Annotated in this window: 214 protein-coding genes, 3 tRNA genes and 4 pseudogenes (1 of these 221 running past the window's edge); 96 read left to right on the forward strand and 125 right to left on the reverse strand. The window is 71.3% G+C overall.

What is annotated here, in order from left to right; translation table 11 throughout:
* The 21 genes from H4687_RS25250 to H4687_RS25350 all read right to left on the reverse strand — a co-directional run.
* Positions 1–1,993: the 5' portion of a hypothetical protein gene (locus H4687_RS25250; protein ID WP_046914927.1), read on the reverse strand. 1,826 nt of this gene lie to the left of the window's left edge; 1,993 of the gene's 3,819 nt are visible here — the first part of the coding sequence; its start codon is at positions 1,991–1,993; the stop codon falls past the left edge of the window.
* 85 nt (positions 1,994–2,078) lie between these two features.
* Positions 2,079–2,642: a hypothetical protein gene (locus H4687_RS25255; RefSeq protein ID WP_046914926.1), complete on the reverse strand. Its 564-nt coding sequence runs from the start codon at positions 2,640–2,642 to the stop codon at positions 2,079–2,081.
* 9 nt (positions 2,643–2,651) lie between these two features.
* The gene (locus H4687_RS25260) at positions 2,652–3,164 is read right to left on the reverse strand and encodes a hypothetical protein (RefSeq protein WP_046914925.1); all 513 of its coding nucleotides are present in this window, start codon (positions 3,162–3,164) and stop codon (positions 2,652–2,654) included.
* A 12-nt stretch (positions 3,165–3,176) separates the two neighbouring features.
* Complete coding sequence (locus H4687_RS25265; protein ID WP_046914924.1) at positions 3,177–4,163, reverse strand: phage tail tube protein; 987 nt, start codon at positions 4,161–4,163, stop codon at positions 3,177–3,179.
* Positions 4,164–4,165: 2 nt separating this feature from the next.
* Complete coding sequence (locus H4687_RS25270) at positions 4,166–4,489, reverse strand: hypothetical protein (protein WP_046914923.1); 324 nt, start codon at positions 4,487–4,489, stop codon at positions 4,166–4,168.
* Between the two features lie 42 nt (positions 4,490–4,531).
* A complete protein-coding gene (locus H4687_RS25275) occupies positions 4,532–4,999 on the reverse strand; it encodes a hypothetical protein (RefSeq protein ID WP_046914922.1) in 468 nt (155 codons plus the stop codon).
* Positions 4,999–5,811 (reverse strand): hypothetical protein, encoded by an 813-nt coding sequence (locus tag H4687_RS25280; protein WP_046914921.1) that lies wholly within the window; start codon positions 5,809–5,811, stop codon positions 4,999–5,001. Before H4687_RS25280 ends, H4687_RS25275 begins: the two co-directional genes overlap by 1 nt.
* A 12-nt stretch (positions 5,812–5,823) precedes the next feature.
* Positions 5,824–6,477, reverse strand: coding sequence for a hypothetical protein (locus tag H4687_RS25285; RefSeq protein ID WP_046914920.1), 654 nt, complete (start codon positions 6,475–6,477; stop codon positions 5,824–5,826).
* A complete protein-coding gene (locus tag H4687_RS25290) occupies positions 6,477–6,887 on the reverse strand; it encodes a hypothetical protein (protein WP_046914919.1) in 411 nt (136 codons plus the stop codon). The genes H4687_RS25285 and H4687_RS25290 overlap by 1 nt, the downstream gene beginning before the upstream one ends.
* A gap of 71 nt (positions 6,888–6,958) precedes the next feature.
* The gene (locus H4687_RS25295) at positions 6,959–8,203 is read right to left on the reverse strand and encodes a phage major capsid protein (protein ID WP_046914918.1); all 1,245 of its coding nucleotides are present in this window, start codon (positions 8,201–8,203) and stop codon (positions 6,959–6,961) included.
* 77 nt (positions 8,204–8,280) lie between these two features.
* Complete coding sequence (locus tag H4687_RS25300; RefSeq protein ID WP_078907603.1) at positions 8,281–9,519, reverse strand: HK97 family phage prohead protease; 1,239 nt, start codon at positions 9,517–9,519, stop codon at positions 8,281–8,283.
* A complete protein-coding gene (locus tag H4687_RS25305) occupies positions 9,519–10,850 on the reverse strand; it encodes a phage portal protein (protein WP_050399501.1) in 1,332 nt (443 codons plus the stop codon). Before H4687_RS25305 ends, H4687_RS25300 begins: the two co-directional genes overlap by 1 nt.
* Entirely contained in the window at positions 10,847–11,077 is a 231-nt protein-coding gene (locus tag H4687_RS25310; RefSeq protein ID WP_159026137.1) for a hypothetical protein, read from the reverse strand. Before H4687_RS25310 ends, H4687_RS25305 begins: the two co-directional genes overlap by 4 nt.
* Entirely contained in the window at positions 11,074–12,636 is a 1,563-nt protein-coding gene (locus H4687_RS25315) for a hypothetical protein (protein WP_050399502.1), read from the reverse strand. The genes H4687_RS25310 and H4687_RS25315 overlap by 4 nt, the downstream gene beginning before the upstream one ends.
* Entirely contained in the window at positions 12,633–12,938 is a 306-nt protein-coding gene (locus H4687_RS25320; protein WP_046914916.1) for a hypothetical protein, read from the reverse strand. Before H4687_RS25320 ends, H4687_RS25315 begins: the two co-directional genes overlap by 4 nt.
* Before the next feature lie 305 nt (positions 12,939–13,243).
* Entirely contained in the window at positions 13,244–13,684 is a 441-nt protein-coding gene (locus tag H4687_RS25325; RefSeq protein ID WP_046914915.1) for an AAA family ATPase, read from the reverse strand.
* 40 nt (positions 13,685–13,724) lie between these two features.
* Entirely contained in the window at positions 13,725–13,976 is a 252-nt protein-coding gene (locus tag H4687_RS25330; protein ID WP_046914914.1) for a DUF4873 domain-containing protein, read from the reverse strand.
* A 46-nt stretch (positions 13,977–14,022) separates the two neighbouring features.
* Complete coding sequence (locus tag H4687_RS25335) at positions 14,023–14,274, reverse strand: hypothetical protein (RefSeq protein ID WP_046914913.1); 252 nt, start codon at positions 14,272–14,274, stop codon at positions 14,023–14,025.
* A gap of 2 nt (positions 14,275–14,276) precedes the next feature.
* A complete protein-coding gene (locus H4687_RS25340) occupies positions 14,277–14,570 on the reverse strand; it encodes an HNH endonuclease (RefSeq protein WP_046914912.1) in 294 nt (97 codons plus the stop codon).
* A gap of 221 nt (positions 14,571–14,791) precedes the next feature.
* A complete protein-coding gene (locus H4687_RS25345; RefSeq protein ID WP_046914911.1) occupies positions 14,792–14,992 on the reverse strand; it encodes a MerR family transcriptional regulator in 201 nt (66 codons plus the stop codon).
* Positions 14,993–15,034: 42 nt separating this feature from the next.
* Positions 15,035–15,517, reverse strand: coding sequence for a hypothetical protein (locus tag H4687_RS25350; protein ID WP_046914910.1), 483 nt, complete (start codon positions 15,515–15,517; stop codon positions 15,035–15,037).
* A 150-nt stretch (positions 15,518–15,667) separates the two neighbouring features.
* Here H4687_RS25350 and H4687_RS25355 point away from each other — a divergent pair, with 150 nt between their 5' ends.
* Complete coding sequence (locus H4687_RS25355; protein WP_046914909.1) at positions 15,668–16,288, forward strand: hypothetical protein; 621 nt, start codon at positions 15,668–15,670, stop codon at positions 16,286–16,288.
* A 28-nt stretch (positions 16,289–16,316) separates the two neighbouring features.
* Here the strand turns inward: H4687_RS25355 and H4687_RS25360 are convergent, their stop codons facing one another.
* The 7 genes from H4687_RS25360 to H4687_RS25390 all read right to left on the reverse strand — a co-directional run bounded on the left by H4687_RS25360 (position 16,317) and on the right by H4687_RS25390 (position 20,966).
* A complete protein-coding gene (locus H4687_RS25360; protein WP_046914908.1) occupies positions 16,317–16,553 on the reverse strand; it encodes a hypothetical protein in 237 nt (78 codons plus the stop codon).
* A gap of 108 nt (positions 16,554–16,661) precedes the next feature.
* Positions 16,662–16,823, reverse strand: coding sequence for a hypothetical protein (locus H4687_RS25365; RefSeq protein ID WP_159026136.1), 162 nt, complete (start codon positions 16,821–16,823; stop codon positions 16,662–16,664).
* Between the two features lie 134 nt (positions 16,824–16,957).
* The gene (locus H4687_RS25370) at positions 16,958–17,548 is read right to left on the reverse strand and encodes a hypothetical protein (protein ID WP_052768284.1); all 591 of its coding nucleotides are present in this window, start codon (positions 17,546–17,548) and stop codon (positions 16,958–16,960) included.
* Positions 17,545–18,057: a hypothetical protein gene (locus H4687_RS25375; RefSeq protein WP_050399504.1), complete on the reverse strand. Its 513-nt coding sequence runs from the start codon at positions 18,055–18,057 to the stop codon at positions 17,545–17,547. Before H4687_RS25375 ends, H4687_RS25370 begins: the two co-directional genes overlap by 4 nt.
* The gene (locus H4687_RS25380) at positions 18,054–18,710 is read right to left on the reverse strand and encodes a hypothetical protein (RefSeq protein WP_233443709.1); all 657 of its coding nucleotides are present in this window, start codon (positions 18,708–18,710) and stop codon (positions 18,054–18,056) included. Before H4687_RS25380 ends, H4687_RS25375 begins: the two co-directional genes overlap by 4 nt.
* On the reverse strand, positions 18,707–20,278 hold the full coding sequence (locus H4687_RS25385; protein WP_078907604.1) for a DUF2637 domain-containing protein: 1,572 nt from the start codon (positions 20,276–20,278) through the stop codon (positions 18,707–18,709). Before H4687_RS25385 ends, H4687_RS25380 begins: the two co-directional genes overlap by 4 nt.
* Before the next feature lie 70 nt (positions 20,279–20,348).
* Positions 20,349–20,966, reverse strand: a complete 618-nt coding sequence (locus H4687_RS25390; RefSeq protein ID WP_050399506.1) for a hypothetical protein — start codon at positions 20,964–20,966, stop codon at positions 20,349–20,351.
* Between the two features lie 149 nt (positions 20,967–21,115).
* Here H4687_RS25390 and H4687_RS25395 point away from each other — a divergent pair, with 149 nt between their 5' ends.
* Positions 21,116–21,382, forward strand: a complete 267-nt coding sequence (locus H4687_RS25395; RefSeq protein WP_225966817.1) for a hypothetical protein — start codon at positions 21,116–21,118, stop codon at positions 21,380–21,382.
* A 98-nt stretch (positions 21,383–21,480) separates the two neighbouring features.
* Here the strand turns inward: H4687_RS25395 and H4687_RS25400 are convergent, their stop codons facing one another.
* The 31 genes from H4687_RS25400 to H4687_RS25550 form a co-directional block, all read right to left on the reverse strand.
* Positions 21,481–22,146, reverse strand: a complete 666-nt coding sequence (locus H4687_RS25400; RefSeq protein ID WP_046919775.1) for a hypothetical protein — start codon at positions 22,144–22,146, stop codon at positions 21,481–21,483.
* Complete coding sequence (locus tag H4687_RS25405; RefSeq protein ID WP_050399507.1) at positions 22,127–22,357, reverse strand: hypothetical protein; 231 nt, start codon at positions 22,355–22,357, stop codon at positions 22,127–22,129. The genes H4687_RS25400 and H4687_RS25405 overlap by 20 nt, the downstream gene beginning before the upstream one ends.
* Positions 22,354–22,605: a hypothetical protein gene (locus H4687_RS25410; RefSeq protein WP_046916434.1), complete on the reverse strand. Its 252-nt coding sequence runs from the start codon at positions 22,603–22,605 to the stop codon at positions 22,354–22,356. The genes H4687_RS25405 and H4687_RS25410 overlap by 4 nt, the downstream gene beginning before the upstream one ends.
* On the reverse strand, positions 22,602–23,087 hold the full coding sequence (locus H4687_RS25415) for a hypothetical protein (RefSeq protein ID WP_046916433.1): 486 nt from the start codon (positions 23,085–23,087) through the stop codon (positions 22,602–22,604). Before H4687_RS25415 ends, H4687_RS25410 begins: the two co-directional genes overlap by 4 nt.
* Before the next feature lies 1 nt (position 23,088).
* Positions 23,089–23,313: a hypothetical protein gene (locus H4687_RS25420; protein WP_046916432.1), complete on the reverse strand. Its 225-nt coding sequence runs from the start codon at positions 23,311–23,313 to the stop codon at positions 23,089–23,091.
* 3 nt (positions 23,314–23,316) lie between these two features.
* Positions 23,317–23,982, reverse strand: a complete 666-nt coding sequence (locus H4687_RS25425) for a hypothetical protein (protein ID WP_046916431.1) — start codon at positions 23,980–23,982, stop codon at positions 23,317–23,319.
* A gap of 2 nt (positions 23,983–23,984) precedes the next feature.
* Positions 23,985–24,554: a hypothetical protein gene (locus tag H4687_RS25430; RefSeq protein ID WP_046916430.1), complete on the reverse strand. Its 570-nt coding sequence runs from the start codon at positions 24,552–24,554 to the stop codon at positions 23,985–23,987.
* Positions 24,551–24,853, reverse strand: a complete 303-nt coding sequence (locus tag H4687_RS25435) for a hypothetical protein (protein WP_046916429.1) — start codon at positions 24,851–24,853, stop codon at positions 24,551–24,553. The genes H4687_RS25430 and H4687_RS25435 overlap by 4 nt, the downstream gene beginning before the upstream one ends.
* Positions 24,850–25,233, reverse strand: a complete 384-nt coding sequence (locus tag H4687_RS25440) for a hypothetical protein (protein WP_050399508.1) — start codon at positions 25,231–25,233, stop codon at positions 24,850–24,852. The genes H4687_RS25435 and H4687_RS25440 overlap by 4 nt, the downstream gene beginning before the upstream one ends.
* The gene (locus tag H4687_RS25445; RefSeq protein ID WP_046916428.1) at positions 25,230–25,433 is read right to left on the reverse strand and encodes a hypothetical protein; all 204 of its coding nucleotides are present in this window, start codon (positions 25,431–25,433) and stop codon (positions 25,230–25,232) included. The genes H4687_RS25440 and H4687_RS25445 overlap by 4 nt, the downstream gene beginning before the upstream one ends.
* Entirely contained in the window at positions 25,430–25,987 is a 558-nt protein-coding gene (locus tag H4687_RS25450) for a hypothetical protein (RefSeq protein ID WP_046916427.1), read from the reverse strand. The genes H4687_RS25445 and H4687_RS25450 overlap by 4 nt, the downstream gene beginning before the upstream one ends.
* Positions 25,988–26,099: 112 nt before the next feature.
* Positions 26,100–27,131 (reverse strand): hypothetical protein, encoded by a 1,032-nt coding sequence (locus H4687_RS25455; protein ID WP_050399509.1) that lies wholly within the window; start codon positions 27,129–27,131, stop codon positions 26,100–26,102.
* On the reverse strand, positions 27,128–27,367 hold the full coding sequence (locus tag H4687_RS25460) for a hypothetical protein (protein WP_046916426.1): 240 nt from the start codon (positions 27,365–27,367) through the stop codon (positions 27,128–27,130). The genes H4687_RS25455 and H4687_RS25460 overlap by 4 nt, the downstream gene beginning before the upstream one ends.
* Positions 27,364–27,636 carry a hypothetical protein gene (locus H4687_RS25465; RefSeq protein ID WP_046916425.1) on the reverse strand — a complete coding sequence of 91 codons (273 nt, stop codon included), beginning with the start codon at positions 27,634–27,636 and terminating at the stop codon, positions 27,364–27,366. Before H4687_RS25465 ends, H4687_RS25460 begins: the two co-directional genes overlap by 4 nt.
* The gene (locus tag H4687_RS25470; protein WP_046916424.1) at positions 27,633–27,860 is read right to left on the reverse strand and encodes a hypothetical protein; all 228 of its coding nucleotides are present in this window, start codon (positions 27,858–27,860) and stop codon (positions 27,633–27,635) included. Before H4687_RS25470 ends, H4687_RS25465 begins: the two co-directional genes overlap by 4 nt.
* Complete coding sequence (locus tag H4687_RS25475; RefSeq protein ID WP_046916423.1) at positions 27,857–28,456, reverse strand: hypothetical protein; 600 nt, start codon at positions 28,454–28,456, stop codon at positions 27,857–27,859. The genes H4687_RS25470 and H4687_RS25475 overlap by 4 nt, the downstream gene beginning before the upstream one ends.
* Positions 28,453–28,806 carry a hypothetical protein gene (locus H4687_RS25480; protein WP_046916422.1) on the reverse strand — a complete coding sequence of 118 codons (354 nt, stop codon included), beginning with the start codon at positions 28,804–28,806 and terminating at the stop codon, positions 28,453–28,455. Before H4687_RS25480 ends, H4687_RS25475 begins: the two co-directional genes overlap by 4 nt.
* Entirely contained in the window at positions 28,806–30,689 is a 1,884-nt protein-coding gene (locus H4687_RS25485; RefSeq protein WP_050399510.1) for a hypothetical protein, read from the reverse strand. The genes H4687_RS25480 and H4687_RS25485 overlap by 1 nt, the downstream gene beginning before the upstream one ends.
* A 101-nt stretch (positions 30,690–30,790) precedes the next feature.
* The gene (locus tag H4687_RS25490; protein ID WP_159026245.1) at positions 30,791–31,339 is read right to left on the reverse strand and encodes a helix-turn-helix domain-containing protein; all 549 of its coding nucleotides are present in this window, start codon (positions 31,337–31,339) and stop codon (positions 30,791–30,793) included.
* Entirely contained in the window at positions 31,336–32,490 is a 1,155-nt protein-coding gene (locus tag H4687_RS25495) for a hypothetical protein (protein ID WP_192781717.1), read from the reverse strand. Before H4687_RS25495 ends, H4687_RS25490 begins: the two co-directional genes overlap by 4 nt.
* An 83-nt stretch (positions 32,491–32,573) precedes the next feature.
* Entirely contained in the window at positions 32,574–32,834 is a 261-nt protein-coding gene (locus H4687_RS25500) for a hypothetical protein (RefSeq protein WP_050399513.1), read from the reverse strand.
* Positions 32,831–33,046 (reverse strand): hypothetical protein, encoded by a 216-nt coding sequence (locus H4687_RS25505; RefSeq protein WP_050399514.1) that lies wholly within the window; start codon positions 33,044–33,046, stop codon positions 32,831–32,833. The genes H4687_RS25500 and H4687_RS25505 overlap by 4 nt, the downstream gene beginning before the upstream one ends.
* A complete protein-coding gene (locus H4687_RS25510) occupies positions 33,043–33,555 on the reverse strand; it encodes a hypothetical protein (protein WP_050399515.1) in 513 nt (170 codons plus the stop codon). The genes H4687_RS25505 and H4687_RS25510 overlap by 4 nt, the downstream gene beginning before the upstream one ends.
* On the reverse strand, positions 33,552–33,743 hold the full coding sequence (locus H4687_RS25515) for a hypothetical protein (RefSeq protein ID WP_050399516.1): 192 nt from the start codon (positions 33,741–33,743) through the stop codon (positions 33,552–33,554). Before H4687_RS25515 ends, H4687_RS25510 begins: the two co-directional genes overlap by 4 nt.
* A 32-nt stretch (positions 33,744–33,775) precedes the next feature.
* Entirely contained in the window at positions 33,776–34,258 is a 483-nt protein-coding gene (locus H4687_RS25520) for a hypothetical protein (protein ID WP_050399517.1), read from the reverse strand.
* On the reverse strand, positions 34,258–35,058 hold the full coding sequence (locus H4687_RS25525) for a hypothetical protein (RefSeq protein ID WP_192781718.1): 801 nt from the start codon (positions 35,056–35,058) through the stop codon (positions 34,258–34,260). The genes H4687_RS25520 and H4687_RS25525 overlap by 1 nt, the downstream gene beginning before the upstream one ends.
* Entirely contained in the window at positions 35,055–35,702 is a 648-nt protein-coding gene (locus H4687_RS25530) for a hypothetical protein (protein ID WP_050399519.1), read from the reverse strand. The genes H4687_RS25525 and H4687_RS25530 overlap by 4 nt, the downstream gene beginning before the upstream one ends.
* Positions 35,699–35,977 (reverse strand): hypothetical protein, encoded by a 279-nt coding sequence (locus H4687_RS25535; protein WP_159392234.1) that lies wholly within the window; start codon positions 35,975–35,977, stop codon positions 35,699–35,701. The genes H4687_RS25530 and H4687_RS25535 overlap by 4 nt, the downstream gene beginning before the upstream one ends.
* A complete protein-coding gene (locus H4687_RS25540; RefSeq protein ID WP_159392235.1) occupies positions 35,974–36,519 on the reverse strand; it encodes a hypothetical protein in 546 nt (181 codons plus the stop codon). Before H4687_RS25540 ends, H4687_RS25535 begins: the two co-directional genes overlap by 4 nt.
* Before the next feature lie 32 nt (positions 36,520–36,551).
* The gene (locus H4687_RS25545) at positions 36,552–37,202 is read right to left on the reverse strand and encodes a hypothetical protein (protein ID WP_159392236.1); all 651 of its coding nucleotides are present in this window, start codon (positions 37,200–37,202) and stop codon (positions 36,552–36,554) included.
* A gap of 87 nt (positions 37,203–37,289) precedes the next feature.
* Positions 37,290–37,766 carry a helix-turn-helix domain-containing protein gene (locus H4687_RS25550; protein WP_159056088.1) on the reverse strand — a complete coding sequence of 159 codons (477 nt, stop codon included), beginning with the start codon at positions 37,764–37,766 and terminating at the stop codon, positions 37,290–37,292.
* Positions 37,767–37,958: 192 nt separating this feature from the next.
* Here H4687_RS25550 and H4687_RS25555 point away from each other — a divergent pair, with 192 nt between their 5' ends.
* Together H4687_RS25555 and H4687_RS48120 are read left to right on the forward strand one after the other, a co-directional pair.
* Positions 37,959–38,453 carry a helix-turn-helix transcriptional regulator gene (locus H4687_RS25555; RefSeq protein WP_050399524.1) on the forward strand — a complete coding sequence of 165 codons (495 nt, stop codon included), beginning with the start codon at positions 37,959–37,961 and terminating at the stop codon, positions 38,451–38,453.
* 326 nt (positions 38,454–38,779) lie between these two features.
* A complete protein-coding gene (locus H4687_RS48120) occupies positions 38,780–40,366 on the forward strand; it encodes a LacI family DNA-binding transcriptional regulator (protein WP_050399526.1) in 1,587 nt (528 codons plus the stop codon).
* A gap of 76 nt (positions 40,367–40,442) precedes the next feature.
* Here the strand turns inward: H4687_RS48120 and H4687_RS25565 are convergent.
* The 3 genes from H4687_RS25565 to H4687_RS25575 all read right to left on the reverse strand — a co-directional run bounded on the left by H4687_RS25565 (position 40,443) and on the right by H4687_RS25575 (position 42,476).
* A tRNA-Pro gene (locus H4687_RS25565) sits at positions 40,443–40,516 on the reverse strand.
* Positions 40,517–40,545: 29 nt separating this feature from the next.
* Positions 40,546–41,379 carry a Pr6Pr family membrane protein gene (locus H4687_RS25570; RefSeq protein ID WP_050399527.1) on the reverse strand — a complete coding sequence of 278 codons (834 nt, stop codon included), beginning with the start codon at positions 41,377–41,379 and terminating at the stop codon, positions 40,546–40,548.
* 167 nt (positions 41,380–41,546) lie between these two features.
* Positions 41,547–42,476, reverse strand: coding sequence for a metallophosphoesterase (locus H4687_RS25575; protein ID WP_050399528.1), 930 nt, complete (start codon positions 42,474–42,476; stop codon positions 41,547–41,549).
* Between the two features lie 400 nt (positions 42,477–42,876).
* Between H4687_RS25575 and H4687_RS25580 the strand changes: the two genes are divergently transcribed.
* Positions 42,877–43,344: a GatB/YqeY domain-containing protein gene (locus H4687_RS25580; protein ID WP_046917968.1), complete on the forward strand. Its 468-nt coding sequence runs from the start codon at positions 42,877–42,879 to the stop codon at positions 43,342–43,344.
* A gap of 171 nt (positions 43,345–43,515) precedes the next feature.
* On the opposite strand, the gene H4687_RS25585 is transcribed toward H4687_RS25580, so the two are convergent.
* A complete protein-coding gene (locus H4687_RS25585) occupies positions 43,516–45,837 on the reverse strand; it encodes a transglycosylase domain-containing protein (protein WP_179860053.1) in 2,322 nt (773 codons plus the stop codon).
* Positions 45,838–46,482: 645 nt separating this feature from the next.
* Between H4687_RS25585 and wblA the strand changes: the two genes are divergently transcribed.
* Positions 46,483–46,821, forward strand: a complete 339-nt coding sequence (gene wblA, locus H4687_RS25590; protein WP_013001830.1) for a transcriptional regulator WblA — start codon at positions 46,483–46,485, stop codon at positions 46,819–46,821.
* A gap of 458 nt (positions 46,822–47,279) precedes the next feature.
* Here the strand turns inward: wblA and H4687_RS25595 are convergent, their stop codons facing one another.
* Both H4687_RS25595 and H4687_RS25600 read right to left on the reverse strand, forming a co-directional pair.
* Positions 47,280–48,626: an ArsA family ATPase gene (locus H4687_RS25595; RefSeq protein ID WP_046917966.1), complete on the reverse strand. Its 1,347-nt coding sequence runs from the start codon at positions 48,624–48,626 to the stop codon at positions 47,280–47,282.
* Complete coding sequence (locus H4687_RS25600; RefSeq protein WP_046917965.1) at positions 48,623–49,600, reverse strand: ArsA family ATPase; 978 nt, start codon at positions 49,598–49,600, stop codon at positions 48,623–48,625. Before H4687_RS25600 ends, H4687_RS25595 begins: the two co-directional genes overlap by 4 nt.
* Positions 49,601–49,954: 354 nt before the next feature.
* Between H4687_RS25600 and H4687_RS25605 the strand changes: the two genes are divergently transcribed.
* The 4 genes from H4687_RS25605 (at position 49,955) to H4687_RS25620 (ending at position 52,487) form a co-directional block, all read left to right on the forward strand.
* Positions 49,955–50,113 carry a DUF4177 domain-containing protein gene (locus H4687_RS25605; RefSeq protein WP_005476015.1) on the forward strand — a complete coding sequence of 53 codons (159 nt, stop codon included), beginning with the start codon at positions 49,955–49,957 and terminating at the stop codon, positions 50,111–50,113.
* On the forward strand, positions 50,110–50,577 hold the full coding sequence (locus H4687_RS25610) for a RidA family protein (RefSeq protein ID WP_046917964.1): 468 nt from the start codon (positions 50,110–50,112) through the stop codon (positions 50,575–50,577). Before H4687_RS25605 ends, H4687_RS25610 begins: the two co-directional genes overlap by 4 nt.
* A gap of 61 nt (positions 50,578–50,638) precedes the next feature.
* Positions 50,639–51,508 carry an NUDIX hydrolase gene (locus H4687_RS25615; RefSeq protein WP_046917963.1) on the forward strand — a complete coding sequence of 290 codons (870 nt, stop codon included), beginning with the start codon at positions 50,639–50,641 and terminating at the stop codon, positions 51,506–51,508.
* 148 nt (positions 51,509–51,656) lie between these two features.
* Entirely contained in the window at positions 51,657–52,487 is an 831-nt protein-coding gene (locus H4687_RS25620; RefSeq protein WP_046917962.1) for an MBL fold metallo-hydrolase, read from the forward strand.
* A gap of 134 nt (positions 52,488–52,621) precedes the next feature.
* Here H4687_RS25620 and H4687_RS25625 read toward each other — a convergent pair whose 3' ends face one another.
* Positions 52,622–53,443: a nucleotidyltransferase domain-containing protein gene (locus H4687_RS25625; RefSeq protein WP_225966818.1), complete on the reverse strand. Its 822-nt coding sequence runs from the start codon at positions 53,441–53,443 to the stop codon at positions 52,622–52,624.
* A 265-nt stretch (positions 53,444–53,708) separates the two neighbouring features.
* Positions 53,709–54,383 carry a Crp/Fnr family transcriptional regulator gene (locus H4687_RS25630; RefSeq protein ID WP_005476003.1) on the reverse strand — a complete coding sequence of 225 codons (675 nt, stop codon included), beginning with the start codon at positions 54,381–54,383 and terminating at the stop codon, positions 53,709–53,711.
* 341 nt (positions 54,384–54,724) lie between these two features.
* On the opposite strand from H4687_RS25630, the gene nth reads away from it, so the two are divergent.
* The 3 genes from nth to H4687_RS25645 all read left to right on the forward strand — a co-directional run bounded on the left by nth (position 54,725) and on the right by H4687_RS25645 (position 57,973).
* Positions 54,725–55,789, forward strand: coding sequence for an endonuclease III (gene nth, locus H4687_RS25635; protein WP_046918575.1), 1,065 nt, complete (start codon positions 54,725–54,727; stop codon positions 55,787–55,789).
* A 133-nt stretch (positions 55,790–55,922) separates the two neighbouring features.
* Complete coding sequence (locus H4687_RS25640; protein WP_050399538.1) at positions 55,923–56,654, forward strand: NUDIX hydrolase; 732 nt, start codon at positions 55,923–55,925, stop codon at positions 56,652–56,654.
* Positions 56,655–56,773: 119 nt separating this feature from the next.
* The gene (locus H4687_RS25645) at positions 56,774–57,973 is read left to right on the forward strand and encodes a MarP family serine protease (protein WP_046918577.1); all 1,200 of its coding nucleotides are present in this window, start codon (positions 56,774–56,776) and stop codon (positions 57,971–57,973) included.
* Between the two features lie 51 nt (positions 57,974–58,024).
* Here the strand turns inward: H4687_RS25645 and H4687_RS46620 are convergent, their stop codons facing one another.
* The 6 genes from H4687_RS46620 to H4687_RS25670 all read right to left on the reverse strand — a co-directional run bounded on the left by H4687_RS46620 (position 58,025) and on the right by H4687_RS25670 (position 65,931).
* Positions 58,025–58,204: a hypothetical protein gene (locus H4687_RS46620; RefSeq protein ID WP_005475995.1), complete on the reverse strand. Its 180-nt coding sequence runs from the start codon at positions 58,202–58,204 to the stop codon at positions 58,025–58,027.
* Between the two features lie 199 nt (positions 58,205–58,403).
* Complete coding sequence (locus H4687_RS25650) at positions 58,404–59,366, reverse strand: alpha/beta fold hydrolase (protein WP_046914287.1); 963 nt, start codon at positions 59,364–59,366, stop codon at positions 58,404–58,406.
* A complete protein-coding gene (locus tag H4687_RS25655; protein WP_020113736.1) occupies positions 59,363–59,842 on the reverse strand; it encodes a phage holin family protein in 480 nt (159 codons plus the stop codon). The genes H4687_RS25650 and H4687_RS25655 overlap by 4 nt, the downstream gene beginning before the upstream one ends.
* 51 nt (positions 59,843–59,893) lie before the next feature.
* Positions 59,894–61,297 (reverse strand): Na+/H+ antiporter NhaA, encoded by a 1,404-nt coding sequence (gene nhaA / locus H4687_RS25660; protein ID WP_046914286.1) that lies wholly within the window; start codon positions 61,295–61,297, stop codon positions 59,894–59,896.
* A 131-nt stretch (positions 61,298–61,428) separates the two neighbouring features.
* The gene (gene acs, locus H4687_RS25665) at positions 61,429–63,387 is read right to left on the reverse strand and encodes an acetate--CoA ligase (RefSeq protein ID WP_046914285.1); all 1,959 of its coding nucleotides are present in this window, start codon (positions 63,385–63,387) and stop codon (positions 61,429–61,431) included.
* Between the two features lie 168 nt (positions 63,388–63,555).
* Positions 63,556–65,931: a SulP family inorganic anion transporter gene (locus H4687_RS25670; protein WP_046914284.1), complete on the reverse strand. Its 2,376-nt coding sequence runs from the start codon at positions 65,929–65,931 to the stop codon at positions 63,556–63,558.
* Between the two features lie 264 nt (positions 65,932–66,195).
* On the opposite strand from H4687_RS25670, the gene H4687_RS25675 reads away from it, so the two are divergent.
* Positions 66,196–67,536 carry a polysaccharide deacetylase family protein gene (locus H4687_RS25675; RefSeq protein WP_046914283.1) on the forward strand — a complete coding sequence of 447 codons (1,341 nt, stop codon included), beginning with the start codon at positions 66,196–66,198 and terminating at the stop codon, positions 67,534–67,536.
* 115 nt (positions 67,537–67,651) lie between these two features.
* Here H4687_RS25675 and H4687_RS25680 read toward each other — a convergent pair whose 3' ends face one another.
* A complete protein-coding gene (locus tag H4687_RS25680) occupies positions 67,652–68,632 on the reverse strand; it encodes an ATP-binding protein (RefSeq protein WP_046914282.1) in 981 nt (326 codons plus the stop codon).
* Between the two features lie 100 nt (positions 68,633–68,732).
* Between H4687_RS25680 and H4687_RS25685 the strand changes: the two genes are divergently transcribed.
* Positions 68,733–69,566 (forward strand): Fic family protein, encoded by an 834-nt coding sequence (locus H4687_RS25685; RefSeq protein ID WP_046914281.1) that lies wholly within the window; start codon positions 68,733–68,735, stop codon positions 69,564–69,566.
* 371 nt (positions 69,567–69,937) lie between these two features.
* Here H4687_RS25685 and H4687_RS25690 read toward each other — a convergent pair whose 3' ends face one another.
* Positions 69,938–70,762, reverse strand: coding sequence for an HAD family hydrolase (locus H4687_RS25690; protein WP_005475982.1), 825 nt, complete (start codon positions 70,760–70,762; stop codon positions 69,938–69,940).
* Between the two features lie 575 nt (positions 70,763–71,337).
* On the opposite strand from H4687_RS25690, the gene ssd reads away from it, so the two are divergent.
* The 7 genes from ssd to H4687_RS25725 all read left to right on the forward strand — a co-directional run bounded on the left by ssd (position 71,338) and on the right by H4687_RS25725 (position 76,722).
* On the forward strand, positions 71,338–72,432 hold the full coding sequence (gene ssd / locus H4687_RS25695) for a septum site-determining protein Ssd (RefSeq protein ID WP_046920377.1): 1,095 nt from the start codon (positions 71,338–71,340) through the stop codon (positions 72,430–72,432).
* A gap of 100 nt (positions 72,433–72,532) precedes the next feature.
* Positions 72,533–73,747: a TadA family conjugal transfer-associated ATPase gene (locus H4687_RS25700; RefSeq protein WP_050399539.1), complete on the forward strand. Its 1,215-nt coding sequence runs from the start codon at positions 72,533–72,535 to the stop codon at positions 73,745–73,747.
* On the forward strand, positions 73,741–74,601 hold the full coding sequence (locus H4687_RS25705; RefSeq protein WP_050399540.1) for a type II secretion system F family protein: 861 nt from the start codon (positions 73,741–73,743) through the stop codon (positions 74,599–74,601). Before H4687_RS25700 ends, H4687_RS25705 begins: the two co-directional genes overlap by 7 nt.
* Positions 74,598–75,389 (forward strand): type II secretion system F family protein, encoded by a 792-nt coding sequence (locus H4687_RS25710; RefSeq protein ID WP_050399541.1) that lies wholly within the window; start codon positions 74,598–74,600, stop codon positions 75,387–75,389. Before H4687_RS25705 ends, H4687_RS25710 begins: the two co-directional genes overlap by 4 nt.
* Before the next feature lie 166 nt (positions 75,390–75,555).
* The gene (locus H4687_RS25715; protein WP_050399542.1) at positions 75,556–75,816 is read left to right on the forward strand and encodes a DUF4244 domain-containing protein; all 261 of its coding nucleotides are present in this window, start codon (positions 75,556–75,558) and stop codon (positions 75,814–75,816) included.
* Complete coding sequence (locus H4687_RS25720; protein WP_050399543.1) at positions 75,803–76,234, forward strand: TadE family type IV pilus minor pilin; 432 nt, start codon at positions 75,803–75,805, stop codon at positions 76,232–76,234. The genes H4687_RS25715 and H4687_RS25720 overlap by 14 nt, the downstream gene beginning before the upstream one ends.
* Entirely contained in the window at positions 76,231–76,722 is a 492-nt protein-coding gene (locus H4687_RS25725; protein WP_046916534.1) for an Rv3654c family TadE-like protein, read from the forward strand. Before H4687_RS25720 ends, H4687_RS25725 begins: the two co-directional genes overlap by 4 nt.
* A 131-nt stretch (positions 76,723–76,853) precedes the next feature.
* Here the strand turns inward: H4687_RS25725 and H4687_RS25730 are convergent, their stop codons facing one another.
* Positions 76,854–79,328 (reverse strand): DEAD/DEAH box helicase, encoded by a 2,475-nt coding sequence (locus H4687_RS25730; RefSeq protein ID WP_078907607.1) that lies wholly within the window; start codon positions 79,326–79,328, stop codon positions 76,854–76,856.
* A gap of 83 nt (positions 79,329–79,411) precedes the next feature.
* Here H4687_RS25730 and bldG point away from each other — a divergent pair, with 83 nt between their 5' ends.
* From bldG to H4687_RS25795, 13 genes are all read left to right on the forward strand, one after another.
* Positions 79,412–79,753, forward strand: a complete 342-nt coding sequence (gene bldG / locus H4687_RS25735; RefSeq protein ID WP_005475923.1) for an anti-sigma factor antagonist BldG — start codon at positions 79,412–79,414, stop codon at positions 79,751–79,753.
* Positions 79,754–79,860: 107 nt separating this feature from the next.
* Positions 79,861–80,295 (forward strand): ATP-binding protein, encoded by a 435-nt coding sequence (locus H4687_RS25740; protein WP_046916533.1) that lies wholly within the window; start codon positions 79,861–79,863, stop codon positions 80,293–80,295.
* A gap of 332 nt (positions 80,296–80,627) precedes the next feature.
* Positions 80,628–83,033 (forward strand): sodium-translocating pyrophosphatase, encoded by a 2,406-nt coding sequence (locus H4687_RS25745; protein ID WP_046916532.1) that lies wholly within the window; start codon positions 80,628–80,630, stop codon positions 83,031–83,033.
* Positions 83,034–83,262: 229 nt separating this feature from the next.
* The gene (locus H4687_RS25750) at positions 83,263–83,868 is read left to right on the forward strand and encodes a hypothetical protein (RefSeq protein ID WP_046916531.1); all 606 of its coding nucleotides are present in this window, start codon (positions 83,263–83,265) and stop codon (positions 83,866–83,868) included.
* Between the two features lie 116 nt (positions 83,869–83,984).
* Positions 83,985–85,511, forward strand: coding sequence for a DUF7059 domain-containing protein (locus tag H4687_RS25755; RefSeq protein ID WP_046916530.1), 1,527 nt, complete (start codon positions 83,985–83,987; stop codon positions 85,509–85,511).
* Between the two features lie 271 nt (positions 85,512–85,782).
* Complete coding sequence (locus H4687_RS25760; protein ID WP_046916529.1) at positions 85,783–88,020, forward strand: serine/threonine-protein kinase; 2,238 nt, start codon at positions 85,783–85,785, stop codon at positions 88,018–88,020.
* A 99-nt stretch (positions 88,021–88,119) separates the two neighbouring features.
* Positions 88,120–88,317, forward strand: a complete 198-nt coding sequence (locus H4687_RS25765) for a hypothetical protein (protein WP_020113751.1) — start codon at positions 88,120–88,122, stop codon at positions 88,315–88,317.
* Between the two features lie 309 nt (positions 88,318–88,626).
* On the forward strand, positions 88,627–91,503 hold the full coding sequence (gene topA, locus H4687_RS25770) for a type I DNA topoisomerase (RefSeq protein ID WP_046916528.1): 2,877 nt from the start codon (positions 88,627–88,629) through the stop codon (positions 91,501–91,503).
* Between the two features lie 244 nt (positions 91,504–91,747).
* Complete coding sequence (gene tmk / locus H4687_RS25775) at positions 91,748–95,056, forward strand: dTMP kinase (RefSeq protein ID WP_046916527.1); 3,309 nt, start codon at positions 91,748–91,750, stop codon at positions 95,054–95,056.
* A gap of 165 nt (positions 95,057–95,221) precedes the next feature.
* Positions 95,222–96,427, forward strand: a complete 1,206-nt coding sequence (locus tag H4687_RS25780; RefSeq protein WP_046916526.1) for a DNA polymerase III subunit delta' — start codon at positions 95,222–95,224, stop codon at positions 96,425–96,427.
* A 195-nt stretch (positions 96,428–96,622) separates the two neighbouring features.
* Positions 96,623–98,209 carry an alpha/beta hydrolase gene (locus tag H4687_RS25785; RefSeq protein ID WP_046914413.1) on the forward strand — a complete coding sequence of 529 codons (1,587 nt, stop codon included), beginning with the start codon at positions 96,623–96,625 and terminating at the stop codon, positions 98,207–98,209.
* Positions 98,210–98,332: 123 nt separating this feature from the next.
* Positions 98,333–98,406 (forward strand) — tRNA-Thr (locus H4687_RS25790).
* Positions 98,407–99,044: 638 nt separating this feature from the next.
* On the forward strand, positions 99,045–101,915 hold the full coding sequence (locus H4687_RS25795) for a helix-turn-helix transcriptional regulator (protein ID WP_192781719.1): 2,871 nt from the start codon (positions 99,045–99,047) through the stop codon (positions 101,913–101,915).
* 54 nt (positions 101,916–101,969) lie between these two features.
* Here H4687_RS25795 and H4687_RS25800 read toward each other — a convergent pair whose 3' ends face one another.
* The 3 genes from H4687_RS25800 to H4687_RS25810 all read right to left on the reverse strand — a co-directional run bounded on the left by H4687_RS25800 (position 101,970) and on the right by H4687_RS25810 (position 105,210).
* On the reverse strand, positions 101,970–103,418 hold the full coding sequence (locus H4687_RS25800) for an ankyrin repeat domain-containing protein (protein ID WP_050399544.1): 1,449 nt from the start codon (positions 103,416–103,418) through the stop codon (positions 101,970–101,972).
* 115 nt (positions 103,419–103,533) lie between these two features.
* Complete coding sequence (locus H4687_RS25805; RefSeq protein ID WP_159026119.1) at positions 103,534–104,430, reverse strand: phage holin family protein; 897 nt, start codon at positions 104,428–104,430, stop codon at positions 103,534–103,536.
* Positions 104,431–104,514: 84 nt separating this feature from the next.
* Positions 104,515–105,210 (reverse strand): hypothetical protein, encoded by a 696-nt coding sequence (locus tag H4687_RS25810; protein ID WP_159026120.1) that lies wholly within the window; start codon positions 105,208–105,210, stop codon positions 104,515–104,517.
* 217 nt (positions 105,211–105,427) lie between these two features.
* On the opposite strand from H4687_RS25810, the gene H4687_RS25815 reads away from it, so the two are divergent.
* On the forward strand, positions 105,428–106,759 hold the full coding sequence (locus H4687_RS25815; RefSeq protein ID WP_046914415.1) for a cytochrome P450: 1,332 nt from the start codon (positions 105,428–105,430) through the stop codon (positions 106,757–106,759).
* 349 nt (positions 106,760–107,108) lie between these two features.
* Complete coding sequence (locus H4687_RS25820) at positions 107,109–107,567, forward strand: hypothetical protein (RefSeq protein WP_046914416.1); 459 nt, start codon at positions 107,109–107,111, stop codon at positions 107,565–107,567.
* Positions 107,568–107,744: 177 nt separating this feature from the next.
* Here the strand turns inward: H4687_RS25820 and H4687_RS25825 are convergent, their stop codons facing one another.
* Positions 107,745–109,646 carry a type IV secretory system conjugative DNA transfer family protein gene (locus tag H4687_RS25825; RefSeq protein ID WP_046914417.1) on the reverse strand — a complete coding sequence of 634 codons (1,902 nt, stop codon included), beginning with the start codon at positions 109,644–109,646 and terminating at the stop codon, positions 107,745–107,747.
* Positions 109,647–110,364: 718 nt separating this feature from the next.
* Here H4687_RS25825 and H4687_RS25830 point away from each other — a divergent pair.
* Positions 110,365–111,288 (forward strand): amino acid--tRNA ligase-related protein, encoded by a 924-nt coding sequence (locus H4687_RS25830; RefSeq protein WP_233443768.1) that lies wholly within the window; start codon positions 110,365–110,367, stop codon positions 111,286–111,288.
* 3 nt (positions 111,289–111,291) lie between these two features.
* On the opposite strand, the gene H4687_RS25835 is transcribed toward H4687_RS25830, so the two are convergent.
* From H4687_RS25835 to H4687_RS25860, 6 genes are read right to left on the reverse strand one after another with little or no spacing between them, the layout of a single operon-like run.
* On the reverse strand, positions 111,292–111,921 hold the full coding sequence (locus H4687_RS25835; protein WP_046914418.1) for a dTMP kinase: 630 nt from the start codon (positions 111,919–111,921) through the stop codon (positions 111,292–111,294).
* A 9-nt stretch (positions 111,922–111,930) separates the two neighbouring features.
* The gene (locus H4687_RS25840) at positions 111,931–113,016 is read right to left on the reverse strand and encodes a phosphotransferase enzyme family protein (RefSeq protein ID WP_046914419.1); all 1,086 of its coding nucleotides are present in this window, start codon (positions 113,014–113,016) and stop codon (positions 111,931–111,933) included.
* The gene (locus H4687_RS25845; RefSeq protein ID WP_050399549.1) at positions 113,013–113,759 is read right to left on the reverse strand and encodes a P-loop NTPase; all 747 of its coding nucleotides are present in this window, start codon (positions 113,757–113,759) and stop codon (positions 113,013–113,015) included. Before H4687_RS25845 ends, H4687_RS25840 begins: the two co-directional genes overlap by 4 nt.
* Complete coding sequence (locus H4687_RS25850) at positions 113,756–114,988, reverse strand: diaminopimelate decarboxylase family protein (RefSeq protein WP_078907609.1); 1,233 nt, start codon at positions 114,986–114,988, stop codon at positions 113,756–113,758. Before H4687_RS25850 ends, H4687_RS25845 begins: the two co-directional genes overlap by 4 nt.
* A complete protein-coding gene (cysS, locus tag H4687_RS25855) occupies positions 114,969–116,414 on the reverse strand; it encodes a cysteine--tRNA ligase (RefSeq protein ID WP_199813400.1) in 1,446 nt (481 codons plus the stop codon). The genes H4687_RS25850 and cysS overlap by 20 nt, the downstream gene beginning before the upstream one ends.
* 5 nt (positions 116,415–116,419) lie before the next feature.
* The gene (locus H4687_RS25860; RefSeq protein ID WP_046914422.1) at positions 116,420–117,286 is read right to left on the reverse strand and encodes a class I SAM-dependent methyltransferase; all 867 of its coding nucleotides are present in this window, start codon (positions 117,284–117,286) and stop codon (positions 116,420–116,422) included.
* A gap of 382 nt (positions 117,287–117,668) precedes the next feature.
* Here H4687_RS25860 and H4687_RS25865 point away from each other — a divergent pair, with 382 nt between their 5' ends.
* Positions 117,669–118,667 (forward strand): GNAT family N-acetyltransferase, encoded by a 999-nt coding sequence (locus H4687_RS25865; protein WP_143685414.1) that lies wholly within the window; start codon positions 117,669–117,671, stop codon positions 118,665–118,667.
* Here H4687_RS25865 and H4687_RS25870 read toward each other — a convergent pair.
* Positions 118,607–119,677 (reverse strand): S66 peptidase family protein, encoded by a 1,071-nt coding sequence (locus H4687_RS25870; protein WP_078907611.1) that lies wholly within the window; start codon positions 119,675–119,677, stop codon positions 118,607–118,609. The genes H4687_RS25865 and H4687_RS25870 overlap by 61 nt on opposite strands.
* Positions 119,678–119,760: 83 nt before the next feature.
* Between H4687_RS25870 and H4687_RS25875 the strand changes: the two genes are divergently transcribed.
* The 4 genes from H4687_RS25875 to H4687_RS25890 all read left to right on the forward strand — a co-directional run bounded on the left by H4687_RS25875 (position 119,761) and on the right by H4687_RS25890 (position 123,772).
* A tRNA-Cys gene (locus H4687_RS25875) sits at positions 119,761–119,831 on the forward strand.
* Positions 119,832–119,976: 145 nt separating this feature from the next.
* Positions 119,977–121,059, forward strand: a complete 1,083-nt coding sequence (locus tag H4687_RS25880; protein WP_143685413.1) for a phosphoenolpyruvate carboxykinase (ATP) — start codon at positions 119,977–119,979, stop codon at positions 121,057–121,059.
* The gene (locus H4687_RS25885; protein ID WP_159026122.1) at positions 121,043–121,885 is read left to right on the forward strand and encodes a hypothetical protein; all 843 of its coding nucleotides are present in this window, start codon (positions 121,043–121,045) and stop codon (positions 121,883–121,885) included. Before H4687_RS25880 ends, H4687_RS25885 begins: the two co-directional genes overlap by 17 nt.
* Positions 121,886–122,071: 186 nt before the next feature.
* Positions 122,072–123,772 carry an AAA family ATPase gene (locus tag H4687_RS25890; RefSeq protein ID WP_107082320.1) on the forward strand — a complete coding sequence of 567 codons (1,701 nt, stop codon included), beginning with the start codon at positions 122,072–122,074 and terminating at the stop codon, positions 123,770–123,772.
* 45 nt (positions 123,773–123,817) lie between these two features.
* On the opposite strand, the gene H4687_RS25895 is transcribed toward H4687_RS25890, so the two are convergent.
* From H4687_RS25895 to H4687_RS25935, 10 genes and pseudogenes are all read right to left on the reverse strand, one after another.
* Positions 123,818–124,081: a hypothetical protein gene (locus H4687_RS25895; protein ID WP_046914426.1), complete on the reverse strand. Its 264-nt coding sequence runs from the start codon at positions 124,079–124,081 to the stop codon at positions 123,818–123,820.
* A 50-nt stretch (positions 124,082–124,131) separates the two neighbouring features.
* A complete protein-coding gene (locus H4687_RS25900) occupies positions 124,132–125,097 on the reverse strand; it encodes a hypothetical protein (protein WP_225968447.1) in 966 nt (321 codons plus the stop codon).
* A gap of 204 nt (positions 125,098–125,301) precedes the next feature.
* Positions 125,302–125,673: pseudogene (locus H4687_RS46625) on the reverse strand (WhiB family transcriptional regulator); the annotation flags it as partial.
* Positions 125,674–125,728: 55 nt separating this feature from the next.
* Positions 125,729–126,340, reverse strand: a complete 612-nt coding sequence (locus H4687_RS25905; RefSeq protein ID WP_046914428.1) for a hypothetical protein — start codon at positions 126,338–126,340, stop codon at positions 125,729–125,731.
* Between the two features lie 253 nt (positions 126,341–126,593).
* Positions 126,594–128,945 (reverse strand): hypothetical protein, encoded by a 2,352-nt coding sequence (locus H4687_RS25910; protein WP_046914429.1) that lies wholly within the window; start codon positions 128,943–128,945, stop codon positions 126,594–126,596.
* A gap of 52 nt (positions 128,946–128,997) precedes the next feature.
* Entirely contained in the window at positions 128,998–129,531 is a 534-nt protein-coding gene (locus H4687_RS25915; RefSeq protein WP_046914430.1) for a hypothetical protein, read from the reverse strand.
* Positions 129,532–129,582: 51 nt separating this feature from the next.
* Positions 129,583–132,558: an ATP-binding protein gene (locus H4687_RS25920; RefSeq protein WP_046914431.1), complete on the reverse strand. Its 2,976-nt coding sequence runs from the start codon at positions 132,556–132,558 to the stop codon at positions 129,583–129,585.
* A gap of 45 nt (positions 132,559–132,603) precedes the next feature.
* On the reverse strand, positions 132,604–133,089 hold the full coding sequence (locus H4687_RS25925) for a hypothetical protein (protein ID WP_046914432.1): 486 nt from the start codon (positions 133,087–133,089) through the stop codon (positions 132,604–132,606).
* A 40-nt stretch (positions 133,090–133,129) separates the two neighbouring features.
* Positions 133,130–133,393, reverse strand: a complete 264-nt coding sequence (locus H4687_RS25930; RefSeq protein WP_013001736.1) for a hypothetical protein — start codon at positions 133,391–133,393, stop codon at positions 133,130–133,132.
* 77 nt (positions 133,394–133,470) lie between these two features.
* Positions 133,471–135,138, reverse strand: coding sequence for a conjugal transfer protein (locus tag H4687_RS25935; protein WP_225966820.1), 1,668 nt, complete (start codon positions 135,136–135,138; stop codon positions 133,471–133,473).
* 377 nt (positions 135,139–135,515) lie between these two features.
* Between H4687_RS25935 and H4687_RS25940 the strand changes: the two genes are divergently transcribed.
* From H4687_RS25940 to H4687_RS25980, 9 genes are all read left to right on the forward strand, one after another.
* The gene (locus H4687_RS25940) at positions 135,516–136,067 is read left to right on the forward strand and encodes a hypothetical protein (protein ID WP_046914433.1); all 552 of its coding nucleotides are present in this window, start codon (positions 135,516–135,518) and stop codon (positions 136,065–136,067) included.
* Positions 136,068–136,265: 198 nt separating this feature from the next.
* On the forward strand, positions 136,266–136,934 hold the full coding sequence (locus H4687_RS25945; protein WP_046914434.1) for a hypothetical protein: 669 nt from the start codon (positions 136,266–136,268) through the stop codon (positions 136,932–136,934).
* A 7-nt stretch (positions 136,935–136,941) separates the two neighbouring features.
* Positions 136,942–139,023: a peptidoglycan DD-metalloendopeptidase family protein gene (locus H4687_RS25950; protein WP_046914435.1), complete on the forward strand. Its 2,082-nt coding sequence runs from the start codon at positions 136,942–136,944 to the stop codon at positions 139,021–139,023.
* Between the two features lie 411 nt (positions 139,024–139,434).
* Positions 139,435–139,644 (forward strand): hypothetical protein, encoded by a 210-nt coding sequence (locus tag H4687_RS25955; protein ID WP_143685409.1) that lies wholly within the window; start codon positions 139,435–139,437, stop codon positions 139,642–139,644.
* 11 nt (positions 139,645–139,655) lie between these two features.
* Positions 139,656–140,741 (forward strand): DNA polymerase III subunit beta family protein, encoded by a 1,086-nt coding sequence (locus H4687_RS25960; RefSeq protein ID WP_063778517.1) that lies wholly within the window; start codon positions 139,656–139,658, stop codon positions 140,739–140,741.
* 754 nt (positions 140,742–141,495) lie between these two features.
* Positions 141,496–142,749, forward strand: a complete 1,254-nt coding sequence (locus H4687_RS25965) for a glycosyltransferase family 2 protein (RefSeq protein ID WP_046914436.1) — start codon at positions 141,496–141,498, stop codon at positions 142,747–142,749.
* Positions 142,746–144,680 (forward strand): right-handed parallel beta-helix repeat-containing protein, encoded by a 1,935-nt coding sequence (locus H4687_RS25970; RefSeq protein ID WP_225966821.1) that lies wholly within the window; start codon positions 142,746–142,748, stop codon positions 144,678–144,680. The genes H4687_RS25965 and H4687_RS25970 overlap by 4 nt, the downstream gene beginning before the upstream one ends.
* 32 nt (positions 144,681–144,712) lie before the next feature.
* Entirely contained in the window at positions 144,713–146,125 is a 1,413-nt protein-coding gene (locus H4687_RS25975; protein WP_225966822.1) for a right-handed parallel beta-helix repeat-containing protein, read from the forward strand.
* A 168-nt stretch (positions 146,126–146,293) separates the two neighbouring features.
* Positions 146,294–147,640 carry a UDP-glucose dehydrogenase family protein gene (locus H4687_RS25980; protein WP_046914437.1) on the forward strand — a complete coding sequence of 449 codons (1,347 nt, stop codon included), beginning with the start codon at positions 146,294–146,296 and terminating at the stop codon, positions 147,638–147,640.
* Positions 147,641–147,683: 43 nt separating this feature from the next.
* Here H4687_RS25980 and H4687_RS25985 read toward each other — a convergent pair whose 3' ends face one another.
* Positions 147,684–148,850 carry an MBL fold metallo-hydrolase gene (locus H4687_RS25985; protein WP_225966823.1) on the reverse strand — a complete coding sequence of 389 codons (1,167 nt, stop codon included), beginning with the start codon at positions 148,848–148,850 and terminating at the stop codon, positions 147,684–147,686.
* Positions 148,851–149,130: 280 nt separating this feature from the next.
* Positions 149,131–149,487, reverse strand: a complete 357-nt coding sequence (locus tag H4687_RS25990) for a trypco2 family protein (RefSeq protein WP_046917928.1) — start codon at positions 149,485–149,487, stop codon at positions 149,131–149,133.
* 92 nt (positions 149,488–149,579) lie between these two features.
* Here H4687_RS25990 and H4687_RS25995 point away from each other — a divergent pair, with 92 nt between their 5' ends.
* The 5 genes from H4687_RS25995 to H4687_RS26015 all read left to right on the forward strand — a co-directional run bounded on the left by H4687_RS25995 (position 149,580) and on the right by H4687_RS26015 (position 157,236).
* Complete coding sequence (locus tag H4687_RS25995; protein WP_167358674.1) at positions 149,580–150,917, forward strand: S1 family peptidase; 1,338 nt, start codon at positions 149,580–149,582, stop codon at positions 150,915–150,917.
* A 209-nt stretch (positions 150,918–151,126) separates the two neighbouring features.
* Positions 151,127–153,430 (forward strand): tetratricopeptide repeat protein, encoded by a 2,304-nt coding sequence (locus tag H4687_RS26000; RefSeq protein WP_050399553.1) that lies wholly within the window; start codon positions 151,127–151,129, stop codon positions 153,428–153,430.
* Positions 153,431–153,476: 46 nt separating this feature from the next.
* Positions 153,477–154,913 (forward strand): hypothetical protein, encoded by a 1,437-nt coding sequence (locus H4687_RS26005; RefSeq protein ID WP_078907612.1) that lies wholly within the window; start codon positions 153,477–153,479, stop codon positions 154,911–154,913.
* Between the two features lie 65 nt (positions 154,914–154,978).
* On the forward strand, positions 154,979–155,989 hold the full coding sequence (locus H4687_RS26010) for a hypothetical protein (protein ID WP_225966824.1): 1,011 nt from the start codon (positions 154,979–154,981) through the stop codon (positions 155,987–155,989).
* The gene (locus tag H4687_RS26015; RefSeq protein ID WP_050399554.1) at positions 155,986–157,236 is read left to right on the forward strand and encodes an extracellular solute-binding protein; all 1,251 of its coding nucleotides are present in this window, start codon (positions 155,986–155,988) and stop codon (positions 157,234–157,236) included. Before H4687_RS26010 ends, H4687_RS26015 begins: the two co-directional genes overlap by 4 nt.
* Before the next feature lie 24 nt (positions 157,237–157,260).
* On the opposite strand, the pseudogene H4687_RS26020 reads toward H4687_RS26015, so the two are convergent.
* Both H4687_RS26020 and H4687_RS26025 read right to left on the reverse strand, forming a co-directional pair.
* Positions 157,261–157,428, reverse strand: a pseudogene (locus tag H4687_RS26020) (response regulator transcription factor); the annotation flags it as partial.
* A 141-nt stretch (positions 157,429–157,569) separates the two neighbouring features.
* Positions 157,570–157,656, reverse strand: a pseudogene (locus H4687_RS26025) (helix-turn-helix domain-containing protein); the annotation flags it as partial.
* A 308-nt stretch (positions 157,657–157,964) separates the two neighbouring features.
* Between H4687_RS26025 and H4687_RS26030 the strand changes: the two are divergent.
* The 3 genes from H4687_RS26030 to H4687_RS26040 all read left to right on the forward strand — a co-directional run bounded on the left by H4687_RS26030 (position 157,965) and on the right by H4687_RS26040 (position 163,950).
* Positions 157,965–159,425, forward strand: coding sequence for a hypothetical protein (locus tag H4687_RS26030; RefSeq protein ID WP_046919827.1), 1,461 nt, complete (start codon positions 157,965–157,967; stop codon positions 159,423–159,425).
* 267 nt (positions 159,426–159,692) lie between these two features.
* Positions 159,693–160,601, forward strand: coding sequence for a glycosyltransferase family 2 protein (locus H4687_RS26035; protein ID WP_373560629.1), 909 nt, complete (start codon positions 159,693–159,695; stop codon positions 160,599–160,601).
* 313 nt (positions 160,602–160,914) lie between these two features.
* Complete coding sequence (locus H4687_RS26040) at positions 160,915–163,950, forward strand: AfsR/SARP family transcriptional regulator (RefSeq protein ID WP_050399556.1); 3,036 nt, start codon at positions 160,915–160,917, stop codon at positions 163,948–163,950.
* A 27-nt stretch (positions 163,951–163,977) separates the two neighbouring features.
* Here H4687_RS26040 and H4687_RS26045 read toward each other — a convergent pair whose 3' ends face one another.
* The 4 genes from H4687_RS26045 to H4687_RS26060 all read right to left on the reverse strand — a co-directional run bounded on the left by H4687_RS26045 (position 163,978) and on the right by H4687_RS26060 (position 169,652).
* Positions 163,978–165,690 (reverse strand): bifunctional 3'-5' exonuclease/DNA polymerase, encoded by a 1,713-nt coding sequence (locus H4687_RS26045; protein ID WP_046919693.1) that lies wholly within the window; start codon positions 165,688–165,690, stop codon positions 163,978–163,980.
* Between the two features lie 69 nt (positions 165,691–165,759).
* Positions 165,760–166,533, reverse strand: a complete 774-nt coding sequence (locus tag H4687_RS26050) for a Clp protease N-terminal domain-containing protein (RefSeq protein WP_046919694.1) — start codon at positions 166,531–166,533, stop codon at positions 165,760–165,762.
* 108 nt (positions 166,534–166,641) lie between these two features.
* Positions 166,642–168,852, reverse strand: a complete 2,211-nt coding sequence (locus H4687_RS26055; RefSeq protein WP_050399558.1) for an FtsX-like permease family protein — start codon at positions 168,850–168,852, stop codon at positions 166,642–166,644.
* On the reverse strand, positions 168,846–169,652 hold the full coding sequence (locus H4687_RS26060; protein ID WP_046917090.1) for an ABC transporter ATP-binding protein: 807 nt from the start codon (positions 169,650–169,652) through the stop codon (positions 168,846–168,848). Before H4687_RS26060 ends, H4687_RS26055 begins: the two co-directional genes overlap by 7 nt.
* A 104-nt stretch (positions 169,653–169,756) precedes the next feature.
* Between H4687_RS26060 and H4687_RS26065 the strand changes: the two genes are divergently transcribed.
* Positions 169,757–170,962 carry a DUF2786 domain-containing protein gene (locus tag H4687_RS26065; RefSeq protein WP_046917091.1) on the forward strand — a complete coding sequence of 402 codons (1,206 nt, stop codon included), beginning with the start codon at positions 169,757–169,759 and terminating at the stop codon, positions 170,960–170,962.
* Between the two features lie 49 nt (positions 170,963–171,011).
* Here H4687_RS26065 and H4687_RS26070 read toward each other — a convergent pair whose 3' ends face one another.
* From H4687_RS26070 to rpmB, 4 genes are all read right to left on the reverse strand, one after another.
* Entirely contained in the window at positions 171,012–171,572 is a 561-nt protein-coding gene (locus tag H4687_RS26070; protein WP_046917092.1) for a DUF4232 domain-containing protein, read from the reverse strand.
* 156 nt (positions 171,573–171,728) lie between these two features.
* On the reverse strand, positions 171,729–172,262 hold the full coding sequence (locus H4687_RS26075; RefSeq protein ID WP_046917093.1) for a hypothetical protein: 534 nt from the start codon (positions 172,260–172,262) through the stop codon (positions 171,729–171,731).
* A 538-nt stretch (positions 172,263–172,800) separates the two neighbouring features.
* Complete coding sequence (rpsN, locus tag H4687_RS26080) at positions 172,801–173,106, reverse strand: 30S ribosomal protein S14 (protein ID WP_046918573.1); 306 nt, start codon at positions 173,104–173,106, stop codon at positions 172,801–172,803.
* Positions 173,106–173,342: a 50S ribosomal protein L28 gene (gene rpmB, locus H4687_RS26085; protein ID WP_028796437.1), complete on the reverse strand. Its 237-nt coding sequence runs from the start codon at positions 173,340–173,342 to the stop codon at positions 173,106–173,108. Before rpmB ends, rpsN begins: the two co-directional genes overlap by 1 nt.
* Positions 173,343–173,403: 61 nt before the next feature.
* Here rpmB and rpmG point away from each other — a divergent pair, with 61 nt between their 5' ends.
* The 5 genes from rpmG to H4687_RS26110 all read left to right on the forward strand — a co-directional run bounded on the left by rpmG (position 173,404) and on the right by H4687_RS26110 (position 176,120).
* Positions 173,404–173,568 (forward strand): 50S ribosomal protein L33, encoded by a 165-nt coding sequence (rpmG, locus tag H4687_RS26090; RefSeq protein ID WP_005475851.1) that lies wholly within the window; start codon positions 173,404–173,406, stop codon positions 173,566–173,568.
* 6 nt (positions 173,569–173,574) lie between these two features.
* Entirely contained in the window at positions 173,575–173,859 is a 285-nt protein-coding gene (locus H4687_RS26095; RefSeq protein ID WP_046918572.1) for a type B 50S ribosomal protein L31, read from the forward strand.
* A gap of 5 nt (positions 173,860–173,864) precedes the next feature.
* Complete coding sequence (locus H4687_RS26100) at positions 173,865–175,115, forward strand: CobW family GTP-binding protein (protein ID WP_050399559.1); 1,251 nt, start codon at positions 173,865–173,867, stop codon at positions 175,113–175,115.
* A gap of 5 nt (positions 175,116–175,120) precedes the next feature.
* On the forward strand, positions 175,121–175,354 hold the full coding sequence (rpsR, locus tag H4687_RS26105; protein ID WP_050399560.1) for a 30S ribosomal protein S18: 234 nt from the start codon (positions 175,121–175,123) through the stop codon (positions 175,352–175,354).
* Positions 175,355–175,853: 499 nt separating this feature from the next.
* On the forward strand, positions 175,854–176,120 hold the full coding sequence (locus H4687_RS26110; RefSeq protein ID WP_013001698.1) for a DUF397 domain-containing protein: 267 nt from the start codon (positions 175,854–175,856) through the stop codon (positions 176,118–176,120).
* A gap of 81 nt (positions 176,121–176,201) precedes the next feature.
* On the opposite strand, the gene H4687_RS26115 is transcribed toward H4687_RS26110, so the two are convergent.
* Entirely contained in the window at positions 176,202–176,717 is a 516-nt protein-coding gene (locus H4687_RS26115; RefSeq protein ID WP_167358675.1) for an ATP-binding protein, read from the reverse strand.
* 326 nt (positions 176,718–177,043) lie between these two features.
* On the opposite strand from H4687_RS26115, the gene H4687_RS26120 reads away from it, so the two are divergent.
* The 4 genes from H4687_RS26120 (at position 177,044) to H4687_RS26135 (ending at position 180,814) form a co-directional block, all read left to right on the forward strand.
* Positions 177,044–177,868 carry a helix-turn-helix domain-containing protein gene (locus H4687_RS26120; RefSeq protein WP_046918835.1) on the forward strand — a complete coding sequence of 275 codons (825 nt, stop codon included), beginning with the start codon at positions 177,044–177,046 and terminating at the stop codon, positions 177,866–177,868.
* 144 nt (positions 177,869–178,012) lie between these two features.
* Complete coding sequence (locus H4687_RS26125) at positions 178,013–179,473, forward strand: aldehyde dehydrogenase family protein (protein ID WP_046918834.1); 1,461 nt, start codon at positions 178,013–178,015, stop codon at positions 179,471–179,473.
* A gap of 125 nt (positions 179,474–179,598) precedes the next feature.
* Positions 179,599–180,147: a DinB family protein gene (locus tag H4687_RS26130; RefSeq protein ID WP_046918833.1), complete on the forward strand. Its 549-nt coding sequence runs from the start codon at positions 179,599–179,601 to the stop codon at positions 180,145–180,147.
* 25 nt (positions 180,148–180,172) lie between these two features.
* Positions 180,173–180,814: a PadR family transcriptional regulator gene (locus H4687_RS26135; protein ID WP_046918832.1), complete on the forward strand. Its 642-nt coding sequence runs from the start codon at positions 180,173–180,175 to the stop codon at positions 180,812–180,814.
* Positions 180,815–180,962: 148 nt separating this feature from the next.
* On the opposite strand, the gene H4687_RS26140 is transcribed toward H4687_RS26135, so the two are convergent.
* On the reverse strand, positions 180,963–182,405 hold the full coding sequence (locus tag H4687_RS26140) for a glutamate decarboxylase (RefSeq protein WP_046916765.1): 1,443 nt from the start codon (positions 182,403–182,405) through the stop codon (positions 180,963–180,965).
* Between the two features lie 126 nt (positions 182,406–182,531).
* Between H4687_RS26140 and H4687_RS26145 the strand changes: the two genes are divergently transcribed.
* Together H4687_RS26145 and H4687_RS26150 are read left to right on the forward strand one after the other, a co-directional pair.
* Positions 182,532–183,293: a MerR family transcriptional regulator gene (locus H4687_RS26145; RefSeq protein ID WP_046916766.1), complete on the forward strand. Its 762-nt coding sequence runs from the start codon at positions 182,532–182,534 to the stop codon at positions 183,291–183,293.
* 193 nt (positions 183,294–183,486) lie between these two features.
* A complete protein-coding gene (locus H4687_RS26150; protein ID WP_046916767.1) occupies positions 183,487–184,464 on the forward strand; it encodes a DedA family protein in 978 nt (325 codons plus the stop codon).
* Positions 184,465–184,570: 106 nt separating this feature from the next.
* On the opposite strand, the gene H4687_RS26155 is transcribed toward H4687_RS26150, so the two are convergent.
* Both H4687_RS26155 and H4687_RS26160 read right to left on the reverse strand, forming a co-directional pair.
* Entirely contained in the window at positions 184,571–186,298 is a 1,728-nt protein-coding gene (locus H4687_RS26155; RefSeq protein ID WP_373560628.1) for a threonine/serine exporter family protein, read from the reverse strand.
* A gap of 135 nt (positions 186,299–186,433) precedes the next feature.
* The gene (locus H4687_RS26160) at positions 186,434–186,925 is read right to left on the reverse strand and encodes an inorganic diphosphatase (protein WP_020113767.1); all 492 of its coding nucleotides are present in this window, start codon (positions 186,923–186,925) and stop codon (positions 186,434–186,436) included.
* Positions 186,926–187,004: 79 nt separating this feature from the next.
* Between H4687_RS26160 and dacB the strand changes: the two genes are divergently transcribed.
* The 6 genes from dacB (at position 187,005) to folE (ending at position 194,937) form a co-directional block, all read left to right on the forward strand.
* The gene (dacB, locus tag H4687_RS26165) at positions 187,005–188,654 is read left to right on the forward strand and encodes a D-alanyl-D-alanine carboxypeptidase/D-alanyl-D-alanine endopeptidase (RefSeq protein WP_046916769.1); all 1,650 of its coding nucleotides are present in this window, start codon (positions 187,005–187,007) and stop codon (positions 188,652–188,654) included.
* Between the two features lie 151 nt (positions 188,655–188,805).
* Positions 188,806–189,930 (forward strand): zinc-dependent metalloprotease, encoded by a 1,125-nt coding sequence (locus H4687_RS26170; RefSeq protein WP_050399561.1) that lies wholly within the window; start codon positions 188,806–188,808, stop codon positions 189,928–189,930.
* Between the two features lie 191 nt (positions 189,931–190,121).
* Positions 190,122–191,288 (forward strand): tRNA lysidine(34) synthetase TilS, encoded by a 1,167-nt coding sequence (tilS, locus tag H4687_RS26175; protein ID WP_046919678.1) that lies wholly within the window; start codon positions 190,122–190,124, stop codon positions 191,286–191,288.
* Between the two features lie 96 nt (positions 191,289–191,384).
* Complete coding sequence (gene hpt, locus H4687_RS26180) at positions 191,385–191,945, forward strand: hypoxanthine phosphoribosyltransferase (protein WP_046919677.1); 561 nt, start codon at positions 191,385–191,387, stop codon at positions 191,943–191,945.
* Between the two features lie 178 nt (positions 191,946–192,123).
* Positions 192,124–194,139: an ATP-dependent zinc metalloprotease FtsH gene (ftsH, locus tag H4687_RS26185; protein ID WP_050399562.1), complete on the forward strand. Its 2,016-nt coding sequence runs from the start codon at positions 192,124–192,126 to the stop codon at positions 194,137–194,139.
* A gap of 192 nt (positions 194,140–194,331) precedes the next feature.
* Positions 194,332–194,937, forward strand: a complete 606-nt coding sequence (gene folE / locus H4687_RS26190; protein ID WP_005475800.1) for a GTP cyclohydrolase I FolE — start codon at positions 194,332–194,334, stop codon at positions 194,935–194,937.
* A gap of 24 nt (positions 194,938–194,961) precedes the next feature.
* On the opposite strand, the gene H4687_RS26195 is transcribed toward folE, so the two are convergent.
* The 6 genes from H4687_RS26195 to H4687_RS26220 form a co-directional block, all read right to left on the reverse strand.
* Positions 194,962–195,447 carry a DUF3180 domain-containing protein gene (locus tag H4687_RS26195; RefSeq protein WP_046918801.1) on the reverse strand — a complete coding sequence of 162 codons (486 nt, stop codon included), beginning with the start codon at positions 195,445–195,447 and terminating at the stop codon, positions 194,962–194,964.
* 121 nt (positions 195,448–195,568) lie between these two features.
* A complete protein-coding gene (gene folK / locus H4687_RS26200; RefSeq protein WP_046918802.1) occupies positions 195,569–196,180 on the reverse strand; it encodes a 2-amino-4-hydroxy-6-hydroxymethyldihydropteridine diphosphokinase in 612 nt (203 codons plus the stop codon).
* Positions 196,177–196,536: a dihydroneopterin aldolase gene (gene folB, locus H4687_RS26205; protein ID WP_020113771.1), complete on the reverse strand. Its 360-nt coding sequence runs from the start codon at positions 196,534–196,536 to the stop codon at positions 196,177–196,179. Before folB ends, folK begins: the two co-directional genes overlap by 4 nt.
* A gap of 149 nt (positions 196,537–196,685) precedes the next feature.
* Entirely contained in the window at positions 196,686–197,189 is a 504-nt protein-coding gene (locus H4687_RS26210; protein WP_046918803.1) for a nuclear transport factor 2 family protein, read from the reverse strand.
* Positions 197,186–198,052 carry a dihydropteroate synthase gene (gene folP, locus H4687_RS26215; RefSeq protein ID WP_046918804.1) on the reverse strand — a complete coding sequence of 289 codons (867 nt, stop codon included), beginning with the start codon at positions 198,050–198,052 and terminating at the stop codon, positions 197,186–197,188. Before folP ends, H4687_RS26210 begins: the two co-directional genes overlap by 4 nt.
* A 72-nt stretch (positions 198,053–198,124) precedes the next feature.
* A complete protein-coding gene (locus H4687_RS26220) occupies positions 198,125–199,981 on the reverse strand; it encodes a phosphatidylglycerol lysyltransferase domain-containing protein (protein ID WP_046918805.1) in 1,857 nt (618 codons plus the stop codon).
* A gap of 193 nt (positions 199,982–200,174) precedes the next feature.
* Between H4687_RS26220 and H4687_RS26225 the strand changes: the two genes are divergently transcribed.
* Complete coding sequence (locus H4687_RS26225; RefSeq protein ID WP_046918806.1) at positions 200,175–201,299, forward strand: alpha/beta hydrolase; 1,125 nt, start codon at positions 200,175–200,177, stop codon at positions 201,297–201,299.
* A 382-nt stretch (positions 201,300–201,681) separates the two neighbouring features.
* Positions 201,682–203,529 (forward strand): hypothetical protein, encoded by a 1,848-nt coding sequence (locus tag H4687_RS26230; protein ID WP_050399563.1) that lies wholly within the window; start codon positions 201,682–201,684, stop codon positions 203,527–203,529.
* Between the two features lie 103 nt (positions 203,530–203,632).
* Here H4687_RS26230 and H4687_RS26235 read toward each other — a convergent pair whose 3' ends face one another.
* Both H4687_RS26235 and H4687_RS26240 read right to left on the reverse strand, forming a co-directional pair.
* A complete protein-coding gene (locus tag H4687_RS26235; RefSeq protein ID WP_225967873.1) occupies positions 203,633–205,075 on the reverse strand; it encodes a PH domain-containing protein in 1,443 nt (480 codons plus the stop codon).
* 82 nt (positions 205,076–205,157) lie between these two features.
* Entirely contained in the window at positions 205,158–205,673 is a 516-nt protein-coding gene (locus tag H4687_RS26240) for a PH domain-containing protein (RefSeq protein WP_046914239.1), read from the reverse strand.
* A 279-nt stretch (positions 205,674–205,952) separates the two neighbouring features.
* Here H4687_RS26240 and H4687_RS26245 point away from each other — a divergent pair.
* A pseudogene (locus H4687_RS26245) lies at positions 205,953–207,045 on the forward strand (RNA-guided endonuclease InsQ/TnpB family protein).
* Positions 207,046–207,115: 70 nt separating this feature from the next.
* Positions 207,116–208,282, forward strand: a complete 1,167-nt coding sequence (locus tag H4687_RS26250) for an NADH-quinone oxidoreductase subunit D (protein ID WP_046914238.1) — start codon at positions 207,116–207,118, stop codon at positions 208,280–208,282.
* Between the two features lie 81 nt (positions 208,283–208,363).
* Here H4687_RS26250 and H4687_RS26255 read toward each other — a convergent pair whose 3' ends face one another.
* The gene (locus H4687_RS26255) at positions 208,364–209,407 is read right to left on the reverse strand and encodes an SAM-dependent methyltransferase (protein WP_050399564.1); all 1,044 of its coding nucleotides are present in this window, start codon (positions 209,405–209,407) and stop codon (positions 208,364–208,366) included.
* 118 nt (positions 209,408–209,525) lie between these two features.
* Here H4687_RS26255 and H4687_RS26260 point away from each other — a divergent pair, with 118 nt between their 5' ends.
* From H4687_RS26260 to H4687_RS26270, 3 genes are all read left to right on the forward strand, one after another.
* A complete protein-coding gene (locus H4687_RS26260) occupies positions 209,526–210,728 on the forward strand; it encodes a sensor histidine kinase (protein WP_046920041.1) in 1,203 nt (400 codons plus the stop codon).
* 95 nt (positions 210,729–210,823) lie between these two features.
* Positions 210,824–211,495 (forward strand): response regulator transcription factor, encoded by a 672-nt coding sequence (locus H4687_RS26265; protein WP_046920039.1) that lies wholly within the window; start codon positions 210,824–210,826, stop codon positions 211,493–211,495.
* 19 nt (positions 211,496–211,514) lie between these two features.
* The gene (locus H4687_RS26270) at positions 211,515–212,147 is read left to right on the forward strand and encodes an AAA family ATPase (RefSeq protein WP_046920038.1); all 633 of its coding nucleotides are present in this window, start codon (positions 211,515–211,517) and stop codon (positions 212,145–212,147) included.
* 38 nt (positions 212,148–212,185) lie between these two features.
* On the opposite strand, the gene H4687_RS26275 is transcribed toward H4687_RS26270, so the two are convergent.
* The gene (locus tag H4687_RS26275; RefSeq protein ID WP_046920037.1) at positions 212,186–213,376 is read right to left on the reverse strand and encodes a threonine aldolase family protein; all 1,191 of its coding nucleotides are present in this window, start codon (positions 213,374–213,376) and stop codon (positions 212,186–212,188) included.
* 208 nt (positions 213,377–213,584) lie between these two features.
* Here H4687_RS26275 and H4687_RS26280 point away from each other — a divergent pair, with 208 nt between their 5' ends.
* The 10 genes from H4687_RS26280 (at position 213,585) to H4687_RS26325 (ending at position 222,035) form a co-directional block, all read left to right on the forward strand.
* Positions 213,585–214,550 (forward strand): Rossmann-like and DUF2520 domain-containing protein, encoded by a 966-nt coding sequence (locus H4687_RS26280; protein WP_046920036.1) that lies wholly within the window; start codon positions 213,585–213,587, stop codon positions 214,548–214,550.
* Positions 214,547–215,539 carry a pantoate--beta-alanine ligase gene (gene panC / locus H4687_RS26285; RefSeq protein WP_046920035.1) on the forward strand — a complete coding sequence of 331 codons (993 nt, stop codon included), beginning with the start codon at positions 214,547–214,549 and terminating at the stop codon, positions 215,537–215,539. Before H4687_RS26280 ends, panC begins: the two co-directional genes overlap by 4 nt.
* On the forward strand, positions 215,536–217,251 hold the full coding sequence (locus H4687_RS26290; RefSeq protein ID WP_046920034.1) for an L-aspartate oxidase: 1,716 nt from the start codon (positions 215,536–215,538) through the stop codon (positions 217,249–217,251). The genes panC and H4687_RS26290 overlap by 4 nt, the downstream gene beginning before the upstream one ends.
* Before the next feature lie 5 nt (positions 217,252–217,256).
* Positions 217,257–218,243 (forward strand): carboxylating nicotinate-nucleotide diphosphorylase, encoded by a 987-nt coding sequence (gene nadC / locus H4687_RS26295; RefSeq protein ID WP_046920033.1) that lies wholly within the window; start codon positions 217,257–217,259, stop codon positions 218,241–218,243.
* Positions 218,244–218,256: 13 nt separating this feature from the next.
* Positions 218,257–219,054 carry a type III pantothenate kinase gene (locus H4687_RS26300; protein ID WP_037702429.1) on the forward strand — a complete coding sequence of 266 codons (798 nt, stop codon included), beginning with the start codon at positions 218,257–218,259 and terminating at the stop codon, positions 219,052–219,054.
* 346 nt (positions 219,055–219,400) lie between these two features.
* A complete protein-coding gene (locus tag H4687_RS26305; protein ID WP_225966826.1) occupies positions 219,401–220,063 on the forward strand; it encodes a hypothetical protein in 663 nt (220 codons plus the stop codon).
* A gap of 19 nt (positions 220,064–220,082) precedes the next feature.
* Positions 220,083–220,271 (forward strand): hypothetical protein, encoded by a 189-nt coding sequence (locus tag H4687_RS26310; protein ID WP_050399566.1) that lies wholly within the window; start codon positions 220,083–220,085, stop codon positions 220,269–220,271.
* Positions 220,272–220,403: 132 nt separating this feature from the next.
* Positions 220,404–220,865 carry a BlaI/MecI/CopY family transcriptional regulator gene (locus H4687_RS26315; RefSeq protein ID WP_020665484.1) on the forward strand — a complete coding sequence of 154 codons (462 nt, stop codon included), beginning with the start codon at positions 220,404–220,406 and terminating at the stop codon, positions 220,863–220,865.
* 9 nt (positions 220,866–220,874) lie between these two features.
* A complete protein-coding gene (locus H4687_RS26320) occupies positions 220,875–221,408 on the forward strand; it encodes an amino-acid N-acetyltransferase (RefSeq protein WP_005475760.1) in 534 nt (177 codons plus the stop codon).
* Between the two features lie 291 nt (positions 221,409–221,699).
* The gene (locus tag H4687_RS26325; protein ID WP_046916162.1) at positions 221,700–222,035 is read left to right on the forward strand and encodes a histone-like nucleoid-structuring protein Lsr2; all 336 of its coding nucleotides are present in this window, start codon (positions 221,700–221,702) and stop codon (positions 222,033–222,035) included.
* On the opposite strand, the gene H4687_RS26330 is transcribed toward H4687_RS26325, so the two are convergent.
* Complete coding sequence (locus tag H4687_RS26330; RefSeq protein WP_050399567.1) at positions 222,014–222,670, reverse strand: SCO3374 family protein; 657 nt, start codon at positions 222,668–222,670, stop codon at positions 222,014–222,016. The two genes, H4687_RS26325 and H4687_RS26330, sit on opposite strands and share 22 nt — an antisense overlap.
* A gap of 430 nt (positions 222,671–223,100) precedes the next feature.
* Here H4687_RS26330 and H4687_RS26335 point away from each other — a divergent pair, with 430 nt between their 5' ends.
* The gene (locus H4687_RS26335) at positions 223,101–225,626 is read left to right on the forward strand and encodes an ATP-dependent Clp protease ATP-binding subunit (protein WP_046919621.1); all 2,526 of its coding nucleotides are present in this window, start codon (positions 223,101–223,103) and stop codon (positions 225,624–225,626) included.
* A gap of 94 nt (positions 225,627–225,720) precedes the next feature.
* Here H4687_RS26335 and H4687_RS26340 read toward each other — a convergent pair whose 3' ends face one another.
* Positions 225,721–226,476, reverse strand: a complete 756-nt coding sequence (locus H4687_RS26340) for a hypothetical protein (protein WP_046919620.1) — start codon at positions 226,474–226,476, stop codon at positions 225,721–225,723.
* Positions 226,477–226,745: the final 269 nt, after the last annotated feature.

Genomic DNA, 226,745 nt, shown 5'->3' on the forward strand with positions numbered 1-226,745 from the left:
CGCGGCCCCGGGAGTAGATGCCGGTGACCGTCTCCCACGAGGAGCCGGACTCCCGGGCGGAGGCGGCGGCCTCCTCGGTCTTCGCCGCCAGGTCGTTCAGCGCGGTCGCCGCGGCCTGGGCCTTCGGACTGTTCACGTCCAGTCGGCCGTTGACCATGTCCAGGGCGCCGGCGTTGTCCTTGGCCGCCTTGGCTGCGGCGTCGATGCTCGCCTCGAACCCGATCATCCCGCCGAGGCCCTGGCGCTGCATGTCGTTCAGCGCCTGCAGGCTCTGGCGCAACCCGTCCGCTGACGCCTTCTGCGCTGCCAGTGCGGCCTGGGTCTTCTGTGCCTGCTGCCCGAACAGGCCCTGGCTCGCAGCGGCGAGGTCCTGCTCGAACTTGGCATCCTTCAGTGCCGACTTGTAGTCGTTGAGGTGCTTGGTGAACTGGGTGGTGTCCCGGCCGCCCTTGCCGTACTCGGCGGTCAGCTTCTTCAGCGCTGCTGCCGCGAGGTCGGCGTTGCCGTCCCGCACCATGCCAGCCAGGGACTTGTCGACCGCGTCGATTTCCTCCTTGGCTTCCTTGACGGGCGTCGAGTCCCAGCCGGTCCAGCCGACCAGGAACTGCTGGACCTTGTCGGCGGTGCCCGGATCGGTGAGCGCCTTCACATGGCCGTACAGCGCGCCCAGGTCGCTGCCGAACATCCGCGAGGCCTCGCCGGTCACCTTGCCGGTGGAGCCCAGTTCACGCATCGAGGAGGTGAGCCGGTCGATGTCCGGAGGCGCGCTTCCACTCCGCTCGGCCAGCTCGGAGATCGCGAGGATCGCGAGGCCGATGCCGGTCCCCGCCAACGCGATCTTCGTGGTGCGGCTGAGCGCCAGCACGCTCGCCCTGACCGCCGCCAGACGGCCGGGTGTAGCGGCCGCCGCCGTGTTCATCGCGACGAGCTGGATACCGAAGGCCGCGGCTGCGGAGCGCGCGGCGACCAGGCCGAGCGCGGCGGCCTTCGTGAGCTTCAGCGCGATCGCGAGCTGCAGGAAGATCGCGATGGCGGACGGCGGCACCGCGGACACCAGCCGGGCAATGACGTCGATGGTCTGCAGCAGCCCGACCCCGACGTCGCTGCCCCCCTCCAGCACGTTCATCACAGCCGAGCCCACGTTCTTCAGAACACTCGCCACGGTCGGGCCCTGAGCCCGGGCGAAGTCCATGAACTCGCGCGCGTTCTGGCCGATCTCGCCGGAGTCCGACGTCCGCATCAGGCTGACCAGCTCGCTGTTGATGCTGCGCAGCGTCCGGTTCGAGAAGCTCGTGAACTTCTCATTCAGGGCGTCGAACCCCGGCGACGCCACCTGCCCGCCGATGATCGTCATGAACCGATCGGTCTCGGCCGACGTGCCCTTGACCAGCTCTTTCGTCTTGGGCAGCAGGGCGTTGGCCAGACCGACGCCCTTGATGAGCGGGGCCATCGTGTCCCCGGCCAGCGAGTCCGACCACTCGCGGGTCTCATCCTTCAGCACGGACACCGCAGCCGCCGCCCGCCGGGTATCCGGCGGCATCTTCGCGATCAGCCGCTGGTACTCCAGCTGCGCCGTCAGAGCCTCTTGCGAGGAGGCCCCGGACTTGTCGACCGCTTCCTTGTACGCCTTGTGGGCCTCGGACGCCTCGCTGATCTGCGAGACCTGCGCGATCATCGCCGCGCCCATCACACCGACCGCGACCGCAACGGCCCCGGCCCCGGCGGCGATCGGCGCCAGCGATGCCGCCGCCGGGATCGCGGCCGGCGCCAGCAGCAGCGTCGCCTTCTTCAGCTGGTCCACGGCCTTGCCGCCGGCGTCGGTGTCACGGCGCAGCGCGGCCAGGTCGCGGGAGGCGTTGCGTGAGAACCGGCGGACGGCCCGGTCGCCCTCGATCGACATGATCGTCATGCGGCGGCCGAGCCGGCGGGCCGCGTCCCCGATGTCGTCGAAGACATCGGAGAGTTCATCGCGGCCGGTCAGCAGGAACGTCATCGAGGGCACGGCTACTCACCGCCTTCCTGCTGGGCCTGGTTGTGGAGTTCGATCCAGGCGGTGAGGTTGTAGAAGTCGACGACGCTCAGGCAGTCGACTCCGGCAGGGGGGATGTGGAGGAGGTGGGCGAAGAGAGGGAGGAAGCTGTCTCGGGCTCGCTCGATGTCGGGGTCGGGCTCGACGGCTCGCCGCCCTCCTCCGGCTCGCCCGGCTCCTCCTGCTCGGGCTGGTCTTTTGGGTCCCGGGCCAGCCGCGCGATCAGCTCCCGCGCGTGCTCCGGGTCAGCCGCAGCGCGGTCCGGGAGTTCGGAGAGGATCTCCGTGACCCGTTCCCGGGTCATCTCCGGATCGGTGCCGACCATCGAGTACGCGTTCTCCACGTAGTCGGTGACCTCGCGTACGGACATCCGGGTGACCAGCTCGCCCACCCGGCAGTCAAACTCCCCGAAGCGGAGGGTCGGCTGTTGGCGCTTCTTCAGGATCCACACGATGCCGCGCATCGCGTCGACGTCCTCGCCCTCCAGACCCTTTTTGATCTCGTCCCACTTCATGTCGATGGTGCGCTGCACGATCGACGCCTCGGACACGAGGAGGTCGTTGGCGTCGTAGTGCTCCGGCTCGCCGTCGGCCGGGGTGTAGATGACGATCAAAGGGGGCTCCTATTCGAGTCGGCGGCGCACGTCGTCCGTGACGCGCTCCACCTCGCGCGTGATACGCGGCTGGTGGGCGCGGACGGTGTTGTCCCACCACAGCGGGGTGGTCGTCTGCTGCGCCCAGCGGCGCCGGTTGCCGAACACCGGGTGGCGGAGCCTGCCTTCGTTGAGGCGGTTGACCACGCCCACCGGAATGTCCGGGGGGAGGCGGCCCCGGTCGAGCCAGACCTTCGCGCCCGGGTTGCCGGTGACACGGACCGAGATCCGTACGGCCTGGGCGATGGAGTCCCGCAGCGGGCGGGTGGTCGGCGAGCGGCCTCCGCGGCCGCCGGCCTTACGGGTCTGAGACTGGATGGACAGGCCGCGGATGGTGTCCTGCAGATCGGACTGCAGGGGCTCGGCCGCCCGCCGGATCCGGCGGGCGTACGAGTTGCGGATGTTCTCGTGGCCGGCGGCCCGCAGCTTGCGGGACAGCTCCAGCAGCTGGCCGGTGCCGGTGATGCGGACGTTCTGCACCATGCGGCGCTCACCTCACAGCGTGACGTCCGTCGAGATGATCTCGATGCGCGGCTGGTTCGTGCCGTCGTAGAGGCCGGTGAAGTTGTACGTGGGCTTCACGACGCCGAACCCGTCGACGACCGGGGGGCCTTCGTCGATCCGGATCGCGGGCAGCGTCAGCCGCCACGTCTCGAAGTACGTCGTCTCGATCAGCGGGCCGACGAACTCCCACACCAGGCTCGTCGCGGCGTCGGAGGTGTGGAGGTCGTCGAGGGCGGTCGAGACGTAGTCCGTCTCCAGCGACCCGGTGATTTTCACCTGGTCGTTCTCGATCGGCTCCTTCTTCTTGCCAGCCTGGCCGGCGTAGAAGCGCTCGGTGTCCTGCGGCCGCTCGATCTTCACCGACACCTTGCGGATGCCGTCGTGCGCCGTCTCCGAGCTGTACGTTCCCGTCCTCAGCGTCATCTGGCCGAAGTGGAACGGGGACATGCTCGGGTACGAGGCGGCGGCCAGGGTCTGGGCCTCGTCGCAGTCCTTGCCGTCGAACTCGAACGTGGCCGCGAGCATCTCGCCGAACGCGCAACTGAACTCGCCCGACGTGACCTTGCACCCGACGAACGACTTGTCTGTGACCGTGCCAGTGGTCAGGGGCACGCCCTTCTGGATCGACAGGCTCTTGCCTGCGACCGACGCCAGGGTGTGGGTCTGCAGGTAGGCGGCCGTCGCGGCCTGCTGCACCGGTGTGACGGCGGTACCCATCAGAGCCTGGTGCAGCAGTCCCATCGACTTGTTCGTGACCTCGAAGTCGATGCTGCCCTGCACCTCCTGCCGGGTGAGGACACGCCGCGCGGACAGCGGCAGCAGCCGGCCTGCGGCGATGCCCGCCGACTGGGCGGTGGTCTTCTTGAGCTGCAGGCCCTCCTTCGTGAACTCGATGAACTTGGTCGGCGCGACGTAGGTGCCGTAGCTGACCTCGGCCGCGATGCCGAGCTGGGCGCCGAGCCCGGATCCGATCGCCATGATCAGTCCCCCTTCTGCGGCTCGGCCTTGGCCGCCGCCGTCTTCTTCGCTGCGGGCTTCTTCAGCACGCCGTCATCCCGGCCGGGGGAAGCGGGTGCGTCGTCCGCCGGCTCGGGGGCGGCCTCGGGGAAGTTCCAGCCCGGGGGCTCCTCGACCGGCTCCCAGGTCTGGGCCTGGCAGACGTAGCCGTCGAACCGGTCGTCCGGCACGGTGACGACCTCGTCCGGCTGGATAAAGCGCTCGTGCCCGAACAGCTCGGGCACGGCCACCGGTTCGGGGCCGATGTAGCGGACCTTCGCCACGGGGTCCTCCTTCGGATAGGGCATGGCGAACAGCCCGCACCGCGCGGGCTCCTCGATCGGGTTGGGTCACAGACGGGCGTGGCAGGACACCGTGAAGGCCAGTCCCACCCTGATGCCCTGGTCGTTGGTGGACTGCTGCAGCACGCCCCGGGTCAGATGCGCCCACAGCACCGCGCCGTTCAGGTTCGGGGCCGTGGGGTTCGAGCTGGTGGCGCGCAGCTCCTGCTCGACCACGGCGAAGATCTCGAACACCCTGGCGCGCAGGGCAGGGAAGTCGAAGTCGCCGGACCAGCAGTCGATGTGGCAGGTGAGGTTGAAGTCCTCGTCCCTGGTGCGGGCGCCGGCCGCGTTGAAGTTCTGCACCAGCTCGGCCGCGGCCTCGCCCTGGGGGGACCAGCCGACGACGAGGAGGTCCTCGGTGGCCACGTCGTCGGTCGGCGGCCCGTCGATGACCGTGACGTCCTCGAGCTGGTCGGACGCCCGCAGGATGGTCAGGAGCGCGGTGATGGCGCCCGGCAGTGCGGAGGTTGCCATCACGCCATCCCTGGCCCTTGGTCGTCCGGATTCATCAACTGCACCGCCCGGTTCGGGATCGCGTAGCCGAGGCCTGGGATGGGCTCGGTGACGTCGTAGTCGCTGGTGCCGCGCTGCGGCCGGCCCTCACCGGTCTGCGTGCGCCACAGGTGCTGCAGGATCACCTGGGCTGCGGCGGGAATGTTCGGGCTGATGACCGGCCGCCCGGCCCGGTAGGTGGCGCGCAGGGGGCCGACCAGGAGGCTGCCGTCCTTCCGAGTCACGATCCCCTTCGCGCCGTCCAGGTTCAGGGTGTTGACGTCGTACGACGTCCCGCCCGACAGCAGCGCCGCGAGAGACACCAGCGACACGGCCGGGGTCCGGTGCAGGGCGAGCGCGTGGACCACGCCGACGTGGTGGTCCTCGACGACCTGGCGGACGATGACCGGGCCAACGAAGTACTCCACCGCCCGCGTCGTGGCATCGAGCCAGAACCGCACGCGCGCGTCGTCGTCCTGCCCGTTCTTCTTCAGCAGCTCCTTCGCGTCCGCGAGAGACAGCACCGTGGGCAGCGCCGCCTCCCGTACGTCGAAGGAGTCGGCGTAGGCGTGGGCCGGAGTGGTGAACACCCAGCGCACGGTGTGCCGTCCGGGCTGCACCGTGACGTAGTCCGCCCGGTACAGCCCGATCCCGGTGTTTGTCACCGCCGGGGTGACGACCGTCTCGTCCGGAAGGGTCACCGTCGCGACGGCCGTGCTGGCGGTGATGAGGGTGCCGCCGGGGTCCCGGCACTGAGCAGTCAGGCGCGCGGTCGCGCCGAGGTCGTACGGCACCGCTCACCCCCTCTACCAGGACCGGGTCTCGGGCTGCTCGGACCGGCCGCCGCCGCGCGATGCCTCGGCCGCCTTCTCCGCCCCGGCCTGGCCGCCGTCACGGTTGCGCGCGGCCTCGAGGACCTTGTCGCGGTTCTTGACGATCCCGGCCCGGGGCGGCTGCCCCTCGTTCGCTTCCAGGTCCAGCACGCGCAGCGCCTCCTCGTAGTCGGCTGTGTCGAGGTAGGCGAGGACCTCGCGGTTGCTGTGCTCGAGCGGGTTGAAGAGTGCGGGGGCCGCAGGACTCACCCCGTCCTCCTCGTCCTCGTCGTCGCCCTGGCCGCCGTCGTCCTGGTCGGGGCCGGAGGACAGGAGGGGCAGGCTGACGGTCAGCGACCAGCGCACCCACTCGGGCCCGTCCTCCTGCCCGGCCGGCGGGGCGATGGGCTCCAGCGTGGCGTCGATGACGTTGAGCGCCTGGCCGTCCTTGCCGAACACCAGCGGCTGCTGGTGCACCATCGACGGCACGCCCTTACCGCCGTCGTCCTGGCGGTCGCTGTCGAGGAGGACGGCGCGGTACCCGTCGGCCCAGGACGCCGCCTCCTCGTCCGTGACCACGACGATGTCGCCGGGCGCCCAGGAGAAGTCGGCGCCGGCGATCGCCTCCAGCACTTTGATCTGCGCCATCAGTTCCGCACCACCGGGGCCACACGCGGGTTCGACAGCACCACGAGGGCGGCGTACAGGCCGCCGGTGGCCGGGGAGCCGGACACCGTGGTGATGACCCGCACGTACCGCTTGAGGCCCTTGTAGCCGATCTCGTACACGGTGTCGTCGGTGCTGGAGGTGACGGCGGGCTCGCTGCCCTGCAGGTATGTGTCGGCGACGGCCGCCCACGAAGAGTTGTCGTCGGAGTCCTGGACCTCGAAGGTGTGGGTTCCGTCGGTGACCACACCGGCCTGGATGACGATCAGGCAGTCCTGGTACATCGAGGAGTCCTCGGCCCGGTCCACCGCCGTCCCGTTCGCCGAGGCCGTTCGAGCTGCGGTCGGTGCCAGGGACGTTTTGACGAGCAGGTTGCTGTACGCGTCCTTCACGACGCGCTCCTTCCTGAGAATGCCGACGGGCCCAGGCCGTTACCGGCCCGAGCCCGTGCGAGCGGATCGGGTCAGCTGGCGGCGTGCTGGTACGTGCGGACCGCGGAGGCGTCCTGGATCATGCCGTCCATGCGGGCGAACCCGAGGAAAGCCACCTGCAGGTACTCGGCGTACCGCTCCACCAGGCGCAGCGTCTGCACCTGCTGCACCTGGCGGATGACGTAGCCCGCCTTGAAGTCGCCGAACGCGATCGTCTTCGCGGAGGCGGCCGGTGTCGGCATCGAGTTGTCGAGCGAGTACTCGAAGCCGTTGATCGTGGAGGGGAAGCCGGGCGCCGGGACCGGCACCCACAGCGGGCGACCCTGGGTGTCCTTCAGCTTGCGGATCACCTTGAGCGTCGAGTCGTGCATGAGGTACCTGCCGTTGGGCCGGTACGCGCTGTCGACGCTGTGCTCGAGGTCGACCAGGTCGTCGTAGATGACCGACGTGGTCTGACCGGAGGCGCCCTGCTTGCCGACGGCCGCGCTGGTGGCCAGGCCTTCCGGCTGGTCCACGCCGGTGCCGGTGGTGAACGCCCGGGCGGCGCGGCGGCCGATGCGCTCGCCGAGCTTCTTCGGCACCCACGTCTCCAGGCTGAACGCCGAGTCCTGCAGCAGGGCCATGGACAGCTTCACCTGCTTGGAGGAGAAGATGTACGCCTTCAGCGTCCGCCCGCCCACGCCCAGGTCCTGCTCACCGGCGGGCTGGTTCTCGCCGAGGAGCTCGCCCTCGTTGCCGGTGTCGTCGTTGGTCGGCCACTTCAGGTCGGCGCCCGTCGAGGTGGTGATGACGTCGGCCAGACCGAGCAGGCCGCCGAAGGCCTTCATCGTCTCGGTCATGATGCCGCGGAACTCGTCCGGCACGGTGAACCCGCCGGCGGTGTCGATGCCCGCACCCATCGCACGCATGTCGACCTCGTGGTCCATCATCAGGTTCCGCTGGTCCGGCGACAGCCGGTCCATGCCGCCGCGCAGGTAGATGCCGAAGGTCTCGGCGTACCGCTTCGCCTGCTCCTGCGCGTCGCCACCCCGGCGACCCTCGGGTTCACCGGTGGTGACGGCGACCTGGCTGCGGTCGATCTTCTCGAGCTGGGTCATACGGTTCAGCCGCTCGATGTCCCCGGAGACCTCGGTGAGCCGGGCTTCGGCCGCGTCCCAGTTCGTCCGCTCCTCCGCGCTGAGTTCGCGGTTCTCGTTCTCGGCCGCGGTGCGGATGTCCAGCATCCGCTGCCACACGGTGTTCTGCTCATCGATGAGCCGCGTGAGCGTAGCGCTCATGTGCTTCCTCTATTCAGGCATGGCGAAGGCCCACACACCGGCGCGAGCCGCGGGGTGGGCCTTCGGGTGAGTACGGGTTACGCGGGGGTCAGGTGCAGGCCGTAGCGTGCGGCCAGTCCCCTCATGCGGAGATCGAGTGCGTCCTGGTCGGTCCGAGTGGTCTCTGCCGGCTCGGTGCCGTTCGTGTCCGCAGTGTCGGTCTCCGGTGTGCTGGTCTCGCGAGTGGACTCACCCGGCTCGCTGCCAACTGCCTTCAGCTCTGGTGCCTTGATCCCGGCGTCCTTCAGGTGCCGGGCCAGGTGCTTGTACACGGCTTCGCGGTCCTCGTCGGGGATCGTGGTCCCGCCGCGGGCGCCGTTGAGGACGCCGATCGCCGTGGTGCACGCGACCGTCGAGGCCGCGCCGACGTCGCCGTCCACGCCGACGAAGTGGTGGATGAACCGGTACGAGGCCTTCGCCGTGGCGTCGCCGTCGGGGTCCACCCAGGCGTGCGCCATCCGCAGCGCCGACTCCTCGCCGGGGAGATCCGACGAGTTCCCCGGACCGTCCCACGCCGCGTCGGAGGTGCCGGTGGAGTGGACCGCCAGCGCGCCCCGCTCCTCGACGGCCGGCGCCGTACGGGCGACCACCGTGGCGTCCTCGGCGGGCGCCTGGTCGCCGACGAGCTGCAGGAGGTCCCGCAGCTCCGGCCGGTACTTCGCGCGCTGCTCGATGGCCTGCTGGTCGCCGCGCCGCAGGAGCGCGGAGGCGACGGAGGCGAGTTCGGCCTCGGTGTCCTCGTAGGCTGGGAACGTCACCGCGGACACCTCGATGAGGCGGACCTCGAGGATCCGGCGGACCTCCACCTCGGCGGTCTGCCCGTCGGAGGTCTCCACCGTCTCCAGCGTCCAGTCGTCCTTGACGACGTAGAACCCGAAGCTCATGCCGGTGATGTTCCGGTTCTTGACGTTGGCCTTCAGGTCGTTGACGTACGACAGGGCCGGGTCCAGGGCCGAATCCACCGGGAGACCCTTGTCGTCCTCCGCCAGCTCCAGCGTGCCTGCGGAGACCCGGGAGACCACGTAGTACGAGTCGTGGTCGATGAGCATCCGTGCATCGCCCTCCGACAGCGTCTTCGTGAACGCCCCCGGTGCGATCTCCTCGTAGAACCCCCACCGCAGGGGATTCCCGATCGCGGTACGGGAGTTGAACTTCGCCGCGTACCCGCGGAACCGCTCGCCCGCCCCGTCGCCCTCGACGGCCCGGATCACGACCTCTGCCGTGGACAACGGCAGATGGCGGTGCTCCTCGGTCGTCGTCCTCGTCAGAGTCCTCATCAGGTGCCTTCCTCCCCCTCGTCGGGTGTCTGCAGCAGCCGCTGCGCCTGCGCCATCAGCGCGGCCGCCCGCGCCCGGTTCGACCCCGCGGCCGCCGCCTCGTCCCCGTCCGGGGCGAGCGGGTTCGAGCCGAGCGGCGCCATGTACATCGGCTGCAGGTAGACGTCGCCGCCCGTACCCGCGGGCAGCGGCGGCATCTCCTCGAGCGCACGCACGTCGTCCGCGCTGTAGGCGCCCACGTCCCGCATCGCCCGGTAGAACGTCGCCCTCGCTGCGCTGTCGCCGCGCAGCAGGCCGCCCATCTGGTAGTTCGCGTACAGCGACCGGGGCAGCAGCTCCTTGGTGATGCGCTGCTCGGTCGGGGTGAGCCATGTCGGGTTGAGGTCGAACGTCACCCAGCCCTGCGCCTGCTGCTCCAGCCCCGTGCCCCACGACGTGCTCTTCTCGGTCGACATGAGCAGGAACGGCGGCACCCCGAACATGCGGGCGATCTCGGTGACCTGGAACTGCCGGGACTCGAGGAACTGCGCGTCCGTGTTCGGCATCTGCACCGGGCTGAAGGACGCGCCCGAGTCGAGGACAGCGATCTCGTGGCTGTTGTGGACGCCGGACATCTTGGCCTTCCAGCGTTCCTTCAGCCGCGCGGCCTGGTCCTGGTCGAGGCGCTGCTCGGTCTGCAGCACACCGCCGATCATGTTGCCCGACCCGAACATCCGGGCCGCCGACTTCTCAGCGGCCTGCGCCAGGCCGATGCCCTGCGTGGCCAGCCGTACGGGCGAGCAGCCCGTGATGCCGTCGTAGCCCAGGCCCGGGATGTGCAGCATCTGGTGCGGCGTCCACACGTGGCTCACGCCCCAGTCGTCCACGACGTCGAACAGCTTCCCGCTGGGGTTCGCCACGTCCGGCTTGATCCGCTCCACATGGACACGGTCCGCCGAGACCGGCCACAGCTCCCGGATCTGGCCGGCACCGTCGCGGACCTTCTGAATGTAGGTGTTGCCCCACAGCACGCGATACGTGTACGCGAAGCGCCACAGCTCCACCGGCGTCAGATCGGGGTGCGGGTTCCGCAGCAGCTCGAACGGCTGCTTCTCCCGCGTCCCCTCCGTGTACGTCGGCAACGGCAGCGCCGAGGACACTCCCGCGATCAGCGACACCGCCCGCCACACCGGTGACGCCCGCAGCGCGGTCGTCTCCGACACCGGCACCCCGGCATCGGACTGCACCCCGCCCAGGTACTCCGCCAGCGCGGCGGAGGTGAGCGGCTGCGCCGGACTCTCCAGCCCTCTCCTCGTGCGCCCCTCGAACAGGCCGAACAGCCCAGACGTCACTGCCGCTCACCTCCCGCCGCTTCCCCACCGCGCCCCTCCCCAGGGACACGCCTGTCGGCCAGCGCACGCTCGCACGCCAGCACCCCCAGCACCCCGCCCACCACCAGCGCGGCCGGCACGCTCCACAGCGCCAGCCCTGCCACGATGACCAGCACAAACACTGTCTCGAGGAGCACCAGCCCCCGTCCGCCCCGCGGCTGCTCCTTCTCCGCCTGGTCCTCGCTCACCACAGGTTCGGCGCCCCTTCCGGCTCCACGTCGTGGTACTTCTCCCAGCCCCACAGTGCATACGTCCCAGCCACCAGCGGGCTCACGTCCACACCCTCACTGCGCCGGGCCCACGCCCACGCATCGCCCAGCTCCCGCTTCTTCGCACCGGCCAGAGCCGTCGCCATGGGTGACTGGCCCGGGTGCGCGAGGGAACCGTCCACGGTCCGGTCGTAGAAGGCGCCGCAGGCCTGCACGATCTCCCGCACCTTCGGCGCCACCAGGAAATGATCCCGCCCCAGCCCGCTGCCCACCTCGTACGTTCCGGCGAGCTTCTTGCGGATCGGGGCCGCGAGCGAACCGGCCGGCCCGCCCTCGTCGAGGACCCACACGCACGGCGTCCACTTCTCGTCCCGCTCGCCGACCCAGTCGACCACCCAGTCCGTCCCCGGCCGGTGTGCGACGACCTCCACGTGCCGGCCACCGCCCGCCGACTCAGCAGCGATCGAGATCGCCGTCCACGTCCGCTCCGGGTTCGTGTCGATCGCGAAGGCCACCGGGTCCAACGGACGGCTCTGCCCGTCCGCGAGTGCCTCCCACGCCTCCTTCGAGATGACCTGCCACGTCTCGTCACTGACCTCCGGGTAGTCACCCACACCCAGCCGCTCACGGTCGAACAGGTCCTCACGCATACCGCGCATCTCCCGCTGCACATAGGACGTGCGGATACGGATCCCCAGCGCCGGGTTGGCCCGCGCGAACGAGTACTCGTCGTCACGGTCGTCGTGCGCCGTGCAGACCACACGCTGCTCCTGGTCGCGCGGGCACTCCTTCGCGTGCGGAGCGATCGAGTACTCCAGGTACGTCAACGACGGGTCCGGCTCGCCCTCCTCGGCGATCGCCCGGGCCCGCAGCAGCGCCAGCTGCTCACTCTCCGCCCCCAGGCCGGCCGACCCCGTGAACACCAACTGCGGGTTCCTACGCGCCGACAGCACCGGCATCAGCGCCCCCACCGGCGCCGCACGCAGCTTCATCGCCTCGTCCATGATGACCAGGTCACCGGAGAACCCACGGCCGCTGTCCCCACCCCGCGCCAGGAACCGGATCCGCGCGCCGCTGAAAAACTCGAAGCCCTCCTCACCGTGGCTGCGCCGGACCCGCTTGACGCGGCGGCTCAGCGACGCCGACCCCTCGATGATCCGGTCCAGCCGCAGGAACGACTCCTGCGCGGTGTTGAACTGGTGCGCGGTGTGGATGACCAGCTCGTCCCCGAACAGGATCACCCCGCCGAGCTGCCGCGCCTCGAGGAACCCGCCCTTGCCGTTCTGCCGGGCGACGTTGAGGGCGACCTCCAGCGACGTCCACCGGCCCTCGTCGTCCTCGGCGAGGCTGTGGTGCAGGGCCAGTTGCTGCCAGATGTCGAGGTCGAGACCCGCGTCCTCGGCCAGCTCGACGCACTCCTGCCCGGCGGGCGAGCGGTAGTCGAGCGCGACCTGGTCCTCGACGCCGTCCCACCGGACCGTGTCGACACGCCGGCGCCACGGCACGGACAGGATCCGCGGGCTCTGGCAGCCGATCACCCAGACCCCTTACGCGCCGGAGGGGAGAGCCGCGCCCTTCGCCGGGCGGCGAGCTGGTCGATCCGGTCGCCGGCGTCCTTCGGGGGAGCCAGCGCGCGCACGACCTGCATGGCCTGGCGCAGCTCGCGGGCCGCGGCGGCGGTCTCCTTCGCGTCGCTGGTGGAGTCGATCAGGGTGGCGAGGCGCAGCGCGGTGGCGGCCGGGGCCGATGCGGTCGCGTCGATGCCGAGGTCCTTGATCTCGGCGGCGGTCGCGGTGGCGACCTTGCCGCGGCGGACGCGGCGCTTCGACTCGTCACTCATCCGGACATCACCCCCCGTAACCAGACGAGAGTCACGGAACGTGACAAGAGATTGGTAACAGAGCGTTACGGGATGGATGGTGACGGAACGTCACTAATTCGCTCGGGCTCGCTTCGCCGGGATAGCAGCCACCTCGACGGGGAGAGAGACGGGCGACAAGGGCGTTTGGGGTCGCCCGGCCTCCGGCTGAAGTTTTGACCCACTCCTTCCCCGGCGGGCGCGGATCGGCCTGCGATCACCCGCCAGCAGCCCCCGGATCACGCTCCCGGCACCCCGGACCGTCGCGATCCGTGGGTCGCGGCGGGTCACCACTGCCGGGTGGTCTGAGGGGTGACAGCGCGTGACTCGCCCTGCCGGTGCTGCCGGTACCAGCGCGTGACGACCCGCTTCATCTCGTCTGATCGCATCGCAGCGACGCGCTCACGCACGACGTCTTCGCCCGGGTCGACGACCACGAACTCGGCCCCGAGGCGCTGGTAGCGGGCCCGTGCCCGGGCGCCGGGCATGGTGTGGATCAGGTACACATTGACCTGGTCGACCAGCTTGAATGCCTCGTCCATGGCGGCGTAGCGCGCACGCTGAGCGACCCGCTGATGCAGCTCGTCCTGGTTCCACTGGGGCGCGCCCGGGCCGGTGAGGGCGCGGGCGATGCGGTCCATGTCGATGACGATGTCACGCGCAGTGGCGTGTGCCTCGATCCATGTGCTCTTGCCTGCGGCTGGCGGGCCGGTGATGACGTACAGCACGCTGTGTCATCACCGCCTCCGTGGTCGTTGGTGTGGCCGGTCAGCTGCCGAAGGGGGGTCGGCCGCTGCCCTGGATGTCCATGTCGGTGCCGGCGCCCTGGGCGACGAAGCTGGCCTCGCGGTCTCCGATACGGAGCGTGTGGTCGTCGGTGTTGAAGATGGCCCAGGCGGCTTCCCCGTCCGGTACGTCGAGGGAGCCGTACCACTCCGTGGAGGTGCTGGTGAGCCTGGCGGTTACCTCGTACTCAGTGCCGCCGGCGGTGACCGTGGCGGGCCCGTCGTATGTCGTCATGCGCTCATGGTGGCCCAGCGGTCTGACAGTGGGCTGTGTCTCCTGGTCACCAGGTGCGGGGGTGGCGAGGGCTGGGGTGGCCGATGCACGTCCAGCTGTGACGGCCGAGGAGGCGGCAGGCGAGGCGGCCGGGCACGCGTGCTGCAGCACAGCGGGGGTCGTCGAGGGCGTTGCGAAGCCAGCGTTCGAGGCCGGTTGCGTCGGGCCGGTACCAGCGCAGGACGATGAGGCGGTTGGACTGCAGGGCGGCGCGTACGCGGTGTTCCAGGTGGGCGAGGTCGTCGTCGACCTTGGCCATGGTCACCACCTCCGGGTGGCTTGTTCGCGGGGGCGGGGCTGGGTGGTGGTGCGGTTGCCGCGGGAGCTGTTGCACCGGCGGTGTGCTGAGCGGGCGTTGGCGGGGTCGAGGAGGCCGCCGCCGCGGCTGATGGGGATGGCGTGGTCGAGGGTGAAGGCCCAGGGGCTGGTCTGTGCGGCGCGGCCGGTGAGGCTGTAGTCGATGGGCTGCCTGCACCACCAGCAGGGCAGGCCGAGGGCGCGTTGCCGGTCGCAGAGGGTGCGGTAGGGCCGGCCGTTGCGGGGGTTGCGGGCCATGGTCGCCTCCCGCCGGGGTGTGTTTGGGGCGCCCGCGGCTCGGCCTCCGTGGCTGCGTGGGTGGGTGTCACGGGCCGGTGAGCGGCCTGCCGGGCGGCGGGCGCGGGCATGGCGAAGGCCCCGGAGTCAGGTGCTCACGGGGCCTTCGTCATGCGGTCTGTGATGTCCGTTTTTGGACATGGCGAACTTGGGGGGAGTGTGACAGCAGGTCACAGCCCTGGTCAAGCTGCGTTTACGTCCTGCGGGGTCTGCTTGGCGATCACGAGGGCTTGGAGTTCCTCAAGGTCGACGACGACGCGTCGTCGGTGGTCGTAGCCGTGGTGGGTGAGTTCGCCGCGGTTGACCCACTTGCGGACAGTGGCGGGCCGCTGCTTGACGCTGAGGGCGGCGGCGTAGATGTCGGTGAGCAGCGGGCTGGGCATGGGCTCAGGATGCCAGGGCCAGAGGTCGGCTGGCTCCGCTGGTCAGCACTTCTCCGCGAGCAGGTACTCCGCCATCTCCTGGCCATCGAGGGACGGGTCGTCGAGCAGGCTATCCAGCAGGTCGCCTACTGCGTCCGGGCCGTCCGACTTCAGCAGCTCGCACGTTGTCTGCTGGCCGTCGGCGTCGAGCGACTCCCACCCCTCGTCGTAGTAGCTCTCGGTGGCGGCGTCGTCGAGGATGTCGTCGACGTGTCCGGCCAGGACGTCCTTCACGGCCTGCTGGTACTCGTCGTTGGTGAAGCCGGCGCACTCAGGCTCGCTGGACAGGTCGCGGGGGCTGTCCTCGGTGTAGGACTCCTCGAGGATCGCCTTGCAGTTCTCGATGGTGTAGGGGTTCTTGCTGGTCTCAGGCGTCGAGGCGGTGGGCTCGGTGTCGGCCTTGCTGGTGTCGGTGCCGCCGCTGCCGCAGGCTCCGAGAGCGAGGAGCGCGGCCAGAGCGGCGATGGCGGTGGCGGTGCGTCGCATGTGTCCCCCCAGGGTGTGTGAGGTCCGGATCGTAGCCGTACGCCCGGTGTGCGCGGGCCGGAACGGAGAGGGCCTTGACGCGCGCGGAGCATGGGTGCCGTGATGATGCGTACGCGGATGTGAGCGGCCGGACTGATCGCAAGGAGTGCTGTGGACTACGGCGACCTCGCCACGTGGGTGGGCGTTGGGTGTGCGGCTGTTGCAGCCGCTGCGACGGTGAAGACGCTGCTGAGCCAGCAACAGCAGATCAAGGAGCAGCGCGAGTTCATCGGGGACCAGCGGGCGTTCATGGCCGAGCAGTCCTCCACGCTGGCCCTGGAACGTGCGGAGCTGCGGGCGGTGGCCGAGGACCGGAAGTGGGCGCAGGCCCGGCAGGTCCGGATGCACCAGAAGAAGCTCGGTGCTCGCCTGAACGCGGAAGGGTCGGGGCTGACACCCAATGATCATTGGGCGGTCACTGTGCAGAACGGCAGCGATACCCCTGTGCATCAGCTGGAAGTGATCTTCGGGACCTCCAATTTGGCTGCAGACGTGCACGAGTGGCCGGCGTTCACCCCTGACCAGCATCGGGCTGAGGCCGGCGATCGGCTGGTGGCGCCGGTGTTCCTGCTGGGTTCGCACAGGGCGCTGCGTTTCGTGTCGCAGACGTGGCAGGCGGCGACCCTTCACAACAATCCGCCGACGCTGTTCTTCACGGACGGCAACGGCATCCGGTGGTCGCTGGACTCGAAGGGCAAGCTCGACGAGGTCCTCCCGGAGCCGCAGGCATAGCAGGCCCCATCGCGCTACAACGTCGCGGCTACGGCGTACCGGCCGCTCCTGGGGCACGGGGCCAGGTGTCGGGGCCGCCGCCGCGCCACTCGATCAGGCCGGTGGTGCGGGCGTCGGTGTCGTCCCAGTCGTCGAGGCCTGCGCGGCGGAGGAACTCCACCAGGTCGGTGAGGGCGTAGGCGCGGCCGAGGATTTCGCCGGCGGCGCGGACGCGGCGGCCGCCGTCCTCGTCGGGTGGGTACACGACGACCAGCGATGTGGGCATACCGTCCAGGATGGTCCGGGTACGGCTGGGCCGCACCCGAGGTACGGCGGAGGCCCCGCCGCGACGGGGTGCGCGGCGGGGCCTTCGGGTTTCAGTGTGGCAGGGCGGTCAGTCTTCGCGGGTGATTTCCACGGTGTCGTCCTGTCCGGTGCCTGCTACGGGCTTCGGTACGGGCGGGAAGTAGCCCCCTCGGGAGGCCTGGTAGACGGTTTCGTGGCCGTGCAGGCGGGGGTCATCGGCCTCGATGGGGCCCTTGAATCCGAGTGCCATGATGGCGGTCTCCTGTCTCGTGTTCGGGATGGGTGGACCGGGGCGGCCGTACTTCTTGGCGGAGGGGCGGCCGCCCCGGGGCTTGGGGTAGATGGGCCGGTAGACGGTGGTAGACGGCCCGGTATACGTGCAGGTCAGTCGGCGGTAGACGGGGCGGGAGGCGCCCCCTGAGGCTCGGCCGGGGAAGGGGTCTGCAGGTCCCTTCGGCGCACCCCCCAGGTGGGGGTTCGGCCCACCTTGACGCCGCGGTCCACGGGCACTCCGAGGCGCTCCAGATGGACGCGCAGATCGGTGACCGTGCGGCCCTCCCACTGGCGGTGCTCCTGGAGGTGCTTGAGGACGGTCCGCAGGTGCACTCCGGAGCCGGTGCCCATGAGGTCCAACAGGAGGGTGCGGACGGCCTCCGCGCCGGCCTCCGCCGAGGGGGTCTGCGGGGTCTGTTCGGCGGGCTTCGGCGGGGGCTTGCCCGCGCGCCAGGACGCGATGGTCCACCAGCCGGTGAGCAGCCACATCAGGGACGGCAGGGCGCGCACGAGGCGGGCGAGGACGTACACGCCGAGGGCGAGCAGGGCGATCCGTACGAAGATGCCGAGGGCTCCGCGCCAGCCGGTCAGGTCGGCGCGGCGGCCCCGGGCGCACCATGCTGCTGCGCGGGTGCCCAGGCGTCGGGCGTACGTGCGGGAGCCGACGGAGAGGCGTCCTGCAGCGTGGGAGAGCCGGGTCACAGGATGCCCGAGCCCTCGAAGAGGGCGCGGACGCCGTCGCCGGTGGCGTTGAGGGCGCTGGGGAGCCAGGCGAGGGCGCCGGCCATGCCTGCGGTGAGGCAGAGGGTGCTGCCGACGTAGGCGCCGCCGAGGATGCGCTTCTTGTCCTTCTTACCTGCGGCTTTGTAGGAGAGGACGGTGAGGGTGACGGCGATGACGACGACGAACGCGCCGGTCGCGCCGAGGCCGACGAGCTGGCCGGAGGTCAGGCCGGAGGAGGAGTCGGCGCCGGTGAGTGCCTGTCCGGCTCGCTCGCCTGCCCCGTTGCCGAGGGTGCCGGAGCGGGCGTGGGCCCAGCCGAGGACGCCGCCGGGGCAGGCCGCGGCGCACGCGGCGGCGGCGAAGCCCTTCCCGAACGACGAGAGCTGCTTCATCTCGCGGGGTCCGGTCCACCAGGGGTACAGGTTCGCGGTGAGGATGATCAGGGCGGCGAGGAGGCCGCCGAGGGTGAGGGTGGTCGTGGCGGTCACAGGTGTACTCCGGTGAGCAGGAGGAACGGGTCCCACCAGTGCAGGACGCCGAACGCGCCCAGCGAGCTGGTGACGAGGAGGACGCGGGGCAGCCAGCGGCCCGTGTGCCGGTCCAGGGCCCAGGCGGCGGCGAGCGCGACGGCCGCGATGACGTAGGCGGCGCCGACGCCGGCCTCGGTGCGGGCCTGGTAGACGGTGTGGGACCAGATGCCGACGGGGCTCTGCCCGGCGGCCCAGGGCAGGAGCGCGGCGAGGATCGCCGAGATCATGCGCCAGGTGACCAGCCAGTCCCACAGGCGGGCGAGGAGACCGGGCTCCGGCTCGGGCTCGGCGGGCGCCACCAGGTCGACGGTGACGCGGACCTCGATCGGCCCGGGTGCAGGCGCAGGGGGCCACGGTGCGGACGGCGGTAGGGCGGGTGGGGCCGGTGGTGGGGGTGGCGGGGTGCGCCAGGGCGGTGCCTCGCCGGGTGCCGGCGGCCGGGAGGGCAGCGGGGCACCGGCCGGGATGATCCGGGTGGGGGTGATGGGGCGGCGGTCGCCGGTCATGGGAGTCCTCTGGGGCGTGTGGTGGGAGTGGCCGAGGGGGCGGGCGCCGAGCCGGGCCAGGAGGTAGCGCGTACGGCGCTCGTCGGGGCCCGGCTCACGGCTCACGGGTAGAACCCGGTGCCTTTGCCGACACGAATGCGCGCCTCCTTGAGCCGGCGGCCGGCGGTGGCCTCGCTGACCCCGAGTAGTTCAGCCGCGGTGGTCTTGGTGAACTGATCGCCGTTCCTGAGCCGGGAGGCGAGCGTGGTGATCTGCTGTTGGATCTCGTCGCTCCCGGTCGAGTCCGGCTCACCGGGCGGCTCAGGGTCGGGCTCACGGCTCGGCTCAGGCTCACCAGCGGGCTCACCGGACGGCTCACGGCTCGGCTCAGGGCTCACCGGGCGGCTCACGGGCTCAGATGCCTGCGGCTCACGGGGAAGCGTGGGCGCGACGGTGTGAGCCGGGCCGACTGCTGTACGGCGAGCGGCGGTCTCGATCGCGAGCCAGGCCGCGTCGGCCTCGAGCTGGTCGCGGGTCACGGCGGGGGCCGGCGTCGGGGCGGCGGTGAGGGCGGGCTGTGGGGTCGGATCGGCCGTGGCTGAGACGGGCTCGGGGGTGTCCTGGGCGAACGCGCGCAGCCCGGCGAGGACCGCCTCCCCCGTAGCCGGGTTGTCCGTACGGGGTGGTGCGTGGGTCGGCTCAGGGTTCGGCTCACCGGGCGCCGGGTGAGCCGGGGGCCCGGGGGGCGGGGTCGGAAGGGTGATCTCAATGGCGGCCGCAGCGTGCTCGCCGAACGACTGCGCGGGCTGGGCTCGCGGACCCGGCTCAGGGCGGAGCTCATGAGCCGGGCCGTCCGGCTCACGGCTCACGGATGCCGGGCTCACCGGCTCACCGCCGGGCTCACGGCTCACCGGGGGCAGCTCAGGCCGCGCCGGGGCTGAGCCGAGCGTCCCGGCAGGCTCGGCGGCCGCGCCGACGGCGACCGGAGTGTGAGCCGGGGTGTGCTCGATGTCGAGGACGCCGGCCACGGGGGCCAGGGCGCGTCCGTAGCGGGTCAGCCGCAAGGCCATGACCGCCGAGACGGGGGCCTTGCTGCGCCAGCGGCGGCCGTACCGGGCACGCAGCCGGGCTTTCTCGATGCGCCGGTCCTGCTCCAGCCGGATCACGTGGTCGTAGGAGCGCAGCTCCCACAACTTCATGCGCCGCCACAGCCGGAACGTGCTGACGGGGTCAAGGAACCAGCGGCTCAGACGGACGGCGTCCATGTGACGGCCGACCGTGATGGCGGCGGTCCGGCCGATGGCGTGCCGGGCGGCCTCGACGACGACCACGAACAGGACGGGGATGACGGCGTGCATGCCGGTGCCGACCGGGTCGGGCCAGGCGGCGGCCGCGTTGAACGCGATCGTGGCGGCCGTGAGAAGCCATGCGGTGTGGCGGAGCAGGGGGAAGGGGATGCGCTGCCAGGTGAGGAGGAGGTCGAGGGCCAGGAGGACGAGGATCCCGGCGTCGATGCCGATGGGGAAGGCGTGCGCGAAGGTGCCGAAGCCCTTGGCCTGGGCGAGTCGGCGTACGGCGGCGTAGGAGCCGATGAAGCCGATGGCGGCGATGGTGGCGGCTCCGACGCCGACGGCGACGATGAGCCGGCGCTGCAGGCGGGTGAGTGTGGGGCGGTCGCCGTGGGGCGTCGTCACGGTGCTCCTCCAGGAGCAGGGAGGGCCGCGCCCCGGCCGGGGGTGGTACCGGGGCGCGGCGGTCGGCGGTTCAGGCGGGGTCGATGTTCCGGGTGGCCTCGGCGGCCTCGGCCGCGAGTGCGGTCAGCTCCCGGCTCATGGGCGGCGCGTCGCCGGCGTGGCGCTGGGTCTCGGCCTTGGAGAAGTCGTCGGCGCAGCGGGCGAGGAGTTCGGTGGCGCCGACGCGGTGGTCGGGGTCGGCTGGCTCCTGGCGTAGGGCGGGCTGGCTCTGGGTGCCGGGGTCGGTCCAGGCGCCGCACTTGCCGCAGACGTACTGGCCGCCGTCGTAGCGCATGGGCCGTCCGCAGCAGGTCTGGCTCATAGCGGCGCCCCCGAGGGTGTCCATGGTCTTGGCGGCCTGGCGGAGGCGGAGGGCGTACTCGCCGCGGGTGACCGGGGCGGGCCGGTCTGGGAGAGCCCGGTACATGCGCTGCATGCTGTCGCGGGAGACGACGTCGGGCAGGGTGCGCAGGATGGCGTCACCGGCGATGTCGATGGCGCGCTCGAGGTCAACGCCGGTCAGCGGCTGGGGGGCGTCCATCTCGAGGAGGCACGCGGTGGTGATGAGCATCTGGGCGGCGTAGGAGGGCTGGTTGAGGAGGACGTCGAGGGCTACGTCGACGGGGTCGGGCTGGGTAAGGTCAGGCACGGACCTGCTCCCTTTCGTTCGCTTCAGGACGGGTCCACCCCTCGGCCCGGAGGTGCAACTCCATGTGGGCCGGGGGGTTTTCCGTTGTTGCCAGATCGAGCGTAGCGACTTCCTAGCCATATAGCTAGGAAGTGCGGGAAGATGGTGCCATGCCCGAGGCTGAAGGAGGGCCGGAGTTGCTGTCGTTGAGTGAGGTCGCGCGCCGCGTGGTGGCCGAGGGGATCGAAACCCGGATGAGCCATCAGCGCGTGTCGCAGCTGTCGCGCGAGGACCCGGCCTTCCCACCGGTCGTCCTGGTCGGCCGGTCGAAGGTCGTGGACTGGCGGCTCGCCGGGCCGTACTTCAAGGCCCGCGTGAAGAGGCAGGGACAACGGACCGACATCAAGCCGGACGAGAGGGAGCCCAACGAGGCGTAGCGCCAGGACGCGGACGAGCCCCGCCACCCCAGTCGAGTTGGGGTGGCGGGGCTCTGGCGTGTCCGGGGGCACACGCTACGCCGTGATGGCGGGGCATGTCAGGCGGCCGCCGCCTGCAGGCCGTCGGGTGCGGCCTGGTTGCCGGGCTGGAAGTGGCGCAGGGCGAGCCACCGGTCCGGCGGGTACACGCACAGGCACCACTCGCACTGCACGGCCGTGCGCATGTCCGCGAAGATCTTGGCGCCACAGATGACGCCGGAGGGGTCGACGGCGATGCAGTGGCCGAGGAACGTCGGCTTCGGCCGGTCCAGGCCGTGTCCGGGCTGGACGACACGGTGCACGCGCTGAAAGAGCCGGCGGATGTCCCATCCGAACGCCTCGCCCGCGTACCAGCGGGAGATCCAGTCGAGGTGGCGGTCCAGGTCGCCGGCCGCGATCCAGATGCGGTTGCCGAGGCTGGCCGCACGCTCCGGCTGCGCCCAGCCACGCGTCTCGTACAGGGCGGTGCGCCAGTCTTCCAGGACGCCGACGATGCCGCCCTCGGCGCGCAGGTCCAGGACCTCGCTGTCCAGGGGGAGGGGGGCTTCGGCGAGGCGGACGCGGCCGCCGTACTGAGCGCTGCCGGTGGTGCCGGGGGTGAGCCAGGACTCCAGCGATGCCCACAGTCGGGGAAGGCGGGTGAGGCGTTCGTGGGTGGCGCGGGTGCAGCTGGCGCAGAGGCTGCCGTACTCGATCTCGCGGGTGTCACACAGGGTGCAGATCATCGTGCTCCCCTTCCTGCAGATGGTGCGTGGGGTCGTCGGGCCACTCGATGTGGCCGCCTCCGTAGCCGCGGATGAGGTCCGCGGTGGTGGGGGCGGCCGAGGTCAGCCCGTACTCGGGGTCGTCGATCGCGACAGCCCAGCCGTCGGCCGTCTCGAAGCCGTCCAGCACCTGGTGGGGCAGGTGCAGACGGAACGGCCGGGACTCGGTCACGGGGCGGCGGGTGGGGTCTCGTGCGAGGCGTCCGGTGGGGCGGAGGTCGGTCGGGCGTGGATGACGCCTGGGCGGATCGACTCGTCCCGCACAAGCGGGAGGGAGAAAGCGCTCCACGCGGAGAGGAGTTCGGGAGCCGCGCGGGGCTCAACTGCCTTGGGCCGGAGGATGTCCTCCAGCTGGGCGAGCGTGTTCGGTTCGGCGGCGATCTCCTGCACCGGGTCCGTGCGGAAGAAGTAGAGCTTCATCGGGGCCTCCTCGACGGCGGGCCGTACGGCGACTGCCAGGCCGGCCGGTCGTCGGACGTGAGAACCGGCGGCGGCTGCTCGGACATAGGGGCAGGGGCCTGCGTGACGTCGGGGAGCCAGTGGCCCATCCGCACCTTGGGCTGGTAGAGCGGCTCGCGGGCGAGGTGCGGCCCGAGGATCTCCAGGGCGCGCTCGATCGGCGTCGGCCTGTAAGGCTCGGTGAGCGACGCGAGCAGCCCGCGGGGTTCCCAGGTGTCGAAGCCGTCGAGGAACTGGGCCAGGGACTCCTGGTAGCGGCGGGCGGCCTCCTCGGCGTAGGCGGCTGCGACGAGGCGCTCGATGAAGTCCTGGAAGTGCGTCGAGAGTTCCTCGGGCGGGCTGTCCTCCTCCAGTTCGACGCGGGTGACGCCCTCCACCGGCTCCCATCCGCCGTCTTCACGGGCGAGCCAGACGTGCGTGAACTCTCCGAATTCCAGTCCCATGTCAGGCCTCCCCGGTGGTCTGTTTGGCGCGCTTGCGGGCGTGGCGGATGCAGGAGCAGCGACGCGGACAGGCCCACCGGACGTGCCTGTTGCGGTGTTTGCCCCACCAGTGCCGGCCCCGGCCGCATGCGACGTCGTGGATGACGGCGTCTGGGGTGCAGACCTCTGCCTGGGACCAGCAGTGAGGGGAGTCGCGAGGGTCGTCGGTGATCTGGGCCTGGGCCATGGGTTAGTCCTTCGTGGACGGGTTGAGGAGGGCGGCGTGCAGCTCGGCGAGGCGGTGGTCCCACCAGCGGTTGATGAGCGTGCCGAGGGGCGGTGGCCCGGCCTTGACCCAGTGCTCGTACAGGGCGATGACGCGTTGTACGTCGGCGTCGGACATGCGGCCGAGCGTGGCGGTGATGCGGGCGGCGGGGAGGACCGCGGCGAGCACGGCGGCCGTGATGTCGTTGACCACCTGGTCGTGTTCGACGGTGAGGTTGTGCTCCGGCCACTGCAGGAGGATGCGGCGGACGGGGTCGGCGATCTGTTCGCGGAGCCCAGGCGTCTCGATCTCGTCGTGTGGCGGGCGGAGCACCTCGACGTCGTGTGCCGTTCCGGCCGGGCGGTTGCCGTACTTCGCGATCCACTCCTCTTGCACGCGGCTGGGAGCCGCGGTGGTGGGGGTGAGGCGTTTGGCGGCTGCGCGGGTGGACATGGCGGTCAGGTCGCCGTCGGGCCAGCGGAGGAGGGTCCATCCGGGCTCGGGGTAGACGTCGCCGTCGGATGTCTGCAGGACGAGCTGGTGGCCGTCGAAGCGGTGGGTGTCCTCTCCCAGCCACTTGATGAGGTTGGGGTCGTCGGTGCCGTTCCAGATACGGGTGTCGACGACAGCGGGCACGGTGTGCTGCAGCACGGTCAGCCGTCCTTGCGGTAGTTGACGGAGAAGCCGGGCAGGCCGAGGCCGAAGTCCGGGTCGGCGGAGGCCGGGCGGAGTGGGGCGCGGAGTTCGGTCTCGTCGACGCTGCACATGGGCTGACGGGGTGAGAGGCCGGCCGGGACGCCAGTCCAGCGGAAGGGCTCGCCGCAGTGCCGGCAGTTGACCCTGATCTCGGCCGTGTAGCCAATCACGGTGGGGTCGTTGTCGCCTGCGGCGATGCGGGCGACGCCGACGAAGGCGTCGAAGTCCTCATGCGTGCATGGCCGGTCGGGGTCGATGCGGGGCTGGACGCTGTCCGGGTCGATGGTCAGGTTGCTGTGTCCCCAGCGGGGTGCGCCGCCGTGGGTGACCTTGTTCCAGCCGGAGCCGTCCTCGTTGTCGATGTAGAACGTCTGGTCCCCGTACGTGACCTCGACGACGTCGCGGCGTGTGCCGACGAGATGGCGGGCCCAGTACTGGGGGAAGACGCCGTTGTCGGCGACGATCGCGGTGACGCGGCGGGCCTGGCAGGGCTCGCCGTTCCAGCGTGTGTCCTGTCGTTCGCTCATGCGGCCTGGTCCTCCTTGAGTGATGCTTCGTTGACGGGTGTGCCGTAGCCGGTGGGGATGCTGAGGGCCTGGCAGCAGGGGGTGCAGCGGCGGCGGCCGAGGCGGGAAAAGAGGCCGGGCAGCTCCCAGCCGCGGCGGAGTCTGCAGGCGGCGCGCGCGGGAACCAGCTGGCCCTCGTCGATGGCCGTGCGTAGCTGCTCGGGGGTGATGGCGGGTCCGGCGATGGCGTGGAGGCGCCGCCACTTGCCGCAGGTCAGCCACCAGTGCCCGGCGTTCTCGTCGATGGGGTGGGCTGTCATGCCGGACCCCCGGGCCGGTGGAAGGCGGCCGAGAGTGCGGCGAAGGCGTGCTCCTCGGCGGTGGTGAGGGTGGTGCGTGCTGCGGTCGGCCGGGTGCAGTCGGGGCCATGGACCTCGCCGTCCGTGTGTCGCCAGAACGAGCAGCAGGGAGGCGGTAGTTCGACGGGGGAGGTCTCGTCGTTGAGTCGCTCCAGTCGCTGCTGTACGGCCTGCTCGCGCCGGGCCTGGGTGTAGCAGCGGCGGGAGAGGGCGCCGAAGAGGTATGCGGTGAAGAGGCCGAAGAGGCCCAGCCACCAGGTGTGGAGGGCGGTACCCAAGGCCCCGGCGGTGAGGAGCGCGGCGGCGGCCGCGCTGGCGTGGGCGTACATGCGGGTGGTCATGGGCTGACCCGGATGATGGCGATGGGGGTGTTGGCGGCGAGCGCCTGGTGGAGTTGACGGAGGCGGAGGAAGGCGCGGGCGTCGCGGCGGCCGAGGCGTCCGCGAGTGGAGGCGGGCAGGGCGCGCCAGCAGGCGCGGCACAGGTACTGGCCGTGGTTGCGGCGGCCGGCGGTGCAGCCGGGGCACTTGGGTGTGTTCATCGGCGCGGCTCCAGGAATGCGAAGTCGCGGGTCTTGATCTTGGCCATGGGGCCGTCGGGGTGGTGGAAGACGAGGCCTTCCCACCTGTGCCGGCGCAGGAAGTCGGAGATCTCGTCGTACGTCCGGTCGTCGAATTCGACGCGCTCGGCGGTCGCGTGCCGGATGAGCGTGTGCCGCTCCAGCCCTTCCGGGTTGCCGTTGATCTTCGGCCCGCACAGTTCGTACGTACCGCTCGGCCACTGGCTTCGGATCTCGCGGGCCTCGGCGAGGTACTTGATGAACGACGACTGCCCGGCGGGCTCCCAGCCGACGGTCTTGCCTGTCCTCTGGTCGTGCTGGACGGCCTGGTATCCGGGCGGGGTGCTCTTGCCGGGCTTGACCTCGCGGCGCGCCCACCAGGCGCCGGAGTCGTCGAGGAGGATGCACGTGCCGTCGTACTTGCGGGTAGCAAGGCCGTGGCCTTCGAGGACCCACTCGCAGCCGGGTGTGACTTCGGGCAGGACGTGGCGGCGGTCGTCGGGGTTGCGGACGAAGAGCGTCGGGATCTTGTTCATCGGTTCCTCCGGCGGTCACGGCGGGTGAGGTAGGCGATGGAGAGGGCGGCGATCAGGAAGGTGAGCGGGCAGGCGGCGCCGACGTCCTCGGCGCCGCTGATGGCCAGGGAGATCACGTGGTCCTCCCGAGGAGTTCGCGGGCCAGTTCGATGGCCGCTGCGGAGGGCCGACCGGGCCCCGTGGCCAGCCACTCGACGGCGTCGGGGTGGTCGCAGCTGCCCCAGATCTGCGCGGCCGCGCGTGTGGTGGCCGCGCGCCACTTGATCTGTTCGGTCAGCCACCGGCTCAGGGCGCGTGCGACGGTGGGCGGGATGGCGCCGCCCGGGGTCAGCAGATCCCCCACACGCGGGGCGGTGTCGAGGAGTTCCACGGCCAGGCCGAGGAGCTGCTCACCAGTCGGCTCGCCGCCGGCGCACTGGGCGATGCAGTCCGGGGTGCCGTGACCGGGGCAGTCCTCCTTGTGGGAGAAGCCGGCGCGGTGGATGTCGCAGCTGAGCCACTCCGGGGCATGCGCAGGCACGCGCAGGGGGTGTCGGCAGACGCGGGCGGTCGGGTCTCCTTGCCCGGCCGGTCCGCTGTGGCGGTGGACAGGCGCAGCGGCCGACACGCTTTCGGCGGTGTGGTCAGCGGCGGCGGGTTGGGTGTCGGCGCGGTGGTCGAGGGCCTGGATCCATCCGGTCGCGTACGCGGCCAGGTCGACGAGCGCGGCCCGCAGGTCGGGATGCCTGCACTCGGCGAACACCCCGGCTGCGGCGGCGCGTACGACGTGGAGCCAGTCCAGGTGGCCGAACTCGGCGGCCTGGTCGCGCGCCATCTGGGCCACGTCGGCGTCGATGGTCTCGGGGTGCTGGCCGGTGCCGTCCGGCAGGCGGTGTTCGTCGCCGCCGAACGCGGTGCGCTGGCGGCCCCGCCGGACCGCGATCTCGCTGAGGACACCCTGCAGGCCGGGGCGCGGCGCCCACTGGTCCGAGATGTGACGCAGGGCCTGCGCGACCTGGTGCTGGTCGGTGCCTTCCGTGGCCGCCGCTTCCAGGAGCACGGTGCCCTGCTTGGGGCCCGGGCGGAGGATGACGTACGCGATAGCCTCGCGGCCGTCCACCACAACCATCCGTGCCTCGGCGCTGCTCTCGTCAGTGCTGCTCAAGGGGTGTTCTCCTGCTCTTCCAGGGGGAGCTGGCCGTCCGTGGACGGCGGGGGCTGGTTGAGCGCGCGGCGTACGGCGGCCGCGCTGGGCCGGACGGTCCGGCCGAGCAGGGCCCGCATCACTGCGCGCTGGTCGGGGCGGAGCTTGCGCCAGCAGCGGCCCCCGATCCGCCGGCCCATGGAGGCCTTGGAGCGGATGGGCTTGTGGCAGGCCTGGCACTCGACGGGATCTCTCATGGGATGGCTCCGAGCGGGTCCGGTGCGGGCTGGGGCGGGTAGTTGTCGATCGGGATCGGGACGGTTTCGACGAGGCGGGTGCGGCCGCGCACGGTGATCACCTGGGCCCCGTTCTGCAGGGCCTCGAGCAGCTCGGCGTCCTCGGGGTCGTACTCGCCGCAGACCTCGAGGTCGTCCAGGTCGTCCAGGTCGCGTTCGAGACAGGCGCAGTAGCCGTCCTCGCAGCCGCCGTACGGGCAGTCCACGAAGAACGGGAGCTGGATGGTCATGCCGCCTCACCTCGCGGTCCCGGGCGGGGCGGTGTCTTGGCATGGCGGCGGATGGCAGCGCCGACGACGAACCCGGACAGGGCGTCGCTGAGGTCGGCCAGATGGGCGGCCTGCTCGTCTGCGCTGCAGGGCGTGATGTGGGCGGGCAGTGCCGGGCGGGCTCCGCCGAACTGCCCTGTCGGGGTGTCCTCCGCGGGCATCTCGTGCGTCTCGGCCGTGTTCACGCTCCACCCCCAGCCGCCGGGAGGCTGCGCCTGGTGGAGCGCATCGGCTCGTCGGTGAGGTGAGGGCCGGCCATACAGCCCGGCTCACGGCAGTCGGACAGCGTGTAGCCGACCGGGGCACGCCCGTGGTGTGCGGTGAAGGCCACGCGGCGGGCGTTGTGGCTGCGGCCCTCGGCGAACAGCTGGGGCATACGGCCGCAGTAGGGGCCGGTCCAACGGACGTGGCCCTGGCCGTAGGTCTCGGTGTAGAGGGCGAGGGTCTGGGCGACCGTGCGGGAGGGGTTCGGCCGAACGGCCTTCGGGATGTTCCAGTCCAGCCGGATGAGCCGGATCGTCGGTGCGCTGAGCCCCACCTCAGCGGTGATCTCGGCGCAGGTGGCGCCCTGCAGGAGCAGGACGGCGACCTGCTGCTCGAGGCGGGCCTTGTCCTCCGGCGTGTACCGGTAGCCGGGCCCGACGGGCAGCGGGATCTTGTAGGCCTTGCGGGTGGCCGAGACGACGTGAGCGGACACACCGAGCTGCCGCATGACGGTGTCGTACGTCGCCCCCTGGTACAGCAGTTCGGCGACGTCGGCGCGGGGGTGTTCTTTCCTCATCGCAGTCCCCTCTGCGGCTGTCCCCAGAGCGGGGCCTGCACGGTGGGCCTACGCCGCGCGGGGCGGGAGGTCTGGGTGGGCGGCTGCGGGCTGCTGGGGGCGCAGCTGGAGAAGTGGCTGACGGCCTTCCATTCCAGGAGGGCGGGGACGCAGTCGGGCTCCTCGCGGGTGAACTCGCGGACGACCAGGCCGCCGAGGCCGGTGGTGCGGGCGGCGAGTCCGCCGGCCGGGGACGGCAGCGCGTTGATCGGGGTGCGCTCACCGGGCCGGGGGCCGCTGGCCCAGCGGATGAGAGCGCCGCACCGGTTGCATGGGGTGGTGCCTCGGGTGGGGTGCGGTGTGGTCGGCATCAGGTCTCCTCTCCGCGCTGCTCGGCGGCGGCGGTGCGGGCGTCGTGTGGGGCGCGGCGGCGGCCGGCCTTGCTGGTGCAGGGCTGGCCCTCCTGGGCGACGCAGCCCTCCTGGGGGCAGGCGATGGCGAGCGCCCCGGTGGTCGTGGTCCGGCCGAGCTGGGCTCGGATCTGGTCGGGCATGTAGCCGCGGTCGGGCATGGGCGCCTCCTCCAACGGGCGGGCACACGGACGGGGTTGAGGGGGCCGGGGCGGGGTGGCGCCGACGGCTGCGGGGAGGTGGCCGTACTGGTCGCGCAGAAGCGGGGCCGCGCGCAGTACGCCGTAGCGGTGCAGCGCGGCCGCCGGTCCGTGGGTGGCGGCGACGGCCAGGACGTCGGCGTCGCTGGCCGCCGCGCGCTGCCGGTACGTGGCCTTCGCGGGCAGCTGCTCGCCCTCGGCCTGGCGGTGAGCGCGGAGCTCGGCGAGCCGGTCGTTCAGCTCGCGGGCGCGCCGCCAGTGCTCGCTGGTCGCCTGCCGGTTGACCGTGCAGGACTCGCACGTGGCGCCGGTCGGCCAGAGTCGGCCGTCCTCGCACAGCGGCTGGCCGCAGCCGCGGTGGACGACGCCGACGGCGAGGAGCCAGGCGGCGATGTCGCGGATGGGTCCGGCGTCGCGGTAGCGGGTGGCGATCCGGGCGGCCATCCGCTCCGGCGTCATCAGCGTGGTGGCGCCCTGGTCGAGCTGGCGGCCGATCTCGCGGGCTACCTTCCGCAGCAGGAAGCGGTTGGTGTCCGGCTGCTGCAGGAGGTGGCGGACGGGGGCAAGGCTGACGTGGATGCGCTCGGTCCAGCGCAACTCCGGTCCGCTGTACGCCTGTCCGGTCGACGGCTGCTGGGTGGGGCGGGTGCCGCGCGGAGCGCGAGAGACGCCGGGCCCGAACGTGCCGTCGGTCAACTCGCTCGCGTCGACCGGGGGCTTACCTACGGTCACTCGCCTACGGCGGGAACCACCATCCTCCTGGGGCGCAGCAACAACGTCAGTGGGAACCCCGGTGTATTCCTTGATCGCGAGGGATCCGCCATCGGTGGCCGGACCGGATCCGCCATGGTTGTCCGCACTCGCCTCACCGTGCTGGCCTGACGCGGCCGGGGCCTCGACGTCCACCGCGGTCACGGGGGTGTCGAGGTCGAGGGCGAGCTGCTCGGCGAGGATCGGGTGGGAGTTCACGGCCACGGTGTGGCGGCCCTGGTGGCCGGTGCGGTGGCCGACGCTGACCCAGCCGGTGGCCTCCAGGTCGTGGATGATGCGGCGCGCGGTCCGCTCGGACAGGGGCTTGCCCGGGGTCTTGCCGTGGTGGTGGAACAGTTCGCCCGCCAGCTCGGCGGCGGTGGGCTGATAGCCCGGGCTGTACTTGGCGGTGTGCGCCATCAGCAGCGCGGCACGCAGGCGGCGCGGCTCGAGGGCGTCGCACATCGCCACGGCGACCGTGACGTACCGCTCGGCGTCGACGACGGACCGGACCTGACGGATCGCGGTGCGCCCCTTGCCGGACTTGCGGGTCATGCGGCGGGTGGAGAACTCCGGCAGCCCGCCGTCCGGGCCCGGGTGCCGGCCCTCGGTGAGAGCGCGCTGGAAGTCGCGCAGGGACAGGCCGCAGAAGCGGGCCATCTCGGTGACGTGGGCGTTGCAGTGCTCGGGGTTGGTGTCGACGTCGAGGGCGGCCATCTTGGCCCACGCCTTGATGAACGCGTCGGAGTAGTGGGGGCCGCGGTAGATGCGCTCGGGGATCTCGACGGTCTGGACGGCGCGGCGCTGCGGGCGGCGGGGCCTGACCCGGGCCACGCCACCGGCCCCGCCACGGATGTGGCGGGGCTCGGCGGCGGTGGCACGGGCAGCGGTCATCGGTCAGGCGCGGCCGGTGCAGGCGGTCAGGACCAGCTCGGCCGTGGTGAGAGCGGCGCCCAGGAGGAGCAGGGCGCGGTATGCCCGCCGACGGGGGCGGCTCACTGGTCACCGCCGGTGGCGTGGGCGATGTACTGGGCGCGTTCGGCGGCGTATGCGGCGCGTTCGGCGCGGGCCGGCTCGAGGAGGAAGGAGGGGATGGCGAGGAACAGTCCGGGCTGGCCGTTGTACGAGCCCCGGGTGAGGAGGCGGGTGTAGAGCCAGCCGCGCTGGGTCAGGACGTGCAGCTGCACCTGGACCTGACCGGTCGTGAGGCCGGTGTCCTCGGCCAGCTGCTCGATGTCGGGACGGTTGCGGCTGTTGACCAGGCCGGATTTGTAATGGGCGTAGCCGAGGAGGGTGAGCGCGACGAGGCGGGCCTCAGGGTGCATGCGGCTCATGCGCAGGGCGCGAGGGAAGAGGCTGCGCAGGTTCTCGTCGCCCTTCAGCTGACCCGGGGCGATGGATTCAGCCGGGGTCCGAGCGGGCTGCGTGTCCGCCGCGGGCGGCAGGCTCGGGGCCGCGGCGGGGGCCGGAGTGGTGGGCTTGGGCGGGGTGCGGCGGGGGCCCATGGTGGCGGGCGACGGGCGCGGAGTGGTCGGGCAAGTCATAGGTTCAGGTCCTTCCGGTGGTCGACCGCCTCCTGGGCGGCTCGGTAGGCGGCGGGGGTGGAGCGGCGTTTGCCGGACGCGATCGCGCGGTCGTCGGCGAGCGCGGAGGCGGACTGCGGGCTGAGGGGGAGTTCGCTGGGCGGGCGGCCGTATCCGGGCGGGGGTTCGGGTTTCCCGGCGAGGGCGTTGGGGGTGTGGAGGGGGCAGCGGAGGCCTTGGATGTAGGGGCGGATGCCGTCCACGGCCCGGCAGTGACGGCGCTCGGATCCGATCCAGTGCCGGCACTCCGGGCCGGGACGGTCCTCGCTCACCCCTCGGCGTCCTTGGCGGGGGTCGCGGTCGGCGTCGGGCTCCCAGGGCACGGCGGCACCGGACTCCGGCCCAGTGCCGGGCTCCTCGATGTACGCGGCCAGCTCGACCAGGGCGCGGTCGCCGCCGTCCGCCGACAGCGTCAGCTCCGTGCGCGGCGGCCTCCACCCGCGCGGCCCCTGGCGCGCCGGGTACCGGAACTCCTGGACTTCCTCCGCGCCCAGCACGCCGGCCCATCCGGCCATCGCGGCGCGGGCCTGGTCGACGGGCAGCCCGTCCAGGCGTCCCTTCGCCATGCCGCCGCCCGCGGCCGGACCGTTGTAGACCGGCCCGAAGGTCCACGGGACCGGTGCCAGGCTGGTGTTGGCTTCCTGCAGTTCGGTCACCAGGCGCAGCGCGGGCTGCGCCTGGTACGCGGCGGCGGTCAGCGCCGCGGCCTTGTGGTTCAGCCACGCGGTCTCGGCGAGCGAGCTGTAGGTGTGCGTGGTCTCATCGCGCCAGCCGCAGGAACAGCCAGCGGTGTGGGAGCTGTAGAAGCGGTACCAGCCGCGGACCACCATGTCCGCGTGAGTGATCTTCCGCCCGTGGCCGCGGACCGGGCCGATCGCGTCGAGGGTGCGCCACACCCGGACCACGTCGCGCGGGTAATCAGTACGGCGGGCCGTCGGCGGGTGCGGTGGGGTGTAGGCGGAGAGGGCCTCGGGCGGGTCTCCGGCCAGGTCCCACTGGCCGGTGCGCTGGACGATCTCCCGTACCCGCATGCGTCCGCCGAGGTGGTCGGTGATGTCACCGAGTCGTACGTCCCGCACCGGCAGGGCGAGGACTACGAACTGCTCGGTCATGAGGCTCCGTTCAGGGCTTGGGGCCGGTCGGGTGGGACGAGGTGTCAGGTCACGTCCCGCCCGACCGGCGGTATGGGGGCGGGTCAGGCCGCATCCGGGGCGGGGCGCTGGCGGGGGGTGCCGCAGCCGGGGCAGGTGGCGGTTCCGTCGCCGTCGTCCTCGTGCTCGGTGGCCCCTGGGCAGGTGCCCTCGCACTCGGCGGGCGGGGCCGCCGGGTCATCGGTGTGGAAGCCGGTGTAGGCGCCGGCCGTACGGCGGTTGCGCAGGTGCGGGGTGCCGGACGCGAAGGCGATGGCGGCGGCCAGGCCGAGGAGGGCGGCGGCGATCTGGGCGCTCTGGGTCACGGCCGTGCTCCTTCGCGGTGGGCGGGGCGGCAGGGGATGTGGTCGAGCCAGTCGGCTCGGCCGGTGCTGCCGCCGAGGTAGGACCAGGTGAGGACGGAGCCGCGAGGGTTGGCCTTGGGGCGGGTGGCGACGGTGAACCAGTCCCCGGTGGGCTGGCGGACCTGGTCGCCGGGCCGGAGGTCAAGGACGGGGCAGGTCGGCAGGCTGCTCACCGCACCTCCGTATTGGTGTGGTGCTCCCAGGGGCCGACGAACGTGTCGAGGCTGGCGTCCGGAGTGGTGGTGCCGAAGCGCTTGCCGCACTGGCAGGTGCCGTGGAGTTCGCAGTCGCCGTACTGGACGACCAGGGCGTGGCCGCCGCCGAGGGTTTCCCGGAAGTCCGGGTCGGGGTCGACGTCGTGGGGTTCGCGGTCGGCCTGGGCGAGCAGTTCGGCGGCGGCCTTGGGGGTGTGGCCGGCGGCCTGCAGGGTGGTGAGGATCTGGGCGCGAGCAGTGGACGCCGCCCCGGTCGGCTGGGCGCCGGCCGGGGTGTCCTTCTCCTCGCTGATCGTCAGCGCGCTGTCGATGGCCTCGGCCAGCTGCGGGATGGTGGCCGTCCAGTCGGGGTCCGTGCTACGGCCGAGCAGCTGCACGACACCCGCCCGGACCTCGTGCCCGACGTACGGGCGGCGGAGGTTCGGCTGGTGGAGGGCGGCGGCGATGACCGCGGCGCGCGCCGTCATCGGGCACCGCCACTGTGGCCGCCGGTGCGCAGGTCGGCGCGGGCACGGTCGATGGCCGCGCACCGGGTGCAGCCGGGGGCCGTGCAGGTGTGGAACAGCGGGACGTGGTCGCCGGGCCGGGATGTGCCGACGAGTCCGCCGTTCCAGACCTGGCGGGCCTGCTGCTGGGCCTTGCCGGTCTCGGCCATGCGAGGACGCTGAGCACGGGGACGGGCAGCCATCAGCCCTCACCGCCATCGGCCTCGTACCCGGAGACCGTCCACTGCTCCAAGGGCGCGTTCCAGACCACCGACCAGGCGTTGTGATCAGTGACGGTGCCGTCGATGTCGATGCCGATCGGCATACCGGCGGCGACGGCCGCGTTGAGGGCGGCGGCGATGTCCTGCCAGTACGACCGCTCGGTGCGGGGCACGGGGAACGCCGTGTCAGCGGGAAGCGTGCCGAACTCACGCAGCAGCCTGGCGACTTCGGCGCAGTCGGTGAGGCCACCGTCGAGGAGCGCCCGGCCGCGGTCCTCGAAGAGAGTGGCGGCCTGCTCGATGGCGGTGCGGGCGGCAGTCTCGGCTGCCCGTTGGGCGACGGGCAGGACGGCGTCGGTCAGGGTGCCGGCCTGGCCGAGGATCTCGACGGGCATGGTGTGCGGCACGGCGGCCGCGGCGATGAGCGCCTCGCCGAGCTGGTCGCGGAGGCTGGGCTGCTCCATCACGCGTCACCCGCCTGAGCGGACTGGTCCTGCTTGGCCCGCCAGGTGGCTGCCTCGTCCACGGTGAGCTGGTGGGTGGCGCGGAGTTCGACCTCGATGCCGTCGACCTCGGTGGCGGCGTTGACGTGACGGAAGACGAGGACGTGCGGGCTGGTTCCGCCGCGGGTCTGGTCCGTCACTTCCACGCCGAGGGTGCGGGCGATCTCTTCGAGGCTCTCGATCGTGTCGGCCTTGAGGCGGAGCTTGCCGTTGCTGGAGGCGTCGTCGTGGCCGAAGGTGTAGGCGGCGGTGATGGTGAGGCCGGGGTGTTCAGCGGTCAAGCGGCGGCCCAGCGTGGCCATGCGGGCGGTGCAGGTCTGCAGTGCCTCGAGTGCGGCGAGCGGGCCCGGCACGGCGTCCGCCTCGGCGGTCTCCGCCGGGGCCGGCTCCTCGTCCTGGTGGAGGATCAGGCCGAGGTCGAACAGGCTGTTCACCTTGTCGATTCGGTCGTGTCCGCAGGCCACGCACGGCCGGACCAGGTCGAAGGACACGTTCTCGGCTTCGTGGTCGATGCGGTAGCGCAGGTACTCGGGGAGACCCGGCACCAGGAAGGCGCGCGCCTCTTCCACCTGCTCGGGCAGGCCTTCAGCGGTGTACTGCCAGTCGAGGGAGGTGGCATCCGTGCAGAGCGTGCTGCCGGCGCAGGCCCGCGCCAGTCGCACGATTTCTCGCTGCGCCTCGACGGCGTACTCGGCGTCCTGCTCGGCCTGGGCTGCGGTGCCCTCGGTGTAGGTGGTGAGGGCGAGTTCGACGAGGTTCATACGGCTACCACCAGGGGCTGCTGCTGGGCGGGGTCGATGACACTGGCGACCCAGGCGGCGGCCTGGTCGACGGTGCGGTTGTCGCTGGTGCGGCGGGCCCAGGTGAGTCGGTACTCGCCGGGCTCGAGGCGCAGGCGCCGAGGGGGCGGGGTGGGGATGGCTCCGGCCCACCAGCGGAGTCGTCCGCCGGCGGTGTGGTGGCGGCCGATGGCGCCTACGCAGGCCTCGGGGGTGAGCCGGTCGAGGAGGGTGGTGGTGACGAGGTACTCGTGGGGCTGGTCGTCGAGGCCGGAGGGGCCGGGACCGTAGCCGTGGAGGACGGGGCGCCCGGGCCACAGGTAGAGGCCGGCCGTCTCGCGCGGGGGCTGGCCGTAGCCGAGGGCGGCGGTGGTGGTGGCGGTGCGGGTGAGGGATTCGCCGGTGATGAGGTGCGCGGTGTCGCAGGAGCGGCAGATGATGCGGACGGTGACGCGGTCGAGGCCGCCCTCGTGGGCGCAGTGCTGGTCGGGGCATCCGTGGCGGATCGCGGCGTCGGCCATGGGGCGGATGCCGAGGTCGTGGCGGACGTCGATGTCCCAGGCGGGGTTGGTGCAGGTGGTGGTGTGGGTGAGTTCGTCCCACCCGAAGTAGGTGTGCTCGATCATGCGGCGGTCCTCGGCTTGGCGTGGCGGGCGCGGTGGGCTTGGACGGTGGTGAGGTGGAGGGTTTCGCCGGTGCACGTGTGGGTGTGGGCGTGCGGGGCGGGGGTGGCCGGCCAGAGCGGCTCGGCCGGGACCGGGGCGGCGGGCTTGGGCGGCCGCTTCGTGGTCGGGGCGGTGTCGCTGGTGGCGTCGATCAGCAGCTTCAGCAGCCACAGGACGACGCCGGTGCCGAGGGCGGATCCGGTGATGACCAGCCATAAGGCCAGCCCGTCGGTCACCACGGGTGTCCGGCCGGGCGCACGGAGAGGAAGTCCTGCAGCCGGGTCGCAGAGTGGACGGCCTGGTTGTCGAGGAGTTCGCCGACGTTGGGGCCGCGGAGCTGGACGGTGATCTCGCCGTAGTGGCCGGTGCCGGAGACGACGGTGCCGTGCCGGAGGATCGAGCCGACGGCGAGCTTGCGGCGCCACCACCTCCAGCCGTGGAGGGACTGCGGCTGCACGGTCAGGGTGAGGTGCGTACGGGTGGGGACGTCGGTGGCGGTGACGTCCGGCTGGCGGCGCAGCTCGAGGGCGAGGAGCGCGGCCGGGGAGTCTTCCTCCACCTCGGGGTGGATGGACGACGTGCAGCCGTCGTACTCGGTGATGGTCCGGTCGGCGGGGCCGGCCTGGTCGGTGAGCGCGTACTCGACGGGCAGGATGTCCGCCAGCTCGGCGTCGGTGTCGGCGAGCATCGCCGTGAGGAACGGGGTCAGGTCCACGGCCAGGACCTCGACCTGGTGGTGGTCGAGCGGCAGGTCGCGGAGGGCGGTGATGGTGGTCACGGCTCCGTGGATCAGGTGCTGGTGGTCGCGGCTCACAGTTCACCGCCGGCGGCCGGGGGGCGGACGACCATGTGGCCGGGCTCCACGCGGGCGGCCGTGAGCGAGACCGTGTCGCCGTCGACGACGGTGGTGCCGGCCTCGACGGCGGGGACCAGGGCGACGACGCTCCCGCCGAGGGACGCGGCGTACCGGTCCATCGACTGGTCGTACAGGGCGGTCTCGTCCTGGGCGGCGGGGGCGGCGTCGCTGAGCGGCACCGGCTCGGCGTCCGTGTCAGGCTCGGCAGCGGCCGGAGGAGTAGCGCGGTCGACGGCGAGCAGCTGCTCGGCGGCTGCGGCCTCCTCCGGGTTGAGGACCGCCCAGGCCACGATCTGTACGCCGTCCACGCGGGGCCGGGTCTCGGCGAAGACGCCGTAGCCCAGGAGGTTCGGGACCAGCCCCCATGTGGAGTCGGCCCAGGAGGCGAGCGCGCGGACGCCGGAGACGTCGCCGCTCCAGAAGACGTTGACGCTGTACTCGCCCGTGATCTCCCGTCGGGCGCCGATGTCGCGGGGGCTGGTGGTCAGCTGGCCGATGATGACGCCGGCCATTGCGTGGGCCTGCAGCAGGGTTGCGCCGGGCGGCTCCGGCTCTCTGGCCTCGACGGGTGCAGTGGGCGTGGCGGGGTGGGTAGCCTGTTGCATGTGAACCTCATTGCGTTGTGGTGAGGCGATTTCTTCGGCGGGGTTGCGGGACCGGGCAGGGTCCGCGGCCCCGTTTCGCATGTGGGGTCAGGCGCTCCGACGCTGCGTGGTCTCGGAGAGCGGACGGACAGCGGTCATCTCGCTGATCTCGCGGATGTCACGCCCCGTGAAGGAGACCCGCTTCGCGCCATCGTTGTAAGGGATCTCTCGGGCGTACGCCTTGCGCCTCAGTTGGAGCGCTGACCAGGGAAGAAACCCGGCCGCCTCCTCGGGCGTGTAGTGGAAGAGCTCGCCCTCCGGGGTGCCCGGGTAGGGAACCTCGCGCGGCGGAACCTTTTCCTTGGCCGTGGTCGCGGCCATTTGTCCTCCCTGGGTGATGTCGTCGACCGGCACGGCCAGTGCTTTCGCCAGGCGGCTGAGGAGGGCCTCACCAGGGTCTTGAGTCACCCCTCGCTCGATTCGAGAGAGCGTTGCCGCTGAGCAGTGCGCGAGTTCAGCAAGATCACGCAGGCTCAGAGACTTGCCCTGGCGGATAGCCCGTATTGCCGTTCCGTTCGGTGCCACGTACAGAAACTACACATGGCACTGCACTCATGCAACACATATGGAGTACTTCTGGCGTCAGTAAGTAGGCGTGACGCTGCGTCAGCGGGGCGCTACCGGCGCACTTCTTCCGTCTGAAATGCAACACATCCGCCCCTAAAGTGCTGGTCACGGCCGTGCGCTGTTGCGTACGCGTAGGGCATGATGTGCGGCATGGCCACTAAGTGGACGCGCCTCGGCGAGAAACTGCGGGCGGCACGTACAGACCTCGGCATCGAGCAGCAGCAGATCGCCGTAGCCGTTGGCGTGACCCGGGGCGCAGTCGGGAACATCGAGCGTGGCTCCGTCGCGAGGATGACGCCGACCATCCGGGAGTACGCGCGCGTAGTCGGGTGGACGGACGATTCACCGGAGCGCGTGTTGGCTGGCCGCGAGCCGGTCCTCCGTGATGCCGACCCTCAGGACGCCGGTAGCGCTGAGGGGAACGGCGCCACGATGGACCTGGCGGTCGATGTGCAGGAGTCCCTGCGGCGCGGACCCTTGCTGCAATCCCAGGTGGTCGAGGTAGAGACGCCGACGGGCAAGGTCCGCGCCACCATCGTCCTACGCGGCGAGGAGGGGCAGTCCCCTGAAGAACTCTTGGCGGCGCTGCGCGCAGTGACCGTCCATGTTTCCGCAGATGAAACGGGAAACCAGTCGAAAGAGTGATTCTGAGTTACTTTTGAATACCCTCTGCCGTCATCCGTGTCTTTGTGATCAGATCTCAGGACCGGATGAGGGGGCCAAAACCGATTTCGGCAGGGGGACCTATGCCGACGCCTGCGCAGGATCAGGCTCGTGTAGAGAGAGTGCCCGGCGTTCCGCCCAACGTCGTCATGTGGGTGGACCACGAGCACGCCGACGGCGTGCTGCGCCTGAACGCAGATCTGATCAACTCCCCGACCGCACAGCAGCTCGAGGCTGCGCTGAAGGAGGGGAGTTGCACGGCCGCGGAGCTCATTCAGGCTCTGGTGGCGCGAGGAGGTTAGAAGAACGTGGCCTACGCGGAGAAACGAACAGGCCGCGGGGGCAAGCCCTACTACAGGGCCTGCTTCCAGCGTCCGGACCGTAAGGCGCAAGGTGTCGTGGTCGACGCGGACGGCAAGGCCGTCCGCTACCCGACCAAGACCACAGCGCAGAAGGCCGCTGAGAAGGCGGAGGTCGAGGCGTACGAGGAAGCGAAGAAGGGGCGCTGGACACCGCCGGAGCTTCAAGTCGAGGCGGGGCAGAAGACCTTCGCTCAGTACACCGAGACGTGGATCGAGGAGCAGGACCTGGCCTCGTCCACCATGCAGAACTACCGGCGGTCACTCGCCCACCTGCTGCCCGCGTTCGGGACCCAGCCCATTCGGAACATCACCAAGGAGATGATCTCGAAGTGGGAGCGGGAGCAGAAGGCGTCAGGCGCCATGCCGTCCTCAATCCGGACCCGGCGGTCGCTGCTGCATCTGATTCTCGCCGACGCAGTGGATGAGGAGTACGCGCCGAAGAATGTCGCGGAACGCCGGCGAGGCCGGGGACGCCGACAGGGAAGAAGCCGGTCCAGGGGACCCGAGAAGAAGATCACTTCCATGCTCGGCGCCCTGCTCGTCGCAGAGCGCGCGTCACTGCTCTCGGGCCGCGACGACGAGTTCGTGGCCAGCATCAACAAGGCCTATACCGGGATGCGGTGGGGCGAGATCGTCGGCCTTGAGCGCCAGTTCGCCAGGCCGGAGGCGCGGTCCATCCGCGTCGAGTGGCAGCTGTACGAGCTGGACTCGGGCCAGCTGGAACGCTGCCCTCCCAAGGACGACAGCTATCGCACGATCGACACTCCTGTGTGGCAGGCCGATCTGAACGCCCGCTTCTTCGCCCGGACTCCGGGCGCGGCGTGCCCGTGCCACGGCCTCGTCTACGCCTTCACCGGGCGCGGGATGGCCGGCCAGAAGCGGGGCGGCCCCACGCTCAAGCAGGTCGCCCAGGCGTGCGGAGTCTCCACCGGCACGATCTCCAACGTCCTCAACCGACCGGACGCGGTTGCCGAGGCGACCAGGGTGAAGGTGGAGCTGGCCATCTCCGAACTCGGCTACGAACGCCCCGCCGGCACTGACCGCGAGGCAGCGCACTGGCGCCGCTCCGGACATGCCACATGGATCTTCACGCCAGCAGCCTCGGGCTGGTATCCGAAGAAGGCGCCGCAGGACGCCCACCCTGTCCCAGTGACTGCAGAACCGTGGCCGGGCATTCCGGTGCGGGGGCGCGGCGCGGCGGCGCGTGCGGAGGCGTGCTGGCTACCCATCAGGTCCGGGCTGACCCGGCACAGCCTGAGGCATGGGAACCGGACTCTTCTCGAGGAACTCGGCACACCGAAGGTCCTCATCGATGACCGCCTGGGCCACGAGGACGGATCGATCAGCGCTCGGTACACCCACATCACCGACTCGATGCGTGCGGCTCTGATGGAGCAGCTGACCGTGATCTGGTTCGCGGCGCTCGACGAGCGGTTGGCGATGGCGCCCCGCTCCGCGGTACGGATCCTGGACGAGTTGTTGCAACAGCGTGCCGCCGAGCCGGACGCGCTCCCCAAGATCACACCCAGCTGACACCCAGACACCCCAGAAATGCCGTCAGGCCCTGGATCCGATCTCCGGATCCAGGGCCTGACCTGGTACTTCACTGTCGGGGTGGCGGGATTTGAACCCACGACCTCTTCGTCCCGAACGAAGCGCGCTGCCAAGCTGCGCTACACCCCGATTGTCACTGCTTGTCGCGGCGACGTCGTTTACTTTAGCCCACCGGGGGCGGGAGACGAAATCCGGTTTTCGGGGCGTCGGTCAGGGCGGTCGGGGCGGCCCCTGCGTGGGTGTACGGGGTCGGGGCGGAGGTGGTCGACGACGATGAGGAGAAGGGCGAGGGCGTAGAAGGCGAGGCCCAGCAGCAGGGCGTTGCCCAGGACGCTCTTGTAGCCGTGGCGTTCGACGTCCAGGAAGGGGTAGAGGTACGGGGCCGGCCAGTCGGGGGTCACCAGGGCGGCTCGGCCGAGCGTGAGCGCCAGGAACCCCAGCGGGTAGAGCAGCCAGGCCGCCGCAATACTGAGGCGGGGCGGCGCCGGGCGGGTCAGGAACAGCCAGTCCACCACCACAGCGAGCGGGATCGCGGTGTGGAAGGCGACGTCCGTCAACGCGAGCCATCCGGTGGGGGCGGCCGGGGCGCCTGTCGACGTCATCGTCATGGAGAACGCCGTCGCGTCCCGCGTCAGGACCAGATGGTGGACCAGCGCCGTGATCACGGCGTAGAGAACCGTGCCGACCGTCATCCAGGACGGCAGGGGGCGGCGGGCGGACCACGCGCCGCGGGCCGAGGCGGCGAAGACCAGCGCCACCAGGGCCGTGCTCTGGACAGCGAAGTGGCTGAACGCCCGCAGAGGGCTGCCCAGCGTCATCTCGATCACCACGGCCGCTGTCGCTGCCACCGCGACCAGGGCACGGTACACCGCCGCCGGTCGGCGTCGTGTCGGCGTTACCACCGCCGTCGCCGGCACGACGGATGTCACCGGTGCGGGGATGCCCGAGATCGCGGGCAGGTCGGGGATGTCCCTGGGTATCGGTGAGGTCATGCGCTCACGCTAGGGCGCCCGGACGAAACGGGCCATTCGTGATGATCCGTACGAGGTGACGCCTCACCAGCGGGTTCGCCGCGGGCCGTATCGCCTCCCGTGCCGGTCCACCCGCCCCGCCCGGGCAGCCTCGCGGGCAGCCCCGGCAGTCGTGTCCGCGACTCCCCTTACCCCTTCCGCGCCACCAGCGTCAGCAGTGAAGCCTCCGGCGGGCACGCGAACCTCACCGGGGTGTAGCGACTCGTGCCACAGCCGGCCGAGACGTGCAGGTACGCCGTGCGGCCGTCCGCCGTGTGGGTGGAGAGGCCCTTCACGCGGTCCGTGTCGAGGTCGCAGTTGGTGACGAGGGCGCCGTAGAAGGGGATGCAGAGCTGGCCGCCGTGCGTGTGGCCGGCGAGGACGAGGGGGTAGCCGTCGGCGGTGAAGGCGTCGAGGGCGCGGAGATAGGGAGCGTGGACGACGGCCAGGGAGAGATCGGCGGAGTCGGACGGGCCGCCTGCCACGCGGGCGTAGCGGTCCCGCTTGATGTGCGGGTCGTCGAGGCCGGTCAGCTCGACCGCCATGCCCTCGATCTTCAGCGTGCCGCGGGTGTTGGTGAGGTTGAGCCAGCCCGCCCCGTCGAAGCCGTCCCGCAGGTCCTCCCACGGGTTGTGGACCGCGCCGACCACCGGCTTGTTGCCGTTCAGACCGTGGCGGCCCTGGACCTTCTCCAGCAGGTAGCGGGCGGGGTTGCGCAGCGTCGGGCCGTAGTAGTCGTTCGAGCCGAAGACGTACGCGCCCGGCAACTCCATCAAGGGACCCAGCGCGTCCAGCACCTCGGGGACGCCCTCGGGGTCGGAGAGGTTGTCACCGGTGTTGATCACGAAGTCCGGACGCAGCCCGGCCAGGGAACGCAACCAGCGCTGCTTCTTGCGCTGTCCGCTCACCATGTGGATGTCGGAGACCTGGAGTATGCGCAGCGGCCGCATACCCGGTGGCAGCACCGGCACCGTCACCCGCCGCAGTCGGAAGGAGCGGGCCTCGATGCCCGCCGCATACACCACACCGGCGGCACCGACCGCCGCGATCCCCAGAGGTACTCCGTATCGCGCTTGCATGTGTCCATCGTGTCAGACCCCGCCGAACCCGAGCGCACGCCTGTGGACAACCGCCGACCACCCGCCACCGATCGTCAACTCCCCCTGTGGACAACCCACTCCGGACTGTCCACCGGCCCGCAGCCGGCCAGCCCGCCCCCGGCCCGCAGCCGGCCAGCCCGCCCCCGACCCGTGGCCGGACTGCAACCAGCCCGCCCCCGACCCGCAGCCGACCCGCCCCCGACCCGCAGCCGGCCCGCACCCGGCCTCGGCCTCGGCCTCGGCCTCACCACGGTCCGACCAGCGCCCGCCCCGCACGCCCATCCCGCGCACCCACCCCCCACCGATCCGCCCCACCGATCCGCACACACCAGCGAAATCAAGGCGCGCTCCCCACATCACACCTGCGACAATCGGCCCCATGACCACGCTCAAGTCGAAGCTGCAGGAAGACCTCAACGCCGCCATCAGGGAGCGCGACGAGCTCCGCTCCTCGACGCTCCGGCTGACCCTCACCGCGATCACCAAGGAAGAGGTCGCGGGCAAGGAGAAGCGCGAGCTGTCCGACGACGAGGTGCTCAAGGTGATCACCAAGGAGGCGAAGAAGCGCCGCGAGGCCGCGGACGCCTTCGCCCAGGGCGGCCGCCCCGAGTCGGCCGAGCGGGAGAAGGCGGAAGGCGCGTTTCTCGCCGAGTACCTGCCCAAGCAGCTGTCCGACGAGGAGCTGAAGCAGATCGTCGTCCAGGCCGTCGAGGAGGCCCGGGCCGCCGGTGCCGAGGGCCCGCGCGCGATGGGCCAGGTCATGAAGATCGTCAACCCGAAGGTGGCCGGACTCGCCGAGGGCGGCCGGGTCGCCGCCATCGTCAAGCAGCAGCTCACGGGCGCCTGAGCAATCTTCCGGACCCGGCTCCCGCTCCCGCGGCAGCGTCCGGACCTGGCTCCCGCTCCCGCGCCTCAGCACCATCACAACGGCGGTGGGGCGCCCCTTGAGAAGGGGCGCCCCACCGCCGTATGCATGTCAGGTCGTCGGTGACGTCACGTTCACCGCCACCGCGGCTCGTCAGCCGAAGCCGCCGCCATTGCCGTTCCCGTTCCCGTTGTTCCCGCCGTTCGTCTGACCCTGGATCCAGTTCTCCGGGATGCTGAACTCCGGGGTCGGGAACCTGGTGTCTCCGTCGATGCCACCGATGAAGCCGCCGCCGTTGCCGCGGTCGTCACCGTTGCCGTTGTCGTCGTTGCCACCGTTGCCGTTCCCACGGCCGTCGTTGTCGTTGTCGTCGTCCCGGTCGCGGGGCCGGTCCTCGGGGAGGTAGACCTTGTTGAAGTCGGGGCGGGGCTTGCCCTCCAGCGCACCGGACATCATGTCGCGCCAGATCGGGCCGGGGACCTTTCCGCCGAAGACCTTGCTGTAGCCCACACCGCCGATGGTGATGTTCACCATCTGGCGCTCGTGCGCGGGGTCGCCCACCCAGACGGCGCCGGCCATGTTCGGGGTGTAGCCCACGAACCAAGCCGCGTAACGGCCGTCCGTCGTACCGGTCTTACCAGCGCTGGGACGGCTGGGGCCGAGGCCGGCCTCCGTACCCGTACCGTCCTCGACCACGCCCTTGAGCAGGGCGCTGATGGTGTCGGCGGTGTTCTCGGACATGGCGCGCGAGCACGTCGACTTCGGGACCTCCAGCGACTTCGACTTGTCGCCGACCCGCTGGGTGATGGACTCGATGGCGACCGGCGTGCAGTACATACCGCGCGCGGCGAAGGTCGCGTACGCGTTCGCCATGGTCAGCGGGGACATCTCCTGCGTGCCGAGAGCTATCGACGGCGCCTGGTCGATCTTGCGGCCGTCGGCCCGCTCGACGCCCATCTTCTTGGCCATCTTCGTCACCGGGCAGATGCCGATGTCCGCGATCATCTGCACGAAGTAGGTGTTGACCGACAGCGCGGTCGCCTTCCGCAGGGAGTACGGGCCGACCTCGCTCGCGCTCTCGTTCTCGAGGTCCGCGGCGCTGCTGCCGGTTCCGTTGCGCCAGCTGCCGCCGCCGCAGACGGAGATCGGGCTCGGGTAGGCCATCTTGTACGGCGCGGAGTAGACCTTCCCCGGGGACATGCCGCCTTCGAGGGCCGCCGCGGCGACGATCGGCTTGAACGTCGACCCCGGCTGGTAGCCCGCTCCGCCGCCCATGGACTCGTTCACCGAGAGGTTTATCGACGTCTCGTTCTTCTTGGTGTCGAGACCGTACGGCCTCGACTGTCCCATGGCGAGGATCTTGCCGGTGCCGGGCTCCACGATCGTGGCGGCCGTGGCGACCTCGTCCTTCTGGTAGACGTGCCGCTTGACGGAAGCCTGGACCGACTTCTGGGCCTTCGGGTCCATCGTCGTCCGGATCGTCAGGCCGCCCTGGTTCCAGATCTTGGCCCGGTCCTCCTTGGACTTGCCGAAGATCGGGGTGTTCAGGAACACCTCACGCACGTAGTCGCAGAAGAAACCCGCGCCCTTGACCGCCGTGATGCAGCCGTTCTTCGGCTTCCTGATGTCGAGGCCGAGCGGCTTCTCGGCGGCCTTGTCCGCGTCCGCCTGCGAGATGTCGCCGAGGTCGGCCATGCGCTGCAGCACGGTGTTGCGCCGCTTGGTGGCTTCCTGCGGGTCGTTCACCGGGTCGTACCGGCTGGGCGACTGCACGATTCCGGCGAGGAGCGCGGCCTCCTCCACATCCAGGTCCTTGGCGGACTTGGAGAAGTAACGCTGGGACGCGGCCTCGACGCCGTACGCCTGCTGGCCGAAGAACGTGATGTTCAGGTAGTTCTCGAGGATCTTCTTCTTGCCGAGTTCCTCTTCGAGCTGGATGGCTTTCTTCAGCTCGTTGATCTTCCGGCCGAGGGTCTGCTGGGTGGCCTGGGCGACCAGCGTCGGGTCGTCGCCGGCCTCCTCCACCGCCACGTTCTTCACCAGCTGCTGCGTCAGCGTGGACGCGCCCTGGGCGACGCCGCCCTCCCGCGCGTTCCGGTTGAGCGCGCGCAGAACGCCCTTCAGGTCGATCGCGCCGTGCTGGTAGAACCGGGCGTCCTCGATGGCGATGATCGCCTGCTGCATGTACGGCGAGATCTCCTTGAGATCGACCACCGTACGGTCGCGGCTGTACACCGTGGCGATCGAGTCGCCCTTGCTGTCGAGGATCGTGGTGCGCTGGCTCAGCGGTGGCTGCTTGAGGTTGGCGGGGAGTTCGTCGAACCCCTCGACGGAACCCTTGGCCGCCAGCCCCAGGGCGCCGACCGCGGGCAGGGCGATGCCCGCCATGACGGCACCGGCGAGCACGCTGACACCTAGGAACTTGGCGGCCTGCTGTGTGGGGGACAGACCACCACCCGAGCGCTTGTTTGGCATGAGGGCAGCCTAATCCGTAGCGAGGACCGTTCCGAAGGAGCAGGTGGGTCCAGAGGGGTACGGGTGCCGGATCGTGACATCCGTTGTCCGCACGACGGGCGCATGCGCGTGCTGACGGCTCCCGAAATCGGGCGCGCCACGAGAAGTCCGGCGCGAGACGCCTGGCGCGAGACACTCGCCACGAAACCGACGCGAAAGTCGGGCGCGAGAAACCGACGCGAAAGCCGGGAGAACATGAACGGTTGTCTACGTTCCCATTCGCCGGACACGCGCGCAGGCGTTGGCCTAAGCTGCTCTCAACTGTCACAGCCGTAGGCCCTTGTATCAAGTACGTCCAGCGAGCCCGAATCGTTCTGACGTTCTTCCGATTTTTTTCGGGTGCCGTGTCCGAATACGCCTCGTGTGTCATTCGGTGTCCGTTGTGACGCATGTCAACCGTCCCGATCTGCCGGGATAGTCACGTATGTCCTCAGGTCACTCCCGCGGGTGATCTGCCGCTTACGCATAGTCCGTTCGGGCCATTCAAGATTGGGCCCGAAGGGGGTGTTGCGCTGTGCCCACCTTCCGTAACGTCCTCAACTGGCGGCGGTGAATATGCCGCTGCCGCCGTGGGGGAGCCTCGATTCGGGAGAGGACGGCGCCGGTATGGGCTGGGTAACCGACTGGAGTGCGCAGGCTGCCTGCCGCACTACCGATCCGGATGAACTGTTCGTTCAAGGAGCAGCGCAGAACAGGGCCAAGGCGGTGTGCACCGGATGCCCGGTGCGTACGGAGTGCCTGGCGGACGCGTTGGACAACCGCGTCGAGTTCGGCGTGTGGGGAGGAATGACGGAGCGTGAGCGCCGCGCGTTGCTGCGCAGGCGTCCGACCGTCACGTCGTGGCGCAGGCTGCTGGAGACCGCGCGCACGGAGTACGAGCGTGGCGCGGGCATTCTGCCCCTCGACGATGACGAGATCTACGAGAACTACGCGGCGGTGAGCTGAGGGCGACGGCCCTTTCCGAACCACGTCGGTCGAGGGCGCCCTTGAGGTGTCGGCGCGTCGGGCAGGTGTGCCGGCTCTCGGGTGCCCCGAGGCGTGGAGCAACGGACGGGCTACGGTCCGGGTTTGACCGATCGGAATCCGACGGGTGCGACGCATCCGGCCGATCCGACGATCCTGCTGATCGGTTCTGGCCGCGATGCGATCCCTGGCCGCGATGCGATCCCTGGCCGGGTCGCGACGGACGCCGCGAGGTCGCGGCGGGACGTGCGGCCCTCGGACAGCGGCGTTCCCGCGATGAGGAGCACCGGCCGGGCCCCGCAGACGCACGGGATCTGCGGCCCTCGGAACCGGCAGTCGCTGGACGGCTGGACGGCAGAGCCGGACGACTGGACGACAGAAATCGGTCGGCGTCCGACCCTACGGCTGCCGCGGCTGAAGACCGTTCGTCCGGCAGCCGTTCAGTCGTCTGAGGTGGGCAGCTCCGGCCTTATGGCCGCGAGCCGGTTCCCGATGTCCCGCAGACCTACCAGGTCATGGACATCACCGGGGAGCGCGGCCACCTCGGCCACGGCCACCTCGGGATGCAGCGCGGTGAAGCGGTCACGTGTGCGCTGCTCGCGGGAGAGCAGTCGCATCCGCTCGGCGTGCAACCTGAGCAGGCCTGACGTGAGCTGTTCCACGGTCGGATCCGGGGCGGGGGAGCCGTCCTCGGCGCCGTTCGTGGTGGGAGAGCCTGAACTGCCTGGGCTGGCTGAACTGCCTTGCGTGTCGGGAGAGTTACGGACTGCCTTCCCGTCCGTCTGATCCACAATGCGGGGCTCGTCAAGATTTTCCGCGGCGGCGAGCGCGCGCTCGGCGGACAGCTGGGCCGCGCCGCTGCCGTGCACCCGGTTGAGCACCAGCCCGGCCAGCGGCATGTCCTCGGCCGCCAGCCGCTCCACGAAGTACGCCGCCTCGCGCAGCGCGTCCCGCTCCGGCGCGGCCACCACGAGGAAGGCCGTGCCGGGCGCCTGGAGCAGCTTGTAGGTGGCGTCCGCGCGCGTACGGAAGCCGCCGAACATGGAGTCCATGGCGGCCACGAACGTCTGCACGTCCCTCAGCAGTTGACCGCCGAGGAGTTTGCCGAGGGCGCCCGTCATCATCGACATGCCGACGTTCAGGAACTTCATGCCGGCCCGCCCGCCGACCTTCGCCGGCGCCAGCAGGACACGGATCAGCTTGCCGTCGAGGAACGAGCCGAGCCGCTTCGGGGCGTCCAGGAAGTCCAGCGCCGAGCGGGACGGAGGCGTGTCGACGATGATCAGGTCCCACTCGTCCCGGGCTCGCAGCTGGCCCAGCTTCTCCATCGCCATGTACTCCTGCGTGCCCGCGAAGCCCGCCGAGAGCGACTGGTAGAAGGGGTTGCCCAGGATCGCGGAGGCCCGGTCGGGGTCCGCGTGCGCCTCGACGATCTCGTCGAAGGTGCGCTTCATGTCGAGCATCATGGCGTGCAGTTCGCCGTCCCCGTCGATGCCCTTCACCCGCCGCGGGGTGTTGTCCAGTGAGTCGATCCCCATGGACTGGGCGAGCCGCCGGGCCGGGTCGATGGTCAGCACGACCACCTTGCGACCGCGCTCGGCTGCCCGTACCCCGAGCGCCGCCGCCGTGGTCGTCTTGCCCACCCCGCCGGCGCCGCAGCACACCACGATGCGGGTCCGTGGGTCGTCGAGCAGGGGGTCGACCGCGAGCGGGCGGGCCGAGCCGATCACCCGGTGTCCGTCGTGGGAGGGGGCCGCGTCGTGCGTGGTGGCCGGGTCCGGAGTCATGAGATCCCTTGCTGACGCAGTTCCGTGGCCAGTTCGTACAGGCCCGCCAGGTCCATTCCCTCGGCGAGCAACGGCAGTTCGTGCAGCGGCAGGCCCAGCTCGCCCAGTACGCCCCGCTGTTCGTGCTCCAGGGTGTACCGCTCGGCGTACTCCTCGGCCTGCGCGAGCAGCGGCTGAACCAGGCGTTCGGCGGTGCCACCGCGCCGCGCGCCGCCCAGCCCCGCCGTGGAGAGCGACTTGGCGACGGCCGTACGCGGCACCTCGCGCGCGAACTCCAGCTCGTCGGCGTCCAGCACCTCGGGCCGCACCATGTTGACGATGATCCGTCCCACCGGCAGCTTCGCGGCCCGCAGCTCGGAGATGCCGTCCGCCGTCTCCTGGACGGGCATCTCCTCCAGCAGCGTCACCAGGTGGACGGCCGTGTCGGGGGATTTCAGGACCCGCATGACGGCCTGGGCCTGATTGTGTATCGGGCCGATCTTGGCCAGGCCCGCCACCTCGTCGTTGACGTTCAGGAAGCGGGTGATGCGTCCGGTGGGCGGCGCGTCCATCACCACGTGGTCGTACGTGAACCGCCCGCTCTTCTCCTTGCGGCGCACCGCCTCGCAGGCCTTGCCGGTCAGCAGCACGTCCCGGAGGCCGGGCGCGATGGTGGTGGCGAAGTCGATGGCCCCGAGCTTCTTCAGGGCCCGGCCCGCGCCGCCCAGCTTGTAGAACATCTGGAGGTAGTCCAGGAGGGCCAGTTCGGGGTCGATGGCCAGCGCGTACACCTCCCCGCCCCCGGGTGCCACCGCGATCTTCCGCTCCTCGTACGGCAGTGCCTCCGTCTCGAAGAGCTGCGCGATGCCCTGTCTGCCCTCGACCTCGACCAGGAGGGTGCGTTTCCCCTCGGTCGCGAGGGCGAGCGCGAGTGCGGCGGCGACCGTGGTCTTTCCGGTCCCGCCCTTGCCGCTGACGACCTGGAGCCTGCTCACGTATTCGAGCCTAACCAGTCGACGCTCGGCATACGCGGGAGGCTGTGGACAACTTGTGTTCTCCCCGCCTGTCGGCCCGGCCCGTCTAAGCCGTCATGCCCTGGCGAGGCGGCGGCCGAAACCCACGCGGTCCGGGCCGGCCCCCCGCACAGACCCCGCGCGGTCCGGGCCGGGCCCCCGCACCGACCCAGCGCTGCCCCGAGGCCGAACCCACCGCACACCGACCCCGCGCCGTCCCGAGGCCGAACCCCACCCCCTCCGGGTCGAAACCGCCCCGGACCGAGGAGGAAGCCACCCCGGACCGAGACGGAACCCGTGCCGGGCGGGGAGCGGGCAGCGGATAAAGTCGGCCGCATGACCAAGTGGGAATACTCAACCGTGCCGCTGCTCGTCCACGCCACGAAGCAGATTCTGGACACCTGGGGCGAGGACGGCTGGGAGCTCGTCCAGGTCGTGCCCGGGCCGAACAACCCCGAGCAGCTCGTGGCCTACCTGAAGCGGCCCAAGCCGTGAGCGCCGTCGAGGCCAGGCTCGCGGAGCTGGGGCTGCGGCTGCCCGAGGTCGCCCCGCCGCTCGCCGCGTACCAGCCGGCGGTCCGGTCCGGCGTGTACGTGTACACCGCCGGGCAGCTCCCCATGGTGGACGGCAAGCTGCCCGTCACCGGCAAGGTCGGCGCCGAGGTCACCGCTGACGAGGCCAAGGAACTCGCCCGCACCTGCGCGCTGAACGCCCTCGCCGCCGTGAAGTCCGTGGCGGGGGACCTGGACCTGGTCGCGCGCGTGGTCAAGGTCGTCGGCTTCGTGGCCTCGGCCTCCGACTTCACCGGCCAGCCCGCCGTGCTGAACGGCGCGAGCGAACTCCTGGGCGCCGTCTTCGGCGACCGGGGCGTCCACGCGCGCAGCGCGGTCGGCGTGGCGGTCCTCCCGCTGGACGCGCCGGTCGAGGTGGAACTCCAGGTGGAGCTCACCGTCGCCTAGGCACCGCCAGGATCGCGGAGGCTCACTCGAACATCCGCCCGTGACGAGTTAGCCTCCGCCCATGGCAAACGGGCAGTGGTACCCACCCGAGTGGCCGGACCGCATCCGCGCACTCGCGGCCGGCACGCTGACACCGGTGACCCCCAGGCGGGCCGCCACCGTCATGCTGCTCAAGGACACGGCCGACACCCCGGTCGTGCACATGCTGCGCAGACGGGCCTCCATGGCCTTCGCCGGGGGCGCGTACGCCTATCCGGGCGGCGGTGTGGATCCCCGCGACGACGACCACCAGGTCCGTTGGGCGGGCCCCACGCGCGCGTGGTGGGCGTCCAGGCTCGGTGTCGACGAGAACGAGGCCCAGGCGATCGTCTGCGCGGCCGTACGGGAGACGTACGAGGAGGCTGGCGTGCTGCTCGCCGGGCCCGGCCCCGACACCGTCGTCGGCGACACCACGGGCGACGACTGGGAGGCGGACCGTGCGGCGGTGGCCTCCCGGGAGCTGTCCTTCGCGGAGTTCCTGGAGCGCCGGGGGCTGGTCCTGCGGTCCGACCTGCTGGGCGCCTGGGCGCGCTGGATCACCCCCGAGTTCGAGTCCCGCCGCTACGACACCTGGTTCTTCGTCGCCGCCCTCCCGCAGGGCCAGCGCACCCGCAACGCCTCCACGGAGGCCGACCGCACGGTGTGGATCCGGCCCAGGGACGCGGCGGACGGCTACGACAAGGGCGAGCTGCTGATGATGCCGCCCACCATCGCGACCCTGCGCCGGCTCGCGGAGTACGACTCGGCCGCCGCCGCGCTCGACGCCGCGCCCGCTCGGGACCTGACCCCCGTACTCGCCGAGGCCCGTCTGGAGAACGACGACGTGGTCCTGTCCTGGCCCGGCCACGCCGAGTTCACCAAGCGCGTCCCCGCCGGCGAGGACTCCCCATGACGGACGCGACAGCGCTCCGGGGCCGGCCGGGCGGCGAGGCCCTGCCCCCGCTCTCGCCCCGCGTCCCACCGGGCAGGCGACACCGCACCGCGCGGGCCACCACCCGACGCGGTGACACTCCGCCCGTTCCGCTGGAAGGCACCTCCGCATGACCGACGCAGCAGCCCTCCCCGGCCAGCCCAGGGGCGGCGTCCTGTCGGGGCCCGCCACCGCGCGCGCGGTCAACGTGCTCGCGCCGAACGCCTCCGTGATGACGCTGGACGGGACCAACACCTGGATCGTGTCCGAGCCGGACTCCGACCTGGCGGTCGTGATCGACCCGGGTCCGCTGGACGACGTCCACCTGCGCGGTGTCGTCCACACGGCGGAGAGGGCCGGCAAACGGGTCGCGCTCACCCTGCTCACGCACGGCCACCCGGACCACGCCGAGGGCGCCGCCCGCTTCGCCGAGCTGACCAGGACGAACGTCCGGGCCCTCGACCCCGCGCTGCGGCTCGGCGACGAAGGGCTGGGCGCGGGTGACGTCATCTCGGTCGGCGGCCTGGAACTCCGTGTCGTGCCCACCCCCGGGCACACCGCCGACTCGCTCTGCTTCCACCTCCCGGCCGACCGCGCCGTTCTGACGGGCGACACGGTCCTCGGGCGCGGCACGACGGTCGTGGCCCACCCCGACGGCCGCCTCGGTGAGTATCTCGACTCCCTGCGCCGCCTCAGGTCCCTCACGGTCGACGACGGAGTGCACACCGTCCTGCCCGGCCACGGCCCCGTCCTGGACGACGCCCAGGGTGCCGTCGAGTTCTATCTCGCCCACCGCGCGCACCGGCTCGCGCAGGTCGAGACGGCCGTCGAGAACGGCCACCGCACCCCCGGCGAGGTCGTCACCCACGTCTACGCGGACGTCGACCGCTCCCTGTGGCCGGCCGCGGAACTCTCGGTGCGGGCACAACTGGAGTACCTGACCGAGCACGGCCTGATCTGACCCTCCCCGCGCGCCTGAGCGCCCGTCTCCGGCACGACACCATGCGAGAAGCACTCCTGGGGCCTCGGGGACCTCCCGGGCCCCAGGAGCCCCTCCCAGGGCCGCTCAGGCCCTCCGGCGCCAGGGGCACCCCTCTACGGATCACCGGGACGCGGCGCCTTGAGACCGTGCACGCGCGCGTACTCCTGCGCCAACCAGGGCCCGAGGTCGTCCAGATACGACCGCAGAACGCCGACATCGGCACCCGGCTCGTATCCGGCCACCGCCGCCGCGCGCATCTGGGCGGCGCGCTCGGGGTAGTACACGCCGAACGCCTGCGCCATCTCGCGCAGATCGCTGGTCCAGCCGTTCCACCGGGGCATGACGAGGGTGAACCCGGTACGGACGAGCCGCCGGGACCAACCACGGACGAGCGTCCGCCGGGCGTCGTCGTCGGCTGCCGCGAGCCGCGCGCGCCAGCGCGGCAGGTGCAGCGCGAGGTCGCCGTTCGTCTCGCGGGCGAGGAGGGAGTCCGGCCGGTAGCGGGGCAGTTCCCTTGCGAGATCCTCGCCGAGCAGGGGAGTGCACAGACAGGCCAGGAACCAGCCCAGGTCGTACCTCTCCAGGTCGCTGAGCACCTGCGCCCGGCCGACCAGCAGCGTCCCGGCCCCGTCGATCTGCGGGAACCGCGCGTCCAGAGCCTCGTCCAGCGATCGGGCCGCCGCCCGGTCGGCCTCCGCGGGGTCCCCGCGCAACACGAGCAACAGATCGAGGTCACTGCGTCCCGGACGAGCCGTGCCCCGAGGAATCGACCCGTAGAGGTATGCACTGTCCAGCCGCCCCTCGAACAGCTCCGGAACCCGCTCCCGGGCCGCCACGACCACCGGCCGAAAGTCCTCACCGACCCGTGCCAAAGCCCCTTCCCGCTCGATGTACCCCTGACTGTCCAGCCCTCTCGCACGCCCCGTTCCGGCCATACAGCCACTGTGCGCAGAGGCGGCACGCGCGGGCAGCTTGTTTTTTCGGGAGACGGGAGACGGGGGACGGGAGGGGGCGGGGGCGCGGGGCGAAACGAAAAGGGCCCGTCTCGCGAACGAGACGAGCCCCATCGACGCACATGCGAACGCCCGTGCGTTCGGACCGGCAGGCTACGAGCCCTGGCCAGTTGTCATACGAGCGGCACCGGCGGGCACACAGCCCGCTCTGGCCGGCACACCGCCCCGGCCGACGACCCGACCCGCGTCAACGTGACCGCTTGGCCAGCCGCTCCACGTCCAGCAGGATCACCGCGCGGGCCTCCAGTCGCAGCCACCCGCGCTGCGCGAAGTCCGCCAGAGCCTTGTTCACGGTCTCGCGGGACGCGCCCACGAGCTGCGCCAGTTCTTCCTGGGTGAGGTCGTGCACCACGTGGATGCCCTCCTCCGACTGCACGCCGAACCGCCGGGAGAGGTCCAGCAGCGCACGAGCGACCCGCCCGGGAACGTCCGAGAACACGAGGTCGGACATCTGGTCGTTGGTCTTGCGCAGTCGGCGCGCGACGGCCCGCAGCAGCGCCGCGGCCACCTCGGGCCGCGCGTTCAGCCACGGCTGGAGATCGCCGTGGCCGAGGCCGAGCAGTTTGACCTCGGTCAGTGCCGTGGCGGTCGCCGTACGCGGACCGGGGTCGAACAGCGACAGCTCGCCGATCAGCTCACCGGGACCGAGCACGGCCAGCATGTTCTCGCGGCCGTCGGGCGACGCGCGGTGCAGCTTGACCTTGCCTTCGGTGACCACATAGAGGCGGTCACCCGGGTCGCCCTCGTGGAAGAGAGCGTCACCCCGCGCGAGGGTCACCTCACTCATGGAGGCGCGGAGCTCCGCGGCCTGCTCGTCATCGAGCGCCGCGAAGAGCGGGGCGCGCCGCAGAACGTCGTCCACGAGTTCTCTCCTTGTCGACCTGCTCAGGGGATCTTGCTCCCCGTACTACCAGGGGACCGTGTTCCCCATCTTGCCGGACGTACCAAACAGTGTGATCTGTCACAAGGATGCCGCACACATGTCCCGGGGTAAGCGTCAGGGGTCCAATTGGGGGCCGATCATCTGGGCCCGGGGCGGATGTCGGTGCCGGGCTTTAGGCTGGCCGGGTGTCCAAATCGCCGGTGAGAGCGCAGGCCAAGGGGGCTGGGCAGGTGGTTGCACGTCGCGATTCCGCTGTGGGCGAACAGGGGTCCACGGGAGCGAACAAAACGGCAAAGGCGACGAAGGTGTCTGATCCATCAATGGCGGAGAACTCCGCCCAGAAGGCCACGGCCCGGACGAAAAAGGCCGCACCGGCGAAAAAGGCCGCCGCCCGAAGCGCCGCCCAAAAGGCAGCGGCCGTAAAGAAGACAGCCGCGGGCGTAAAGAAGACAGCCCCGGCCGTGGAGAAGACGGTCGCGAAGAAGGCCGCCTCGACACAAAATACGGCCCCGACACGGAAAAGAACCTCGACCCGAAAGGCGGCCTCGTCGAAAGCGACCACCGTCACCCCGGCCGCCCCCGCCGAGACCGCCGCCAAAGCCCCCGCCTCCGAGTCCCGAACCGCCCTCGTCCGCCGTGCCCGTCGCATCAACCGCGAACTCGCCGAGGTGTACCCCTACGCGCACCCGGAGTTGGACTTCGAGAACTCCTTCCAGCTGATCGTGGCGACGGTCCTGTCCGCGCAGACGACCGACCTGCGGGTCAACCAGACGACCCCGGCACTCTTCGCGAAGTACCCGACCCCCGAGGACCTGGCCGCGGCCGACCCGCAGGAGGTCGAGGAGATCCTGCGGCCCTGCGGTTTCTTCCGGGCCAAGACGAGGTCGGTCATGGGGCTGTCGAAGGCTCTGGTGGAGACCCACGGCGGTGAGGTCCCCGGCCGGCTCGAAGACCTGGTCAAGCTGCCCGGTGTCGGCCGTAAGACCGCCTTCGTCGTACTGGGCAACGCCTTCGGCCGGCCGGGCATCACCGTGGACACGCACTTCCAGCGGCTCGTACGGCGCTGGCGGTGGACCGAGGCGACCGACCCCGACAAGATCGAGGCGGCCATCGGCGCGCTCTTCCCGAAGGGCGAGTGGACGATGCTGTCGCACCACGTGATCTTCCACGGCCGCCGTATCTGCCACGCCCGCAAACCGGCCTGCGGCGCCTGCCCCATCGCCCCGCTCTGCCCGGCGTTCGGCGAGGGCGAGACCGACCCGGAGAAGGCCAGGAAGCTACTGAAGTACGAGAAGGGCGGCTTCCCCGGCCAGCGCCTCAAGCCCCCGCAGTCCTACCTCGACGCCGGCGGCATCCCGGCCCCGCCCCTCGGAGCGGCCGGATGACGGACGCCACGACACGGTCCGGGACGCGCCCTCGTCGCCCCGGTGCCCGCCACCCACACGAGGGACATCGGGCACAGGCGGAACGATCAGCGCTCTCCCGGGCGTTGGGACCGGAAGAACGACGGGGGTGGCTATGACACGCGCGAGCCGGACGGACGGCGGCACGGACACCGACAGCGGGCACCGCAGGAGGGGCGGGCACGTGGGCCTGGACAGAGCCGGCCTGCCCGCATGGCTGGACCCGGTCGTGCGCGCCGTCGACACGATCGAGCCGCTGCAGCTGAGCCGCTTCCTGCCGCCGGAGAACGGCTCGGGCCGGCAGTCGGCCGTCCTGATCCTGTTCGGCGAGGGACCGAGCGGCCCCGAGCTGCTGCTCATGGAGCGCGCCGGCTCGCTTCGGTCGCACGCCGGCCAGCCCTCGTTCCCGGGCGGCGCCCTCGACCCCGAGGACGGCGACCCGCGGACGGACGGCCCGCTGCGCGCCGCCCTGCGCGAGGCCGAGGAGGAGACCGGTCTCGACCCCGCGGGCGTCCAGATCTTCGGCGTGCTGCCCAAGCTGTACATCCCGGTCAGCGGCTTCGTCGTGACGCCCGTTCTCGGCTGGTGGCGCCGGCCGACCCCGGTCCGGGTCGTCGATGTGAACGAGACGGCCCGCGTCTTCACCGTCCCCGTGGCGGATCTCACGGATCCGGCCAACAGAGCCACCGCCGTCCACCCCCGGGGCTATGCGGGCCCGGCATTTCTGGTCGAATCGGCCCTCGTGTGGGGGTTCACGGCCGGCGTGATCGACCGTCTGCTGCACTACGCGGGCTGGGAGCGCCCCTGGGACCGTGAGAAGCAGGTCCCGCTCGACTGGCGCTCATGACAGGGTGGCTGCCGTGCTGCGTCTTCCGGGGCCTGTTGCGTCTCCCTGTCGCCGCGCGGCGGACCGGTCCCCCGGTCGGCCTGTAGTGATGGCGAAGTGACGAGGCGAGGCTTGAAGCGGTGAACGTGCTGGACATCCTGTTGCTGGTCGCCGCCGTCTGGTTCGCGATCGTGGGCTATCGACAGGGCTTCGTCGTCGGCATCCTCTCGGTGATCGGCTTCCTGGGCGGCGGCCTCGTCGCGGTCTACGTCATGCCCGTCGTCTGGGACTGGATGACGGACAACTCCGAGGTCAGCACGGCCGCCGCCGTGGTCGCGGTGGTCATCGTGATCGTCTGTGCCTCCGTGGGCCAGGCCCTGACCACCCATCTCGGCAACAAACTGCGCCGCTACATCACCTGGTCCCCGGCGCGCGCCCTGGACGCCACCGGTGGCGCGCTGGTCAACGTGGTGGCCATGCTCCTGGTCGCCTGGCTGATCGGTTCCGCACTCGCGGGGACGACGCTGCCGACCGTCGGCAAGGAGGTCCGCAACTCCAAGGTGCTGCAAGGTGTGGCGGGGGCCCTGCCCAACCAGGCGGACACCTGGTTCGCGGACTTCTCGTCGGTCCTCACGCAGAACGGCTTCCCGCAGGTCTTCAGCCCGTTCTCCAACGAGCCGATCACCGAGGTCCAGCCTCCCGACCCGGCACTCGCGAGCAGCCCGGTCGCCCAGCGCGCCAAGCGGTCCATCGTCAAGGTCATGGGCACCGCCCAGAGTTGCGGCAAGGTCCTCGAAGGCACCGGTTTCGTCTTCGGCGAGCGCCGGGTGATGACCAACGCGCACGTGGTCGGCGGAGTGGACGAGCCCACGGTCCAGATCGGTGGCGAGGGCCGCAAGTACGAGGCCAAGGTCGTCCTCTACGACTGGGAGCGCGACATCGCCGTACTGGACGTGCCGGGTCTGAAGGCGCCCGTGCTGGAGTTCACCACCAAGGACGCCGCCGGCAGCGACGACGCGATCGTCGCGGGCTTCCCGGAGAACGGCGCGTACGACATCCGCCCCGCGCGCGTGCGGGGGCGCATCACGGCCAACGGCGCCGACATCTACAAGCGCGGCACCGTCCACCGTGACGTCTACTCGCTGTACGCCACCGTCCGCCAGGGCAACTCGGGCGGCCCGCTGCTCACGCCCGAGGGCAAGGTCTACGGCGTGGTCTTCGCGAAGTCCCTCGACGACCCGGACACGGGCTACGCCCTCACCGCGGACGAGGTCGAGGAGGACATCGCCAAGGGCCGTACGGCCAACCAGCAGGTGGACAGCGACAGCTGCGCGCTCTGAGGCCGGGCGGAGCCGGTGTGGTGAGGTCCTGTGCGGGTCGCCCCGCGTGGGTCAGGGACGGGAATGGCGCAGCCGGGCCGAGACCCAGCGGGCCCGGCGGCGCAGGATGCGCGGAATTCCCAGCCGGGGATCCGTGCCCTGCAACTGCGGGGCGCCCCTCTGGTGGGAGCTCAGGCCCGCGGCCGAGCGGCGGTTGCGTGCTGCGTCACTGTAGTCGTGCGTCCAGCCCATACCCCGACGTGTGCCCCCGCCCCAAGGTCCATAACCGCCCCCACGCCCCCCAATTGGCCTATGCGCCGGGCAAGTAACTGTTCGTAGAACAGTTGTTTCACGGCCGGACGGTGGACGGGCCCGGAGGGGCTCAACGCACGGACTCGGAGGGGCTCAACGCGCAGGCCCTGCGGGGCTCAACACGCGGGCCCGAAGGGGCTCACCGGTCGGGCTCGGGATCCTTCAGCCAGTTGATGAGTTCGGCCGAGAACGCCACCGGGTCCTCCTCGTGCGGGAAGTGCCCCAGACCGTCGAACAGCCGCCAACGGTACGGCGCTTCGACGTACTCCCCGGACCCGGCCGCGCTGCGGGTACGCATCACCGGGTCGAGTGAACCGTGCAGGTGGAGGGTGGGCACCCGGACCGGGCGTTTCATCCGGCGGTTGAACTGGATGCCGTCCGGGCGGGCCAGGGACCGCACCATCCACCGGTAGGGCTCGATCGAGCAATGCGCCGTCGACGGGATGCACATCGCCCGCCGGTACGCCTCCACGGCCTCGTCGTCGGGCAGGCGCGGCCCCGACCAGTCCCGGATCAGCCGGCCGACCAGGGCGCCGTCGTCGGCGGTGAGTTGACGCTCCGGGATCCAGGGCCGCTGGAACCCCCAGATGTAGGAACCCGCGGACGTCTGCTTGACGTCCGAGAGCATCGCCGACCGCCACCGCCGCGGGTGCGGCATCGAGGACACCGCGAGCCGCCGGACTAGTTTGGGGCGCATCACGGCCGCCGTCCACGCCAGATAGCCGCCCAGGTCGTGGCCGACCAGGGCGGCGTCGGGCTCGCCGAGCGACCGTACGACTCCGGTGATGTCCAGGGCGAGGTTCGCGGGGTCGTAACCCCGGGGTGTGCGGTCGCTGCCGCCGACCCCGCGCAGGTCCATCGCCACGGCCCGGAAGCCCGCGTCGGCGAGGGCGACCAGCTGGTGCCGCCAGGTCCACCAGAACTGCGGGAAGCCGTGCAGCAGCAGCACCAGCGGCCCGTCGCCCACCTCGGCGATATGGAAACGCGCGCCGTTGGCGGCCACGTCCCGGTGGATCAGTTCCTTGGCGCCGGGCACGTCGAGTCGTACGGGGGACGCGGGCTGATTCGAGAGGGCGGCCGGGGTGGTCGCGGGGTCGGTCATGACGTCGAGCGTGCCACAGCCTCGACGGCGTCGTCGGCCGGGGCGGGCCGACGGGGGTGCGGCTTGGCGTTCTGCAGCACGCCCGCCGTCTCCTTCATCGACGCGGCGACCTTCTGCGGGCCCTGGCCCTTTTTGGCCTTCTTCGAGAAGACGACGCCGATCAGCGTCAGCACCAGGGCGACCAGTACGTTCGCCGCGAACGAGAGCAGGAAGCAGATCGCCAGGTTCCACTCGCTCCAGGTGCGGATGCCGTACGCGAGGGCGAAACTCAGCATCGGCAGGGAGAAGATCAGCACCGTGCCGGCCGCGGTGAACGCCCCGCCGCCGATCACGCCTCGCTTGACGTCCTGCCTCAGCTGGGCCTTGGCCAGCGCGATCTCGTCGTGCACCAGCGCGGACATCTCGGCCGTCGCCGAGGCGAACAGCTGGCCGACACTGCGTTCGGCTCCGACCGGGCTGCCGTCGGGTGCGCTCATCGGGGTCTCCCTCATATGCGTTTGTACGGTGCTGTCTACGGTCCTGTCAGATCATGCCGGACCGTCGTCGCCGTCGCCTGCCCCGCCCGCCACTTCGGCAAGCCTGCGGTGTTCGGCGGCCTTGCGTTCGTAGATCGCGGCCATGCGCAGGTGGTACGCCGGGTCGTCCTGTTCGTAGATGTCGGGGATGCCGTCGAGGTCGTCGTCGCGCTCCTCGGCGGCCCACAGGGCCTGGTACTTGGCGTTCCTCATCTTCAGCAGGACGGTCGCCAGGACCGCCGCGATGAGCGAACCGGTGAGGACGGCCGCCTTGACGCTGTCGGTGAGTACCCGGTCGCCCTCGAAGGCCAGTTCGCCGATGAGCAGCGACACGGTGAAGCCGATGCCGGCGAGGGAGGAGACCGCGAAGACGTCCGGCCAGGACAGGTCCTCGGAGAGGGAGGCCCGGGTGAAGCGGGCGGTCAGCCAGGTCCCGCCGAAGATCCCGACCGCCTTACCGACGACCAGCCCGAGCACCACCCCGAGCGTCTCCGGCTGCGTGAACACCCTTCCCAGAGCATCCCCGGAGACCGCGACACCCGCACTGAACAGGGCGAACAGCGGCACCGCCACCCCGGCGGACAGGGGGCGCACGAGGTGCTCGATGTGTTCGCCGGGGGAGCGCTGCTCCTCATCACGCCGGGTGCACCGCAGCATCAGCCCCATGGTGACCCCGGCGATGGTGGCGTGCACGCCGCTGTTGTACATCAGCGCCCAGATGACGAGCGCGAGCGGAACATACACGTACCACCCGCGCACGCCCTTCCTCAGCAGCAGCCAGAACACGGCGAGACCGGCGAACGCGCCGCCGAGCGCGGCGAAGTCGAGGTCGTCGGTGAAGAACACCGCGATGATCAGGATTGCGCACAGGTCGTCGACGACGGCGAGAGTGAGCAGGAAGGCCCGCAGCGCGTTCGGCAGGGAGGTGCCGATGACGGCGAGCACGGCCAGCGCGAAGGCGATGTCGGTGGCGGTGGGCACGGCCCAGCCGGCCAGGGAGCCGCCGCCGGTGAGGTTGGTGAGCGCGTACACGAGCGCCGGTACGGCCATGCCGCACAGCGCGGCGACCACGGGCAGCGCGGCCGTCCTGGGGTCCTTGAGATCACCGGCGACCAGTTCGCGCTTGAGTTCGATGCCGGCGACGAAGAAGAACACGGCGAGGAGGCCGTCCGCCGCCCAGTGCGCCACCGACAGGTCGAGGCCGAGCGCCGCGGGGCCGAAGTGGAAGTCGCTGACGCTCGCGTAGCTGTCGTGCAGGGCGGGGACGTTGACCCAGATCAGCGCGGTGACGGAGGCCAGCAGCAAGAGGCAGCCGCCCACGGTCTCGGTACGCAGCGCGTCCGCCACGAAGGTCCGCTCGGGCAGGGAGAGCCGGCCGAGAACCCTGCGGGTGGGTGTGGTGCGGGACGCGGCCACGACGGGGACCTCCGGTCGTTGGGCAGGACGGAACACTTGCCGACCAGACTTCCCGGCACACCTGTTCTTTAGCTTAGCTAAAGGGCACCCCGCGCGCGCGGGGTGCCCTTCGCGGTCGTACGGGGGTGTGGTCAGTCCTCGCTCGGTGCCGCCGGCAGCTTGGCCTGGATCAGGTCCATCACCGTGGAGTCGGTCAGCGTGGTGACGTCACCGAGCTGCCGGTTCTCCGCCACGTCCCGCAGCAGACGCCGCATGATCTTCCCGGAGCGGGTCTTCGGCAGCTCCTGCACCGGCAGGACCCGCTTCGGCTTGGCGATCGGTCCGAGGGTGGCGCCGACGTGGTTGCGCAGGTCGGCGACGAGGCCCTCGTCCTCGGCGTTCGCCGTGCCGCGCAGGATCACGAACGCCACGATCGCCTGACCGGTGGTCTCGTCGGCCGCGCCGACCACGGCCGCCTCGGCCACGGACGGATGGGAGACGAGCGCGGACTCCACCTCGGTCGTCGAGATGTTGTGGCCCGACACCAGCATCACGTCGTCGACGCGCCCGAGGAGCCAGATGTCCCCGTCGTCGTCCTTCTTCGCCCCGTCACCGGCGAAGTACTTGCCCTCGAAGCGCGACCAGTACGTGTCGAGGAACCGCTGGTCGTCTCCCCAGATGGTGCGCAGCATCGACGGCCACGGCTCGGTCAGGACCAGGTAACCGCCACCGCCGTCCGGTACTTCGCGGGCCTCGTCGTCCACCACCGTGGCGGAGATGCCCGGCAGTGGCGTCTGCGCCGAGCCCGGCTTGGTGGCCGTCACGCCCGGCAGCGGCGAGATCATCATCGCGCCGGTCTCGGTCTGCCACCAGGTGTCCACGATCGGCGTCGCGTCGGCCCCGATGTGCTTGCGGTACCAGATCCACGCCTCGGGGTTGATGGGCTCACCGACCGAGCCCAGCACCCGCAGGCTGCTGAGGTCGAACTTCGCGGGGATGTCGTCGCCCCACTTCATGAACGTGCGGATGGCCGTGGGCGCCGTGTAGAGGATCGTCACCCCGTACTTCTGCACGATCTCCCAGAACCGCCCCTGGTGCGGGGTGTCCGGCGTCCCTTCGTACATGACCTGCGTCGCGCCGTTGGCCAGCGGCCCGTACACGATGTACGAGTGGCCGGTGACCCAGCCGACGTCGGCCGTGCACCAGTACACGTCCGTCTCCGGCTTGAGGTCGAAGACGGCGTGGTGGGTGTACGACGTCTGGGTGAGATAGCCGCCGGAGGTGTGCAGGATGCCCTTGGGCTTACCCGTCGTGCCGGACGTGTACAGGATGAACAGCGGGTGCTCGGCCCCGAACGGCTGCGGGGTGTGCTCGGTGCTCTGCCGGTCGACGATCTCGTGCCACCACACGTCACGCGAGTCGTTCCAGGCGACGTCCTGGCCGGTGCGGCGGACGACGAGGACGTGCTCGACATTGCCGGCGCGGTCGGCCGCGTCGTCCACGGCGGGCTTGAGGGCGGACGGCTTGCCGCGCCGGTAGCCGCCGTCGGAGGTGATGACCACACGCGCGTCCGCGTCCTGGATGCGGGTCGCGAGCGCGTCCGCGGAGAAACCGCCGAACACGACGGAGTGCGCGGCGCCGATCCGGGCGCAGGCGAGCATGGCCACGGCCGTCTCCGGGATCATCGGCATGTACACCGCGACCCGGTCTCCGGCCTGGACCCCCAGCTCCAGCAGGGCGTTCGCCGCCTTGCTCACCTCGTCCTTGAGCTGGGCGTAGGTGAGGGCCCGGCTGTCGCCGGGCTCGCCCTCGAAGTGGATGGCGATCCGGTCGCCGTTGCCTGCCTCGACATGCCGGTCGACGCAGTTGTACGCGACGTTGAGCTCGCCGTCCGCGAACCACTTGGCGAACGGCGGGTTCGACCAGTCCAGCGTCTCGGTCGGCTCCTTGGCCCAGGCCAGCCGCCGGGCCTGCGCCGCCCAGAAGCCGAGCCGGTCCTCCCTGGCCTGCTCGTACGCCTCGGCCGTGACGTTGGCGTTCTCCGCCAGGTCAGCGGGCGGCGCGAAGCGTCGCTCCTCCTTCAAGAGGTTGGCCAGGCTTTCGTTGCTCACGACATCTCCCTTACGGTGCTTTGCCGGGCGACCGTTGTGTCCCAGGCCACAGCTCATCAGACCCGGACCCCCGATGACAAGGGCCTTCCTCTGATTGGTTTAGACCTGTGGGCGGCGCCCCTGCGGTCAGGACGCCACCCGTTCCCACGGACCCCGACGGAGATCGGTTCACGCGCGCGTGTCGTGCAGAACCGTCTCGGCCGGGTCGGCCGTCCCGGTCGTTCCGGCGACCTGGTCGAAGACTCCGCCGTCCGGAGCCTCCTCGGTGAGCAGATACGCCTGCGCCTCGCCCACGTGGAAGTACATCCCGTGCAGTTCGAGCGCGCCCTCGCGCAGCGCGCGGGCGACGGAGTCGTGGGCTCTGAGATGTTCCAGCTGCTGGATGACGTTGGTCAGGCAGAGCTGTTCGACGGCGTCGGCCGGTTCGCGGCCGGCCAGACGGGCCCAGGGGCGGTTCTTGTCGGTCGCGCGGTCCAGGCTGGGCCGTCCGTGCCGCAGCCAGCGCTTGAGGGGGGTCTGGGCGCCGTGCGGATCGGTCTTGAGCAGGGCCTGCATCGCGCCGCAGCCGGAGTGCCCGCAGACGGTGATGGACCGGACGTGCAGCACGTCCACCGCGTACTCGATCGCCGCCGCCACCGAGTCGTCGCCGCTCTCCTCTCCGGGCAGCGGCACGAGGTTGCCGACATTGCGTACGACGAAGAGGTCGCCGGGACCGCTGGAGGTGATCATCGAGGTGACGAGCCGGGAGTCGGCGCAGGTCAGGAACAGCTGCGAGGGCTGCTGTCCCTCGCGCGCCAGTCGGGCCAGCTCACCGCGGACCAGGGGCGCGGTGTTCCGCTGGAACGCGCTGATGCCCCGCGCCAGTTGATGACCGCGCGGCCCCTCGGCCGCCACCTCCTGGGGCGTCCCCGCGGTGGGGGTGGCCGGGGCCTCGCACTGGTGGTTGCGCCACGGTGTCCAGGGCCTGCAGCGGCAGCCGGCCGCCGAGGCGCCGGCGGGTTCGGCGATACGGATGCCGGCGCGGCCGGTGATCTCGACGGAGCCCCCGTGCGCCCGGTGCGCGTGCTGCCAGTCCTGCAGCGACTCGTACGCCGCGTGGTCCATGAACGACCCGTCCAGCTCCACGACGGCGGCGGCCCCCTGCGGGACCTGGTGCAGGGCCCGGCTGAGGCGGGGCACAGCGAGGAAGGTCAACTGCCCGCGCACATGGACGTGATGGGCCCCTTCCCGCTCCCCGTGGGTGATGCGCGTGCGGGTGAGGCGGTGCAGGGCGACACCGACGGCCACGGCGATGCCCAGCGCGACGCCTTCCAGGACGCCGAGGACGACGACGCCGAAGGTGGTGACGGCGTAGACCAGCACCTCGCGGTGACGGGTGACCGTGCGGATGTGGTGCAGGGAGACCATCTGGACCCCGACGGCCATCACCAGGGCGGCGAGCGAGGCGAGGGGAATCATCTCCAGGCAGGGGACCAGGAACAGCGCGGCCGCCACCACCCAGACGCCGTGCAGCATCGTGGAGTTGCGGCTGGTGGCGCCGGCCCGGACGTTGGCCGTGCTGCGGACGGCGACGCCGGCGATGGGCAGGCCGCCGAGGATGCCGGAGACGACATTGGCCGCGCCCTGGCCGCGCAGCTCGCGGTCGAGGTCCGAGCGCCCCACGTCCGTCCGGCCCGCCGCCAGCTTGTCCATGGCGACGGCGCCGAGCAGCGACTGCACGCTGCACACCAGGGTGGTGGTCAGGACGGCGGCGACGATGCCGAGCACCGGCCCGTCGGGCACTCCCGCCAGCGCGTGGCTCCGCCACGACGGCAGGTCGACCATGGGCAGGCTCAGGGCGGCGAGCGAGGCCGTCGCCGTGGCGCCCGCGACGGCGACGAGGGCGGCCGGGACGATGCGCAGCCGCCGGCCGACGCGGCCGGGCAGATGGGGCCAGGCCAGCAGCAGGACGAGGGTGAGGACGCTCACGGAGACCGCGGCGGGGTGCAGGCGTGCCAACTGGGCGGGAAGCGCGCCGATGTTGGCGCTGACCGAGCTCTGCGGGGTGCCGCCGAGCACGATGTGGAGCTGGGCGACGGCGATGGTGACGCCGATGCCGGCGAGCATGCCGTGCACGATCGCGGGGCTGACGGCGAGCGCCGAGCGGGCCACGCGCAGCTGGGCCAGGCCCAGTTGGGAGAGGCCGGCGAGGACGGTGATGGCGCAGGTGGTGCGCCAGCCGTACTGGTGGATGAGGTCGGCGGTGACGACGGTGAGGCCGGCGGCGGGGCCGCTGACCTGGAGAGGCGAGCCGCCCAGGCGTCCGGCGACGAGACCGCCGACGGCGGCGGCCACCAGGCCGGCCTGGAGCGGGGCGTCGGTGGCCAGGGCGATGCCCAGGGACAGGGGTAGCGCGATCAGGAAGACCGCGATGGAGGCCGACAGATCGGCGGCCGAGACACGGAACCGGCGACGCGGTCCCTGCGGGGGGCTGTGCGGTTGGTGATCACGCTCCGTCCGGTTCGAGTCCGGGTCGGTGGCGTGGGTGGGGACGCAGGCGGACATGGTCTCCCGTCTCCTCCGGGTCTACGCGGCCGCGTGGGTCGCGGCCGTGGGGCACGGCGTATCAGTGGCGGGAATTCTCAACGCTCAGTAAACGAATCGTAATGCAGAGTAAAGGATGTGCAAGAACATTAGCCGCAAATGGGTCATCAGATCACTCGCGATGATGAATGCGGCATTTCATCGGCTTGTCGTATTAATCATGATCGGAACTCTGTGTGACCTTGGCCGCTCTGCTCCTGAGCGAAGGAAGAAGGTGGGCGGAACATGGCCGTCACCCAGAGGATCGCCGCCGGTGTCACGCTCGCCGCCACCTGTGCCGCGGCGCTCGCCGGATGCGGATTCGGTGAGCCGGCAGGCACCACCGGCTCGACCGGTCCCGGAAGAACCGAGAAGGAGGGGCGGCAGGGGGTTCCCGCCACGAAGGAGGGCGTTCCGGCGCCGCCGAAGACGGCGGTCCGTCTCATCGGCGACGGCTCCACCGCGTACACCGGTGTGCAGCCGCACCTGCCCAGGCCCGAACGGCTGAAGCCCGGTCAGAAGCCCCCGCAGTTCGTGGTGTTCTCCTGGGACGGCGCGGGGGAGGACGGCCAGCGGCTCTTCTCGCACTTCCGCAAGGTGGCGCGGGCCAACAACGCGACCATGACGTACTTCCTGAGCGGCGTGTACATGCTGCCGGAGGAGAAGCGGGATCTGTATCGCCCGCCCCAGCACTCGCCGGGCAGGTCGGACATCGGCTTCAACGACGTCCGCGGAATCAAGGACACCGTGGACCAGCTGCGCGGCGCGTGGCTGGAGGGCAATGAGATCGGCACCCATTTCAACGGCCACTTCTGCGGTGCCGGCGGCGGGGTCGGCGAGTGGTCGGTCGAGGAGTGGAAGAGCGAGATCGCCCAGGCCAAGTCGTTCGTGAAGGCGTGGAAGACCAACACCGGCACGGAGAAGGCCGAGCCGTTGCCCTTCGACTACGACAAGGAGCTGATCGGCGCCCGCACGCCCTGTCTGGAGGGCCGGACGAACTTCATGCGGGCCGCCCGTGAACTCGGCTTCCGCTATGACACCAGCGGGGTCAAGGACCAGGTCTGGCCCGAGAAGAAGGACGGGCTGTGGGACCTGTCGATGCAGCTCGTCCCCGTCCCGGGCCGCGACTTCGAGACGCTGACCATGGACTACAACTTCTACGTGAACCAGTCCGGGGCCCGCGCCGGGGCGGCGGGCCGACAGGGGCAGTGGGGCGACCAGTTCCGCGACGGTCTGCTCGCGGGCTTCGAGCGCGCCTACGAGGGCAACCGTGCGCCCCTGATCATCGGCAACCACTTCGAGTCCTGGAACGGTGGCGTCTACATGCGTGCCGTCGAGGAGACCATCGAGGCGGTCTGCGGCAAGGCCGACGTGCGCTGCGTCTCCTTCCGGCAGCTCGCCGACTGGCTCGACGCCCAGGACCCGGAGGTCCTGGACAGGCTGAGCACCCTGAGGGTCGGGCAGGCGCCGAAGAAGGGCTGGAAGAGCTTCCTGTCCGATGGATCGGCACCGGCCCCGAAGGGTGTCCCCGGGGCTCCGGCGGCCAGGCCGGAGGGGCGCGGGGCGGGAGCCGATCCGAAGCGGTGAGCGGAGTCGTAGCCGTGGCCGGAGTCGCAGCCGTGGCCGGAGCCATGGCAGGAGTCGCAGCCGGAGTCGGGATCGAGGCCGGGGGCCGGGGGCCGGGTCGGTGCTGCCGTGCGGCTCAGACCCTGGCCGCGACTCCCTCGGTGAGTACGAACTCGGGGTCGATCTGCGAGGCCAGGTCGGCCCCGGTCCTCTCGTTGCCCCAACTGGTCGCGTTCTTCAGGTGGAAGTGCGCCATCTGCCGGGTGTAGCGCTCCCAGTCGCGCAGCTCGTACGTGGAGTCGGCGGCTTCGTGCAGGGTGCGCAGGGACTGACGGTTGGCCTCCTCCAGGCGGTCGAAACGGGGCGGGCGCCCCTTCTCCAGGGCGCGCACCCAGTCCGAGTGCCCGAAGGTCACCAGCAGGTCCTCCCCGACCTCGGCGCGGAGGAAGTCGAGGTCGTCGTCGGCGCGGACCTTGTTGCCGACGACCTTCAGGGCGACGCCGTAGTCACTGGCGTACTCCTTGTACTGGCGGTAGACGGAGACTCCTCGCCGTGTCGGCTCGGCGACGAGGAACGTCATGTCGAAGCGGGTGAACATGCCGGACGCGAAGGAGTCCGAACCGGCCGTCATGTCGACCACCACATACTCGTCGCGGCCGTCCACCAGATGGTTCAGGAACAGCTCCACCGCACCCGTCTTGGAGTGGTAGCAGGCGACCCCCAGGTCGGCGTCGGTGAAGGGGCCGGTGACCATCAAACGGACGGCCCCGCCGTCGAGTTCCACCGGGCGGGCGCAGGCGTCGTAGATGGCGTTGGGCTCGCAGATCCGCACCAGCCGGGAGCCGTCGCCCGGCGGGCTGGTCTTGATCATCGTCTCGGCGGAGGCGATCCGCGGATTGGAGCCGCGCAGATGGTTCTTGATCAGCGCCAGCCGGTCGCCCATCGCGGGCAGTTCGGCGGCCTCCGACTCGTCGAGACCGAGAGCGGCGCCCAGGTGCTGGTTGATGTCGGCGTCGACGGCGACGACCGGGGCTCCGGAGGCGGCGAGGTGGCGGATGAACAGGGAGGACAGCGTGGTCTTGCCACTCCCGCCCTTCCCGACGAAAGCAATTTTCATGTTCACTAACGGTAGTGGGGTGAGTGCCAGGAGTGTCCGCGCGGCGAGGGAAGACCACTCCTTCGAGGGGTGGGCGGCCGGTGCGCGTAGAGTCGTACTCATGAGTACGACAGGTGCGGCCGCCGATCCGCTCGCGGCCCTGGGAGAGCTGTCCGGCGTGGCCGAGTCCGTGGAGTCCGTGCGCAAGGCCGTCGACCGCGTGTACGGCCACCGCGTCATGCGGCGCCGGAGCAACGCCGTCACCTCCGAGGCGGCCCTGCGCGGCGCACGCGGCTCGGCGGCACTGTCCGGCGCCGACTGGGCCCTCGAAGAGGTGCGCCGTCGCACGGACTTCAGCGGCCAGGACGGTGACGACGAGGTCCGCGCCATGGGGGCCGCGTTGCGGCTGACCGCCGAGGCGGGCCAGCTGCTGTCCATCTGGCGGCAGTCGCCCCTGCGGGTGCTGGCGCGGCTGCATCTGGTGGCGGCCGGCCACGACGACGCGCGCGTGGGGCGGCCGCGGCAGGACGGGGAGCCGGTCGACGAGCCCCTCGTCGAACTGGCCCTGCCGGGTGCGGCCGAGGTCGCCGGGCGTCTCGACGGGCTCTCCGGGCTGATCATCCAGGGCGGTTCGGCCCCCGCTCTGGTGACCGCCGCCGTCGTCCACGGCGAACTGCTCGCCCTGCGGCCCTTCGGCTCCCACAACGGCCTCGTCGCGCGCGCGGCCGAGCGGATCGTCCTGATCGGCAGCGGCCTGGACCCCAAGTCGGTCTGCCCGGCGGAGGTCGGCCACGCGGAACTCGGCCGCGCCGCCTACCTGGCCGCCCTCGACGGTTACGTCTCCGGTACCCCGCAGGGCATGGCCGCCTGGATCGCCCACTGCGGCAGGGCCATCGAACTGGGCGCGCGCGAGTCGACGGCGGTGTGCGAGGCGCTGCAGCGCGGAGCGGCGTAGAAGGCCGCGAAGTCGGAGTGCGGAGAACCCCCGGAAAAGGGTTGCGGCGGTACGAGAATTCGTACCGCCGCTGGCATGTTCACCCGGTTACCAAGCGTCCTCGATATATGCCCATCAGGCCGGGAACTTGGCCCGTGACCTGGTGCGGCTGGCCCGTAATCGACGGGTCGACGTCGCGTGGGTGCCTGGTGTTCATGCTAGGTCCGTGGGGCCAAAATGAGTTTTTAAAGGTGATCCTCTCGGATGTCCTTTGGTCTCGCGGGCCTTGAATCCTTTCTACTCCAGGATCCGGGCAAGCGGAACCCCTTGATGTGCTTCTTTACTTTTAGGTTCAAACAGGGTGAATCGGCCGGGGTGATGCCGTCCGCAGGTCAGGCGGTCGCCACCCGGCGCCGGCTGGCGTACCAGACGAGCCCCGCGGTGGCCGCCGCGGCGCCTATGGCGGCCGCCGCGAGCAGAGCGGGGCGGGGCGGTACGGCCAGGCGCTGCTTGAGGCGCACCGGGCGGTGGAAGTCGAGAATGGGCCACCCGCGCGCGAGAGCCTCCCTGCGCAGCGTCCGGTCGGGGTTCACCGCGTGCGGGTGCCCCACGGCCTCCAGCATCGGCAGGTCGGTCGCCGAGTCGCTGTATGCGTAGCAGTGCGCGAGGTCGTACTCCTCGGACTCGGCCAGGTCCCGGACGGCCTGGGCCTTGGTCGGACCGTAGGCGTAGTACTCCACCTCACCGGTGAAGCAGCCGTCGTCGCCGACGACCATCCGGGTGGCCACCACCCGGTCCGCGCCGAGAAGTTCGCCGATCGGCTCGACCACCTCGGCGCCGGAGGTGGAGACGATGACGACGTCCCGCCCGGCGGTGTGGTGCTCCTCGATGAGGGAGGCGGCCTCGTCGTAGATGATCGGGTCGATCAGGTCGTGCAGGGTCTCGGCGACGATGTCCTTCACCTGTTGGACGTTCCAGCCGCGGCACAGTGCGGACAGGTACTTCCGCATCCGCTCCATCTGGTCGTGGTCGGCGCCGCCCGCGAGGAACACGAACTGGGTGTATGCCGTGCGCAGGGCGGCCCTGCGGTTGATCAGGCCGCCTTGGTAGAACGACTTGCTGAAGGTGAGCGTGCTCGACTTCGCAATGACCGTCTTGTCCAGGTCAAAGAAGGCCGCTGTGCGGGGCAAGGAGTGGTTTTCCACGGGGCCGAGCATATGCGCCCGCCATTCGGGCTAGTGTGGGGCGTGTGGGTTTGCCTGAGAAGGCTCTCGGGTACACCATGGAAGTCACGGATCGTTCGCGACCGTGCTAACGCGGCCCGGCTCCTCCCCCCCCGAGTCGGCCGTGAAGACGACCCCCACTCTCCCCCCCGGTGGGGGTCGTCGCATGTCCGCATGCATTTCTCCCTCCCCGCCCCAGCCCGCGAGGCCCGCATCTGCCCTCGTGGGCTTTCCTGTGTACCAGCACAGGATATGTCACCGTCCGTAGTCGGTGGGCTGCGCTGTGGAAGTCGTTCCGGAGTCGCCTGTTCGGGTGACGGCGATATTCACAGACATCCGGTTGTCCACAGAAATCGACCAAGATCCACATGATTTCCGGGATCGCCGCACCGTGATTGCAGCGCGTCCCCACGGCGGCCCCTTCAAGGTCCGTTCCGTTTCCGGGATGCGTGGGTCCGGTATCCGTCGGCCGCCCGAATGGCGGCCGATCGCCGGTCCCTGCACAGGACTTGGCATGTGCGCCCGGAAGCGGAGCGCACGGGTCGACGCAGCGAAGGGGGCTGGGAATCGTGGCGGGAGCCATCACCGACGACAGGCCGTCCGCCGCCGAGGGGCGGCAGGGCAGGCCGTTGATCGTCACCGAGGACGTGGAACTGCTGGACGACCTGTTGCGCCTGTGCGCGGCGGCGGGCGCCCGGCCGGAGGTCCACCACGGGGTGCCCGAGGGCCGCGGCCGGTGGGAGACGGCACCGCTCGTGCTCGTCGGGGACGACGCGGCACGGCGGCTGCGCGGGGCCGCGCGCAGACGAGGAGTGGTTCTCGTCGGCAAGGACCAGGACGACTCCGGGGTCTGGCAACGCGCCGTGGAGATCGGCGCCGACCACGTCCTGATCCTGCCCGACGGCGAGCAGTGGCTCGTCGACCGCATCGCCGACGTGGCGGAGGGCGTCGGCAGGCCCGCGCTCACCGTCGGCGTGATCGGCGGCCGGGGCGGTGCCGGCGCGTCCACGCTGGCCTGCGCTCTCGCCGTCACCTCGGCGCGGCAGGGCACCCGCACGCTCCTCGTGGACGCCGATCCGCTGGGCGGCGGCCTGGACGTGCTGCTCGGCGGTGAGAGCGCCGACGGACTGCGCTGGCCCGCCTTCGCCGCCTCGCGCGGCCGGGTCGGTGGCGGAGCCCTGGAGGAGTCGCTGCCCGAACTGCACTCCCTGCGCGTGTTGAGCTGGGATCGCGGCGACGCCGTCGCCGTCCCGCCCCAGGCCGTACGGGCGGTCCTCGCCGCGGCCAGGCGGCGCGGCGGAGCGGTCGTCGTCGACCTGCCGCGCCGCATCGACGAGGGCGTCGCCGAGACCCTCGCCCAGCTCGACCTGGCCCTCCTGGTCGTCCCCGCCGAACTGCGCGCCGTCGCCGCCGCCTCGCGCGTGGCCTCCGCCTTCGGCATGGTGCTGCGGGACCTCCGCGTCGCGGTCCGCGGGCCGTACGCCCCCGGCCTCGGCGACCACGAGGTGGCCCGCCTGCTGGGGCTTCCGCTCGCGGGCGAGGTACCCACCGAGGCCGGGCTGCCGGACGGCGCCAAACCGCCGGGAGGCACCCCGCGCGGACCGCTCGCGCGGTTCTGCGAGGGCTTCTGGGAGCGGGTCGCGGTCAGGGGTGAGGCGGCGTGACACGGATGCCTGAACACGCGCCGGGGCGGCCACCGCCGGGCGGCGGAGACCCGCTGGTGGCCGGGACGCGGCCGTGGCTGTCGATCGGGGGTGTGGGCGTATGAGCGGGATGCCCGACGAGGGCCTGCTGGACGGAGTGCGTCAGTGGCTCGTCGAGAGCGGTGCCGAGCCGACGCCCGCGCGGGTCGCGCAGGCGCTGCGGGAGCGGGGGCGGGTGCTCGGGGACGCCGAGGTGCTCGGAGCGGCCGAGCGGCTGCGGTCGGAGCTGGTGGGGAGCGGCCCGCTGGAACCGCTGCTCGCCGACGCCTCGGTCACCGATGTGCTGGTGTCCGCGCCGGACCGGGTGTGGGTGGACCGGGGCGGCGGGCTCGAACTGACCGGGATCTCCTTCCCGGACGCGGCCGCCGTACGACGTCTCGCGCAGCGCCTGGCGGCCGTCGCCGGACGGCGGCTGGACGACGCCCGACCGTGGGTGGACGCCCGGCTCCCGGACGGCACCCGGCTCCACGCGGTGCTCCCACCGGTGGCCGTCGGCTCCACCTGCCTGTCCCTGCGCGTCGTACGGCCCCGCGCCTTCACCCTCGCCGAGCTGGCGACGGCGGGCACGGTGCCACCCGGCGGCGACCGCGTCCTGAGTGCGCTGATCCGCTCCCGGTTGTCGTACGTCATCAGCGGCGGGACCGGGACCGGCAAGACCACGCTCCTGAGCGCGTTGCTCGGGCTGGTCGACCCCGGCGAGCGGATCGTGCTGGCCGAGGACTCGGCGGAGCTGCGGCCCGACCATCCGCACGTGGTGCGGCTGGAGGGCAGACCGGCCAACCAGGAGGGCGTGGGCCTGGTCGAACTGCAGGACCTCGTGCGTCAGGCGCTGCGGATGCGCCCGGACCGGCTGGTGGTCGGCGAGGTGCGCGGAGCCGAGGTGGTGGCCCTGCTGGCCGCGCTCAACACCGGCCACGAGGGCGGGTGCGGGACGGTCCACGCCAATGCCGCGGGCCAGGTACCGGCCCGGCTGGAGGCACTCGGTACGGCCGCCGGGCTCGACCGGGCGGCGCTGCACAGCCAGGTGGCGGCCGCGCTGTCGGTGGTCCTGCACCTCGTACGGGACCGGGACGGGCGACGGCGGATCGCGGAGGTGCATGTGCTGGAGAGGGACGCGTCGGGGCTGGTGGTGACCGTGCCGGCGCTCCGCTGGGGCGAGGAGGCGTTCGTGTACGAGCGGGGCTGGGAGCGGCTGCGGGGGCTGCTCCGGGACGGGCTGCGGGGCGGCGCGGACCCGGACGGGGTGGACGGACCGGAGAGGAGCGGGCGGTGGTGACGGGGGTCGGGGAGATGTCGGTCGGGGTGGTGGCCGTCGCCTGTGCTGGGGCGGCGGGCTGGATGTCGGGTGAAGAGGGTGGCGCCGGGGTCCGGCGGGCGCGGTTGCTGCTGGCGGGAGGCGGGCCGGTGGGGCCGCCGCCCTGGGCACGGGCGATCGGCCGGGTGCGGCGGCTGGGGGCCGAGTGGTGGGCCCCGGTGGCCGGACTGGCGATCGCTGTTCTGGGGGCCTCGGTACTGCCGGTCCTCGCGGGGGCCGCCGCTGTGCCGTTGCTGCGGCGGGTGCGCCGGGTGGCGGAGGAGAGCCGGGCCCGGCAGCGGCGGGGCGATGCGGTGGTCGCGCTGTGCTCGGCGGTCGCCGGTGAGGTGCGGGCCGGGCGGCAGCCGGGTGAGGCGTTGGCGCGGGCCGCGCGGGACTCCGCAGGGCTGGGGGACGCCGAAGCGGTGGTGCTGGCGGCGGCACGGTTCGGCGGCGACGTACCGGGGGCCCTGGCGGACGCCGCACGGCAGCCGGGGGCCGACGGGCTGCTGGGACTCGCCGCGTGCTGGCGGGTGGCCGTCGACCGGGGCGCGGGCCTCGCCGCCGGGCTCGACCGGCTGGAGGGCGCCCTGCGCGCCGAGCGGGACCAGCGGGCCGACCTGCGCGCCCAGTTGGCCGGCGCCCGCTCGACGGCGGTGATGCTCGCCGGGCTGCCGGTCCTGGGCCTTCTGCTGGGGACCGCGCTCGGCGCCGATCCTCTGCGCGTGGTGCTGCACAGCACGGCAGGGCTGGGCTGTCTGCTCGTCGGCGGGGTGCTGGAGGGCGCGGGGCTGTGGTGGGCGCTGCGGATCGTGCGGGGAGCTGAGGCGGCGTGAGCGGCGAGGGCGTCCACAGGCTGGGGATGGCCGTCTGTGCGATCGGGGGGCTGTGGTGGCTGGCTCGGTCGCTCGACACCGCACGGCGTGAACGCAGGCTGCGCGCCCGGCTGGCCGCGGTGCTCACCCTCGCCGCCGGGCCGTCCCGGCGGAGCCGCGTGCGCCGGGGCGCCGTACGGCGGTGGCTCCCGGTCGCCGGAGCCGTCTGCGCCGGATGGGTGCTCGTCGGTGGAGTCCTCGGGCTGGTCCTCGGTCCGGCCGCAGGAGTCGGGGCGTGGCTGTGGCTGCGGAGGGAACGGCGCGCGGGCGGCGACGTGGCGGACGCGTACGACGCGGCGGAGGCCTCTCGTCAACTGCCGCTCGCCGCCGACCTGCTGGCCGCCTGCATCACCGCCGGAGCCAGCCCTGTGAAGGCCGCGCAGGCGGTGGGGGAGGCCCTCGGCGGACCGGTGGGCGAGCGGTTGGCCAGAGGTGCGGCACAGGCACGGCTCGGGGGTGAGCCGGCCGAGGCGTGGCGTGCGTTGGCGTCCCTGCCGGGCGCCGGAGCACTGGCGAGGCTGCTGGAACGCGCCGACGAGTCCGGCGTACCGGCGGCTGCCCCTGTGGCCCGTCTGGCCGCCGAGGCCCGCGCCGATCGGGGCCGCTCGGCGACGGAGCGGGCTCGCCGGGCAGCCGTGATGGTCACCGCGCCGGTGGGGCTGTGCTTTCTGCCGGCCTTCATCACCGTGGGCGTGCTGCCGGTCGTCATCGGGCTCGCGGACGGGTTGTTGGGAGGGGGTGGGCCATGACGGGGCGGGCGTGAGGAGACGGCTTCGTGTGAGCGGTGACCGGTGTCGGCCGCCGCATCGGAAGTGACAGCGATCAGCGGCCGTCAGCAGCATCAGCGGCCATCAACAGCATTAGCGGCAATCAGCGGCCATCAGGTCAAGGGAACAGAGCCTCACGGGGGTTGAGATGGACAAGTCGATCAAGTCGTGCGGGTCGGGCAAGTCGGTGAAGGAGGTAGCGGAAAAGGGCTGCGCCAAGCTGGTGGGTGCCGTGATGTGCCGAGTGCGGGCGGCGCGACGGGACGCGGGGATGGTGACCTCCGAATACGCAGTCGGGATCATCGCTGCGGTGGCCTTCGCGGCGGTGCTCTACAAGGTCGTGACCAGCGGGCAGGTCCAGGAGGAACTGCAGCAGATCGTCGGGCGGGCCCTCAATGGCGGCGCGTGAGCGGCGTGGACCACGGCGGGGCGGATCGCGGCGCCGAGGCGGGGCGCCGGGCGGCGACGGTGGGTTCGTGACGGCCGAGGCGGCCATGGTCCTGCCGGGGATGCTGCTGGTCGCGACGGCGCTCGTGTGGGGACTGTTCGCCGCCTGCGCGCAGATCCAGGTCGTGGACGCCGCCCGGGCCGGTGCCCGGGCGGCGGCCCGGCAGGACCCGTCGGCCACGGTCGTGGCGACGGCCCGGAACACGGCGCCGGACGGGGCGGAGGTGACCGTGAGCAGGAAGGGCGACTTCGTGCGTGTCGTCGTCTCGGCCCCGGCGCCGGGGCCGGACGGACTGGGCCTCGATCTGAGCCACGCGGCCGTGGCCCTGGCGGAGGAGACGGTGGGGGCGGCCACGGCGGAGGGGGTGGAGGCCGGGTGAGCGCGGACTTGTGGCCCGTCTGGTCCGGTCGGCGGCCGCGAGCAGCCAGGTCGGCCCGCTCGGCCCGCTCGGCGCGGTCGGCCGGGTCAGCCCGCTCGGCGCACTCGGTCCGCTCCGCGCACTCGGTCCACTCGGCCAGTTCGGACAGGGGCTCCGCGACCGTCTGGGCCGTCGGTGCGATCGTCGCGCTGTGCGCCGTGTTCGGTGGCGTACTCGCCCTGGGGCAGGCCGTCGTGATCCGGCATCAGGCTGCCGCGGCGGCCGACCTCGCGGCCTTGGCGGCCGCCGACCACTGGATGAAGGGTGACGAGGGGGCCTGTGCGACGGCGGAATGGGTGGTGAGGGCTCAGGGCGGCAGACTCGTGCGCTGCGAGGTCGAGGGAGAGATCTCCGACGTCACAGCGGCATCGGACATAGGACCACTCACCGCCGAGGTCAGGGCGCGGGCGGGTCCACCCGGCCCACCCGGCTCACCAGCCCCGGGATAGGGCTGGAGAGCCGCTGAGAGCCGCACAGGTTCGCCGCGAAGGGCGCCCGGGAACCGTGCGATCAGCGCTCGGTACCCGCCGACGGGACCCGCCCACCGGTACCCGCCCGGTCGCCGACGTGCCCCTGTTCCTCAAGGCGCCCGGCTCTCCGGTGGAGCGTCGGGTGCTGCGCGGAGCAGTTCGGTCAGCAGCCGTACGGCGCCCCGTTTGTGCAACGGGTCGTTGCCGTTGCCGCACTTGGGGGACTGGATGCAGGACGGGCAGCCGGCGTCGCACTCGCAGGAGGCGATGGCCTGGCGGGTGGCGGTGAGCCAGGCACGCGCGGTGTGGAAGGCGCGCTCGGCGAAGCCCGCGCCTCCCGGGTGGCCGTCGTAGACGAAGACGGTCGGGAGCAGGGTGTCCGGGTGCAGCGGGACCGAGACGCCGCCGATGTCCCAGCGGTCGCAGGTCGCGAAGAGGGGCAGCATGCCGATCGAGGCGTGTTCGGCGGCGTGCAGGGCGCCGCCGAGGATCTCGGGATCGATCCGGGCCGCGTCCAGCTGGTCCTCGGTGACGGTCCACCAGACCGCGCGGGTGCGCAGCGTACGGGGAGGGAGGTCGAGTTTGGACTCGCCGAGCACCTCGCCGGTGATGAGGCGGCGACGGAGGAAGGAGACGACCTGGTTGGTGACTTCGACGGAGCCGAAGCACAACCGGCCCTCTCCCCAGGGGATCTCGGTGTCGGTCTCCAGGACGGAGATGGAGGTGGTGTCGCGGGCGACGGTCGAATAGGGCGGGTCGGCCTGCTGGACGAGGGCGACGGAGTCGTCCAGGTCCAGTTCGCGCACCAGGTAGGTGCGGCCCTGGTGCAGGTGGACCGCGCCTTCGTGGACGGTGGTGTGGGCGGCGCCCGCGTCGACCGTGCCGAGGAGCCGGCCGGTGCCGGTCTCGACGATCTGGACGGGGCGGCCGCCCTGGCCCCGGATGTCGGTCAGGTCGGCGGCCCGCTCGCGGCGGGTCCAGTGCCAGGCCTTGGCGCGGCGGCGCAGTAGCTTCGCGGCCTCCAGTTGCGGCAGCAGTTCCTCGCAGGCGGGTCCGAACAGGGGGAGGTCCTCGTCCGTGAGGGGCAGTTCCGCGGCGGCGGCGCAGAGGTGGGGGGCGAGGACGTACGGGTTGTCGGGGTCGAGGACGGTCGATTCCACCGGTCGGTCGAACAGGGCCTCGGGGTGGTGGACCAGGAAGGTGTCCAGGGGGTCGTCGCGGGCGACGAGGACGGCGAGGGCGCCCTGGCCGGAGCGTCCGGCGCGGCCGGCCTGTTGCCAGAGGGAGGCGCGGGTGCCGGGGTAGCCGGCGATGAGGACGGCGTCCAGGCCGGAGATGTCGATGCCGAGTTCGAGGGCGGAGGTGGCGGCGAGGCCGAGGAGTTCGCCGGAGTGAAGGGCGCGTTCCAGGGCGCGGCGCTCCTCGGGGAGGTAGCCGCCTCGGTAGGCGGCGACGCGCCGGGCGAGGGAGCGGTCGACCTCCCTCAGACGTTCCTGGGCGATCACCGAGATCAGCTCCGCGCCGCGCCGGGAGCGTACGAACGCGACCGAGCGCACGCCCTGCACGACCAGGTCGGTCAGCAGGTCCGCCGTCTCCGCGGTCGCCGTGCGCCGTACCGGCGCGCCCTTCTCGCCGTGGAGTTCGGTGAGCGGGGGCTCCCAGAGGGCGAACACCAGTTCACCGCGGGGCGAGGCGTCGTCCGCGACCTCGGTGACCGGGACACTGGTGAGGCGGCGGGCAGCGACCGAGGGTTCGGCGGCGGTGGCGGAGGCCAGCAGGAAGACGGGTTCGGCGCCGTAGCGGGCGCACAGGCGGCGCAGGCGGCGCAGCACGTGGGCGACGTGGGAGCCGAAGACGCCGCGGTAGGTGTGGCACTCGTCGATGACCACGTACTTGAGAGCGCGCAGGAAGGAGGACCAGCGGGGGTGGGAGGGGAGGATGCCGCGGTGCAGCATGTCGGGGTTGGTGAGGACGTAGTTGGCGTACTGGCGCACCCATTCGCGTTCCTCGACGGGGGTGTCGCCGTCGTACACGGCCGGGCGCACGGCGTTTCCCAGAGGTTGTGAAAATTCCTTCACAGAACGTCGCTGATCTGCCGCGAGAGCCTTGGTGGGGGCCAGATAGAGCGCGGTCGCCCCGCGCCCGTTGGGGGCTTCGGAGCCGTCCAGAAGGCGCGAGAGGACCGGGACGAGGTAGGCCAGCGACTTGCCGGAGGCGGTGCCGGTGGCGACGACGACCGATTCGCCGTCCAGCGCGTGCTCGGCGACGCGTGCCTGGTGGACCCAGGGGTGTTCGATTCCCGCGGCCTGTAGGGCGGCGAGTACTTCCGGTCGGATCCGGTCGGGCCAGACTGCATGGCGGCCCGCACGTGGGGGCACATGCTCCGTATGAGTGATGCGCGAAGCCCGGCTCGGCCCCGAGGCGAGCCGGTCCAGGACCGTGCCCGGCGAGGGGCTGGAAGCGGTGTCCGTCGGGGATCGATCGGATCGGTGATTCTTGGCCATCGGCATCGAGTGTGTCACCGGCGTGACGGACAATGGAGCCAAGGCGTCGTGCACGCCTGCCGGTAAGTGATTGAATGCCATCGCGGCTGGCGAACCGTCCCGGGGGCTTTCAAGCCGAGGTGTCCCGAGGGGCGAACGCTCGATAGCAAGGTGCTGGAGGATCCGTGGACCTGTCCCTGTCGACCCGTACTGTCGGCGATCGTACGGTCGTCGAGGTCGGTGGCGAAATCGACGTTTATACCGCGCCCAAGCTGCGTGAGCAGCTGGTCGAGCTGGTCAACGACGGGAGTTTCCACCTCGTCGTCGACATGGAGGGCGTCGACTTCCTCGACTCCACCGGGCTCGGCGTGCTGGTGGGCGGCCTGAAGCGCGTACGGGCCCATGAGGGCTCGCTGCGCCTGGTGTGCAACCAGGAGCGGATTTTGAAGATCTTCCGCATCACCGGTCTGACCAAGGTGTTCCCGATTCACACCTCGGTCGACGAAGCGGTGGCGGCCACCGACTGATCGCGCCCGCCCGGGCCCGGTGCCCGGAACGGCAAGAGACAAGTGAGGGGGACCGGGCCCATGGGCCCGGCCCTCCGACCGCACGCCCGTAGTTCCGAGGGGGATGCATGGCCACCGTTGAACTCCGCTTCAGCGCGCTGCCCGAGCACGTCCGGACCGCCCGACTGGTGGCGGCAGCGGTGGCGCGCAGGGCCGGAGTGGACGAGGCCGTCCTCGACGAGGTCAGGCTGGCCGTCGGCGAGGCGTGCACCCGTGCCGTGGGACTGCATCAGAGCAGCGGTATCTCGGCGCCGGTGCAGGTGTCGCTGATCGAGGAGGAGAAGCAGTTCTCCATCGAGGTCGGCGACGAGGCGCCGCACGCCGTGCCCGGTGACAAGTCGTCGGGTGCAGGTGGTGACGTGGACGCCGACATCGAGGAGGACGACATGGGCCTCGCGGTGATCAGCGGCCTCGTCGACGACGTCGAGGTCTCGGCCGGGGAGCACGGCGGACTGATCCGCATGACCTGGCCGACGACACTGTCGGTCGCCGTCCTGCCCTGACAGTCCGGTCTTCTCAACTTCAAGTAGTACCGCGAAGGGCCCTGCTGAGCAGGGCCCTTCGCGTTTTCCGGTATTTATTTCGATCACCTATTCCGATCAGCACCCATCGGAACAGCGGAATTCGTGAAGGAATTCACGATCTATCACGTGATAATTGATCAAGTGTCAATGCCTTTGAGGCGTTACTTCTTTCGAGTAACGTGGTCGCGCGCGGATCATTTGCTGGTGGGCATGTGAAGGCCAATTCCGCTTGCCGTGCACTGTTTTGATCAGGATCTCCTCCCTACAATCCGTCCACATCTTGAGCTCAGCCCAAGCGTCAAGGAGGACGAATGGCGGGGCTTTCTACCCCTCAGAGGTTTGACCAGTCCGCGGACCTCGCAGCCGCGGTACTGACCGACGACAACCGGATCATCGTCATGGTGATCGGCTTCGTGGCGCTGGCCGCGCTCGCCGTCGCCGGGGTCCTGGTGCGCCAGGTGCTCGCGGCGGGCGAGGGCACCGACAGCATGAAGAAGATCGCGACGGCGATCCAGGAAGGCGCGAACGCCTATCTGGCCAGGCAGTTGCGCACGCTCGGCGTATTCGCCGTCGTCGTGTTTTTCCTGCTCATGCTGCTGCCCGCGGACGACTGGAATCAGCGCGCCGGCCGATCGGTCTTCTTCTTGATCGGCGCGGCGTTCTCGGCGGCCACCGGCTATATCGGTATGTGGCTCGCCGTGCGCAGCAATGTGCGTGTCGCCGCGGCTGCCCGGGAAGCGACACCGGCGGAAGGCGAACCGGAAAAGGATCTCACCGCCGTCTCGCACAAGGCGATGAAGATCGCATTTCGCACCGGTGGCGTCGTCGGCATGTTCACGGTGGGGCTCGGGCTCCTCGGTGCGTCCTGCGTGGTCCTCGTGTACGCGGCCGACGCGCCGAAGGTGCTGGAGGGCTTCGGCCTCGGGGCCGCGCTCATCGCCATGTTCATGCGAGTCGGCGGCGGCATCTTCACCAAGGCCGCCGACGTCGGCGCCGACCTGGTCGGCAAGGTCGAGCAGGGCATTCCGGAGGACGACCCGCGCAATGCCGCGACCATCGCCGACAACGTGGGCGACAACGTCGGCGACTGCGCGGGCATGGCGGCCGACCTCTTCGAGTCGTACGCCGTCACGCTCGTCGCCGCGCTGATCCTCGGCAAGGCCGCGTTCGGTGACTCCGGGCTCGCGTTCCCGCTGATCGTGCCCGCGATCGGCGTGCTCACCGCGATGATCGGCATCTTCGCGGTGGCACCCCGCCGCGCCGACCGCAGCGGCATGTCCGCCATCAACCGCGGCTTCTTCATCTCCGCGGTGATCTCGCTGGTGCTCGTCGCCGTCGCCGTCTACGCCTACCTGCCGTCGTCGTACGCCGACCTCGAAGGCGTCACGGACACGGCGATCGCGGGCCACGACGGCGACCCGCGGGTCCTCGCGGTCCTCGCGGTGGCCATCGGCATCGTGCTGGCCGCGCTGATCCAGCAGCTGACCGGCTACTTCACCGAGACCACCCGGCGTCCCGTGAGGGACATCGGCAAGAGTTCGCTCACCGGCGCGGCCACCGTCGTCCTCGCCGGCATCTCCATCGGACTCGAATCGGCCGTCTACACCGCGCTGTTGATCGGGCTCGGCGTCTACGGGGCGTTCCTGCTCGGCGGTACGTCGATCATGCTCGCGCTGTTCGCGGTGGCGCTGGCCGGCACCGGCCTGCTCACCACGGTCGGCGTCATCGTCGCCATGGACACCTTCGGGCCGGTCTCCGACAACGCGCAGGGCATCGCCGAGATGTCCGGCGACGTCGAGGGCGCGGGCGCGCAGGTGCTCACCGACCTGGACGCCGTCGGCAACACCACCAAGGCCATCACCAAGGGCATCGCCATCGCCACGGCCGTACTCGCGGCCGCCGCGCTCTTCGGCTCGTACCGCGACGCGATCCTCACGGCCGCGAACGACGTCGGCGAGAAGGTCTCCGGCGACGGCGCGCCCATGAACCTGATGATGGACATCTCGCAGCCCAACAACCTGGTCGGGCTCATCGCGGGCGCCGCGGTCGTCTTCCTGTTCTCGGGGCTGGCGATCAACGCGGTCGCGCGGTCGGCCGGTTCGGTGGTCTACGAGGTGCGGCGGCAGTTCCGCGAGCGGCCCGGGATCATGGACTACACCGAGCAGCCGGAGTACGGCCGGGTCGTCGACATCTGCACCAAGGACGCCCTGCGGGAGCTGGCCACGCCCGGTCTGCTCGCCGTCATGGCGCCGATCGCGATCGGGTTCACGCTCGGTGTCGGCGCGCTCGGCGCGTACCTCGCGGGCGCGATCGGTACGGGCACGCTGATGGCGGTGTTCCTCGCCAACTCCGGTGGCGCGTGGGACAACGCCAAGAAGCTCGTCGAGGACGGCCATCACGGCGGCAAGGGCAGCGAGGCCCATGCCGCGACCGTCATCGGTGACACGGTGGGCGACCCGTTCAAGGACACGGCGGGACCGGCCATCAACCCGCTGCTGAAGGTGATGAACCTCGTCGCGTTGCTCATCGCGCCGGCGGTCGTCCAGTTCAGCTACGGCGAGGACAAGAGCGTCGGGCTGCGTGTCGCCATCGCGGTGGTCTCGATCGCCGTGATCGTCGCGGCGGTGTACGTGTCCAAGCGGCGCGGCATCGCCGTGGGTGACGAAGACAACGCCGAACGGATGGCCAAGTCGGCGGATCCAGCGGTGGTTTCGTAGACGGCCTTAGACCGGGTTCGGGCCGGGTCCTGGACCGGGCCCGCGAGGGCCCAGCTCAAGGGGCGGGCGGGCGGCGCGTGTTGACGCGCCGGCCGCCCGCTTCCGTGGCGGCCCGCCGTTCTCCGTGAGCCTTCTCTCTCTTGGTGCAAATGGTTGGAAAAGGGTGCACCGGGGGTGCTCGGCACACAGCTACCGCCCATACGGCGTGTATGTTCCGGGGCCGAGAGCCATGGAAGGGACCAATCCGGTGAACAAGAAGCTCGCTGCCGCACTGTCCGGCGGTGCGGTACTGGTACTGGCGCTGTCCGGCTGCAGCAGCGACGACAAGACGAACGACAAGCTGAACTCCTGGGCCAAGCAGGTCTGTGACTCCGTGCAGCCGCAGATCAGGAAGATCGCGGCGGCCAACGCCTCGATCCAGAAGGAGACCTCGGACGACAGCGCTCCGGCGGACGTGCAGAAGGCCGACTCGCAGGGCTTCCAGGACATCTCCGACGCGTACAAGGCGATGGCCACGGCCATCCAGCGGGCCGGGGCGCCCGATGTGGAGGAAGGCGAGAAGAAGCAGAAGGCCGCGGTCGCCGAGCTGAACCAGCTGTCGACGGCCTACGGCGAGCTGAAGAAGAAGTCGGACGCGCTGAACACGAAGGACCAGGCGAAGTTCGCGGACGGGCTCGAAGGTGTCGCCACCGAGCTGGAGAAGCTGAGCAAGACTGGGAGCAACGCCCTGAAGGAGCTGGAGAAGGGCGAGGTGGGCCAGGCGATGGCCGACCAGCAGAGCTGCAAGTCCGCCACCGCCTCCGGGGCGGTGTCCGCGCCCGCGTCCGGGAGCTGACGCCGAGCGGGGTTCCGCGCCGCCGCGGGTGACCGGGCCAGGGCCGGAGGGACGCCCGGGGCGGCACGGTCGTCCGCGCCCGGGCGGGGCCGCGGTGCGCGACTACGCTGGGCGGTGTGAGTGACTCCAGGCTGTCTTCCCTGCCCTCCGCCGACCGGTCCGACGTCGCTGTGCGGCTTCGTCAGGCGCTGATCGGCGCCGACTTCACCGCCGACGGGCTTCTCGAACTGCTCGGCGCGTCCGCGTACGCGGCCCTGGCGCGCAGCGAGGTCGTGCCGGCGCTCAGGGCGACGCGGGGGGACACGGCGCTGGAGGCGCTCGTACGCCTGTTCCTGTTGCAACAGGCGGTCCCCCGCGCGCGCGTGGAGGGTGTGCTGCCCGTCGACGCGTGCGTCGAGAGCGGCTGGCTCGTCCGCGCCGGCGCGGACGAGATCGCGGCCGCCGTCGACGTACGGCCGTACGGCGGGCCCGACGGCGAGGACTGGTTCATCGTGTCCGACCTGGGGTGCGCGGTCGGCGGGGCCGGCGGGATCGGAAGCCGGGACGAGGGTGTGGTGCTGGGGGTCGGCGGTGCGTCCACGACCCTGGCCGGGATCACCGTGCGGACGGCCGTCGGCGCCGCGCTCGACCTCGGGACCGGTTCCGGCATCCAGGCCCTGCACGCCGCGCGACACGCCACGCGCGTGACCGCGACCGACCTCAACCCGCGCGCGCTGCACATCACGGCGCTCACGCTGGCGCTCTCCGGGGCCCCGGAAGCCGATCTGCGCCAGGGCTCGCTCTTCGAGCCGGTCCGGGCCGACGAGACGTACGACCTCATCGTGTCCAATCCGCCGTTCGTGATCTCGCCCGGCGCCCGGCTGACCTACCGCGACGGCGGGATGGGCGGGGACGATCTGTGCCGCACGCTCGTTGCGCAGGCGGGGGAGCGGCTGAACGAGGGCGGGTACGCGCAGTTCCTCGCCAACTGGCAGCACGTGGAAGGGGAGGACTGGCAGGAGCGGCTGAGGTCGTGGGTGCCGCGCGGATGCGACGCGTGGATCGTGCAGCGGGAGGTCCAGGACGTCGCGCAGTACGCGGAGTTGTGGCTGCGGGACGCGGGTGACCACCGCGGTGACGTGGCCGAGTACCGGGCGCGGTACGACGCCTGGCTCGACGAGTTCGAGTCGCGCAAGGTCAAGGGCGTCGGCTTCGGATGGATCACTCTGCGGAAGGCGGCGGCCGCGGACCGGGAGCCCTCGATCACCGTCGAGGAGTGGCCGCACCCGGTCGAACAGCCGCTCGGCGAGACCGTGCGGCAGCACTTCGCGCGCGTCGACTACCTGCGGTCGAACGACGACGCGGCCCTCCTCGCCGCACACTTCCGGCTGACCGCCGAGATCGTCCAGGAGCAGGTCGGGCTGCCCGGCGCCGAGGACCCCGAGCATGTGGTGCTGCGTCAGAACCGGGGTATGCGCCGGGCCACGAAGGTGGACACGGTCGGCGCGGGATTCGCCGGTGTGTGCGACGGCACGCTCAGCGCGGGACGGATCCTGGACGCCATCGCCCAGCTCGTCGGCGAGGAGGCGGTGGCGCTGCGCGACCGGACACCGGGCCAGATCCGGCTGCTCGTCGAGCAGGGGTTCCTCGAACCGGTCCGGTGAGGGCGGGAGTCTCCACACCGCTGCCGCACTGCCCTCGCGCGCCCGGTGACCATTTCCGGACCGTCCGGTGACGGTACTGGTGCCCCGCGCGATGCCACTTCCCGTGACGCGTGAGGCGTATGGGAACTCCTGGGACGCATGTGCTGCTTGTGCCTGGATTGATACGTAAAAGGGCTCCTGTCAGTGGTGCGTGCGAAGCTATTTTCAAGAGACGGATTCGACGTGTCCTCGGGGGAGGCACGCACTGTCTCTGGGGGATCGGGGGGTCGCGATGGCGCGGGATACGCCGGAGCAGGGCCAGGGCAGGATCATCAACAACCGGTACCGGCTGCTGCGCACCCTGGGCGCGGGCGGCATGGGCCGGGTCTGGCTCGCGTACGACGAGGAGTTGGCCTGCGAGGTCTCCATGAAGGAGATCTCCCTGCCCGACGTCCCGCGCGACGCGACCGAGTCCGCCCAGCGCATCGCCCGGGCCCGCAGCGAGGCCCGGCACGCCGCGCGGCTGCGCGGACACCCGCATGTGGCGACGGTCCACGACGTGGTGCTGCACGAGGGCCTGCCGTGGATCGTCATGGAGTACGTGCCGGACGCGATCGACCTCCAGGCCGTCGTACGGCAGCGGGGGCCGCTCTCGCCCGCGCAGGTCGCCCGGATCGGGCTCGCGGTCCTCGACGCCCTCACGGCGGGGCACCGGATCGGCATCCTGCACCGCGATGTGAAACCGGCCAACATCCTGCTGGCCGCCGACGCCTCGGGCGACCTCTACGCACGCGTGCTGCTCACCGACTACGGCATCGCCCTCCAGCCGGAGTCCCACGAACCCCGGCTCACCGCGACCGCCGGCATCCTCGGCACCCCCGGCTACCTGGCGCCGGAGCGGGCGCGGGGCGAGCCGCCCACCCCGGCCGCCGACCTGTTCTCGCTCGGCGCCACGCTGTACGCGGCGGTCGAGGGCCGCGGCCCCTTCGACCGGCACGGCGAGTACGCGACGCTCACGGCCCTGCTCGGGGAGGAGCCGACGCCGCCCGCCCGCGCCGGTGACCTGGCCTCCGTCCTGCACGGACTGCTCATCAAGGACCCGGTGCGCCGGCTGTCGCCGGAGGCGGTGGCACGCGGACTGGAGCGGGTGACCTCCGGAGCGGGCGGCGGACCGACTCCGCCGGGCTGGGGAGCCGCCCCCGCGCCGGCGCCCGGTTCCTTCGGGCCGGCTCCCGGCGCTCCCGGCACACCGGGTACGCCCGGCGGTCCCGGAACCGCCGGAGCGCCCCCGGGGTACGTGGCGAGCGCGCCGCCCGGGTACGTGGCCGCCGGCCAGCACGGCCTCGGCGGCACCCCGAACACACCGGGCGCACCTCACACGCCGTACACCCCGCACACGCCCGGCGCGCCCCACACGCCGTACGCGCCGCACACCCCCGGCGCGTCACCCGCCGCGCCGAACACCCCGAACACCCCGGCGGGCGGCCCGGCACCGTACGACCCGTGGCAGCGAGGACAGCAGCCGCGGAGTCCCTACGACAGCTACAACCCGTACGGGGGCGGCCGACCCGCCCCGTACGGCGGCGGGGCGCCGCCGGGAAACGCGGGATTCCCGACCATGACGGCCGGGGGACCGCCGCCCGGTGGGGCGCGGCGGAAGATGCCCGCGGCGGCGATCGTCGGGATCGTGGTCGCCGTGCTGCTGGTGGCGGGCGGCGGGACCTGGGCCGCGGTGACCTTCCGGGGCGACCCGGATCCCAAGCCTTCCGACACCTCGCAGGCGGGCGGCCCACAGCCCGGCTCGGAGTACCCCTACGGGGAGCGCGCGGCCCTCAAGAAGCCGCTGGAGGTGGGGGACTGCGTCAAGGCGGTCTGGACGGGCGCGGCGTTCACGTCGGTGCCCGACCTCGGCGTGGTCGACTGCGGCGAGGACTGGCCGGACGGCCAGGTCGTGGCGGTGGAGCGGGCGGCGGACCACGCCGACGCGAAGGCCGACGGCGCGCGGCGCTGCGCCGCCCAGGCGGACGCGATCGCCGAGGCGCTGCCCGACGCGGGGGTCTACGCGCTCGTCCCCACCGAGGAGGGCTTCACCACGGCCAAGGGCGGTACGGCATGCCTCGTCCTCGGCAAGCACGTCCCGATAGGCGGCGAAGTGGGCCGGCTCCGTGACGTGGGCATGAATCTATGGCCCACGCAGATGGCCGTCGGGGACTGCTGGGACTACACCACCCGGGAGGACAAGGGTTACGACGCCCCGCTGACCGACTGTGCCGAAGCGCACACCGACCAGGTCGTCGGTTCGGTCCAGGCGCCCGCCAACATGACCTTCGACGGTGCCCTCGCCGAGGGCGGAAAGCTCTGCACCAACAGGTTCGAGTCGAGTTGGGCGCCCGGCGCTGACCTGATCGTGTCGGGATGGGTCTCCGACAAGGACGAATGGAAGAAGGGCTTCAGCAAGGTGGTGTGCACGGTGCGCAACGCCGACGTGTCGAGGACGACCGGGAAGATACGCACGCCCGGCTCGGTCTGAGGGCACGGTACGCCTCGCGTTCACCTCGGGTTCGCGCGCCCGCCGCCCGTCCGTGCCAGCCTCCCCTCCCGGGGTGGTCGAGGGGTGGGAGGACGGGACATGGAGAGCGGACCGGCGATCTTCGTGGGGGTGGTGTTCGCCCTGTTCGGAGGCGGGCTGCTGCTGTGGACCGTGACACGGCTGCGCCGGGGCGAGCCGGTCGCCCAAGGGGTGCGTCCCGCGCTGTCGGCGTCGCTCGCGAGCGTGGCGGCGGTCACCGCTCTCGCCCTCGGCGCGTGGTGCCTCACCCGCGTCTGAGCGGGCCCGGGGAGCCGGGGCCGACGGGAGTGCCGGGTAACCGCGATGTGACGCTCCGCATAGGCCCCGAACGGGTCGCCGCACACGCCGGGCGGCAGGAATGGCGGTAGTCGGGTTACCGTTCGAGTGGCCGTTGCGGGCTTTTCCCGTTTGACACGGGGGCGGGATGTACCGTCACACTCCGCAGCGTCAGCATGACCCGACCCCCGGGCCGACCGCCGAGCCCCGTGCGAGGCAACGGCCGCCGGGGGCCCCGCCCCGGGAAGCCAGCCTGGGGGGACCCAGCGTCGACCGGAGAGAAGAGCGAAGTTGTCCCCGACCAGCGAGACCGCGAAGGGCGGGCGCCGACTCGTCATCGTCGAGTCGCCTGCCAAGGCGAAGACGATCAAGGGCTATCTCGGCCCCGGCTACATCGTCGAGGCGAGCGTGGGGCACATCCGCGACCTTCCCAACGGTGCCGCGGAGGTGCCCGAGCAGTACACCGGCGAGGTGCGCCGCCTCGGCGTGGACGTCGAGCATGACTTCGCGCCCGTCTACGTGGTCAACGCGGACAAGAAGGCGCAGGTCAGGAAGCTCAAGGATCTCCTGAAGGAATCCGACGAACTCTTCCTCGCCACCGATGAGGACCGCGAGGGCGAGGCCATCGCCTGGCACCTCCAGGAGGTGCTCAAGCCCAAGGTCCCGGTCAAGCGGATGGTCTTCCACGAGATCACCAAAGCCGCGATCCAGGCCGCCGTCGCCAACCCGCGCGAGCTGAACCAGCGCCTCGTCGACGCCCAGGAGACCCGCCGCATCCTCGACCGTCTCTACGGCTACGAGGTCTCGCCGGTCCTGTGGAAGAAGGTCATGCCGCGGCTGTCGGCGGGCCGCGTCCAGTCCGTCGCGACCCGGCTCGTCGTGGAGCGGGAGCGGGAGCGCATCGCGTTCCGCTCGGCCGAGTACTGGGACCTGACCGGCACCTTCGCGACCGGCCGCGCCGGTGACGCCTCCGACCCGTCGTCCCTGGTCGCCCGCCTGCAGTCCGTCGACGGCCGCCGCGTCGCGCAGGGCCGCGACTTCGACTCGGTCGGGCAGCTCAAGGGCGCGACCGTCCTCCACCTCGACGAGGGAGCCGCCCGCGCGCTGGCCGCCGCCCTGGAGAACACCCGGTTCGCGGTCCGGTCCGTCGAGTCCAAGCCGTACCGCCGCTCGCCGTACGCCCCCTTCCGTACGACGACGCTCCAGCAGGAGGCCTCGCGCAAGCTGGGCTTCGGGGCCAAGGCGACCATGCAGGTGGCGCAGAAGCTGTACGAGAACGGCTTCATCACCTATATGCGTACCGACTCCACGACGCTCAGCGACACCGCGATCAAGGCCGCCCGCGCCCAGGTCACACAGTTGTACGGCGCCGACTACCTGCCGGCCCAGCCGCGCACGTACGCCGGGAAGGTCAAGAACGCGCAGGAGGCGCACGAGGCGATCCGGCCCTCGGGTGATCGTTTCCGCACGCCCGCCGAGACGGGTCTGACCGGCGACCAGTTCAAGCTCTACGAGCTGATCTGGAAGCGCACGGTCGCCTCCCAGATGAAGGACGCGACGGGCAACAGCGTCACCGTCAAGATCGGTGGCACCACCTCCGACGGCCGGGACGCCGAGTTCAGCGCCTCCGGCAAGACGATCACCTTCCACGGCTTCCTCAAGGCCTACGTCGAGGGCGCCGACGACCCGAACGCCGAGCTGGACGACCGCGAGCGCAGGCTGCCGCAGGTCGGCGAGGGTGACGCGCTCTCCGCCGAGGAGATCACGGTCGACGGGCACGCCACCAAGCCCCCGGCCCGCTACACCGAGGCCTCACTGGTCAAGGAGCTCGAAGAGCGCGAGATCGGCCGCCCGTCGACGTACGCGTCGATCATCGGCACGATCCTGGACCGCGGGTACGTGTTCAAGAAGGGCACGGCCCTCGTGCCGTCCTTCCTGAGCTTCGCCGTGGTCAACCTGCTGGAGAAGCACTTCGGGCGGCTCGTCGACTACGACTTCACCGCCAAGATGGAGGACGACCTCGACCGCATCGCCCGCGGTGAGGCCCAGGCGGTGCCGTGGCTCAAGCGCTTCTACTTCGGCGAGACCGCGCCCGGCGGCGCACCCGTCGCGGCGGGTGCGAACGGCACGGCGGCCGAGGCCGGCAACGGCGACGGCGACCACCTCGGCGGGCTGAAGGAACTGGTCACCGACCTGGGCGCGATCGACGCCCGCGAGGTGTCGTCGTTCCCCGTCGGCGACGGCATCGTGCTGCGCGTCGGCCGCTACGGCCCGTACATCGAGCGCGGCGAGAAGGACGCGGAAGGGCACCAGCGGGCGGACGTGCCCGAGGACATGGCGCCCGACGAGCTGAGCGTCGAACTCGCCGAGGAACTGCTCGCCAAGCCCAGCGGTGACTTCGAGCTGGGTGCCGACCCCGCGACGGGCCATCAGATCATCGCCCGCGACGGGCGCTACGGTCCGTACGTCACCGAGGTGCTCCCCGAGGGCACCCCGAAGACCGGCAAGAACGCGGTCAAGCCGCGCACGGCCTCGCTGTTCAAGTCGATGGCGCTGGACACGGTGACCCTGGCCGACGCGCTGAAGCTGATGTCGCTGCCGCGCGTGGTCGGCGCCGATGCCGAGGGCCAGGAGATCACCGCGCAGAACGGCCGGTACGGGCCCTATCTGAAGAAGGGCACGGACTCGCGCTCGCTGCAGACCGAGGACCAGCTCTTCACGATCACCCTCGAAGAGGCGCTGGCGATCTACGCCCAGCCCAAGCAGCGCGGGCGGGCCGCCGCCAAGCCGCCGCTGAAGGAACTGGGCGAGGACCCGGTCAGCGCGAAGCCGGTCGTGGTGAAGGACGGCCGCTTCGGGCCGTACGTCACCGACGGCGAGACCAACGCGACGCTTCGGTCCGGGGACAGCGTGGAGACGATCACCCCCGAGCGCGGATACGAACTGCTCGCGGAGAAGCGGGCCAAGGCTCCCGCCAAGAAGACGGCCAAGAAGGCGCCGGCGAAGAAGACGGCGACCAAGACCGCCGCGAAGAAGGCCGCGCCGGCGAAGAAGACCGCCACCGCGAAGAAGACGGCGGCTTCGAAGACGGCCACGGCCAAGAAGGCGGCTCCGGCGAAGAAGGTGGCCGAGAAGAAGGCTGCGGCTTCCGGGGACGGCGCCCAGTAGCCCGGGGGTGCGGGTGCGTCAGCTCGGGGGCGCGGGTTCGGGCGCGGGTACGTTCGCGGCTGCGGGCTGTTGCGGCTTGTCGCGCGGTTCCCCGCGCCCCCGACGGGGCGCCCGTGCTCGGCGGTGGCTGGAAGTGCCCGCCTTCCTCTCGTCGGATGTGTGCGTTTCGTGTGACTTGGTCGTGCGCCGTGCGTGCGTTCGGGCGCTGCTTCTGCGTGTCGGTGGGTGCCGATAGGCTGAAAGCATGATGCGAGCCGAGCAGCCTACGGCCCACGACCCGGCCTTCGATGACGCCCTGGCAGCCGACTCCCGGGAGCGCGCCGTGCGGGCGCTGCTGCGCCGGCCGCAGCTGAAACGGTTGTGGGGCGCACAGCTCGTGGGCGGCGTGGGCGATGTCCTCGCCCTGTTCGTGCTGGTGCTCCTCGCCTTCCAGGCGGCGATCGCCGAGGGCTCCTTCGGCGGTGGATACCGGGGCGTCGCGCTCACGGTGGCAGCCGTCTTCGGTACGCGCGCCCTCGCGACCCTGCTCTTCGGAGCCGTGCTCCTCGGCCCGCTCACCTCGCTGACCGCGCAGGAGGGGCCCCTCGACCGCCGCTGGACCATGGTCGGCGCGGACGGGGTACGGGTCCTGCTGCTGATCGTCGCGCCCCTGTGGATCGACTGGACGCCGGACAACGCGCTCGCGGTGCTGCTGGTCACCGCGTTCGTGGCCGGGGTCGCCGAGCGGTTCTGGACCGTCTGCCGGGAGAGCGCGGCACCCGCGCTGCTGCCCGCGCCGCCCCCGGAGGGCGCGACCGTACGCCCGCTGCCGGACCACATGGACGCGCTGCGGCGCCTGGCGCTGCGTACGACCTTCGTCGCGGTGCCCCTCGCGGCCGTCGTCCTCGTCGTCGCGGCGCTGCTCAACAACCTGCTGGGTGCGGGCCTCGACTGGTTCGGACAGCACCAGGCCGCGCTCGCCTCGTACGTCGCCGCCGGGCTGTTCGCCGCCTCGCTGTCCCTGGTGACCTTCCTCGAACTGCCCAAGACGCGCACCCCGCGCGCGCGGTCGCCGCTGGAGGGGCTGCGCCGGCCCAGGACGGGCACCGGTGTGGACAAGGGCCGGACGGGTGCGATCCCGCTGCTGGTGCCGGCGTGCGGTGCCGTGGCCGGTGCGGTCGCCGCCGTGGTCGCCGTCGCCGTGCTGCACGCCAAGGACCTGGGCGGCGGACCGGTGTTGTACGGGCTGTTCGTCGCCGCGGTGACCGGCGGGGTGGGCGTCGGGATCCGGCGGGCGCCGTCCGTGCTGCCCTCGCTGTCCCGGCGTCGGCTCCTCGCTCTCACGATCGCCTTCACCGGTGTCGCCCTGCTCGCCGCCGGGCTGACGCCGGATGTCACGAGCGTGGTGCTGATCCTGGGGCTGGCCGGCGTCGGCGCGGGCATCGCCGCGAACACCGGGCACACGCTGCTGGACCAGGAGGCCGAGGACTTCCGGCGGGCCCGGACCACCGAGCATCTGCACGCTGTCGTACGGGTGTTCGTGGCTGTGGCGGCGCTCGTCGCTCCGCTGGTCGCCGCCGCCATCGGGCCGCACCGGCTGGAGAGCGGCAAGTTCGTGTTCGCGCACGGGGGCGCGGCGTTCACGCTGATGCTGGTGGGGGCGCTGCTGCTGCCGGTGGCCGCGCTGGTGCTGGCGAAGGTCGACGACCGGTCCGGGGTGCCGCTCCGGCAGGACCTGCGGGACGCGTTGCTCAAGGGCGACGATCCGGCGCAGGCGCCCGCGGCCTCGGGGTTCTTCATCGCCCTGGAGGGCGGCGACGGGGCCGGGAAGTCCACCCAGGTCGAGGCGCTCGCCGAGTGGGTCCGGGCCAAGGGGCACGAGGTCGTGGTCACGCGGGAGCCGGGGGCCACTCCGGTGGGCAAGCGGCTGCGGTCGATCCTGCTGGACGTGTCGAGTGCCGGCCTGTCCCACCGGGCCGAGGCGCTCCTCTACGCGGCCGATCGTGCCGAGCACGTGGACACCGTGGTGCGGCCCGCGCTGGAGCGGGGTGCCGTCGTCATCTCCGACCGGTACATCGACTCGTCCGTGGCGTACCAGGGGGCCGGGCGGGACCTCTCGCCGACCGAGATCGCCCGGATCTCGCGGTGGGCGACCGATGGACTCGTACCCCATCTGACCGTGCTGCTGGACGTGTCGCCCGAGGCCGCGCGCGAGCGGTTCACCGAGGCGCCGGACCGGCTGGAGTCGGAGCCGGCGGAGTTCCACGAGCGGGTGCGGGCGGGTTTCCTGACGCTGGCCGCCGCGGACGCCGGACGGTACCTGGTCGTGGATGCCGCGCAGGACCCGGAAGCTGTGACGACCGTGGTTCGGGCCCGGCTCGACGTGATGCTGCCGCTGTCCGAGGCCGAGGTGAAGGCGCAGGAGGAGGCCCGGCGCAAGGCCGAGGAGGAAGCACGGCGCAAGGCCGAGGAAGAGGCCGCGCGCAAGGCCGAGGAGGAGCGGCTGGAGCGGGAGCGCCAGGAGGAGCTGGCGCGGCTGCGGGCCGAGGAGGAGGAGCGCAAGCGGCGCGAGCTGGAGGAGGCTCAGCGGCGCGAGGCGGAGCGGCAGGCGGAGGAGGCCCGGCAGCGGGCCGAGGAAGCGCGTCGCCGTGCCGAGGAGGAGCAGGCGCGGCTCCTCGCGGAGGAGAAGGCCCGTGCCGCGGAGGAGGAGCGGCGTCGGGTCGAGGAGGAACGGCGCCGCAAGCAGGCCGCGGAGGAGCAGCGGTTGCGGGCGGAGGCGGAAGCGCTCCGCCTGGAGAAGCAGCGGAAGGCCGAGGAGGCCCTGCTCCGGGCCGAGGAGGCACGGCGGGTGGCCGCGGCGGCCGAGGCCGAGCGGGCGGCTCGCGCCGAGGCGGAGAGGGTCGCGGCGGAGCGGGCCGAGGCGGAGCGCGCGGCCGAGGCCGAGCGGGGGGCTCGGGCGGAGGCGGAGAGGGCCGCGGCGGCTCGTCGGGCCGCGGAGGCCCAGCGGAGTGCGGAGGCTCAGCGGAGTGCTGAGGCTGCGCGGGGCGCTGGGGGTGGCTCCGGTGGCGACGACGCGATCACGGTGGCCACGCCGGTCGTGACGCCGACGAACGCGTCGGGTGGGCCCGTGGACGAGACGGCCGTGCTGCCGCCGGTGCGGGGGGACGGGCCGGTGGGTTCGGGGCGTTCGCCCGGTGGGGCGGACTCCGAGACGACGGCGAAGTTGCCCAAGCCGCCGGTGCCGGGTTCGGGGGCGGCGGAGGACGAGACCGCGGTCCTGCCGCCGGTGCCTCCGGGAGCCGCCGATGAGACGGCGGTCCTGCCGCCGGTGCGGGAGGACCGGGTGCCACCGGGGTACTTCCGGGACGAGCGGCCCGGGCCCGACGGGGCGGAGGGACGGACGCGCGAGCTTCCGCAGGTCGACGAGCAGGGGACGCCGCGGCGACGGCCCCGCTCGGACTGGGCCGAGGAGACTCCGCTGGACGACCTGCCCACGCTCGCGGACGAACTGCTGGGCTCGCACGACGGCGACGACCCCGACGAGGGGCGGGGCTGGCGGCGGCGACGCCGGTGAGGTGACACGCGCCCGGACCCCGAGGCGGAGGTGGGGCCCGGCCGTCCGCGAGTCGGGCCGGGCCGGACGCGGGCCGGGCGGGGATCGGGCCGACCGGGCCTGGCTGTCAGTGGGGTCGCGCACAATGGGGCGCGAAGAGGTGTCGTGGACGGAGGGCGGTGGGTCATGGCCGTGTGGGACGACCTGGTGGGGCAGGAGCGACTGAGTGCGCAGCTCGACGCCGCCGCTCGGGACGCGGACGCGATCGTCACGGCGGCGACGACGGGCACGGCACCTCCGGAGGCGTCGAGGATGACGCACGCGTGGCTGTTCACGGGACCGCCGGGTTCGGGACGGACGACCGCGGCGCGGGCGTTCGCGGCGGCACTGCAGTGTGTGAGTCCGGACCGGGCGCTCGGGGGGAGCCCCGGGTGCGGGTTCTGCGACGGATGCCATACGGCGCTGGTGGGGACGCACGCCGATGTCAGCACCGTGGCGGCGGTGGGTGCGCAGATCCTGGTCGACGACATGCGGGACACCGTGCGCAAGTCGTACACCTCACCGGCGAACGGGCGCTGGCAGGTGATCCTCGTCGAGGACGCCGAGCGGCTGAACGAGAAGTCGGCGAACGCGGTGCTCAAGGCCGTCGAGGAGCCCGCCCCGCGGACGGTGTGGATGCTGTGCGCGCCGTCGCTGGAGGACGTGCTGCCGACCATTCGCTCGCGGTGCCGGCACGTCGGACTGCTCACACCGTCGGTGGACGCGGTGGCGGACATGCTCGTACGGCGCGAGGGCATCGAGCCGGAGGCGGCCGCGGTGGCCGCTCGGGCCACCCAGGGACACATCGAGTGGGCCCGGCGGCTGGCCACGGACCCGCGGGCCCGTGAGCGTCGGGCCGCAGTGCTGAAGCTGCCGCTGCGGGTCGAGGACATCGGGGGGTGCCTCAAGGCCGCGCAGGAGCTGGTGGACGCCGCGTCGGAGGAGTCGAAGCAGCTGGCCGAAGAGGTCGACACCAAGGAGACCGAGGAGTTGAAGGCGGCGCTCGGCGCGGCGCAGGGCGGGCGCATGCCGCGCGGTACGGCGGGGGTGATGAAGGACCTGGAGGACAAGCAGAAGCGGCGGCGCACGCGGGCGCAGCGGGACAGCCTGGATCTCGCGCTGACCGAGCTGACCGGGTTCTACCGGGATGTGCTGGCCCTGCAGATGGGGGCGCGGGTCGCGCTCGCCAACGTCGAGGTGCGGGAGAGCCTGGAGCGGATGGCGCGGGGTGGCACGCCGGAGTCGACCCTGCGGCGGATCGACGCGATCGCGGGCTGCCGGGAGGCGCTGGAGAGGAACGTGTCGCCGCTGCTGGCCGTGGAGGCGATGACGATGGCGCTGCGGGCCGGGTGACGTCGGGGGCGTCAGGGGGCGTCGGGCGTCATGGGGGCGGCAGGGGACGTCGGGCGCACGGGGACGACGGAGCTGCGGCGTCCTCCTTGTCGTGGCGGGCGGCGGGTGTGGCGCGTTCGGTTGACTGCGTCACTCGTACGAGCAGCATTTGTTCCCATTCGTGATCAATTGAGTGGTTCTGGTTACGCTCGCGAGATGCACACCAGGCGTACTTCCCGGCCGAACCGGTACCTGCGGGCAGGCGGCGCGTTGCTCGCTGCCGCCGCGCTGCTCGTCGCGGGCTGCTCCTCCGGCGGCTCCCGTACGGCGGCCACCGTGGCGGACGGAGGGCCCGGCCTGGTCGCGCGGCCCCGGGCGACACCGTCGGTGCCGGCCGCGTACTACGAGCAGAAGCTGCGCTGGCGCGACTGCGAGGTCGCCGGTTTCCAGTGCGCCACGATGAAGGCGCCCCTCGACTACGCGAAGCCGGGCGAAGGCGACATCAGGCTGGCCGTCTCGCGCCGGAAGGCGACGGGCCCCGGGAAGCGCCTCGGCTCGCTGCTGGTCAATCCCGGCGGGCCGGGCGGGTCGGCGGTCGGGTACGTGCAGGGGTACGCGGGCATCGGCTACCCGGCCGAGGTGCGGGCGCGGTACGACATGGTGGCGGTGGACCCGCGGGGTGTGGCCGGCAGCGAGCCGGTCGAATGCCTCACCGGGCGGCAGATGGACACGTACACGCAGACGGACCTCACTCCGGACGGCACGGGGGAGACGGCGAAGCTGGTCGCGGCGTACAAGCGGTTCGCGGAAGGGTGTGGGCAGCGGGCGCCGCGTCTGCTGCGGCACGTCTCCACCGTCGAGGCGGCTCGGGACATGGACATCCTGCGGGGCGTGCTGGGCGACGAGAAGCTGACCTATGTGGGCGCCTCGTACGGGACGTTCCTCGGGGCGACCTACGCGGAGCTGTTCCCGAAGCGCGTCGGCCGACTGGTGCTGGACGGCGCACTGGACCCCTCGCTGCCCGCCCACCGGCTCAACCAGGAGCAGACGGCCGGCTTCGAGACGGCCTTCCAGGCCTTCGCGAAGGACTGCGTGGGGCGGAAGGACTGTGTGCTGGGGCGCACGCCCGCACAGGTCGGCGACCATCTGCGCGCGTTCTTCGAGCGGCTGGACACACGGCCGCTCCGGACTGGTGACGCCGACGGACGGCGGCTCGGCGAGGCCCTGGCCACGACCGGGGTGATCGCGGCGATGTACGACGAGGGGGCGTGGCCGCGGCTGCGCCAGGCGCTCACCGAGGCGGTCGGGAAGGGCGACGGCGCCGGCCTGCTCGCCCTCTCGGACAGCTACTTCGAACGCGGCCCCGGTGGCACCTACTCCAACCTGATGTACGCCAACGCGGCCGTGAACTGCCTCGACCTCCCGGCCGCCTACGACAGCCCCGAGAAGGTCGAACGGGCCCTCCCCGAGTTCGAGAAGGCGTCCCCGGTGTTCGGCCGGGCCCTCGCGTGGGCCTCCCTGAACTGTGCGTACTGGCCGGTGCGGGCGACGGGCGGACCGCACCGCATCGAGGCGAAGGGCGCCGCCCCGATCGTCGTCGTCGGCACCACGCGCGACCCCGCGACCCCCTACCGCTGGGCCCGGGCGCTCGCCTCCCAGCTCTCCTCCGCCCGCCTCCTCACCTACGACGGCGACGGCCACACGGCCTACGGCCGCGGCAGCGCCTGCGTCGACTCCACGATCAACGCCTACCTGCTCCGCGGCACGCCCCCCGCAGACGGAAGGCGCTGCTCAGCGCCCTGAACCCGGCCCGCCGCGGCAGTCCCTCCGGGGCCGCCGCAGGGTGCTCCGATCCCTGGTTCGGAGCACCCGGGAAACTGTGTAGACTTACCGACGTTGCTGATCGCACCATAGTGCGGACAGCGCGCCGCCTTAGCTCAGATGGCCAGAGCAACGCACTCGTAATGCGTAGGTCTCGGGTTCGAATCCCGAAGGCGGCTCTGTGGTGAACCCCAGGTCAAGCCTTTGACCTGGGGTTTCTTGTTTCGGGTGACCTTGGAATCCGGGCTGAGTGGGCACCTGCGTTCTACGCATCGCAATGCGTAGGTCTGGGGTTGACAGCCAGTGGCAGGTTCACAGGGCTGTGACCTGGCCCTTTGTTCCGTGCTGCCGGTCGGTTCGGGTCTGATGGGTTCAGTGTGGTGGCCATGTGGTGGCCAAGCGTGCAGAGATCGTGCAAACGAGCCCCCAGCCGTTCATCAACCGGGTCAACCAGCTGCTTGGAGTGAGCAAGTGCCCGCGGGTGTCACGCTCTGAGGGAGGGACAGTGCCTTCAGCTCCCTCGACGGAACTCGGTGGGTAGCTGCACGGGAGCGCGGCGCTCGGCGCCGTCACAGCGGGAGTTCACGAACTCCTTCGGCGGCTTCGTCCGTGCGAACAGCCGGAGGCGATGGCGACTCCACGCCGATGTCTGGAACCGCGGCACAGTGGCTGAGTGTGAAGGCAGCAGGGCTGTGCGTCAGGGTAGCGGTCGGCGGGTCGGCGGTATCGGATGATCGGTGGTGTCCGGTCGGTTCGGCTCTGCCGGGCATGACTTACGTAAGATCGTCATGGAAATGTCCCCGACGGCCGCCTGGCCATGGGGAGGTCAGGTGGTGATGTGACTCCGCTGGTAGGCCGGGCGACGGAGCTGGAACGTCTGGACGCGGTCCTCGATCGAATGCTCGAGGGGGACGGCGGCTGCTCCGTCGTGGACCTCGCCGGGACCGCAGGCATCGGCAAGAGTCGCATGATGGCCGAGTTCTGCCGACGGGCACAGGCCCGGGGGATGGCGGTACTGCGCGGCCGGGCCACCGAGTACGAACAGCACATCCCTTACCAGCCGTTCAGCGACGCACTCGCCGACCACGACATGGAGTTGACGGATCGGGGTGCCACGGACGGGCGCGGCGACCGGTTCGGACTGCAGCGCTCCATCGCGAAGTTGCTCGTACGGATCGCCCGCAGCCGTCCCGGCTCCGGGCTCGTCGTGGCGTTGGACGATCTGCACTGGGCGGACCCGGCGTCCCTGGAACTCCTCGACCACTTCGTCCGCCATCCCCCGAACGCCCCCGTCGTGATCGTCGTGGCCCGTCGCAACCGTCAGACGGCGGCTTCCCTTGACGCCGCGCTCACCCGGGGGATCGACCTGGGTACGGTGCTGCGGCTGAACCTCGGACCCCTCGCCGAACGGGCGTGCGTCGAGGTACTGGCCCCCGGGCTGGCCCCCGGCATGCAGCCTGGCCGGGCCGCCGAGTTGTACGCCGCCAGCGATGGCAATCCGCTGTACTTCCTCGCCCTCCTCCAGGCCGGACATGCAGGACGGAACGACGGCCAGGACGCACTACTGCTCTCAGCCGGGCTCGGCTCCGTCCTGCTTGACGAACTGACCCCGCTGACCGCTGCGCAGCGCCGTACCGCCGAGGCGGTGGCCGTCCTGGGTGACCGTGGCAGTGCTTCCTTGCTGGCTGTGGTGAGCGGCCGGGACGAGGCCGAAGTCGACGAAGACCTGGGAGCGCTGGTCGAGCGTGATCTCCTGCGTCCCGGGCCGGGCGGACGGTGGGCGCTGCGCCATCCGGTGCTACGGGCTGTCGTGCACGAGAGCACCCACCCCCTGGAGCGCACGCGGATGCACCGCCTCGCCGCGGCCGCGCTGGCCGCCGCCGGAGCCCCCGCCAGCGAACGCGCCCACCACATTGAGCAATCACTGACCGGCTGGGACCCGCAGGCCGTCGCCGTACTGTCCGAAGCGGCCGAGCGCTCCGCCTCCACCGCACCCGCGAGCAGCGCCCATTGGCTGGGCGTCGCCCTCACCCACCTGCCCGACCAGCCGCAACACGCCACGCGGCGCCGCGATCTGATGCTGCGACGGGCCCGCGCCCTGGGCATGTGCGGAGGACTGCGGGAGAGCCGGGATCTGCTGCACGAGGTGATCGCCATGTCACCGCCCGACGAGGCGGGGGCGGAGCGAAGCGTACGGGCCTCCGCCGTGACACTGTGCGCGGTGATGGAGCGTCACCTCGGGCGATACAACGAGGCGGTTGCTCTGCTGCGCCGCGAACTCTCCCGGACACCGGGCCCGTCCGACGCCGACGCGATAGAGCTCGGCCTGGAACTGGGCTCGTCCGCGCCGCACGCCACCGCCTACCCGCAGCTGCGTGCTGACGTGGCCGCCACCCTCGACCTGGCCCGGTCGCTGGGCGATGAGGTCGCCCAGGCGGGCGCCCTGTCGATCGCGGCACTCGGGGAGACGTACGAAGGCAACATGGGTGCCGCACGGGAGGCCACCGACCGGGCCGCCGCGCTGGTCGACGCCCTTACCGATCACGACCTCGCGGGTCTGTGCGAGCCGCTGGCCCGGCTCGGCTGGGCCGAGGCGTTCCTCGAGCGGTACGCCGAAGCCGAACGGCACGCCGAGCGCGGCCTGGCCATCGCGCGGCGCGGCGGCCAGCTCTATGTCGTGCCCCACCTGTTGCTGGCCAAGTCGTATGTTCACCATCAGACCCTGCGACTGGACTCGGCCATAGAACTCGCGGACGAGGCCGAGACGGTCGCCCGCGGCATCGGCAGCGACGAACTGCTGGCCTTCGTTCTGACCAACAAGGCGTATGCCCAGCTGTTCGCCCTCCCGCTTGGCGACCAGGCCGCGCTGGTGGTGGCCGAGGAAGCCGTCGCCGCAGCGGGTACGCGTACCAACTGGTGGGCGTCCATCGCCTGGTGCGTGCTCGCCCAGGCGGCGATGCACGCCGGTGATCCGCAACGCGCCCGGGCCGCGGTCCTTCGTGGCGGAGGCGACGACCTGAACGGACTGCACCCGTCCATGCGCCCGATCATCCTGGAGATCCTCGTCAACTCCGCCATCCTGACCGGCGACACGGATGCCGCCGCGACCTGGGCGGAGCGGGCCCGTAAGGAGGCGGAGCAGCTGAACCTGCCCTCGCAGCAGGCCTCGGCGCTGCGCAGCACCGCCCACTGTCTGTCCGCCGACGGCGACATGGCAGCGGCCGCCGAACTGTTCGAGGAGGCTGTGGACGTGGCGGCCCGCGGGGGAGCGGTGCTGTGGGAAGCGTTCAGCCTGCTGTTCGGCGCACCCCTGGTCGCCGCCGGCAGTCCTGACCGAGGCCGCGCCATGTGGACACGCGCCCGACAGCTCGCCGTGACCGGCGGCGCGCATCAACTGACGGGCCTGGCCGATGCGATCCACCCCCTCGTGCACCCCGTGCCCCCGGCCCAGCCTCCAGCCCCGGTCGCGGGCCTCTCCGCCCGCGAACGCGAGATCGCCGCCCTGGTCGCCGCCGGCCTGACCACCCCGGCCATCGCCGCCCGTCTCTTCCTCAGCCCCCGCACGGTCGAGTCTCATCTCAGCCGTATCTACCGCAAGACCGGCGTCACTTCGCGGGCCGCCCTCGCCGTCCTCCAGACCAGGCTCGAGCTGAACGACCCGACGACCGGGACTACCGGGCCCACCTGATGTGGCCGGTGACCGCGCACGTCGGATGTCCGGAGGCACCCTCTTGCCGGCCGGTCAGTCAGCGGGACGGAAGACGGGCTTTCCTTCCCACAGCCGGGAGAGGAGCGTGCCCGGGTCCAGCTGGGCCTCGTCGTCCCCGTCGTCCTTGGTGAACACCTCGTCCACCAGGAGGGCACGCAGGTACTCCTGCACGCCTTCGCCGTACCCCTGCTGATAGTCGTCGATGTCGAAGTGGTGCTCCGCTTCCACGTCGGCCTGTACATCGTGGTCGTCCGCGATGACCAGACGTCCCCGGATGGTGCGTGCCTCAAGGGTGTGGTCGTTGTAGTGGCCGTAGACGATGTCCGCCTCGATGTCGCCGCTGACGTGCATGTCGCCATCGGTGTACACCGCCTGGGCCGTCAGGTCTCCGCCGATGACGATGCCCGAGGCGGGGCGCGAGTCCGCCAGGCAGCCCTCGACGGTCAGGGAGCCGGTGACCACGAAGGAGCGCATCACCTGAAGGTTTCCCTTGACGGCGAGGTCGCCGTGGTGGAAGAAGGGAGCGCGCACTTCCTGCTCGCCCACCAGGGTCCGGGCTGTGCCCGTGTCGCCGAGGACTCTCCGGCAGAGTTCCAGTAGCCACACGAAACCGTTGGGGCCGCAGTCGCGTTTCAGTGCGTCGATGAAGTGCTGGTAGCTGTCGTACGTCTCGTCCAGGTGCCGTTGCAGCTTGGCGTCGTCCTCGCCTTCGGCGCGCAGTTCCGCTGCGGCCCGGCGTACGGCGCGCATGTCGATGGGCAGCGGTCCGCCCTCGGTGCGGGGATAGCGGATGTGTGCGGGTGCCCCTGCCGCTTCCAGCAGGGGCACGATCTGCGACCGGGCGCGTCGTTGGTGGTCGTTGTACTGGTCCAGGTTCAGTGCGATACCCAGCGGTGTCTGTCCGAGTCGGTTGACGGCGGAAGTGTCGGCGCCGCGCTGGAGCAGGAGTTCCACCAGCTGGGGCCGGGCCGAGCTCACGGTGGCGTGCAGGGGGGTGTTGCCGAGGCTGTCGGTGGCCGTCGTCGGCGCGCCGTGGTCGAGCAGGAAGGCGTAGACCGGGGCGGCGGTGGTGCTGTGGTGCGCGAACGAACCGCCCATGACGTCCCCGCAGGGTCCGTCGAGGCGGGCGCCGTGCTCGACCAGGAGCTCCAGTACCGCCACCGACCGGTCGACGGCGGCTTGCGGTGCGGTGTCGTTGAGCAGGACGGCCCGGGCGGCGGGCGTGATCCCGCTCCGGTCGCGGGCGTGCACATCCGCACCCGACTCCAGCAGAGCACGCACCACCTCCAGCGACGGCAGCGGGTCCCTGTCCTGGTACGGGGCCTGGACCGCCCGGTGCAAAGGGGTGGCACCCTGCTCATCAGGCGCTGATACGTCGACACCCTCGGCCAGCAGGGCGCGGATCCTCGCGACCTGTTCCAGAGTCCGAGCGCCGTGCGCAGGGCTGACCACGTGAAAGAGGTCGTCGTCCGTTCCCGTCATGGCTCGTACCGTAGCCGCCGCTTACGACGATCAGAGCCGGTGATGACGCTGGGGGGCGAGGGTTGCGTATGCGGTTGCGTGGTTTCCCTGAACCACCGGCACTGGCCCGTCCACCTCAAGGCGTTGAGCTGGAGCGCACGTGCCGGGTCAGCTTTCTCCATCCTGTCGGCGGCTCCGGAACCATGGCCGGTTCCGGCTGGTCCGGCTGGTCGGGCTGGTCCGCGAACTCCGTCGCGTGCGCTGCCCGGATCTGCTCCCATGTCGTCGCGGGGCACCGGCCCTGGGGACTGACCGTCAGGAACTTCTCGTACGGCACCTCTCGGAGAGGAACGCCGATTTCCATCCAGTGGTCCTTGCCGGAGACCTCGTCCCACCCGTCGTTGGGTATCCGGATGTGGTCGCGTCGCGCGTCCTTGTTCTGGCTGGTGATCTGGAGGACGCCGGCATGGCGCTCGTGGCGGCTCACCACGACGCAGTAGTGCTGGGATTCCTCCCCGGTCCCTTCGCGGTAGGGGACCATGGCCAGCCATATCTCGCCCGGCTCCGGCATGATCGGCCGACTCGGCCGGCCGGGCATGTCCGCGGACTGGCGGCCCCGGGGTGGTAGCGCCGAGTACCTCCGGCCCCACCACCGCACGACGAGGAAGAACACCATGGCCGTGAGCCCCGCGGCCGGAATCTCCAGCATCGAGGTGACCATCCACTTCGCATACGGGTCCGCCGGTTCCTCCATCGTCGCGCGCAGCGCCCCTGGCTCCACCTGGGACCGGGTCAACGCCACCGCTGCCGCGCAGAGACCGAGGAGCACGGCAGTACGGGCAAGCAGCAGCCACCATCGGAAGGATTGGCCACGGCCGGCCACCCATGCCACAACGACCGCGGTCAGCAGGGAGATCCCCGCCAGAATCGGAAGCGCAGCCCCGCCGACGTGCTGCGGAGGCGACTGCGCGGCCATGAACCCGGGAACGACGACCGGAACCAGGAGGAGGTGTCCGATCACGTACCACTTCAACAGGAGCGCAACTGTCAGAAGGCACGACTGCTCACGACGGCGCCTCATGGACCCCCCAGACCACACATGATCTTCGAAAGACGCTCAACCTGCGACCTGCTCGATCTTGGAGATCTGAGCGGACAGCACCTCATCAGGCAGCTCGGCCGTGTAGTGGCCGAAGGCCATTACGGTGGCGCCGCTGCGTACGACCGTGGTCCAGATCGGGATCGAGCCCGCCGCGGACGTCCTGTACGCCACCGCCTCGTCGCCCGCGTCCGGTGCGACGGCCGCCGCGACACCGTGGTACCCGCCGTTCTCGTACCCCGCGCAACTCTTCGCCGCTGTTCTCAGTTGCGCGAGCACGTGTTCGGCGCCGTCCTGGTCAAGGGCGAAGAGTTTGATCTCCACCCCGATCTGGCCGGCGGATTCTCCGGATGCCGACGACCCCACGGCAACGCTGTACCGGAACGCCTTCGCCTGCGGCTCGAGCTTGCCCTCGGCGATGTTCAGCAGCGGCTGGCACTTGGCCGGGGATATCCGCTTCGCAGTGCCTTGGGGAGCCGGCATACCCGCCATCTCCTCGGACATCTGAAACGCGCTCAGATCCGCGTCGACCAGGACAGCGGACTGCAACTGGGCGTCACTCAGGGCCTTGGCCGATGTCCGGGGCTCAGCCGCCGCCTGGGGCTTTTCGCTCTGCGCCGACGCGGAAGTCGACGCGGCCGCCCGGGAGGGCGCTTCCCCCGTCGTGGCGCCAGAGCCCTCGGTCCCACCGCCGCACGCGCTCAGCACCGCCATCGAAAGCACCCACACAGCCGCCGCAGCGCACCGTACTCGCACCGTTCACCCCGCGTTCTCTCCACTCGGTCACCCCGGCGGTGTCCAGGGCCCGGTGGCAACGCTTCCGCACGCTCGGTCCGAGGGCTTCGGTGAAAGTACGCAATCGCCTACCTAACTCGTGACCAGGTGACTCCTCGGCCCCGGCCCGGATCCGCGGACCGCCTAGCCTGGGCCGATGAGCACCCCCACCTCGCTGTTGCGAGCCTTTCGGCCGCAAGTCCAAGAGCGCCTCTACGACTTCTACGAAGAGCTGCGGAGCGCCGACGACCTGTTCTGGGACCGCACCCTGCGCGCGTGGGTCGCGACCGGGCACGCAGTGGTCAGCAAAGCGGTGGATGCCCCGGGACTGTCCTCGGTGCGCTATCCCGACATCGAGGACGTCTCGGAGGAACTGCGGCCGCTGGCCCAGGTTCTGAGCAGGCAGATGCTCTACAACGACGCCCCCGACCACCCGCGGCTACGGGCCCTGATCAGCAAGGCCTTCACCCCTCGGGCAGTCCAGACATTGCGCGGCCGGATCGGCGAAGCCGTCGACAGGATCATCACCCGGGCGGCGCCGACCGGGCGGATGGACATCGTCGCGGACCTCGCCCGCCCCTTGCCTCTCACCATCATCTGCGACCTCCTGGACATACCCGACCAGGACCGCCCCGCCCTGGCCTCCTGGTCCGAGCCGGTCGCCGAGGCCATCGGCAACTCCCGGCTGGACGCCGACCGCAACCGCGAGGCCTCGCGGAGCATGACGGACATGCTCGCCTACTTCCGCGAACTCCTCACCCGCCCCGACACCCCGCCGGCCCCTCACACGCTGCGTGCCCTGGTGAGCGCACAGGCCGAGAACACCGACCAGGACCTCGACGAACTCCTCGCCAACTGCGCCCTCCTCCTCATCGCCGGCCACGAGACCACCACCCACTTCATCGGCAACGCCACCCTCGCCCTGCTCCGTCACCCGCACGCGGCCGACCAACTGCGCGGCCGGCCCGATCTGATGCCCGCCGCCGTCGAGGAGCTCCTGCGCTACGACGCCCCGGTACAGCTGATGCTGCGCCGGGCCCGACACGACCTGGACCTGGCGGGCCGCAGCATCGCCGAAGGACAGACCGTGCTCCTGGTGGGCGGCGCCGCGAACCGGGATCCGGCCGTGTTTCCCGATCCCCATGTGCTGGACTTCGAACGGCCCGGCGGACGGCACATGGCCTTCGGGCACGGTCCGCACTTCTGCCTCGGCGCGGCCCTGGCCCGGCTGGAGGGCGCGATCGTCCTGGAGGCACTCCTGACCCGGCTCCCCGGCCTGCGGCTCGACGGCACCGCGCCGCAGTGGCAGCGCAGCCTCAACTTCCGCGGGCTCACCCGCCTGGACGTCGCCTTCACCTCGACGTCGGACGATCACGACAGCGGCAACCAGGCCGTGCCGGCCAGCAGTTCCCCGTACGGCGTCGACTCCGTGACACCTGCCGGCGCGTGCCCCGCCCGCCCCGGGCCCGGCCACGTCGCGGGCGCCTGACCACGGCCCCGCGCCGCGACAAGGCGGGGCGCCGGGCCGTGGTCAGGCGCCCCGCCTTGTCGCGGCGCGGGGCCGGCGATCAATGAACGCCCGCTGCGAGCCGGGCCGGGACGACGGGCGCCCCCGAACCCGAACCTGCCGGGACACCCGGTGGCAGCACGGCACACGCCCGGCCCACAGGCGCTGCCCTACAACAAGCCGCTGTGGTAGAGGGGTTGGCCCTCCTTCAAGCGAGGAAGGACCGGCAGGCGCACCAGCCCAACGACCGGTTGGAGGACCTCCGAGGAGACCGCCTCACGAGTCGAGCGGAGCCGTCGGAGGTCGCCGGGCGGGGAACAGGGCGGCTGACATGAGCGAGAGGGCGTGGATCATCGCCGGCTGGCTGCTGGCGTACGCCGGGTTCAACGGGGCGCTGTTCGTGTCCTTCCGCAAGCGGACGCGGTCCGAGCGACGGTTCCTCAAGGAGGGCGAGGGCACGGATGTGGACCCGATCCAGGCGGCCTGGTGGCTCGGCGCTTCCTGGGAGGGCGCGCCGGCACAGCAGGAGTGGTACGCCGTCGAGGTGGCCGTACGCCTGCTGATCGCGGCCGGAGACGCCGAGGTCGACAAGGACGGCCGGGTCACCCTGACACCCGGGCGGTCCCGATCGCTCGGTACGAACCCGGTTCTCACGGCGCTCGTGGCAGCCTTGCGCCGGCACGGGAGCGCCACGGTGGTCGAGCGAGTTCATCGGCATCGGACACGGCAACGCCGGAAGCGGGTCGATCCGTTCCGTGGACAGGCTCGTCGCCGGCCGAAGCAAGGGTGAAGGGGCACCGGTGATCGCGGCTGGGAATCGGTCCGTCCGGTTGGGGGGCGTCGGAAGAGGGCCCGAGCCACGTCTCCCGTCGGCGGACTCTTCACTCGGTGGGCAGGGACGGGAAGGCCGGCGTTCGCCAGGGCGTACGGTGTCGCCTTCCTGACCCTGCAACCTCACTTGCGTGGCTCACCCAAAAGCGCGGTCGTACTTCTCGCACATTTCCGGGCCGATGCGTGCGCGCATCTCCGGGTCCTTGAACCACGGCGTCGCTGTCACCTTGATGGGCGGAAGATTGCCGGACAAGACGATGGCGACATCCTTCGGCAAGGTACGCAAGTACTCGATCGGCGCCAGTCGCATGTCCTCGATGCCGTCGGTAACCGTTATCCGTCGATCATTGTTCTGCTGCGAGTCTTGATACGAGTACCCGATTTTGAGTTGTGAGACGGACTGATCGCCGATCAGTCGGGAAAGCCGGTCGAGTGTACTGTCGTCCGAGGATCCGGGCAGATATAGCCGCGTGGTGTGATTCCCGAGAACAGTGGGGGCCCGCGTGCCGTAGAGCGTGCCTATCTGTGATTCGTCCTGCCAGATCGACATGATGACGATGCCGAATCCACGATAGGTTGCAGCCATCTTGTCGAGAGTCGGCAACGGTGCGACGTTGGCGGCTTCTTCGAGCAAGAGCAGCGGAGGATTCAGCAGCGGGCCGGCACCCTGTCGCTGCTGTCGCTTCCGGGCCGCCCGGAGATAAGAGTTCGCCACCGTCTGAAATACCGGGCGGAGCAATTCTTGTTCTTCCTCGTCACTGACGGCATAGATGGTGCCGCCCGTGTCCAGTACGTGCTCGATGTCCAGAACCTGGCGCCCGAAAGGGCTGTACGGCTTCCCGTTCTCATCGAACCTGATGTCCGTTGTCGGCGCCATTTGCGCGGACACGAACGGCTTGAGGATGAGGTCTGCATTGGCGAAGATGAACCCCAGGTCCTTGAAATGGCGCCCCTGAGTCGCCTTCATTCCGCGACGGGCCAACGCCAGATCTTTTTTGGCCGCCGAGTCCGTTATGGTGGTTTCATATTCGTCGAAAAGTGCCTCGATCCGTTCGAAATCCTTGTAGCCGCTCCAGTCCGCGACATCCAGCATCGACTTATTGGTCTTCCGGGCGATCCACAACATCGGCGCCAGGGCTATCTGGGTCAGGTTGATGAAGTAACGCACCGCCCCGTCCGCGCTGGCGCCCTCCATCACCGCCTCGGAAAGCCATTGAGCGACCTTGTCGGCGTCGCTGAAGTCATGAATCGCCATGAGTGGTGACCAGGCGCACAGATACTTACGCTGATGTTCCGGCCATTCCCCCGTGGGGTCGAAGATATAGACCGGTCGGTCGAGCCCCTCGCCTCGATAATTCAGTGTCAGGTCCGCGACATCGTTCTTCGTGGATGTGACGAAGATGGAATCGGGCCAGGTCAATATGGTCGGTACGACATACTTCACCGTCTTCGACGAACCCGTTGGCGCGATGACCGCTATCGAGGTGTAACGCGAAGTCGCCACCTTGACCGACGGTTTGTCAGCCAGCTCGCCCAGGTAGACCCGCCCGGTGAGGGTGTTCCTGTCCGGGACCACCAGGGATTCGAGATCTGCGGGCCGTGCCCATATGGATGATTTGTCCCGTTGTTCCTTGCGGGCCTTGACGGGCCGTGTGCGACGGTACTGGGCCAGTGAACGGGAGATCCGGGTAACCGCCATCGTCACCACGGTCCCTGCCGCGACGACCAGGATGAAGAAGCCCGACCAGAAGCACCAGTCGGGCCCCAGTATGGACCGGTCGTCGGCCGGCCACGCGAGCGTGCGTTCGTCCCAGTGCACGGCCAGCCGGATGGGCAGCGAAAACGAAGCGGAGAACGGCTGGTCCGGCCAGGAGCCATGGGTGGCCAGTGCGACCAGGCCTCCCGATACCCAAGCCAGTGCGCCAAGGCCCCAGGTAAGGCCCAGCAGGCAGGTCACGAGCACGCCGATCACTTCATCCGTCGACCACACGTGAGGGGACCTGTCAGTAACGGACTTGCTCATCATGCTCTTGGACACGCCATCGGCACCTCTCTGTTCAGGTGAGCTGTCCCGCTCGCCACCGAGGACAATTCACCGCGATTCTAGTGGCGAAGTGCCTGCCAAATCGCGTGTGTCTGGGCCGACTTGGTCATCAGTTCCATGGGGGGACAGCACGCTTTGAGCATGTTGAGCCAGGGACGGTGCGGCGTACCCCTCCCGAGCCGCCTGCCCGGGGAGGGGCTGGGCTCTTCGTCCGCCGCCCAGGTTACGACGCACGCCATACCTGGTTGGCCAGGCTGCGTATGCCCTCCGCGCGGGGTTCCGGATGTCAGGACGTGCCGACGCTTCGGCGTCGGTGCGGTGGGGGGCAAAGGGATTATGACGGTACGTCAGCGCTACTGCTGGCGAACCGGGGACATCGCGCCGATCTTGAAAATTACCCTAGCTCTGATAGATGCTCAACTCAGCGGCGGGGGTGGCGATACCGCCAACATTCCGCCCAACAGGCGTGTGTAATCTGACCCTTTCTCAAGGGGATCGACACATCCCCTCATCGCCGACAGACCGGTGAGGTCTGTAGAGGAATCGACCACCACAAGGAGGACATCGCGTGAGCCAGGGAAGCGACCTGCTCGACGCTTCGCCAGACGACGGCGCAGCACGGTCACGGGAGGAGCGGACGCGACCACCCGGTCTGTGGGCCGATCCGGAAGCCCACCTCAGTGCCGCCGCGGAGCATCCGTGGTACCGGATCGTGACTGCTGTCAACGCCTCTGTCTTGGAGAGCACCAGCGCGTTCTACCAGTCACGAAACGTTTCACCCGTGCTGATGCCGGTCACGGTCAGCTCGGTGTCCAGCCCGATGGGGCTCGGCAGCGACAGCCTGCCGGTGCAGATCGACCTGCTGGGCGAACGCACCTACCTGGCCGACTCGATGCAGTTCCAGCTGGAGTTCATGCTGCGTCACGGTCTGGAGGGCGCGTACTACGTCATGCCGACCTTCCGCGGGGAGGACGCAGACCCGACGCATCTCAACCAGTTCTTCCACTCCGAGGCGGAGATCCGCGGCGGACAGGAAGAAGTCATGAGCCTGGTCGAAGCGTATGTGAGGGCCCTGACCGAGGGACTGTTGCAGGGGACGGTCGGCACTCAGGTCGAGAGGTGCGCGGGCACCACAGACCACCTGGAGGAACTCCTCAAGCGATCGGAATTCCCGCGCATCACCTACGACGAGGCGCACGACCTCCTCGGATCGAACGCCTTCACGCTGAAGGTGCCCGACGCCCCGGCCATCACACGGCGCGGTGAGCAGGTACTCATCGAGCACTTCGGCGGCGCTGTGTGGCTGGCCTCGCCGCCGTCCCTCACGGTGCCGTTCTACCAGCGAGTCGACGAGCGGGGCCGAGCGCACAGCGCCGACCTTCTCCTCGGCATCGGTGAGGTGGCCGGTTGCGGTGCGCGGCACATCAACGGCGAGGAGACTCGTCAGGCGCTCGCCGACCACCTGATACCGGAGTCCGACTACACCTGGTACGTCCGGATGAAGGACGACTATCCGCTGGAGACCGCAGGGTTCGGCCTTGGCCTGGAGCGGTTCCTGCTCTGGGTCCTGCAACACGACGACATCCGGGACCTCCATGTGATGCCCCGCATCGCCGGAAACCGCTCCTGGGTCTGATCGTCAGTCGGCTGTTGGTCGGCTGGTGAGCCAGTCGCGGAGGATCTGGGCGGTGATCTCATCGGGGTCACGCGTCGCGTCCAGGACCACGACGTCCGGCCGGTTCTTCGCCATCACCAGCATGTGTTCCTGGACTCTGCGGAGGAGGTCCACGGACTCATCGGTCCGCTGTCGTTTTCCGGCCCGTTCTTTGAGTCGCCGCACCGCCGTATCCGCTGGAAGGTCCAGCAGATACGTGCGGTGCGGCCGCGGGTAGAGCGACTGGGCCCGGCCGACCCAGTCGGAGAGGCCGTCGTACGCGACAGCGGAGGCTTGGTAGGACAGCGGCCCACGGTCCCACACAACGGTGATGCCCTCATCGAACAGGGGTGGGAACCTCGTCTTGGTGAAGTACGCGATGTCGCAGGCGAAGACCCACTCACGCAGCTCGACGGGTATCGCCGGATGGTAGGCGTGCGGGTCCCCGGTCAGCTGCTCGGCCAAGGTATTGACCGTGCGAGCGCCGAACGCCTCCACCACCGCAGTTTCCGCGCGGACCCCGGCCGCCGACAACGCCGCCGCGACCCGGCCGACCTGCGTGGACTTGCCCGACCCGTCGATTCCGTCGATGGAGAGCAACAGCGGGTGTGACATGTCGAGCTCCTACCAGACCGAGGCGACGGCCTCGGCGGCCATCTCCGGAAGTGCCTCCGCGTTGCGGCGGAGGGCGGGCAGATCGCTGTGTGTGTAGTACGCCGACAGGAGACCGATCGCCGCCAACTCCAGGGCCACCGCGGTCATCACCGCGGGAAGCAGGGGCCTGGCCGCCGTTGCCGAGGCCTCGTCGGCTTCGCGGTATCCGGCCAGGACGGCAGCGACCGCGCTGCGGTCGAAACCGGTGGGGACCGCTCCGTAGGCCGAACTGAGGCCGCGGTAGTTGACCCAGCCGAAGCGCACCAGGGACTCACCAAGGTCGTGGGCCCGGTCGTCGAGGCAGGCGTTGTCGAAGTCCACGACCCCGACGACCGTCTCGGCACTGTCCCGCGTCTCTCCGAAGATCAGGTTGAAAGGATTGAAGTCGCCGTGGACCGGCAGTACCTCGGCTCCGTATCCGGCGGCGTACGCCTCGGTACGGCATCGCTCGATGACGGCCAGCGCGAGTCCGGCGAAGTCGTGGATCTCCTCGCGTACCGGCTCGGGGTGCTCCGCGCTGTCCTGGAGCAGGCTCACCAGACTCTCCGCGCCGACGAACGCGTCACGCATCCCCGGCCAGCCCTTCATCCTTGTCTGCCCCGCGTGCGTGTGCAGCCCGGCCAGTGCTCGGCCGGCTGCCCTCGCCTCGCCGTCACCGCCGGTCCAGCTCCGGCCCTCGACATACGGCTGGAGGATGAAGATGGAGCCGGTTCGGCGGTCATGGAAGAAACTGTGGCCCGAGCACGTGGTCAGCGGCCGGGCCACCGGGGCGCCCAGTGCGTGCAGTTGGGACAGGAGTTCCGTCTGGAATGCCGCGAACTCCACCGATGAGCAGTACCACGGCAGTTCCTTCAGGAAGAGGACGCCCTGCTCCGACTCGATGAAGACCTTGCGGGCCGTCTCCGTACGCCGTCGCAGGTCGATGATCGACTTGTTGAGGGAGAAGAACGGCAGTACCAGCAGGTCCTTCAACCCGAACGCTGCCTGCACCCTGGCGAGTTGGTCGTCCGATATCACACCGATCGATGTGTCGAGCGGCTTCGCGTCCGTGCTCATCCTTGCCGTTCCTCTTCGTCAATGCGCCGGGCGATGTCCTGAATGCCGCGGCGGAACTCGGCGGCGGCAGGCTCCTCCGTGAGTACCAGCGGGACGGACGCTCCGAGGTCCGGTGACTCCGGCGCGAACGGTACGCGCGCGAGCAGGTCGATATCGTCCAGTGTGCCGTCGCCGGCGGGCGCGAACAGCCGTGAGGACCTACCACAGAACTCACAGCAGAAGTGGCTCATGTTCTCCACGTAGCCGAGGACCGGCAGGCTCAGCTGGTGGAGCAGCCGACGGCCGCGCGCGAGGTCCTGGGTGGACAGCACATGGGGCGTGGTGACCAGGGCGACCCGCATGGGCAGGCGGGTGAAGACCTGGCGGTGCAGGTCGTCGAAGCCGGGCGGCATGTCGACGATGACGTGGTCGTACGCCTGCCACACGTCGTGGAAGAGGATCTGCGTCAGAGCGCCCTCAAGGTACTTGCCGCTGAGCAGTCCCGCCTCCTGCGGGCGGACGAAAAACCCCAGCCCGGCGATGTCCACCCCGCCGTACCTGCCGGGACGAACACGGAAGTCCACCATGGCCGGTGGCCGGCCGACGAGCCCTGCCACCAGATTCTGGACATTGGGGCCGGACAGGTCCAGGTCCACCAGGCCGACGGAGGCGCCCCGGTCGCTCAGCGCGTACGCGGTGTTGACGGCGATCGTCGACTTGCCGACGCCGCCCTTGGTGCCGTATACGGCCGTGAACCGGGTCACCCTTCGGGCCAGTGGTGGTGGGCCCGCACGGCTTCGTCCCCGCCGGCGGGTGACGTGGCGACGACCGTCTCGTCCCTGACGAAGGACACATCAGGCAGCGGATAGACGAAGTGCTCCTTCATCACGCCCGCGTACGCGCCCGCATTGAGTACGCCGACCAGGGCGCCCGGCCGGAGTGGGCCACAGCGGTTCTCACAGATCGTGCTGCCGAGCCGGTCGACGAACCGCACCGGCGCCCGGGTCTCGCCCTCGGCGAGCGGCTCCAGCCGCTCCACCCGGAACCGATGGCCCGGCGCCGGGATCAGGTAGTTCGTCGTCGCGTCCAGGATCGCGACCGTGACGCTGCCGCTCGCCCGTACGTCCACCACTCGGCTGAGCAGGGACTCGGCGTCGGCGACCAGGAACCGGCCGAGTTCGAGGATGGTGGCGCAGTCGAGATCAGCGTCGATCCGGTCGGCGAGCGCGCGAAACATCGCCGTTGCGCTCTCGTCGTCCACCTCCAGCCGGCCGGCCAGCCCGCCGCCCACGTCGACGTAGTCCAGAGCCACGGCAGGATGCCCGGACAATGGAGCCAGCGCGGGTATCAGCCGGTCCAGGGCGTCGAGGTGAGCGCCGCCGTCGAGCTGGTTGGCCAAGTGATGGAAGCTGACGCCGCCGAGAGTCAGGCCGGACCCCCGGAGCAGGTCCGCGGCCGTCGGCAGGTCGGCGACGGGAAGCCCGAGGACGCCGTACTTGCCGAGAGTGTCGCTCTCGCCCGGCACGGAACCATTGACGCGGAAACCGATCCGGCCGGCCGGCGCGTCCGCGCGCCGGGCTCGGAGAAGGCCGTGCAGTTCAGCGAGCGACTCCAGGTTGACTGTGACGCCGGCGTCGACCGCGGCGGCGAGCCCCGCACCCTCACGGCCCACACCGTTGTAGACGATGTCGGACGGTGCGAACCTCGCGGAGCGGGCCAGGGACATTTCCATCTCGGAGAAGGCGCTGATGCCCGCCCCCGCCGCACGCACGGCGTCGAGGACCGGCCGGTGGTAGGAGGCCTTCACGGCGTAGGTGACCCGTATGCGGGGGTGCGCCTTCCGGGCCAGGCCCACCCCGTCGGCGATACGGTCCAGCTCCACCACGGCCGAAGGCGTGGCCGTCGACGGCCACGCCGCTCGGCGCAGTTGCCGTAGGGCCCGGTCGGCCGGCCCGCCCGAGCCGGTCGGCAGATCAGTCGTGAAGGGGAACAAGCTCGTATCCCTCGGGACCGTCCTGCACGTTGTAGCCGGCCGCCAGGATCTGGTCGCGCAGCTTGTCGGACTCCTCCCACTGCTTCGCCGAACGGAGCTCCCACCGTTCCTGCGCGAGCCGGACCACCGCGTTGGGGATGTCGGTGGGCTCCTTCGAGGCGGACTTCAGATCCAGCCCCAGTACCTCGTCGAAGGCCAGGACCAGGCTCAGCTTGGTGGCGTCGTCGACATCGGGATCCCTGGCGAGCTGCCACAACTCGGCGACGGCGCGCGGCATGTTGAGATCCTCCGCCAGAGCCTCGACAAATCGCGTGAGGTACGGGCTGTCGGGGAGGTCCGGCAGCTCCCCGTCGCCGACGGACTTCTTCCAAGCGACGACCCGGTGGCGCAGGCGTCGCAGGGCGTTCGCGGCCTGTTCCAGCGCGGTCTGCGAGAACGACAGCGGGCTCCGATAGTGGCTCAGCAGGACGAGGTACCGGTATTCGAGCGGATCGAAGCCTTCCTCGACGAGCGTGTCGAGGGTGATCTTGTTGCCCTCGGACTTGCCCATCCTGCGCTCGCCCTCAAGGGTGAGGAAGGCGCCGTGCATCCACCAACGCGAGAACGGGACACCCGTCGCCGTCTCACTCTGCGCGATCTCGTTGGTGTGGTGGACGGGAATGTGGTCGATGCCGCCGAGGTGCAGGTCCAGCGACTCGCCCAGGTACTCCATCGCCATCGCCGAGCACTCGATGTGCCAGCCGGGGAAGCCGACACCCCAGGGCGACGGCCACTCCATGTCGCGCTTCGGAGCCTCCGGCGGGGAGAACTTCCACAGGGCGAAGTCCGTGGCGTGACGCTTCTCTCCCATCGCCACCCGTTCGCCCGCGCGCAGGTGTTCACGGGTGTCGTTCGGGGTGAGCTTGCCGTAGTCGGGCACGAAGGAGGTGTCGAAGTACATACCGTCATTGGTCCGGTAGACGACACCCTTGTCCTCCAGCCGCTGGATCAGCGCGATCTGCTGGGGAATGTGCTCGGTGGCCCGCAGGACCAGATCCATCGGCAGGATGTTCAGCCGGCCGGCGTCCGCGAAGAAGATCTGCGTGTACTTCTCCGCGACCTCCCACGCGGTGGCCCGCTCGGCGGCCGCCGCCTTCGCCATCTTGTCGTCGCCGCTGTCCGCGTCGCTGGTCAGGTGGCCCACGTCCGTGATGTTCATGGCCGCCTGAACCGAGTAGCCCGCGAAACGCAGGACCCGGCGGGCGATGTCGGCGAACAGGTAGGTCCGCATGTTGCCGATGTGCGGGGCGCTGTAGACGGTGGGCCCGCACACGTACATCCGGACCGTTTCGCCGTCGGCAGGAGTGAAGTGCGTGCTGGTGCGCGACAGCGTGCTGTAGAGCGAAAGGCCCTGCCTCAGCTGCTCGACGGCCGATGGATTGGTCACGAACATCATTCCTTGGGCAGGAGCGGTACGGAATGGCTGGTGAAGAGTTCGACCTCGTCCCGCTCCACCCGCTTCTGCAGAAGCATGACGGAGAAGCCGGCGTAACTGAGGTTCTCGTTGAAAAGGCGCATGAAGTAACCCATCCGGTCCCGAATCTGTTCCTGCACACCGGGATCGAGGGACGCGAGATGTTCCTTGTCCATCAGGCCGTCGCAGTACCGCTCGACGTCCTGATCGTCGATGAGGTCGTAGGCGAAATCGGACTCGTAGTAGAGCTCGAGACCGGGCGCCTTTTCGTAGAATGCGCGCCAGTCGCTCTTGCTCATCACGTCAACAGGCGTTCCGATGGCGTCGGACACCTGGTCGACGATCTTCTGCGGCGGCCGGCGTCGGTAGTAGATCGGTACGGCGATCACGGTGCCGCCGACCTTGACCACGCGGGTCACCTCGTCGAGCATCCGGGCTTTGTCGGCCACGAACGAGACCACGTTGCTGACCCAGACCGCGTCGAAGGAAGCATCCTCGACCGCGAGTTCCCGGGCGTCCTGGACCTGGAACTGCACCCGGTCGGACAGCCCGTGCAACCGGGCGTACGACTCCGCCTCGGCGACCGAATTCGGGTTGACGTCTATGCCCATCACCGACGCTCCGGTGAGCAGTGACATATTGACCGAAGTAAATCCGGTGTTGCTCCCGATCTCGAGAACCCGGCTGTCCGATCCGATCCGGGCCTGGACCGCGACTTCTTGCACCGTCCGCACGCCACCCGAGGGCCGGTTCCGCTCACGGATCAGGCCGACGAAGCTCGAGTAGTCCATCTCGGACACTGGCCCGACGACCGGTACAGAGGTATCGGCAGCGGCCTCGACCACGACGGTGAACTCCTTACGCGTAGGGAAAACTACACTGGCCGGGCGTAAGGCATCCAGGACCCCCGTCCGGCCGACCGACTCTACGTCAGTTACACCCGTCCATGCTAACCACATGCGATCTGGCCCGACATGCCGGTGCGAGTTTGACGACCCGTCAGGCTCGCTCCCGGCCCCGGGCCGCCACGGAGTTTCTCGGAGGAGCGACCGCGGGGGGACTGAAGCCGGACCGGAGCGGGAAGCCTTGGCGAGGCCACGGCTCGACTTGCGCCGGGTGCGGTGATCGCCGCCTTGGTACCGTAGCCGGGGCCCGGCCTCCACATCGGCTGAGCTGCAGCCGCGGCCAGACGATCACATCTGGGCAAGGAAAGGGAATGTGCGGGGCATGAGCAATGTCGACATAGTCTGGGGGCGCGGCGATGAGGTCCTCGGTAATCCTTCGTGGGACGAATTCGTCGGCACGACTGGTTCCATTTTCCAAGACAGTCGATTTCTCCTGACGTGGTGGCGCGACACCGCCACGAAAAATCCATCCTCACAGTTTCACGCCGCTACTTTCGTGGACGGCGGGGAAATCATCGGTGTCTGTGCCTTCGAATTGAACGACGGCACTCTGTCTTTTGCCGGTGGACGGGATGTCGTCGACTACATGGGCCCGGCCGTGGCTGACGGCTGGGAGGATGCCGTGGCCGACGCCGTGGTCCGGCTGGCTTTTGACGAGCCGCGGTGGGAACGCGCGCACCTTGCCGGGCTCCCGGCCGGCGAGCCCCTGACCCAGGCGCTGATCGACGCCTTCCGCCGGCGAGCGCCGCAGGCGGAGGTCGGGGTCCAGGACCAGGCGCCCCGCATCCTGTCGGCGCCGGAGGGCTACCTCGGACTGCTGAATTCCAAGAGACGAGGAGAGGTCCTTCGCAAGCGGAAGCGCCTGGAGGAGGAGATCGGGCCGGTGGAGATGGTCACCTCCACCCCGGACACCTGGTCCGGCGCGCTGGAGCAGTTGCTGGCCTGGAAGGCGTCGGCGACGCCGGCGATGAGCGACTTCGTGACGGAGTACGGCGACTTCGTCCGCAACCTGGTCAAGGAACTGGCTCCGAAAGACGCCGCGCACGTGGTGGAACTCCGTACACAGGACGACCGCGCCGTCGCCTCCGCGATAGTGCTGACACACCGGCGCACGAAGTACCTCTACAACATGTCGTACGACGTCTCGACGGTCAGTGCCTCGAGCAACGGGCTCGCTCCGGGAGTCGTCCTCGTCTCCCACCTGGCTGAGCACACCCTTGCGCAGGGGCTCGTCTTCGACTTCCTCAAGGGCGCGCAGGACTACAAGGTTCGCCTCGGCGGTGTCCCCGAGGACATCGTCACGCTGTCCTGCACTCGCTGAGTCTTCCGCGCCGACACCGCGGTCTCGTCGAGGCGCAGCATCGCCCGGGCGGTGTCCAACGTGGCCATGACGCCGATCGGCACTGTCGTGATCGGCACGGTGTGGCCGAGGTCGACGTCGGTGAGTGCGGGAAGGCCATGGTCGTCGGCCAGCTCCCGCAGGCACCGGTCCAGTTCGTCCGGCCGGTCGGCGCTCGGCGTACGGCCGAACACCAGGCCCGCGGCGTCGCGGAAGAACCCGGCCGCGGCGAGCGTGGACAGTTCCCGCCGGATCACCTCCACTTCGGACTCGTTCGTCTCGAGAAAGACCAGGCAGTCCGTTGTCCGCGGGCAGAACGGTGTACCGAGCAGGTCCACTACCGTGCTCAGGTGGCCGCCGACCAGCCGTCCGCGCCCGGCACCGGGCGTCAGGGCACGCCACGGCCCCGCGGGTACCCGAGACCGTGGACGATGGTCCTCCACCTCCCAGCGCGGTGAATGCGCGGATGTCGCGGTGGGTGGGCGCAGCACCCGGGACCCACCGGGACGCCAGGAAGCCAGCAGGCCATCCGCCGTGTACGGGTCGATGCCGTCGGCATCACCCATCGACGGGACGAGGCTGGGGCCGTGGAACGTCACGATGCCCGCACGGGCGTACACCCCGAGCAGCAGGGATGTGATGTCACTGAACCCGCACAGCGGTTTACGGGCGGCCCGCAACAGGTCGAAGTCGAGGTGGGGGAGCAGCTCGGCGGAGCGCAGGCCGCCGGTCGTACAGAGGATCGCCGAGATCTCCTCGTGCCGACAGCACCATGCGATGTCCTCCGCAAGAGCTGCGGGAGTCGGCCGCTCCTTGTCGTCCCACCACGCATGCGGGGCGGGGACCGGCCGAAAACCAAGACCGGTCAGCACCTGCAGAGCTCGCGCTGAACGGCGCGGATAGCGGTTCACGGAACTCGATGGTGTGACCAGGCCGATGGCCGAGCCCGGCAGCGGCGCGTACGGCTTCACCACTGGTGCGCAGGGATCCATCGGTGCACTCTAGCCCCGCCGTTGCCGATGATGATCGGTTAGTATCGTTTTACAGCGCCCGGTGTGACCGGGCGTCATGTTGTGGTGAAGTGGCCGAGAGGCGAGGCAACGGCCTGCAAAGCCGTGTACACGGGTTCGAATCCCGTCTTCACCTCTACCCCTTTGGGCTAGACACGGTGCCTGTTCGACTCCCTGAAGGTTGGCAGATTGATTCACGGCATAGCGGCATGCAAGGCAAGCCAGTTGGCTGCGACACAGTTGACGGCCACTCTGGGACAGCGCGTCATCGGGAGCCTCGCATGAGTCGGACGTTGTCGATCCGCTTCGCGGCCCAGGAGATCAGCGCGACGGTCCACCCCGATGCCGAGCAGGCCGTCGCACCGGTGCTCGGCTTCGTGCAGCCGCACTTCTCGGTCGATCCCGTCGACCCCGCCCAGGCGCGGGGCCTGCCCCTCCGGATCTCCTCGCTGGCCGACTGGACACGCCCGTCCGGCGAGCCGCGGCGGACGATGGTCCGCAAGGGCCGGTCGGACGCCACCCATGTCTGGGGTGACCTCTGGCAGGTCGGCGACCGGACAGTGATCGAAATCGTGTCGAGCCGAACGGTCTTCGACCTGGCCACAGACGGGTCCGGGCTGCACGTCTACGTCAGCGACACCTCGCGCTATCACCTCTCCGACTTCCTGCGGGAGGCCATGTGGGAGCTGGGCGCGGTCGGCGGTGGCACGTTCATCCATGCGGCATCGGTCAGCAACGGGCAGGCGGCGATCGCCCTGGTCGGTGACAAGGGGGCAGGCAAGACCACGACCGCCCTCGACCTCGTTCGAGGCGGAGCCGACTTCTATTCCGGCGACATCCTCTACGCGACCACCGACGCCCGTCAGGTGTACAGCTTCCCCGACTACCCGGGGGTGTGCTGGGGCACCATCCGCGCCAACCCGGAACTGCTGAAGGTCACCGAGGAGTTGGGCCTGGAGCAGTCGCCGGACGACGGCGCCAAGGTTCTCCTGCCGTATGACATCTACTGGACCGCGCTCGGCGTCCGGAAATCCGCGCCACCCCTCCCGCTGGGCGCGATCCTCATCGCCAACGTCTCCGCTCCCGGCCCCGCCCGGATAGAGCCGGCCGAGCCGCGATGGGACCTGTTGGAGACGCTGGAGCGGCGGGGCAGCGACCCCGGCGAGGGCTGGGAACCGTTCCTCGACGAGGCGGGTCGCCGCTACGCACGCTCCGGCAGCGAGCCGCGCACCAGCCCACTGCGTCCGGACGTGGCGTGGTACACCAGGCTGGGCCGGGGTCGCCCGTCGCCGGAGGAGATCACCGGGCTCCTCGACAAGACCAGGTCGGCCGCTGTGCCGGAGGACCATGATGGCCGGTCTTGAGCCGTATCACGACGCACTGCTGAGCGCGATCACGGACGACGGTACGGGCAACTGGCTGAATATCCTCGCTGCGAACGGCTTCCGGATCCAACCGCACGCCAAAGGCGTGGAGTTCGAGATCAAGTACGCGCCGCAGCGGTCCGGAGCCCATGGTGAGCTGGGGGAATACGCACGGAACCTGCTCTCGCCGGACGGTCTGCCGGACGGTGTGATCTCTCCGGCGTGGCTTGTGTTCCGGGCTACCACTGCCGAGTACTGGCTGCTGGACGGCGTCGAGTTCAAAGTCCAGCGCATGACCGACGACGCGGATGATCTGCGGCGCAGAGCGCAGCAGATCTCCCGGGAGCCGGCGACTGGCACGGCGCTCGTCCAGGATTACCGCAGCAAGGGCGTCCTGCGGAAGGCGCACCAGATCTTCCGGGAGCCCGACTCCGGCACGCCCCTTGTCCAGTCGACCGAGGATTTCCTCACGGACCCGGATCAGATCACGGCCGCCCTCGCGGCCTTCGACAGCAGTGTCGGAGTCGTGCACATGACCCGGGCGAAAGGTCACTACGTCCATCTCGCCGACGGGATCGTGTTCAACGTCGTCGAGTCCCGCTGCAAGATCGGTGGCGCCGAGCAGATCCAGCTGGAGTTGGAGTACGGCGCGCACATCCATCACGAGTCGGGGGAACCGGCCGCGGAGTGCGGGCCGGCCGAACTCCGAGCCAGCCTGTGGAACCTGCACCATCTCCTGAAGCCACGGCTCGACGGGGCAGGCCTGGCCACCACCGTCGAGCGCAAGCGCGACTTCGTCCAAGCCACCCGCGACAAGCACACCTGATGTCCATCAGGCTCTCGCCCCCGCGTGACCCCGGTACCGGGCCGCTGACCTTCGAGCCTCGCGGGCAGAGCCGGACGGCGGGGTGATCCCGGAGTTCTCGTTGCTGACTCCGCTGATGATCCGTCAAGGTGGAATACTCGCTCTCCGAGGGCTTTGACCGGTGCTGCACGAGGGAGGGAAGCGAAGGTGGGGGCGTCGTGGTATGCCGCCAGGAAGGCTGAGCGGGCCTGGGCCGAGGGGGTCGGGTTCTTGCGGCAGGGGCGGGCGGCGTTGGCCGTGCAGCGGTTCGAACTGGCCGTGCGGCACGACCCGTCCGCCGCCGACGTCTGGCTGGGCCTGCATGCCGCCGGGCATCGCCAGGCCGAGGCAATGGAGGCGATGTCTCAGCACCGGGGCTCCTTCGGTGCTCTGCGCACCAAGCACGACATGCCGTTGAAGTCCCGGTTCGACCTCGGATTCTATGTGACGTTCCGTCTGGAGACCGCGCGTGACCTCTGGCTCGCCACCATGACGGGGCTGCTGCACGAACGGCGGCTGGGCGAGGCGTGGCAGTCCTTGGCGGAAGCACAACTGGACTGTGACGAGACGCGGTTCGTGTGCACGCGCTACGCCTTCCTGAAGCAGGACTGGCCCCTGGTCCTGCACTTCTCGCGGAACATCACCGACGCGTTCCTGCGCGACGAGGCGCAACTGTACGTGGCCAGAGCCCTCGTGGAACAGCATGTCTTCCATGAGGCGCTCAGCACCCTCGCTCCGCTGCCGCAGGCGTTGGAGAAGGAGAGCCGTTTCGAGGGAGAGGTCGCCTATGTGCGGGGCCTCGCGCATGAGGGGCTGGGCAGGGAGGAGGAGGCGCTGCGGCATTTCCAGTACGCCTTCCGCTGTTTTCCCACCCTCGCCGATGTCGCGACCCGAGCCCAGGCCGTCACCGTGCCGGCCGCCGATGTCCCGGCCCAGGAGGAACCGCCCGAGGCGGTGTCCACGAAGGGCACTTCGGCCGACCCCGACGCGGAAACTCGGGAGTTGTGGCTCAGCGAGGCGATGGAGCTGCTGGACGGCATGGTGGGCCTGGAGCCGGTCAAGCGTCAACTGCGCACGCTTGTCGCTCAGTTGCGCATGACCGCCGTCCGCAGGGAGCAGGGTCTGCCGTCCAGCTCGGGGCCGCAGCACTTCGTGTTCGCCGGGCCGCCGGGGACGGGCAAGACCACGGTGGCCCGGGTGCTCGGCAAGGTGTTCGCCGGCCTCGGACTGCTCGAACGCGGACATGTGGTGGAGACGCAGCGGGTCGACCTCGTCGGCCGGCATCTCGGCGAGACGGCCATCAAGACGAGCAAGGTGATCGATTCCGCGCTGGGTGGCCTGCTGTTCATCGACGAGGCCTACGCGCTGTCGAACAGTGGCTATTCCGGCGGCGACGCCTTCGGTGACGAAGCGCTGCAGGTCCTGCTCAAACGCGCCGAGGACGACCGGGACCGGCTGGTCGTCGTCCTGGCCGGCTACCCGGACGAGATCAACGCGCTGCTGGCCACCAATCCCGGACTGGCCTCGAGGTTCACGACCCGCGTGACCTTTCCCTCGTACTCCGTCGAAGAACTCGTGCGGATCGCCCACAGCTTCTTCGACTCCCAGGGAGACGTTTTGGCCGAGGACGCCACCACGGCACTCCGCGGCCACTGCGAGCGGGCCGTGGAGGACGGTCTCGTCGACCGGCTGGGCAACGGCCGGTTCGCCCGTGAACTGTGCCGGAAGGCCGCGGCACTTCGCGATCTGCGTCTGTACGACCGCTACGGAGGCTCCGACACGCCCACCCGGGAGGAGATCGTCACCGTGCGACTCGCGGACGTCTCGGCCGCGTTCAGGGAGCTTCACGACAGCGCGATCGCTCCCTGAACCCCGAACCCTGAACGGCGTGTCGCCCGGCCCGGACGAACCAGGTCAGGCGAGCTGTTCCGTCGATCCGTCCGGGTGGACGAGAAGATGGATCGTGCTGCCGAAGCGGTCGTCCGTGATGGCTGCCAGAGCGGGTCCCCCCATCTGCTGGGCGCGCTGCTGGAGGATCGAGAGGACGACGTCCTGGATGTCGCCGTAGGGCGGGGCGGTCACCGGAACGCCGTCGACCAGACCGGCGTTGGGCGAGAAGACCCGTATCTGGGCGCCCTGCACATCGGGCGTGCCTGAGGGGTGGGGCGCTTCAGTCATCGTTTCTTCCTTTCGGCCGGTCCTCCCGGCCGGGACCGCTCCGGCACGGGTCAGCTGCTCGTGGTCTCGTTCCCGTCGATCCGGTCGTGGAGACGTGTGTACGTGCCCCGCGAGACACGTTCCAGCTGACCGGACTTGACCAGGGTGGACAGTATGTTGCTGATGGTCTTGGAGGTGGCACCGTACCTGCTGGGCGGCATCAGGTGCAGCACGTCCCCGGCCGAGAACGCGCCTGGGAAGGTCGCCACGGTCCGCACCACGGCGGCACGGACGCTGGACGTGGCCGACGGAAGATCGCGCGGCCCGGCATCCGCGGAACCGTCCCCGCGCGAGACGGGCGACTGGGCGCCGTTGCCGGCCGGCGTGCAACTCGTTTCGATGCGGAGCAGGAAGGCCCGAAGCTCGTGCAGCGCCGTACGGACCGTCTCCAACCGGGGATCTTGGTGCCCGTCGGTCGTGGCCGTCAGCATGGTGGCGACCTTCTCTATGTTGGAGAGCGGAACGAGTAGATCCCGCAGCAGCGGTCGCAGGAAGTCGCGTCGCAGCGCTGCCACGGGGTCGGTCATCGCGAGCTTGACGCCCACGGAGCCGGTGAGAAGGGACGGGGTGCTTGCCTCGTCGGTCTCGCCCGAGCCGGCCGAGGGACCGTTGTCCGTCGGCAGCATGGACACCAGGGCCGCCCGCAGATCGCGGATGCTGCTCAGGGTCTCAGGCGCGACATCGCCGCCCGGCACTCTGGTCAGCATGGCGGCGACCTGCTCGACGCTGAGCACGGCGGGCAGTGCGGACCGCACCAGGGGGCCCAGTACGGCCTGTCGTACGGCCTCGGCCGGGTCCTCCAGCGAGAAGACGATCCGTTCTCCGGAGTCGACCCCTGCCATCGGATCTTCGTCCCTGCCTTCCCACGATGCTTCCGTCCCGGACGGGGCGTCCGATCGCGCCGGTGCCGGCGCGGCTGCCTCGGCCTGTGCCTCCTTCAACAGGTCCTGCTGCCGCTCCCGTTGCTCGTGAAGCATGTCGAAAGCGTCCAGAATCTGTTCCAAGTCGGGAGTAGCCTGATCGCCAGGAGGCCGATACGGAACCGAACCGCCGGCACGTGATCGCAGGCGAGCGAGTCGCCAGGGCGTGGACGTGCAGCCGGAACGGGTCGTGTCACGCTGGGGAAGATCCCCGTTCTCATCGCCGATGCGGAGTCGACGGCGGATCCAGCGACGGTCCTCGGCGGTGGTCGCGGCCGTGTAGCCGTACGGCTCGGCGTGCGCGATCGCGTCCTGGAGGCACTCGGCCCACAGTGGACAGGACGCGCACAAGTCGCGTGCGGTGTGCAGAAGTACCAGGTGGTGACGGCGCTGGCTTGCTGATTCCTCGGGCGTGGGCCGGGCGTTCTCCAGCAGTGGGTGCTGGAACACGTCAGGGCGCCGCTGGCAGGGCACAGCGGCATCGGGGACGCGAGACCGTACGGGCTTGCGCGAGGACGGTATGGGTGGTGCAAACAGCGCCGTATGGCTTGCCATACGCATGTGTGTAATCCCCCGTGATGATCTATGATCACAAGGAACTCTAGAGCAATCTGTCAACCGTGCGCAACGCATATGCAAATGATCCGGTTCGTTCAGGCATAGGCGAATCGAGACATTCACGGCCACGTCAACTGTCTCTGTCGATAGGGCCCTTGAGGCCGGACCACCTGCCGGAAGCCTTCCGCATCCCGTTGCGCACCGCCTGTACGCCGCCGCCGCGCAAAGTCAGGAACGCGCTGACCCCGACGAGTCCGAGGGGGACGCCCGCCTCCGGCCAGACCATTCCCACACCCGACGCGATGGCGATGATCAGGTCGGCGCCCACGACCGTTACACCGCGCCCTCCGGGGTGGTTCTTCGGGATCCAGGCACCGAGGAGCACCATGCCGGCCAGCGCCCAGTACCCGAACACCGCCTCGCCGCTGACGACCGGTGAGGTGCCCCAGCGAGCCGCTTCTCCGGCGGTGGCGAAGTAGCTGGTCAGCCCGGCGGTGAGCAGAGTCGACGTGAGGGCCAGCAGCAGTTGTCGACGGCGCCGCATGGACCAGACGACCAGTCCCAGCGTGAGCAGCCCGCACACCGCGACGAAGGACGAGCCGCTCGACGACGCGAGCGCGAAGAGGGTGTAGGCGGCGGCGAATCCGAAGGCGATACGGGGGAGGAGCCTGACGGCCCAAGCGTCGTTGCGGTCCTGGCGGACGAAGCGCCGGAGCAGGGCCGAGGCACTCCCCCTCTCCACGCGCTGCCGTCCCGTCGGGCCCGGCTTCGACGCCGGCTTCCCGCCGGCCCGGGGGTTGCGTGTCCTCGTCCTCATGAGAGTTCACCGGTGGCCGGGCGTTCCGGGCCGGTGCGCACGGTCGCACCCACCCGACGGCCGTGCGGACGGCCTGTGTTCAGTACGGGCACGGGTGTCTCCTCGATGTCGGTACGGACGGAAGGTGGGGGATGACGGAGGGGAGGGGCGCCGCCGTGAGAGCGGCGCCCTGGGTCCGCTACGGATTGCCCGAGTTGCTCACACGGCCACCGGAGCCTGTGCCGTTGGCGCCCGATCCGGTGCCGCCGTCGCCCGAGCCGTCGCTGTTGCCGCCGGATCCCCCGCCGGACCCACCGCTGTTGCCGCTGGAGCCGCCCGTGGCTCCGCCGGATCCGCCGGTGTTGCCGGTGTTGCCGGAAGAGCCTCCGGAACCACCGCTGGAGCCCCCGCTTCCGCCGCTGTTGCCGCCGGATCCGGTGCTGCTGCTGCCGCCGCCGCTGCCCGAGCCACTGACACGACCACCGCGCCCGGAGCCTCCCGTGGACCCAGAACCTCCGTTGGAACCGGAGCCGCCGGACGTTCCCTGGGTGCCAGTGCCAGTGCCAGTGCCAGTGCCAGTGCCCGTGCCAGTGCCCGTGCCTGCGCCGGTGCCGCCCGAACCGGGCTGGTTGGCCGTCCGGTTCGCGCCTTGGTTCGGGTTCTGCGGCGGGTTGCCGCCGTTGCGCCTGCGTTGCACGGCGTTTCGTCCCGCACGCCAGGCGCGTCCGACCCTCTGGTCCCCGGTACCGGCCTCTGTCCTTCTCGCTCCGGTGGCCGCCACCCGGCCGGTGCCCCCCGAGGCGCCGCCCGACGACTGGCCGGGACGCAGCAGGCCCCTCTTGCCGACCCACCAGTCCGGGCTTCCCTTGCCGATGGGCCGGCCTGCGTTCGGATCGATCTGACCGCCCCCGAACGCCGGCGTGAACTCGCCGCTCGTCAGCTTCTCGATGAGCTTCCGGATCATCATCACGACGGCGATGCTGACCAGCATGAGCAGCAACAGCTGACTGCCCAGCGCGATGTCCGCCGGGAAGATCATCTGATACAGGACCAGCAGCAGTGTCAGGATCACGCTGAAGCCCGCACGCAGCACGAAGCTGTGCACGAAGGCCTCCAGCCAGCCTCTGAGCAGTTTCTGCTGTGAGGGGTGCATCCCGATGGCGGCGACCAGGGGGAGCATCACGATGAGGATCAGGGTGACGGCGTGCCAGAGGAGGGTGAGTCCGCTGAGGATGATGACCATCACGCCGACGACGAAGGACGCGAGCAGGGAGTAGAAGGCCACACCCACCCGGGCCCCCGCGTTCTTGCCCGCCCAGGTGTCGAACGCCACCGGGTAGATGTTCTGGTCCGGGGTGTCGTCGGTGTCGATGTCCTCACCGCCCGCGATGTCCTTGCGGATGGGCACCCACTCGTCGTCCATCTTGTTCAGATCCTTGCCGAGGTCCTTGTTCGTCTCGGACTGGGCCACGAGCTGACGGACGCGAAGATCCTCGCAACGGGCGCCTCTGCCGTAGGAGCATGAGGCGTTCTTGTCGTTCGGGACGCAGACACCCCCGCTGACCTTGCCGTCGCCCTCCTTCTTGAAGATGCAGTTCTTGCCCGGCGCACCGAACTGCCCCAAGGCCCAGGGGCGGAAGATGAGCGTGTCGTACATGGCACAACTCGACTGCCGCAAGCCCTTGTTGTAGTTGTCCTTCAAATCGCAGGGGGGCTGCATCTCGCCCGACACACCGGCCAGGGCGGTCGACATCAAGGCCGTGTTGGCATCCCCGATATGGGTGTCGGACCATGTCACGAACCTGTCGTAGTTGCCGCCGGTGAGGAAGGCCATGACGCCGATGATGCTGAGCGCGGCCCAGGAGACACCGGCCCACACCTCACGCGTGTCGCCGGCGCGCCACTTGGTGAACACCCACAGGCCGACGAGCAGGATCATGATGACCACGGCGGGTTGCAGCACGTTGTCCTTGAGGGTCGTCACGATGCTGTCGCGGCCCTCGTACAGTCCCGCCATCGGGCTCGGGTTGGAAGCGGTCTCCTTGATGGAGATCGACATCCGCGTGAAGAACTTCGTGAACGTGAAGATGGTGTCGGCCGCGCCGTTGTAGACGAGGTCCATCACGGCGCAGCTGTCGGCTCCGCTTCCGATGTCACCGTTGTCCTCGGAGGCGTCCCCCCGGCCCTTGAAGGTCTGGGAGAAGTTCAGCCCGCGTAGGCCGTTCAACTCGTACATCGTGTACATCTCGGGCGGTCGGGGCATCTTCACGGCCCCGGTGACGCTGCCGCTGATGTTGAGACCCTTCGCGTTCTCCTTCTCGTCCGTCGCCCCCTCGTCCCACTGGTTGTAGGCGGGGAACACGCTCTCGGCGTCGCCCGCCGTGTCCATCTGGTACTGGTCGTCGCCGGTGAAGTTGCAGGAGAAGTCCGCGTAGGCCGAGGACGGCGCGGCGAGGGTCAGGGATATGAGGGTCAGCGCCACGAAGAGGACGGCGCGGACGGCCGAGCCCGTCCTGCCGAGGGTGCGGCGCAGCGTGTGGCGCGAGGACATCTGGATTCCTTGGACGAATGCGGACGACGAGAGCCGACGACGCACGAGGCGGTCAGTCGGTCGGGAAGTGATCACTGAGGAAGCAGCCGGGGACGAGCCCCTGCTCCTTCTCGAAGCCGCTCGGAGCAGTGAAGTCCGGATCACAGGTCAGATACTTCAGGCGCGAGGCCTTGAGGCCCTCGACCGTGGCGGCGCCCACCGGAACTACGGCGAAGTCCTGTCCCACCAGGAAACTCGCGTGACCGTCCCGGTCGGCGGCGGTCTGGAACTTCTTCATGTCCTTGATGGTGAGCAGTGCGATGGGGGCGCCGTTCCCGTCTTGGCAGACGGCGCGATCCCCGATGGCCCACGAAGCGTCCGCGGCCTCTTCCTCGCCCCACGCGGTGCTGCGCCCGGAGTCGTCGTACTCGTCGCCCGTGGTGAGGTTCTCGCAACGGACGAACGTGGTGAGGTACTCCGCCACGGATGCCATGTCCGAGGCGCTGGGCAGATCACTGTCCGACGATTCCTCGTCGCTCCCGCACGCTCCGACCGCGGCCAGAGAGACAAGGGCGGCGCCCAGCGCCAGCGTTCGCTTGATTCGCATGCTGTCCGTTCCGTTCCCCGTGCTGTTGAGTGGTGGTGGCGCTCTGACAGGTCACGCCGGCTGGGCCTCGGTCTGCTCGGCCGGCCGTGCCGGGGCGGGGTCCGCCTCCTGCATGAACTTCCAGTCCCAGACACTCGTCGGTGGGTCGATCGCCTGCCGGGCCGGACGGCTCGTACCGTTGGTGTCCGTGGCCGCGAGGATCTCCCGGAAGACGAGGTCGACCGCGACCGTGCCGACCCGTTTGTCGGCGTCGCGCTGCAGACACACACCGGTGCGCAGCTCCTGCAGCGCCGCGATGACCTTGGGATCGTTCTCCGGCCGCCCCAGCAGCGGGGCCACCAGCGACGCCTCCTGGGCGGACTTCTGCTTGAAGGCGAAGACGGTGTGGATCTGGTTGGCGCCACCGCTGCGCGCCTCGGAGTCCTCGATCTGGACCAGGTCGATCGCCTGCTGGGTGATCAGAACGGTGACCGCCATGTAGGAGCGGCCCTGCTTCAGCGCGCGGCGCATCAGATCCCGGCCGCTCTCCGTGGCGGTGACGACGTAGGCCTCGTCGACGAAGAGGGCCTTGGGCCGCAGACCGACCTCACCCGTCACCGGGTTCTTCTCGTAGCCGACGTCGAGCATCTGGCTGCCCAGTTCCACGACCGCCATCAGAGCCGTCGCCGCCAGACGCTCCGCCGGGTTCCAGCTGCGCGGGTCCGGCGCCGCGGGGGACTGGAAGCCGCGCAACGTGATGACCGTGCGCCGCTTGCGCATGCTGGAAAGAGGCTTGGGCCGGTCCGAGAAGGCGAGCCGCGCGTAGGGCAGTGTCCGTAGCTCGGTGAGGAGCATCTGCGCCAGCTTCAGTTCCTTCTGGGCCTCGCGGTCCCCCTCGGCCACGGCCGCGTCGTACGCCGCGACGACCTCGTCGACGACCTGCCACAACGTCGGCCGCAGGATGCGGCGTTCGGCGTCCCGTGCGTCCATACCGTGCTCGACGGCCTGACGGACGGCGGAGTTGTAGCGGCTGACGACGGTGGCCATCGCCTCGATGACGGGCAGTCGTACGCGCTGGTAGTCCTCGTCGCCGAGGAAGCCGCGGAGCATGGATTCGGCGAGCAGCCGGCCGGCCGGTACGTCGCGGGCGATCACCCAGGGGTCGAGCACGCCTGCCTGGCCCTTGAGCAGGTCGACCACTTCGGTCTCGGCCCAGAACTCCTGGTTGATCGGCTGAAACCGGCTGGTGGAGGTACCGAGGATGCCCGCTTCGGCGTCCGAGGCGAACTCCGGGTCGTTGACCTGGGAACCGAAGCCCAGGTAGTAGCACAGCTGCGCGAAGTCGGTCTTGGGGTCGATGACCAGGCAGCGCACGCCCGACTCCGACTCCTCGTAGAACTTCTGCAGCGCCAGTGAAGACTTGCCACCGCCGGAGGCGCCGACGATGGCGAGGCCACCGCCGTCGTTGCGGGCGGGACCCACGTGGAGTGAGTAGTGCACGGGCATCTTGCCGGCCCAGCCGACCAGGCTGCCGACCCAGCCCAGTCGCCGTCCGGAGCGCGTCTCGGGATTGTCGCCCAACTCCGTTCCCGCGGTGGGCAGTCCGGCACCCAGCTGCTCCACCTCCTGCAGACGGAGGTACGGGGCGATCGGCAGCTTGGGCGCGTCCCCGGGAAGCTGTGACTGCAGCAGACGCCACTGCTGGCGCGTCGGGCGCAGAAGGGTGACCTTCAGGTCCTGCTTGAACTGCATCTCCAGCACCCGGCGCCGGCGTTCCAGCTCCTTGAGGTCGGGAGCGGAGATCGTGAACCGGATCTGCGCCTCCATACCGGGCATCTTGTGTTCTTCGATGTCGTCGACGAGGTCCTTGGAACGGGCGACCTGGCTCGCCAGTTTGGTGTCCGGGCTGCGGCCCGAGGAGGCCATGTCCTTCATCTCGTCCATGAGGTTGCCCCGGATCTTGTCGGCCCGGTCCTTGAACCTCAGATACGGGATGAGCGTGAACCGCATGTCGATCTCGACAGGGAACTCCACGTTCTGCGAGGTGTAGCGGGCCCACGCAGACGACTGACGGAAGCGGGTCTCGGCGGGCCAGTTGGCGGCGACCAGCGTCGTCGTGTAACTCGTCTGCCGTTCGCCGGAGATCTCGTCGTACTGATGCAGGACGATGTGCGTCTTGCGGTTCTCACCGGAGAAGTCGACGACCAGGTCGAACTGGTTCGGCCCCCACGAGCGCGAGCCGAGCACCGGCTCGGGCGGCACCGGCAGGTCGCCGTGCAGGGGCTTGCGGATCAGCCAGACGAGTTCCTGACGGGTCAGAGGGGTACCGCCGAGCCCCTCCAGGCTCTCGTGCACCTCCGTGGCGATCTGCGTCCACTCGGCGAGGAGGAAGGGGGACAGATACTCGTCCGAGACGCCCGTGGCCGACGAGGCCGCCCTGTCCGCCGAGTTGCGCACACCCTGAAGCAGGGCGGGCTCCTCGAACGGCTCGTCGTCGCCCGCCGTCACACCGCTCTTGCCGTTGCGCTTGAGCGACCCCAGCTTCACCAACAGAATGTTGCGCTCGCGCAGGGCGCCGATGCGCTCCTGGTACTCGGCCTTGCGCAGGTTGTACGCCTTGTAGTTCTCCGTCGGATCCCAAGCGACCGCGTTCAGGTCCTCCGCCCAGCCCACCGCCGTGATCGGCTGGTAGACCTTGCGGTAGTGGCACTCGACGTTGCGGTCACCGCGGGCGAGGTTGAGCAGACCCCGCGCCGGCGCCTCGGCCATGGCCTGCAGCTCTGTGGCGTTCAGATACTCGTCGATGGCGGTGGGCAGCACCAAACCGGTCCACACCGAGTCACCGTGCACGAACAGCATGTCGTCGGCGTAACGGTAGGGAAGACGCAGGTCCTCACGCCGTCCGGCGGCTGAGCCGCCGGACGAGGACGTGCCCTGCCGCTTCGGGGCCCGGCCCTGCTCCTGGCCCTTCTTGCCCGAACCGGCCGCCATGATCAGGGCGATCACGAAGAAGGCGACCGCCGCGCCCAGGAGGATCAACAGGAACATGGATAAGTCACCTTGCGGTTAGCGGTAGTTGGCGTCGGAAAGTGGTCATCGGTCCCTCGCGGTGAAGGCCGAGCCACGTGCGGCGGCGGCCTGGCGCGCGGCGTCGTACCGCTCGTGCCAGCGCGGTGCGCCGGGCTTCCAGAGAATGACCTGCCAGTGCAGTTCCTCCGGCTCCTGGTCCGCGGCGAGCCCCTGAAGGCGTTTGGGCTGCAACCACCAGTCGGCCCACACGACCAGTTGGTGGCTCAGCGTGAGTGCCGAGGGCAGCGGTCTGCCCCAGACGAAGTAGACGGCCAGCGGCGGCCCGAAGTAGATGACCGCCGTCAGCATCGACAGGCTGAGGAAAGGGAGGAACGTGGACGTGGTGAACAACAGCACGAGCCAGAACAGCCCGAAGCCGAAGGCCGCGCCCAGCGCGGGCAGCAGCAGGCCCGGAAGCGGGATGTTGCCCCAGTTCCAGATCCGCTTCGGGCGGTTCACCAGGTCGGTGTGGTCGTATGCGACCAGTGGCGTGGGAGCTTCCTGCGTCATCGCTCCGAACTCCCCTAGTAGTGGTGGTGGTTGAGCGGGATCAGCCGTCGCCACCGATCTGGGTGCCCAGGGAGATGAGCACACCGGCGAGACCGCTCGCGCTGCCGATGATCAGGGCCGCCAGAGCGATCATGCCGAAGCCCTGGAAGGCCTCGCGCAGACCCTCGCCCTGCTTCATGGAGATGAGCATCCGGATGCCGAGGATGAGGAGCGCGATGATGGCGACCGTCGCCCCCGCGGTCCGGAGAATGTCCTGGATCTCCGTGAACATGGAGTCCAGGGTGGTGGCGGCCAGCAGCTGCATGGTGGTTCCTCTCACAGGGTTACTCGTGTGGCGTCTGTCGTCTTGCGGGTGGATGAGGACAGGAGCGGCCCCTGACCTCAGTTCGTGCCGGACTCCTCGTCCTGCGAGGACCCGTCGCTCGGTGAGGAGGAGGCGGCCGGAGCGGAGGGAGTGGCCTTGCCGGTGCCCGGCTCGTCCTTGGAGGGCTCGGTCTGCTCGCCGTCGCCCCTGCCGCCCTCGGCGTCGAGCAAGCCACCCCGGATGTCCTTGATGAACCAGCCCTGGGCCGTGTTCACCACAGTGATCCGGTACGAGCGCCGCGCTGTGTCCCCCTCCGGGTCGGCCCAGTCGACGACCACCCGCAGCTCTACGGCCTGCCCGGTCTTGTAGGAGTACGGAGCGGAGCCCTGGACGCCCTTCGGCACCAGCGCCACCACGTCGTTGACCTGGGGTTCGGACAGGCGGCCGGACAACCCGGTGGTCGCGGCGAGCGTGGCGCCCTGTGCGGTGAAGCGGGCCAGGGTGGTCCTGTCCGACTTGGCCCACGCCTCGAAGTAGCCCGGAAGCACGGTCTGTTGCAACTGCTGGCCCAGGGCGGTGTCGACGTCCTCGCCGTCCCGGTCGACCTCCGGTACGTCCGAGCGAGGCGGCATGGGCATCTCACCGACGTCGCCGGCGATACGTATGCCTTCGCCGGTCGTCAGGTTCTTGACGTACACGGGGACGGTCAGCGTGGTGAGCCCGCCGTCGTCCGTACGTACCTGGATGCCCAGGTAGCGACCGTGGTCGTCGTACTCGGGAAGCTTCTCGCTGGTGCCGTCCCAGGTGGCGGTGAGGGCCTTGCGGGTGCCTTCGCCGCTCCAGCCGCACTCGGGATCGACGCCCGCGGACGTGTACCGGGCGAGCGCCGCCCGGCGATCGGACGCGGTCTCCGGGGAGTAGGTGAGGCAGAGGGTCGCGTACTGCTCCGCGAACGCGGCCGCCTGCTGCGTCGGGAACTCGGTGAGCCCGTAACGGGCCACGTCGTCCGGGTCCAGAGCGGTCGTGCCCGCCCCCGAGGACTTCCCGATGAGCAGTCCCGTCACACCGCACGAGCCCAGCGCGAACAGGCCCGTGGTGATCAGCAGGGCCGCTCGCAGGCCGACGTGGGTACGGCGCCCGCCGGTTCCGCGGGACGGCAGGCGGCCGCCCGGCCTGGGCACGTCGAAGTCGCCCGAGGACTTGCGCGGTGCGGTCATTCCGCCCTGGCCCGAAGCGCCGGCCGCGGGTCCCACGGCCGTGCTCACGGACGCCGGGGCGGGAGCGTGTACGGGGCTCTGCGCCGGTGCCGTCGCCTGCGCGGACCTTCCGGCCGGGACGCTCTTCCTGGCGGCTGTCCCGCCCTTCTGGCGCTGTTGCTTCGCCGCCTTCTTGGCCTCGTACTCGGCCTTGCGGGCGGCCCGCGCCTGCTCGCGCTTCTCCTTCTTGGACTCCGTCGTGGGCCGGGACTCGCGCGGCGGCAGTGCGGGCACGGCGGCCTGCCCTGCCTGGGGCGCGCCCCGGACCCAGGCCGCGGCGACCTGTGCGCGGGCCGCCTCGGGCGACAGTTGCCACGACTGCTGCGGCTGCCCGCCCCGCTGGGCGTAGCCGCCGTGCTGGTCGTCGGGCCCCTGCGCCTGCGCAGGCTCTTGTCCCTGCCAGGGCTGCTGGGGAGGACCGAAGGGCCCGGGCTGCCCATCGGGCTGGCCTCCGCCGACCGCGCCAGCAGAGCTGTTGTGGTCTGTCATCGAGTCGGTAACTCCAGCCAGTTGATTTCCCGTCAGCGGTCCTGCCCGCATCACCGGGCTGTACGACGGGCCCTGGTCCGGCCAGGTGCGCAGGCAGTGTGACAAAGACCGGTCGCCGAACCGCTTTCCTTTTCCCGCCGGTGCCTGTCCGGGACTTGACGAATTCCCGAACGGATTCCCCGGAGGCGAAGTGAGGAATCGGAGCGGGAATCCGCGGGAGGCGCCCTGTGCTGTCGCCCCGTCCTGGATCACAATGCGCGAGGCACGTCCGTCCCGCGTACCCGTATGTCCTCCGAACCTCCAGGGACCGAGACCGTCATGCGGATCATGTCGGCTCCGGCACGACCCGAACGTCAGGCTTAGGCGAAGGACGAGAGTTGAGCGACCAGAACGGGCAACCGCACATACCCGACCCGCGCAACTGGGACACGGCCGCGCAGCAGGCCCCCTCGGTCCCCTCGCCGGCTCCGTCGGTTCCTGCCCGGGTCCCGTCGGCTCCTGCCCACGTCGCGCAACCCACCCCGGTCCCGCAGATGTTCCAGGCGGACCGGGCCTGGGTCGACGGCTACGAGCCGGGGAACCCCTGGCAGGCCCGGTTGTGCATGGAGACCCCCTACGGCACGTTCGTCCATCCACTCACTCCGAACACCATTCCTGACCTGCTGGAGCCCCTGGTACTGGTGGCGCAGGAACAGCAGGGCATGCCGGTGGGCTTCGGGCCCGACGAGGATCCCGGGCCGGAAGACGAGGACATCGACGGCGAAGACGACGAGCAGCGCTGGAGCCGGCGCGTCCAGAGCGGTCGGGCCGCCCGGCTGAGTGGCTGGTCCGCGGTCCACAACCTCTGGCAGCGCGAGGACCCGACGGCGCGGATCGTCATGGGTGGGATCGTCGTCCTGGTGCTGCTGATCGGCATCCTCGTCTCCTGACCCGGCCCCCGGGAGGGCCACCCGCGGTTGATCGGGGTGATCACGGGGGCGTGGGCGGGTACCGCATTCCTCCCTCTCTCCCGCCCCTTTCCCACCGAGGAAAACGCCCGGATCTACTCGCGCGCCTCCCCCTACCGTGTCGGCGAGCACCCTGGCCATGCCGCCGCACGGCCCAGTACACGAAGGAGACACGGGAACGTGGAGCTGCCTGCGGACGACAAGCGCACCGGGCTTCTGGCCCTGGGGGTGCTCGGCATCCTCTTCGTCCTCGTGCTCGTGATGTTCACCGTCTTCGACGGGGACGACGAGGGCGGCGATGAGGACGGTCCGGCGGCTGCCGCGACCGGACAGGCAGACTCCGCCACGGGGGGGCAGGACTCCTCGGACACGGACGAGCCGTCCGGCGGCGGGCCCTCCCCGATCGTCACCGCTGCCGAACTGTCCCGGGCGCACGCCGTGATGGCCCGCTACATGGCCGGGATCAACACCTACGACCATCGCAGCGACAGCCGGGCCTGGAGCGGCCCACTGCTCGAACTCACCGCGGACGACACACGGATGAAGCAGCTGACCGCCCTGCCGACCGGTAAGGCGTGGGACACCTGCGTCGCCGAGAAGTGCTCTTCGAGAGGTGACGCCGAAGTCGTACGGGACGCGGTGATCTCGGCCGACGTGACACGGAACAGCGGCCGGAGCATCTCCAGCCTGGTGAAGGTGACGGCCACCGCCACGGCGGCCGGCGACACCACCACCCAGACCAACCGCTGGCTGGTGAGCGTCGAGGAGAAGAGCGGCCAATGGGTGGTGTCCGGCTTCGACGTCTTCGGCCTCGGGGACGTGGGCGCCTCCGACCAGGCCGGGGAGTGATGTAGCGATGGTGGCTCCCGCCGTACTGGCGGCCGCGGCGAAGGCGGCGAAGGCGGCCAAGACCGCGCAGAAGGCCAAGCAGCTGCTGGACGGTCAGCGCGGCAAGAAGGGCGGGAAGAGGCCCGGCCGCAAGACCAAGGTCGCGGCGGTCGGCATCCTGCTGAGCGGCGGCGCGTGTTTCGTGGCCACCATCATGGTCATGAACATGGTCGGCGGGCTGGGGGCGGGGAGCAGTAACGCCTCCTGCACCGACTACGCCGACAACGCGAACGCGGGCAACACGGGCGCGGCGGCGGCCACCAACCCGATCATGCCGGCCGGCAAGATGTACATGCCGAGCGAGGCCGCGCGCAACGAGATACCCCCGAAGATGATCCTCGCGGCCATGCGCGGCGCCGCCAACTACGAGGGCCTCGACTGGACGATCATCGCCGGGCAGATGTACCAGGAGACCAAGTTCGGCCAGGACAAGTCCGCGGCGCCCGGCGGCAAGAACTCGGCCGGGTACATGGGCATCCTCCAGTTCGGGAACCCGGCCTGGCAGGACTACGGCGACGACGGCAACGGCGACGGCAAGGAAGACCTGTACAACATCGACGACGCCTCCTGGGCGGCCGCCAACTTCCTGCACGCCAAGAAGGTCGAGAGCGCCCCCTGGCAGGCGCTGCTGAGCTATTCGGGCTCCAACGCCTCCAACACGATCTACCCGCGCGTCGTCCTGACCCAGGCGGCCCGCTACCGCGGCGAGCTCACCGGCGACAAGGACCTGATCAAGCGCTGGTACGCGCATCTGAAGGAGACCGTCGAGAAGAACCCCGACTTCCCCACCCTGGGACAGCAGTCGGACATCCCCGAGCCGGTGGGCAACGACGCACAAGTGGGCAAGGCCCTCAGCATCGCCGCCTCGGCCCCCCGGGACTGGTCGACCCCGCCGCTGAACGGTACGGCCAACGTGGGCAGCGCCACCGCCGCCGGCCTGACCACTGCGCTGAGCCCGGCCGGATACACGGTCGCCGACGGTGACACGGACATCCTCGCCGCGCCCGAGCCGGAGCGGCGCGACGGCTGGCAGTGGCCGATGAAGCAGGGCACGTACATAGCCGGAACGCCGTACCACAAGTCCGGCAGCATGTGGAGCCTCGGCTACCACACGGGACTCGACCTCGTGGCCCCCACCGGCACCCCGATCTACGCCCCGGCGGACGGCACGGTCGTCTCGGCAGGCCCCGGCGGCTCGTACGGCAACATGACGACGATCGAGCACAAGGACGGTGTGATCACCCTCTACGCCCACCAGGTCCGCATAGATGTGACGCGCGGCCAGCAGGTCAAGCGCGGCGACCGGATCGGCCTGGTCGGCGCGACCGGCAACGTCACCGGCCCGCACCTGCACTGGGAGGTCCGCGTACCGGGGGTGGACAACCCCTTCGTCGGCGGCCATGACGCGGGACCCGGCATGGTGGACCCCGAGGCCTGGGTGGAGGGCCGGCTCAGCGCGAACCCGGACTACGGCACGGTGCCCGGCTCCAACGAGCCGGCGAAGGACGCCCAGTACGCCGACTGCGCGGAGGAGAACGGCAGCGCGGCCGTCGCTCCCGACGGAGCGGGCGCCACAGGTGTCCTGCCCGACTCCGACGACCCGGTCATCCGGGCGGTGCTGGGCTGGGCCCAGCGCGGCCTCGGGACCCCGTACGTGTACGGCGCGCCGCGTCTGCAGGGCGAGAATCCCAAGAGCTTCGACTGCTCCAGCCTCACGCAGTGGGCGTACTACATGGCCAGCGGCGGGAAGATCAACATCGGGAGCACGACGCGCGACCAGCAGCCCTATCTCAGGGCGCACAAGGTGCCGTTGTCGGAGGCACAGCCGGGAGACGTGATCTTCTTCCGGCCCAACGGCGACGGGACGTCCGGACACGTGGGCCTGGTCTGGGACCCGAAGGGACACCAGATCATCCACGCGCCGAGGCCGGGCAAGACGGTGTCCTTCAGCAAGTGGGACTACCAGGACGAGATCACCGGCGTGTACCGCGTACCGATCCCCGAGGGCACCAACGTGGTCGAGGGCGACGGTCGCCGGGAGGCGGCCTGACGGGACCGGGTGGTCCGGATCGGGACGGCTGGCAGGGCGCCAGGGGGACCCCGGTTCATGGATCAACGTGCCGTGTGGGACGGCCGGTTCCCTTTTGGCGCGGTCCTGCCGCGGACCGCGGTCGGTGAGTCTCGGGTGCATCCGACCCCAGGCGATCACCTCGGTCCTGCCGTAGCGGGTGGTGTCCGTGACCGTGGTGACGTCGGGCTTGTGCCACCTGTCGGGCTCGGCGAAGGTGAGGACACCGCCGCGCCGCCGGAGCTGTCCGTCCTTCGGGCAGAACGTGTCGGAGCTGGGTCGCGGAGCATCCCACGGCCCGAGTGCAGGCGCCCGACCAGCTCGACCGACAGTTCCGCCGAGGCGTGGGAGGTGTGGGCGAGGTCGTAGGGGCGGTTCCCTACGATCCGGATCTTGGGATCGCCCAGCTGCCACCCGGCACACAGCGCGTCGAAGACGTACGAGTCGAGGTCGATACGGGACCACGTACGGTCGACGCTGCCGGACACCGCCGCGATGTCCGCCATCGCCTTCGTGTTGGGGGCGCTGGTCAACGCCGCGGTCATCGGCTCGTGCGCCCGTGCGTTGCGCTGCGGCAGGAGTGGTCACGACTCGGTGTCCTGAGAAGCTGGGACATGCGCAGCATCGGCGACATGGCCGGTGACAGCGGCCCGAGTGTGAGTGCCCTGCGGTTCTACGACCGTGCCGGGGTGCTGGTGCCGGCCTGGGTGGATCCGGTGAGTGGCTATCGCTGGTACGCGCCCGAGCAGCTCGAGGAGGCCCGGTTGCTGGCTCGTCTGCGGCGGGCCGGTATGCCGCTGGCGGACATCCGGCTGGTGCTGGCCGGCTGGTCGGCCGCGGACGGTGATCTGGTCCGGGAACTGCTCAAGGCGCATCTGCACCGGCTCGGACAGAGGTTGTCGGACGCCCGTGGTGAGTTCTCCGCACTCCGAGCGCTACTCGATCACAGGGAGAACGCCATGACCTCGCTCCGTATCGCCTCCGTCCGGCTGTCCGTCGCCGCGCCCGAGCTGGCAGCCGCGCTGGACACGGTCCGTTTCGCGGTGGGTACCGACCTCGAGTTGCCGATGCTCGGCGGGGTGTTCGACATCGAGGGCGGGAACCTGCGGACCGTGGCCACCGACCGGTACCGCATGGCCGTCGCGCGGGCCGGAACCACCGGGCACGACGAGGGCCGGGTCCAGGTCGTCGTGCCCACCCCGCTCGTCGACGCGATGCGGGTGCTGTTGGGCGGCGAGGGAACCGCACGCCTTGCCGTCGACGGTGACCGTGTGACCCTGGAGGTCGGGGACAGGCAGGCGACCGGTCGGTGCCTCGACCACGACTTCCCCGGCTACCGCCGTCTCCTCCCCGCCGCCGACGGGCGCCGCGCCCTCGTCGAGGTGGCGGATTTCCGGGAGGCCCTGGAGACCGGCCCCGTCCGTTCCGGGGAGGCCGGAGCGCATGACCTCGGTGTGCTCCGGGTGGAGGACGACGGCACGGTGGCCCTGTGTTCCGACAGCGACAGTCCCGGTGTGGGTACTTCGCACCGCGTAGGGGTCAACCGTGCCTTCCTGCTGGACGCGTTGGCCGCGCTGGCTGCCGGCACCTGGGACCGACTGGTTCTGGAGGTGAGCGCCCCCACGGCGCCGATCGCGATCCGCCGGCCCGACGACGAGGGCGCCTTCTCGGTCCTGATGCCGGTCCGCCTGGAGGACTGACCGTACGTCCACGCCGCTGCGGCTCCGCCGAAAACCCAGGTCGGGTTCTCGACCCGGGTTTTCGGTTGTCCGTGCAGCGTCGTCCGTGCAGCCTCGTCCGTGCAGCCTCGTTTGCGCGGCACCGTCAGTGCAACGCCGTGCGAAGACCGGGCCTTCTTCCGCCGGGCTTCCGACAGGCCCTCGGCCCCTCGGGCCACCGCGGGCCAACAGCCGTCGTCGCGCGCTGTTCCGTGAGCCGGACCATGTGCTCCCCCCTCCCGCGTTCCGGCCGCCGTGGCCCCAGTGGCGCACGGGCTCTTGGTGGTTGAGGTGACGATCTGGTGAGGCGGATGTGGCGTGTGTTCGCTGGAGCGATTATGGTGGTCGTGATGTGTGTCACATTCGCTTTGTTTGTGCGAAGGGTGCGGGGGGCGGGAGGCAAAGTGTCCTAGGAAGGTCGGTTCCTGTTCGGGGATGTCCTCAAGTGCTTTGCTGATGAAGAGACTTGGCGATGCGTGGGGGCGGTCGGACCGACCGGATGCGGGGGCAGGGCAGCGTGTGCTGTTCGCTGATGCGGATTCACTCTGTGGAGCTTTGGTGACTTCGGCAGGTGAACTCTGTGTTTCTCGTGTGTCGAGAGGGGCCGATTCGGCCCTAGATTTCCCCGCGTAGACCGCGAACGTCGCACATTTCGTCCACGTGTTTGGACAAGGCTCCGGCTGGGGGTTCTGGGTTCGTGTCGGATTTCTTCGACGATGTCTGGTCATGGATAGTCATGGCGACCGCCGAGACATCGTGGCGTGAGTTGATGCCTCTGGGCATCGCCGGCGCCTTCGTCTGGGGCCTGTGGCTCTATCGGGCCGTGCTCTCGCGGTTCGCCAAGCCGGTGGTGAACAACTACCGGACCACGGTGTCCGTGGTGGTGCCGGCCTACCGGGAGGACGCGAGCATCCTGCTGGACTGCCTCGACACCTGGCTGGAGCAGGGCCCCACCGAGGTCATCATCGTGCCGGACGTGGCGGACACCGAGGTCCTGCGCAGGCTGTCGCAGGTGAACGACCCGCGGGTGCGGGTGCTGGCGTTCGAGCACCGCGGCAAGCGGTCGGCGCTCGGGGTGGGGATCCGGGCCGCGACGAGTGAGCTCGTCGTGCTCGTGGACTCGGACACCCGTTGGGAGCCGGGGCTGCTGGCCGCCGTCCAGATGCCCTTCGTCGACCCCGAGGTCGGCGGTGTGGGCACCCAGCAGAACGTCTACCAGCGCCGGACCAGCGTCTGGCGGCGCATCGCCGACTGGCTGGTCAACCTCCGCTACTACGACTACGTGCCGGCCATGGGCCGCGCCGGCGCCGTGGCCTGCCTGTCCGGTCGTACGGCGGCCTATCGGCGGGCCGCGATCGAGCCCGTGCTGGAGAACCTGGAGAACGAGTTCTTCCTGGGCCGGCGCTGCGTCGCCGGTGACGACGGGCGGCTGACCTGGCTGGTGCTGGCCTCCGGTTACAAGACCGTGCACCAGTCCTCGGCGCGGGCGATATCGATGTTCCCCTCCTCGTTCAGCGCCTTCGTCAAGCAGCGCGTGCGCTGGAGCCGGAACTCCTACCGCTGCTATCTGACCGCCCTCTACAAGGGCTGGCTCTGGCGCGTCCCCCTGGTCACCAAGATCACCGTGCTGCAGATCCTGCTGACGCCGGTGACGATGGGCATGGCGCTCGGGTACCTGCTGTTCAGTCGTCTGGAGCTGACCGGCCGGGGCGTGTTCCTCGTCCTGGTCTGGCTGCTCGTCGGGCGGGGCATCCGCGGCTACTCGCATCTGCGCAAGCACCCGCAGGAGTTGCTCCTGCTGCCGCTGCTCGCCCTCGTGGTCATCATGATCTCGCTGCCGATCAAGCTGTACGCCTTCATCACCATGAACAAGCAGGGCTGGCTGACCCGTACCAGCGACCGTATCGGTGGAGAGGGACAGGACTCCGCCTCCCTGGGGAGCACGACGCGGGTCACCGCGTCCACGTGGCCGGAGGTTCAGCAGTCATGACGCGTCACCGACTTTCCGCCGTCCGGCGGACACTCAGGGGCGCGGTCGTGCTGCCCCTCGCCGCCGGTCTGGTCCTCGCCTGCGCGGCCGTCTCCCCGGCCGCCGACGGGGACGACAAGCCACAGGTCAACGCCGCCGACGCGGAGAACGAGACCGCGCTCGTGGCCGCCGAGGACCACCGCCTCGACCAGGTCCGCGCGGTCGCCGCCGTCGCCCCCCTCAAGGGCGGTGAGTGGAAGGCGCCGTACCGGCTGGACACCGGCGACGGCTACACGCTGGTCCTCACCGAGCGCAGCAACGCCTACACCGTCTCGGACCTGCTGGAACTGGCTCCCCAGACTTTCGTCCGCCAGCCGGACGGCGCCTACCTGCTGACCGAGAACATCTATCTCAACGCCGGCGCCAAGCTGAAGCTGTCCAACCCGGGCGGACTGACGCTGCGGATGGCCAGCAGCAACAAGGGCTTCGTCAGCATCGTCTCCTTCGGTGGCCGGCTGACCCTGGAGGGCACCCCGCAGGCGCCCCTGCGGATCACGAGCTGGAACGACAAGAAGAACAAGCCGGACACGGACGTACGGGACGGCCGGGCCTACATCCGCGCCATCGGCGGCCAGTTCTCCATGAAGTACGCCAAGGTCGGCGATCTCGGCTTCTGGAGCGGGCGCACCGGCGGACTGAGCCTCACCGGGACCGACCGCCCCGACACCGGCAACATCGAGGACTCGACGGTGTCGCCGGGGACCAAGGCCGGCAGCGGCGGCGTCGTGGCGCAGCCCTCGGGCTCGCTGGCCACGCCGGACACCCGGTTCTCCGTGCCCAGCCTCTCCTACGTCTCCGCGGAGATCGGCCACTCCACCCTCACCGGCAACGCCTACGGGCTGTTCCTCTCCGGGGCCAACGGCGTCAGCATCAGCGACAGCACCGTCCGGCGGAGCCTCGAACACGGCGTGGTCCTGCACCGGTTCGTCACCAACGCCGTCGTCGAGCGGACCATCTCCAAGGAGAACGGCGGCGACGGGTTCGTGCTGGCCCGTGCCACCGAGCAGGTCCGGGTCAGCGGTTCGACCGCCGAGGGCAACGGCGGCAACGGGTTCACGCTCAGCGGCCGGCCGCTCGCCAGCGGGCCTTCGGCATCCGGCGAGTCCATCAGCAGCTACGGCTCCAACTCCGTGTCCGACAGCATCGCCAGGGACAACGGCCACTACGGCATCGAGATCTTCGGCGGCAAGGACGTCGGGGTGCAGAACAACCGGGTCGAGGGCGGTGACATGGGCATCGTGGCCCGCAAGGACGCCACCAAGGTCGCCATCACCGGCAACCGGCTGACCGGCCAGTCACGGCAGGGCATCTCGGTCCGCGACGGAGTGACCGCCGCGACGATCACCGGCAACATCGTCGAAGGCACCGAGACCGGTATCTACATACGGGACTCGGTCGGAGAGATCCGCGGCAACACGATCCAGGACGGGACCAACCACGGGATCAGCATGGTCGGCGGGGTCTCGGAGTCGATCATCACCTACAACGTCATCTCCGGGGTCGGCCCGAGCGCCGTGGACACCACCCGGGCCCACGGTGACCTCGCCGTCAAGCAGAACCAGACGTTCGCCTGGCACGACACCAGCTCCTTCTGGGTCAAGTTCCGGCACTACGCGAGCCCGATGACGCTGCTCTGGGCGTTCATCCTGCTGCTCATCCTGGTCTCGGCCCTGCTGGGCCGCCGCCAGAGCCGCCGAGGCAGCCGTCGCGGTGGCGGGCGCCTGGGTGTGCACCCGTACGAGGACAAGAAGTCGGTGAGCAACAGCGCGTCCGTCGTCGAGGTGCCCCTGCGGCAGAACCCGGACCGCAGCTGGTTCTCCAAGGACGAAGAGACCGCCGCCCTGCGGGTTCTGGCTCCCCAGTCCGTCCCAGCCGCCCGTCCGCCCCGCTGACGACGCGTTCCCGCCCACCGGAGTTGCCGTTCATGTCTTCCGAACCGCCCACGCCGAACGAACCGCCCACGCCGAACGAACCGAGCACGCCCGGCGAGCCGCCCACGCCCAGTGAACCGCCCAGGCCGGGCGAGCCGCCGAGGCCGGGCGAGGCGTCCGTGCCCGGCGAGCCGCCCATGCCGAGCGGGCCGCCCATGCCGAGCGAGGCGCCCGCGCCCACCGGGCCGTCCGGGCCGGACGCGCGGCACACCTCCGTCCAGCCGCTCATGGCGAGCGAACCGCCCGCCCCCGAGCGCGGTTCCGCCCGGCAGCCGGCTCTCTGGCTGGCGGGGGGCGCGTTCGTGCTCGCTCTGGCGGCGTTCGTCGTGGCGGTGACACGGGACGGCGGATCGGAGCCCGCCGAGGTCACGGCCGGGGCGACCACCGCCGGGCCCAGGGAGTCCGTGCTCTCACCGACCCCGGACGAGCCGTCCGTCCTGCCGACCCGCACGGCCGCCCCCGAGGCGGCCCCGACCGAACACGCCACCAGCGGCTCGGTGCCGGACGCCGCGGTGACCTGCCCGCCCGCCTCCGTCAAGGTCAGCGACGCCACCACGCTCGAACAGGCCCTCGCCCAGGCGCGACCGGGCGACAGCATCGCCCTGGCCAACGGCGTCTACGCGGGCAACTTCACCGCCGAGGCCTCCGGCACCGCCGAGAAGCCGATCTTCCTGTGCGGCAGCGCCGGAGCGGTCGTCGACGGCGGTGACACGGACGACGGGTACGCCTTCCACCTGGACCGGGTCAGCAACTGGCGGCTGGTGGGCTTCACCGTCCGCAACGCCCAGAAGGGCGTGATGGCGGACGGCGTGGTGGGCACCGTCATCCAGGGCCTCACCGTCGAACAGATCGGCGACGAGGCCATCCACCTGCGCAACTTCAGCTCGGACAACATGGTCCGGGACAACACCATCCGCGACACCGGCCTGCGCCGCGAGAAGTACGGCGAGGGCGTCTACATCGGCACGGCCAAGTCCAACTGGTGCACCGTCAGCGACTGCAAGACGGACGCCAGCGACCGCAACGTGGTGCTCGGCAACGACATCCGGGACACGACCGCCGAGTCCATCGACATCAAGGAAGGCACCAGCGACGGCAAGGTCATCGACAACACCTTCGACGGATCGAAGCTGAGCGGCTCCCACAACAACGACTCCTGGGTCGATGTGAAGGGCAACGGCTGGCTGCTGCAGGGCAACACCGGCAGCAACTCCCCGGAGGACGGCTTCCAGACCCACAAGCTCGTCAACGGCTGGGGCACCGGCAACATCTTCAAGGACAACACCGCGAACGTGGACGGGCCCGGTTACGGCTTCCACCTCACGTCCGACGGCAACAAGGTCACCTGCGACAACAAGGCGAAGGACGCGGCCGAGGGGCTCGCCAACGTCGACTGTTCCTCCTGACCGCGCCTCCTTCGCCTCTCCTCCGCCGCTCCCGTGCCCTTCGCCTCTTCCGTGCCCTCCGCTCCTCCCCAGCCCGCCGCCCTTCCCGCGCCGTCGCTGCCGCGGGCCGTCACCCACACCGGCTCGTGCGGCGGGCCGATCCGCCCCGCAACACCTCTGGAGACCACCATGACCTGGTCGGACGACACCGACAGAACCGCGCCCCGCCTCACCGTCATAGGCACCGGCTACCTCGGCGCCACCCACGCCATCTGCATGGCGGTCCTGGGCTTCGACGTGCTCGGCGTGGACGTCGACCCCGTCAAGATCGAGCGGCTGAACTCGGGCGAGGTGCCGTTCTTCGAGCCCGGACTGCCCGAACTGCTCGCCAAGGCCCTCGACAGCGGCCGGCTGCGGTTCACCACGAGCTTCGCCGAGGCCGGCGAGTTCGGCGACGTCCACTTCGTCTGTGTGGGCACGCCCCAGCAGCGGGACTCGTACGCGGCGGACCTGACCTACGTCGACAGCGCGGTCGAGGAACTGGCCCGGCACCTGCGCCGGCGCACCCTCGTGGTCGGCAAGTCCACGGTCCCGGTGGGCACCGCCGCCCGGCTCACGGAGATCGTCCGGCGGACGGCCCCGGCCGGAGCGGACGTCGAACTCGCCTGGAACCCGGAGTTCCTGCGCGAGGGCTACGCCGTCGACGACACCATGCGGCCCGACCGGCTGGTCTTCGGCACCGAGTCGGCGTGGGCCGAGGAGCAGCTGCGTGCCGCGTTCGCCCCGGTGATCGCCCAGGGCACCCCGGTGGTCGTCACCGACCTGCCCACCGCCGAACTGGTCAAGGTCGCCGCCAACTCCTTCCTCGCCACCAAGATCTCGTACATCAACGCCATGGCGGAGGTCTGCGAGGCGACCGGCGCCGATGTGACGGGTCTCGCGGAGGCGCTGGCCTACGACGACCGGATCGGCGGCCGGTTCCTCAAGCCGGGCCTCGGCTTCGGCGGCGGCTGCCTGCCCAAGGACATCCGGGCCTTCAGCCACCGTGCCGAGGAGCTGGGCGTCGGTCAGGCCGTCTCGTTCCTGCGCGAGGTCGACGCCATCAACCAGCGCCGCCGGGCCCGCACGGTGGACCTGGTCCGCGAGCTGGCCGGCGGGGAGCTGGCCGGAGCCAAGGTGACCGCGCTCGGGGCGGCGTTCAAGCCCAACTCCGACGACATCCGCGACGCTCCCGCCCTGGACGTGGCGAGGACCCTGCACCAGGCGGGCGCCCAGGTGACCGTCATCGACCCGGCGGCCCTGGAGAACGCCCGCCGCGCCTACCCGGACCTGCACTACGGCACGGACGTGCTCACCGCGGCCACCGGGGCCGATGTGGTCGTCCTGCTCACGGAGTGGGCGGAGTTCCGGGAGATCGACCCGGAGGCCCTGGGCGCGGTCGTGGCCCGGCGCCGGATCGTCGACGGACGGCACGCCCTCGACCCGGCGCAGTGGCGGGCCGCGGGGTGGGACTACCGGGCGCTCGGCAGGCCCTGACCTTCCCGGCCGGCGGCCACACCCGTGGCCGCCGGCCGGGGAGTCACCCCTTCTGGTGCTGCTCGGGCAGACGGCTCTCGGGGTGCACCCACAGCACGACGTTGTCGAGATATCCGGCCGCGCCACCCTCCCGTTCGCGCCGGAAGAACTCGATGACCTCCTGGTCGGAATGGCGCAGGCTGAAGTGGGTCAGCACGAACAGGGTCTCCGGGTGCGCCTCGACCACCGGACGCAGCTCGCTCCACACGGTGTGCCCGACCTGCCGGGCCCGGGTGAGCTGTCCGTCGTCGAGGTAGGTGCACTCGGTGATGATGACCGGGTAGTCGAACAGCCAGGGGTTGCGCGCGAACACGCTCGCGTGGGTGTCGCCGAGGAAGGCGAAGGCCGGGCGGCGGATCTCCTCGTCGACCGCGCCGGGGCCCTCCTTGCGCCGCTCGGCGATGATCCGGCCGAACTCAGCGGCCCGTCCGGCCGCGACCATCGACGCCTTCAGCTCCTCGTACTCCGGCTTCAGGACCGTCTTCTGCTCCGCGAAGCAGTAGCCCACGCACGGCACCTTGTGCAGGCACTCGACGACCCGGACCGCGTACTCCCCGCGGCGGCCCACGGAGAACTCCGCGCCGGCGCGCACGCCGTGCAGACGGCACGCCGGAGCGCGGGACGGATCGAAGCCGGCCCCGTGGTTCAGCTCGCTCGAAGCGCGCAGGTAGGCCGCCGCGTACGGTTCGGCGGCGGCCGGCAGGTAGATGTCCACCCCCGCGTCCCTGGCGGCCAGGTAGTCGAGGTCCTTGGAGTGGTCGAGGTGGGTGTGGGTCAGGAGCACCGTCTCCACCTGCCGGCCCTCGGCCAGCCCGGCGTCGAGGGAACAGCGCAGTTCGGGGAGGTGGAAGAAGGTCTTGTCGTTCGCGCGGGAGTACCCGGTGAGGGTCAGGCCGGTCCCGGGGACACGCCAGGTCTTCCACTGGCGGAACGGGTGACCCTGGTCGAGGCGTTGGGGGTGGGCGGGGCGGAGGTCAGGTGGGTGGGTCATGCAGGTTCGCTCCCTGGCCTCGTCGTCACCGACCCGCGCGTGCACGGGATTTGGCTGATCGTACGGGGCGTCGCCGAGCTGGTTGCGGCATTTTCCGTGCCCACCGCTCAGGCGTGCCAGCAGCCGGGGCGTGGCGGTAGCCCCTGCCGTGGTGGACGCCAGCTCGCGGGTCGCGGGCATCGGGCACGGTGTGTCCCTGTGCTAGGTGCGGTGCGATTCGGTGAGCGGTACGACGGTGCGTGAGCCGCGCAGGCACCTCACCTGCTGGGCACGGTTCGTGGCCTACGGGGACATTGGGCGGGACGTCCCCGACTCGGCCCGTGGCCGACCGTCCGGCGGCCTCGGTGACCTGTCTCTCGCCGGTACGTCCTCGCCCGGTCGCGGGCCCGACGCGTCACCGCCTGCCGTCTGTGACGGCGCGCCCACCGGGCGGGGCCGGGGGCCCGGCGCGCCCGGCGGGTCAGCCGCGGGAGAGGGAACCGTCGGACGGCCCCGGGCCCGGGTGCTCGCGGGTGCCGGGCTCGTCGCGGCCCACCTCGTGGTGGTGGCCGCCGGGGCCGGGGAGGGGCTTGAGGTCGACCTGGATGCGGTGGGTGGAGTCATGGCTCACCGAGCCGCCGAGGCGGGCCTCGACCACGCCGAGACGCAGGCCCGCGCCGCCCTCGCCGCCCCGGTGGAACTGGACCGAGAACTCCAGGCTGACCTGCTCCACACTGAACCGCCAGTCGCTCGCCGCGCCTTCGGCCTGTGCCCTGGCCAGCTCCGCGCGGACCGTGCCGATGGCCTCCGCGAGACCGACCGGTTCGGGTTCGCCCATGTCAACATCCCGTCGTCTTCCCCTGATCGGCCGATCCGAGTTGGTTACAGAGTCTAGGGACGCACCATGCCTCGCGCGTAGTGTGAGGCGGCATGGGGGAATTGCGTGCGGACTGGAGGCTCAGGCTGCGGCGCGGGGGCGCGCACGGACCCATCTGCGGCGCCGGCGTGCTCGTCGATGAGCGGACGGCGCTGACCTGCGCACACGTGGTGCGCGATCCGAACGCCGTGATGTGGCTGGAGTTCGCCGAGAACGCCGACCTCGAACCGGTGTCCGCGCGCGTCGCGCCAGGTGGCTGGCTGCCCGACGTCCCCGTAGGCGGTGAGGACGTCGCCGTGCTCCGGCTGGACAGCCCGCGGCCCCGGGCGCGACCCGCCCGGCTGGAGCCCGCGCTGTGGGGCGGGGCGGAGGTGTCCGCCACCGGCTACGCGGAGGGCTTCGACGACGGCATGTCCCTGTGGGGCCGGATCGGCGGGGTCAGTGGTGAGCGGGTGCAACTGGACGCCGTCACCAAGGCCGAAGTGGTGCGCAAGGGTTTCAGCGGCGCCGCCGTGTGCACCCGGCCCGGCGAGGGGCGCCCCGTGCGCGTGGTCGGACTGATCGTCAGCTGGCGGGGTGACATGGGGGAGTTGCTGCCCGAGAACAACCGGCTCGCCTTCTCGTATCTGATCCCCGTCGAGCGCATCGCGGAACTCTCGCCCGTGATCAAGGAGTTGAGCGGCCCGCACGCCTGGGACCACGACTTCGAGGAGCGGCTGGCCCGCTGGTTCGACGACCCCGACGAGGAGCCGGTGAAGATCACCGTGGTGCCTGCGGGCAGCGGCAAGGAACGTTCCCTGGGGCATCTGGCGCACCGGGCCTCCCTCGTCCACCGCGGCGGTGTGTCCGGCAGACCGGACCTCGCCGATCACGCCCTGGGCCACATCGCGTTCCCGCCCGGCCAGTACCTGGCGTACTGGGACTGGCTGCTCGGCACCCGGTCCCGGCCCGCGCGGACGGCCGCCCCGGTGCCCGGCGGCCCGGTCACCGTCCTCGTCGACGGCCTCGACGAGGAGCCGGAACCGGTGCCGCTGATCGAACTCCTCGTCCGATTACGGTCGTTCGGCTTCCGGCTGCTGCTGGTCTTCCGGCACGAGGGCGGCACCGGCTGGACCGCCGCCCGCGACCGGCTCCTCGCCCCCGCGCTCCTCGCCCACGCGGACACGCTCCTGGCGCGGCTGGCGGGGGCGGAGTTCAGTCGCGCGGTCCGGCACGGCGTCGTCGGCAGCGCCTCCCTCGGCTCGATGACCGAGACGGCCGACCGGCGCCGGGCCGAGCGCCGCCTGATCGACGAGACCACGGGCCAGGACCCGCAGTGGCGGCTCGCCCGGCTGCGCGAACTGATCAGAACCCTGCGTGCGGACCTGCGGCGCTCCGGGGACACGACATGAGGCCCGGGACGGGGGCGGGCGCGGGGCCCGAGCCGGTGGCGGGCACGGAGCTTGAGCAGCAGGCGGGTACGGGGTCCGCTTCCGGCCCCGGTACGGGTTCCGCCCCGCCGTCCCCGCCGCCCGTCCCGTCCGCGTCCCCCGCCTCGACCACCCCACCAACTCCGCCCACCCCGCCCACCCCACCCACCCCGACGCCGGACGGCGAGCGCGTGACCCCCTGTCCGCACCGCCGCTTCACCGGCGCCCCCTGCGGCGGCACCGTGCTGCCCACCGGGTACTGCGCCGTGTGCGGGCGGGCGCAGGACGGCCCCCGGCTGCCCGCCCTGCCCGAGGACCCGCGCGAGTTCGGCCCCGCCGAGCTGCTCGCGCTGCCCGAGCGGGCGCCGCGCCCCGCGCAGGAACGCCTCATCCACCCCCAGGCACCGCTCCGGGTCCGGATGGGCTGCTCGTCCCCCGAGTGCGGCATCACCTTCGCGCCGCCCTACACCGTGGGCCGGGTGCCGGTCGAGGGGTTCTGCCCGGCCTGCGGCGTGCCCTACTCCTACCGGCCCGAACTCGCCGAAGGAGACGTGCTGCGCGACCAGTACCGGATCATGGGGCCCATCGCGCACGGCGGCCAGGGCTGGGTCTATCTCGCCGAGGACACCCACCTCGGTGACGTGGTCGCCGTCAAGGGCATGCTCAACCGCTACGAGCAGGACGGTGCCCGGCTCGCCGACGTCGAACGCCGCAACCTCGTCGCCATCCGCCACCCCCGTATCGTCCAGATCCGCGACTTCGTCGCCCGGCGCGACGACACCGGGCAGGTCACCGGCGGCCACATCGTCATGGACGACGTCGGCGACGGCACCCTGGAGAAGGTCGTCAAGGAGACCCGGCGCGGGGAGTCGGTCCTCGACATCGAGCACGTCGCCGCGTACGGCTGCCAGATCCTCGAAGCCTTCGTCCATCTGCACGCCGGCGGCGAACGGGTCTTCGTGTACGGGGACATGAAGCCCTCGAACGTCGTGCACCACGGGGACGGTGTCAAGGTCATCGACCTCGGCGGGATGCGGGAACAGGGCCAGAGCCAGCCGCCCGCCCATGTCACGCCCGACTACATGGCGCCCGAGACGGCGTTCGCGCCCATGCCCACCACCGCCCACGACCTGCACACCGTCGGCGTCACCCTGCGGGAACTCGCCGGCTGGGCCGTCGACGAGGTGCCCGGCCTCGGCACCGCCTCCTTCTGGGGCGTCGTCGACCGCGCCACCCGCGCCGACCCCGGCCTGCGCTTCGCCGACGCCCGGGAGATGACGGGCCAACTGCGGGGCGCCCTGCGGGAGATCCGGGCCCTGCGCGGCAAGAGCGACCCGCCCGAACCCTCCGACTACTTCTGGCCGTCCCCGCAGCTGCTCGGCGCCCGGCTCGGCACCGTTCCCGGCATCGAACACTGGCTGGAACGCCCCCGGCGCGACCGCTACGACCCGCCGCTCGCCCCCGCCCTCGACCTCGGCGCGCCCACCCCCACCGAGATCGCCCGCCGGCTGCCGGTGCCCAGGCGCTACCCGGGCGACCCGCAGACCACCCGGTTCGAGGTGAGCAGCGGCTACGACCCGGGGCGCCTCCTCGACCAGGAGGACGGCAAGCCGCCCTCGGTGGAGATCCGCCTGCACAACGTGCGGGTCCTGCTGGGCCGCAACTCGCGGGACGACCTGGAGCGTGCCCAGGAGGAACTCGACACCGCCGACTCCCTGCCGGGCCCGTCCGCCGTGCGCCGGTGGCGGCTGGAGTGGCACCGCGCCCTGGTCGCGCTGCGCCGCGCCGACCTCGACGGCGACCCGCGCCAGATCGCCGAGGCCAAGCGCCACTTCACGAAGGTCCGCCTCGAACTGCCCGGCGAGTACGCCCCCAAGCTGGCCCTCGCCTACTGCGGCGAACGGCTCGGCGACGACACGGCCGGGCCCACCGCCAAGGAGCTGTACGAGGCCGTGTTCGCCCGCAACCCCGCGCACGGTGGCGCCGCCCTGGGCCTCGCCCGGCTCGCCCTGCGCGCGGGCGACCGGCGGGCCGCACTCGACGTCCTCGGCCGGGTCCGCCCCGGCACCCTGGACCACACCGTCACCCGGATCGCCTCCTTACGGATCCGCGCGGCCCGGCTGCCCCGGGACACCGCGCCGCTGCCCGAGCCCAGCGAGGTCGACGCGGCGCTGGCCGAACTGCGCGACCTCGTACGCCGGGAGCCCGGCGCCGGCGTGCCGGGCCTGTCCGAGGACGAGGCGCTGCGCCTGAGCACCGAACTGCACGAGTGGCAACTGGACGCCCTCTACAGCCGCGACGACCGCCCCGGCCCCCGGGGCGGTGGCCGGCTCGACCCCCGGGGGCTGCGGCGGCTGAGCGCGCAGGAGCGCCGGCTGCGCGAACGGATCGAGTCCCACTACCGCCAACTGGCCGCCCGGTACGCCGGATCGGCCGCCACCCACGAACATCTCGTGGACCTTCTGCAGGCGGTCCGGCCACAGACGGTGGTGTGAGTACCGGCGGGTATCGGCGAACGGGGAAGGAACGGTGACGCACGACATGAGCAGGCATCCGGGCCGGCGCGCGGGCCGGCACCTGAACGGGCGGACGGGTGGTGGGGCCCGGCCGGCGCAGCCGGACATCCGGTTGCGGGTCGACCTCGGCGGTGATCTGCGACCGCACCGCAGCGCGAAGATCGAGGCGCATCTGCGCGTCGACGTGAGCGCCGGCGGCGCACCCACCGAGCTGCCCGCGATCGAACTCGCCGTGATCATCGCGGTCGACGTGGCCGAGCCGCTCCGGGCGGCCGTCCGGCACGCCCTGCCGGCCGCGCTGCGCGCCCTGCCCGACGGCATCTCCTTCACCGTCCTCGGCGCCGGCCCCGAACCCGTCCGGTGCCATCCCGGGGGTGACACCGAGTGGGCCGTCGCCGACGACAGCGAGAGACGCCGGGCCGCCTTCGCCACGGGCGCGATCCCGCTGCACCGGGACGGCCCGCGCCCCGCCGGATACGCGGCCTGGGCGGCCCGAGCACGCGCCCTGCTCGCCGCCCGTCCCCTGTCCGTACGTCATCTGCTGCTGATCACCGACGGCAGCAGCGCCCCCGGCGAGACCCGGCTGGAGGAGGAACTCGACGCCTGCGCGGGCCACTTCACCTGCGACGTCCTCGCCGTGGGCGTGGACTGGTCCCCCGGACCGCTGCTGACGCTGGCCGAACGGCTGCACGGCACCGCCGAGTTCGTGGACGACGGCCTCGGTACGGCCATCACCGCCGCGATCCGGCGGCTGCGCCGGGTGCACGCCCCCCAGCTGCCGATCGTGGTGACCGTACGGCCCACGGTGCGCCAGGTCGCGCTGAACGAGAAGGCACCCCGGCCGCACCGCCTCGGCGGGCTGCCCCAGCCCGGCCTGCCGCACCGGTGGAGCTTTCCGACGTACCAGTGGGAGGAGGGCGGCCGCGACTACCTCCTCACCCTCGTCGCCGACGCCGACGCCGACCCGCTGGAGACGTATCTGCAGTTCGCCATGGTCTCCGTCGGCGATGTGCACGCGGCCGTCACCGCCCGCTGGCACCGCCCCGAACTCCCGCCGCCCGACCTGTCGGCGGGCGCCGCCGGTGTGCGCGACCAGAAGTCGACCACCGTGATGCGGGAGGCCCTGCGCCGGGGGCTCGTCGCCCTCGGGGAGGAGCGACGGAAGGCCGCCGAGGGGCATCTGGGACGGGCGGCGCGGCTGGCGGACCGGCTGGGCACGGACTGGGTGCTGGACGAGATCCGCGCGGTCGCCGACATCGAGGACGCGCCCGCGGGCCTGGTCCGGCTGCGGCACGCCGTCGACGCCGACACGCTCGGGCCGATGATCCTGCGCGCCGGATCCCGTCCCGTGCCCGTGACCCCCACCGCCGGTCCGCTGCCGGGCCCGCGCTGCGTCAGGTGCGCCACCCGGGCCGGGGCCGAGGCCCGCCACTGCATCGTCTGCGGGCAGGAGCTGCTGTGACCACCGGACACCCCCGCCACCCCCCGCGCTCCTCGTACGCCCCGCGTTCCTCTTACGTTCCACGCTTGCGCTTCGCGCCGTACTCCCTCGGCGCCTTCTGGCGTGCGCGGTTGCGCGGACGGCGCACGCGCTGGCTGCTGGAGGCGCATCTGCTGGTCCTGACCGTGTGCGCGCTCGTGGCGGCCGGCGCCCTGTTCGTGTCCTGCCGGCAGGTCCAGGGCGGCGCGCAGACGCTCGCCGGCGAGGAGGCGCCGGCGGTGCAGGGGCTCGCCGCCGCCCGGCTCGCGGTCCTGCGCGCCGACCACGAAGCCCGGCAGCTGGTCGACTCGAAGCTCGCCGCCGTCGCGGGCACGGGCGAGGCCTACCGGACCCAGCTCTCCGCCGCCGACCAGGGACTGTCCCGGATCGCGGACCGCACGGACCAGGATCTCGGTACCGTCAACGGTCTGCTCGCCACCTACGGCAACTCCCTCAACCTCGGTACCGCCATGTACCGCGACCAGCCCCTCATGAGCAAACAGAAGCTCGCCGAGGCGCACTCGCTGCTCGTCCGGCAGGGCGTGGGACTCGTACCCCGCCTCGACGCGATCCAGCGGATCCAGACGCGGCACGCGGAGGTCACCGCCACCGAGGGGTGGCTGCAGCGCAGCGGCTGGTGGCTCGCCGAACTCGCCCTGCTGGCACTGGCGCTGTCCCTGCTGTCCGCGCTGTTCGTGCTGCGCGACCGCTGCGGCCGCGACTGGAACCCGTACCTGCTCGCGGCCTTCGCCCTGACCGTGCTGCTCGGGATCGTGCCGCTGCTGACGATGTCCTCCGCGCAGGCCGACCTGGACCGTGTGGCCGGGAACCTGCGGGAGATCACCGAGGTCTCCCGGCAGCAGGACCAGGGAGGGAAGTGGGAGGGGTACCAGCAGACCGTCGCGAAGCGGTCCGAGGACGTCCGGGACGTCCTGGCCGACGACACCTGGACCGAGCGGGTCCACCAGGGCACCCTGACCGGCGGTCTGCTGCTCGTCGTCCTGCCCGTGGTGGGACTCGGACTCCGGCTCGACAGCGACTACTGGAGGCGACGGTGACCCGGCGGTTCAAGGTGCTGGTGCTGCTGGTGGCGCTGCTGCTGGTCTCCGCCGGCAGCATGGTGGCGGTCTGGTCGCAGCGGGAGGACGAGCCGGTCACCGTCCTGGGGCCGTGGACCGGCGAACAGGGCGAGCAGTTCGAGGACCTGCTGCGGGGCTTCGGCATCCGCTTCGAGTACCAGGGCACCGCCGCCCAGCGCGAGGTGCTGCTGTCCAAGGTGCAGTCGGGGGAGCCCCCCGACATCGCGATCATGCCGGGCGTCGGCGAACTCGCCGAGTACGCCGCCCAGGACCGCCTCAAGCCGTTGAACGGCCTCTACGCCGAGGAGGAGTACGGGGCCCCGTGGCAGCCGGTGAACAAGCCCTCGCAGAAGGCGTACTGGGTGCCGGTCAAGGCGGACCTCAAGAGCATCGTCTGGTACCGCGAGGGCGAGCGCCCGGCCGGTTCGCCCGCCCCGCTGACCAGTTGGTGCATCGGGATGGGGGACGACGGGGCGTCCGGCTGGCCCGGCAGCGACTGGATCGAGGACCTCGTGCTGCAACGCGAGGGTCCGGACGTCTACGGCAGGTGGGCGCTCGGCGACCGCACCGCGCGCTGGACCGGGAAGGCGGTGCGGGGCGCGTGGGACGCGTGGGCCGGGCTGCTCCGGCAGGACGAGAGGGCGGCCAAGCGGGCCCTGCTCACCGACCACCGGGGCGAACCCGACGGGTACGGCCTGCTCTTCGACGGCCCGAAGGGGTGCGCGCTGGAGCACCAGGGCTCTTTCGCCCGCTCCTTCTACCGGGACGAGCGGCGCCGGGCGGGTCTGATGGATTCCGCCCCCCTGCTGCCCGGTGGCGGCTACCGGGTCCGGGCCCACGAGGTGACCGGTGACTTCGCCGCGCTCTTCAGCGACCGCCCCGAGGCCCGGGACCTGATCGAACGGCTGGCCTCGCGGGAGGGCCAGCAGGAATGGGCCGACTCCGCGGACGTCTTCTCGGCGAACCGCCGGGTGCGACAGCGCGACCGCCTTGTCGAGCGGCAGATCGCCGACCGCCTCACCGGCCCGGACCCCCGCTGCCTCGACGCCTCCGACGTCATGCCCCCCGCCGTCCGCGACGCCTTCTACGAGGCCGTCCTCCTGACCATCGCCCGCGCGGCGGCCGACGAGAACATCGACGTACCGGGCCTGTTGAGAGACGTACAGAAGGTGGCGGACAGCCGCACCGACCGGCGACCGGCTCTGCGGAGGGTGTGCAGTACGTAGTCGGGGGGCGGCAGCGGGACGCGGCTATCCCTCCGGAGCGGCCGGCGGCCCCTCCGCCGTGCCCGGCACGATCAGGCCCGTCTCGTAGGCCACCACCACGGCCTGGGCGCGGTCGCGCAGGCGGAGTTTGGCGAGGATGCGGGCGACGTGGGTCTTGACGGTGGCCTCGCTGAGGCGGAAGTGGGCGGCCAGTCGTTCAGCCTCCGTCCGTCGGAGAGGGCGGCGGTGATCGTGACGCCCCGGTCGACGCCGATGACCTCGCCCGTGCCCAGCCCCTCGACGGCACTGCTCCGCGAAACCGGGCGCGCTCCTGCGCCACCGGCGCCAGTGCGCGTGCTGCTCGACAGCGAGGTTCCAGACGTACCGGGCGTGCGCGCAGTGCGTGAGCATCCGCTCGGCCTGCGCGCGCGACGGATACATCCGGAAACGTGACACGCCACGAACCTAGCCACCCCGTTCCCCTCCCGCGCACACCTTCGACCAATATCGCCCGTGAGAGTGACCAGCACGCCCTCACCATCCGCCCGCCCTCACCGCCCGCCCACCAGGTCAGCGCCTCGCCCTCCCCGCCCGCTCCCCCCACCACCCCGCCCGCCTCAATCGGCTGAGCGGACAAGGGCGTTGACCCGCCCCGAGAGCACCAGCAGAATGACCCCGCACGCGCTTGAGAGCGCTCTCAGAACGCGGCTCCGGGCGCGCCCCCAGGCCCGCACTTCCAAGGGAGACCCATGACCGGCAGCACCGACAGCACCGGCATGACCGGCGCGACCGGCAGACCAGACCCGGCACCGGCGTTCGGCCGCCGGGCGCTCCTCGGCACCGGTCTCGGGGCCGCCGCGGCGCTCGTCGCCGCCGGCTCCGGCCCGGCCCAAGCGGCGCCGAACGCGGCGCCGAACGCGGCGCCACGGACGTCCGGGACCTCGGCCCGGCGGCGCGGACAGAACTTCCTCGCCGCCGCGATGGACTCCTACCCCGACCACGGCGCCGTCCGGCTGACCCAGAGCTACACCGACCAGGCGGGCCTGTTCAGCACGGCGTTCACGTACGACAACGCGCTCGCGATCCTCGCCCACCTCGCCGTGCGCACGGCGGACGGCCGGGCCAGGGCCGTGGCGCTCGGGGACGCCCTGATCTACGCCCAGGAGCACGACCCGGCGTACGACGACGGCCGACTGCGCCAGGCGTACAACGTCGGGCCGTACGTCTACTACGACGGCGTACCGCAGCCGGACGGGTTCGTGCGGGCGGACGGCACGGCCAACGTCGGCACCCAGTTCGGCTTCACGGGGACGGCCGTGGGGGACATGGCCTGGGCGGGCATCGCGCTGAGCGCGCTGGCCCGGCGCACCGGCGCGCGCCGGTTCCTCGCCGCCGCGGTGCGGATCGGGCAGTGGATCGAACGGACCGGCCGTACCGACGAGCCCCTCGGCGGCTACAAGTTCGGTGTGAACGGGGCGAACGAGAAGCTGCCGTTCACCTCGACCGAGCACAACACCGACCTGGTCTGCCTGTTCGGACGCCTCGCCCGGCTCACCGGCGACCGGGTGTGGGGCGAGCGGCGCGCGCGGGCCGAGGCCTTCGTGCGGCGGATGTGGGAGCCGTCCCGGGGCTCGACGGGCGGGTTCTTCTACACCGGCACCAACGACGGGGTCACCGTCAACAAGTCCCCGATCCCCGAGGACACCCAGACCTGGACCCACCTCGCGCTCGGCTCCCGCCGGTACGCGCGTTCCCTCGACTGGGCCGTCCGGGAACTGGCCGTCCTCGACCACGCCGAGCGCCGCAACAGCACCGTGCCGGCGGGGGAGTCGTACGAGGGCGTCACCTTCAGCTCCGCCAGTCTCCTCGCGAACGAGGACGCGCCCATCGCCGAGTTCCAGCCCCGGCCGAACCGCAACGGGGTCTGGTTCGAGGGCACCGCTCACCTGGCCCTCGCCCTGCGCGACCGGGGTGCGCGCGGTGACGAGGCCCGCGCCCGGCGCCTCCTGGCCTCCCTCGAAAGCGCCCAGGACCACCTCGGCGCCGCCCAGACCATCGGCGGCCGCGCGCTCCCGGCCCGCTCCGGCATCGTCTCCGCCAGCAGCCCCCTCGACACGGGATTCGGCTTCGGCTACTACCCGTACCGGCACACGGGCGCCACGGCCTGGTACCTGATGGCGGCGGCGCGTGCGAACCCGCTGGGGGTCTGACACCCACGCGCGGACGGCGTCGGGGAAGGGGGCGGCGGCGGCCGGTAGCCGCCCCTTTTCGCGGAGTTGGTGCGAAGGCCCCTACGTGAACGGCTAGCATCCCGGCCGTAAACATGCGGTGGAAACGGCATGGGGCCGACGACCCTCGGTGGTCGGCCTGCGGGCCCTCGGCAATCCGTCGTCGGCTTTCAGGGGTCGGCCCTCGGCGGCCGGCCCTCGGTGGTCGGCCGTCGGCCGTCGGTCGTCCGTGGTCGTGGACAGGATGGGGTGGGTGTCGTGGTGGAGGCCGGGCCGCGGGTCGCTGTGGCCGTGGTGACGATGGGCAATCGGCCCGCCGAGGTGGACGCGTTGCTCGCCTCCGTGGCCAAGCAGGACATCGCGCCCGCACGGATCGTCGTCGTCGGGAACGGCTGTCCCCTCCCCGAGTTCGCCGAGCGGCTCGGTCTGCCCGGCGAGGTCACGCTCATCGAGGTGGACGAGAACCTCGGCTGCCCCGGCGGGCGGAACGTGGCCCTGGAACGGTTGCGGGAGTTCGGTGACGTCGACGTGGTCGTCGAGCTGGACGACGACGGTCTGCTCGTCGACGCCGATGTGCTGCGCCGCGTACGGGACCTGTACGCCGCCGACCCGCGCCTCGGCATCGTGGGCTTCCGCATCGCCGACGAGCACGGCGAGACCCAGCGGCGGCACGTCCCGAGGGTCGGCGCCAAGGACCCGATGCGCGGCGGCCCGGTCACCGGATTCCTCGGCGGCGGACACGCCCTGTCCATGGCCATGCTCGGCGAGACGGGCGACTGGGCCGCCGAGTTCTTCTTCGCGCACGAGGAGACCGACCTGGCCTGGCGGGCGCTCGACGCCGGCTGGACCGTGCTGTACGCCCCCGAGTTGCTGCTCCAGCACCCGAAGACCTCACCCGCCCGGCACGCCATCTACTACCGCGTCAACGCCCGCAACCGCGTCTGGCTCGCCCGCCGCCGCCTTCCGCTGCCGCTCATCCCCGTCCACCTGGGCGTGTGGGTGCTCATCACCCTGCTGCGCACGCGCTCGGCGGGCGGCCTGAAGGCGTGGTTCGGCGGCTTCGTGGAGGGCTGGCGCGAGTCGGGCGGCGCACGCCGGCCCATGAGCTGGCGCACGGTCTGGCATCTCACGCGACTGGGACGACCGCCGGTCCTCTAGGCCAACGGGCCCGCCCGGCACCCGTGTTCGGCCCGGCCCGCCCCGCGACACACGAAGGCCCCGGTCGTTCACCTCCACCGACCGGGGCACAGCGCTTTGTGCGGTTCCCGGATCCGGCAGCGGCGGCGGCACTCCCCCGAGCTACGCGTCTACGCGTGCGCCGTCGCCGCCGGATCCGATGAAGTGATCACATCAGGTCCCGCCAACGGATCGCTAACATGGGCCCAACGGTTCCACGAGGAGCCGTACGGGAGGCGGCGGGTCGCCGCGGGGCGGACCCGGAACGACGGTGCGGAAAGGCAGCGGCGGTTCTATGCGGGACGGGCTGCGGTTCGGACTGCTCGGTCCGCCGGTCCTGTACGGGGCCGGGGCCACCGGCGGCGCCGTACCCGCCGAAGACTGCCGCCCCGGTGGTCCGGCCGGTGGTGACGCCGGCCCCGCACACGGCGGCGTACGGTCCGTCGGCAGCGGAAAGATGCGGGCCCTGTTCGTCGCGCTGCTGCTCGAACCCGGGCGGATCGTCTCCGTCGACACCCTCAAGGACGTGCTCTGGGACGCGGCGCCGCCCCCCTCCGCGCAGGCGTCCCTGCACAACCATGTGACGCGCCTGCGGCGGCTGTTGGACGATCCCGAGCGGCTGCGCGCGATCCCGCCGGGCTATCTGCTGCGGGTCGACGACGGCGAGCTGGACGTCCGTGTCTTCGAGGCCCACGCCCGCGCCGCCCGCGCCGCCCACACCGAGCGGGACTGGGCCCGGACGGTACGCGAGTGCGCCGCCGCCCTCGCCCTCTGGCGCGGAACACCGCTCGGGGGACTGCCGGTCGAGGAACCGCGCGCCCAGGCCTTCGTCCAGCGCCTGGAGGAGGCCCGGCTGTTGCTGCTGGAGCGACGGTACGAGGCCGAACTCCACCTCGCGGCCCGTACGACGGGCCAGAACGCCACCGGGGCGCACGCGCTCGGCGCACTCGCCCCCGAACTCACCGCCCTCGTCGCCGAGCACCCCCTGCGCGAGGCCTTCCACCGCCTCCTCATGCTCGTCCTGCACCGCACGGGCCGCCAGGCCGAGGCGCTGGCCGTCCACCGGGACCTCCGGGCCCGCCTCCTGGACGAACTCGGCGTGGAACCGGGCCCCGCGGTACGCGACGCCCACGTGGAGATCCTGCGCGACCACACCGAGGAGGCACCGGGGACCCCGACCGAGGACGCCCCCGCCGACACCCCGCCCCGCCCGGCCCAACTCCCGCCGCCGCCCGCGCACTTCACGGGCCGGGAGAAGGCGCTGGCGGAGCTGCGGCAGGCACTGGGGAGGGGCCCGTACGAAGCCTCCGGGACCGTCGTCATCAGCGGCATGGCGGGCGTCGGCAAGAGCGCCCTCGCCCTCCACCTCGCCCACGAACTCGCCGACCGCTTCCCCGACGGCCAGCTCTACATCAACCTCCACGGCGCCACCCCGGGCATGACCCCCCTCACCCCCGCCCAGGCCCTCGCCGCCCTGCTCCGCGACCTCGGCACCGCCCCGCGCCGTATCCCCGAACACCCGGACGCCGCCGCCGCGTCACTCCGCTCGACGCTCGCCCCGACCCGCACCCTGCTGGTGCTGGACGACGCCGCGAACGCCGCCCAGGTGCGCCCCCTGCTCCCGGCCGGTGCCGGCTGCGCGGTCATCGTGACGAGCCGCTCCCCGCTCACCGCGCTGGACGGCGCCCACCGCCTCCCGCTCGCCCCGCTGTCGGACGACGAGAGCGCGGCCCTGCTGCGCGCCGCCTCCGGCCGGGCGGCGGGCCTGGACGCCAAGCACCCCCTCGTCGAGCTCACCGGCCGCCTCCCGCTCGCCCTCCGCGTCGTCGCGGCCCGCCTCGCCGCCCGCCGCGCGCTCACCCCGGACGCCCTGGCCGGTCAACTGACCGCCACCGAGGGCCGGTTGCACCACCTCGAATACGACGACCTGAGCGTCCGCCGCTCCCTCGCCGTCGCCCACGAGGCCCTGCGCGCCTCCGACCGCGAGGCCGACCGCGACGCCGCCCACGCCCTGCGCCGCGTCGGCGCCCTCGATCTGCCCGCGTACGGCGCACCGCTCCTCGCCCGCCTCACCGGCACCGACGAGTTCCGCGCCGAGACCGCCCTCGACCGCCTTGTCGACGTGGCCCTCCTCGACGAGACGAGCTACGGGCGGTACGTCCCCCACGACCTCGTACGCCACTTCGCCCGCGAACTCGCCGGCACGGCCGACACCACCGAGGCCGTCGGGCAGGCCCTGCGCTGGTACGCGGCGCGCGCCCGCCAGAGCCTGCTGGTGCTGCTCCCACCCGGCTACGAGCGCGACGAGCGCCTCCGTACGACGGCGTCCACGGCCGAGCCGGAGCCCGTCGAACCGCCCTTCGCCTCCGCCGAGGAGGCCTTCGCCTGGGGCGACCGCGAACTCCCCAACATCGTCGCCCTGGTGGAACGCGGCGGCGGACCGGCGGCGGCACTCGTGCCCGGCCTCGTCCGCCATCTCTTCCCCTATCTGCACCGGGGCGGCCGGCTCGCCGAACTGGACGTGCTCGGACGACTGGCCCTGCACGCGGCACGCTCGCTCGGGGACGCCGAGGCCGAGGCGTTCGCCCTGACCGACCGGGCGGGCCTGCACTTCATGTCCGGCCGGGCCTCGGAGGCGCTCGCCCTCAACGACGAGGGGCTCAGGCTGTGGCGGCGGCTCGGGGTCGTGTCGTGCGTACGGCGCTGCCTGAACAACCGGGGGCTCGTCCTGGAGAGCCTCGGCCGGTACGAGGAGAGCGAGGAGACGCTGCGGCAGAGCCTGGAGCTGTCCCGGCAGCTCGGCGACCCGTACGGCGAGGCGGTGACCTTCAGCCACCTCGGCAACCTCTACAAGCACACCGACGCACGGGCCGCCATCGCCCACCACGAACGGAGCCTGGCGCTGGGCGAGATCGCCGACAGCCTCGTCGTCCGGCACACCGCGCACTGCAACATCGGCTACGCCCACCTCCGGCTCGGCGAACCGGCCGCCGCCGTGCAGCACTTCGAGCAGAGTCTGCGCATCCTCGGCGACGACGAGGACTGGCAGGGCGAGTCGAAGTCCCGGCTCGGCCTGGTGCGGGCCCTGCGCGAGCTGGGCCGCCCGGACCGCGCGTCCCACGAGTGCGCCCTCCTCCTCGACCTCGCCGAACGCCGCGCCGACCAGTACGCCGTCGGCCTCGCCCGGCACCAGCGCGGGCTGCTCCTGCGGGCGCGGGGGCGCGTGGAGGAGGCGTACCGCGAGTGGGAGCGGGCCCGCGCGATCCTGGACGGGACGGACTCGCCGGTGGCGGTGGAGCTGAGGGAACTGCTGAAGGACCGCGCCCGGTGAGGGGCGCCGCCGGCCCCGCTCACGTCCTCACTTCGCGTCCGCGTAACACTCCACCACGGCCGTGGTGAACGGGAACCGCACCGGCGTCTGCCCGAACGTCAGCCGCCCCGACAGCTCCGACGCCTCCCGGATCGCCGCCACGACGGTGTCCGCCTCGGCGGCCGGACAGTGCACGATCACCTCGTCGTGCTGGAAGAAGACCAGCTCGGCGGCCATCCCGTCGAGGGCGCGGCGGAGTGCGGCGAGGAGGAGCAGGGTCCAGTCGGCGGCGCTGCCCTGGACGACGAAGTTGCGGGCGAACCGGCCCCGGGCGCGGGAGTTGGTGGAGGCGTACCCGGGCACCCACTCGCCGCCGTCCTGCCCCTGGCCCTGTTCCGGGGATGCGAGGTCGGTGTCGGCCTGGGGGATGCCCGCCTCCTCGGCCGCCGCGTCGGAGGCGCCGGCCGCCGGTGGGCACGTACGTCCGAGCCAGGTCCGTACGAGGCGGCCCTCCTCGCCCGCGCGGGCCGCGTCGTCGACGTACCGCACCGCGTGCGGGAACCGGCGGCGGAGCGCGGCGAGGTTCTTGAGGCCGTCCCCGGACGTCTGCCCGTACACGGCGCCCAGCACGGCGAGCTTGGCCTGCGCGCGGTCGCCGGAGAAGGCGCGGTCGGAGACGGCCTGGTAGAGGTCGCCGGGGCGCCCGGCGACCTCCATGAGCCCGGGGTCGCGGGAGACGGCGGCCAGCACCCGGGGTTCCATCTGGTCGGCGTCGGCGACGACGAGCCGCCAGCCGGGGTCGGCGACACAGGCGCGGCGGATCACCTTCGGGATCTGGAGGGCGCCCCCGCCGTTGGTGACCCAGCGCCCGGTGACGGTGCCGTGCGCGAGGAACTCGGGGCGGAACCGCCCGTCCCGGACCCAGTCCTGCAGCCAGGACCAGCCGTGGGCGACCCAGATCCGGTAGAGCCGCTTGTATTCGAGGAGGGGTTTCACGGCCGGGTGGTCGAGGCTCTCGATCTCCCAGCGGCGGGTGGACTTCACCCGCAGTCCCGCCTGGGCGAAGGCCTTGACGACGTCGGCGGGCAGATCGGGCCGCACGCGCCGCCCGAAGGCCTGCGACACCTCCTCGGCGAGTTCGGCGAGCCGGCGGGGTTCGCCCCCGCCCGCGTACCGCTCGCCGAGCAGCTCGCGCAGCACCTCCCGGTGCACGTCGGCCCGCCACGGCAGCCCCGCCCGGTTCATCTCCGCGGCGACCAGCATCCCGGCCGACTCGGCGGCGGTCAGCAGCCGCATCCGGTCCGGGTGCGCGGTGGCGTCGTGCCGGCGCTGCTGGTCCGCGTACACCTCGACGAGGTCGGCGAGCGGGACGTGGACCGGCCGGGGCTCGAAGAGGGAGGGCTGGGCGCCGGGATCGGCCGAGCGCGGGGGAGGGTCCGGCGGAACGGGGCCGTGCCGGAGGCGGGCGAGCGCGGCGGCGGCGGAGCGGGGTTCCCCGAGCCGCCCCTCGTGCCCCAGCAGCAGACTCTCGGCGTCCTCCACGTCGTAACACCGCTCCACGCGGACGCCGTCGGCCAGCAGCCGGGGATAGATCTCGGCGGTGGACCGCCACACCCACCGCCCGACGTCCGCCCGCCGCCGCACGGCCCCCGCCAGGTCGGCCTCCCGTGTCACCGGGCCCGCGAGCAGCCCGTCGGCCCCGAGGGGGGCGACCTCCACGCCACCGTCCTCGGCCGGAGCGAGCGCCCACCGGTCGGTCATGGGTGCGAGTGTGACAGGGGGGTCTGACAATGGGGCCGAGGCGAGGGCGGGCGGCGGTTTCGGCGACCCTTACGCGTCCCCCTGCCCCTCACCCGGGCCCTCGCCAGGGCCCTGTCCCCGTCCCTGCCCCTGCACGATCGACCGCAGTGCCTCGGTCACGTCCGCCTCCGTGGCCTCCTTGGTCACGCCGAGGCCGCTCAGCACGCCCTGGCCGTTCTCGAACTCCAGCAGGGCGAGCAGGATGTGCTCCGTGCCGATGTAGTTGTGGCCGAGGCGGAGGGCCTCGCGGAAGGTGAGTTCGAGGACCTTCTTGGCGTCGGGGCCGTAGGGGATGAGTTCGGGCACCTCGGGGGAGGCCGGCGGCAGGGTGGCCGTGGCGGCCTGGCGGACGGCCTCGGGGGAGGCGCCCTGGGCGACGAGCGCCTTGGCGGCGAGCCCCTCCGGCTCCGCGAGGAGGCCGAGGACGAGGTGGGCCGGCAGCCCCTCGACGGCACCGGCGGCCTTGCCCTCGTTGTGCGCGGCGGCGACCACGTTCCGGGCGCGCGGGGTGAAGCGGCTGAAGCCCTGGCTGGCGTCGAGGTCGTTCTCGGCCTTGGGCACGAACCGCTTCTGCGCGGCCTGCCGGGTCACCCCCATGCTCTTGCCGATCTCCGTCCAGGACGCGCCCGAACGCCGGGCCTGGTCCACGAAGTGGCCGATCAGGTGGTCGGCCACCTCGCCGAGGTGGTCCGCGGCGATCACCGCGTCCTGGAGCTGGTCGAGGGGTTCCGGGTGCACCTTCTTGATGGCGTCGATGAGTTCGTCGAGACGGATGGACGCGGTGGCTCGCGGGTTCGTCGTCATGTGTCAACCCTAGGTTGACACCCCTCCACTGTCAACCTTCGGTTGACAGTGGTCGCATGGCGCGGAAGATCGTCAACCCTGTTTCCCGGCGGGGCCGTCGACGCCCCCTCACCGCCCCGCCCGGCCGACCGCCCCACCGGCCGCCACCCCTGCCACGACCCCGCACGCCCCCACGCACGCCCCGACCACCTCCCAGGGCACCCTCACCCCCACCGGCGCCGACAGCACCCCCAGCGCCGCCGCCACCCCCGCCAGGTTCACCACGGTGACCGCCGCTCCGAGCGCCACCCCCACCAGGACCGCGACCAGTGCCTCGCCCACCACGACCACCCGCACCTGCCCCCGGGTGGCCCCGGCCAGCCGCAACGACCGCAGCTCCGCGCCCCGCGCCGACGTGGCCATCACCAGCGTCCCCGCCAGCGAGATCGCCGCGTAGACGAGCGCGATCCCCAGCACCACGAGAAACCCGAGCCGGGTGTGCGCCCTGGTGCCGGGACGGTTCGCCGCGAGCCACTCCTCGGCCGGCCGCACGGTCGCACCGGTCCCGGCCGCCGCCCTCTCCAGCGCCGCCGCGACCCCCGCCCGGTCCGCCCCGCCGTCCACCCGCACCTCGGCCCGGTCCACCGCCGCGCCGCCGGCGTTCGCGGACGTCACGTACGCCCCGTTGTCCCCGGTCCCTCGCCCGAGCACCGCCGCGATCCGCAGCCGCACGGGACGCCCGTCCCCGAGCCACACCCGCACACGGTCCCCCACCTCGTGCCGCTCCCACTCCTCGTTCACGACGATCGACCGGTCGTCGAGATCGCGCACGTCACCGGCGACCACCGGCAGCCGCGACACCGCCGCGAAGGCCGGCACGTCCGTCACCGCCCGCGCCTCGGAACGCACCAGCGCGCTCCCCTCCTCCACCACGTACACGGCGGTGGAGGCCGACCCGGCCACGGTCGCCCCGGGCACTCTGCCGCCGCCGGCCGACCGTCCCCCACCCGTCACCACGTCGTCCGCCCGCGCGCCCGTCACCACGTCGTCCGCCCGCGCGCCCGTCACCACGAAGTCCGCCCGCGTGCGCGCCTCCGCCTCCGCCCCCTTGGCCCGCGCCACCGTGCCCGCGGCCCCCAGCAGCGACCCGGCCAGCGCGACGGTCACCAGCACCGGCGCGGCGACGGCGGCGGTACGGCGTACCGACGTGGCCGCGTTCTCCCGGATCAGCAGCCCGGTGGCCCCGGGCAGCGCCGCGCCCAGCAGCCGTACGACGGGCCGGACGAGCAGCGGGGCGAGCGCCGCCGCCGCCGTGACGAGGAGCATCGGCTGGGTGGTGTACGTCTTCCGTTTCAGCAGGTCGGCGGGGTCGGTCCCGACCTTCCAGGCCAGCAGCCCCAGCCCGCCCGCCAGCAGGGCGGCACCGAGCACCCGGCGCGACAGCGGCAGCACCCCCGTGTCCACGGACGCCTCCCGCAACGCCTCCGCCGGCCCGATCCGCCCCGCCCGCCGCGCGGCCGCCCAGGCCCCCGCGAGCGCCACCGACACCCCCGTCCAGAAGGCCACGTGGTACGGCCACACCACCGCGTCCGGCACCGCGAACCACGTCGGCGCGACCCCGCCGTCCACCAGCTCCCGCACCAGCACGGGCGCCCCCCACGCCCCCAGCGCGCACCCCGTGCCGGACGCCACGACCCCGACCGCCAGGGCCTCCCCGAGCAGCAGCCGCCGCACCTGACCCGGAGTCGCGCCCGCCATCCGCAGCAGCCCGAACTCCCGCCTGCGCAGGGCGACCACGAAGGCGAACGTCGAGGCCGTCACGAACACCGACACGAAGGTGGTGACCCCGCCGGCCGTGCCGAGCAGCGAGTTCACGGCGACCAGCGCCTCCGCCTCCCGCTCGTGGCCCGGATCCACCTGCCGCCGCGCGTCCCCCGTCAGCACCCGCGCCCGGTCCCCGACCACCGCGCGCACGTCGGCGGCGGGCGCGTCCACCCCGACCGTGTCGGGGCCCGCCGAGCCCCGGCCACCCCCGTCCGTCGTCACCGGCCCCAGCGCGCGAAGCTCCGCCACGAGCCGTTCGTCCACAGGGTGTGGATACGCCAGCCGCTGCGACACCCGGGCCGTCCCCGGACCCCGCCGCACCTCGACCGTCAGCCTGTCCAGGCCCGCCACCACGACGGGGGAGGAACCGAAACGCTCCGGCGCACGCGCGGGCGGATCGAGCGACGCCGCGAGCCCCAGCCCCATGGCGGTCATCACCCCGACCCCCAACGCCACGGCGACGAACGATCCGAGCAACGCGGCCCACCGCGTACGCAACGACGACAGGGTCAGCACGTCACACCTCCGACAGCGGCCTCGGCCGTGCCGCGCGCGGCACGCTTCTCCAGCCCCGCCATACGGGCCGCCACCGCCTCCACCGAGGGCCGGGCCAGCTCTCCGCTCACCCGCCCGTCCACCAGGAACACCACCCGGTCCGCGTACGAGGCGGCCACCGGATCGTGCGTGACCATGACCGTGGTCTGGCCCTCCCGGTCCACCAACTCCCTCAGCAGGCACAGCACTTCACGGCTGGTCGTGGTGTCGAGCGCCCCGGTGGGCTCGTCGCCGAACAGGACCGCCGGGCGGGTGATCAGGGCCCGGGCCACGGCGACCCGCTGCTGCTGGCCGCCGGACAGCTGGGCCGGCCGGTGCCCGGCCCGCTCGGCCAGCCCCACCCGGGCCAGCGCCTCGCGCACCGCCCCGCGCGCGGGCCGCCGTCCGGCGAGCCGCAGCGGCAGGGCGACGTTCTGCGCGGCGGTGAGCGAGGGGAGCAGGTTGAACGCCTGGAACACGAACCCGATCCGCTCCCGGCGCAGCAGTGTCAGCCGCCGCTCGCCCAGCCCGGCCAGCTCCACCCCGTCGACCCGCACCGTCCCGCCCGACGGCCGGTCCAGCCCCGCCGCGCAACTCAGCAGCGTCGACTTCCCCGACCCCGAGGGCCCCATCACCGCCGTGAAGGTCCCGGCCCCGAAGTCGAGATCCACCCCGTCCAGGGCGACGACGTCCCCGTACGACCGCCGCAGGCCCCGTACGCGCACGGCGGCGCCCGCCGTTTCCCCCGGTGCCGCTGCTTCCGCTGTATCTGTCGTGGTCATGCCCCTAGCGAACCGTCCGCGCCCCGCCCGCACACGACCACTGGAGGGCGTCCTCGGGGTAGGGCCGGCCCTACCCCCGCGTACCGCATGACACGATCGAACACGTGAGTACGACCAGCACGGTGGAGCGCGCCTTCGAGGCGGCCCTCTACGCCGACACCGACGCCGCCCTCGACACCGGCGCCTCCCTGCTCGCCGCCGACCCCGCGGCCGACGGGGAACTGGCCCGGCGCGGACGGGAGTTCGTCGCCGGCGCCTGGCGGCGCGGCTGGCAGCCCGCCGACGTCGTACGGTTCGTGCGGCGCGAGCTGGAGGACGAGCACGTCACGCTCCTCGCACGGCTCGTCGTCGAGGAACACGAGGACGCGTACGGCCGGGGGCGGACGGCCGGGCGGCAGCCGTCAGCCGGCCCCCGCTGGGCCGCCCAGCTCGACGAGATCAGGGAGCTGACCACCCGCCCCACCCGCGCCGACCGCTTCTCGTACGCCACCACGGCCCTGGAGCTGTACCGCCTCCTGCTGCGGCTGCCCACCCTCGAATCCCTGGACCGCCCGCAGGAGACCGGCGGCGCGCAGAACTCGCCCCACCCGGAGTCCCGCATGCTCGGCCGGATCCGCGCGCTCCTCGCCAAGGCGGAGGCGACCGGGTTCCCGGAGGAGGCGGAGGCGCTCAGTGCGAAGGCGCAGGAGCTGATGGCGCGGCACAGCATCGACGAGGCGCTGCTGGCCGCCCGCGCGCACGGCGCGAACACGCCCGGCGCGTGCCGGATCGGCGTCGAGCCCCCGTACGAGACGGCCAAGGCGGTGCTCCTCGACGCGGTGGCGCGCGCCAACCGCTGCGAGGCCGTCTGGAACGCGGACCTCGGCTTCTCCACGGTCGTCGGGTTCGAGGCGGACCTGGAGGCGGTCGAACTGCTCCACACCTCGCTCCTCGTCCAGGCCACCACCGCGATGACGAAGGCGGAGGCGGCCCAGCGCAGGTCCGGCCGCAAGCGGACCAAGACCTTCCGGCAGTCGTTCCTGGCCGCCTACGCCCACCGCATAGGGGACCGCCTGGCGGAGGTCGCCGAGGCCCAGGTCGCCGAGGCGGAGGCCGAGGGCGTGGGGGCGCACGGGACGGGCGGTCCGCTGCAGGACCTGCTGCCCGTCCTCGCCGCCCGCGACGTGGCCGTCCGGGAGCAGGTGGGCCGGATGTTCCCGGACACGGTCACCACCCGCGTGCGGGGCGTCAGCGACCTGGCCGGCTGGCAGCAGGGGGCGGAGGCCGCCGACCGTGCCCAGGTCCGGGCGCGGCCCCGGCTGCCGTCCTGAGGCGGTGGCGGACCCGGTGGTGCCGTCCTGAGGCGGCGGATCCGGTGGCTCAGTCGCCCGCCGGCAGGAACGGCCCGACCGTCGCCTCCAGCGTGCTCTCCGACTCGACCGCGACCTCGGGGTCCGGCCACTTGAAGCTGCTGACCTTGGTGTCTCCGGGCAGGGTCAGCTTCACCGTGTCCACCGCGGCGCTCTTCTCCGCGTCACCGGCGACTCCGCGCACGTAGGCGATGGTGAAGGTCATCGACTGACCGCCCTCCAGCGTCACCTCGGTGTCCTGGGACGCGCCCTCCTGCGCCTTGAGCGCCCAGGACTTGTCGCCGGCGAACAGGTCGACCCCGGCGAGGCCCTTCAGCGTGCAGGCGGCGTCGCCCTTGTTGGTGACGGTGACCGGCACGGCGCCCTCGTCGCCGGCGGCCGGCGCGGCACTGCTGGGCCCGATCTCGAAACCGGCCTGCGCGGCCGTGCAGGCGCCGCCCTTCGTGCTCTCGGGAGTGGCGGCACCGGTCTTGCCGTCCTCCCCGCCGTCACCTCCGTCACTCCCGCCACAGGCGGTCAGCGTGAGGGCGGCGAGGAGGGCGGCGGCGATGGCGGTCGGAGCGGTGCGCATGGAGTTCCCGGGGTGTTCGTGGCCGTGGCTGTCACAGCACAGCCGGTGAAGAGGTGAAGGGACGAACGGGCCGGGGAACTCGGAGGCTCCGCGGCCCGCCCTCCCTCACATGATCTACGATCCCCGCCCCACCACAGGCCCGATCCGCAACCTGATCTACGACCCGGCGCTCGCGGTCGGCAGATCGCTGGGCAGGCCGGTGGGCAGGTCCGTCGGCAGCCCCGAGGGCAGGGACCCCCCGGCCTTCCGGAACGTCTCCTGCCCGACGTCGCCCTCCCAGGTGATCGTCAGCGCCTTGGAGCCGACCTTGTCCACCATGCCCTCGGTGCGGGCGTCGCTGCCGTCCTGGCACTTGAGGCTGATCATCTGCATGTCCGCCTCGTCGGCGACCTTGCCGCTGCACACCGAGGTGCCCGCGAAGACGGCGACCTCGTCGCCGTTGACGAACAGGGCGACCGCCTTGCCGTCGGTCGTGGCCAGCCAGTTGCCCTGCAGCTCGGTGGCGACGCCGGAGGAGCCCTGGGAACCGCCGCCGTCCGCGCTGTCGCTCGCCTTCGGCGCGGCCGACGACTCCTTGGCCTCGGGGTCGTCGCCGCCACCGCTGCATCCGGTCAGCACGAGCGCGGCCGCGAGCCCGGCCGCCGCGGCCGCGACGCGCACACCCCGCCGGGCGGAGGACGCCCTGGTCACGGGCCTTGCCGTAGTCGCCGTAGTCACTGGAGATCTCCCATAGCCGTGGCCGATTCCGGTCGCCGCAGCGACAGCGGCAAGCTACCAGCAGCAGCTGGGCACCGGACGGCCGGGAACTGTGAGAACCCCGAGAACGAAGGAGCACCGACGACACCCCCACCGCCACCGTGACGCCCCGGCACCGACCAGATCCGGCGCCGCCCGCCTCGGCCCTTCAGGCCACGCCGACGGCCGACCGGGGCGAAGCCGCACCCCCCGGGTACGACGGCGCCACGTGAGGCCGAGACGGGGCAGCCGCGTGACGCGGGTCGGCGCGAGCACCCGGCGCCCGCCCGGCCCCCGCCCGACGACCGGCGGAGCCGATCCCGGCCCCCGGCAGGACCCACGCCCTTCCGGCCCCTGGCAGACCGACGCCCCCGGCCCCCGGCAGGACCCACGCCCTTCCGGCCCCTGGCAGACCGACGCCCCCGGCCCCCGGCAGGACCCACGCCCTTCCGGCCCCCGGCAGACCTCGCGCGGCGCCCCCCGGTAGACGGCCCTACCAGGACGACTTCCGCACCCCCGGCAAGTACCCCGCGTGCGCCTGCTCCCGCAAGCTCACCCGGGACAGCCCGAACGTGCGGAAGTACCCCCGGGGCCGGCCGTCCACCTGGTCCCGGTTGCGGACGCGGGTCGCGCTCGCGTCGCGGGGCTGGGCGGTCAGTTCCCGCCGGGCCGCGTCGCGTTCGGCCTCCGTGGTGGACGGCCGCCGCAGGATCTCCTTCAGCTCGGCCCGCCGCTCGGCGTACCGCGCGACGACCTCCCGCCGCTTCTCGTTCTTCGCGATCTTGCTCTTCTTCGCCATCAGACCCGCACCCCCCGCGCACGGATCCGCGCGACGGCGGCCTCGACGCCGATGACGTCCACGGTCTTGATCCCCTTGGTGCTCAGCCGGAGCCGCACATGTCGGTTCTCGCTCGGCAGCCAGTACCGCTTGGACTGGATGTTCGGGTCGAAGCGCCGGGACGTGCGCCGGTGGGAGTGGGAGATGCGGTTGCCGAAGCCGGGCCGGGCTCCGGTCAGCATGCAGTGGGCGGACAAGGTGACGCACCTCTCTCGATCAGGTAGTGCAAATGGATTTCATTTTCAGTAACATACCAGCATGGCACGCAACGAACTCCGCCCGGTCGTCAAACTCCGGTCCACGGCCGGCACCGGATACACCTACGTCACCCGCAAGAACCGCCGGAACGACCCCGACCGGCTGACGCTGCGCAAGTTCGACCCGAGGGCCGGCCGCCACGTCGACTTCCGAGAGGAGCGCTGACCGACGATGAAGAAGGACATCCACCCCTCCTACGGGCCCGTCGTCTTCCGGGACCGCGCCGCGAACCACACCTTCCTCACCCGCTCGACGATGACGAGCGGGAAGACGATCGAGTGGGAGGACGGCAACACCTACCCCGTGGTCGACGTCGAGATCTCGAACGTCAGCCACCCCTTCTACACGGGCACCGCGCGCGTGCTGGACACGGCGGGCCGCGTGGAGAAGTTCGAGAAGCGGTACGGCGCCAAGAACTCCGGGGCGGCCGGAGCGACCGGGAAGAAGCGGGGCTGACCGACGTGACCCAGCTGTCTGTCGCGATCGTCGGCGGGTTGCACGCCGACGCCCGGCGGGCCGCCGTCGAGGCGCTGCTCGCCGGGGTCCCGGGCAGCGTCGCGCTGCACCACGACCTCTCCACCGCCGCCGACGGTCCGGACGCCAAGGTCGTCCGGACTGTCCGGGACGCCGGGGGCCTCGTCTCCACCGGCGAGACCCGGCTCGTCAACGACTGCGCCTGCTGCGCCCTGCGCGAGGACCTCGTCCCCGAACTGGAACGCCTGGCCGAGGCGGGCCTGACCCGCCTGGCCGTGGTCGAACTCTGGGACTCGGTGGAGCCGAAGGCGATGGCGGAGGTGATCGCCGCCGGCGGCCTCCGCCTCACCTCCGTGATCACGGCCGTGGACCCCGCCCTCCTCCTGCCCTGCCTCGGCAACGGCGACGACCTCGCCGACCGGGGCCTCGCCGCGGCCTCCACCGACCAGCGCACCGTCGCCGACACCTTCGCCCGCCAGCTGGAGTACGCCCCGGTCCTCGCCGTGCTCGACTCGGAGGAGGCCGACGAGGAGGACAGGGCCCTGCTGGCCCAACTCCACCCGACGGCCCAGCGGGTGCCCATCGGCGACCGGGGCCGCGCTCCTGAGGTGGCCGCAGGCCCCGACAGGGGCGCGGGGAACTGCGCGACCAGCCGCGACACACCGGCACCCGGAGACGTACGGCAACCCCTACGGCGCCCGTCCGCCCTGCTCGCGGCAGCGTTCGCCGGCTTCGACGTGGACGCGGCGGCCGCCGCCCAGCACCCCGCCTGCGCCCTCCTCCCCACGGACGCCGACGAACACGGCGTCACCACCCTCGTCTGGCACCGCCACCGCCCCTTCCACCCCGAGCGGCTCTACGCGGCACTGGAGGATCTCTGCTGCGCGGCCGCCCGCAGTCGCGGCAGGTTCTGGCTGGCCGAGCGCCCCGACACCCTGCTGCACTGGGACGCGGCCGGCGGCGCCCTGTGCGTGGAGTCGGTCGGCCCCTGGCTCGCCTCGCTGCCGGACGCCGCCTGGGACCTGGTTCCCCCGGTCCGCCGGGCCGCCGCCGCGCTCGACTGGCACCCGGAACACGGCGACCGCTGCCAGCACCTCGTCTTCACGTCCCCGGGCCTGGACCGCGACGGACTCGAACAGCTCCTGGAGTCCTGCCTGCTCACCGACACCGAGTACGCCGCCGGCCGCGCCGCCTGGGAACGGCTGCCGCGCCCCTTCGACACCTTCCTGGAGGTCTGACCGCCATGCCCCGCAAGCCGGAGCGCACGCCCGCCAAGTCCCGCCCCAACCCGCTGGACCAGGCGAAGATCACGTACGTCGACTACAAGGACACCGACCTGCTGCGGCGCTTCATCTCCGACCGGGGCAAGATCCGCAGCCGCCGGGTCACCCGCGTCAGCGCCCAGCAGCAACGACAGCTCGCCCGCGCCATCAAGAACGCCCGCGAGATGGCCCTCCTGCCGCATTCCGCCCGCTGACGACGGCCACGGACCCCTCCACCGGCCGTCAACCGGCCCACCAACCAGCGGTCCCACCGCCGTCGAAGCCCCACCTGTCACCCTCGAACCACCACCCCCACCCGGCCCCCGGGGAGGCTCCACGACCTCCCCGGGGGCACTCGTTTCCCGCCATCCTGCGCACACCGGCCCCGCTCCCTGAACCGCGCGGACCCGGCCCCCGTAGGGAGGGGCAGGGGGCCATGCACCAGGACGACACCGAATCTCCCCAGCCGTTGACGGAACAGGATCGCCCCGACATACGTCTCTCCAGTGCCGCGGTGCTGTGACTGCGGGCTCACCCCTCGTGCACGTGCATCTGCCCGTGCATGCGCAGGTGCATCCGCTCATGCGTCGGCACGTGAACGAAGCTATGATCCGGGGCAGTTGACCGCTGCATCACTGGCGGCACGGGCATCACTGGCCACACCAGTGCCAATGCGCATCAAGCGCACCACTGCACCACCCCGGGGAGCGACCTGTGGACCACGACGTGTACGGCGTGGATGACGTGTACAACGGCATGGCCGCGACGGAGCTGACCCAGCTCCACGCGGTGGCCTGGCAGAAGAGCCGGCACAGCAACTCGCAGGGGAACTGCGTGGAGTTCGCCCGGCTGCCCGGCGGTGAGGTGGCGGTGCGAAACTCACGCTTCCCCGACGGCCCGGCGCTCGTCTACACGCGCGCCGAGATCGAGGCGATGCTCCTGGGCGTCAAGGACGGTGAGTTCGACCACCTGGTCGGATGAATCCCGCCCGGCGGCGGGGGAGCGGTGGAGTCCGCCGATGTGACACGCGTAGAACCGCGGCGCCGAAAGGCGCCGCGGTTCTCAGTGGGCGCGGTGCGGGTCCGGTGTCCGCGGCACCTGGAACAGCGCCCACACCACCTTGCCGTTGAGCGCGCCGCCCAGCGGGTGCCAGCCCCAGCTGTCCGCGAAGGAGTCCACCAGGAACAGTCCGCGCCCGGACTCCGCCGAGAAGTCCTCGGAGTCGCCCGCGACCGGGCTGTCGTGACTGGGGTCGCGCACCGCGCACACCAACCGCTCGGTCCAGCGCATCAGATGCAGCCGTACCGGTGGATCCTGGTCGGGGCGCGACCCGTTGCCGGAGGGCAGGCCGTGCCGCAGGGCGTTGGTGACGAGTTCCGAGACCACGAGACAGACGTCGTCGAAGCGGTCGTCCAGCTTCCACTGGCCGAGGGTGCCCCGGGTGAACTGCCGTGCCTCGCGCACCGCTTCGTAGCGGGGCGGCAGCGCGCAGGAGGCGGCGTCCGACACGGTCGCGGGATCAAGTGGCGGAAGTCCCTGCCGTAAGGGTTCGAGCATGGTCGATCCATTCGTCCCCATGCGAGGCACTCCCCGGTGTCTGCGGTCGTTGCGATGCAGCGGTGGCGCGGGACCATGGTTTCTGATGCGTACAGCAGATGCAAGGGCAGATGCACGTGCACGCGCCCGAAATGGACCTGCCCATGCCGCTTGCTGAACATTTCTTCTGCCACCCTGCTCCTACTCCTCGCGCGTCCCGCCCGTCTCAGATGTTGAAGACTTTCCATTTCTGTAACCGGGCGAGTGCGGATCGGAGTGGTTTAGTGGCAGACTGCGGCCCTTGAAGAAGTTGGGGAGGCTGGACGAACGTGGGCGCCGGTGAATCGAGCGGGTCGGTGGTGAGGCGGATGCTGCTGGGCTCGCATCTCAGGCGGCTGCGCGAGTCGCAGGGGATCACCCGGGAGAAGGCCGGGTACTCGATCCGCTCCTCCGAGTCGAAGATCAGCCGGATGGAACTCGGCCGGGTCAGCTTCAAGACCCGTGACGTGGAGGACCTGTTGACCCTCTACGGCGTCACCGACGAGACCGAGCGCACCTCGCTCCTCTCCCTGGCCAAGGAAGCCAATGTCGCCGGCTGGTGGCACAGCTACTCGGACGTCCTGCCCAGCTGGTTCCCCACCTACGTCGGCCTCGAAGCGGCGGCCCACCTCATCCGCAGCTACGAAGTGCAGTTCGTGCACGGCCTGTTGCAGACCGAGGCGTACGCCCACGCGGTCGTCTCCCGGGGCATGCAGGGCGCGAGCGAGGCCGAGATCGACAAGCGGGTGGCCCTGCGCATGGAGCGCCAGAAGTACCTGGTGTCCGAGAACGCCCCCGAGTTCCACTGCGTCCTCGACGAGGCCGCGCTGCGCCGGCCGTACGGCGACCGGGAAGTGATGCGCGGTCAGCTCCAGCATCTGATCGAGATCTCGGAGCGCCCGAACGTACGGATACAGGTCATGCCGTTCAGCTTCGGCGGTCACGCCGGTGAGAGCGGCGCCTTCACCGTGCTGAGCTTCCCCGAGTCCGACCTCACCGACGTCGTCTATCTCGAACAGCTCAGCAGCGCGCTCTATCTGGACAAGCGCGAGGACATCGCCCAGTACGAGCGGGCGATCGGGCAGCTCCAGGAGGACAGCCCGTCCACGGCCGAGAGCCGTGACCTGCTGCGGGGGCTGCTGCAGCTCTCCTGAGGCCGCCAGCCCCGCTGTTCCCGAGCCTCTCCGGGTTCGCTCGGGGCCTTCACGGAGTCTCCCGAGTAACCCTCCAACTCCCCTTACCCAGACGTACGATGACGAGTGATCAATCTTGATCGATGCCGACTGATTGAGGATCACATGTCGTCCTACTTCACCGACCTGGCACAGCAGTACATCGGCGGCGAGTGGCGCCCGGGTTCAGGCTCCTGGGACATCATCGACTTCAACCCGTACGACGACGCGAAGCTCGCGTCGATCACCATCGCCACGGTCGACGAGGTGGACGAGGCCTACCGGGCCGCCAGGACGGCGCAGAAGGAATGGGCCCAGGTCAACGCCTACGCGCGTCGCGCGGTCTTCGAGAAGGCCCTCGCCCTCATCGAGGAGCGCGAGCAGGAGATCACCGAGGTGATCATCGCCGAGCTGGGCGGCACGCATCTGAAGGCCGGGTTCGAGCTGCACCTCGCCAAGGAGTTCCTGCGCGAATCGATCCAGCTGGTGCTGCGCCCCGAGGGCAGAATCCTTCCGTCGCCGGTCGAGGGCAAGGAGAACCGCCTCTACCGCGTACCGGTCGGCGTCGTGGGCGTCATCAGCCCCTTCAACTTCCCCTTCCTGCTCTCGGTCAAGTCGGTCGCCCCGGCCCTCGCCCTCGGCAACGGCGTCGTGCTGAAGCCGCACCAGAACACCCCCATCACCGGTGGCACCCTGGTCGCGAAGATCTTCGAGGACGCCGGCCTGCCCGGCGGGCTGCTCAACGTCGTCGTCACCGACATCGCCGAGATAGGCGACGCCTTCATCGAGCACCCGATCCCCAAGGTCATCTCCTTCACCGGCTCCGACAAGGTCGGCCGCCACGTCGCCACCGTCGCCGCCTCGAACTTCAAGCGCGCGATCCTCGAACTGGGCGGCAACAGCGCCCTGGTGGTCCTGGACGACGCGGACATCGACTACGCCGTCGACGCCGCCGTCTTCTCGCGCTACGTCCACCAGGGCCAGGTCTGCATGGCCGCCAACCGCGTCCTGGTCGACCGTTCCGTCCAGGCCGAGTTCACCGAGAAGTTCGTGGCCAAGGTGAAGTCCCTGAAGGTCGGCGACCCGAGCGACCCCTCGACGGTCATCGGCCCGGTCATCAACGCCTCCCAGGCGGACGCCCTCAGGGGCGTCGTCGAGCAGGCCCTCGCCGAGGGAGCCACCGCGCTCGTCCACGGTTCCACGACCGACAACCTGGTCGAGCCGTCCGTCCTCATCGGCCTCCCCGCCGACTCCTCCCTCCTGCGGCAGGAGGTCTTCGGCCCGGTCGCCTTCCTCGTCCCCTTCGACGGCGAGGAGGAGGCCGTCGCCCTCGTCAACGACACCCCGTACGGCCTCAGCGGCGCCGTCCACACCGCCGACATCGAGCGGGGCGTGAACTTCGCCAAGCAGATCGACACCGGGATGTTCCACGTCAACGACGGCACCGTCCACGACGAGCCCCTCGTCCCCTTCGGCGGCGAGAAGCACTCCGGCGTCGGCCGCCTGAACGGCGACACCGCGGTGGACGCGTTCACCACCCAGAAGTGGATATCGGTCCAGCACAAGCGGAGCTTCTTCCCGTTCTGATCCACCCGGGACCGGTTTCCGGCCCACGGACCCTTGCGGACAGAACCTGACCGCAAGGGTCCGTAACTTGGTCGGTGTCAGAGGGGCTCACCCGAGTCCCCCGGTCCGGCGAGAGGCAGACGGTCATGGTCACGCACGTGAGCGCGGAGGCGAAGGGCGACGAGCGAGGGGCGCTGCTGTCCTTCCTGGAGGAGCAGCGCGGGGGCATCCGGCGCGCGGTGCTCGGCCTGACCGACGAGCAGGCGTCGGCCAAGCCCAGCGCCAGCGACCTGTCCCTGGCCGGACTCCTCAAGCACGTCGTCGAGGTCGAGCAGAGCTGGGTCGCCCGGGCCAAGGCCGAGGCCCCGGCGGTGCGGCGCGACGAGTCGAACTGGCACGAGACCTTCGCCCTGGTCGGCGACGAGACGGTGGAGTCGCAGCTCGCGTACTGGGAGAAGGTCGCCGCCGAGACGGAGTCCTTCATCCGGTCGGTGCCCAGCCTCGACGACACCTTCGCCCTGCCGAACGACCCCTGGTTCCCGCCGGAGGGCCGTGTCTCCATGCGCTGGCTGGCCCTGCACCTCATCCGCGAGACCGCCCGGCACGCGGGCCACGCCGACATCATCCGTGAGTCGCTGGACGGCGCCACCGCCTTCGAGCTGGTGGCGAAGGAGCAGGGGACGAGCTGGGGCTGATCCCCCTGGTTCTACGCTTGGGCGCATGTCAGCGATCCGTCTTCTCGTGCTCGGCGCCGTGCGCCAGCACGGGCGGGCCCACGGCTACCAGGTCCGCAACGACCTGGAGTACTGGGGCGCGCACGAGTGGTCCAACGCCAAGCCCGGCTCGATCTACCACGCCCTGAAGCAGATGGCGAAGCAGGGACTGCTGCTCGCGCACGAGATCGCCCCCTCGACGGCCGGCGGGCCGCCCCGTACCGAGTACGAGATCACGGAACAGGGCACCGAGGAGTACCTCCGGCTCGTGCGCGAGTCCCTCACCGCCTACGACCAGCAGCCGGACATCCTCTCCGCCGCCCTCGGCACCATGGTCGACCTCGGCCGGGAGGAGGTGCTCGGGCTCCTGGAGGAGCGGGTGCGGTCCATCGAGAAGTGGCGCCGGTCCGTGACCGAGTACTACACCCCCGAGGACGGACCCGGCCAGCTCGGCCACATCGGCGAGATCATGAACTACTGGATCCACTCCGCCGACACGGGCGCCGACTGGACCCGCGGCCTCATCGCCCGCATCCGCGCCGGCGCCTACACGTTCGCAGGCGAGGGCGCCCCTTTCATCGGCGTCCTCTCAGAGGGCCAGGAAAACCCCTACGCAACGGGCGAACCCCACCCGGGCGACACCCACTGACAACCCTGCACCCGCCTCAGCTACGGGGCACGTCGCGCGCAACCGCAAGCGTCAGGGGCGCGGGGAACGGCGCGACAAGCCACAACCCACCCGCACCCGCCCAACCACCCGCACCCCCTCCCACCCTCCAGGCGCCCCACCCGCACCCCTAGTGATGGAACCCCGTCGCCGCCCCCGCATCCCGCGTCAACGGCCCCGGCTGCCGCCGCAGTTCGGGCAGCAGACTCCCGAGGTCCTCCAGGAACAACCCCGCGAGATCGGAACTGAACCCGTTGCGGCACACCACCCGCAGCACGGACAGGTCCTCCCGGTTCTCCGGGAACGTGTACGCCGGCACCAGCCACCCCCGCTCCCGCATCCGCCGAGCCACGTCGAAGACGTCGTACGCGGTGACGTCCTCGCCCGTGGTGAAGGCGAACACCGGCAACTCGTCGCCCCGCGTGAGCAGCCGGAAGTCACCGAGCTTGCCGACCTCGTCCGCGAGCCCCATCGCCACGTCCCGCGTCGACTGCTGCACCGCCCGGAACCCCTCACGCCCGAGCCGCAGGAACGTGTAGTACTGCGCGACGACCTGCGCCCCGGGCCGCGAGAAGTTGAGCGCGAACGTGGGCATGTCGCCGCCCAGGTAGTTCACCCGGAACACCAGCTCCTCCGGCAGTTCCTCGGAGGACCGCCACAGCGCCCAGCCGACCCCCGGGTACACCAGCCCGTACTTGTGCCCCGAGGTGTTGATCGACGCCACCCGGGGCAGCCGGAAGTCCCACACCAGCTCCTCGTCGAGGAAGGGCGCGACCATCGCGCCGGACGCGCCGTCGACATGGACGGGCACATCCAGCCCCGTACGGTCGCGCAGGTCGTCGAGGGCCGCGCACAGCTCGGCGATCGGCTCGTAGGACCCGTCGAAGGTGGAGCCGAGGACGCCCACGACCCCGATCGTGTTCTCGTCGCACAGCGCCGCGGCCGCCGCCGGGTCGAGATGGAACCGGTCGCCCTCCATGGGCACCTGCCGGGCCTCGACCTCCCAGAAGTTGCAGAACTTCTCCCAGCAGACCTGGACGTTGACGCCCATCACGAGATTCGGCCGGGCGTCCGCCGAGGGATACCGGTCGGCGTTCCGCTTGGCCCACCGCCGCTTGAGGGCCATCCCGGCGAGCATGCAGGCCTCGCTGGACCCGGTGGTCGAGCAGCCCACGACGGCGGCCGGGTCCGGCGCGTTCCACAGATCGGCGAGCATCGACACACAGCGCCGCTCCAGCTCGGCCGTGCGCGGGTACTCGTCCTTGTCGATCATGTTCTTGTCCCGGCACTCACCCATCAGCACCCCGGCCTCCGGCTCCATCCACGTGGTGACGAAGGTGGCGAGGTTGAGCCGGGAGTTGCCGTCCAGCATGAGTTCGTCGTGGACGAGCTGGTACGCCGTCGAAGGGGTCAGCGGCGCGTCCGGGAGCCGATGTTTGGGTGGGGCCTCGGTCATCCCGCCCACCGGGTTGGCGGCCTGACCGTAGAAGGGGTTCACGGCGAGCCGGTGCCCGTCCTTCCGCCCGGCCCCGCCGTCCCGTGCGTCGTCGCTGTCCCATCGGTGCAGTGGCATGTATCCGACGGTAGGTCCGCTGCCCGGGACTCGCACCTCACACGCGGAGCATGGCGGAAACGGACTTGCACCTCACGCGACGTGAGGACCCACTCTGGAACGCGTACCGAGAAAGGGAGCGGGAGCATGGGCCACACCGTGGGACAGGTCGCGGGCTACGCCGGGGTCACGGTGCGCACGCTGCACCACTACGACGAGATCGGACTCCTCGTCCCGAGCGAGCGCACCGGCGCAGGTCACCGCCGCTACGGCGACGACGACCTCGACCGGCTCCAGCGGATCCTGTTCTACCGGGAACTCGGCTTCCCCCTCGACGAGGTCGCGACCCTGCTCGACGACCCGGAAGCGGACCCGCGGACGCACCTGCGCCGCCAGCACGAGCTGCTGACCGCCCGGATCGAGAAGCTGCAGAAGATGGCCGCGGCCGTGGAGCACGCCATGGAGGCACGCAAGATGGGCATCAACCTCACCCCCGAGGAACGGTTCGAGGTCTTCGGCGACAAGGACCCCGACCGCTACGCCGAGGAGGCGGAACAGCGCTGGGGCGGCACGGAGGCGTACGCCGAGTCGCAGCGCCGCGCCGCCTCGTACACCAAGGCCGACTGGCAGCGCATGCAGGACGAGGTGGCCGACTGGGGCGCGCGCTACGACGCCCTGATGTCCGCCGGCGAGGAGCCGACCGGCGAGGCCGCCACGGCCATGGCGGAGGAGCACCGGCAGCACATCAACACCTGGTTCTACGACTGCCCGTACGAGATGCACCGGAACCTCGGCGAGATGTACGTCTCCGACGAGCGTTTCAAGGCCTTCTACGACGGCATGCGCCCCGGTCTCGCCGAGCACCTGCGGGACGCGATCCACGCCAACGCGGACCGGCGGCGCCTCTGACCCATGGCGCGCCCGAACCCACGGCTGACCACACGGCTTGGTCTCAGTGCGGCCACAGGGCACCCTGGGGGAGCCGGTGGAACCTAGTGGGGTGACCGTGCGTTGATAGCTTTGGTCACCCCTGTGGGTCCCACCGCCGTGGGTCCCCACCCACAGGCCCGCACTTTCTCTCACCCCCCAGGAGCCCGGAACCGTGACGACGATCGCCCTCGGACCGAGCTGGTTGGATCCGGACTATCTGCTCGACTCGTTCGGTATCTGGGGCCTGCTCCTGATCGTGTTCGCCGAGTCCGGCCTCCTCATCGGCTTCTTCCTGCCGGGCGACTCGCTGCTGTTCACGGCGGGCATGCTGATCACCGCCAAGACGCTGGACTTCCCGCTGTGGCTGGCCATCGTGCTCATCTGCGTCGCCGCGATCCTGGGTGACCAGGCGGGCTACATGTTCGGCAAGAAGGTGGGCCCCTCGCTGTTCAAGCGGCCGGACTCCCGCCTGTTCAAGCAGGAGAACGTCACCAAAGCACACGAGTTCTTCGAGAAGCACGGGCCCAAGTCCCTGATCCTGGCCCGCTTCGTGCCGATCGTGCGCACCTTCACGCCGATCATCGCCGGCGTCAGCGGCATGAAGTACCGCACGTTCCTCATCTTCAACGTCGTCGGCGGCGTCCTGTGGGGCGCGGGCGTCACCCTGCTCGGTTCCTGGCTCGGGCAGATCGAGTTCGTCCGCAAGAACATCGAGGCGATGCTCATCCTGATCGTCCTCATCTCCGTGCTTCCGATCCTCTTCGAGCTCCTCAAGGCGAGGAAGGCGAAGAAGAACCAGCCCCAGCAGCCCGAGCAGCAGCAGTCCGCCCCCGCCCCGGCCATGGACGACGCGACGACCCAGCTCCGCCGCATCCCGTCCTCCGACCAGCCCCAGCAGCAGCCGTACGACCCCAACCAGGGCTACGACAACCAGGGTTACCAGCAGCAGAATTACGGCAACCAGGGCTACCAGCAGCAGGGCTACGGCAACCAGGGCCACCAGGGCGAGCAGGGCCACCAGGACTACGGCTACCAGCAGCCCCAACAGCAGCCGTACGCCCAGCAGTACCCCCAGGGCAACCAGTACCCCCCGCACCAGAACCAGCAGAACCAGCAGGGCTACCAGGGCCAGGACTACCCGCAGTACTGAACGGCCAAGGCCCCGCGCCCCGCTCTTGCGGGGCGCGGGGAAGTGCGCGAACCACCACGACGTAACCGCACCCGCCGGCGCGTCCGTCCCCCGAGCCCTCAAACGCTCAGAAACCCCTGGTGCGCTTCGCGGCCTTGCGCCCCGCCCGCGCGGCACCCGGCAGGAACAGCCGGAACACCTCGGACCCGAGGTTCACCCCGATGGCGATGGCCATCGCCAGCGCCGCCGCCTTGGTCAGCGACACCAGCCCCGCGTCCACGTCGTTCTGCGCGAACGCCAGCAGCCCGAAGTACGTCGCCGATCCCGGCAGCAGCGGCCCGATCGCCGCGGTCGTGTAGGGCAGCGCGGAGGCGAACCGGTAGCGCGACAGCAGCTGCCCGAACAGACCCACCAGCCCCGCGGCCACCGCCGTGGAGGCCACCGGTGAGATCCCGCCCGCTTCGTGCATGGCCCCGTACACGGCCCAGGCGACACCCCCGTTGAGGGTCACCGCCAGCACGGTGGATCGTTCCTGCTGGAGCAGCACCGCGAAGGTCAGCGACAACAGCATCGAGGCCCCGAGCTGCAACAGCGGCCGGTCCGCGCTGCCGAGGGCCGCGTCCGGGTTCAGCTCGGCGCCCACCTTCACCCCGAAGTACAGGACGAGCAGCACCCCCGCCACGATGCCCACGAAGAGGTACATGACCTCCAGGAGCCGGGCGGAGGCGGTGATGTAGAAGCCGGTGAGCCCGTCCTGCACCCCCGCGACCAGCGCCCGCCCGGGCAGCAGAGCGAAGAGGCCACCGGTGATCACGGCGGACGCCGCCACGTCCACGTGCGTCACCGTCAGCGCCACCCCGATCGCCGCCGGGGGCATCGCCGCCACCAGGAACTGGTAGAACTCCGGCAGTCCCCGCCCCGAGCACAGCCAGGCCAGCCGGTCGCCGAGCATCGCGCCCAGCGCGGCGGCGACGAAGACGACGACCCCACCGCCGACCAGCAGGGAGGCGGCGCCCGCCAGCAGCCCGCTCGCCCCGGTCAGTGCCCAGCCGGGGTAGGGGTGCCGGTTGCGCCGTATCTCCGCGAGCCGCCGGTAGGCCTCCTCCAGCGTATGGGCGCTCTCCGGCGTGCTGAGGTCGTCCACCAGCTGGAAGACGGCCGCGAGCCGGGTGTAGTCGGTGGCCCGGCGCCGGACGATCCGGGCCGCCGTGACCGGGTCGTCCACCAGCGACGGCTGGTAGGTGACCGACAGCTGGGTGAAGGTGACGGTCGGCTCGCAGCGGTCGAGGCCGTAGGACCGGCACACGGCGAACATCGCCGCCTCCACGTCCTCCGCGCCCTCACCGCCCGCGAGCAGCAGTTCGCCGATGCGCAGGGTGAGGTCGAGCACGCGCGGCACGGCGGGCCCCGTGTCGCCCTCCGTGCGCGCCGGCGACTCCGGCGCGGGCCGCTCCGCCACCGGCATCCGCAGCATCGTGCGCATCCGGTCCTGCCAGGGCACGTCCTTGGTCAGACTGACGACCGGGATCCCGCCCGGCGGCGTGAACGCGACCGGCGCGTGCCGCGCGCTGTAGGTCCGCGGCACGCTGAACGCGGACCCCTCCTGCTCCGTCGCCACCGGCTCGGGCGGCGCCAGCCCCTCCGGCAGGGCGAACTCGGAGGTCGTCTGTGCCTCCGACTCCGCCCCGGCGGCTGGTACGTCCAGCCCGGCCGGGACCCTGAACTCCGAGGTCACCGACGCGTCGCCGTCGATCCCCAGGGCCACGCCCACCGGCACGAAAGCCTCGCTCGCCTCGTCCGACACCGGCTTACGGCCCTCCCCGGGTCCGCGCCTGGCCGGTTCCGTCACTCCCACTTCGCCGCACTCCCTGAACGACACCTCGACACGCCTCAGTATGCGCACCGATACGCACCGGCACGCGAACGGGCCGCGCGCCCCTCAAGGGGTCACGCGGCCCGTTCGTGCGATCAGCCGACCAGAGCGTCGGGGTCAGTGACCGCCCTGCTCCTTGAAGCGCAGGTACGACTTCTCGACCTCGGCCTCGGCCTCGGTGCGGCCGACCCAGTCGGCGCCCTCGACGGACTTGCCGGGCTCCAGGTCCTTGTAGACCTCGAAGAAGTGCTGGATCTCCAGGCGGTCGAACTCCGAGACGTGGTGGATGTCACGCAGGTGCTCCACCCGGGGGTCGGTCGCCGGGACGCACAGCAGCTTGTCGTCGCCGCCGGCCTCGTCCGTCATCCGGAACATGCCGATCGCGCGGCACTTGATGAGGCAGCCCGGGAAGGTCGGCTCGTCCAGGATGACCAGCGCGTCCAGCGGGTCGCCGTCCTCGCCGAGGGTGTTCTCGACGAAGCCGTAGTCGGTCGGGTAGGCGGTCGAGGTGAAGAGTCGACGGTCCAGGCGGATCCGACCGGTCTCGTGGTCCACCTCGTACTTGTTCCGCGAACCCTTCGGAATCTCGATCGTGACGTCGAACTCCACCGGTGGCTCCTCCATGATCAACACATAGTTCTGGTGGTTAAGTGTCCCTCACGCAGGTGGGTGATCGCGAAAGGGGCTGGTGGTCGTGCGGGAGCCGAAGGTCTGGCGGGCCGCGAGACCGCATGTGGCGCGGGTCGCGCGCGGCGTGAAACCGGGGATCGCGCGCGCTGTACGCGCCGTCGAGCCCGGTGCCGCGCGCGTCGCCCAGGTGGTGAAACCCGGCGTCGAACGCGTCACGAGCGCCGTCACGGCACGCTCTTCGCAGCTCGCGGGGAGCGCGAAGAAGCTCACGACCCTCCAGTTCACCGCCGGCGCGGCCACCCTGGGGCTGGTGCTCTCGGCCGGGGCGGTGACCGCCGCCGGACCCTGGGACTCCTCCGGTCAGCGTACGGCCGAGCGCGCCTGGGCGGCATCGGGGGCCGACCAGGGTGGCGCAGATCACGGAGGCCGTTCGGGTACGTCGTCCGGCACGGCGGGGGCGCCCAAGCCCGCGCCGAGCGCCCCCGCCGTGCTGGCCGGCCTCGACGGCGCCTCCGGCGCGAACTCCCTGCCCGCATCCGCCGCCCTGGCCGCCGCCCTCGACCCGTTCCTGAAGGCACCCGTCCTGGGCCCCCGCCGCGCGGCCGCCGTCGTCGACGTCGCGACCGGCAAGCGGCTGTACGCCCAGAACGCGGACGACGCCCTGACCCCCGCCTCCACGACCAAGATCGCCACGGCTGTCGCCGCCCTCTCGGCGGTCGGCCCCGACCACCGCATCGAGACCCGGGCGGTCCTGGCGCCCGACTCCACCGAGGTCGTCCTCGTCGGCGGCGGCGACCCCACCCTCACGGCGCACCAGGACACGGGCGGCTACGCGAGCCTGCGCACCCTCGCCGACGAGACGGCCGCCGCCCTGGACGAGCGCCACCTGAAGAAGATCACCCTCACCCACGACACCTCCCTCTACGAGGGCCCCGAGCAGCACACCATCGGCGTGAACGGCAACCTCGCCCTGGTCGTCCCGCTCATGGCCGACGAGGCCCGCCTCAACGACTCCTCCAGCGGCAGCGCGGAGCGCGACCCGGACCCGGCGGCGGCCGCCACCGCGACGTTCGCCTCCCTGCTGGAGGAGCGGGGCGTCACGGTGCGGACCGAGGGCTCCGCGAAGACCCCGAAGGGCGCGAAGGAACTCGCCGCGGTCTCCTCCCCGCCCCTGTCGACCCTGGTCGAGCGGATGCTCACCCACAGCGACAACGACATCGCCGAGGCCCTCGCCCGTCAGGTCGCGCTCGCGACGGGCGAGCGGCCGAGCTTCGAAGGAGGCGCGGCGGCCATCAAGAAGGAACTGAAGAAGCTCGAACTGCCCCTCGGTGGTGTCGAGTTCGCCGACGGCAGCGGCCTCAGCCGGGGCAACGAACTGACTCCCGCGCTCCTCACCACCCTCCTGGCCAGGTCCGCGGACCCCGGCCACCCCGAACTCCGCTCCGTCCTCACCGGCCTGCCCGTCGCCGGCTTCACCGGCACCCTCCGCGGCCGCTACCCCAGCGAGGCCACCGGCACCGGCGTCGTCCGCGCCAAGACCGGCACCCTGAGCAACGTGAACACCCTCGCCGGCACGGTCGTCGACGCCGACGGCCGCCTCCTCGCCTTCGCCTTCCTGGCGACGGAGACGGACATGGCCGACACCGACCTCGCCAAGAAGGCCCTGACCGACGCCACCTCGACCCTGGCGACCTGCGGCTGCCGCTGAGGCGGCGGAGGGAAAGGCATGGGGCGCAGCCCCTGCCTTTCGGGGGCGCGGGGAACTGCGCGAGAACCCCCACCCACCCGCAGCCAAGTCACCACCGCACCCACCCCCCACGGCCTGCCCCAAGCGGCAGCGCTCACGTACGGTTGACAACATGACTCGTATCGGTGGTGCCGAGATGGTCGACTGGAATCTCGCGGTGGCGACCGCGACCCGGCTCGTACGGCCGGGCCCCGAGGTGAGCCGCGACGAGGCCAGGGCCATCGTCGCCGAGCTCCGCCGGCACGCGAAGGCGTCGGAGGAACACGTCCGCGCCTTCACGCGGATGCTGCCCGACACGGGCGACGACACCCCCGTCCTCGTGGTGGACCGGCCCGGCTGGGTCCGGGCCAACGTGGCCGGCTTCCGGGAGCTGCTGAAGCCGCTGCTGGAGAAGATGCAGGAACGTCGCGGCAACACCCCGGGCGGCGCCGTCCTCGGCGCGGTCGGCGGCAAGGTCACCGGCGTCGAACTGGGCATGCTCCTGTCGTTCCTGTCCTCCCGGGTCCTCGGTCAGTACGAGACCTTCGCCCCGGCGACCCGCGAACTCTCGGCGGGCGAGAACGGCGGGGGCCGACTGCTCCTCGTCGCGCCCAACATCGTGCACGTGGAGCGCGAACTCGACGTCCAGCCCCACGACTTCCGCCTCTGGGTGTGTCTGCACGAGGAGACGCACCGGACCCAGTTCACGGCCGTCCCCTGGCTGCGGGACCACCTGGAGGGTGAAATCCAGTCGTTCCTGGGGGAGACGGAGGTCGATCCCACGACCTTCCTGGAGCGCGTCCGGGAGGCCGCCCAGTCACTCGCGGGTGGCCGGCCCGAGGGAGAGGTGGGCGACGACGGTCACTCGATCGTGGAATTGGTGCAGACCCCCGCCCAGCGCGAGATCCTCGGCCGGCTGACCGCCGTCATGTCCCTCCTGGAGGGCCACGCCGACTACGTGATGGACGGGGTCGGTCCGGCCGTCGTGCCCTCGGTCGCCGAGATCCGGGAGAAGTTCCAGCAGCGACGGGCCAAGGGTGCCTCCCGCCTGGACCAGGCCCTGCGCAAGCTGCTGGGCCTGGACGCCAAGCTCAGGCAGTACAGGGACGGTGAGCGGTTCGTACGGGCGGTCGTCGAACAGGTCGGCATGGACGGCTTCAACCGTGTCTGGACCTCACCGAACACCCTGCCGACCAAGGCGGAGATCGCCAAACCGGCGGACTGGGTCACACGGGTGCATCGCAAGGCGGAGTCGTGAGCCACGCGTGAGCGTGGTGAACGAATCCGGCCTACGGCAGGCAAACGCACCTCCAATCACCCGTCCGAGGGACCGTGAGCGAGGGGTAGGCGTGCAATGCTCGGGGAACGGCCCGGTTCTGTCACCATCTACACACTCTGAGTGACCGAACTCGGGCTCACCCCCCGACAATTTCATGAAGGGAACCGGACATGGGTCCCCACCCCGCGGTCGCGGCGATACGCCTGGCGGTACGCCGCGTACTCCACGACCTCCTCACCGAACACGACACGAACACCACCCTGCGCGCGCCCGCCCACGCGACCCCCGGCGCGCCGTCGGGCACGGGCGCGCGACCGGCGCCCGCGCCGCCCACGGCCGTGACCCCCACGGCCGGGCCCATCGACGTCCGGCGCAGCGCGTCCGCGCGCCCGGGAGCGTCCCGCACGGGGGCCGGCGGGGACGAGCGCCCGCTCGTGCTCGTGGCGTGCTCCGGCGGTGCCGACTCCATGGCCCTCGCCTCCGCCCTCGCCTTCGAGGCGCCCAAGCTCGGCGTCCGCGCCGGCGGCGTCACCGTCGACCACGGTCTGCAGCCCGGTTCCGACCTGCGCGCCGAGGAAGTCGCCCTGCGCCTGCGCGAACTGGGCCTGGACCCGGTCGAGTCGGTGGCCGTGACCGTCGGCCGCGACGGCGGCCCCGAGGCCGCCGCCCGGGACGCCCGCTACGGAGCCCTCGACGCCGCGCTGGAACGCCACGGCGGCACCGCCGTCCTGCTCGGCCACACCCGCGACGACCAGGCCGAAACCGTCCTGCTCGGTCTCGCCCGCGGCTCCGGCATCCGCTCCCTGTCCGGTATGGCCGCGGTCTCGGGGGCCGACGGCCGTTATCGCCGCCCCTTCCTCCAGCTCGACCGGCAGACCGCCCGCAAGGCCTGCATGGTCCAGTCGCTGCCCGTCTGGGACGACCCGCACAACGCCGATCCCGCCTACACCCGGTCCAGGCTCCGCCACGAGGGCCTGCCCGCCCTGGAGAAGGCGCTCGGCAAGGGCGTCGTCGAGGCCCTCGCCCGTACGGCCCAGCTCTCCCGGGACGACGCCGACGCCCTCGACACCTGGGCCCGCCAGGCCGAGGCGTCCGTCCGCGACGCCGCCGGTCTGCTGGAGTGCGCGAAGCTCTACGCGCTGCCGCCCGCCGTGCGCCGCCGGATCCTGCGCCGGGTCGCCATCGAGGCCGGTGCCCCGGCCGGTTCCCTCTTCGCCCGGCACATCGAGGAGGTCGACCGGCTCATCACCGGCTGGCGCGGTCAGGGGGCCATCAATCTCCCCGGCCGGGTCGTGGCCCAGCGCCAGGGTGGCAGACTGGTGATTCGGCAAGGCTGAAATCCGGACGCCGAAGGGGCCCCTCACACGGGCCCCGGACCCCCCGCACGGGGTGCGGGTGTCCGGGAGCGGCCCTGGGACGACCGACCGAAAGTGATGCGGGTGGACGCGAAAGACATGGGTGCCGACCTCAAAGAGGTGCTCATCACCAAGGAAGAGATCGACGCGAAGCTCGTCGAGCTGGCCGCGAAGATCGACGCGGAGTACGCGGGCAAGGACCTGCTGATCGTCGGAGTCCTCAAGGGCGCGGTCATGGTCATGGCGGACCTCGCGCGGGCGCTGTCCACCCCGGTCACCATGGACTGGATGGCCGTGTCCTCCTACGGCGCGGGCACCCAGTCCTCGGGTGTGGTGCGGATCCTCAAGGACCTCGACACCGACATCAAGGGCAAGCACGTCCTGATCGTCGAGGACATCATCGACTCGGGCCTGACCCTGTCGTGGCTGATCTCCAACCTCGGCTCCCGCGAGCCCGAGTCCCTGAAGATCTGCACCCTGCTGCGCAAGCCCGACGCCGCCAAGGTCGCCATCGACGTGGAGTGGGTCGGCTTCGACATCCCCAACGAGTTCGTCGTGGGCTACGGCCTCGACTTCGCCGAGAAGTACCGCAACCTCCCGTTCGTCGGTACGCTCGCGCCCCACGTCTACGGCGGCTGAACAACCCTCGTAAGACGCTCGGGAACCCCAGCGGGTTTCGCGCCGTTGGAGCATGCGAGGACGGGATCGCCGACAGTCCCCTGCGGCTTCGGGTGACAATGCTGGGGTACCGTCCGAAGAACAGTCTTTTATCAAACTCACTATGGCAGGAGGGACGGGGCGGCACCGCTCCGTATGGATGGACGTGAAGCGATACTTCCGTGGGCCAGTCATGTGGATCGTGCTGGCCGTCCTTGCCGTGGTCGTGTTGATGCAGGTCGTCGGCTCGTCCGGCGGCTACAAGACGGTGGACACCGGCCAGGTGGTCCAGGCGATCAATGACAACAAGGTCAAAGAAGCCAAACTGACCACCGGCGAAGAGCAGCTCCTGAAGGTGCAGCTCAAGGACGGCCAGAAGATCGAGGACAGCTCGAAGATCCAGGCGAGCTACATCGGCGACCAGGGCGTCACCCTCGCCAACACCCTGCAGGACAAGTTCCAGAACAAGCAGATCCCCGACGGCTACACGGTCTCCCCGACCAAGCAGAACGCTTTCGTCGGCATCCTGCTGTCCCTGCTCCCCTTCGTCCTGATCGTGGTCGTCTTCCTGTTCCTGATGAACCAGATGCAGGGCGGCGGCTCCCGGGTCATGAACTTCGGGAAGTCCAAGGCCAAGCTCATCACCAAGGACACCCCGAAGACGACCTTCTCGGACGTCGCGGGCGCGGACGAGGCCGTCGAGGAACTCCACGAGATCAAGGAGTTCCTCCAGGAGCCGGCCAAGTTCCAGGCCGTCGGCGCCAAGATCCCCAAGGGTGTGCTGCTCTACGGCCCGCCCGGTACGGGCAAGACGCTGCTGGCGCGCGCCGTCGCGGGCGAGGCGGGCGTCCCCTTCTACTCGATCTCCGGTTCCGACTTCGTCGAGATGTTCGTCGGTGTCGGTGCCTCCCGGGTCCGTGACCTCTTCGAGCAGGCCAAGGCGAACGCCCCGGCGATCGTCTTCGTCGACGAGATCGACGCGGTCGGCCGCCACCGCGGCGCCGGCCTCGGCGGTGGTCACGACGAGCGCGAGCAGACGCTGAACCAGCTGCTCGTCGAGATGGACGGCTTCGACGTCAAGGGCGGTGTGATCCTCATCGCCGCGACGAACCGCCCGGACATCCTCGACCCGGCGCTGCTGCGCCCGGGCCGCTTCGACCGCCAGATCGCCGTCGACCGCCCGGACATGCAGGGCCGTCTGGAGATCCTCAAGGTCCACCAGAAGGGCAAGCCGGTCGCGCCCGACGTCGACCTCGGCGCCGTCGCCCGCCGCACCCCCGGCATGACGGGTGCCGATCTCTCCAACGTCCTGAACGAGGCCGCGCTCCTGACGGCCCGCAGCGACAAGAAGCTGATCGACAACCACATGCTGGACGAGGCGATCGACCGTGTGATCGCGGGCCCGCAGAAGCGGACCCGGATCATGTCGGACAAGGAGAAGAAGATCACCGCGTACCACGAGGGCGGTCACGCCCTGGTCGCGGCGGCCTCACCGAACTCCGACCCCGTCCACAAGATCACCATCCTGTCCCGGGGCCGCGCCCTCGGCTACACGATGGTCCTGCCGGACGAGGACAAGTACTCGACCACCCGTAACGAGATGCTCGACCAGCTCGGCTACATGATGGGTGGCCGCGCCGCCGAGGAACTGGTCTTCCACGACCCGACCACCGGCGCCTCGAACGACATCGAGAAGGCCACCAGCCTGGCCCGCGCGATGGTCACCCAGTACGGCATGACCGAGCGTCTCGGTGCCATCAAGTTCGGCGGCGACAACAGCGAGCCGTTCCTCGGACGTGAGATGGCTCACCAGCGCGACTACTCGGAAGAGGTCGCCGCGCTTGTGGACGAAGAGGTCAAGAAGCTCATCGAGAACGCGCACAACGAGGCCTGGGAGATCCTGGTCGAGAACCGCGACGTCCTCGACAACCTGGTGCTGCAGCTGCTGGAGAAGGAGACGCTGGGCAAGGAGCAGATCGCCGAGATCTTCGCCCCCATCGTCAAGCGTCCGCCCCGGCCCGCCTGGACCGGCTCCTCCCGCCGCACCCCCTCCACCCGTCCGCCGGTCCTCTCCCCCCGGGAGCTGGCACTGACGAACGGCGCGAACGGCGCGACACCGGCGATCACCACCAAGGCGCCCGTCGACGCGACTCCGGAGGAGAACGCGGAGAGCTGACGCCCCACCGGCGAGAACCGGCCACCGCCGGGAGCCCGACTCCCGGCCCCGGCCGCCTCGTCAGGCCCGGAATGGATGCCGTGCCCCCCAGGTTCTAGCCTGGGGGGCACGGCCTTTTCGTATGACCGGAACATGGCCGAAAAATGAGACGCGTGGCCGTGCGCGTCGTCAGGCTCAGGAGCGAGGCACGACATGACCGACCCCGTGACGCTGGACGGTGGGGGCGCCATCGGCGAGTTCGACGAGAAGCGCGCCGAGAACGCCGTACGGGAGCTGCTGATCGCGGTCGGCGAGGATCCCGACCGGGAAGGGCTCAGGGAGACCCCGGCGCGGGTGGCGCGGGCGTACCGGGAGATATTCGCGGGGCTGTGGCAGCAGCCGGAGGGCGTGCTGACCACGACCTTCGACCTCGGTCACGACGAGATGGTCCTGGTGAAGGACATCGAGGTCTACAGCACCTGTGAACACCATCTGGTCCCGTTCCGCGGTGTCGCGCACGTCGGGTACATCCCGTCCACCAGCGGAAAGATCACCGGCCTGTCGAAGCTGGCGCGGCTGGTGGACGTCTACGCCCGGCGGCCCCAGGTGCAGGAGCGGATGACGACGCAGATCGCCGACTCGCTGATGGAGATCCTGGAGCCGCGCGGGGTCATCGTGGTCGTGGAGTGCGAGCACATGTGCATGTCGATGCGAGGCATCCGCAAGCCCGGAGCGAAGACCATCACGTCGGCCGTGCGCGGCCAGCTGCGGGACGCGGCCACCCGCAACGAGGCGATGAGCCTCATCATGGCCCGCTGAGCCCCCGCGCGTTCGGGCGGGCCGCTACGTGGCGCGGGCCGCGCCGCCGCCCGTGTCGTCGTCCTCCGGGAGCTTGCAGACGCGCTCCAGGAAGAAGGCGGCCACTATGACGGCGATGCCCGCGAGGACGGAGAACCCGGCGTAGATGGCCTGGTCGCGGCGGGCCGGGACCTCCAGGTACTCCAGGAGGAAGATCCCGACGCCGCCGTACATCCCGGCGACGAGGGCGGCGACGAGGGCGCTGGCCTGGCCGAAGACGACCGCGCGGGCGGCCATCAGGGGCTCCACGCCCTTGGCGCCCGGCCGGCGCTCCCGCTGGGCCTTGAGCCGGTTGCGCAGGGACACCGCGGTGGCCGTCAGGACGGTGGCGATGAGGGCGAGCACGATGGGCGCGGCCAGCGGGACGCTCGGCAGGGTGTCCACCGAGTTCCACAGCCGGGCCCCGGCCCAGGACAGCACCCCCGCGACGACGAACACCGCGGCCAGCGTCCTGATGCGCAGCTCTTTCACGATGCCCCTTCGACGAGCCCGGTGGTCCACGGAGAGCCGGGGTCCACGGGCGGCGGGTGGTCGGCCCGGCCGGTGGTCCCGACGGTGTCGGGGATGATCCCGACCCGGTAGACCTTAACGACTACGCGGGCAGGTGGAGTTCCAGGTCGGCGCGGGGCGTCACGCCCTCGCGGGTGACATCGTCCAGGAGCAGGGCGACCGGGCCGCGGCCGACGAGCCGGGCCTCCGGGTCGACGTCGTGCCAGGGGGCGAGGACGAAGGCCCGTTCGTGCGCGCGCGGATGCGGCAGGGTGAGCAGCGGATCGTCGGAGACGACGTCCGCGTACGCCACGATGTCGACGTCCAGCGTGCGCGGGCCCCAGCGCTCGTCCCGCACCCGGTGGAAGGCCTCCTCGACGGCCTGGGCGCGCTCCAGCAGCGAGGAGGGCGGCAGGGTGGTCTTCAGGACGACGACCGCGTTGAAGTACGAGGGCTGGCTGCCGGGCTCCACCCCCCAGGGCTCGGTCTCGTACACCGGCGACACGGCCTTGACGCGTACGCCCGGTGTGTCCTCCAGCGCGTCGATCGCGCCCTGGATGTTCTCCAGCCGGTTGCCCAGGTTCGAACCGAGGGAGAGCACCGCCCGGCGGGGGTTGTGCAGGGTCGTGTCGGCCTCGTCCACCTTCTGTACGACGGAGGCGGGCACCGGCTGTACGGTCGGGTCGCTGTGACCCGCGGCGAAGAACGCGGTCATACTCGGCTCCGGGTGATGGTGACGGTCACGTCGTCGAAGGGGACGGTGATCGGCGCGTTCGGCTTGTGGACGGCGACCTCGACCTCCTGGACCCCGTCGTGCGCGAGGCACGCCCGGGCGATCCGCTCGGCGAGCGTCTCGATGAGGTTCACCGGCTCGCCCTCCACGAGGGCGACGACCTCCTCCGCCACGATCCCGTAGTGCACGGTCTTCGCCAGGTCGTCGTCGGCAGCGGCCGGCCGGGTGTCCAGGCCGAGCGTGAGGTCCACCACGAAGGTCTGGCCCTCCTCGCGCTCGTGCGGGAACACCCCGTGGTGTCCACGGGCCCTGAGGCCCCGCAACGCGACACGATCCACGCGAATCACTCCTGCAGTCGTCGGGAACGGCCGATGTCACCCGTGTCATGTGTGTCATCCGTGCGCGCTCGGCACACCGGCCACCTTCGAATCTACCTGCGGGCCACGACAACCCTCACGCACGCGGGCCCGGGTGGACGCCTACCCCGTCAGGACGGTGTGTCCTCGCTCTCGTCCTCATCGGATTCGGTCAGCACCGGGGAGCCGTGGTGCGACCAGAGCTTCCAGCCGTCGGACGTGCGGCGGAACACGTTCGTGGCCACCACCAGCTGTCCCACGAGCGGCCCCAGCTCGTCACTGCCGTCCGGCGCGGGCCCGCCGCTCAGGATGTTCTCGGTGCAGGTGACGAGCGCGGTGTCCCCGGTGACCGACACATGCACGTCGGTGAGGAAGAACTGGATGTACTCCGTGTTCGCCATGATCAGGGCGTACGACCGCAGCACCTCGCCGCGGCCGGTCAGGACGGGCCAGCCGGGGTGCACGCAGGAGATCACGCCCGTCTCGGCGGGGTCGTGGTACTCCTCGTCCACGCCCACGTCGGCGGGGGCCAGCCAGAGCGAGGAGAGCGTCTCGAAGTCGCCCTGTTCCATGGCCTCGTAGAAGGCCCGGTTGGCGAGTTCGACCTGTTCGACGTCGGTGTGGGGAGCGCTCACCGCTCCCGGGCCCCTTCGATGGCGCGGGCCACGCGGACCGCGTCGGCGGTGGCGCGGACCTCGTGCACCCGCACCGCCCAGGCACCCTGCTGGGCGGCCAGGGCCGACACGGCGGCGGTCGCGGCGTCCCGTTCGCGGGCGGGCGGCGGGGCGCCCTCCGGGCCCGCCAGGACCCGGCCGAGGAACCGTTTGCGGGACGCGGCGACCAGCAGGGGGTGGCCGAGGCCGAGCAGCCGGTCGAGGTGGGCGAGGAGGGTGAGGTCGTGCTCGGCGTCCTTGGAGAAGCCGAGGCCGGGGTCGACGACGACGCGGTCCGGCGCGACGCCGCCCTCCAGAACGGCCTCCACGCGCGCGTGCAGCTCCCGCGCCACCTCGGCGACGACGTCCTCGTAGACGCCCCTGACGTTGCCGCCTTCCAGGAAGCCCCGCCAGTGCATCACCACGAAGGGGGCGCCCGCGGCCGCCACCACCGGGATCATCGCGGGGTCGGCGAGGCCGCCGCTGACGTCGTTGACGAGGGCGGCGCCGGCGGCGAGGGCCTGCTCGGCGACGCAGGCGCGCATGGTGTCCACGGACACGGTGACGCCCTCGGAGGCCAGCCCCCGCACGACGGGGATGACGCGCTTGAGTTCCTCGGCCTCGTCGACGCGGGCGGCACCGGGCCGGGTCGACTCACCGCCCACGTCCACCAGGTCCGCGCCCTCCGCGACCATGTCCAGGCCGTGCTTGACCGCCGCCGTGGTGTCGAACCAGCGGCCGCCGTCGGAGAACGAGTCGGGGGTGACGTTGACGACCCCCATGACCGCGCAACGGTCCCACACGGGCATTCCGGCCACCTGACCGCGCCCGTTCTGCTTGTTCATGCGTCAAGCCTAGGCCCACGGCGCCGGGGGCCCTGCCCCGAGCCGGGGCCCCGGCGCCAGGTGACCGAGGTCCTAGACGGCACGGACACCCTGTTCGCCGATGCCCTGGTCCGCCACCGTGTGCGCGCACGGCCGGCGGACCTTCGGGCGCGGGCGCAGCACCGAGGGGAGGGCGAGGTGGACGAAGCCCTCGGCCTGCATCGCGGCGAGGCCGATGCGCGGCAGGTCGCGGGAGGCGGCGTAGACGACGAAGCGGGGCACCCAGCGCGGGTTGAACTTCGCGTTGAACTTGTACAGCGACTCGATCTGGAACCAGCGGGACAGGAAGACCAGCAGACCGCGCCAGGCGCGCAGCACCGGTCCCGCGCCGATCTTCTCGCCGCGGGCCAGGGCCGAACGGAACATCGCGAAGTTCAGGGAGACCTGCTTCACGCCCAGCCGGGGAGCCGCCTGGAGGGCCGCGACGATGAGGAGTTCGTTCATGCCGGGGTCCGCCGAGCGGTCGCGGCGCATCAGGTCCAGGGAGGCGCCGTCGGGGCCCCAGGGCACGAAGTGGAGTACGGCCTTGAGGTCGCCGTACGCGCCGGGGACCTCGTCCGCCTTGTGCGCGGTGGCGATGAGGCAGTCGCCGTCGGCCGGGTCGCCGACGCGGCCGAGCGCCATCGAGAAGCCGCGTTCGGTGTCGGTGCCGCGCCAGTCCTCGGCGGCGCGGCGGATCCGCTCCAGCTCCGCCTCGCCGAGGTCACGGACGCGCCGGACCCGGGTCTCGTAACCGAGTCGCTCGATGCGCTTCACCATTTGACGCACGTTGCGCATCGCGCGTCCGGCGAGGGAGAAATCCGCGACGTCCACCACCGCCTCGTCGCCCAGTTCGAGGGCGTCGAGGCCGGTCTCGCGGGTCCAGACCTCGGCGCCGGTCTCCGAACAGCCCATGACGGCCGGGGTCCAGGAGTGGGCCTTGGCCTCGTCCATGAAGCGTTCGATCGCGCCGGGCCAGGCCTCGACGTCGCCGATCGGGTCGCCGCTGGCCAGCATCACCCCGGAGACGACGCGGTAGGTGACCGCCGCCTTGCCGCTCGGGGAGAAGACGACCGCCTTGTCGCGGCGGAGGGCGAAGTGGCCGAGGGAGTCGCGGCCGCCGTGCCTCTCCAGCAGGGCGCGCAGCCGTACCTCGTCGTCGTCGGTGAGACGGGCCGCCGGGTGTTCGGGGCGGAAGGCCAGGTAGACGGTGGTGATCGCGGTCAGCAGGCCGAGGGCGCCGAGCGAGAAGGCCACCGTCCAGGACGTGGTGCCGAGGTAGCCGACCGGACCCTCGAATCCGAACAGGCCGTAGATGACGTGTTCGAGCCGGTCGGCGAGGCTCGGGTCGCCGACCATGCGCCCGGGGTGGGCGCTGACGACGAGCAGACCGAGGACGATCGAACCGGCGCCCATCAGCACGAAGTTGGCGAGCGCCCGCCAGCGGCTGGTGGGGTCGGGCAGGGCGCGGAACTCGTCGCGGTGGCGCAGCAGGGGGATGAACAGGGCGAGCGAGACGAGCACGCCGACGAGCGAGTGCCGGTAGGTGAACTGGGCGAGCGCCCCGGCCGGCAGCAGCACCACGGCCGCCCGCCAGGCGCGCCGTTTGCGCCGGCGCAGACCGTGGGCGAGCAGCAGCAGCAGGACACCCACGCTCAGCGAGAGGGCCGCCGCGAACGGGCCCAGGGCGCCCGGGAGCACCTCGGCCAGGGTGTGCATACGGCTGTTCCGGAAGCGCGGGAACACGCCCGCGGCGATGTCCAGCAGCCCGACGAGCGTGCAGGCCCTGGCGACCAGGGAGGGCACGGCCTCGGGGCGTGGCCCGCGCAGTGCGCCGCGCACGGCGCCGTATCCGCGCCCTGCGGCGCCCGCGGGGAGTCGGTCCGAGCGGACCGGAACCTCGCCCGACATTTCCCCATCTGTCCTGACAGACATCGCATCCCGTTGTTCCGCGAGTGAGCTTGGATCCGGCGCCTTTTCCGGCATCCGGCGACATTGCGCCCTCTAGGACGGTGCCTTGGCGAGGGAGGTTCACTCTCCAACGGAAAGCTGAACCCAAGGACAAGGAAAGACAAGGAAAGAAAGGGCGGCGGGAGACAACCCGATGGGTCTCACGAGCGACAATGTCCTGGTCCTGGCGGTTCTGTCCGCCGTGCTGCTGTTCGCCGGCACGGTGTGGCTGTGGCCGAGACTGGCCCGCCACGGCTGGCGGGCGGTCGGCGGCCGGATCGCCGTCCTGCTGGCCACGCAGGTCGCGCTCTTCGCCTCGGTCGGCCTCGTCGCGAACCAGGCCTTCGGGTTCTACGCCAGCTGGGCCGACCTCCTGGGCCGTGAGAGCGGACAGGGTGTGGTCGTCGACCACGACGGCGCCGACACCGGCGGACCGCTGCGGGTCGTCGACACCCAGCCGCTGAACGGGGCCGGGGGCGCCCGCCCCCAGGTCGGCGGCCAGATCCAGAAGGTCGAGATCGTCGGCCGTACGACCCGGATCGCCACCCCGGCGTACGTGTACCTGCCGCCGGAGTACTTCCAGGCGCGGTACCGCACCCGGACCTTCCCCGCCGCCGTCGTCCTCACCGGTTACCCCGGCACCGCCGAGGCGCTCGTCAAGGGACTCCACTATCCGCGGACGGCCCGTGGGCTGGCCCGCGAGGGCACGGCGCAGCCGATGATCCTGATCATGCTGCGGCCGACCGTGGCGCCGCCGCGCGACACCGAGTGCGTGGACGTGCCGGGGGGACCGCGGACCGAGTCGTTCTTCGCGCGGGACCTGCCGGACGCCGTGGGCCACCACTACAGGGTGGGCAGGAGGCCCGGGAGTTGGGGGATCGTCGGCGACTCGACCGGCGGTTACTGTGCGCTGAAACTGGCCATGCACCACCCTCGGGTGTACGCCGCCGGGGCGGGCCTCTCGCCGTACTACAAGGCGCCGAGCGACCCGACGACCGGTGATCTCTTCCAGGGTGACAAGACGTCGCGGAACGAAGCGGATCTCTTCTGGTATCTCGCGCACCGACCGGCGCCGGACACCTCTCTGCTGGTCACCAGCAGCAAACAGGGAGAGACCAACTACAAGGACACGCTGAAGTTCATCGAGACGGTGGAGGAGAAGCAGCCGACACGGATCTCGTCGATCATCCTCGACAGCGGCGGCCACAACTTCAACACGTGGCGGCGGGAGATCCCGGCGACCCTGCAGTGGCTCAGCGGGCGGCTGAGCGACCGATGAGGGGCGTGCGGGCCGCGGTGCGCGGATGTCGGAGAGGTGACGACAAGGGGGGTGGACGGGGTCCTCGGCAATTCGCCGGAATTCACCGGCCGCGGGGGAGAAGCAGATGTGGCCAAGGCGTATCCGGATTCAATGGCGTTGATCCAACAGAGGAGTCGCCGGTGGGCGCATTGGTGCACCGGCGGTGAGGAAGCTTGCGAGGGCTTGTGAGAGCTGAGAGGGGCGGCTGATTTTTCACGGCCCGGGGCACCATCATTCGCCTACGCGCGGTAAGTTTCTGGCCATGCCACGTGGACGTCACCGCCATTCACCTCCTCTGCACAGGCTGCTGCCCCCCACGGCGATCGCAGGCGTCTCGCTCGTCTGCGCCCTCGGGCCCTGGGTGTTCTCCGAGCAGTCCGTGCTCCGGGTCACCGCGGCCGTCGCGGCGGCGACCGCGGCCGTGGGCGCGGCGGTCATGCGCCGTTGGGACGTCGAGGCGGGCAAACGCGTCGCCGACCTCACGCGCGCGCGGGCGAGCGACGAGTGGCGACACGAGGAGCGGGTCGCCGAACTGGAGACCGACCTCGACGAGTCGCGCGAGCTGCGCACCAAGCTGGAGCACAAACTCCGCGCCAAGCGCACCGAACTCGCGGGCCTGCGCAACGAACACGCCGCGCTGCTGCGCCGCTACGCCACCGCCGAGACCGAGCGGGCCAGTGCCCTGGAGGGCCGCCGCCTGCTGGAGATCGAGACGACCGTGCCGGAGGAGGCACGGGAGTTGCCGGCGGCCGGGGCGGACGAGGACGCGGGCAAGGACGCGGGCAAGGCCGACGAGGTGAGCGCGGCGGCCCAGGCCTCGCCGGTGCCGCCGCAGGGGGTTCCGGCGGCGGGAGCGCCCTGGGCCTCGTGGGAGACGGCCTCCAAGGCCGCGGCGAAGGCCGCGGAAGCGGTGGAGGCGGCGAAGTCGGCGAAGTCGGTGGCCGCACCGGACGGCGGGGCTGTGGCTGCCCCGGCCGGGGCGGGTGCGGGCGGTTCGGCGGTGGACGGGGACGCGGACGCCGACGAGGAGGACGCCGGGGCGGAGTTCGGGGAAGGCCTCGGGGAGGACCTCGGGGAGGAGGAGGCGAACCCCGCGGTGTTCTCACCGTCCGGGTCCGGGCTCTTCCTGCGTGCCAACTCGGCGCTGGACCGGATCATCACCCAGCGCGGCTCGGAGCAGGGCACAGCGGGAGGCGATGGCGCGGCTGAGGCCGAGTCCGAGGCCGAGACGGAGATCGGGGTCGACGGCGAAGCCGTGGCCGAGAGCGCGGCCGTGCCCGAGGCCGACGGTGAGATCATGGCTGCGGTCGGGACCGAGACCGAGACCGCCTCCGCCACGACCACCAGCCCCGAGTCCCTGCCTGAAGGCGAAGCCGAAACCGACGCCGGCGCCGACGCCATCAACACCCGGGTCGAGCCCGACGTGGAGGCCGAAAGCGCCGGTACCGAAGGCGAGAACACCGCCGAGCCGGCGTACGAGCCCGAGCCCGCAGCCGACGCCGACGCGGAAACCGCTTCCGCCGACGAACAGCCCGTCGAGCCCGTCGAGCCGGTCGCGGCCGAGGTGCCCGCGGAGCGCTCCGCCCCCGCCGGGTCCGCCGACGCGACCGCCAAGGGGCAGGAGCCGAAGGGCCCCAAGGGGCCTTCGCCCAAGGGTGATCCGGACGGACCGACCGATGGGGGTACTCGGCAGGGACGTTCCGCCGAGCCGGCGCAGGAGCCCGTTCCGGTGCTCACCGCCGAGGAGGACGACGCCGCGGGGAAGTCCGTGGCGGTCCGCGGACACGAGCGCGCGACCGCCGATCCCGTACCCGCGATCTCCGCTCCGCCACGGTCGACGGGGGTGAACGAGCTGACGCGGGTGGAGCCGTCGGGGCGTGCGCTGCCCGTGCTTCCGCCGACCGGTCACTTCACGGTGCCCACCGCCGTGGCCGTCGTGCCGGCCGCGCCGCAGCGGCGGGCGGCCGTCGAGGGCGGGTTCGACTTCTTCGGTACCGAGAAGGGCGCGGACGCCCTGGAGGCCGTGCAGAACGAGGACCTCGCCGACGTGGTCGGCCAGGAGGCCCTCGCGCTCCACAAGGCCGAGTCCGAGGCCCGGTTCAAGCAGGCCGACGAGGCGTCCCGCGGTGTCGGCCAGGTCATCGACCTCACGGCCCACGACGAGACGGAGCAGATCGACATCCAGGGCCTGCGCACAGCGGCGTCCTAGCCACCCGCCACCCGCCACCCGCCACCAGCCACCCGCCACCAGTCACCGGGCGCCCGACCTCGACGGTCGGGCGCCCCACGCATCTCCCGCCCCCGCCCCGGCGTCATGCCATCCACCGGTCCGGCAGAGCCTCCCGCCTCCCCGTGCGGGATCGTTCCGCCTGGGCCCGCAGCAGCTCCGCCGCCTCGCCGGCGTCCCGCAGTCGCGCGGTGACGGTCTTGTTGGCGCCGGTGTCGACATGGACGTCGGCGAGCTTCTTGTACCGCTGCCAGGGCCCCTGTGACAGCCGTACGCTCTGCACCTTCGCGTGCGGTACGAGGTCGAGCCGGCGCCGCAGCAGTCCGTGCCGCGCGGCGAACACCGAGCCGTCGACGGCGATTCCGTACCCCCGCCACCAGAACGGCACGCACCACCGGGCGCGGCCGGGCGGCCGTACGAGTGCCGCCGTGTCCGGCACGGCCGCCCCGGGCAGCACGTGCGCGATCACGGCCTCGGCCACCTCGCGCGGTGCGACCGGCACGAGGACGGAGTTCGAGGAACCGGCCACGTCCAGCTCGACGCGGACCCATCCGCGCCGCCGCCACAGCAGCGGCTCGACGATGCGTACGGTCTGCACCCGGCCGGGCGGGACCGTCTCGTGAGCCCGGTCGAGGAGTCCGTGGTCGATGCGGAGCCCGTCGGGGGAGTCGCCGACCGTCCAGTCGTACTCCCCGACGAACCGTCCCACGCTGCTCGCCCCGGCCGCGCCGAGCAGGGGCAGCGCGGTCGCGAGGACGCTCCACACGCTCTCCGTGGCGAACCACAGCACGGACGGCACGACGACCGCGGCCACCAGGGATCCCCAGGTGGCGCCGGTCAGGACGAGGGACATGGCCAGCACGCCCGCCGGGACCTTGAGCAGCTGCCGTACGGGAGCCTCGCCGACCTCGTGCGCGGTCTCCGGCGCGAAACCGGCGGCGCGGGCGAGGAGCTCGGCCCGCAGCGCGCCGGCGTGCGCCTCGCCGAGGTAGGCCAGCTCGTCCTTCTTGTCGGCGCCGACGACGTCGAGTTTGAGTTTGGCGACGCCCGCGATCCGGGCCAGCAGCGGGCGGGTGACGTCGATGGCCTGAATGCGTTCGAGGCGGATGTGGGCCGTGCGGCGGAACAACAGGCCGGTACGGATGCGCAGTTCGCTGTCGGTCACCGCGAAGTGGGTGAACCACCAGGTCAGGAAGCCGTACAAGGCGGCGGCCGGGATGAACACGGCGAGCGCGATCAGCAGGGTCGAGGTGTCGAGCCGCATCAGGTTCCGCTGCGCCCCGTCCGGATCGTGCACCGCCCAGCCGATCAGCACCGCGACCGGCGCCCAGGCCCGGCGCAGCGGCGTCACCGGATGCAGCCGCTGCTCGACGACCACCGCCCCACCCACGTCACCACCACCGCTCACCACCACGGCCGCACCGACGCCTCGGACCCCCGCCGCCTCGCCATCGGCTCCGCCCCCCGCCGCCTCGCCATCGGCCCCGGCTCCCGCCTCCGCAGCCTTGTCCGGCTCGCCCCCCGCCATCCCGCCCGGGCCCTCGGTGGCCTCGGCCCGGGTCCCGGGTCGTTCGGCCCGTGCCCTGTCGTCCGCGTCCTGTGCCGGCACGTCACAGCCCTGCCGATCGGGCCTCGCCCAGTTGGGTGAGGTGGTCGCGCAGGCGTTCGGCCTCGGCCGGGTCGAGGCCCGGGATGCGGGCGTCCGAGGCGGCCGCGGCCGTGTGGAGCTGGACGCTCGCCAGGCCGAAGTGCCGCTCCACGGGCCCGGAGGTCACCTCGACCAGCTGCATGCGCCCGTACGGCACCACGGTCTCCTCACGCCAGAGCACGCCCCGGCTGATCAGCAGGTCGTCGGCCCGTTCGGCGTACCGCCAGGACCGCCAGTTGCGGCCCAGCACCGGCCAGCCCCACAGCAGCACGCCCAGCGGCAGCAGCGCGAACGCCGCCCAGGGCGGGCCCGCCAGCCAGCCCGGCAGCACGGCCGTGGCGATCGTGAGCGGCACCAGCCACACCACCAGCAACAGCCGTCTCATCCGCAACAGTCCGCGCGGCAGTCCCGTCCAGACCGGTTCGTCCTCCGCGCGCCCGGTGCCGTCTTCGAAGGTCCCCACGCTCCCCGTCTCCATCAGATCTCCTAACACGGAACCACCGGCTCTGACCGGTGGTGGAAATCGCTTGTCCAGCCCGCTCTGACCTCGACTACGTGCACGGATCCGCAATGCATCGCAATGTGGTGGCGCCTTGGTTGTGGCTAGAGGTGATCGTCGAGAGTCGCTGAACCTTCGCGTCGCTCCCGAGCCGAAGCGGCGGATCGAGGCGTACGCCGAGCGCGTAGGCATCTCGATCAACGCTGCCGCATGCGTTCTCCTCGCCGATGGCCTGCGCGCCGAGCGGAAGCGTGAGCGGTGATCCGCGCGTACACGTCCCTCCTGCGGCCCACGACCCGTCAGGGGACGGCTCTGGGTGAAAACGCTGCGGGATCACTGCTCGCTCTGCAACGGCGCGTCGCAGGAGCGTCGGGAAGCCTACCGACACGTGTCGAAGACGTCCGTGCGGTACGGCGACCAATCCGCTCAGCTCACGGAGATCCGGGCGTTCGACCCGGAACGTCAGGGCCGCTGGTCGTTCTCCTCGCAGCAGGCCACCCTGCGCCGCCTGGACAACGCGTTCCAGGCGTTCTTCAAGCGCGTCAAGGCCGGTCGGGCCCCGGGGTGTCCGAGGTTCAAGGGCGCCGGGCACTTCGACACCGTCACCTTCCCCAAGGACGGCGACGGCTGCCGCTGGGACTCCACCCCGCACGATCGTCAGACCCGCGTGCGCCTGCAAGGCGTCGGGCACGTCCGCGTGCACCAGCATCGGCCCGTGCAGGGCCGCGTCAAGACGATCTTGGTGAAGCGTGAGGGAAACCGCTGGTACGTCATCCTCGCCCGCGACAACGTGCTCGCCGAGGAGCTGCCCCCGACGGGCGCGGTCGTCGGCATCGACATGGGTACCGCGCACTTCCTCACCACGTCCGAGGGCGAGCACGAAGAAAACCCGCGCTTCCTCGGATCCGTGGCGGAGGAGCCGGCCGAGGCACAGCGGCACCTCTCGACGTTCCCGAAGCGCACCCGGCAGCGCACCAAGAAGCACCGCGCCGCCGCCCGTAAGGTCGCCAAGCTGCATGCGAAGGTGAGACGGAAGCGGCTCGACTTCCACCACAAGACGGCCTGCGCGTCGATCGCCGAGAACGACGTGATCGCGCACGAGCAGCTGAACACGGCGGTCCTGACCGACAAGGCTGAAAGTGCTGGTCGCCTCGTGATCCCCGTGGACCCCCGCAACACCTCCCGCACGTGCCCGCCCAGCCTCGGAGGCTGCGGGCATGTCGCGAAGGAGAATCGCGTCGGCCAAGCGAAGTTCCAGTGCACGGCGTGCGGATTCACCGCGAACGCAGACCACGTCGGTGCTTCGAACATCCTCGACAGGGCCGGGCCGGTCCTCTGCGCGGCGGCTTAGCCACCGACGCGGGAAGCCCGCGCGTTTACGCGTGGGTGAAGTCACTCCGCCAGCGTACGTACGACAGACTGTGTCCATGACTCCCCCGACGGAGACCCGAGAGACGACGGTCGGTATCGGCGGTGCCGCCGAGAGCACGGACATGGTGCTCAACATCGGCCCGCAGCACCCGTCCACCCACGGAGTGCTGCGGCTGCGGCTCGTCCTCGACGGCGAGCGGATCCAGCACGCCGAGCCGGTCATCGGCTACATGCACCGGGGCGCGGAGAAGCTGTTCGAGGCGCGTGACTACCGCCAGATCATCATGCTCGCCAACCGCCACGACTGGCTCTCCGCCTTCTCCAACGAACTCGGCGTCGTCCTCGGCGTCGAACGCATGCTCGGCATGGAGGTGCCCGAGCGCGCGGTCTGGATGCGCACGCTCCTCGCCGAGCTGAACCGGGTCCTGAACCACCTGATGTTCCTCGGGTCCTACCCGCTGGAGCTGGGCGGCATCACCCCGGTCTTCTACGCGTTCCGGGAGCGCGAGGAGCTCCAGAACGTGATGGAGGAGATCTCCGGCGGGCGCATGCACTACATGTTCAACCGCGTCGGAGGTCTCAAGGAGGACCTTCCGGCGGGCTGGACCGCCCGCGCGCGCACGGCGGTCGCGGACGTCCGCTCCCGGATGGGCGTCTTCGACGACCTGGTCCTCGGCAACGAGATCTTCCGGGGCCGTACCCGCCACGTGGGCGTCCTGTCCCCGGAGGCCGTGCACGCGTACGGTGTCAGCGGCCCGATCGCCCGTGCCTCCGGTGTCGACCTCGACCTGCGGCGCGACGAGCCGTACCTGGCGTACGGCGAACTCCAGGACGTCCTGAAGGTCGTCACCCGGGAGGAGGGCGACTGTCTCGCCCGCTTCGAGTGCCTCCTGGAGCAGACCCACAACGCGCTCGCCCTCGCCGACGCCTGCCTCGACCGGCTCGCCGACCTGCCGCCGGGCCCGATCAACCAGCGCCTGCCGAAGGTTCTCAAGGCCCCCGAGGGCCACACCTACGCGTGGACCGAGAACCCCCTCGGCATCAACGGCTACTACCTCGTCAGCAAGGGCGAGAAGACCCCGTACCGCCTCAAGCTGCGCTCCGCCTCGTACAACAACATCCAGGCGCTCACCGAACTGCTGCCGGGCACCCTGGTGGCCGACATGGTGGCGATCCTGGGGTCGCTGTTCTTCGTGGTCGGGGACATCGACAAGTAGGACGGACCGGCAGGCGGGCAGGCGGGCAAGCAGGTAGGCAGGCGGGCAGGCAGGTAGGCAGGCGGGCAGGCAGGCGGGCGGTCAGCCGGCCTGGTCGCGACGGAGAGGGTCCGGAATGCCGACCGACTGCACCAGCCAGCCGAAGTCGCCCAGTCCGCCGTGCGCGGTCAGCTCGGCGGCCTCACCCGCGCCCGCGAGGGCCCGGACGTACGCGGCCGGATCGGTGGTCGCGAGGGAGAGCGGCGGGCGCCCGGCGGTGACCCCGAGGCCGCGCAGGGCCTCCCGCTGGGTGAGCAGGCGGGCCCCCGGCAGCGCGCACGCGTCCAGCGCCACGTGCGCGGTGAGGTCGCACGACCCGTCCGGGACCGGCGCGGTCTCCCGCCCCTCCCGGAACCCCGTGAGCGTCCCGAAGGGCGGCCGTGAGCCGACGAGGTGCGCGTAGTCGACGGCGACGGCCAGCCCCCGCCCGACGCCCGCCACGGCGGCGGCCCACGCCCGGTCCCTCGGCAGCCCGACCTCCGCCCGCAGCCCCTCCTCCGGCTCCAGCGGCCACCACCGCTCCAGCCACCGCGCCGCCTCCCCGCCCACGGGCTCCCCGAGCAGCTCGCTCCCGTCCTCCCGTACGAGCACCAGCCGGGCCGCACCGGCCGCGTCCACCTCGACCACGTCCACGGGCACGTTGTCCAGCCACTCGTTGGCGAACAGCAGCCCGGTGATCCCCGCCGGCGGCTGCGCGAGCCACTCGATGCGGTGATCGAGACCGCGCGGCCGCCCGGCCAGTTCCACGGCGTACGCGCGCGTGCGGGACGCCACCTCGGCGGGCAGCGCGGCCAGCACCCCGCCCACCAGCTCCCCCCGCCCGGCCCCCATGTCCACGAACCCCAGCTCGCCGGGGCGCCCCAGCGCCTCGTCCACCCGGCACAGCAGCCGCGCCACGGCGGCGGCGTAGAGCGGGGAGGCGTGCACGGAGGTCCGGAAGTGTCCGGCGGGCCCTTCCGGACGCCGGTAGAAGCCGCGGGGGCCGTACAGGGCCTCCTCGGCCGCGGCGCGCCAGCCGCGCCCGGGCCCCGCCCCTTCCGGGGCCCGGGGCCGTGACGTGTCCGGTCGCGCGGGACGATCGCTCATCACGTCAGGCTAAGCGGAACGGGTAACACGGCCTCCACCTTGGGGAGTACGTGCCCCGGTCACGGATCGGTCCTCCGGTTGACCCTTGCACACCGCCCCCTTCCCTACGCTGGGTTACGTGCAGCGCCTCTATGACTTCCTCCGCCGGCACCCGACATGGGTCGACAGCTTCTGGGCCGTCGTCCTGCTCGGGATGAGCCTGGTGAGCGGACCGATCGATCCGGTCTACGCGAACGACGCGAACGGGCCCGCGTTCGCGGTGATCACGTGCGCGCTCTGCCTCTCGATCGCCCTGCGACGCCGCATGCCCGAGAAGATGCTCGTGCTGGCCGCCGCGGCGGGCATCGCGCAGCTGATCGTCGGGGTGCCGAGAATCCCGGCCGACTTCGCGATGCTCGTGGTCATCTACACGGTCGCGGCGGACGGCGCCCGCTGGGCCTCGTGGTTCGCCCTGGGCGGGGGCCTCTGCGCGGCGTCCCTGGCGCAGCTGCGCTGGACCGAGCAGCAGACGAGCACGCTGGGGAACGCGGTGCTCGCGGTGGTCCTGACCGTGCCGTTCGCCCTGGCCTGGGTGCTCGGCGACTCCTTGCGCACCCGCCGCGCGTACTTCGCGCAGCTGGAGGAGCGCGCCGCCCGGCTGGAGAGGGAACGCGAGGCCCAGGCCAAGGTCGCGGTCGCCGCCGAGCGCGCCCGGATCGCCCGCGAACTGCACGACGTCGTCGCGCACAACGTCTCCGTCATGGTCGTGCAGGCCGACGGCGCCGCCTACGTCCTCGACGCGGCCCCCGACCAGGCGAAGAAGGCCCTGGAGACCATCTCCTCCACCGGCCGCCAGGCCCTCGCCGAGATGCGCCGCCTGCTCGGCGTGCTGCGCACCGGCGAGCACAAGGAGGTCGGCGAGTACGTCCCGCAGCCCGACGTCGAGCAGATCGACGACCTGGTCGAGCAGTGCAGGGTGGCCGGTCTGCCCGTCGACTTCAAGATCGAGGGCACCCCGCGCCCGCTGCCCAGCGGGGTGGAGCTGACGGCGTACCGCATCGTCCAGGAGGCCCTCACCAACACCCGCAAGCACGGTGGCCCGAACACCGGCGCGAGTGTCCGGCTGGTCTACTTCGACGACGGCCTCGGGCTGCTCGTCGAGGACGACGGCAAGGGAGCGCCCCACGAGCTGTACGAGGAGGGCGGCGCCGACGGACAGGGGCACGGCCTCATCGGGATGCGTGAGCGCGTCGGTATGGTCGGCGGCACGCTGGACGCGGGCCCCCGCCCCGGCGGCGGCTTCCGGATCAGCGCCCTGCTGCCCCTGAAGCCCGCACACTGACCCGGCCGTGCCACCCGCCGACACCGGTGACCCGCACGCCCGCCGACGCACCCCCGCTCCTTCAGACCCCTTGTAGAGACACGGAAGAGGACCCGATGGCGATCCGCGTGATGCTCGTCGACGACCAGGTGCTGCTGCGCACCGGTTTCCGGATGGTGCTGGCGGCCCAGCCGGACATGGAGGTCGTGGCGGAGGCGGGCGACGGCGTCGAGGCCCTGCAGGTCGTCCGGGCGACCGAGGTGGACGTCGTCCTGATGGACGTCCGTATGCCGAAGCTGGACGGCGTCGAGGCCACCCGCCGCATCTGCGCCGAGCCGAACCCGCCGAAGGTGCTCATCCTGACCACCTTCGACCTCGACGAGTACGCCTTCTCCGGGCTGAAGGCGGGTGCCTCCGGCTTCATGCTCAAGGACGTGCCGCCCGGCGAGCTGCTCGCCGCGATCCGTGCCGTGCACAGCGGCGACGCGGTCGTCGCGCCCTCCACCACGCGGCGCCTGCTCGACCGGTTCGCCCCGATGCTGCCGAACACCGGCTCGGAACCCCGGCACAAGGAGCTGGAGCGGCTCACCGAGCGGGAACGCGAGGTCATGATGCTCGTCGCCCAGGGCCTGTCCAACGGCGAGATCGCCGCCCGCCTCGTCCTGTCCGAGGCCACGGTCAAGACCCACGTCGGCCGTATCCTCACCAAGCTCGGCCTCCGCGACCGCGTCCAGGTGGTCGTCCTGGCCTACGAGACGGGGCTGGTGCGAGCGGGCGGCCAGGGCTGACCGGCGCCGGGGCACGCGCGTGCTGCTGTGGATCAACGGCCCGTTCGGGGGCGGGAAGACCCAGACCGCGTACGAGATCCGGCGCCGGCTGCCGGGCGGCGTGATCTGCGATCCCGAGCACGTCGGCTTCGGTCTCCACCGGATGCTGCCGCCCGAACTGCGGGACGACTTCCGGGATCTGGCCGCCTGGCGGCAGGGCGTGGTCGAGGTCCTGGACCTCGCCCTCACCCGGCGCGCCGGCGTGGTGATCGCCCCGATGACGGTCACCGACCCCGCCCACTTCGCGGAGACCCTCGGCCGCCTGGGCGAACTCGGCCACGATGTCCGCCACTTCACCCTCCTCGCCCGGCGGGGGACCGTACTCAAGCGGCTCCGGGAACGCGGTTTCGGGCACCTCCTGGGGTACGTCGCCGGGAAGGACGCCCCGCTGCGCAGGGAGAGTTGGGCGGTCGGGCGGCTCGACCACTGCCTGGAGCGGCTGAGGGAACCGGAGTTCGCCGAGCACCTGTGGACCGACGGCATGACCGTCCCGGAGGTCGCCGACCGCGTCGCCGCCTCGGCCGGCCTCCGGCTCACGCCGAACCACGACGGCGCCCTGCGGACCCGGCTGCGACAGGCGGCGGTCGGCGCACGGCACATCCGGTTCGACTGACGGTCCCTCCGGTACCGACGGTCTCTGGTGACGCCGGGCTACTCGCCCGCGACCTTCCCCACCAGCGCCACGAAGTCCGCCACGGCCCTGCTCACGTCCGCCGCCGTCCACTCCAGGGCGGCCGCGCGCACCTCGATCTCGGTGACCGCCAGCCCCGGCCCGCCCTGGTCCCAGGGCCGGGCGAAGAGCAGCGCGCCCGTCTGCTCGCCCTGCCGGACGGCGGCCTCCGCGACGACGTCGACCTCGTACGGCAGCCAGACCTGGAACTCGTTGGTGTGGGGCTCCTCCGGGTGCACCCGGGCCCACGGTACGCCCGCCGCCGCGAACCCCTCACGCAGCGCGGCGGCGACCACGCGCGCGTGACGGACGTACTCCGGCAGCCGGGGCAGCTCGCGCTCCAGGCCGACGAGGGCCGACAGCGCGGTGGGGAACTGCTGGAAGACCTGGCCGCCGTACCGGTGCCGCCAGGCCTTCGCCTCGTCGACCAGGGTCCGGGGGCCGGCGATCGCGGCACCGCCATAGGCGCCGAGGGACTTGTAGTACGACACGTAGACGCTGTCGGCGAGGGCCGCGATCTCGTCCACCGGGCGGCCGAAGTGGGTCGCGGACTCCCACAGGCGGGCCCCGTCGAAGTGGACCACCGCGTCCCGTTCGCGGGCCGCCTCGGTGACCTCCTCCAGCTCCTCCCAGGAGGGGAGCACGAAACCGGCCTCCCTGAGCGGGAGTTCGAGCATCAGCGCCCCGAAGGGCTCGTCGAGACCGCGTACGTCGTCGGCGGTCGGCAGCCGCGACTCGCTCGTCAGCCGTACCGGGCGCAACCCGCTGACCTGGCTGAACGCATGCCGTTCGTACATCTCGGGGTGCGCGAGGCCGTGCAGGGCGACGACCGGGTTCCCGGTGCGGGCCGCCCAGCAGCGCAGCGCCACCTGCTGGGCCATCGTGCCGGTCGGGAAGAACGCGGCGGCCTCCATGCCGAGCAGCGCGGCGGTCCGCCTCTCCAGGGCCTCGACGACCCTGTTGCCGTACATGTCGGCCGGCTCGTCCAGGTCGTACACGTCGCCGGCCGCGTCCAGCAGCGCGAGCCGCTCCCGAAGCGTGGCCAGCGCGCCCGGGCGCGCCAGCACCCGCCCGGCCGCCCGGTGGGCCACCTGCCGCCGCCGGTACCGCCGCGCGGCCGGGGACTCCTCGGCGGCCGCCGCCTGCCCTGTGGTGTCCGCCGTATCGCTCATCCCGGGATCATCCCCCGGGCCGGGCCACCGCGGCACCCGTTTTTCACGCCGCTTCCCGCGCGTCCGGACCCTCGGACGCGACCTGCGGAAACGGCCGGCGGCCACCCACAGCCTGTGGACAACCGAACGCCTCTCGAACCAATCGCGTTAACATGACGAGAAATCGTCCGGTACCCGGAGCGGACTGGAACGGGAAGGCCACCACCGCGTGAGTACATTCGAGCAACCAGAGCCGAGGAACCGCCCCGCGCGGCTCGCCGTCGGGGTGGTCGGCGCCGGCCGCGTCGGTCCCGCGCTGGCGGCCTCGCTCCAGCTGGCGGGTCACCGCCCGGTGGCCGTCTCCGGCGTCTCCGACGCCTCCCGGCGCCGCGCCGCCGAACTGCTGCCCGACGTCCCGCTGATGCCCCCCGCCGACGTGCTGCGCCACGCCGACCTGGTCCTGCTGACCGTCCCCGACGACGCCCTGCCGGGACTGGTCGAGGGCCTCGCCGAGACCGGTTCCGTACGCCCGGGACAGCTCCTCGTGCACACCTCCGGCCGGTACGGCGCGAAGGTCCTGGACCCCGCCCTCAGGGCCGGCGCGCTGCCGCTGGCGCTGCACCCCGCGATGACGTTCACGGGGACCGCGGTGGACGTGCAGCGGCTCGCGGGGTGCTCCTTCGGGGTCACGGCACCGCAGGAGCTGCGGATGGCCGCCGAGGCGCTGGTGATCGAGATGGGCGGCGAGCCCGAGTGGATCGCCGAGGAGAGCCGCCCGCTCTACCACGCGGCCCTCGCCCTGGGCGCCAACCACCTGGTCACCCTGGTCGCCCAGTCCATGGAGCTGCTGCGCACGGCCGGTGTCACCGCCCCCGACCGCATGCTCGGCCCTCTGCTCGGCGCCGCCCTGGACAACGCGCTCAGGTCGGGCGACGCGGCGCTCACCGGCCCCGTCGCGCGCGGGGACGCCGGCACGGTCGCCGCGCACGTCGCCGAGCTGCGCGCGCACGCCCCGGCCACCGTCGCCGGGTATCTGGCGATGGCCCGCGCCACCGCCGACCGCGCCCTCGCCCACGGCCTGCTCAAGCCGGAACTGGCCGAGGACCTCCTCGGCGTGCTCGCGGGCACGACGGACGGCACCGCCGACGCGGGCGGCACCGACGGGGCCGACGGGACCGAAGGGGACACCCGATGACCACCACCGTGCTACGCACCGCCGACGAACTGCACGCACGCGCGCGTGCGGGACGCCGGGCCGTCGTGATGACCATGGGCGCCCTGCACGAGGGCCACGCCACCCTGATCCGCACCGCGCGCGAGATCGCGGGCGGCACGGGCGAGGTCGTCGTGACGGTCTTCGTGAACCCCCTCCAGTTCGGCGCCGGCGAGGACCTCGACCGCTATCCGCGCACCCTGGACGCCGACGTCAAGCTCGCCGAGGCCGCGGGCGCCGACGTGGTGTTCGCCCCGGCCGTGGACGAGGTCTACCCGGGCGGTGAACCCCAGGTCCGGATCACCGCGGGTCCCATGGGGGAGCGCCTGGAGGGCGCCGCCCGCCCCGGCCACTTCGACGGCATGCTCACCGTCGTCGCCAAGCTGCTGCACCTCACCCGCCCCGACGTGGCGCTCTACGGCCAGAAGGACGCCCAGCAGCTCGCCCTGATCCGCCGCATGGTCCGCGACCTGAACTTCGGGATGGACATCGTGGGCGTGCCGACCGTCCGGGAGGACGACGGCCTGGCCCTGTCCAGCCGCAACCGGTACCTGTCCACCGAGGAGCGCCGCACCGCCCTCGCGCTCTCCCAGGCGCTGTTCGCCGGCCGTGACCGGCACGCCGCGCAGGAGGCGCTGCGCGCGCGGGCCCGCGAGGTGCCCGCCACGCGCGCGCGTGCCGAGGCCCTGAGCGCGATCGGCGAGTCCCGCGCGGCCGCCGACGCGCACGCCATGGCCAAGTCCGCCCCCGGCGGCCCGGCCGCCGTCCGCGCCGCCGCCCGCCTGGTCCTCGACGAGGCCCTGCGCATGAAGCCGCCGCTCGCCCTGGACTACCTGGCCCTGGTCGACCCGTCCGACTTCACCGACATCCCCGACGACTTCACCGGCGAGGCCGTCCTCGCCGTCGCGGCCCGGGTGGGGACGACACGGCTGATCGACAACATCCCCCTGACCTTCGGAGCCGCCTCGTGACCAGCACAGGCATACGACTGCACGCGCCGGCCCCGGGCTGGTCCGTCGACGCCGACGTCGTGGTCGTCGGCTCGGGCGTCGCCGGCCTCACCGCCGCGCTGCGCTGCGAGGCCGCCGGCCTCAGCACGGTCGTCGTCACCAAGGCCCGCCTCGACGACGGCTCCACCCGCTGGGCCCAGGGCGGCATCGCCGCCGCCCTCGGCGAGGGCGACACCCCCGAACAGCACCAGGACGACACCCTCGTGGCCGGCGCGGGCCTGTGCGACGAGGAGGCGGTACGACTCCTCGTCACCGAGGGCCCCGACGCCGTACGCCGCCTGATCGCGACCGGCGCCCACTTCGACGAGTCGGAGGAGGGCGGCCTGGAGCTGACCCGCGAGGGCGGCCACCACCGCCGCCGCATCGCCCACGCGGGCGGCGACGCGACCGGCGCCGAGATCTCCCGGGCACTCGTCGAGGCGGTCCGCGCGCGGGGACTGCGCACGGTGGAGAACGCGCTCGTCCTGGACCTCCTGCTGGACGCCGACGGCCGCACCGCCGGTGTCACCCTGCACGTCATGGGCGAGGGCCAGCACGACGGCGTGGGAGCCGTCCACGCCCCGGCGGTCGTCCTCGCGACGGGCGGCATGGGCCAGGTCTTCTCGGCGACGACCAACCCCTCGGTGTCCACCGGCGACGGCGTCGCGCTCGCGCTCCGGGCCGGCGCCGAGGTCTCCGACCTCGAATTCGTCCAGTTCCACCCGACCGTGCTGTTCCTGGGCGCGGACGCGGAGGGCCAGCAGCCCCTCGTCTCCGAGGCGGTACGCGGCGAGGGCGCCCACCTGGTCGACGCCGACGGCGTCCGCTTCATGCTCGGGCAGCACGAGCTGGCCGAACTGGCGCCCCGCGACATCGTCGCCAAGGGCATCATGCGCCGCATGCAGGAGCAGGGCGCCGAGCACATGTACCTCGACGCCCGGCACTTCGGCGCCGCCATGTGGGAACACCGCTTCCCGACGATCCTGGCCGCCTGCCGCGCCCACGGCCTCGACCCCGTCACCGAGCCCATCCCGGTCGCCCCGGCCGCCCACTACGCCTCCGGCGGGGTGCGCACCGACTCCCACGGCCGGACCACCGTCCCCGGCCTCTACGCCTGCGGCGAGGTCGCCTGCACCGGCGTCCACGGCGCCAACCGGCTCGCCTCGAACTCCCTCCTGGAGGGACTGGTCTACGCCGAGCGCATCGTCGCCGACATCGCCGCCGCCCACGCCGGAGACGACCTCCACGCGCGCGTGCCCCAGCCCGTCCCGTACGCCGAGAAGCCCGCGCACCCGCTGCTCGAACCGGAGATCCGCTTCGCGATCCAGCGGACCATGACCGAGGGCGCCGGCGTCCTGCGCTCCGCGACCTCCCTCGCGACCGCCGCGGCGGCCCTGGACCGGCTGCACGCGCAGGCCCGCGACACCCTCGCCGAGAACGGCAAGACGGCCGAGCCCGGCGTCGACACCTGGGAGACCACCAACCTCCTGTGCGTGGCCCGAGTCCTGGTCGCCGCCGCCCGGCTGCGCGAGGAGACCCGCGGCTGCCACTGGCGCGAGGACCGCGCCGAGCGCGACGACGCCGCCTGGCGCCGCCACATCGTCGTACGGCTGAATCCGGACCGGACCCTCGCCGTACACACCACCGATACCGCAGACTTCCCCCCGACCCGGCCGCATCACCAGGAGCAGTGACAGACGTGAGCACCCCCGAACTTCCCCTCGCCTCCGGCGGCGGCTGCGGCGACGGCTGCGCCTGTGGCGCCGCCGACGGGTCGGCCGAAGAGGAGTACCTGGAGTGCGGGCTCGACCCCGCGCTCGCCCAGCTCCTGGCCGACGCCGGGCTCGACCCCGTGGAGGTCGAGGACATCGCCAACGTCGCGATCCAGGAGGACCTCGACCACGGTGTGGACGTCACCACGGTCGCGACCATCCCCGAGGACGCCCGCGCCACCGCCGACTTCACCGCCCGCGAGGGCGGCGTCGTGGCGGGCCTCAGGATCGCCGAGGCGGTCCTCTCGGTGGCCTGCACGGACGAGTTCGAGGTCGAGCGGCACGTCGACGACGGGGACCGCGTCGAGGCCGGCCAGAAGCTCCTCAGCGTCACCGGCGCCACCCGCGACCTCCTCACCGCCGAGCGCAGCGCCCTGAACCTGCTGTGCCGCCTCTCCGGCATCGCGACGGCCACGCGCGCGTGGGCGGACACCCTGGAGGGCACGAAGGCGAAGGTGCGCGACACCCGCAAGACGACGCCGGGGCTGCGCTCCCTGGAGAAGTTCGCGGTCCGCTGCGGCGGCGGGGTCAACCACCGCATGTCCCTCTCGGACGCGGCCCTCGTCAAGGACAACCACGTGGTCGCCGCCGGCGGTGTCGCCCAGGCCTTCGAGTCCGTGCGCGCGATGTTCCCCGAGGTGCCCATCGAGGTCGAGGTCGACACCCTCCACCAGCTGTGCGAGGTCATCGACGCGGGCGCCGACCTGATCCTCCTCGACAACTTCACGCCGATCGAGTGCGAGGAGGCCGTGGCCCTCGTCGACGGCCGTGCCCTCCTGGAGGCCTCGGGCCGCCTGACCCTCACCAACGCGAAGGCGTACGCGGACACCGGCGTCGACTTCCTGGCCGTCGGGGCCCTGACGCACTCGTCCCCGATCCTGGACATCGGCCTCGACCTGCGCGCGGCCGAGTAGGGCGGGGACGGCCATGCTGCTGACGATCGACGTGGGCAACACCCACACCGTCCTCGGTCTGTTCGACGGCGAGGACATCGTCGAACACTGGCGCATCTCCACCGACGCGCGCCGCACCGCCGACGAACTGGCGGTCCTCCTCCAGGGCCTCATGGGCATGCACCCGCTCCTCGGCGAGGAACTGGGCGACGGCATCGACGGCATCGCCATCTGCGCCACCGTCCCGTCCGTCCTGCACGAGCTGCGCGAGGTGACCCGCCGCTACTACGGCGACGTCCCCGCGGTCCTCGTCGAGCCGGGGGTCAAGACGGGCGTCCCGATCCTCACGGACAACCCCAAGGAGGTCGGCGCCGACCGCATCATCAACGCCGTCGCCGCCGTCGAGCTGTACGGCGGCCCGGCCGTCGTCGTCGACTTCGGTACGGCGACGACGTTCGACGCGGTCAGCGCGCGCGGGGAGTACGTCGGCGGTGTCATCGCCCCCGGCATCGAGATCTCCGTCGAGGCGCTCGGCGTCAAGGGCGCCCAGCTCCGCAAGATCGAGGTGGCCCGGCCGCGCAGTGTGATCGGCAAGAACACGGTCGAGGCGATGCAGTCCGGGATCGTCTACGGGTTCGCCGGGCAGGTCGACGGGGTGGTCAGCCGGATGGTCCGTGAGCTGGCCGACGATCCCGAGGACGTGACGGTCATCGCGACGGGCGGGCTCGCGCCGATGGTGCTCGGCGAGTCGTCCGTGATCGACGAACACGAGCCGTGGCTGACGCTGATCGGGTTGCGGCTGGTCTACGAACGGAACGTGTCGCGTCTCTGAGGGGCGCGGTGGGGGGTGGGGGCGGGGGTTCGTCGGCGGTGCGGGTCCGGTGGGGGCCGGTCGCGCAGTTCCCCGCGCCCCTGAAGAACAGGGGCTGCGCCCCGTGCTTTTCAGGCCCGCGGGGCCGTCGCCGTCAGGCCCGCGGGGCCGTGGGCTTTCAGGCCCGCAGGGCCTGGGCTTCTAGGGGCGCGGGGAACTGCGCGACCGGCCCCCACCGGACCCGCACCCGCCGACGCACCCACACCCCACACCCCCCACCCCGCCCCGGTCCACCCAGGCGAGTGGTCCCCCGCGCCACACGCCCCCATCAACCCTCTTTTGTCTGATTAGCGCGTATCGTCGCCGCATGCCCACGCCCCACGGAACTCGCGGCGGCATGGCGTTCGGCGCCGAGGAGCTTCGCGTGCTCCGCCGTGCCCTCGCCCTCGCCCTCAACCCCAGCCCCGCCTCGGCGCAGGAGGTGCAGGACTGCCTCCGGCTCGCCGAGTCCGTCGACGAGGCGACCCGCGAGGAAGCCCGCCTGAGGGCCTTCCTGCTGGCCGACCTCGCCCGCTACCGGGCCGCCCTCCCCGGCACGGTCACGGGCTACGCGGCCCTCCTCACGCAGGCCCTGGACGCCGGGTACCACCCCCGCCCGGACGATCTCGCCGCCCTGCGCGCGCTGCGCGGCAACCCCACCGCCGCGACCCTCCTGGAGCGCTGTCGCCCGATGGTCGTCCCCGCCTCCCGCTCCGGCTCCGGCCGCTCCCGGCTCCGGCTCACCGCGCTTCCCGGCGGCCTGCCCGCATCGGCCACGCGCGCGTACGCCGCCGCCGGGGACCCCGCCGAGCCCAAGCCCGCCCGGCCGTCCCGTCCCGCCCAGCCCGCCGAGAAGCCGGGTCCCGTGCCCCGCCCGGACGCCCCGAGCCCGGCCCGCCGCCCCGTCCCCACCCCCGGCGAGGTCTTCCCGCCCAAGCGCAAACCGGCCGCCCCGCCCGCGAACCCGCCCCAACAGCTGGCCGCCGTCTAGTCCTGGCTACCCTGGACCCATGGACTACGTCTCCGCGCTGCTGCCCCCCTTCGTGATGGCCGTGCTGTTCATCGCCGTCATCAGGGTGATCGTGAAGACCCAGGGCGGCCCCAACAAGGCCAAGGAGGACGCGGTGGTCGACGCGGCCCTCGCCCGCGCGGAGAACGCCCGCCAGGCCGGCGACGGCCCGAAGGGCACCGGCGCCTGACGCGACACCTCCCTCGGCGTACGACTCGTGTGTTTTTCGAGTCGTACGCCCTTTTTGTTCTGTCTGTTGGGGTCTCTTCGGATATTGTGCGGAACTGTGCCTCGCCCCTTGGGAGAACTCGAAGACGCGGTCATGACGCGGGTGTGGAAGTGGAACCGCCCGGTGACCGTTCGGGAAGTCCTGGAAGACCTCCAGAAGGAACGGTCCATCGCGTACACCACGGTGATGACCGTTCTGGACAATCTCCATCAGAAGGGCTGGGTGCGCCGGGAGGCGGAAGGCCGGGCCTATCGATATGAGGCGGTCTCCACACGCGCCGCCTACGCGGCCGCACTGATGAACGAAGCCTGGTCGCAGAGCGACAACCCCGCGGCGGCCCTCGTCGCCTTCTTCGGGATGATGAGCGAGGAACAGCGGCAGGCGCTCACCGACGCCGTCCGCATCGTGCAGGGCCCCGACGCCGTCAAACCCGAACCGGCCGACACCGCCGCCCCGGTCGTCGAAACCCCTGTTGAAACCGCCGGCGAATCCGCCGAATCGTCCGGTGAAACACAGGGGACCCCCGGCGAATCCCCGGATCTCCCCGGGCGATAGCGTCCGCTCATGCCAGCATCGCGTCCCGAAGTCACCTCAAAAGCCATCACCGTCCGGCGGGCTCGGACCAGCGATGTCCCGCACGTGCGCCGCCTCCTCGACGCGTACGTCCAGTCCAGCATCCTGCTGGACAAAGCGACGGTCACGCTTTACGAGGACCTTCAGGAGTTCTGGGTCGCGGAACGGGACGACAACGCCGAGGTCGTCGGCTGCGGCGCGCTGCACGTGATGTGGGAAGACCTCGCGGAAGTCCGCACTCTCGCCGTGCACCCGGAAGCCAAGGGTCTCGGCGTCGGCCACCAGTTGCTGGAGAAGTTGCTCCACACCGCTCGCTGGCTGGGTGTTCGCCGGGTTTTCTGTCTGACCTTCGAAGTCGAGTTCTTCGCGAAGCACGGCTTCGTGGAGATCGGCGAGACTCCGGTGGACACCGATGTCTACGCCGAGCTGCTGCGTTCCTATGACGAGGGCGTCGCGGAGTTCCTCGGTCTCGAACGGGTGAAACCGAACACCTTGGGCAACAGCCGGATGCTTCTGCATCTGTGATCGTCGGCCGATCCGCAAGGAAGGCCGGGCTTCATCGGGGAACCTCGACTCCTATTCAACAGGGTTCGCCTTGCCCGGGTGCCCTATGTCCGAAACGCGCATGTTTCCGGTCTTCCCAGGGCCGCCCGCCCTCTCCGCGGTCTCTCCCCGGTCTCTCCCAGGGGTTTGTGTTTTTCCTGGAAAAGCGGTTTGCTTTCCGACGTACTGCAGTACTGCATATAACAGGGGACGCGAAACAGCGGCGCACGCCGCAGGCCCTCGACCCTGAAGTTACCGATGAAAGGAAATCCGGTGGCACAGAAGGTTCAGGTCCTTCTTGTCGATGACCTCGACGGCGGCGAGGCGGACGAGACCGTGACGTTCGCGCTGGACGGCAAGACCTACGAGATCGACCTCACGACCGCCAACGCGGACAAGCTTCGCGGCCTTCTCGACCCCTACGTCAAGGGTGGTCGGCGTACCGGGGGCCGTGCTTCGGGCGGACGCGGCAAGGCCCGTGCGGCCACCGGCGGCAGCCAGGACACCGCGGCCATCCGCGCCTGGGCGAAGGAGAACGGCTACGAGGTCAACGACCGCGGTCGCGTCCCCGCCTCCATCCGCGAGGCCTACGAGAAGGCCAACGGCTGAGATTCCGACGGCCCGGTGCTCGCGCGCCGCAGCCGGACGCGGTGGCAGTGCGTCGCCACCGTGTCCAGCACCCGCACGAGGTCGGGGGCGCCCCCACCGCCCCCCAACGCCGACATGCTCGGCAGCGAGGGTTCCACCTCGCACCCCGGCTCGGGGGGCCGCAACCACTCGGCGGCCCCCTGTGAACCGGCCTCCCCGCGCCCGCCCACCCGCCTTCCGGCCCCGCCCGGGGGCGTCGGCGCCGCCAGGTGACCGCCCGTTCCGACGGCAGTGAGGTCCAGGTCGAGGCCGCCCCAGTCCAGCCACTCCAGCAGGCCCGGCAGCTCCTCCGCGCAGCCCGCCGCGACCAGCAGCAGCATCCGCCCCTCGCGCAGCGCCACCGGTGAGCCCGGACCGGGCACCGGGCCCAGATGCCTGAGCGCCGCGACCCCCGCCTCCGCCGGCACGTCGAGCACATCGAAGCGCAGGCCCGTAATGAGGTGTACGGGCGCCCCGGGCACGGTCGCCCAGCCGAGCTGGTCCTCGTACCACTGCCGCACCGCGTCGCAGGCGACGTCACCCGGAACTTCGCGCGCGACGGCACCCGGGAATCCGCTCGGGTCGAGCGGTCGGCGGGGAAGGGGGACGATGGCCATGTCAGGAGCAACCGTGCGAAGAGGCCCGGAGTTACGCTGGGTGTCCGCGCGGGCGCGAAGAGTGCCGGGAAAGGGGGCGTTCGGCGGTGGGTGACGACGCAAGGGTGTTCGCCCGTAGCGGAGGGAACCGGTGCATCCGGCATGGAGTGTCAGTCCCTACGGGTAAGACATCCCTAGTGGGAGGGGGCGACACGCAGAAAAGGCCGTCTCACGTTCGCCATCGGCGTACTGATGGTGGGGGTAACTGCCTGGCCTGCGGGAACATCGTCTCGCACCATCGGGTTGGAGCAGATGTCGGCGTTCGGGGTCAGGAGGCCAAGGACGGTGTCGGCAGTTGGAATGAGCGGTCCCCGCTTGCGGGACTAAGCTGCGGAAGGACAGCGAGGGGAGCGTCCCCTCACTGCCTGACCGCTCTGAGGAGCGATTAACGATGTTCGAGAGGTTCACCGACCGCGCGCGGCGGGTTGTCGTCCTGGCTCAGGAAGAAGCCCGGATGCTCAACCACAACTACATCGGCACCGAGCACATCCTCCTGGGCCTGATCCACGAGGGTGAGGGTGTCGCCGCTAAGGCCCTGGAGAGCCTCGGGATTTCGCTCGAGGCGGTCCGCCAGCAGGTGGAGGAGATCATCGGGCAGGGGCAGCAGGCTCCGTCCGGCCACATCCCCTTCACCCCCCGTGCCAAGAAGGTCCTGGAGCTGTCGCTCCGCGAGGCCCTTCAGCTGGGCCACAACTACATCGGCACGGAGCACATCCTGCTCGGCCTGATCCGTGAGGGCGAGGGCGTCGCCGCCCAGGTCCTGGTCAAGCTGGGCGCAGATCTCAACCGGGTGCGGCAGCAGGTCATCCAGCTGCTCTCCGGTTACCAGGGCAAGGAGACCGCCACCGCCGGCGGCCCCGCCGAGGGCACCCCCTCGACGTCCCTGGTCCTCGACCAGTTCGGCCGGAACCTCACCCAGGCCGCTCGTGAGTCCAAGCTCGACCCGGTCATCGGGCGCGAGAAGGAGATCGAGCGGGTCATGCAGGTGCTGTCCCGCCGTACCAAGAACAACCCGGTGCTCATCGGTGAGCCCGGCGTCGGCAAGACCGCCGTCGTCGAGGGCCTCGCCCAGGCCATCGTCAAGGGCGAGGTGCCCGAGACCCTCAAGGACAAGCACCTCTACACCCTCGACCTCGGCGCGCTGGTCGCCGGCTCCCGCTACCGCGGTGACTTCGAGGAGCGCCTGAAGAAGGTCCTCAAGGAGATCCGCACCCGCGGCGACATCATCCTGTTCATCGACGAGCTGCACACGCTGGTCGGTGCGGGTGCCGCCGAGGGCGCCATCGACGCCGCTTCCATCCTGAAGCCGATGCTGGCCCGCGGTGAGCTGCAGACCATCGGCGCCACCACGCTGGACGAGTACCGCAAGCACCTGGAGAAGGACGCGGCCCTGGAGCGCCGCTTCCAGCCCATCCAGGTCGCCGAGCCCTCGCTCCCGCACACCATCGAGATCCTCAAGGGCCTCCGTGACCGGTACGAGGCGCACCACCGCGTCTCCATCACGGACGAGGCCCTGGTGCAGGCGGCGACGCTCGCCGACCGGTACATCTCGGACCGCTTCCTGCCGGACAAGGCGATCGACCTGATCGACGAGGCCGGTTCCCGGATGCGCATCCGCCGGATGACCGCCCCGCCGGACCTCCGCGAGTTCGACGAGAAGATCGCCGGCGTCCGCCGCGACAAGGAGTCCGCGATCGACTCGCAGGACTTCGAGAAGGCCGCCTCCCTGCGCGACAAGGAGAAGCAGCTCCTGGCCGCCAAGGCCAAGCGGGAGAAGGAGTGGAAGGCCGGCGACATGGACGTCGTCGCCGAGGTCGACGGCGAGCTGATCGCCGAGGTCCTCGCGACCGCCACCGGCATCCCGGTCTTCAAGCTGACCGAGGAGGAGTCCTCGCGTCTGCTGCGCATGGAGGACGAGCTCCACAAGCGGGTCATCGGCCAGGTCGACGCCGTCAAGGCGCTGTCGAAGGCGATCCGTCGTACGCGCGCGGGTCTCAAGGACCCGAAGCGTCCCGGTGGTTCGTTCATCTTCGCCGGCCCGTCCGGTGTCGGTAAGACCGAGCTGTCCAAGGCGCTCGCCGAGTTCCTCTTCGGTGACGAGGACGCGCTGATCTCCCTCGACATGTCGGAGTTCAGCGAGAAGCACACGGTCTCCCGTCTCTTCGGTTCGCCCCCCGGCTACGTGGGCTACGAAGAGGGCGGCCAGCTGACCGAGAAGGTCCGCCGCAAGCCGTTCTCCGTCGTCCTCTTCGACGAGGTCGAGAAGGCCCACCCGGACATCTTCAACTCGCTGCTGCAGATCCTGGAGGACGGTCGCCTGACCGACTCCCAGGGCCGGGTCGTGGACTTCAAGAACACGGTCATCATCATGACGACCAACCTCGGCACCCGGGACATCTCCAAGGGCTTCAACCTGGGCTTCGCGGCCTCGGGCGACAAGAAGACCAACTACGAGCGCATGAAGAACAAGGTCTCGGACGAGCTGAAGCAGCACTTCCGGCCCGAGTTCCTCAACCGCGTCGACGACGTCGTCGTCTTCCCGCAGCTGACGCAGGAGGACATCCTCAAGATCGTCGACCTGATGATCGGCAAGGTCGACGAGCGCCTCAAGGACCGGGACATGGGCATCGAGCTCTCCCAGGCCGCGAAGGAGCTGCTGTCGAAGAAGGGGTACGACCCCGTCCTGGGCGCCCGGCCGCTGCGCCGGACCATCCAGCGCGAGGTCGAGGACACCCTCTCCGAGAAGATCCTCTTCGGCGAGCTGCGCCCCGGCCACATCGTGGTCGTGGACACCGAGGGCGAGGGCGAGGCGGCCACCTTCACCTTCCGGGGTGAGGAGAAGGCGGCGCTGCCGGACGTCCCGCCGATCGAGCAGGCGGCCGGCGGTGCGGGCCCGAACCTGAGCAAGGACGCGTAACCGCTGCGCTCGGCCTGAGCGCGCGAAGGGGCTGCCCCGGGACTTCGGTCCTGGGGCAGCCCCTTTTCATGCGGGTCGATATCCGTTCGTCCGTCTACAGCACGGTCCGGGTCCGCTGAACGGTGGGCGGGCCGGGAAGGTGTTCCAGCAGGTGTTCGGGTACGTCGGACACGGCGGGCGCCAGATGAATGCTCACCGTCCGCAGGCCGGGAAAGAGTTCCGGGATTCCGGAGAGGTCTTCCGCGCCCGTGACCGCGTTGAGCGCGAGACCGGTGATGTGCGGCAGTACCGGCCCCGCCGCCCAGCCCGTGGCGTTCCGGTGCAGGCGCAATTCCTCCAGAGCCGGTAGTCGGGCGATCTCTTCGAAGTCGTCCGGAGTGAGTCTTTCGGGGAGCGTGGCGAGGCTCAGCCGCTTCACCGAGCGCATATGACGCAGTCCGCGCAGCCCGGTGAACCGCAGCGCGTCCCGGGTGAATCGCAGGTACTCCAGCGGCAGGTTCCGTGGAAGCGCCTCATCCACGGATTCCGTGCAGAGCGGGACCGCGGTGTCGAGCGCTCGCAGAGTGGCCGAGGCTCCTAGTGGATGAAGGGCGCCCGGTTTTTCCAGCGCCGGGAGGGAGTTCATGGAGAGCCAGGCGAGCGGGAGTTCGCGGAGCGGAGTCAGGTCGTGCAGGTAAGGAGTGCCGCCGCTGATGTCCAGATGATTGAGCGTGTCCGGCTCGACCAGGAAATCGAGATTCCCGAGGACGCGGTTGTCGCGTACGACGATTTTCTCGACCTGGCCCGGACGGAGAGCGGAACGGATGTCGGCGGATTCGATGTCGCCGACGATCTGGATCCTGCGGCGCATCCCCAGGCTACGCAGGGCCCTGAGCTGAGTTGTGCCTGCCCGGCAGCCGTCACCGACGGCCGATGTACGAGGGCCGTCCTGCCGGGGTCGGCGACCCCGCACAGTTTCTGATCAGCGGTGTCACCGCGCTCGATGCCAGGCGAAGGCCTATCGCTGACGCTTCCACTCTTCTCCCCTGGGGTGGTGTGGGTCGGGAGGGGAGCATTTCCCGTGGGTTTCGAGTGATGCGGGTCGCGTTGGCGGGGTCACATTTCGCGGCTTTCCGATTC

Origin of the sequence: Streptomyces stelliscabiei, assembly GCF_014873495.1 — a bacterium.
In the GTDB taxonomy this organism is placed as follows: domain Bacteria; phylum Actinomycetota; class Actinomycetes; order Streptomycetales; family Streptomycetaceae; genus Streptomyces; species Streptomyces bottropensis.

Excerpts from the sequence above, each read along its gene's own strand:
- H4687_RS25950 (WP_046914435.1), top strand. The coding sequence starts at position 136,942 with ATGGTGGCTCCCGCCGTACTGGCGGCCGCGGCGAAGGCGGCGAAGGCG.
- H4687_RS25530 (WP_050399519.1), bottom strand. The coding sequence starts at position 35,702 with ATGATCGAGCACACCTACTTCGGGTGGGACGAACTCACCCACACCACC.
- H4687_RS25985 (WP_225966823.1), bottom strand. The coding sequence starts at position 148,850 with ATGCCCGCGACCCGCGAGCTGGCGTCCACCACGGCAGGGGCTACCGCC.
- hpt (WP_046919677.1), top strand. The coding sequence starts at position 191,385 with ATGCGGGTGGACGCGAAAGACATGGGTGCCGACCTCAAAGAGGTGCTC.
- H4687_RS25585 (WP_179860053.1), bottom strand. The coding sequence starts at position 45,837 with ATGCCAAACAAGCGCTCGGGTGGTGGTCTGTCCCCCACACAGCAGGCC.
- H4687_RS25865 (WP_143685414.1), top strand. The coding sequence starts at position 117,669 with ATGAGCAATGTCGACATAGTCTGGGGGCGCGGCGATGAGGTCCTCGGT.
- H4687_RS25870 (WP_078907611.1), bottom strand. The coding sequence starts at position 119,677 with ATGGATCCCTGCGCACCAGTGGTGAAGCCGTACGCGCCGCTGCCGGGC.
- H4687_RS25730 (WP_078907607.1), bottom strand. The coding sequence starts at position 79,328 with ATGGCATTCAATCACTTACCGGCAGGCGTGCACGACGCCTTGGCTCCA.
- H4687_RS25465 (WP_046916425.1), bottom strand. The coding sequence starts at position 27,636 with ATGACCATCCAGCTCCCGTTCTTCGTGGACTGCCCGTACGGCGGCTGC.
- H4687_RS26255 (WP_050399564.1), bottom strand. The coding sequence starts at position 209,407 with ATGAGCGATCGTCCCGCGCGACCGGACACGTCACGGCCCCGGGCCCCG.
- H4687_RS25480 (WP_046916422.1), bottom strand. The coding sequence starts at position 28,806 with ATGCCGACCACACCGCACCCCACCCGAGGCACCACCCCATGCAACCGG.
- H4687_RS26060 (WP_046917090.1), bottom strand. The coding sequence starts at position 169,652 with ATGACCACGACAGATACAGCGGAAGCAGCGGCACCGGGGGAAACGGCG.
- H4687_RS25365 (WP_159026136.1), bottom strand. The coding sequence starts at position 16,823 with ATGGCACTCGGATTCAAGGGCCCCATCGAGGCCGATGACCCCCGCCTG.
- H4687_RS25910 (WP_046914429.1), bottom strand. The coding sequence starts at position 128,945 with ATGTCCTCGCGCCACACGCTGCGCCGCACCCTCGGCAGGACGGGCTCG.
- H4687_RS25335 (WP_046914913.1), bottom strand. The coding sequence starts at position 14,274 with ATGGCCAAGGTCGACGACGACCTCGCCCACCTGGAACACCGCGTACGC.
- H4687_RS25800 (WP_050399544.1), bottom strand. The coding sequence starts at position 103,418 with ATGACGGGAACGGACGACGACCTCTTTCACGTGGTCAGCCCTGCGCAC.
- H4687_RS25675 (WP_046914283.1), top strand. The coding sequence starts at position 66,196 with ATGGCCGTCACCCAGAGGATCGCCGCCGGTGTCACGCTCGCCGCCACC.
- panC (WP_046920035.1), top strand. The coding sequence starts at position 214,547 with ATGACCACCACCGTGCTACGCACCGCCGACGAACTGCACGCACGCGCG.
- H4687_RS25650 (WP_046914287.1), bottom strand. The coding sequence starts at position 59,366 with ATGACCGACCCCGCGACCACCCCGGCCGCCCTCTCGAATCAGCCCGCG.
- H4687_RS26305 (WP_225966826.1), top strand. The coding sequence starts at position 219,401 with ATGCCCACGCCCCACGGAACTCGCGGCGGCATGGCGTTCGGCGCCGAG.
- H4687_RS25785 (WP_046914413.1), top strand. The coding sequence starts at position 96,623 with ATGCACACCAGGCGTACTTCCCGGCCGAACCGGTACCTGCGGGCAGGC.
- H4687_RS26330 (WP_050399567.1), bottom strand. The coding sequence starts at position 222,670 with ATGGCCATCGTCCCCCTTCCCCGCCGACCGCTCGACCCGAGCGGATTC.
- H4687_RS26300 (WP_037702429.1), top strand. The coding sequence starts at position 218,257 with ATGCTGCTGACGATCGACGTGGGCAACACCCACACCGTCCTCGGTCTG.
- H4687_RS25835 (WP_046914418.1), bottom strand. The coding sequence starts at position 111,921 with ATGTCACACCCGCTGTTGCTCTCCATCGACGGAATCGACGGGTCGGGC.
- H4687_RS46620 (WP_005475995.1), bottom strand. The coding sequence starts at position 58,204 with ATGGGCTGGACGCACGACTACAGTGACGCAGCACGCAACCGCCGCTCG.
- H4687_RS25345 (WP_046914911.1), bottom strand. The coding sequence starts at position 14,992 with ATGCCCAGCCCGCTGCTCACCGACATCTACGCCGCCGCCCTCAGCGTC.
- H4687_RS25440 (WP_050399508.1), bottom strand. The coding sequence starts at position 25,233 with ATGACCACCCGCATGTACGCCCACGCCAGCGCGGCCGCCGCCGCGCTC.
- folP (WP_046918804.1), bottom strand. The coding sequence starts at position 198,052 with ATGAACAAGCAGAACGGGCGCGGTCAGGTGGCCGGAATGCCCGTGTGG.
- rpsR (WP_050399560.1), top strand. The coding sequence starts at position 175,121 with ATGCCCCGCAAGCCGGAGCGCACGCCCGCCAAGTCCCGCCCCAACCCG.
- folE (WP_005475800.1), top strand. The coding sequence starts at position 194,332 with ATGACCGACCCCGTGACGCTGGACGGTGGGGGCGCCATCGGCGAGTTC.
- H4687_RS25360 (WP_046914908.1), bottom strand. The coding sequence starts at position 16,553 with ATGCCCACATCGCTGGTCGTCGTGTACCCACCCGACGAGGACGGCGGC.
- H4687_RS26050 (WP_046919694.1), bottom strand. The coding sequence starts at position 166,533 with ATGACGACGAACCCGCGAGCCACCGCGTCCATCCGTCTCGACGAACTC.
- H4687_RS25285 (WP_046914920.1), bottom strand. The coding sequence starts at position 6,477 with ATGGCGCAGATCAAAGTGCTGGAGGCGATCGCCGGCGCCGACTTCTCC.
- H4687_RS25545 (WP_159392236.1), bottom strand. The coding sequence starts at position 37,202 with ATGCAACAGGCTACCCACCCCGCCACGCCCACTGCACCCGTCGAGGCC.
- H4687_RS25580 (WP_046917968.1), top strand. The coding sequence starts at position 42,877 with ATGACCACGCTCAAGTCGAAGCTGCAGGAAGACCTCAACGCCGCCATC.
- H4687_RS26170 (WP_050399561.1), top strand. The coding sequence starts at position 188,806 with ATGACTCGTATCGGTGGTGCCGAGATGGTCGACTGGAATCTCGCGGTG.
- H4687_RS26125 (WP_046918834.1), top strand. The coding sequence starts at position 178,013 with ATGTCGTCCTACTTCACCGACCTGGCACAGCAGTACATCGGCGGCGAG.
- H4687_RS25670 (WP_046914284.1), bottom strand. The coding sequence starts at position 65,931 with ATGTCCGCCTGCGTCCCCACCCACGCCACCGACCCGGACTCGAACCGG.
- H4687_RS25885 (WP_159026122.1), top strand. The coding sequence starts at position 121,043 with ATGATGGCCGGTCTTGAGCCGTATCACGACGCACTGCTGAGCGCGATC.
- H4687_RS25685 (WP_046914281.1), top strand. The coding sequence starts at position 68,733 with ATGAGTACGACAGGTGCGGCCGCCGATCCGCTCGCGGCCCTGGGAGAG.
- H4687_RS26225 (WP_046918806.1), top strand. The coding sequence starts at position 200,175 with ATGGGTCTCACGAGCGACAATGTCCTGGTCCTGGCGGTTCTGTCCGCC.
- H4687_RS25655 (WP_020113736.1), bottom strand. The coding sequence starts at position 59,842 with ATGAGCGCACCCGACGGCAGCCCGGTCGGAGCCGAACGCAGTGTCGGC.
- folK (WP_046918802.1), bottom strand. The coding sequence starts at position 196,180 with ATGACCGCGTTCTTCGCCGCGGGTCACAGCGACCCGACCGTACAGCCG.
- H4687_RS26120 (WP_046918835.1), top strand. The coding sequence starts at position 177,044 with ATGCTGCTGGGCTCGCATCTCAGGCGGCTGCGCGAGTCGCAGGGGATC.
- H4687_RS25435 (WP_046916429.1), bottom strand. The coding sequence starts at position 24,853 with ATGACAGCCCACCCCATCGACGAGAACGCCGGGCACTGGTGGCTGACC.
- H4687_RS25445 (WP_046916428.1), bottom strand. The coding sequence starts at position 25,433 with ATGAACACACCCAAGTGCCCCGGCTGCACCGCCGGCCGCCGCAACCAC.
- H4687_RS26130 (WP_046918833.1), top strand. The coding sequence starts at position 179,599 with ATGGTCACGCACGTGAGCGCGGAGGCGAAGGGCGACGAGCGAGGGGCG.
- H4687_RS25620 (WP_046917962.1), top strand. The coding sequence starts at position 51,657 with ATGACCGACGCAGCAGCCCTCCCCGGCCAGCCCAGGGGCGGCGTCCTG.
- H4687_RS25460 (WP_046916426.1), bottom strand. The coding sequence starts at position 27,367 with ATGAGAGATCCCGTCGAGTGCCAGGCCTGCCACAAGCCCATCCGCTCC.
- H4687_RS26240 (WP_046914239.1), bottom strand. The coding sequence starts at position 205,673 with ATGGAGACGGGGAGCGTGGGGACCTTCGAAGACGGCACCGGGCGCGCG.
- tilS (WP_046919678.1), top strand. The coding sequence starts at position 190,122 with ATGGGTCCCCACCCCGCGGTCGCGGCGATACGCCTGGCGGTACGCCGC.
- H4687_RS26095 (WP_046918572.1), top strand. The coding sequence starts at position 173,575 with ATGAAGAAGGACATCCACCCCTCCTACGGGCCCGTCGTCTTCCGGGAC.
- H4687_RS25275 (WP_046914922.1), bottom strand. The coding sequence starts at position 4,999 with ATGGCAACCTCCGCACTGCCGGGCGCCATCACCGCGCTCCTGACCATC.
- H4687_RS25490 (WP_159026245.1), bottom strand. The coding sequence starts at position 31,339 with ATGACTTGCCCGACCACTCCGCGCCCGTCGCCCGCCACCATGGGCCCC.
- H4687_RS25300 (WP_078907603.1), bottom strand. The coding sequence starts at position 9,519 with ATGAGGACTCTGACGAGGACGACGACCGAGGAGCACCGCCATCTGCCG.
- H4687_RS25980 (WP_046914437.1), top strand. The coding sequence starts at position 146,294 with ATGACCTGGTCGGACGACACCGACAGAACCGCGCCCCGCCTCACCGTC.
- H4687_RS25795 (WP_192781719.1), top strand. The coding sequence starts at position 99,045 with ATGGGGAGGTCAGGTGGTGATGTGACTCCGCTGGTAGGCCGGGCGACG.
- H4687_RS25925 (WP_046914432.1), bottom strand. The coding sequence starts at position 133,089 with ATGACGCAGGAAGCTCCCACGCCACTGGTCGCATACGACCACACCGAC.
- H4687_RS25815 (WP_046914415.1), top strand. The coding sequence starts at position 105,428 with ATGAGCACCCCCACCTCGCTGTTGCGAGCCTTTCGGCCGCAAGTCCAA.
- H4687_RS25715 (WP_050399542.1), top strand. The coding sequence starts at position 75,556 with ATGGACAAGTCGATCAAGTCGTGCGGGTCGGGCAAGTCGGTGAAGGAG.
- H4687_RS25780 (WP_046916526.1), top strand. The coding sequence starts at position 95,222 with ATGGCCGTGTGGGACGACCTGGTGGGGCAGGAGCGACTGAGTGCGCAG.
- H4687_RS26115 (WP_167358675.1), bottom strand. The coding sequence starts at position 176,717 with ATGGGGACGAATGGATCGACCATGCTCGAACCCTTACGGCAGGGACTT.
- H4687_RS25840 (WP_046914419.1), bottom strand. The coding sequence starts at position 113,016 with ATGAGCACGGACGCGAAGCCGCTCGACACATCGATCGGTGTGATATCG.
- H4687_RS26310 (WP_050399566.1), top strand. The coding sequence starts at position 220,083 with ATGGACTACGTCTCCGCGCTGCTGCCCCCCTTCGTGATGGCCGTGCTG.
- H4687_RS25930 (WP_013001736.1), bottom strand. The coding sequence starts at position 133,393 with ATGCAGCTGCTGGCCGCCACCACCCTGGACTCCATGTTCACGGAGATC.
- H4687_RS25485 (WP_050399510.1), bottom strand. The coding sequence starts at position 30,689 with ATGACCGCTGCCCGTGCCACCGCCGCCGAGCCCCGCCACATCCGTGGC.
- H4687_RS26145 (WP_046916766.1), top strand. The coding sequence starts at position 182,532 with ATGGGCCACACCGTGGGACAGGTCGCGGGCTACGCCGGGGTCACGGTG.
- H4687_RS25765 (WP_020113751.1), top strand. The coding sequence starts at position 88,120 with ATGGAGAGCGGACCGGCGATCTTCGTGGGGGTGGTGTTCGCCCTGTTC.
- nth (WP_046918575.1), top strand. The coding sequence starts at position 54,725 with ATGGCGGAGAACTCCGCCCAGAAGGCCACGGCCCGGACGAAAAAGGCC.
- H4687_RS26320 (WP_005475760.1), top strand. The coding sequence starts at position 220,875 with ATGCCAGCATCGCGTCCCGAAGTCACCTCAAAAGCCATCACCGTCCGG.
- H4687_RS25880 (WP_143685413.1), top strand. The coding sequence starts at position 119,977 with ATGAGTCGGACGTTGTCGATCCGCTTCGCGGCCCAGGAGATCAGCGCG.
- H4687_RS25400 (WP_046919775.1), bottom strand. The coding sequence starts at position 22,146 with ATGATCTGCACCCTGTGTGACACCCGCGAGATCGAGTACGGCAGCCTC.
- rpsN (WP_046918573.1), bottom strand. The coding sequence starts at position 173,106 with ATGGCGAAGAAGAGCAAGATCGCGAAGAACGAGAAGCGGCGGGAGGTC.
- H4687_RS25350 (WP_046914910.1), bottom strand. The coding sequence starts at position 15,517 with ATGCGACGCACCGCCACCGCCATCGCCGCTCTGGCCGCGCTCCTCGCT.
- H4687_RS25640 (WP_050399538.1), top strand. The coding sequence starts at position 55,923 with ATGACACGCGCGAGCCGGACGGACGGCGGCACGGACACCGACAGCGGG.
- H4687_RS25520 (WP_050399517.1), bottom strand. The coding sequence starts at position 34,258 with ATGGAGCAGCCCAGCCTCCGCGACCAGCTCGGCGAGGCGCTCATCGCC.
- H4687_RS25575 (WP_050399528.1), bottom strand. The coding sequence starts at position 42,476 with ATGCAAGCGCGATACGGAGTACCTCTGGGGATCGCGGCGGTCGGTGCC.
- H4687_RS25270 (WP_046914923.1), bottom strand. The coding sequence starts at position 4,489 with ATGCCCTATCCGAAGGAGGACCCCGTGGCGAAGGTCCGCTACATCGGC.
- H4687_RS25395 (WP_225966817.1), top strand. The coding sequence starts at position 21,116 with ATGCCCGAGGCTGAAGGAGGGCCGGAGTTGCTGTCGTTGAGTGAGGTC.
- H4687_RS26040 (WP_050399556.1), top strand. The coding sequence starts at position 160,915 with ATGCGGGACGGGCTGCGGTTCGGACTGCTCGGTCCGCCGGTCCTGTAC.
- H4687_RS26235 (WP_225967873.1), bottom strand. The coding sequence starts at position 205,075 with ATGGCGGGGGGCGAGCCGGACAAGGCTGCGGAGGCGGGAGCCGGGGCC.
- H4687_RS25570 (WP_050399527.1), bottom strand. The coding sequence starts at position 41,379 with ATGACCTCACCGATACCCAGGGACATCCCCGACCTGCCCGCGATCTCG.
- H4687_RS25330 (WP_046914914.1), bottom strand. The coding sequence starts at position 13,976 with ATGACGACATACGACGGGCCCGCCACGGTCACCGCCGGCGGCACTGAG.
- wblA (WP_013001830.1), top strand. The coding sequence starts at position 46,483 with ATGGGCTGGGTAACCGACTGGAGTGCGCAGGCTGCCTGCCGCACTACC.
- H4687_RS25420 (WP_046916432.1), bottom strand. The coding sequence starts at position 23,313 with ATGGCCCAGGCCCAGATCACCGACGACCCTCGCGACTCCCCTCACTGC.
- H4687_RS25320 (WP_046914916.1), bottom strand. The coding sequence starts at position 12,938 with ATGAGTGACGAGTCGAAGCGCCGCGTCCGCCGCGGCAAGGTCGCCACC.
- H4687_RS26140 (WP_046916765.1), bottom strand. The coding sequence starts at position 182,405 with ATGCCACTGCACCGATGGGACAGCGACGACGCACGGGACGGCGGGGCC.
- H4687_RS26220 (WP_046918805.1), bottom strand. The coding sequence starts at position 199,981 with ATGTCGGGCGAGGTTCCGGTCCGCTCGGACCGACTCCCCGCGGGCGCC.
- H4687_RS25260 (WP_046914925.1), bottom strand. The coding sequence starts at position 3,164 with ATGGTGCAGAACGTCCGCATCACCGGCACCGGCCAGCTGCTGGAGCTG.
- H4687_RS25760 (WP_046916529.1), top strand. The coding sequence starts at position 85,783 with ATGGCGCGGGATACGCCGGAGCAGGGCCAGGGCAGGATCATCAACAAC.
- H4687_RS26340 (WP_046919620.1), bottom strand. The coding sequence starts at position 226,476 with ATGCGCCGCAGGATCCAGATCGTCGGCGACATCGAATCCGCCGACATC.
- H4687_RS25975 (WP_225966822.1), top strand. The coding sequence starts at position 144,713 with ATGTCTTCCGAACCGCCCACGCCGAACGAACCGCCCACGCCGAACGAA.
- H4687_RS25810 (WP_159026120.1), bottom strand. The coding sequence starts at position 105,210 with ATGGCGGTGCTGAGCGCGTGCGGCGGTGGGACCGAGGGCTCTGGCGCC.
- H4687_RS25430 (WP_046916430.1), bottom strand. The coding sequence starts at position 24,554 with ATGAGCGAACGACAGGACACACGCTGGAACGGCGAGCCCTGCCAGGCC.
- H4687_RS25495 (WP_192781717.1), bottom strand. The coding sequence starts at position 32,490 with ATGACCGAGCAGTTCGTAGTCCTCGCCCTGCCGGTGCGGGACGTACGA.
- H4687_RS26275 (WP_046920037.1), bottom strand. The coding sequence starts at position 213,376 with ATGAGCGATACGGCGGACACCACAGGGCAGGCGGCGGCCGCCGAGGAG.
- H4687_RS25510 (WP_050399515.1), bottom strand. The coding sequence starts at position 33,555 with ATGACGGCGCGCGCCGCGGTCATCGCCGCCGCCCTCCACCAGCCGAAC.
- H4687_RS25935 (WP_225966820.1), bottom strand. The coding sequence starts at position 135,138 with ATGACAGACCACAACAGCTCTGCTGGCGCGGTCGGCGGAGGCCAGCCC.
- H4687_RS25265 (WP_046914924.1), bottom strand. The coding sequence starts at position 4,163 with ATGGCGATCGGATCCGGGCTCGGCGCCCAGCTCGGCATCGCGGCCGAG.
- H4687_RS25920 (WP_046914431.1), bottom strand. The coding sequence starts at position 132,558 with ATGTTCCTGTTGATCCTCCTGGGCGCGGCGGTCGCCTTCTTCGTGATC.
- H4687_RS26335 (WP_046919621.1), top strand. The coding sequence starts at position 223,101 with ATGTTCGAGAGGTTCACCGACCGCGCGCGGCGGGTTGTCGTCCTGGCT.
- H4687_RS25340 (WP_046914912.1), bottom strand. The coding sequence starts at position 14,570 with ATGGCCCGCAACCCCCGCAACGGCCGGCCCTACCGCACCCTCTGCGAC.
- H4687_RS25615 (WP_046917963.1), top strand. The coding sequence starts at position 50,639 with ATGGCAAACGGGCAGTGGTACCCACCCGAGTGGCCGGACCGCATCCGC.
- H4687_RS25625 (WP_225966818.1), bottom strand. The coding sequence starts at position 53,443 with ATGGCCGGAACGGGGCGTGCGAGAGGGCTGGACAGTCAGGGGTACATC.
- H4687_RS25295 (WP_046914918.1), bottom strand. The coding sequence starts at position 8,203 with ATGAGCGCTACGCTCACGCGGCTCATCGATGAGCAGAACACCGTGTGG.
- H4687_RS25720 (WP_050399543.1), top strand. The coding sequence starts at position 75,803 with ATGGCGGCGCGTGAGCGGCGTGGACCACGGCGGGGCGGATCGCGGCGC.
- ftsH (WP_050399562.1), top strand. The coding sequence starts at position 192,124 with ATGGACGTGAAGCGATACTTCCGTGGGCCAGTCATGTGGATCGTGCTG.
- H4687_RS25750 (WP_046916531.1), top strand. The coding sequence starts at position 83,263 with ATGGAAGGGACCAATCCGGTGAACAAGAAGCTCGCTGCCGCACTGTCC.
- H4687_RS25970 (WP_225966821.1), top strand. The coding sequence starts at position 142,746 with ATGACGCGTCACCGACTTTCCGCCGTCCGGCGGACACTCAGGGGCGCG.
- H4687_RS25745 (WP_046916532.1), top strand. The coding sequence starts at position 80,628 with ATGGCGGGGCTTTCTACCCCTCAGAGGTTTGACCAGTCCGCGGACCTC.
- tmk (WP_046916527.1), top strand. The coding sequence starts at position 91,748 with ATGATGCGAGCCGAGCAGCCTACGGCCCACGACCCGGCCTTCGATGAC.
- H4687_RS25965 (WP_046914436.1), top strand. The coding sequence starts at position 141,496 with ATGGCGACCGCCGAGACATCGTGGCGTGAGTTGATGCCTCTGGGCATC.
- H4687_RS25995 (WP_167358674.1), top strand. The coding sequence starts at position 149,580 with ATGGGGGAATTGCGTGCGGACTGGAGGCTCAGGCTGCGGCGCGGGGGC.
- H4687_RS25740 (WP_046916533.1), top strand. The coding sequence starts at position 79,861 with ATGGCCACCGTTGAACTCCGCTTCAGCGCGCTGCCCGAGCACGTCCGG.
- H4687_RS25475 (WP_046916423.1), bottom strand. The coding sequence starts at position 28,456 with ATGAGGAAAGAACACCCCCGCGCCGACGTCGCCGAACTGCTGTACCAG.
- H4687_RS26005 (WP_078907612.1), top strand. The coding sequence starts at position 153,477 with ATGAGCAGGCATCCGGGCCGGCGCGCGGGCCGGCACCTGAACGGGCGG.
- H4687_RS25415 (WP_046916433.1), bottom strand. The coding sequence starts at position 23,087 with ATGGGACTGGAATTCGGAGAGTTCACGCACGTCTGGCTCGCCCGTGAA.
- H4687_RS26315 (WP_020665484.1), top strand. The coding sequence starts at position 220,404 with ATGACGCGGGTGTGGAAGTGGAACCGCCCGGTGACCGTTCGGGAAGTC.
- H4687_RS25605 (WP_005476015.1), top strand. The coding sequence starts at position 49,955 with ATGACCAAGTGGGAATACTCAACCGTGCCGCTGCTCGTCCACGCCACG.
- H4687_RS25555 (WP_050399524.1), top strand. The coding sequence starts at position 37,959 with ATGGCCACTAAGTGGACGCGCCTCGGCGAGAAACTGCGGGCGGCACGT.
- H4687_RS25410 (WP_046916434.1), bottom strand. The coding sequence starts at position 22,605 with ATGAAGCTCTACTTCTTCCGCACGGACCCGGTGCAGGAGATCGCCGCC.
- H4687_RS26045 (WP_046919693.1), bottom strand. The coding sequence starts at position 165,690 with ATGACCGACCGGTGGGCGCTCGCTCCGGCCGAGGACGGTGGCGTGGAG.
- H4687_RS25595 (WP_046917966.1), bottom strand. The coding sequence starts at position 48,626 with ATGACTCCGGACCCGGCCACCACGCACGACGCGGCCCCCTCCCACGAC.
- H4687_RS25990 (WP_046917928.1), bottom strand. The coding sequence starts at position 149,487 with ATGGGCGAACCCGAACCGGTCGGTCTCGCGGAGGCCATCGGCACGGTC.
- H4687_RS26265 (WP_046920039.1), top strand. The coding sequence starts at position 210,824 with ATGGCGATCCGCGTGATGCTCGTCGACGACCAGGTGCTGCTGCGCACC.
- H4687_RS25700 (WP_050399539.1), top strand. The coding sequence starts at position 72,533 with ATGAGCGGGATGCCCGACGAGGGCCTGCTGGACGGAGTGCGTCAGTGG.
- H4687_RS26030 (WP_046919827.1), top strand. The coding sequence starts at position 157,965 with ATGACCGGCAGCACCGACAGCACCGGCATGACCGGCGCGACCGGCAGA.
- H4687_RS25525 (WP_192781718.1), bottom strand. The coding sequence starts at position 35,058 with ATGAACCTCGTCGAACTCGCCCTCACCACCTACACCGAGGGCACCGCA.
- H4687_RS25915 (WP_046914430.1), bottom strand. The coding sequence starts at position 129,531 with ATGCGAATCAAGCGAACGCTGGCGCTGGGCGCCGCCCTTGTCTCTCTG.
- H4687_RS25450 (WP_046916427.1), bottom strand. The coding sequence starts at position 25,987 with ATGAACAAGATCCCGACGCTCTTCGTCCGCAACCCCGACGACCGCCGC.
- rpmG (WP_005475851.1), top strand. The coding sequence starts at position 173,404 with ATGGCACGCAACGAACTCCGCCCGGTCGTCAAACTCCGGTCCACGGCC.
- H4687_RS25900 (WP_225968447.1), bottom strand. The coding sequence starts at position 125,097 with ATGCTTCACGAGCAACGGGAGCGGCAGCAGGACCTGTTGAAGGAGGCA.
- H4687_RS25680 (WP_046914282.1), bottom strand. The coding sequence starts at position 68,632 with ATGAAAATTGCTTTCGTCGGGAAGGGCGGGAGTGGCAAGACCACGCTG.
- H4687_RS25960 (WP_063778517.1), top strand. The coding sequence starts at position 139,656 with ATGCGCAGCATCGGCGACATGGCCGGTGACAGCGGCCCGAGTGTGAGT.
- H4687_RS26070 (WP_046917092.1), bottom strand. The coding sequence starts at position 171,572 with ATGCGCACCGCTCCGACCGCCATCGCCGCCGCCCTCCTCGCCGCCCTC.
- H4687_RS25690 (WP_005475982.1), bottom strand. The coding sequence starts at position 70,762 with ATGCTCGGCCCCGTGGAAAACCACTCCTTGCCCCGCACAGCGGCCTTC.
- H4687_RS25895 (WP_046914426.1), bottom strand. The coding sequence starts at position 124,081 with ATGACTGAAGCGCCCCACCCCTCAGGCACGCCCGATGTGCAGGGCGCC.
- H4687_RS25515 (WP_050399516.1), bottom strand. The coding sequence starts at position 33,743 with ATGGCCGAGACCGGCAAGGCCCAGCAGCAGGCCCGCCAGGTCTGGAAC.
- H4687_RS25820 (WP_046914416.1), top strand. The coding sequence starts at position 107,109 with ATGAGCGAGAGGGCGTGGATCATCGCCGGCTGGCTGCTGGCGTACGCC.
- H4687_RS26135 (WP_046918832.1), top strand. The coding sequence starts at position 180,173 with ATGTCAGCGATCCGTCTTCTCGTGCTCGGCGCCGTGCGCCAGCACGGG.